At 59.6% G+C, this 228,500-nt stretch carries 206 protein-coding genes, 3 tRNA genes and 7 pseudogenes (2 of these 216 running past the window's edge); 104 read left to right on the top strand and 112 right to left on the bottom strand.

What is annotated here, in order from left to right; all coding sequences use genetic code 11:
- Positions 1–907, bottom strand: the 5' portion of a protein-coding gene (gene thiI, locus JFT81_RS25805; protein WP_126359225.1) for a tRNA uracil 4-sulfurtransferase ThiI. 548 nt of this gene lie to the left of the window's left edge; the window shows 907 of its 1,455 coding nt (coding positions 1–907); its start codon is at positions 905–907; the stop codon falls past the left edge of the window.
- A gap of 331 nt (positions 908–1,238) precedes the next feature.
- Here thiI and glnA point away from each other — a divergent pair, with 331 nt between their 5' ends.
- The 7 genes and pseudogenes from glnA to JFT81_RS25765 all read left to right on the top strand — a co-directional run.
- A complete protein-coding gene (gene glnA, locus JFT81_RS25800) occupies positions 1,239–2,645 on the top strand; it encodes a type I glutamate--ammonia ligase (RefSeq protein ID WP_201229979.1) in 1,407 nt (468 codons plus the stop codon).
- A gap of 127 nt (positions 2,646–2,772) precedes the next feature.
- Entirely contained in the window at positions 2,773–4,836 is a 2,064-nt protein-coding gene (locus JFT81_RS25795) for a hypothetical protein (RefSeq protein ID WP_201229975.1), read from the top strand.
- Positions 4,837–4,944: 108 nt separating this feature from the next.
- Positions 4,945–5,457 (top strand): DUF4124 domain-containing protein, encoded by a 513-nt coding sequence (locus JFT81_RS25790; protein WP_201229973.1) that lies wholly within the window; start codon positions 4,945–4,947, stop codon positions 5,455–5,457.
- Positions 5,454–6,077: a DUF4124 domain-containing protein gene (locus JFT81_RS25785; RefSeq protein ID WP_201229972.1), complete on the top strand. Its 624-nt coding sequence runs from the start codon at positions 5,454–5,456 to the stop codon at positions 6,075–6,077. The genes JFT81_RS25790 and JFT81_RS25785 overlap by 4 nt, the downstream gene beginning before the upstream one ends.
- A 231-nt stretch (positions 6,078–6,308) precedes the next feature.
- A complete protein-coding gene (gene glnL / locus JFT81_RS25780) occupies positions 6,309–7,394 on the top strand; it encodes a nitrogen regulation protein NR(II) (RefSeq protein WP_201229971.1) in 1,086 nt (361 codons plus the stop codon).
- The gene (gene ntrC, locus JFT81_RS25775; RefSeq protein WP_007909238.1) at positions 7,391–8,827 is read left to right on the top strand and encodes a nitrogen regulation protein NR(I); all 1,437 of its coding nucleotides are present in this window, start codon (positions 7,391–7,393) and stop codon (positions 8,825–8,827) included. The genes glnL and ntrC overlap by 4 nt, the downstream gene beginning before the upstream one ends.
- A gap of 156 nt (positions 8,828–8,983) precedes the next feature.
- Positions 8,984–10,002 (top strand): annotated as a pseudogene (locus JFT81_RS25765) (IS3 family transposase); the annotation flags it as partial.
- A 37-nt stretch (positions 10,003–10,039) separates the two neighbouring features.
- On the opposite strand, the gene JFT81_RS25760 reads toward JFT81_RS25765, so the two are convergent.
- Positions 10,040–11,265 (bottom strand): IS3 family transposase gene (locus JFT81_RS25760; protein ID WP_201226805.1). Its coding sequence is split into 2 segments (ribosomal slippage): positions 10,040–10,914 and positions 10,914–11,265, totalling 1,227 coding nucleotides; the frame shifts between segments, so codons are not numbered across the junction.
- Positions 11,266–11,331: 66 nt separating this feature from the next.
- On the opposite strand from JFT81_RS25760, the pseudogene JFT81_RS29600 reads away from it, so the two are divergent.
- Positions 11,332–11,499, top strand: a pseudogene (locus JFT81_RS29600) (IS3 family transposase); the annotation flags it as partial.
- Positions 11,500–12,572: 1,073 nt separating this feature from the next.
- Here JFT81_RS29600 and JFT81_RS25755 read toward each other — a convergent pair.
- Positions 12,573–13,013, bottom strand: a complete 441-nt coding sequence (locus JFT81_RS25755) for a hypothetical protein (RefSeq protein WP_201229970.1) — start codon at positions 13,011–13,013, stop codon at positions 12,573–12,575.
- Between JFT81_RS25755 and JFT81_RS25750 the strand changes: the two genes are divergently transcribed.
- Positions 13,012–13,467, top strand: coding sequence for a tRNA (cytidine(34)-2'-O)-methyltransferase (locus tag JFT81_RS25750; protein ID WP_201229968.1), 456 nt, complete (start codon positions 13,012–13,014; stop codon positions 13,465–13,467). The genes JFT81_RS25755 and JFT81_RS25750 overlap by 2 nt on opposite strands.
- Before the next feature lie 123 nt (positions 13,468–13,590).
- Here JFT81_RS25750 and secB read toward each other — a convergent pair whose 3' ends face one another.
- From secB to JFT81_RS25735, 3 genes are read right to left on the bottom strand one after another with little or no spacing between them, the layout of a single operon-like run.
- Positions 13,591–14,076, bottom strand: coding sequence for a protein-export chaperone SecB (gene secB / locus JFT81_RS25745; RefSeq protein ID WP_201149376.1), 486 nt, complete (start codon positions 14,074–14,076; stop codon positions 13,591–13,593).
- Positions 14,077–14,133: 57 nt separating this feature from the next.
- On the bottom strand, positions 14,134–14,388 hold the full coding sequence (gene grxC, locus JFT81_RS25740) for a glutaredoxin 3 (RefSeq protein WP_201149378.1): 255 nt from the start codon (positions 14,386–14,388) through the stop codon (positions 14,134–14,136).
- On the bottom strand, positions 14,389–14,802 hold the full coding sequence (locus JFT81_RS25735; RefSeq protein WP_102354619.1) for a rhodanese-like domain-containing protein: 414 nt from the start codon (positions 14,800–14,802) through the stop codon (positions 14,389–14,391).
- 153 nt (positions 14,803–14,955) lie between these two features.
- On the opposite strand from JFT81_RS25735, the gene gpmI reads away from it, so the two are divergent.
- From gpmI to JFT81_RS25715, 4 genes are all read left to right on the top strand, one after another.
- Positions 14,956–16,485 carry a 2,3-bisphosphoglycerate-independent phosphoglycerate mutase gene (gene gpmI / locus JFT81_RS25730; protein ID WP_201229966.1) on the top strand — a complete coding sequence of 510 codons (1,530 nt, stop codon included), beginning with the start codon at positions 14,956–14,958 and terminating at the stop codon, positions 16,483–16,485.
- Positions 16,486–16,736: 251 nt separating this feature from the next.
- On the top strand, positions 16,737–18,023 hold the full coding sequence (locus JFT81_RS25725) for a murein hydrolase activator EnvC (RefSeq protein WP_201229964.1): 1,287 nt from the start codon (positions 16,737–16,739) through the stop codon (positions 18,021–18,023).
- 34 nt (positions 18,024–18,057) lie between these two features.
- Positions 18,058–19,377, top strand: a complete 1,320-nt coding sequence (locus JFT81_RS25720; RefSeq protein ID WP_201229961.1) for a S41 family peptidase — start codon at positions 18,058–18,060, stop codon at positions 19,375–19,377.
- A 2-nt stretch (positions 19,378–19,379) separates the two neighbouring features.
- Positions 19,380–20,156: a divergent polysaccharide deacetylase family protein gene (locus tag JFT81_RS25715; RefSeq protein WP_201229960.1), complete on the top strand. Its 777-nt coding sequence runs from the start codon at positions 19,380–19,382 to the stop codon at positions 20,154–20,156.
- 188 nt (positions 20,157–20,344) lie between these two features.
- On the opposite strand, the gene JFT81_RS25710 is transcribed toward JFT81_RS25715, so the two are convergent.
- The 7 genes from JFT81_RS25710 to JFT81_RS25680 all read right to left on the bottom strand — a co-directional run bounded on the left by JFT81_RS25710 (position 20,345) and on the right by JFT81_RS25680 (position 26,222).
- Positions 20,345–21,100, bottom strand: coding sequence for an ABC transporter substrate-binding protein (locus JFT81_RS25710; RefSeq protein ID WP_201229958.1), 756 nt, complete (start codon positions 21,098–21,100; stop codon positions 20,345–20,347).
- Positions 21,101–21,173: 73 nt separating this feature from the next.
- Positions 21,174–21,944 (bottom strand): imidazole glycerol phosphate synthase subunit HisF, encoded by a 771-nt coding sequence (gene hisF, locus JFT81_RS25705; protein WP_201229956.1) that lies wholly within the window; start codon positions 21,942–21,944, stop codon positions 21,174–21,176.
- A 9-nt stretch (positions 21,945–21,953) separates the two neighbouring features.
- A complete protein-coding gene (gene hisA / locus JFT81_RS25700) occupies positions 21,954–22,691 on the bottom strand; it encodes a 1-(5-phosphoribosyl)-5-[(5-phosphoribosylamino)methylideneamino]imidazole-4-carboxamide isomerase (protein ID WP_014336098.1) in 738 nt (245 codons plus the stop codon).
- Positions 22,692–22,794: 103 nt separating this feature from the next.
- The gene (locus JFT81_RS25695; protein WP_095190078.1) at positions 22,795–23,055 is read right to left on the bottom strand and encodes a DUF2164 domain-containing protein; all 261 of its coding nucleotides are present in this window, start codon (positions 23,053–23,055) and stop codon (positions 22,795–22,797) included.
- On the bottom strand, positions 23,056–23,694 hold the full coding sequence (gene hisH / locus JFT81_RS25690) for an imidazole glycerol phosphate synthase subunit HisH (RefSeq protein WP_025110934.1): 639 nt from the start codon (positions 23,692–23,694) through the stop codon (positions 23,056–23,058).
- Positions 23,694–24,287 (bottom strand): imidazoleglycerol-phosphate dehydratase HisB, encoded by a 594-nt coding sequence (gene hisB / locus JFT81_RS25685; protein WP_042557195.1) that lies wholly within the window; start codon positions 24,285–24,287, stop codon positions 23,694–23,696. The genes hisH and hisB overlap by 1 nt, the downstream gene beginning before the upstream one ends.
- A 270-nt stretch (positions 24,288–24,557) precedes the next feature.
- Entirely contained in the window at positions 24,558–26,222 is a 1,665-nt protein-coding gene (locus JFT81_RS25680) for an OFA family MFS transporter (protein ID WP_201149385.1), read from the bottom strand.
- Positions 26,223–26,540: 318 nt separating this feature from the next.
- On the opposite strand from JFT81_RS25680, the gene JFT81_RS25675 reads away from it, so the two are divergent.
- The 6 genes from JFT81_RS25675 to JFT81_RS25650 all read left to right on the top strand — a co-directional run bounded on the left by JFT81_RS25675 (position 26,541) and on the right by JFT81_RS25650 (position 31,265).
- Positions 26,541–26,945 carry an acetyl-CoA sensor PanZ family protein gene (locus JFT81_RS25675; protein WP_201229954.1) on the top strand — a complete coding sequence of 135 codons (405 nt, stop codon included), beginning with the start codon at positions 26,541–26,543 and terminating at the stop codon, positions 26,943–26,945.
- Positions 26,946–27,023: 78 nt separating this feature from the next.
- On the top strand, positions 27,024–29,249 hold the full coding sequence (locus tag JFT81_RS25670) for an AsmA family protein (RefSeq protein ID WP_201229950.1): 2,226 nt from the start codon (positions 27,024–27,026) through the stop codon (positions 29,247–29,249).
- Positions 29,246–30,313: an A/G-specific adenine glycosylase gene (gene mutY / locus JFT81_RS25665; RefSeq protein WP_201229948.1), complete on the top strand. Its 1,068-nt coding sequence runs from the start codon at positions 29,246–29,248 to the stop codon at positions 30,311–30,313. The genes JFT81_RS25670 and mutY overlap by 4 nt, the downstream gene beginning before the upstream one ends.
- Positions 30,310–30,582: an oxidative damage protection protein gene (locus JFT81_RS25660; protein WP_008024947.1), complete on the top strand. Its 273-nt coding sequence runs from the start codon at positions 30,310–30,312 to the stop codon at positions 30,580–30,582. Before mutY ends, JFT81_RS25660 begins: the two co-directional genes overlap by 4 nt.
- 104 nt (positions 30,583–30,686) lie before the next feature.
- Positions 30,687–30,762, top strand: a tRNA-Phe gene (locus JFT81_RS25655).
- Positions 30,763–30,911: 149 nt separating this feature from the next.
- The gene (locus JFT81_RS25650) at positions 30,912–31,265 is read left to right on the top strand and encodes a hypothetical protein (protein ID WP_201229946.1); all 354 of its coding nucleotides are present in this window, start codon (positions 30,912–30,914) and stop codon (positions 31,263–31,265) included.
- Here the strand turns inward: JFT81_RS25650 and JFT81_RS25645 are convergent.
- Positions 31,262–31,552, bottom strand: coding sequence for a YceK/YidQ family lipoprotein (locus JFT81_RS25645; protein WP_201199785.1), 291 nt, complete (start codon positions 31,550–31,552; stop codon positions 31,262–31,264). The two genes, JFT81_RS25650 and JFT81_RS25645, sit on opposite strands and share 4 nt — an antisense overlap.
- A 277-nt stretch (positions 31,553–31,829) precedes the next feature.
- Here JFT81_RS25645 and JFT81_RS25640 point away from each other — a divergent pair, with 277 nt between their 5' ends.
- The 4 genes from JFT81_RS25640 (at position 31,830) to JFT81_RS25625 (ending at position 34,832) form a co-directional block, all read left to right on the top strand.
- Positions 31,830–32,888: a PDDEXK nuclease domain-containing protein gene (locus tag JFT81_RS25640; protein ID WP_201229944.1), complete on the top strand. Its 1,059-nt coding sequence runs from the start codon at positions 31,830–31,832 to the stop codon at positions 32,886–32,888.
- 68 nt (positions 32,889–32,956) lie between these two features.
- Positions 32,957–33,931: an alpha/beta fold hydrolase gene (locus JFT81_RS25635; protein WP_201229936.1), complete on the top strand. Its 975-nt coding sequence runs from the start codon at positions 32,957–32,959 to the stop codon at positions 33,929–33,931.
- Positions 33,932–33,959: 28 nt separating this feature from the next.
- A complete protein-coding gene (locus tag JFT81_RS25630; protein ID WP_053116577.1) occupies positions 33,960–34,373 on the top strand; it encodes a hypothetical protein in 414 nt (137 codons plus the stop codon).
- A 6-nt stretch (positions 34,374–34,379) separates the two neighbouring features.
- Positions 34,380–34,832 (top strand): hypothetical protein, encoded by a 453-nt coding sequence (locus tag JFT81_RS25625; RefSeq protein ID WP_201149397.1) that lies wholly within the window; start codon positions 34,380–34,382, stop codon positions 34,830–34,832.
- Between the two features lie 70 nt (positions 34,833–34,902).
- On the opposite strand, the gene gabP is transcribed toward JFT81_RS25625, so the two are convergent.
- Positions 34,903–36,294 (bottom strand): GABA permease, encoded by a 1,392-nt coding sequence (gene gabP / locus JFT81_RS25620; protein ID WP_201149399.1) that lies wholly within the window; start codon positions 36,292–36,294, stop codon positions 34,903–34,905.
- Positions 36,295–36,847: 553 nt separating this feature from the next.
- Here gabP and JFT81_RS25615 point away from each other — a divergent pair.
- From JFT81_RS25615 to JFT81_RS25590, 6 genes are all read left to right on the top strand, one after another.
- On the top strand, positions 36,848–37,621 hold the full coding sequence (locus JFT81_RS25615) for an ABC transporter ATP-binding protein (RefSeq protein WP_201149401.1): 774 nt from the start codon (positions 36,848–36,850) through the stop codon (positions 37,619–37,621).
- 13 nt (positions 37,622–37,634) lie between these two features.
- Entirely contained in the window at positions 37,635–38,384 is a 750-nt protein-coding gene (locus tag JFT81_RS25610) for an ABC transporter substrate-binding protein (protein WP_008080539.1), read from the top strand.
- 78 nt (positions 38,385–38,462) lie between these two features.
- Complete coding sequence (locus JFT81_RS25605; RefSeq protein ID WP_007909165.1) at positions 38,463–39,155, top strand: ABC transporter permease; 693 nt, start codon at positions 38,463–38,465, stop codon at positions 39,153–39,155.
- The gene (locus JFT81_RS25600) at positions 39,155–39,844 is read left to right on the top strand and encodes an ABC transporter permease (protein WP_007909164.1); all 690 of its coding nucleotides are present in this window, start codon (positions 39,155–39,157) and stop codon (positions 39,842–39,844) included. The genes JFT81_RS25605 and JFT81_RS25600 overlap by 1 nt, the downstream gene beginning before the upstream one ends.
- Positions 39,825–41,060 carry a methyltransferase gene (locus JFT81_RS25595; RefSeq protein ID WP_201229934.1) on the top strand — a complete coding sequence of 412 codons (1,236 nt, stop codon included), beginning with the start codon at positions 39,825–39,827 and terminating at the stop codon, positions 41,058–41,060. Before JFT81_RS25600 ends, JFT81_RS25595 begins: the two co-directional genes overlap by 20 nt.
- A 418-nt stretch (positions 41,061–41,478) precedes the next feature.
- Positions 41,479–41,554 (top strand) — tRNA-Thr (locus JFT81_RS25590).
- A 73-nt stretch (positions 41,555–41,627) separates the two neighbouring features.
- On the opposite strand, the gene JFT81_RS25585 is transcribed toward JFT81_RS25590, so the two are convergent.
- Both JFT81_RS25585 and JFT81_RS25580 read right to left on the bottom strand, forming a co-directional pair.
- A complete protein-coding gene (locus tag JFT81_RS25585) occupies positions 41,628–41,912 on the bottom strand; it encodes a helix-turn-helix domain-containing protein (protein WP_164979401.1) in 285 nt (94 codons plus the stop codon).
- The gene (locus JFT81_RS25580; RefSeq protein ID WP_007909143.1) at positions 41,902–42,219 is read right to left on the bottom strand and encodes a hypothetical protein; all 318 of its coding nucleotides are present in this window, start codon (positions 42,217–42,219) and stop codon (positions 41,902–41,904) included. The genes JFT81_RS25585 and JFT81_RS25580 overlap by 11 nt, the downstream gene beginning before the upstream one ends.
- A gap of 470 nt (positions 42,220–42,689) precedes the next feature.
- On the opposite strand from JFT81_RS25580, the gene JFT81_RS25575 reads away from it, so the two are divergent.
- On the top strand, positions 42,690–42,971 hold the full coding sequence (locus tag JFT81_RS25575) for a DUF3077 domain-containing protein (protein WP_201229932.1): 282 nt from the start codon (positions 42,690–42,692) through the stop codon (positions 42,969–42,971).
- A gap of 44 nt (positions 42,972–43,015) precedes the next feature.
- Here JFT81_RS25575 and JFT81_RS25570 read toward each other — a convergent pair whose 3' ends face one another.
- The 3 genes from JFT81_RS25570 to JFT81_RS25560 all read right to left on the bottom strand — a co-directional run bounded on the left by JFT81_RS25570 (position 43,016) and on the right by JFT81_RS25560 (position 44,919).
- The gene (locus JFT81_RS25570; protein WP_242485666.1) at positions 43,016–43,681 is read right to left on the bottom strand and encodes an RES family NAD+ phosphorylase; all 666 of its coding nucleotides are present in this window, start codon (positions 43,679–43,681) and stop codon (positions 43,016–43,018) included.
- A gap of 11 nt (positions 43,682–43,692) precedes the next feature.
- A complete protein-coding gene (locus JFT81_RS25565) occupies positions 43,693–44,100 on the bottom strand; it encodes an MbcA/ParS/Xre antitoxin family protein (protein WP_201229928.1) in 408 nt (135 codons plus the stop codon).
- Between the two features lie 255 nt (positions 44,101–44,355).
- Complete coding sequence (locus tag JFT81_RS25560; protein WP_201229926.1) at positions 44,356–44,919, bottom strand: PBECR2 nuclease fold domain-containing protein; 564 nt, start codon at positions 44,917–44,919, stop codon at positions 44,356–44,358.
- A gap of 445 nt (positions 44,920–45,364) precedes the next feature.
- On the opposite strand from JFT81_RS25560, the gene JFT81_RS25555 reads away from it, so the two are divergent.
- Positions 45,365–46,291 (top strand): LysR family transcriptional regulator, encoded by a 927-nt coding sequence (locus tag JFT81_RS25555; RefSeq protein ID WP_201229924.1) that lies wholly within the window; start codon positions 45,365–45,367, stop codon positions 46,289–46,291.
- Here the strand turns inward: JFT81_RS25555 and JFT81_RS25550 are convergent.
- From JFT81_RS25550 to JFT81_RS25525, 6 genes are all read right to left on the bottom strand, one after another.
- Positions 46,208–46,525: an AzlD domain-containing protein gene (locus tag JFT81_RS25550; protein WP_115076201.1), complete on the bottom strand. Its 318-nt coding sequence runs from the start codon at positions 46,523–46,525 to the stop codon at positions 46,208–46,210. The two genes, JFT81_RS25555 and JFT81_RS25550, sit on opposite strands and share 84 nt — an antisense overlap.
- Complete coding sequence (locus tag JFT81_RS25545; protein WP_201229922.1) at positions 46,504–47,220, bottom strand: AzlC family ABC transporter permease; 717 nt, start codon at positions 47,218–47,220, stop codon at positions 46,504–46,506. The genes JFT81_RS25550 and JFT81_RS25545 overlap by 22 nt, the downstream gene beginning before the upstream one ends.
- Positions 47,217–47,594, bottom strand: coding sequence for a GNAT family N-acetyltransferase (locus tag JFT81_RS25540; protein WP_201230646.1), 378 nt, complete (start codon positions 47,592–47,594; stop codon positions 47,217–47,219). Before JFT81_RS25540 ends, JFT81_RS25545 begins: the two co-directional genes overlap by 4 nt.
- A gap of 79 nt (positions 47,595–47,673) precedes the next feature.
- Entirely contained in the window at positions 47,674–48,420 is a 747-nt protein-coding gene (locus JFT81_RS25535) for a 2OG-Fe dioxygenase family protein (protein ID WP_201229920.1), read from the bottom strand.
- Positions 48,421–48,651: 231 nt separating this feature from the next.
- On the bottom strand, positions 48,652–49,956 hold the full coding sequence (locus JFT81_RS25530; protein ID WP_201147337.1) for an OprD family porin: 1,305 nt from the start codon (positions 49,954–49,956) through the stop codon (positions 48,652–48,654).
- A 296-nt stretch (positions 49,957–50,252) separates the two neighbouring features.
- Complete coding sequence (locus JFT81_RS25525; RefSeq protein WP_201230645.1) at positions 50,253–50,921, bottom strand: DsbA family protein; 669 nt, start codon at positions 50,919–50,921, stop codon at positions 50,253–50,255.
- Between the two features lie 255 nt (positions 50,922–51,176).
- Between JFT81_RS25525 and JFT81_RS25520 the strand changes: the two genes are divergently transcribed.
- Positions 51,177–53,270 (top strand): TonB-dependent siderophore receptor, encoded by a 2,094-nt coding sequence (locus tag JFT81_RS25520; RefSeq protein WP_201229918.1) that lies wholly within the window; start codon positions 51,177–51,179, stop codon positions 53,268–53,270.
- 185 nt (positions 53,271–53,455) lie between these two features.
- On the opposite strand, the gene JFT81_RS25515 is transcribed toward JFT81_RS25520, so the two are convergent.
- From JFT81_RS25515 to aguB, 3 genes are all read right to left on the bottom strand, one after another.
- Positions 53,456–53,668 (bottom strand): hypothetical protein, encoded by a 213-nt coding sequence (locus JFT81_RS25515; RefSeq protein ID WP_007961849.1) that lies wholly within the window; start codon positions 53,666–53,668, stop codon positions 53,456–53,458.
- Positions 53,669–53,913: 245 nt separating this feature from the next.
- A complete protein-coding gene (aguA, locus tag JFT81_RS25510) occupies positions 53,914–55,020 on the bottom strand; it encodes an agmatine deiminase (RefSeq protein ID WP_201229917.1) in 1,107 nt (368 codons plus the stop codon).
- A gap of 5 nt (positions 55,021–55,025) precedes the next feature.
- Complete coding sequence (gene aguB / locus JFT81_RS25505) at positions 55,026–55,904, bottom strand: N-carbamoylputrescine amidase (RefSeq protein WP_201229916.1); 879 nt, start codon at positions 55,902–55,904, stop codon at positions 55,026–55,028.
- A 484-nt stretch (positions 55,905–56,388) separates the two neighbouring features.
- Here aguB and JFT81_RS25500 point away from each other — a divergent pair, with 484 nt between their 5' ends.
- The gene (locus JFT81_RS25500; RefSeq protein ID WP_201202023.1) at positions 56,389–57,324 is read left to right on the top strand and encodes a transposase; all 936 of its coding nucleotides are present in this window, start codon (positions 56,389–56,391) and stop codon (positions 57,322–57,324) included.
- 52 nt (positions 57,325–57,376) lie between these two features.
- Here the strand turns inward: JFT81_RS25500 and JFT81_RS25495 are convergent, their stop codons facing one another.
- On the bottom strand, positions 57,377–60,289 hold the full coding sequence (locus JFT81_RS25495; protein ID WP_201229915.1) for an aminotransferase: 2,913 nt from the start codon (positions 60,287–60,289) through the stop codon (positions 57,377–57,379).
- A gap of 168 nt (positions 60,290–60,457) precedes the next feature.
- On the opposite strand from JFT81_RS25495, the gene rfbC reads away from it, so the two are divergent.
- The 4 genes from rfbC to JFT81_RS25475 are packed head-to-tail and all read left to right on the top strand — an operon-like array spanning position 60,458 to position 64,688.
- Positions 60,458–61,003, top strand: coding sequence for a dTDP-4-dehydrorhamnose 3,5-epimerase (rfbC, locus tag JFT81_RS25490; protein WP_127925462.1), 546 nt, complete (start codon positions 60,458–60,460; stop codon positions 61,001–61,003).
- 42 nt (positions 61,004–61,045) lie between these two features.
- Positions 61,046–62,854 (top strand): ATP-binding protein, encoded by a 1,809-nt coding sequence (locus JFT81_RS25485; protein WP_201229914.1) that lies wholly within the window; start codon positions 61,046–61,048, stop codon positions 62,852–62,854.
- On the top strand, positions 62,851–64,236 hold the full coding sequence (locus JFT81_RS25480) for a sigma-54 dependent transcriptional regulator (protein WP_201229913.1): 1,386 nt from the start codon (positions 62,851–62,853) through the stop codon (positions 64,234–64,236). Before JFT81_RS25485 ends, JFT81_RS25480 begins: the two co-directional genes overlap by 4 nt.
- Positions 64,233–64,688: a YiiD C-terminal domain-containing protein gene (locus tag JFT81_RS25475; RefSeq protein WP_201229911.1), complete on the top strand. Its 456-nt coding sequence runs from the start codon at positions 64,233–64,235 to the stop codon at positions 64,686–64,688. The genes JFT81_RS25480 and JFT81_RS25475 overlap by 4 nt, the downstream gene beginning before the upstream one ends.
- A 177-nt stretch (positions 64,689–64,865) precedes the next feature.
- On the opposite strand, the gene cysQ is transcribed toward JFT81_RS25475, so the two are convergent.
- Together cysQ and nudE are read right to left on the bottom strand one after the other, a co-directional pair.
- A complete protein-coding gene (gene cysQ, locus JFT81_RS25470; RefSeq protein WP_201229910.1) occupies positions 64,866–65,693 on the bottom strand; it encodes a 3'(2'),5'-bisphosphate nucleotidase CysQ in 828 nt (275 codons plus the stop codon).
- 11 nt (positions 65,694–65,704) lie between these two features.
- Positions 65,705–66,271, bottom strand: a complete 567-nt coding sequence (gene nudE, locus JFT81_RS25465; protein ID WP_201229909.1) for an ADP compounds hydrolase NudE — start codon at positions 66,269–66,271, stop codon at positions 65,705–65,707.
- Between the two features lie 88 nt (positions 66,272–66,359).
- Between nudE and yrfG the strand changes: the two genes are divergently transcribed.
- Positions 66,360–67,022: a GMP/IMP nucleotidase gene (gene yrfG / locus JFT81_RS25460; RefSeq protein WP_201229908.1), complete on the top strand. Its 663-nt coding sequence runs from the start codon at positions 66,360–66,362 to the stop codon at positions 67,020–67,022.
- A gap of 131 nt (positions 67,023–67,153) precedes the next feature.
- On the opposite strand, the gene lysM is transcribed toward yrfG, so the two are convergent.
- On the bottom strand, positions 67,154–67,594 hold the full coding sequence (lysM, locus tag JFT81_RS25455; protein WP_201229907.1) for a peptidoglycan-binding protein LysM: 441 nt from the start codon (positions 67,592–67,594) through the stop codon (positions 67,154–67,156).
- 138 nt (positions 67,595–67,732) lie between these two features.
- Between lysM and JFT81_RS25450 the strand changes: the two genes are divergently transcribed.
- The 4 genes from JFT81_RS25450 to JFT81_RS25435 all read left to right on the top strand — a co-directional run bounded on the left by JFT81_RS25450 (position 67,733) and on the right by JFT81_RS25435 (position 72,726).
- Entirely contained in the window at positions 67,733–68,620 is an 888-nt protein-coding gene (locus JFT81_RS25450) for a LysR family transcriptional regulator (RefSeq protein WP_201229905.1), read from the top strand.
- Positions 68,621–68,712: 92 nt separating this feature from the next.
- Positions 68,713–69,552 (top strand): formate dehydrogenase accessory sulfurtransferase FdhD, encoded by an 840-nt coding sequence (gene fdhD / locus JFT81_RS25445; RefSeq protein WP_201229903.1) that lies wholly within the window; start codon positions 68,713–68,715, stop codon positions 69,550–69,552.
- The gene (locus tag JFT81_RS25440; protein ID WP_201229901.1) at positions 69,549–71,897 is read left to right on the top strand and encodes an FdhF/YdeP family oxidoreductase; all 2,349 of its coding nucleotides are present in this window, start codon (positions 69,549–69,551) and stop codon (positions 71,895–71,897) included. The genes fdhD and JFT81_RS25440 overlap by 4 nt, the downstream gene beginning before the upstream one ends.
- Positions 71,898–72,243: 346 nt before the next feature.
- Positions 72,244–72,726 carry a glycine zipper domain-containing protein gene (locus tag JFT81_RS25435; RefSeq protein ID WP_201229893.1) on the top strand — a complete coding sequence of 161 codons (483 nt, stop codon included), beginning with the start codon at positions 72,244–72,246 and terminating at the stop codon, positions 72,724–72,726.
- Between the two features lie 90 nt (positions 72,727–72,816).
- Here JFT81_RS25435 and JFT81_RS25430 read toward each other — a convergent pair whose 3' ends face one another.
- The 4 genes from JFT81_RS25430 to JFT81_RS25415 form a co-directional block, all read right to left on the bottom strand.
- Positions 72,817–73,251, bottom strand: coding sequence for a thioesterase family protein (locus tag JFT81_RS25430; protein WP_201229891.1), 435 nt, complete (start codon positions 73,249–73,251; stop codon positions 72,817–72,819).
- Positions 73,252–73,395: 144 nt separating this feature from the next.
- Complete coding sequence (locus tag JFT81_RS25425) at positions 73,396–74,622, bottom strand: 3-hydroxyacyl-CoA dehydrogenase (protein ID WP_201229890.1); 1,227 nt, start codon at positions 74,620–74,622, stop codon at positions 73,396–73,398.
- A gap of 215 nt (positions 74,623–74,837) precedes the next feature.
- Positions 74,838–76,775, bottom strand: coding sequence for an ATP-dependent DNA helicase RecQ (locus JFT81_RS25420; protein WP_201229888.1), 1,938 nt, complete (start codon positions 76,773–76,775; stop codon positions 74,838–74,840).
- 180 nt (positions 76,776–76,955) lie between these two features.
- Positions 76,956–77,459, bottom strand: coding sequence for a polysaccharide deacetylase (locus JFT81_RS25415; protein ID WP_201199724.1), 504 nt, complete (start codon positions 77,457–77,459; stop codon positions 76,956–76,958).
- 302 nt (positions 77,460–77,761) lie between these two features.
- Here JFT81_RS25415 and JFT81_RS25410 point away from each other — a divergent pair, with 302 nt between their 5' ends.
- From JFT81_RS25410 to JFT81_RS25390, 5 genes are all read left to right on the top strand, one after another.
- Positions 77,762–78,022, top strand: coding sequence for a hypothetical protein (locus JFT81_RS25410; protein WP_201199722.1), 261 nt, complete (start codon positions 77,762–77,764; stop codon positions 78,020–78,022).
- Between the two features lie 106 nt (positions 78,023–78,128).
- The gene (locus tag JFT81_RS25405) at positions 78,129–79,271 is read left to right on the top strand and encodes a hypothetical protein (RefSeq protein WP_201229886.1); all 1,143 of its coding nucleotides are present in this window, start codon (positions 78,129–78,131) and stop codon (positions 79,269–79,271) included.
- A 346-nt stretch (positions 79,272–79,617) separates the two neighbouring features.
- On the top strand, positions 79,618–79,917 hold the full coding sequence (locus JFT81_RS25400; protein ID WP_201229884.1) for a hypothetical protein: 300 nt from the start codon (positions 79,618–79,620) through the stop codon (positions 79,915–79,917).
- Between the two features lie 122 nt (positions 79,918–80,039).
- Positions 80,040–80,483 (top strand): hypothetical protein, encoded by a 444-nt coding sequence (locus JFT81_RS25395; protein WP_201229882.1) that lies wholly within the window; start codon positions 80,040–80,042, stop codon positions 80,481–80,483.
- Complete coding sequence (locus tag JFT81_RS25390) at positions 80,483–80,755, top strand: type II toxin-antitoxin system RelE/ParE family toxin (protein ID WP_201229880.1); 273 nt, start codon at positions 80,483–80,485, stop codon at positions 80,753–80,755. The genes JFT81_RS25395 and JFT81_RS25390 overlap by 1 nt, the downstream gene beginning before the upstream one ends.
- Positions 80,756–80,917: 162 nt before the next feature.
- On the opposite strand, the gene JFT81_RS25385 is transcribed toward JFT81_RS25390, so the two are convergent.
- Positions 80,918–82,459: a phosphoenolpyruvate carboxykinase gene (locus tag JFT81_RS25385; RefSeq protein WP_008080486.1), complete on the bottom strand. Its 1,542-nt coding sequence runs from the start codon at positions 82,457–82,459 to the stop codon at positions 80,918–80,920.
- A 182-nt stretch (positions 82,460–82,641) separates the two neighbouring features.
- Positions 82,642–83,544: an Hsp33 family molecular chaperone HslO gene (hslO, locus tag JFT81_RS25380; protein ID WP_201149185.1), complete on the bottom strand. Its 903-nt coding sequence runs from the start codon at positions 83,542–83,544 to the stop codon at positions 82,642–82,644.
- A 105-nt stretch (positions 83,545–83,649) separates the two neighbouring features.
- Here hslO and JFT81_RS25375 point away from each other — a divergent pair, with 105 nt between their 5' ends.
- Positions 83,650–84,450, top strand: a complete 801-nt coding sequence (locus JFT81_RS25375) for a phosphatase PAP2 family protein (RefSeq protein WP_201229879.1) — start codon at positions 83,650–83,652, stop codon at positions 84,448–84,450.
- A 159-nt stretch (positions 84,451–84,609) separates the two neighbouring features.
- Here JFT81_RS25375 and JFT81_RS25370 read toward each other — a convergent pair whose 3' ends face one another.
- Positions 84,610–85,017 (bottom strand): RNA-binding S4 domain-containing protein, encoded by a 408-nt coding sequence (locus tag JFT81_RS25370; RefSeq protein ID WP_201229877.1) that lies wholly within the window; start codon positions 85,015–85,017, stop codon positions 84,610–84,612.
- A 236-nt stretch (positions 85,018–85,253) separates the two neighbouring features.
- Between JFT81_RS25370 and JFT81_RS25365 the strand changes: the two genes are divergently transcribed.
- Together JFT81_RS25365 and rimK are read left to right on the top strand one after the other, a co-directional pair.
- Positions 85,254–85,715, top strand: coding sequence for an ATP-dependent zinc protease (locus JFT81_RS25365; protein ID WP_171057267.1), 462 nt, complete (start codon positions 85,254–85,256; stop codon positions 85,713–85,715).
- Positions 85,712–86,617, top strand: coding sequence for a 30S ribosomal protein S6--L-glutamate ligase (gene rimK, locus JFT81_RS25360; RefSeq protein WP_007952690.1), 906 nt, complete (start codon positions 85,712–85,714; stop codon positions 86,615–86,617). The genes JFT81_RS25365 and rimK overlap by 4 nt, the downstream gene beginning before the upstream one ends.
- A 128-nt stretch (positions 86,618–86,745) precedes the next feature.
- On the opposite strand, the gene JFT81_RS25355 is transcribed toward rimK, so the two are convergent.
- Together JFT81_RS25355 and ompR are read right to left on the bottom strand one after the other, a co-directional pair.
- Complete coding sequence (locus JFT81_RS25355; RefSeq protein ID WP_103304137.1) at positions 86,746–88,059, bottom strand: ATP-binding protein; 1,314 nt, start codon at positions 88,057–88,059, stop codon at positions 86,746–86,748.
- 114 nt (positions 88,060–88,173) lie between these two features.
- Positions 88,174–88,914, bottom strand: coding sequence for a two-component system response regulator OmpR (gene ompR, locus JFT81_RS25350; protein WP_201149198.1), 741 nt, complete (start codon positions 88,912–88,914; stop codon positions 88,174–88,176).
- 360 nt (positions 88,915–89,274) lie between these two features.
- Here ompR and JFT81_RS25345 point away from each other — a divergent pair, with 360 nt between their 5' ends.
- The 7 genes from JFT81_RS25345 (at position 89,275) to tauD (ending at position 97,693) form a co-directional block, all read left to right on the top strand.
- On the top strand, positions 89,275–91,599 hold the full coding sequence (locus JFT81_RS25345) for a Tex family protein (protein WP_201229875.1): 2,325 nt from the start codon (positions 89,275–89,277) through the stop codon (positions 91,597–91,599).
- The gene (locus JFT81_RS25340) at positions 91,599–91,982 is read left to right on the top strand and encodes a PaaI family thioesterase (RefSeq protein WP_007917925.1); all 384 of its coding nucleotides are present in this window, start codon (positions 91,599–91,601) and stop codon (positions 91,980–91,982) included. The genes JFT81_RS25345 and JFT81_RS25340 overlap by 1 nt, the downstream gene beginning before the upstream one ends.
- A gap of 213 nt (positions 91,983–92,195) precedes the next feature.
- The gene (gene gshA, locus JFT81_RS25335; protein ID WP_201229873.1) at positions 92,196–93,779 is read left to right on the top strand and encodes a glutamate--cysteine ligase; all 1,584 of its coding nucleotides are present in this window, start codon (positions 92,196–92,198) and stop codon (positions 93,777–93,779) included.
- Positions 93,780–94,081: 302 nt separating this feature from the next.
- Positions 94,082–95,059, top strand: coding sequence for a taurine ABC transporter substrate-binding protein (tauA, locus tag JFT81_RS25330; protein WP_201229871.1), 978 nt, complete (start codon positions 94,082–94,084; stop codon positions 95,057–95,059).
- A gap of 16 nt (positions 95,060–95,075) precedes the next feature.
- The gene (gene tauB, locus JFT81_RS25325; RefSeq protein WP_201229869.1) at positions 95,076–95,870 is read left to right on the top strand and encodes a taurine ABC transporter ATP-binding subunit; all 795 of its coding nucleotides are present in this window, start codon (positions 95,076–95,078) and stop codon (positions 95,868–95,870) included.
- Positions 95,867–96,706, top strand: a complete 840-nt coding sequence (gene tauC / locus JFT81_RS25320) for a taurine ABC transporter permease TauC (RefSeq protein ID WP_201229867.1) — start codon at positions 95,867–95,869, stop codon at positions 96,704–96,706. Before tauB ends, tauC begins: the two co-directional genes overlap by 4 nt.
- A gap of 144 nt (positions 96,707–96,850) precedes the next feature.
- Positions 96,851–97,693 carry a taurine dioxygenase gene (gene tauD / locus JFT81_RS25315; RefSeq protein WP_201229865.1) on the top strand — a complete coding sequence of 281 codons (843 nt, stop codon included), beginning with the start codon at positions 96,851–96,853 and terminating at the stop codon, positions 97,691–97,693.
- Between the two features lie 212 nt (positions 97,694–97,905).
- Here tauD and mgrA read toward each other — a convergent pair whose 3' ends face one another.
- From mgrA to JFT81_RS25300, 3 genes are all read right to left on the bottom strand, one after another.
- Complete coding sequence (gene mgrA, locus JFT81_RS25310; protein WP_201229858.1) at positions 97,906–98,943, bottom strand: L-glyceraldehyde 3-phosphate reductase; 1,038 nt, start codon at positions 98,941–98,943, stop codon at positions 97,906–97,908.
- A gap of 110 nt (positions 98,944–99,053) precedes the next feature.
- A complete protein-coding gene (locus JFT81_RS25305) occupies positions 99,054–100,373 on the bottom strand; it encodes an LLM class flavin-dependent oxidoreductase (RefSeq protein ID WP_201229856.1) in 1,320 nt (439 codons plus the stop codon).
- A 2-nt stretch (positions 100,374–100,375) separates the two neighbouring features.
- Positions 100,376–102,601: a TonB-dependent receptor gene (locus tag JFT81_RS25300; protein ID WP_201229855.1), complete on the bottom strand. Its 2,226-nt coding sequence runs from the start codon at positions 102,599–102,601 to the stop codon at positions 100,376–100,378.
- 206 nt (positions 102,602–102,807) lie between these two features.
- Here JFT81_RS25300 and JFT81_RS25295 point away from each other — a divergent pair, with 206 nt between their 5' ends.
- Entirely contained in the window at positions 102,808–103,845 is a 1,038-nt protein-coding gene (locus JFT81_RS25295) for a LacI family DNA-binding transcriptional regulator (RefSeq protein WP_201229854.1), read from the top strand.
- Positions 103,846–103,850: 5 nt separating this feature from the next.
- Here the strand turns inward: JFT81_RS25295 and JFT81_RS25290 are convergent, their stop codons facing one another.
- Positions 103,851–104,252, bottom strand: coding sequence for a type II toxin-antitoxin system HicB family antitoxin (locus JFT81_RS25290; protein WP_201229853.1), 402 nt, complete (start codon positions 104,250–104,252; stop codon positions 103,851–103,853).
- Positions 104,253–104,311: 59 nt separating this feature from the next.
- Positions 104,312–104,494 carry a type II toxin-antitoxin system HicA family toxin gene (locus JFT81_RS25285; protein ID WP_201230644.1) on the bottom strand — a complete coding sequence of 61 codons (183 nt, stop codon included), beginning with the start codon at positions 104,492–104,494 and terminating at the stop codon, positions 104,312–104,314.
- 404 nt (positions 104,495–104,898) lie between these two features.
- Between JFT81_RS25285 and JFT81_RS25280 the strand changes: the two genes are divergently transcribed.
- Entirely contained in the window at positions 104,899–105,159 is a 261-nt protein-coding gene (locus JFT81_RS25280; protein WP_201229852.1) for a hypothetical protein, read from the top strand.
- 24 nt (positions 105,160–105,183) lie between these two features.
- On the opposite strand, the gene betT is transcribed toward JFT81_RS25280, so the two are convergent.
- Positions 105,184–107,145 carry a choline transporter BetT gene (betT, locus tag JFT81_RS25275; protein WP_201230640.1) on the bottom strand — a complete coding sequence of 654 codons (1,962 nt, stop codon included), beginning with the start codon at positions 107,143–107,145 and terminating at the stop codon, positions 105,184–105,186.
- 405 nt (positions 107,146–107,550) lie between these two features.
- Positions 107,551–108,477: a serine O-acetyltransferase EpsC gene (epsC, locus tag JFT81_RS25270; protein WP_201229851.1), complete on the bottom strand. Its 927-nt coding sequence runs from the start codon at positions 108,475–108,477 to the stop codon at positions 107,551–107,553.
- 190 nt (positions 108,478–108,667) lie between these two features.
- Here epsC and JFT81_RS25265 point away from each other — a divergent pair, with 190 nt between their 5' ends.
- The 12 genes from JFT81_RS25265 (at position 108,668) to JFT81_RS25210 (ending at position 121,229) form a co-directional block, all read left to right on the top strand.
- Positions 108,668–109,666: a D-cysteine desulfhydrase gene (locus tag JFT81_RS25265; protein WP_201229850.1), complete on the top strand. Its 999-nt coding sequence runs from the start codon at positions 108,668–108,670 to the stop codon at positions 109,664–109,666.
- A gap of 347 nt (positions 109,667–110,013) precedes the next feature.
- Entirely contained in the window at positions 110,014–110,814 is an 801-nt protein-coding gene (tcyJ, locus tag JFT81_RS25260; RefSeq protein ID WP_201229849.1) for a cystine ABC transporter substrate-binding protein, read from the top strand.
- Between the two features lie 50 nt (positions 110,815–110,864).
- Positions 110,865–111,530, top strand: coding sequence for a cystine ABC transporter permease (gene tcyL / locus JFT81_RS25255; RefSeq protein WP_201230639.1), 666 nt, complete (start codon positions 110,865–110,867; stop codon positions 111,528–111,530).
- A gap of 4 nt (positions 111,531–111,534) precedes the next feature.
- Positions 111,535–112,284, top strand: a complete 750-nt coding sequence (gene tcyN / locus JFT81_RS25250) for an L-cystine ABC transporter ATP-binding protein TcyN (protein ID WP_201229848.1) — start codon at positions 111,535–111,537, stop codon at positions 112,282–112,284.
- Between the two features lie 471 nt (positions 112,285–112,755).
- Complete coding sequence (locus JFT81_RS25245) at positions 112,756–113,520, top strand: hypothetical protein (protein ID WP_201229847.1); 765 nt, start codon at positions 112,756–112,758, stop codon at positions 113,518–113,520.
- 430 nt (positions 113,521–113,950) lie between these two features.
- Positions 113,951–115,192, top strand: coding sequence for an SfnB family sulfur acquisition oxidoreductase (locus tag JFT81_RS25240; protein WP_201229845.1), 1,242 nt, complete (start codon positions 113,951–113,953; stop codon positions 115,190–115,192).
- Between the two features lie 25 nt (positions 115,193–115,217).
- Positions 115,218–116,411, top strand: coding sequence for an SfnB family sulfur acquisition oxidoreductase (locus JFT81_RS25235; RefSeq protein WP_201229843.1), 1,194 nt, complete (start codon positions 115,218–115,220; stop codon positions 116,409–116,411).
- A complete protein-coding gene (locus JFT81_RS25230) occupies positions 116,411–117,769 on the top strand; it encodes an LLM class flavin-dependent oxidoreductase (protein ID WP_201229841.1) in 1,359 nt (452 codons plus the stop codon). The genes JFT81_RS25235 and JFT81_RS25230 overlap by 1 nt, the downstream gene beginning before the upstream one ends.
- Before the next feature lie 118 nt (positions 117,770–117,887).
- The gene (locus JFT81_RS25225; RefSeq protein ID WP_201229839.1) at positions 117,888–118,697 is read left to right on the top strand and encodes a MetQ/NlpA family ABC transporter substrate-binding protein; all 810 of its coding nucleotides are present in this window, start codon (positions 117,888–117,890) and stop codon (positions 118,695–118,697) included.
- A 2-nt stretch (positions 118,698–118,699) separates the two neighbouring features.
- Positions 118,700–119,821, top strand: coding sequence for an ATP-binding cassette domain-containing protein (locus tag JFT81_RS25220; RefSeq protein WP_201229836.1), 1,122 nt, complete (start codon positions 118,700–118,702; stop codon positions 119,819–119,821).
- Positions 119,811–120,455, top strand: coding sequence for a methionine ABC transporter permease (locus JFT81_RS25215; protein WP_201229828.1), 645 nt, complete (start codon positions 119,811–119,813; stop codon positions 120,453–120,455). Before JFT81_RS25220 ends, JFT81_RS25215 begins: the two co-directional genes overlap by 11 nt.
- Before the next feature lie 147 nt (positions 120,456–120,602).
- Positions 120,603–121,229, top strand: a complete 627-nt coding sequence (locus JFT81_RS25210) for a class I SAM-dependent methyltransferase (RefSeq protein WP_201229826.1) — start codon at positions 120,603–120,605, stop codon at positions 121,227–121,229.
- Between the two features lies 1 nt (position 121,230).
- Here the strand turns inward: JFT81_RS25210 and JFT81_RS25205 are convergent, their stop codons facing one another.
- The 4 genes from JFT81_RS25205 to JFT81_RS25190 form a co-directional block, all read right to left on the bottom strand.
- The gene (locus JFT81_RS25205; protein WP_201229824.1) at positions 121,231–123,483 is read right to left on the bottom strand and encodes a glycoside hydrolase; all 2,253 of its coding nucleotides are present in this window, start codon (positions 123,481–123,483) and stop codon (positions 121,231–121,233) included.
- Between the two features lie 90 nt (positions 123,484–123,573).
- Positions 123,574–126,639, bottom strand: a complete 3,066-nt coding sequence (locus JFT81_RS25200; RefSeq protein WP_201229822.1) for an efflux RND transporter permease subunit — start codon at positions 126,637–126,639, stop codon at positions 123,574–123,576.
- Positions 126,636–127,700 (bottom strand): efflux RND transporter periplasmic adaptor subunit, encoded by a 1,065-nt coding sequence (locus JFT81_RS25195; protein ID WP_201229820.1) that lies wholly within the window; start codon positions 127,698–127,700, stop codon positions 126,636–126,638. The genes JFT81_RS25200 and JFT81_RS25195 overlap by 4 nt, the downstream gene beginning before the upstream one ends.
- Positions 127,697–128,800, bottom strand: coding sequence for an efflux RND transporter periplasmic adaptor subunit (locus tag JFT81_RS25190; protein WP_201229818.1), 1,104 nt, complete (start codon positions 128,798–128,800; stop codon positions 127,697–127,699). Before JFT81_RS25190 ends, JFT81_RS25195 begins: the two co-directional genes overlap by 4 nt.
- Positions 128,801–128,935: 135 nt before the next feature.
- On the opposite strand from JFT81_RS25190, the gene JFT81_RS25185 reads away from it, so the two are divergent.
- Positions 128,936–130,096 (top strand): AAA family ATPase, encoded by a 1,161-nt coding sequence (locus JFT81_RS25185; protein WP_201229816.1) that lies wholly within the window; start codon positions 128,936–128,938, stop codon positions 130,094–130,096.
- Between the two features lie 194 nt (positions 130,097–130,290).
- Here JFT81_RS25185 and JFT81_RS25180 read toward each other — a convergent pair whose 3' ends face one another.
- From JFT81_RS25180 to JFT81_RS25125, 12 genes are all read right to left on the bottom strand, one after another.
- Positions 130,291–131,172 carry a transporter substrate-binding domain-containing protein gene (locus JFT81_RS25180; RefSeq protein WP_201229814.1) on the bottom strand — a complete coding sequence of 294 codons (882 nt, stop codon included), beginning with the start codon at positions 131,170–131,172 and terminating at the stop codon, positions 130,291–130,293.
- Positions 131,169–131,951, bottom strand: a complete 783-nt coding sequence (locus JFT81_RS25175; RefSeq protein ID WP_201229812.1) for an amino acid ABC transporter ATP-binding protein — start codon at positions 131,949–131,951, stop codon at positions 131,169–131,171. The genes JFT81_RS25180 and JFT81_RS25175 overlap by 4 nt, the downstream gene beginning before the upstream one ends.
- Complete coding sequence (locus JFT81_RS25170) at positions 131,948–132,607, bottom strand: amino acid ABC transporter permease (RefSeq protein WP_201229810.1); 660 nt, start codon at positions 132,605–132,607, stop codon at positions 131,948–131,950. Before JFT81_RS25170 ends, JFT81_RS25175 begins: the two co-directional genes overlap by 4 nt.
- A complete protein-coding gene (locus JFT81_RS25165) occupies positions 132,588–133,253 on the bottom strand; it encodes an amino acid ABC transporter permease (protein WP_201229809.1) in 666 nt (221 codons plus the stop codon). The genes JFT81_RS25170 and JFT81_RS25165 overlap by 20 nt, the downstream gene beginning before the upstream one ends.
- Before the next feature lie 681 nt (positions 133,254–133,934).
- On the bottom strand, positions 133,935–134,732 hold the full coding sequence (locus tag JFT81_RS25160; protein WP_201229807.1) for a MetQ/NlpA family ABC transporter substrate-binding protein: 798 nt from the start codon (positions 134,730–134,732) through the stop codon (positions 133,935–133,937).
- A gap of 167 nt (positions 134,733–134,899) precedes the next feature.
- Complete coding sequence (locus tag JFT81_RS25155) at positions 134,900–135,832, bottom strand: sigma 54-interacting transcriptional regulator (protein ID WP_201229805.1); 933 nt, start codon at positions 135,830–135,832, stop codon at positions 134,900–134,902.
- A 55-nt stretch (positions 135,833–135,887) separates the two neighbouring features.
- Positions 135,888–136,469, bottom strand: a complete 582-nt coding sequence (locus tag JFT81_RS25150; RefSeq protein WP_095047070.1) for an alpha/beta hydrolase — start codon at positions 136,467–136,469, stop codon at positions 135,888–135,890.
- Between the two features lie 364 nt (positions 136,470–136,833).
- Positions 136,834–137,235 (bottom strand): biopolymer transporter ExbD, encoded by a 402-nt coding sequence (locus tag JFT81_RS25145; RefSeq protein ID WP_003220570.1) that lies wholly within the window; start codon positions 137,233–137,235, stop codon positions 136,834–136,836.
- 1 nt (position 137,236) lies between these two features.
- A complete protein-coding gene (locus JFT81_RS25140) occupies positions 137,237–137,962 on the bottom strand; it encodes a MotA/TolQ/ExbB proton channel family protein (protein WP_103520459.1) in 726 nt (241 codons plus the stop codon).
- Positions 137,963–138,007: 45 nt separating this feature from the next.
- Complete coding sequence (locus JFT81_RS25135) at positions 138,008–138,823, bottom strand: energy transducer TonB (protein WP_201229803.1); 816 nt, start codon at positions 138,821–138,823, stop codon at positions 138,008–138,010.
- A gap of 282 nt (positions 138,824–139,105) precedes the next feature.
- Complete coding sequence (locus tag JFT81_RS25130; protein WP_201229801.1) at positions 139,106–140,449, bottom strand: aryl-sulfate sulfotransferase; 1,344 nt, start codon at positions 140,447–140,449, stop codon at positions 139,106–139,108.
- A 23-nt stretch (positions 140,450–140,472) separates the two neighbouring features.
- Positions 140,473–142,833, bottom strand: coding sequence for a TonB-dependent receptor (locus tag JFT81_RS25125; protein ID WP_201229799.1), 2,361 nt, complete (start codon positions 142,831–142,833; stop codon positions 140,473–140,475).
- Between the two features lie 165 nt (positions 142,834–142,998).
- Here JFT81_RS25125 and JFT81_RS25120 point away from each other — a divergent pair, with 165 nt between their 5' ends.
- Complete coding sequence (locus JFT81_RS25120) at positions 142,999–143,943, top strand: LysR family transcriptional regulator (RefSeq protein ID WP_201229797.1); 945 nt, start codon at positions 142,999–143,001, stop codon at positions 143,941–143,943.
- Positions 143,944–144,156: 213 nt separating this feature from the next.
- Positions 144,157–145,773, top strand: coding sequence for an alkaline phosphatase family protein (locus tag JFT81_RS25115; protein WP_201229795.1), 1,617 nt, complete (start codon positions 144,157–144,159; stop codon positions 145,771–145,773).
- Between the two features lie 106 nt (positions 145,774–145,879).
- Here the strand turns inward: JFT81_RS25115 and JFT81_RS25110 are convergent, their stop codons facing one another.
- A complete protein-coding gene (locus tag JFT81_RS25110) occupies positions 145,880–146,800 on the bottom strand; it encodes a TauD/TfdA family dioxygenase (protein ID WP_201229793.1) in 921 nt (306 codons plus the stop codon).
- A gap of 181 nt (positions 146,801–146,981) precedes the next feature.
- On the opposite strand from JFT81_RS25110, the gene JFT81_RS25105 reads away from it, so the two are divergent.
- Complete coding sequence (locus tag JFT81_RS25105; RefSeq protein WP_201229791.1) at positions 146,982–147,902, top strand: LysR family transcriptional regulator; 921 nt, start codon at positions 146,982–146,984, stop codon at positions 147,900–147,902.
- 96 nt (positions 147,903–147,998) lie between these two features.
- On the opposite strand, the gene JFT81_RS25100 is transcribed toward JFT81_RS25105, so the two are convergent.
- The gene (locus tag JFT81_RS25100) at positions 147,999–149,012 is read right to left on the bottom strand and encodes an ABC transporter substrate-binding protein (RefSeq protein ID WP_201229789.1); all 1,014 of its coding nucleotides are present in this window, start codon (positions 149,010–149,012) and stop codon (positions 147,999–148,001) included.
- A gap of 405 nt (positions 149,013–149,417) precedes the next feature.
- Here JFT81_RS25100 and JFT81_RS25095 point away from each other — a divergent pair, with 405 nt between their 5' ends.
- The 3 genes from JFT81_RS25095 to JFT81_RS25085 are packed head-to-tail and all read left to right on the top strand — an operon-like array spanning position 149,418 to position 153,453.
- The gene (locus JFT81_RS25095; protein ID WP_201229787.1) at positions 149,418–151,016 is read left to right on the top strand and encodes an ABC transporter permease subunit; all 1,599 of its coding nucleotides are present in this window, start codon (positions 149,418–149,420) and stop codon (positions 151,014–151,016) included.
- Complete coding sequence (locus tag JFT81_RS25090; RefSeq protein ID WP_008080052.1) at positions 151,013–151,828, top strand: ABC transporter ATP-binding protein; 816 nt, start codon at positions 151,013–151,015, stop codon at positions 151,826–151,828. The genes JFT81_RS25095 and JFT81_RS25090 overlap by 4 nt, the downstream gene beginning before the upstream one ends.
- Before the next feature lie 14 nt (positions 151,829–151,842).
- The gene (locus JFT81_RS25085) at positions 151,843–153,453 is read left to right on the top strand and encodes an arylsulfatase (RefSeq protein WP_201229785.1); all 1,611 of its coding nucleotides are present in this window, start codon (positions 151,843–151,845) and stop codon (positions 153,451–153,453) included.
- 198 nt (positions 153,454–153,651) lie between these two features.
- Here the strand turns inward: JFT81_RS25085 and JFT81_RS25080 are convergent, their stop codons facing one another.
- A complete protein-coding gene (locus tag JFT81_RS25080; protein WP_201229783.1) occupies positions 153,652–154,722 on the bottom strand; it encodes a fatty acid desaturase in 1,071 nt (356 codons plus the stop codon).
- Positions 154,723–154,822: 100 nt separating this feature from the next.
- Between JFT81_RS25080 and JFT81_RS25075 the strand changes: the two genes are divergently transcribed.
- Positions 154,823–155,827 (top strand): AraC family transcriptional regulator, encoded by a 1,005-nt coding sequence (locus tag JFT81_RS25075; protein ID WP_201229781.1) that lies wholly within the window; start codon positions 154,823–154,825, stop codon positions 155,825–155,827.
- A 3-nt stretch (positions 155,828–155,830) separates the two neighbouring features.
- On the opposite strand, the gene JFT81_RS25070 is transcribed toward JFT81_RS25075, so the two are convergent.
- The 4 genes from JFT81_RS25070 to JFT81_RS25055 form a co-directional block, all read right to left on the bottom strand.
- Complete coding sequence (locus JFT81_RS25070) at positions 155,831–157,054, bottom strand: type II toxin-antitoxin system HipA family toxin (RefSeq protein WP_201229779.1); 1,224 nt, start codon at positions 157,052–157,054, stop codon at positions 155,831–155,833.
- Positions 157,047–157,295, bottom strand: a complete 249-nt coding sequence (locus JFT81_RS25065) for a helix-turn-helix transcriptional regulator (protein WP_201229777.1) — start codon at positions 157,293–157,295, stop codon at positions 157,047–157,049. The genes JFT81_RS25070 and JFT81_RS25065 overlap by 8 nt, the downstream gene beginning before the upstream one ends.
- 112 nt (positions 157,296–157,407) lie before the next feature.
- On the bottom strand, positions 157,408–158,796 hold the full coding sequence (locus tag JFT81_RS25060; RefSeq protein ID WP_201229775.1) for a heavy metal sensor histidine kinase: 1,389 nt from the start codon (positions 158,794–158,796) through the stop codon (positions 157,408–157,410).
- Positions 158,786–159,466 carry a heavy metal response regulator transcription factor gene (locus JFT81_RS25055; RefSeq protein WP_201199597.1) on the bottom strand — a complete coding sequence of 227 codons (681 nt, stop codon included), beginning with the start codon at positions 159,464–159,466 and terminating at the stop codon, positions 158,786–158,788. Before JFT81_RS25055 ends, JFT81_RS25060 begins: the two co-directional genes overlap by 11 nt.
- Before the next feature lie 136 nt (positions 159,467–159,602).
- On the opposite strand from JFT81_RS25055, the gene JFT81_RS25050 reads away from it, so the two are divergent.
- From JFT81_RS25050 to JFT81_RS25020, 7 genes and pseudogenes are all read left to right on the top strand, one after another.
- Positions 159,603–160,088: a heme-binding protein gene (locus JFT81_RS25050; protein ID WP_201229773.1), complete on the top strand. Its 486-nt coding sequence runs from the start codon at positions 159,603–159,605 to the stop codon at positions 160,086–160,088.
- Positions 160,089–160,099: 11 nt separating this feature from the next.
- Entirely contained in the window at positions 160,100–160,510 is a 411-nt protein-coding gene (gene uraH / locus JFT81_RS25045) for a hydroxyisourate hydrolase (RefSeq protein ID WP_201229772.1), read from the top strand.
- A gap of 122 nt (positions 160,511–160,632) precedes the next feature.
- Positions 160,633–160,743: pseudogene (locus JFT81_RS25040) on the top strand (hydroxyisourate hydrolase); the annotation flags it as partial.
- Between the two features lie 122 nt (positions 160,744–160,865).
- A pseudogene (locus JFT81_RS25035) lies at positions 160,866–160,976 on the top strand (hydroxyisourate hydrolase); the annotation flags it as partial.
- A 122-nt stretch (positions 160,977–161,098) separates the two neighbouring features.
- Positions 161,099–161,209: pseudogene (locus JFT81_RS25030) on the top strand (hydroxyisourate hydrolase); the annotation flags it as partial.
- Positions 161,210–161,331: 122 nt separating this feature from the next.
- A pseudogene (locus JFT81_RS25025) lies at positions 161,332–161,442 on the top strand (hydroxyisourate hydrolase); the annotation flags it as partial.
- 122 nt (positions 161,443–161,564) lie between these two features.
- Positions 161,565–161,699, top strand: a pseudogene (locus JFT81_RS25020) (hydroxyisourate hydrolase); the annotation flags it as partial.
- A gap of 133 nt (positions 161,700–161,832) precedes the next feature.
- On the opposite strand, the gene JFT81_RS25015 reads toward JFT81_RS25020, so the two are convergent.
- Positions 161,833–162,510 carry a Crp/Fnr family transcriptional regulator gene (locus tag JFT81_RS25015; protein ID WP_201229769.1) on the bottom strand — a complete coding sequence of 226 codons (678 nt, stop codon included), beginning with the start codon at positions 162,508–162,510 and terminating at the stop codon, positions 161,833–161,835.
- 83 nt (positions 162,511–162,593) lie between these two features.
- On the opposite strand from JFT81_RS25015, the gene JFT81_RS25010 reads away from it, so the two are divergent.
- Positions 162,594–163,118 (top strand): Mpo1-like protein, encoded by a 525-nt coding sequence (locus JFT81_RS25010; protein ID WP_201229768.1) that lies wholly within the window; start codon positions 162,594–162,596, stop codon positions 163,116–163,118.
- Between the two features lie 44 nt (positions 163,119–163,162).
- Here JFT81_RS25010 and JFT81_RS25005 read toward each other — a convergent pair whose 3' ends face one another.
- The 9 genes from JFT81_RS25005 to dibA all read right to left on the bottom strand — a co-directional run bounded on the left by JFT81_RS25005 (position 163,163) and on the right by dibA (position 173,936).
- Positions 163,163–165,373 carry a GMC family oxidoreductase gene (locus JFT81_RS25005; protein ID WP_201229767.1) on the bottom strand — a complete coding sequence of 737 codons (2,211 nt, stop codon included), beginning with the start codon at positions 165,371–165,373 and terminating at the stop codon, positions 163,163–163,165.
- A complete protein-coding gene (locus JFT81_RS25000) occupies positions 165,370–165,882 on the bottom strand; it encodes a sorbitol dehydrogenase (protein WP_201229766.1) in 513 nt (170 codons plus the stop codon). Before JFT81_RS25000 ends, JFT81_RS25005 begins: the two co-directional genes overlap by 4 nt.
- The gene (locus tag JFT81_RS24995; protein ID WP_242485665.1) at positions 165,879–167,189 is read right to left on the bottom strand and encodes a cytochrome C; all 1,311 of its coding nucleotides are present in this window, start codon (positions 167,187–167,189) and stop codon (positions 165,879–165,881) included. Before JFT81_RS24995 ends, JFT81_RS25000 begins: the two co-directional genes overlap by 4 nt.
- A gap of 315 nt (positions 167,190–167,504) precedes the next feature.
- The gene (locus tag JFT81_RS24990; protein WP_115988479.1) at positions 167,505–168,494 is read right to left on the bottom strand and encodes a sulfate ABC transporter ATP-binding protein; all 990 of its coding nucleotides are present in this window, start codon (positions 168,492–168,494) and stop codon (positions 167,505–167,507) included.
- Between the two features lie 3 nt (positions 168,495–168,497).
- Positions 168,498–169,370, bottom strand: a complete 873-nt coding sequence (gene cysW / locus JFT81_RS24985) for a sulfate ABC transporter permease subunit CysW (RefSeq protein ID WP_108224225.1) — start codon at positions 169,368–169,370, stop codon at positions 168,498–168,500.
- A 12-nt stretch (positions 169,371–169,382) separates the two neighbouring features.
- On the bottom strand, positions 169,383–170,201 hold the full coding sequence (gene cysT / locus JFT81_RS24980) for a sulfate ABC transporter permease subunit CysT (protein WP_007917680.1): 819 nt from the start codon (positions 170,199–170,201) through the stop codon (positions 169,383–169,385).
- A gap of 204 nt (positions 170,202–170,405) precedes the next feature.
- Positions 170,406–171,419, bottom strand: a complete 1,014-nt coding sequence (locus JFT81_RS24975) for a sulfate ABC transporter substrate-binding protein (protein WP_201229765.1) — start codon at positions 171,417–171,419, stop codon at positions 170,406–170,408.
- Positions 171,420–171,552: 133 nt separating this feature from the next.
- Positions 171,553–171,735: a sulfur starvation response protein OscA gene (oscA, locus tag JFT81_RS24970; RefSeq protein WP_007917682.1), complete on the bottom strand. Its 183-nt coding sequence runs from the start codon at positions 171,733–171,735 to the stop codon at positions 171,553–171,555.
- Between the two features lie 281 nt (positions 171,736–172,016).
- Positions 172,017–173,936, bottom strand: coding sequence for a phosphodiesterase DibA (dibA, locus tag JFT81_RS24965; RefSeq protein ID WP_201229764.1), 1,920 nt, complete (start codon positions 173,934–173,936; stop codon positions 172,017–172,019).
- A gap of 146 nt (positions 173,937–174,082) precedes the next feature.
- Between dibA and desA the strand changes: the two genes are divergently transcribed.
- Both desA and JFT81_RS24955 read left to right on the top strand, forming a co-directional pair.
- On the top strand, positions 174,083–175,264 hold the full coding sequence (gene desA / locus JFT81_RS24960; RefSeq protein ID WP_201229763.1) for a delta-9 fatty acid desaturase DesA: 1,182 nt from the start codon (positions 174,083–174,085) through the stop codon (positions 175,262–175,264).
- A 252-nt stretch (positions 175,265–175,516) separates the two neighbouring features.
- Entirely contained in the window at positions 175,517–176,515 is a 999-nt protein-coding gene (locus JFT81_RS24955; RefSeq protein WP_201229762.1) for a sensor domain-containing diguanylate cyclase, read from the top strand.
- 67 nt (positions 176,516–176,582) lie between these two features.
- On the opposite strand, the gene JFT81_RS24950 is transcribed toward JFT81_RS24955, so the two are convergent.
- From JFT81_RS24950 to gabD, 3 genes are all read right to left on the bottom strand, one after another.
- The gene (locus tag JFT81_RS24950) at positions 176,583–177,794 is read right to left on the bottom strand and encodes a response regulator (protein ID WP_201229760.1); all 1,212 of its coding nucleotides are present in this window, start codon (positions 177,792–177,794) and stop codon (positions 176,583–176,585) included.
- A gap of 141 nt (positions 177,795–177,935) precedes the next feature.
- The gene (gene gabT, locus JFT81_RS24945) at positions 177,936–179,213 is read right to left on the bottom strand and encodes a 4-aminobutyrate--2-oxoglutarate transaminase (protein WP_008080000.1); all 1,278 of its coding nucleotides are present in this window, start codon (positions 179,211–179,213) and stop codon (positions 177,936–177,938) included.
- Between the two features lie 185 nt (positions 179,214–179,398).
- A complete protein-coding gene (gene gabD / locus JFT81_RS24940; RefSeq protein ID WP_095191630.1) occupies positions 179,399–180,841 on the bottom strand; it encodes an NADP-dependent succinate-semialdehyde dehydrogenase in 1,443 nt (480 codons plus the stop codon).
- Positions 180,842–181,282: 441 nt separating this feature from the next.
- Here gabD and JFT81_RS24935 point away from each other — a divergent pair.
- Positions 181,283–181,359: transfer RNA gene (locus JFT81_RS24935), tRNA-Arg, on the top strand.
- A gap of 77 nt (positions 181,360–181,436) precedes the next feature.
- Here JFT81_RS24935 and JFT81_RS24930 read toward each other — a convergent pair.
- The 7 genes from JFT81_RS24930 to JFT81_RS24900 form a co-directional block, all read right to left on the bottom strand.
- Entirely contained in the window at positions 181,437–181,697 is a 261-nt protein-coding gene (locus JFT81_RS24930) for a hypothetical protein (RefSeq protein WP_201229758.1), read from the bottom strand.
- Between the two features lie 20 nt (positions 181,698–181,717).
- On the bottom strand, positions 181,718–182,314 hold the full coding sequence (locus tag JFT81_RS24925; protein WP_201199546.1) for a hypothetical protein: 597 nt from the start codon (positions 182,312–182,314) through the stop codon (positions 181,718–181,720).
- Positions 182,311–182,892, bottom strand: coding sequence for an RNA polymerase sigma factor (locus JFT81_RS24920; RefSeq protein ID WP_201230638.1), 582 nt, complete (start codon positions 182,890–182,892; stop codon positions 182,311–182,313). The genes JFT81_RS24925 and JFT81_RS24920 overlap by 4 nt, the downstream gene beginning before the upstream one ends.
- Positions 182,893–182,921: 29 nt before the next feature.
- Positions 182,922–184,607 (bottom strand): VWA domain-containing protein, encoded by a 1,686-nt coding sequence (locus JFT81_RS24915; RefSeq protein ID WP_201229756.1) that lies wholly within the window; start codon positions 184,605–184,607, stop codon positions 182,922–182,924.
- A 98-nt stretch (positions 184,608–184,705) separates the two neighbouring features.
- Positions 184,706–186,031 (bottom strand): OprD family outer membrane porin, encoded by a 1,326-nt coding sequence (locus JFT81_RS24910; protein ID WP_242485664.1) that lies wholly within the window; start codon positions 186,029–186,031, stop codon positions 184,706–184,708.
- A gap of 108 nt (positions 186,032–186,139) precedes the next feature.
- Positions 186,140–187,534 (bottom strand): amidase, encoded by a 1,395-nt coding sequence (locus JFT81_RS24905; RefSeq protein ID WP_201229750.1) that lies wholly within the window; start codon positions 187,532–187,534, stop codon positions 186,140–186,142.
- A gap of 50 nt (positions 187,535–187,584) precedes the next feature.
- Positions 187,585–188,898: an MFS transporter gene (locus JFT81_RS24900; protein ID WP_201229749.1), complete on the bottom strand. Its 1,314-nt coding sequence runs from the start codon at positions 188,896–188,898 to the stop codon at positions 187,585–187,587.
- 238 nt (positions 188,899–189,136) lie between these two features.
- Between JFT81_RS24900 and JFT81_RS24895 the strand changes: the two genes are divergently transcribed.
- From JFT81_RS24895 to panB, 9 genes are all read left to right on the top strand, one after another.
- Positions 189,137–190,066: an asparagine synthetase A gene (locus JFT81_RS24895; RefSeq protein ID WP_201229747.1), complete on the top strand. Its 930-nt coding sequence runs from the start codon at positions 189,137–189,139 to the stop codon at positions 190,064–190,066.
- A 65-nt stretch (positions 190,067–190,131) separates the two neighbouring features.
- Positions 190,132–191,205, top strand: coding sequence for an LLM class flavin-dependent oxidoreductase (locus JFT81_RS24890; protein WP_201229745.1), 1,074 nt, complete (start codon positions 190,132–190,134; stop codon positions 191,203–191,205).
- Positions 191,198–192,442, top strand: a complete 1,245-nt coding sequence (locus JFT81_RS24885; RefSeq protein ID WP_201229743.1) for an MFS transporter — start codon at positions 191,198–191,200, stop codon at positions 192,440–192,442. Before JFT81_RS24890 ends, JFT81_RS24885 begins: the two co-directional genes overlap by 8 nt.
- The gene (locus tag JFT81_RS24880; protein WP_201199528.1) at positions 192,439–192,894 is read left to right on the top strand and encodes a cobalamin B12-binding domain-containing protein; all 456 of its coding nucleotides are present in this window, start codon (positions 192,439–192,441) and stop codon (positions 192,892–192,894) included. Before JFT81_RS24885 ends, JFT81_RS24880 begins: the two co-directional genes overlap by 4 nt.
- A 41-nt stretch (positions 192,895–192,935) precedes the next feature.
- A complete protein-coding gene (locus tag JFT81_RS24875) occupies positions 192,936–194,174 on the top strand; it encodes an ATP-grasp domain-containing protein (protein ID WP_201229742.1) in 1,239 nt (412 codons plus the stop codon).
- On the top strand, positions 194,171–195,667 hold the full coding sequence (locus tag JFT81_RS24870; RefSeq protein WP_201229741.1) for a hypothetical protein: 1,497 nt from the start codon (positions 194,171–194,173) through the stop codon (positions 195,665–195,667). Before JFT81_RS24875 ends, JFT81_RS24870 begins: the two co-directional genes overlap by 4 nt.
- A gap of 3 nt (positions 195,668–195,670) precedes the next feature.
- A complete protein-coding gene (locus tag JFT81_RS24865; protein WP_201229740.1) occupies positions 195,671–196,930 on the top strand; it encodes a methylaspartate mutase in 1,260 nt (419 codons plus the stop codon).
- Complete coding sequence (locus JFT81_RS24860) at positions 196,911–198,164, top strand: ATP-grasp domain-containing protein (RefSeq protein WP_201199523.1); 1,254 nt, start codon at positions 196,911–196,913, stop codon at positions 198,162–198,164. Before JFT81_RS24865 ends, JFT81_RS24860 begins: the two co-directional genes overlap by 20 nt.
- Before the next feature lie 43 nt (positions 198,165–198,207).
- A complete protein-coding gene (panB, locus tag JFT81_RS24855) occupies positions 198,208–199,026 on the top strand; it encodes a 3-methyl-2-oxobutanoate hydroxymethyltransferase (RefSeq protein WP_201229739.1) in 819 nt (272 codons plus the stop codon).
- An 11-nt stretch (positions 199,027–199,037) separates the two neighbouring features.
- On the opposite strand, the gene JFT81_RS24850 is transcribed toward panB, so the two are convergent.
- Together JFT81_RS24850 and JFT81_RS24845 are read right to left on the bottom strand one after the other, a co-directional pair.
- Complete coding sequence (locus JFT81_RS24850; protein ID WP_201199521.1) at positions 199,038–200,432, bottom strand: PLP-dependent aminotransferase family protein; 1,395 nt, start codon at positions 200,430–200,432, stop codon at positions 199,038–199,040.
- A gap of 456 nt (positions 200,433–200,888) precedes the next feature.
- Positions 200,889–201,452 carry a YbhB/YbcL family Raf kinase inhibitor-like protein gene (locus JFT81_RS24845; RefSeq protein WP_201229738.1) on the bottom strand — a complete coding sequence of 188 codons (564 nt, stop codon included), beginning with the start codon at positions 201,450–201,452 and terminating at the stop codon, positions 200,889–200,891.
- Between the two features lie 139 nt (positions 201,453–201,591).
- Between JFT81_RS24845 and JFT81_RS24840 the strand changes: the two genes are divergently transcribed.
- Positions 201,592–203,118, top strand: a complete 1,527-nt coding sequence (locus tag JFT81_RS24840; protein ID WP_201229736.1) for an FAD-dependent oxidoreductase — start codon at positions 201,592–201,594, stop codon at positions 203,116–203,118.
- 66 nt (positions 203,119–203,184) lie between these two features.
- Here JFT81_RS24840 and pgaD read toward each other — a convergent pair whose 3' ends face one another.
- From pgaD to JFT81_RS24785, 11 genes are all read right to left on the bottom strand, one after another.
- Positions 203,185–203,712, bottom strand: coding sequence for a poly-beta-1,6-N-acetyl-D-glucosamine biosynthesis protein PgaD (pgaD, locus tag JFT81_RS24835; RefSeq protein WP_201229734.1), 528 nt, complete (start codon positions 203,710–203,712; stop codon positions 203,185–203,187).
- Positions 203,709–205,064: a poly-beta-1,6-N-acetyl-D-glucosamine synthase gene (gene pgaC / locus JFT81_RS24830; RefSeq protein WP_201229732.1), complete on the bottom strand. Its 1,356-nt coding sequence runs from the start codon at positions 205,062–205,064 to the stop codon at positions 203,709–203,711. Before pgaC ends, pgaD begins: the two co-directional genes overlap by 4 nt.
- A 1-nt stretch (position 205,065) precedes the next feature.
- Entirely contained in the window at positions 205,066–207,063 is a 1,998-nt protein-coding gene (gene pgaB / locus JFT81_RS24825) for a poly-beta-1,6-N-acetyl-D-glucosamine N-deacetylase PgaB (RefSeq protein ID WP_201229730.1), read from the bottom strand.
- Between the two features lie 12 nt (positions 207,064–207,075).
- Positions 207,076–209,556, bottom strand: coding sequence for a poly-beta-1,6 N-acetyl-D-glucosamine export porin PgaA (pgaA, locus tag JFT81_RS24820; RefSeq protein ID WP_201229728.1), 2,481 nt, complete (start codon positions 209,554–209,556; stop codon positions 207,076–207,078).
- Positions 209,557–209,813: 257 nt separating this feature from the next.
- The gene (locus tag JFT81_RS24815; RefSeq protein WP_201229720.1) at positions 209,814–211,319 is read right to left on the bottom strand and encodes a YdgA family protein; all 1,506 of its coding nucleotides are present in this window, start codon (positions 211,317–211,319) and stop codon (positions 209,814–209,816) included.
- 292 nt (positions 211,320–211,611) lie between these two features.
- On the bottom strand, positions 211,612–212,247 hold the full coding sequence (locus JFT81_RS24810) for an NADH:ubiquinone oxidoreductase subunit N (protein ID WP_201229718.1): 636 nt from the start codon (positions 212,245–212,247) through the stop codon (positions 211,612–211,614).
- A 93-nt stretch (positions 212,248–212,340) separates the two neighbouring features.
- Positions 212,341–213,783, bottom strand: a complete 1,443-nt coding sequence (locus JFT81_RS24805; protein WP_201229716.1) for an efflux transporter outer membrane subunit — start codon at positions 213,781–213,783, stop codon at positions 212,341–212,343.
- Positions 213,780–214,682 carry an HlyD family secretion protein gene (locus JFT81_RS24800; RefSeq protein ID WP_201229714.1) on the bottom strand — a complete coding sequence of 301 codons (903 nt, stop codon included), beginning with the start codon at positions 214,680–214,682 and terminating at the stop codon, positions 213,780–213,782. The genes JFT81_RS24805 and JFT81_RS24800 overlap by 4 nt, the downstream gene beginning before the upstream one ends.
- Positions 214,679–214,888: a DUF1656 domain-containing protein gene (locus JFT81_RS24795; RefSeq protein ID WP_007917703.1), complete on the bottom strand. Its 210-nt coding sequence runs from the start codon at positions 214,886–214,888 to the stop codon at positions 214,679–214,681. Before JFT81_RS24795 ends, JFT81_RS24800 begins: the two co-directional genes overlap by 4 nt.
- Entirely contained in the window at positions 214,885–216,948 is a 2,064-nt protein-coding gene (locus JFT81_RS24790) for an FUSC family protein (protein WP_201229712.1), read from the bottom strand. The genes JFT81_RS24795 and JFT81_RS24790 overlap by 4 nt, the downstream gene beginning before the upstream one ends.
- Positions 216,945–217,373, bottom strand: a complete 429-nt coding sequence (locus JFT81_RS24785; protein WP_201229710.1) for a MarR family transcriptional regulator — start codon at positions 217,371–217,373, stop codon at positions 216,945–216,947. Before JFT81_RS24785 ends, JFT81_RS24790 begins: the two co-directional genes overlap by 4 nt.
- A gap of 198 nt (positions 217,374–217,571) precedes the next feature.
- On the opposite strand from JFT81_RS24785, the gene JFT81_RS24780 reads away from it, so the two are divergent.
- On the top strand, positions 217,572–217,850 hold the full coding sequence (locus JFT81_RS24780) for an antitoxin of toxin-antitoxin stability system (protein ID WP_201199492.1): 279 nt from the start codon (positions 217,572–217,574) through the stop codon (positions 217,848–217,850).
- The gene (locus JFT81_RS24775) at positions 217,847–218,128 is read left to right on the top strand and encodes a type II toxin-antitoxin system RelE/ParE family toxin (RefSeq protein ID WP_201199490.1); all 282 of its coding nucleotides are present in this window, start codon (positions 217,847–217,849) and stop codon (positions 218,126–218,128) included. Before JFT81_RS24780 ends, JFT81_RS24775 begins: the two co-directional genes overlap by 4 nt.
- Before the next feature lie 3 nt (positions 218,129–218,131).
- Here JFT81_RS24775 and JFT81_RS24770 read toward each other — a convergent pair whose 3' ends face one another.
- The gene (locus tag JFT81_RS24770) at positions 218,132–218,377 is read right to left on the bottom strand and encodes a DUF2789 domain-containing protein (protein ID WP_201229708.1); all 246 of its coding nucleotides are present in this window, start codon (positions 218,375–218,377) and stop codon (positions 218,132–218,134) included.
- Positions 218,378–218,531: 154 nt separating this feature from the next.
- Complete coding sequence (locus JFT81_RS24765; RefSeq protein WP_201199488.1) at positions 218,532–218,993, bottom strand: YbaK/EbsC family protein; 462 nt, start codon at positions 218,991–218,993, stop codon at positions 218,532–218,534.
- A 153-nt stretch (positions 218,994–219,146) separates the two neighbouring features.
- Between JFT81_RS24765 and JFT81_RS24760 the strand changes: the two genes are divergently transcribed.
- Together JFT81_RS24760 and JFT81_RS24755 are read left to right on the top strand one after the other, a co-directional pair.
- Complete coding sequence (locus tag JFT81_RS24760; protein ID WP_201229706.1) at positions 219,147–219,698, top strand: NfeD family protein; 552 nt, start codon at positions 219,147–219,149, stop codon at positions 219,696–219,698.
- Positions 219,699–219,700: 2 nt separating this feature from the next.
- A complete protein-coding gene (locus tag JFT81_RS24755) occupies positions 219,701–220,459 on the top strand; it encodes a slipin family protein (RefSeq protein WP_003220464.1) in 759 nt (252 codons plus the stop codon).
- Between the two features lie 71 nt (positions 220,460–220,530).
- Here the strand turns inward: JFT81_RS24755 and JFT81_RS24750 are convergent, their stop codons facing one another.
- The 5 genes in view from JFT81_RS24750 to JFT81_RS24730 are tightly spaced (at most 44 nt apart) and all read right to left on the bottom strand, a layout consistent with a single transcriptional unit that may run on beyond the window.
- Positions 220,531–221,475: a sulfotransferase family protein gene (locus JFT81_RS24750; protein ID WP_201229704.1), complete on the bottom strand. Its 945-nt coding sequence runs from the start codon at positions 221,473–221,475 to the stop codon at positions 220,531–220,533.
- On the bottom strand, positions 221,463–222,248 hold the full coding sequence (locus JFT81_RS24745) for an aspartyl/asparaginyl beta-hydroxylase domain-containing protein (protein WP_201230637.1): 786 nt from the start codon (positions 222,246–222,248) through the stop codon (positions 221,463–221,465). The genes JFT81_RS24750 and JFT81_RS24745 overlap by 13 nt, the downstream gene beginning before the upstream one ends.
- Positions 222,245–222,853: an adenylyl-sulfate kinase gene (gene cysC / locus JFT81_RS24740; protein ID WP_201229703.1), complete on the bottom strand. Its 609-nt coding sequence runs from the start codon at positions 222,851–222,853 to the stop codon at positions 222,245–222,247. Before cysC ends, JFT81_RS24745 begins: the two co-directional genes overlap by 4 nt.
- A complete protein-coding gene (locus JFT81_RS24735; RefSeq protein WP_201229702.1) occupies positions 222,837–224,354 on the bottom strand; it encodes a TolC family protein in 1,518 nt (505 codons plus the stop codon). The genes cysC and JFT81_RS24735 overlap by 17 nt, the downstream gene beginning before the upstream one ends.
- 44 nt (positions 224,355–224,398) lie before the next feature.
- A protein-coding gene (locus JFT81_RS24730) for an Ig-like domain-containing protein (protein WP_201229701.1) crosses the window boundary here: on the bottom strand, positions 224,399–228,500 show its 3' portion. The gene runs 2,288 nt beyond the window's last position; the window shows 4,102 of its 6,390 coding nt (coding positions 2,289–6,390); its start codon lies beyond the right edge, outside the window; its stop codon occupies positions 224,399–224,401.

The raw sequence follows: 228,500 nt of genomic DNA, 5'->3' as shown, positions 1-228,500 counted from the left end.
GGTTCGGCAGCGTCTGGCTCGACACCTGGGAGATCGCTTCGCCAGTGACCAGCGCCTCGATTTGCAAGCGGTCGGCGATGTTGGACGCAGCGCGCAACATCATACGCTTCAATACGACGCCCATATGACTGTTATCGACTTTGCCGAGAATTTCGCCCAACACTTCTTCGAACGGAACACTGACAAATAGCACGCGTTGCGAGCTGCCGTACTTCTTCCAGATGAAATGCGCGACTTCCATCACGCCCAATTCATGGGCACGACCGCCCAGATTGAAGAAGCAGAAGTGCGTCATCAGGCCGCGACGGATGATCTGGTAGGCCGCAACGGTCGAGTCAAAGCCGCCGGACATCAATACCAGCGTCTGCTCCAACGCACCCAGCGGATAGCCGCCGATGCCGTTGTGCTGGCTGTGGATGACAAACAACCGTTTGTCGCGAACTTCGATACGCACTTCGATTTGCGGAGCTTTGAGGTCGATTCCGGCAGCGCCACACTCACGACGCAGCTTGCTGCCGACGTATTTTTCGACGTCCATCGAACTGAACGCGTGCTTGCCGGCACGCTTGCAGCGCACCGAGAAAATCTTCCCGGCCAGCGCATCACCGTAGTGCTGCTTGCACTTTTCGGTGATGTCGTCGAAGTCGCCCAGCGGGTACTCGTCGATCTGCAGAAAGTGCGCGATGCCCGGCATGCAGGTCAGGCGCTCACCCATCTCTTTCAAGGCTTTGGGGTCGGTAACGCGGGTTTCCAGCTCGAGATTATCCCACACACCGTTCACCACCACGGCCGGGTCCAGGTCACGGAGCACGGTGCGGATGTTCTTGGCCAACTGGCGGATGAATTTCGTCCGGACAGGTCGGCTTTTGATGGTGATCTCGGGGAAGACTTTTACGATTAGTTTCATGAAAACAGCGCGCGAACGGCCAGCCGAAAAAGGGGGGCGCGGATTATAGCGGAAATTGCTCAAGGTTTAACCAGTTAATGTGCAGAAGGTTTTGCATGCACCAAAACGGGTCATTTTTAGAGAATAACGCTACATTAAGGGGCGAGATTTTCAGCATTCACGCACTTTGCACCTTAATAAGCGTGAAATTGGGGCAAAAAACCCATGCTGGGGCACTGGCATGCAATTTGCTCCCTTGTGAGGCAGGTTGCCTTGGCAGAGTATCTGCGCCGGCATCACCAAAATTCCAAGGGCTATCCACTACCAAGCCCGAAGCCACCCGGAGGACACTATGTCGAAGTCGGTTCAACTCATCAAAGATCATGACGTCAAGTGGATTGATCTGCGCTTCACGGACACCAAAGGCACTCAGCACCACGTGACCATGCCGGCTCGCGATGCGCTGGATGACGACTTCTTCGAAGTCGGCAAAATGTTCGACGGTTCCTCCATCGCTGGCTGGAAAGGCATCGAAGCCTCCGACATGATCCTGCTGCCGGACGACGACACTGCCGTTCTCGACCCGTTCACCGAAGACGCCACCCTGATCCTGGTGTGCGACATCATCGAACCTTCGAGCATGCAAGGCTACGACCGCGACCCACGTGCGATCGCCAAGCGCGCCGAAGAGCACCTGAAAGCCACCGGTATCGGTGACACTGTGTTCGCCGGTCCAGAGCCAGAATTCTTCATCTTCGACTCGGTTAAATTCAAGTCGGACATCTCCGGCTCGATGTTCAAGATCTACTCCGAGCAAGGTTCGTGGATGTCCGACCAGGACATCGAAGGCGGCAACAAAGGTCACCGTCCAGGCGTCAAAGGTGGCTACTTCCCGGTTCCGCCGTTCGACCACGACCACGAAATCCGTACCTCCATGTGCAACGCACTGGAAGAAATGGGCCTGACCGTCGAAGTTCACCACCACGAAGTGGCAACTGCCGGCCAGAACGAAATCGGCGTCAAGTTCAACACCCTGGTGAAGAAAGCCGACGAAACCCAAACCCTCAAGTACGTTGTACACAACGTTGCTGACGCCTACGGCCGCACCGCGACCTTCATGCCGAAGCCACTGTACGGCGACAACGGTTCGGGCATGCACGTACACATGTCGATCTGGAAAGACGGCAAGAACACCTTCGCAGGTGAAGGCTATGCCGGCCTGTCCGATACCGCTCTGTACTTCATCGGCGGCATCATCAAGCACGGTAAGGCCCTGAACGGCTTCACCAACCCGGCGACCAACTCCTACAAGCGTCTGGTGCCAGGCTTCGAAGCGCCGGTAATGCTGGCCTACTCGGCTCGCAACCGTTCCGCTTCGATCCGTATTCCTTACGTGTCGAGCCCGAAAGCCCGCCGTATCGAAGCACGCTTCCCGGATCCGGCTGCCAACCCGTACCTGGCCTTCGCAGCTCTGCTGATGGCCGGTCTGGACGGTATCCAGAACAAGATCCACCCAGGCGACGCTGCTGACAAAAACCTGTACGACCTGCCGCCTGAAGAGGCGAAAGAGATCCCACAAGTTTGCGGCAGCCTGAAAGAAGCCCTGGAAGAGCTGGACAAGGGCCGCGCGTTCCTGACCAAGGGCGGCGTGTTCTCCGACGACTTCATCGACGCTTACATCGCGCTGAAATCCGAAGAAGAAATCAAGGTTCGCACCTTCGTACACCCACTGGAATATGAGCTGTACTACAGCTGCTGATCCGGTAGCGCCGCACTCAGCGGCGTGACAAAAAAGAGGCCTCCTTCGGGAGGCCTTTTTTGTGCCCGCTCATCCATGGATAATCCGCCGCCTCAGCGCCACCCGGCGCCTTGACGAAGGGATTCGCATGAAGTGGTTATGGGCCATCGCCCTGACGGCCAGCCTCGCCTGCCAAACGGCCGCAGCGGCAGCGTTTTACGAAAACAAACCGTTGGCACATCCGCTGATCGAAGGTTTGCAGGAAAGCTCGGCGACACTGGCGTTTATCAAGGAGGCCAACGGCGTTAGAGGTTACTACTGCATCTGTGATACGCCCGAGGCGAGCCCGCAGTTACTGGATGACTTCGGCCAGGCGACCATCGAATCGGTATTCCTGACGCAACTGGACAGCGAAGACCCTCTCCGTCTTGTGCTCTTCAAGCAGCAAGCCAGGTACCGGATTTACGCTTATAAATACGACGCCAGTAGCCAGCTTTACACTCGCGTCACAGCCCTGCAAAAAGCCCTTGATCGAATTACCGAAGGCCAGAAGCGACTCGACGCCCTCACCATCAAGAAAGCACTGGCGCAGCTCACGCCGATCAACTATCGATTGCGCTACGGGCAATCGGGCATTACCGAATTCGACCAACTCGATCTCAGCGCAGGAACGCTGGTCGGTTATTTCGACGAACAGACCAAGCCACTCGACATCAGGACGCCCGGTCCTGATCAGTACTACTTCAAAAAAACCTATCAGGAAAAAAACGGACGCTTTCTCACCGTTACGTTCTGGCGCGGCATCAATACGGCCCTCAACGACGGCAATCGCATGCTCTACAACTATCAGGTCAGCCGCATGGCCTGGGAAACCACGCCCGCTACTTTCAGCGGTAGCGAGGAGGGTGATTCGGTCTCCTTCAATTTCGATGAAATCAGCGGACAAGGCTCATACGAAAAAGGCCTGCGCGTAGGTGTCTGGTCGTTCGCCAAGGAATACAGATACTCGGCCAGCGGCGACTATGTAGCGGGCAAACGACAAGGCGAATGGACCGAGACCCATTACTCGAAAAACTACACCGGCCAGTATGTCGATGACGCACGCGAGGGGCGCTGGACAATCCTCGACGATGGCGATCCCGATAACACCACGACCGGGTTCCAGACGTACCTGCACGGCGTACTCGACGGCCCAAGCGAAGAGATCACCGGCACCATTATCGAGCGCGGCAACTACCGCAACGACAAGCGCGAAGGCCCATGGGTGACCGCAATCGGCAGCGGCGCTTTCGAAAACGATCTGAAAAGCGGTCCATGGATCCTCAAGACCGACAAGGGCCACAGCCAAAGCGTTAACTTCGTGGCAGGCAAGAAAGAAGGTGAACTGCGAGAGGCCGACGCCAATGGTGTCTTGATCCTGATCGAGCATTACAAGGCCGATGTATTGTCCGGCACCCAGGAGTTCTACAACGCCGACGGCAAACTGCTGAACTTGCGTCATTACGAAAACGGCAAGAAAGAAGGCCGCGCACTGGATTACAGCAGCGACGGCAGCGCACTGATCAATGACATCACCTGGCACAACGATGAGCGCGAAGGCCCTTATCTGACCTTTTTGCGCGACGGCACTCCGGCCACAGTCGGGCGCTTCGAGCTGAGGCGCTTTGTCGGCTCGATGAAACAATACGATGACCAGGAAGTGCTCTATGAAGAGTCTAACTGGTGCCGTTTCGACAAGGATGGCCATCCGACTGTCGGCCGCTGCGGAACAACTCGACACTTCACCCATGGAAAATTGTCCTCGGAGTCGGACTATCTCTACGGTGATCAGCAAGCTTCCACTGACTACAATTATGAAACCGGTCGTAAGACCAACGAGACCATCATTGGCGATAACGACCAAGTCAGCGACATCAGCTACTACGACAACGGCCAGATCGAATGCCGAAAAAATCGGGTGGGATTCAGTTTGCTAAACATCAATCAGCAACAGGTCAAAACTTATTGGCACGCGGGCTACCTGAGCGGAGAGCAGCTGTGCTATCACCGCAACGGCGTGGTTAAAAGCCGTGCGTTTTACGACAATGGGCCCGTCGGTTGCACCACGCAGTACGACGAAACCGGACAGCAAACCTATCCAGGCCCCGAGGGATGCCCAAAACCCGTGGTGCCCGTCGGAAAGCAGAAACGAATGCTCAACTTCAGCAGTTAAATGCTGTTTAGAATCGGCCGGTTTGTGTGAGCGGATGTTAAGGCGGTTGGGCTTACCGCCGCCCCTGACCTATGCTGCAACCCATCGCTTTCGTTTCAGGTCGATTTCATGGGTCGCACCTTTTCATACATCCTGCTGGTGATCGCCCTGCCCGCCGCCGCGCAGATCTACAAGTACACCGACGCCAACGGCAACACGGTGTACAGCGATCACTCGCCGGACGGGGTCAAGGCGCAGCCGGTGGAGTTGCCGCCGCTCAATCGGGTCGAGCCGCAAGCGCCGAGCACGTTGCCGGCCTCCGATGCGGACAAGCGCCAACCTGCGCAGAGCGCTTATGAAGTACTGGAACTCGCCGGTCTGCCCACTGAAGAAGCCTTGCGCGCCAACAACGGCACCTTCACCGTCAATGTGCTGATCAAACCGCGTCTGCAGTCGCCGCATCAATTACGGCTGGTGCTCGACGATGAACCGTATGGCCAGCCGAGCAACGTGACAATCCTGCAGTTGGTGAATGTTGACCGGGGTGAGCATCGACTGGCCGTCCAGGTCATCGACGGGCAAACAATCGTTCAGCAAAGCCCGCCCGTGGCCTTCACTGTGCAGCGAGTACACAAGCCATGATTCGCGCGTGGCTGGTCGCCGCTTTGGCCATGATGACGTTGCAAGCCTCGGCAGAGGTCTTTACCTACGTCGATGCGCACGGCAATCGCGTCTACACCGACCAGCCACACGGCAATGCCAAGCGTGTGCCCATCGCCACCAGCAATCGTATGTCGGCAAACCCAACCGCCGCCGCGCCGCTCACCACGGCAAAAAAATCCCCGGAGCAACCGCTGTTCCACTACGACATGCTGCGCATTCTGGTGCCCGAGCCCGATGCAACGATTCGCAGCAGCGCCGGCGAAATCATCGTCAGCGTTACCAGCGAACCGGGCCTGCAAAAAGGTCATCGCTACCGCTTGTTGCTGGATGGCCAGGCCACCGGTGAACCCGGACTGACGCCTGTTTTCCCACTGACAAACATCGATCGTGGCAGCCACAACCTTTCCGTGGAAATCCTCGACGCCGAAGGGCGCACTGTCGAGCGCACCGCCAACCAGCCTTTCCACATGCTGCGCATCTCGCTCGCACAGAAGCGCCAGGTCAAACCCTGCGCTGCCGACGACTACGGCGTGCGCCCGGAATGCCCGCTTAAAGACAAACCGCCCGAACCGAAAAATCCCTTCTTGCGTTTCTTCTAACGCCGTTCAGCTTTGCGCACTATATTGGTGCAACAGGCTGCACCGTACTCACAATCCAACCCATTTTGGTTCGAAACTTCCCGTTCGAGCTGGCCAAGCGCCACGCAAACGAGCGTCAAACGCCTGTTTCAGGGGTTGAGCGCTTCTTTTCGGAGCCTTGGTTTGGTTTTTGCATTTTCCGTTCACCGACGCTTGCTTGTTGCGCACGCTCCGCCCCCAAAAGAGGCTCCGATGACCATTAGCGACGCAATCCACCGTTTGCTGCTCGACAACCTGACCACCGCCACCATCCTGCTCGACGCCGAATTACGCCTTGAGTACATGAACCCGGCGGCGGAGATGCTGCTCGCCATCAGCGGGCAGCGCAGCCATGGCCAGTTCATCAGCGAGCTGTTCACCGAATCCACCGAGGCACTGAACTCCCTGCGCCAAGCGGTAGAACAAGCCCACCCGTTCACCAAACGCGAAGCGATGCTCACCGCCCTCACAGGCCAGACCCTGACCGTGGATTACGCTGTGACGCCGATTCTCAGCAATGGCGCGACCATGCTTCTGCTGGAAGTCCACCCGCGCGACCGCTTGCTGCGGATCACCAAGGAAGAGGCGCAAATTTCCAAGCAGGAAACCAGCAAGATGCTGGTGCGCGGTCTCGCCCATGAGATCAAGAACCCGCTCGGAGGCATCCGTGGCGCGGCGCAGCTGCTGGCCCGCGAACTGCCGGAAGACAGCCTGCGCGACTACACCAACGTGATCATTGAAGAGGCCGACCGTCTGCGCAACCTGGTCGATCGCATGCTCGGTTCGAACAAACTGCCGTCGCTGGCGATGTGCAATGTCCACGAAGTGCTCGAACGCGTCTGCCATTTGGTCGAAGCGGAGAGCCAGGGCTGCATCACCTTGGTGCGCGATTACGACCCGAGTATTCCCGACGTACTGATCGACCGTGAGCAAATGATTCAGGCGGTGTTGAACATCGTGCGCAATGCGATGCAGGCGATCAGCAGCCAGAACGAGTTGCGCCTGGGCCGCATCAGCCTGCGCACCCGCGCCATGCGCCAGTTCACCATCGGCCATATCCGCCATCGTCTGGTGACCAAGATCGAGATCATCGACAACGGCCCGGGGATCCCCGCGGAACTTCAGGAAACCATTTTCTTTCCCATGGTCAGCGGCCGTCCGGACGGTACCGGGCTGGGCCTGGCCATTACCCAGAACATCATCAGCCAGCACCAGGGCCTGATCGAATGTGACAGCCATCCAGGCCACACCACGTTCTCGATCTTTCTGCCACTGGAACAAGGAGCCACATCGACATGAGCCGTAGTGAAACCGTCTGGATCGTCGATGACGACCGTTCTATCCGTTGGGTTCTGGAAAAGGCCTTGCAGCAGGAAGGCATGACCACGCAGAGCTTCGACAGCGCGGATGGCGTGATGAGTCGCCTGGCCCGTCAGCAGCCGGATGTGATCATTTCCGACATCCGCATGCCGGGTGCCAGTGGCCTGGATCTGTTGGCGCGGATTCGCGAGCAGCACCCACGGTTGCCGGTCATCATCATGACCGCTCATTCCGATCTGGACAGCGCTGTCGCCTCTTATCAGGGCGGTGCGTTTGAGTACCTGCCCAAGCCGTTCGACGTTGATGAAGCGGTGTCGCTGGTCAAGCGCGCCAATCAGCACGCGCAAGAACAGCAAGGCCTGGAAGTGGTGCCCGCGCTGACCCGCACCCCGGAAATCATCGGCGAAGCGCCGGCGATGCAGGAAGTGTTTCGCGCCATCGGCCGCTTGAGCCACTCCAACATCACCGTGTTGATCAATGGCGAATCCGGCACCGGTAAAGAACTGGTCGCCCACGCCCTGCACCGCCACAGCCCACGCGCGGCTTCGCCGTTCATCGCGCTGAACATGGCGGCGATCCCCAAGGACCTGATGGAATCCGAGCTGTTCGGCCATGAGAAAGGCGCGTTCACCGGTGCAGCAAACCTGCGTCGCGGGCGCTTTGAGCAGGCTGACGGCGGCACACTGTTCCTCGACGAAATCGGCGACATGCCGGCGGATACGCAGACCCGTTTGCTGCGCGTTCTGGCCGACGGCGAGTTCTATCGTGTTGGCGGGCATGTGCCGGTCAAGGTTGACGTGCGCATCATCGCAGCGACCCACCAGAACCTGGAAACCCTGGTGCATGCCGGCAAATTCCGTGAGGACTTGTTCCACCGCCTCAACGTGATCCGCATCCACATTCCGCGCCTGTCGGATCGTCGCGAAGATATCCCGACCCTGGCCAAGCACTTCCTCAGCCGCGCCGCGCAGGAACTGGCGGTCGAGCCGAAGCTGTTGAAAAGCGAGACCGAGGAATACCTGAAGAACCTGCCGTGGGGCGGCAACGTGCGCCAGCTGGAGAATACCTGCCGCTGGATCACGGTAATGGCGTCCGGGCGCGAAGTGCACATCAGCGACCTGCCGCCAGAACTGCTGAACCTGCCGCAGGACTCGGCACCGGTGACCAACTGGGAGCAAGCGCTGCGCCAGTGGGCGGATCAGGCGTTGGCGCGAGGCCAGTCGAGCTTGCTCGACAGCGCAGTGCCGGCGTTTGAGCGGATCATGATCGAGACGGCGCTCAAGCACACGGCTGGGCGTCGGCGTGATGCGGCGGTGTTGTTGGGTTGGGGGCGTAATACCCTGACGCGCAAGATCAAGGAACTGGGGATGAAGGTTGATGGTGGGGATGATGATGAGGGGGATGAGGGTTAACGGTTTGTTAGCTTGAGGGTTGTTGTGTGCTCAGGATCCATCCCCCTCACCCCAGCCCTCTCCCCCACAGGGAGAGGGGAAAGGGAGCCGATTGCAGTGGTCTAATTTCCCCGGACACCCCGATAGGTGGAAAATACATCTATCGAGGAGTTATTCATGACCAAAAAACGCAGGGCATTCGACGACAGCTTCAAGCTGCAAGTCGTGAAGATGATCAAGGATCAGGGGCTAACCGTTACGCAGGTTTGCCAAGATCTGAACATTGGTGAGACAGCCGTTCGACGCTGGGTTCAACAGTACGAGGCAGAGCAATTGGGGCAGGCCGGAATCGGCAAGCCATTGACGGCAGAGCAACAGCGCATCCGGCAATTGGAACAGGAAAATCGCCAGCTCAAGATGGATAACGACATCTTAAAAAAGGCTACGGCCTTCTTTGCCCGCGAGCTGAAGTAAGGTATCGACTGGTTCGTCAGCTGCAACAGAAGGCCTACTCAGTGACACATGTCTGTCGGTTACTGAGCATCAGTCGCTCGGGCTTCTATGAGTCGCAAAAGCGTGCTGATGCGCCCGTCCGGCAGAGTTGTCCTGTCGTTTTGCAACTCAAGGCGTCTTTTGCCGAGAGTGGTGGCTGCTACGGCAGCCGGCCCTTGCGCGACGCTTTGCGCGGCAAAGGCCTGTCTGTTGGGCTGTATAAAATCCGCCGTTTAATGCGTACCAATGGGCTACGTTCGGCTTGGAAGCGCAAGTTTGTGCACACGACCGATAGCAATCATGATCTGCCGATTGCCGAAAATGTACTGAGCCGAAAATTTGATCCGGCAGCGCCAAACAAGGCTTGGGTGGCAGACATCACCTACATCCGCACCCGCAGTGGCTGGCTGTATCTGGCCGTGGTGTTGGACTTGTTTTCACGCAAGATCGTGGGCTGGTCGATGGCTCCGAACATGCCGGCAGAGCTGGTGTGCACTGCGATGCAACTGGCCATCGCACAGCGCCAACCGCCGCCAGGCCTGATTGCCCACTCGGATCGTGGCAGCCAATACGCGAGTGCAACTTACAGAGAGTTACTGGCAAGAAACGACATGCAGCAGAGCATGAGCCGTAAAGGTAATTGCTGGGACAATGCGGTGATGGAACGCTTCTTCCTGAGCTTGAAAATGGAGCGGGTATGGCGATGGACTTGCCCCTTCAAAACCGGACACCAACTCCCCGTTAAATTGATGCCACTGCCAAGCGCCTGAACTCCCTCGGTGAACGGTAGTTCAAGGCGCTGTGCGGATGCTGCTCGTTGTAATGTTCGAAGGCAATTGCCAAGTTACGCAGCGCCGTTTCTCGATCCGGCTTGGGCATGTGCGCCACGTAATCACGCTTGATCGTCTTCACGAAGCTCTCTGCCATGCCATTACTCTGTGGGCTACGCACCGGTGTGGTCACCGGCTGCAAGCCGATCTGTCGAGCAAACAGGCGCGTCTGTTCGGCGGTGTAGGCCGAACCGTTATCGCTGAGCCACTGCACCGGCGTTGCAGGCAGCTGATCACCGAAGCGCTTCTCCACGCTTTCCAACATCAAGTCGCGGATGTCATCGCCGCTGTACCCGGTTGGGCTGGCTACCCAGCCGATGGCTTCGCGATCACAGCAGTCCAGGGCGAAGGTCACGCTCAGTTTAGCGCCGTCCTCGCAACGGAATTCAAAGCCGTCCGAGCACCAACGCGTATCGCTGGTTTGCACCGCAATACGGCCTTCGTGCCGACGCGGCACGCCGGGTTGTTTGATCCGGCGTTCAAGTAGCAGGTTGTGATCACGCATCACCCGGTAAACCCGCTTCACGTTGATCGCGGGTAGCAACTGGGTTTCACGGACGCGACGCAGCAATCCCCAGACTCGACGGTAGCCATAGCTGGGCAGTTCGCTGACCTGTTGCTGGATTTCGGCCACCAACTCAGCGTCGTTCACAGGCCTGCTTCGCCGTGTCTTGGGCGATACCGATTGCTTGATTCGAACCGTTAATTGCGAGCGCGCCACACCGAGACATTCGCTGACCAGTTTCACTGGTCGTCCCCCGGCAACAAGGGTGAGTGCGCAATCCATTTTCGCGACCGGGCGATCTCCACGGCTTCTTTGAGGATTTCCGCTTCCATCGTTTTTTTGCCCAGCATCCGTTGCAGCTCACGGATCTGCTTGAGCGCATCGCTCAGCTCGGAGGCCGGCACCACGGCTTCGCCCGCGCTGACCGCCGACAGGCTGCCGTCCTGATACAGCTTGCGCCACAGGAATAATTGGTTGGCATTGATGCCGTTGCGCCGAGCGACGACCGACACACCTTGCCCTGGCTCAAGGCTCTCGCGAACCATGGCCAGCTTTTGCTCTGGGCTCCAGCGGCGCCGCCGCTCCTGGCCCAAAAGCTCCCCATTCTTATCGTTGCTGTTAGTCATAAACATAACCGTTTGCCTATCCCTTATCGTAAGGGGGAAACGGTGTCCTGTCTTTCATGGGGCTCGTTCAGGCGACGTGACTACGCCAATCATACCGAAGCGATCCGCGACATCACCGAGTACATCGTTGGGTATTACAACAACGAACGGCTTCACTCAAAACTGGGATATCTGCCACCTACCGTCTATGAGCGGGCGATGGCGTCAAAACCACCTATCGAGGTGTCCGGAATTAGTTGACCACTGCAGATCTCGGGTGTCTTCGAAACCAGAGTTCGGCTCAATATTTCAGGTCGGCGTAGCTTGAACCAACAACTCGGTCAGTCCCCTCGCCCTTTGGGAGAGGGTTAGGGAGCCGATCTCGGGTGTCTTCGAAACCAGAGTTCGGCTCAATATTTCAGGTCGGCGGAGCTTGAACCAGCAACTCGGTCAGTCCCCTCGCCCTTTGGGAGAGGGTTAGGGAGCCGATCTCGGGTGTCTTCGAAACCAGAGTTCGGCTCAATATTTCAGGTCGGCGTAGCTTGAACCAGCGACTCGGTCAGTCCCCTCGCCCTTGGGAGAGGGTTAGGGAGCCGATCTCGGGTGTCTTCGAAACCAGAGTTCGGCTCAATATTTCAGGTCGGCGGAGCTTGAACCAGCAACTCGGTCAGTCCCCTCGCCCTTTGGGAGAGGGTTAGGGAGCCGATCTCGGGTGTCTTCGAAACCAGAGTTCGGCTCAATATTTCAGGTCGGCGTAGCTTGAACCAGCGATTCGGTCAGTCCCCTCGCCCTTTGGGAGAGGGTTAGGGAGCCGATCTCGGGTGTCTTCGAAACCAGAGTTCGGCTCAATATTTCAGGTCGGCGGAGCTTGAACCAGCAACTCGGTCAGTCCCCTCTCCCTTTGGGAGAGGGTTAGGGTGAGGGCCACTGTGCACCGCATCAATGCACGATGACCCGTGATTGAGCACAGTCGGATCACCACATTCACTTCCGAAATCACTGAAAAACAAACCTTCCAAATGCACGAAAGCCCCGAATTTCGGGGCTTTCGCGTTTTTGAGCGGCTTTTTTTTCATCAGACTAAAAACTGGCACGCCCCCTGCAATACCTCTTACAGGTGATTCGATTCACCACCCGTTTCGGGGACCTTGGTACAGGCAGGCCGGGGATTCCCCTCTTTACACCGGACGTCCATCGCAACGCGATACGCCCACCCTTTTGGGATCCTTGGTACAGGCAGGCCGGGGGTTCCCTCTTTACACCGGACCGACGCGTCACGCGAAGTCCACGCCGTTTTGGGAACCCTGATACAGGCAGGTCAGGGATTCCCGCTTTTATTGCTCGCGCAGATGAATCTCCAGCCGCCAGCGGTCATCGACCTCGCTGCCGGCCCAGTCGCCCTGCAGCGGCCGCGCCGCCAGCACCGTCAGCAACAACCCACCATCACTCGCTCGCGTACGCCAATTGACGTCCTTGCCGTTGAGCTTGAGCTGGCCTTTCTGCGCCTTGCCTTCGGCCTGGAACAGCAGCGCCACCGTGCCATCGATGACTTCGCCATGCAGCTTCGGCGCATTGTTGAACCACACCACCAATCCGCCGTCAGTCACCTCGACCTGTTGCAGCACGGTCGGGTCCGGCGTGGTCAGGCGGCCGATCATCAAACCGATCATCAAGCCGACAATCGCCAGCGAACCGATCACGCGCGGGAATAGTTTCGAACGGTTGTCCACAGGCGGCGTAGAATGCCGCTCATCTTTACCTTCGGAGCCGTGCATGTTTCACGTCATCCTTTTTCAACCAGAAATTCCGCCGAATACCGGCAACGTTATCAGGCTGTGCGCCAACAGCGGCTGCCACCTGCATTTGATCGAACCGCTGGGTTTCGAGATGGACGACAAGCGCTTGCGTCGTGCCGGCCTCGACTACCACGAATATGCCACGCTGCAACGCCACGCGGATCTCGCCAGTTGCCTGGAGAGCCTCGGCAACCCACGGTTGTTCGCGTTCACCACCAAGGGCTCGCGACCGTTTCATGATGCCGCGTTCGTTCCGGGCGATGCGTTCATCTTCGGCCCGGAAAGCCGTGGCCTGCCGCCAGAAGTACTCGACGCTCTTGCGGCCGAACAGCGCCTGCGGCTGCCGATGCGCGAAGGCTGCCGCAGCCTGAACCTGTCCAACACCGTCGCAGTCGCGGTGTATGAAGCCTGGCGCCAGAACGACTTCAAGTAACACCGCAAAACAAATGTGGGAGCGAGCCTGCTCGCGATTACGGAGTGTCAGTCAACTTTGAGGTGTCTGACAGACCGCTATCGCGAGCAGGCTCGCTCCCACACGGGATGTTGCTAAACCGTCTTATTGAACGGTTGGCGTCTCGCCGCTTTCCTGCATGCGCTGCAGTTCTTGCGCGTACAGGGCGTCGAAGTTCACCGGGGCCAGCATCAGCGCCGGGAACGAGCCACGGGTCACCAGGCTGTCCAGGGTCTCGCGAGCATACGGGAACAGGATGTTCGGGCAGAACGCACCCAGCGTGTGGCTCATCGAAGCCGCATCCAAGTTCTTGATCAGGAAGATACCGGCCTGTTGCACTTCAGCGATGAAGGCCACTTCGTCACCGTTTTTCACGGTCACGGACAGGGTCAGTACGACTTCGTAGAAATCGCCTTCGAGCTCTTTCTGGCGAGTGTTCAGATCCAGACCAACGGTCGGATCCCACTGCTGACGGAAGATCGCCGGGCTTTTCGGGGCTTCGAAGGACAGGTCGCGAACGTAGATGCGCTGCAAGGAGAATTGCGGTGCGGTGTCTTCTTCGCTGGCTGCAGTGTTCTGTTGGTCAGTCATCTCAGATCCTTTCTGATCTTGGGTCTTTTAGGGAGTGCTGTACGTGGGTGCAGCCGTTCAGGCCTTGAGCAGCGCGTCGAGCTTGCCGGCGCGCTCCAGGGCAAATAAATCGTCACAACCGCCGACGTGCTGGCTGCCGATCCAGATCTGCGGCACGGACGTGCGCCCCGCTTTCTGGGCCATGGCGGCACGCACCTGCGGCTTGCCATCGACCTTGATCTCTTCGAAGGCCACACCTTTGTTCGCGAGCAGTTGCTTGGCTCGCATGCAATAAGGGCAGTAATCGCTGGAGTAGACGATGACTTCGCTCATTTATTTCACCAGCGGCAGGTTGTCGCCTTTCCAGCTGGAGATCCCGCCGGACAGCTTGGCGGCGGTGAAGCCGGATTTCATCAGTTCGCGGGCGTGGGTGCCAGCGGTCTGGCCCAATGCGTCGACCAGAATGATGGTCTTGGCCTTGTGTTTTTCCAGCTCGCCGATACGCGCAGCCAGTTTGTCCTGGGGAATGTTCACGGCGCCAACGATGTGGCCGGCGGCGAAATCCTTCGCTGGGCGGATGTCCACCACCACGCCTGCTTCTTTGTTGACCAGCGCGGTCAGTTCGCCGGTGCTCAGGCTTTTACCGCCGCCCTGCATCGTGTGCGCCAGCAGCAGAGCCAGCAGTACGACGAAGATACCGACAAGAATGTAGTGGTTAGTGGCAAATTCAATCAGGTGAGCAACCATCGAAGGAGGTTCCAGGGCGTTAAAATGTCGGCCAGTATACACAGCCACTATGGTCGGCCAAACCCCGTCCGGCGGTGACGCGGTCGGAACTTAGCTTTAAACTCCAACTCCCTTTTCCATCGCCCTCTTCTTTATTAGCCACGAGTGGATTCCATGACTACCACGCCTAAACCTTTGGTTCTGATGATTCTCGACGGCTTCGGTCACAGTGACAGCCACGAGTCCAATGCCGTTTACGCGGCAAACAAGCCTGTACTGGATCGCCTTTGCGCCACCGTGCCGAACGGCTTGATCTCGGGCAGCGGCATGGACGTCGGCCTGCCGGACGGGCAGATGGGCAATTCCGAAGTCGGCCACATGAACCTCGGCGCCGGTCGCGTGGTGTATCAGGATTTCACCCGCGTGACCAAGTCGATCCGCGACGGTGAGTTCTTCGAGAACCCGACCATATGCGCCGCTGTGGATAAGGCCGTGGCCGCCGGCAAAGCCGTGCACTTCATGGGCCTGCTGTCCGATGGCGGCGTACACAGCCACCAGGATCACCTGATTGCCATGGCCGAACTGGCGTTCAAGCGCGGCGCCGAAAAAATCTACCTGCACGCCTTCCTCGACGGTCGCGATACGCCACCGAAAAGTGCTGCATCGTCGATCGAACTGCTCGACGCGACCTTCCAGGCGCTCGGCAAGGGCCGCATTGCCAGCATCATCGGTCGCTACTTCGCCATGGACCGTGACAATCGCTGGGATCGCGTCGCTCAGGCCTACAACCTGATCGTCGATGGCAACAGCGAATTCAACGCCGCCACTGCCCAGGAAGGTCTGGACGCTGCCTATGCTCGCGGCGAGAGCGACGAATTCGTCAAAGCCACCACCATTGGTGAGCCGGTCAAGGTTGAAGACGGCGACGCCGTGGTGTTCATGAATTTCCGCGCCGACCGTGCCCGCGAGCTGACCCGCGTGTTTGTCGAGGACGATTTCAGGGACTTCGAGCGCGCGCGCCAGCCAAAACTGGCCGGTTTTGTCATGCTGACTCAATACGCGGCGAGCATTCCTGCACCGTCGGCGTTCGCCCCGGGCAGCCTGGAAAACGTCCTTGGCGACTATCTGGCGAAAAACGGCAAAACCCAGCTGCGCATCGCTGAAACCGAGAAGTACGCGCACGTGACCTTCTTCTTCTCCGGCGGTCGCGAAGAGCCGTTCCCGGGCGAAGAGCGCATTCTGATCCCGTCGCCGAAAGTCGCCACCTATGACTTGCAGCCGGAAATGAGCGCCCCTGAGGTCACCGACCGTATCGTCGAGGCCATCGAAAACCAGCGCTACGACGTGATCGTGGTCAACTACGCCAACGGCGACATGGTCGGCCATAGCGGCGTGTTCGATGCGGCGGTGAAAGCCGTTGAATGCCTCGACACCTGTGTCGGTCGCATCGTCGAAGCGCTGGAAAAGGTCGGCGGCGAAGCGCTGATCACTGCCGACCACGGCAACGTCGAGAAAATGGCCGATGAAGAAACCCACCAGGCGCACACCGCGCACACCACCGAGCCAGTGCCGTTCATTTATGTCGGCAAGCGCGACCTCAAGGTGCGTGAAGGCGGTGTGCTGGCGGACGTGGCACCGACCATGCTGAAACTGCTGGGCCTGGAAAAACCGACGGAAATGACCGGCACCTCGATTCTGGTGTAATTCGCCCGATCAAACACCGTAAACCCTGTGGGAGCTGGCTTGCCAGCGATAGCAATCTGACAGCCAACAACTATGTTGAATGAGCAGACGCCATCGCTGGCAAGCCAGCTCCCACAGTGGTTTATGGAGTTTTCGAAATGGAATTCGCTGTATTGCTTGGTCCAGTTATCACACAGGCCCAATTGGGCGTTTTTTTTGCAGCCTCGGGCGGGCATACTAGGCCGTCCCTTACCCTGGTGCCGCCCGCCTCTATGCTCCGCGTCCTGATCGCCCTCGCTCTGACCTGCCTGCTCCAACCGGCCTTCGCTGACGAGCGCGCGCAAACCCAACAGCAGTTGGACGCCACGCGTCAGGACATTGCCGAGCTGAAAAAACTGCTGGGCAAGGTCCAGGAAGAAAAATCCGGCGTGCAGAAGGAGCTCAAGGGCACCGAGACCGAGCTGGGCAAGCTACAGAAACAGGTCGACGCCCTGCAGAAAGAACTGCAGAAAAGCGAATCCGAGCTGCAGCGACTCGATGCAGAGAAAAAAAAACTCCAGAGCGCGCGCACTGAACAGCAGCGATTGATCGCCATTCAGGCCCGTGCGGCCTATCAGAACGGTCGGCAGGAATACCTCAAACTGCTGCTCAACCAGCAGAATCCCGAGAAATTCGCCCGCACCCTCACCTATTACGATTATCTGAGCCAGGCCCGCCTGGAGCAGTTGAAGAACTTCAACGAAACCCTGCGCCAACTGGCGAATGTCGAAAAAGACATTGCCGCCCAGCAAGCGCAATTGCTGGTGCAGAAAAGCACGCTCGATAGCCAACGCGACGAACTGGAAAATGTCCGCAAGGAACGCCAGCAAGTCCTCGCCAAGCTCAACGATGACGTGAAAGCCCGCGACCAGAAACTGGCCGCGCGCGAGCAGGATCAGGCAGACCTGTCTAAAGTCCTTAAAACCATTGAAGAAACCCTGGCCCGTCAGGCCCGTGAGGCAGAAGAAGCGCGGCAGAAAGCGCTGATCGCCCAGCAGGAAGCGGAAAAAAAGCGTTTACGTGAGGCGCAGGCTGAAAACAGCGACGCCCCACGCAAACCAGCCAGATCAACACCCGGCGCGCTGGTTTCCAGCAGCGGCGAGACCTTCGGTGGCCCTTTTGCTGCAACGCGGGGAAAACTTCCTTGGCCGGTTGATGGTCGACTGCTGGCACGCTTCGGCGAAAGCCGTGGCGACGACGCCCGCACCAAGTGGGATGGCGTGATGATCAGCGCCTCCGCCGGCAGCCAGGTGCATGCCGTCCACGGTGGTCGCGTCGTCTTCGCCGACTGGTTGCGTGGTGCCGGGCTGCTGGTGATCCTTGATCACGGCAACGGTTTTCTGAGTCTTTACGGTCACAACCAGACGCTGCTCAAGTCGGCCGGTGACGTGGTAAAAGCCGGTGAGTCGATCTCCACTGTCGGTAACAGTGGCGGTCAGGACACACCAGCGCTGTATTTCGCAATTCGTCAGCAGGGTCACCCGAGTGATCCGGCGCAATGGTGCCACGCGCAAGGATAGGCGTTGAGTCACCAATTTTAGGAGTTCGTTCGACATGCTGCATTTGTCCCGTCTTACCTCGCTGGCCCTGACGATCGCCCTGGTGATCGGCGCGCCTCTGGCGTTTGCCGCTCAACCGGCCCCGGCCGTCGCTCCGGCAGGCACTGCCGCGACCTCCAAGGCCCCGCTGCCACTGGATGAGTTGCGCACCTTTGCCGAGGTCATGGACCGGATCAAAGCGGCCTACGTCGAACCGGTGGACGACAAGACCCTGCTGGAAAACGCGATCAAGGGCATGCTCAGCAACCTCGATCCGCACTCGGCTTACCTCGGCCCTGAAGATTTCACCGAGTTGCAGGAAAGCACCAGCGGCGAATTCGGCGGCTTGGGCATTGAAGTCGGCTCCGAAGACGGCTTTATCAAAGTCGTCTCGCCAATCGATGACACGCCAGCATCGAAGGCCGGCATTCAGGCTGGCGACTTCATCGTCAAGATCAACGGTCAGCCAACGCGTGGCCAGACCATGACCGAAGCTGTCGACAAGATGCGCGGCAAGATCGGCCAGAAAATCACCCTGACTTTGGTACGTGACGGCGGCACGCCATTCGACGTGACCCTCGCCCGCGCGGTGATTCAGGTGAAGAGCGTGAAAGCGCAGCTGCTTGAATCGGGCTACGGCTACATCCGCATCACCCAGTTCCAGGTCAAGACCGGCGAAGAGGTCTCCAAGGCCCTGGCGAAGATGCGCAAGGACAACGGCAAGAAGCTCAACGGCATCATTCTCGACCTGCGCAACAACCCGGGCGGCGTGTTGCAGGCAGCGGTGGAAGTGGTCGACCACTTCATCACCAAAGGCCTGATCGTTTACACCAAGGGCCGCATCGCCAACTCCGAACTGCGCTTCTCGGCCACCGGCAAAGACGAAAGCGAAGCGGTGCCGATGGTCGTGCTGATCAACGGTGGCAGCGCCTCGGCATCGGAAATCGTCGCCGGCGCCTTGCAGGATCAGAAACGCGCCGTGGTCATGGGCACCACCAGTTTCGGCAAGGGCTCGGTGCAAACCGTGCTGCCACTTAATAACGACCGCGCCCTGAAGATCACCACGGCGCTGTACTTCACGCCGAATGGCCGCTCGATTCAGGCTCAGGGCATCGTCCCGGACATCGAAGTGCGCAAGGCGAAGATCACCAACGAAGCCGACGGCGATTACTTCAAGGAAGCCGATCTGCAGGGTCACCTGGGCAACGGCAACGGCGGCGCCGACAAACCTACCGGTTCCGGCGCCAAGGCCAAAGCCATGCCGCAGGACGACGACTACCAACTGGCCCAGGCCCTGAGCCTGCTCAAAGGGCTGAGCATTACGTCCGGCCGTTGAGGATGTCTCTGCGTTTCGTCTTCGTTCTGTTGTGCTGTCTGGCGGGTGCTGCTCACGCAGAGCCCGCCAGCACAAAGCCACACAAAGCCTACCTGACACTGATCATCGACGACCTGGGGCAGAACCTGCCCCGGGATCGCCGCGTGCTCGCGCTGCCTGGCCCGGTGACCACGGCAATCATGCCCGACACCCCGCACGCCACCGAGTTTGCGCGCGAAGCCCATCGCGCGGGCAAGATCGTCATCCTGCACATGCCCATGGACCCGGCCACCGGGCCTTATGCGTGGCACCCCGAACTGCCCATCGAAGAACTCGAAAAACGCCTGAACGCCGCGTTCAAAATGGTCCCTTACACCGCTGGCATCAATAACCACATGGGCAGCCGCATGACCGCGCAACCGGTGGCGATGGCGTGGTTGATGGGTGAGTTGCAGCGACGGCACAAATTCTTCGTCGACAGCCGCACCAGCGCGCAGACCGTCGCCGCGCAACAGGCGCAGAAGATCGATCTGGCGAGTGTTTCGCGGGATGTGTTTCTCGATGACGAGCGTACTGAGGCGGCAATCTACACGCAGCTACAGACGGCAATCAGCCTGGCGCACAAGCAGGGTTCGGCGGTGATGATCGGCCATCCGTATCCGCAGACGCTGGCGGTGCTGGAGCGAGAATTGCCGAAGCTGAAGGCCCAAGGGATTGAGTGGATTGATATTCGGCAGATGATCAGTGTGCGCAGTAACAAAGCCACTGCGGCACATGGGAAGGATGGCGTTTATCGCTGACTTTAAAAGCCCCTCACCCCAACCCTCTCCCGGTGGGAGAGGGAGCTGACCGAGTTGTTTAGTAGAGATGCACCGACTTGCAATACCGAGTCGGATTCAGGTTTTGAACAGCGCACAAATCTGCTCCCTTTCCCCTCGCCCCCCATGGGGGAGAGGGTTGGGGTGAGGGGGTAGCGATCTAACAAGCGCTACAAATACCGCCCCATGATGTCATCCACCACACCATCCTTACGCATCTGATCCAGCGCCGCCTGAAGCTTCTTCACCGTCTCTTCCGGCACCTCTTTGTTCAGCGCCAGATACAGCTCGGCGCTGTTAAATCGCAACACCGTCTTCAGCCCTGTCACGCCATCCTGCCGCGCCAGATAGCGCCCGGCCGGATCGCCCGTGGCCCATAGATCAATCTGGCCACTGACGAGTTTCTTGGCGTTGTCCTGATCACGCAACACCACCACCGGCTTCAAGCCTTGCTTGGTCAGCGTCTCGGCAATCGCATCGCCCTTGTAGGCGCCGATCTTGTATTTGCGCGCATCGTTGAGAGTTTCGAGGGTGATCTTGCTGTCGGCCTTGGCCAACATGATCCAGTCGTCCGGGCCGATCGGCCCGACCCATTTGAAGAGTTTTTCGCGATCCGGCAGGCGCGCCATCACGAAGGCCCCGTAGCCGGGATTTTCCAGCGCAAGTTTGTAGACGCGCTCCCATGGGAAACGCAGGGTCAGGCTGTAGGTAATGCCGGCGCGCTGGAACATCTCACGGACGATATCGGTGGCGATGCCGTTGATGTTCTCGCCCTGGGCGAAGTTCTTGCCGTTCTTCGCCATGTTGTACGGCGGGAAGTTTTCGGTGAGGAGCACCAGATCGGTGTCAGGACTGTTTTCGGCCCGGGCGTTGTTGATGAGCAACAACGAGGCACTGGCGAGAACAAGAAGCAGGCGTTTGATCATGTCGGGCTACCGAAATCCATGGCGTGCCCAAGAGTGCCTTGGGTACGCCATGCTGTCCACTGGCCTGTACGGTTTAGCGCATCACGATGCCGCGTTTGGCCATGTAGGCCTTGGCTTCCTGCACGGTGTATTCGCCGAAGTGGAAAATACTCGCCGCCAATACCGCGCTGGCGTGGCCTTCGAGAATGCCGTCGGCCAGATGCTGCAGGTTGCCGACACCGCCGGACGCGATCACCGGAATGCCCAGCGCATCGCTGATGGCGCGGGTCACGCCGAGGTCGAAACCGCTTTTCATGCCGTCCTGATCCATGCTGGTCAGCAGGATTTCACCGGCGCCGAGGCCTTCCATTTTCTTCGCCCACTCGACAGCGTCGAGGCCGGTTGGCTTGCGCCCGCCGTGGGTAAAGATTTCCCAGCGCGGGGTTTCGCCAGGGCCGGAGACTTTCTTGGCATCGATGGCGACGACGATGCACTGCGAGCCGAAATGCTGCGCGGCTTCGCCAACGAATTCCGGATTGAACACCGCAGCGGTGTTGATCGACACCTTGTCCGCGCCGGCATTCAACAAATTGCGAATGTCCTGCACGGTACGCACGCCACCACCGACGGTCAGCGGAATAAACACCTGGCTGGCCATGCGCTCGACGGTATGCAGCGTGGTATCGCGGCCATCAACGCTAGCGGTGATGTCGAGAAAAGTAATCTCGTCGGCACCCTGCTCGTCATAGCGACGGGCGATTTCCACCGGGTCACCGGCGTCGCGGATGTTCTCGAACTTCACGCCTTTGACGACCCGACCGTTGTCCACGTCCAGGCAAGGGATGATGCGTTTGGCCAGCGCCATGGTCAGTCCTCAGCCTTTGTACGAATCGCAGAAAGCTTGCGCTTCGGCGACGTCGAGGGTGCCTTCGTAGATCGCTCGGCCGGTGATGGCGCCGATGATGCCCGGCGCTTTGGCGTCGAGCAGCGACTTGATGTCACCCAGATTGTGGATACCGCCGGAAGCGATCACCGGGATCTTGGTCGCAGCGGCCAGCGCAGCGGTAAACGGTACATTGCAGCCCTGCATCATGCCGTCTTTGGCGATGTCGGTATAAACGATCGAGGACACGCCGTCGGCTTCAAACTGCTTGGCCAGATCGATAACCTGCACGGTGCTGATTTCAGCCCAGCCATCGGTGGCGACAAAACCGTCTTTGGCATCCAGACCGACGATGATCTTGCCCGGGAACGCCCGGCACGCTTCAGCGACGAATGCCGGATCTTTCACGGCTTTGGTGCCGATGATCACGTAGCTCACACCAGCCTTGACGTAGTGCTCGATGGTTTCCAGCGAGCGGATGCCGCCACCGATCTGGATCGGCAGGTTCGGATAGCGTTTGGCAATCGCCGTAACCACTTCACCGTTAACCGGCTGACCTTCAAAAGCACCGTTCAGATCGACCAGATGCAGACGACGGCAACCGCCCTCCACCCACTTGGCAGCCATGCTCACCGGGTCATCGGAGAACACTGTGGAATCTTCCATGCGGCCCTGGCGCAGACGTACGCAGGCACCGTCTTTAAGATCGATAGCGGGAATAATCAGCATGCTTTTTCCTTCGTCAAAAGAGCGGCAAGCTGCAAGCCATAAGCTGCAAGCGCGCACGCGCGTCTATCTCTTGCAGCTTGCAGCTTGACGCTTGCCGCTGCTCCTAATTTTTTTCGAGCGCCCACAGGTCGCTTTCGATGCTTTCAAACCGCTCCTTGAGGTGGGTCTGCACATCGAAAATCGCCCTGTTGTAATAGTGCGGAGCAATTTCGCGGGTAAACAGCTCAAGAATCTCCGCCGCCTCGAACGACCCGAGGTCGAGTTCGAAACGATCTTCCATGAAGCGTTTGATCTTGTGATTGGCCTCGCTCTCCTGCTCGGGAGTGAGGGTCAGGATCGGCGGCTTGGACTTCTTGGCGGCCATTTACCAGCGACCATCCCACGCGGCGAAGTTCTGCAGCAATTGCAGGCCATGGGTATGGCTCTTCTCCGGGTGGAACTGCACGGCAAAGCGCGAGCCATCAGCCAGCGCCGCAGCGAAATCGACGCCGTAATGACCGCCACCCACCACTTGCCGCGCGTTGGCAGCCGCAATGTAGTAGCTGTGCACGAAGTAGAAGCGCGCCATGTCCGGGATGTCATGCCACAGCGGATGGCTGACTTTCTGCTTCACCTCGTTCCACCCCATGTGCGGGACTTTCAGGTGCTCGCCGTCTTCATGCAGATCTTTGCCGAAAAACTTCACCGCGCCCGGAAACAGGCCGATGCAGTCGACGCCGTCGTTCTCTTCGCTGGTGTCGAGCAAGGCTTGCATGCCAACACAGATGCCGAGGAACGGACGATCCTGACTGACTTCACGCACCAGCGAGTCGAAACCGAGGCGACGAATCTCTGCCATGCAATCGCGAATCGCGCCGACGCCCGGGAACACCACGCGGTCAGCTTCACGGATCACGTCGGCATCGCTGGTGATCAGCACTTTGCCGGCACCGACATGCTCGAGGGCCTTGGCCACCGAGTGCAGGTTGCCCATGCCGTAGTCGATAACTGCAACCGTCTGCATTACAGAACGCCTTTGGTCGATGGCATTTGCCCGGCCATGCGTTCATCCAGCTCCACAGCCATGCGCAGCGCGCGGCCGAAAGCCTTGAACACGGTTTCGATCTGGTGGTGAGTGTTGGTGCCGCGCAGGTTGTCGATGTGCATGCTGACAAGCGCATGGTTGACAAAGCCCTGGAAGAATTCCTGGAACAGGTCAACGTCGAAGCCGCCGACGGTGGCGCGGGTGTAAGGCACGTGCATCTGCAGGCCTGGACGACCGGAGAAGTCGATCACCACACGCGACAGCGCTTCATCAAGCGGCACGTAGGCGTGGCCGTAGCGACGGATGCCCTTTTTGTCGCCGATGGCTTTGGCAAACGCCTGGCCGAGGGTGATACCGACGTCTTCCACCGTATGGTGGTCGTCGATATGCAGATCGCCCTTGCATTCAATATCCAGGTCGATCAACCCGTGACGGGCGATCTGATCCAGCATGTGCTCAAGAAAAGGAACACCGATATCGAATCGGGCCTTTCCGGTGCCATCAAGGTTGATCGAGGCTTTGATCTGGGTTTCCAGAGTGTCGCGCTCGACAGAAGCCTTACGTTCGGCCATCACCAGCTCCGCAAAATCATTGGGCGAAAAAGGCAGCCATTATAGGCACGCGGGGCCGAAACAGAAACACGAGAGGTGATATCCCTGACAGGCAGAAGCCCCGGCTGTCGCGGGTAGACATGTGCATACAAGCCATTACAGGCAACGTAAAAACAAATGTGGGAGCGAGCCTGCTCGCGAATGCGGTGGGCCAGCCAACATTTATGTCGACTGACATTCCGTCTTCGCGAGCAGGCCCGCTCCCACAGGGGACTGCGTTTTACCCATTACTTAGTGAAACAGTACCGCCGTCTTCTGCAAGGTCACCCACACACCCCACGCCAACGGAATACCCACCACCAGCCACGCAGCAATCGCCAATGGCTTGCTGCCCGGCGCGGCTTTCCACTCCAGCACGGTGGTTGCATCAGCACCTTTGTCGTGGCCCAGCGCCTGTTCGGCAGCCAGTTCGGCGTCGGTCATGAAGTACTTGTCGGCCACCGGGCGTACCAGCATGTTGCACAGGAAGCCCAGCACCAGCAGACCGGCGAGGATGTACAGCGTGATGTCGTAAGCCGCGGCGCGTTCCACGCCGATGCTCAACTGATACTCACGCAGGTAGTTCACCAGCACCGGACCGAGCACACCGGCCGCAGCCCAGGCAGTCAGCAGACGACCGTGGATCGCGCCGACCATCTGCGTACCGAACAGGTCAGCCAGATACGCCGGAACAGTGGCGAAACCGCCGCCGTACATCGACAGAATGATGCAGAACGCCGCCACGAACAGCGCAACGTTGCCCAAATGGCCGAGGTTCGGGATCAGCGCGTACAGGGCAAAACCCAGGGCGAAGAACACAAAATAAGTGTTTTTGCGGCCCAGATAGTCCGAGAACGACGCCCAGAAGAAGCGGCCACCGATGTTGAACAGGCTCAGCAGACCGGTAAACCCGGCCGCAATCGCGGCAATCGAAGCCAGTTGGCCGGCGTCCAGTTGACCGAACGGCAGATCCACACCGATCAATTTACCGCCAAAGACTTCCTGCAACAGTGGCGACGCCATGCCCAGAATGCCGATACCCGCCGATACGTTCAGGCACAGCACCAGCCACACCAGACGGAATTGCGGGGTTTTCCACGCAACGTTCACGTGCACGTGACGGTGAGTGATCATCGAGTTCGAAGCTTTTTTCGCCGGAGCGGTCCAGCCTTCAGGCTTCCAGCCAGTTGGCGGTACGCGATACGACAGGGCGCCGCCGATCATGAACACGAAGTAGATCGCGGCCATGACCAGGAAGCTCTGCCACACGCCAACGCTGGTTGGCGAGGCGAAGTGGCCCATCAGCGCTGCGGCCAACGGTGCACCGACCATCGCGCCGCCACCGAAGCCCATGATCGCCATTCCGGTGGCCATGCCGCGTTTGTCCGGGAACCACTTGATCAGGGTCGACACCGGCGAGATATAGCCCAGGCCCAGACCGATACCGCCGATCACGCCGGAGCCGATCCACATCAGCCAGATTTGGTGGGTATAAATCCCCAACGCCGAAATCAGCAGACCACCGCACCAGCAAAGTGCCGATACAACGCCAGCCTTGCGTGGCCCGGCGTGTTCCAGCCAGCCACCCCAGATCGCTGCCGAGCAGCCGAGGAAGATGAAGAACAGGGTGTAGATCCAGCCGAGCATCGAGATCGGCCAGTCGCATTGCGAAGAGAAGACTTGTGCGATGAAGCTCATGTCCGGTGCGCAGGCCACTGGCGCGGTGATGCCCAGTGCCTTCGACAACGGCAACCAGAACACCGAAAAACCGTAGGCCATGCCGATGCACAAGTGAATGGCCAATGCGGCCGGTGGCACCAGCCAGCGGTTGAAACCGGGCTTGGCGATGATGCGCTCCTTGGACAGGAACGCAGGCTGGTCGGCTTTGAGACCGTCCGCCGTAATGCTCGTGCTCATTGTGTATCCCCCAATTATTAGTATGGTTCGCCAGCCACTGTTCACCCTCGGCCTTATGCACGCAGGCATGACCGTTTTTTAAGGTGAAGCTCCTTGAAGGCGCGACGTTAAGTCGCAGAAGGACGGACGAACCGGCGAAGGTTACCATTTGCAGGTGACAGAAAAACCAAACTGATATCACCTTTTTCATGTCATCTGATCTCCTCCCTGTTGGAACGGCGGGAGGCTGCGATCTTTTGATCCTGTTTTTTTAAAATCAAAATCAAAAGATCGCAGCCTGCGGCAACTCCTACGCAGGGCTTTTCCTACGGAGCCACCATGCCAGTCATCGTTGAGACGCTTGCAGACGCCAGTTATCAGGATCAGCAGGATTTGCAGAAAATCTATCGTGACGCGCCCGAATGGCTGTTCGCGCCGTTTTCCCGGGAGGCCGAGCTGATCGAAAGTGCATTGGCTGACGGCTGTTTTATTGCCGGACGTTTCAATGACCGGCTGCTCGGCGCTGCACGTCTGCAAAGGCACCACAACGTTTGGTACTTGTCCCATTTGTGCGTGCGAAAAGTTACCCGACGTCGTGGGGTTGCCGAGCGGCTGGTGAACCAAGCGCAGAAAATGGCGTCGCAAGCGGGTGCCGAACTGCGCCTGCTGGCGCCTGCCGGGCAGATTGAGGCACAGGCGCTGGCCGCCAGGCTGCAAGTGCTCCTGGAGACACCGGCAACATGACGCCACACCGAACCGGGCAGTTGCAGCGCTATACTCCCCGGCTAAATTACGAATTCGACTAACTACAAGGACTCGCCCATGAAAGCGTTCGGCAAAATCCTGGGTCTGGTACTTCTCGGGCTGTTGCTGATCATTGTGGCGGCAGGCTTTGCCCTGACCCACCTCTTCGATCCCAACGATTACAAAGACGAGATCCGCCAGATAGCCCGCGACAAGGCCCACATCGAGCTGACGCTCAATGGCGATATCGGTTGGAGCCTGTTCCCGTGGCTCGGCCTGGAATTGCACGAAGCCAGCGTCGCCACGCTGGTCAAACCTGCCGAACCGTTTGCCGATTTGCAGATGCTCGGCCTGTCCGTGCGCGTGCTGCCGCTGCTGCGCCGCGAAGTGCAGATGAGCGACGTGCGCGTCGAAGGCCTGAACCTGCGCCTGAACCGCGACAAGGACGGCCATGGCAACTGGGAAGACATCGGCAAGGTCCCCGCTCCGGCTGGCGCAACACCGCCGGCTGCGGCCGGCGAACCGGCCAGCGAAACCACCACCGCCGCCGTGGAAAAACCACCACAACCGATCCGACTCGACATCGACAGCCTGACCGTCAACAACGCTCGCGTTGAATACAACGACGAGAAGACCGGCAAGCAGTTCAGCGCCGAGAGCATTCAGTTGAGCACTGGCCCGGTGCACGATTCGACCAATATCCCGGTAAAAGCCACGGCATTCCTCGGCACCAATCAGCCGGTTCTGCGCGTGCGCACCGAACTCACGGGCGAGCTGCGCATCGAGCGCGCCCTGCAACGCTACAAGTTCGAAGACATGAAGCTGTCCGGCGAACTGGCTGGCGATCCGCTGCAAGGCAAGACCATGACGTTCTCCGCGCAGGGTCAGTTGTTGCTGGATAAAGCTGCGAACGTCGCCGAATGGACAGGCATCAAGATCTCCGCCAACCAATTGCGCGCCTTGGGTGAGCTGAAAGCCAATGACCTCGACAAGACCCCACAGATCACCGGCGGCGTCTCCATCGCCCAGTTCGATCTGGCTAAATTCGTCGACAGCATTGGCCAGAAACTCCCGGCCATGGCCGAAGGCAGCCTGAGCAAGGTCGAACTGGTCAGCCGTGTTGCCGCCACGCCAACCAGCGTTGCCTTCGACAACATCAACCTGAAACTCGACGACAGCAGCTTCAGCGGGCGCATCGCCGTCGAAGACTTCGCCAAGCAATCGCTGCGGGCGATCCTCAAGGCAGACACTTTCAACGTCGACCGCTACCTGCCGCCAAAATCGGCGCAGGCCAACAGCGCGGCGCAAGTGCGTCAGGCCGAAGTCGCCAGCACCGAAGCCGACGCCATGGCCGGCGCGGGCTCGACGCCTTTGCCGGACAAGCCGAGCAAAACCGCCTGGAGCACCGAGCGCCTGCTACCGGTTGAACGCCTGGCCAAACTCGACGTGGATGCCGATCTGACCTTCGGCCAACTGACCCTCGACAGGTTGCCGATCCAGAACGCCGCACTCAAGGCTACCGGCCAGGGCGGCCTGCTGACCCTGACCAACCTGAGCGGTGAACTGTACAACGGCGGTTTCGAAGCCAAGGGCACCCTCGATGTCCGCCCAAGTGCCCCGGTGCTGAACCTGCAGACCAAACTCAACCGCGTCCCGGCTGAGAAAATACTCGAAAGCCAGGGCAAGAACCCGCCGGTCAAAGGTCTGGTGACCCTGACCAGCAACATCACCGGCAGTGGCAACAGCCAGCAGGCGCTGATCGACACCCTCAACGGCAACGCCAGTTTCGTCATCAACAACGGCGTGCTGCTTAACGCCAACCTTGAGCAGCAGTTGTGCAAAGGCATCGCCACGCTCAACCGCAAGTCCCTCAGCGGCGAACCACGCGGCAAGGACACGCCGTTCCAGGAGCTCAAGGGCAACCTGACCTTCCGTAACGGCATTGCCAGCAACCCCGACCTGAAAGTGCGCATCCCCGGCATGACCGTCAACGGTGATGGCGACATCGACCTGCGCGTGCTGGGCATGGACTACCGCGTCGGCATCATCGTCGAAGGCGATACCAGCGCCATGCCGGATCCGGCGTGTCAGGTCGGCGACAAGTTCGTCGGCATCGAATGGCCACTGCGTTGCCGTGGCCCGCTGGAACTCGGCGCCAAGGCCTGCCGCGTCGACAATGAGCGTCTCGGTCAGGTCGCGACCAAAATTGCCGGCGACAAACTGAGCGAGAAGATCGACGAAAAACTGGGCGACAAAGTCAGCCCGGAACTGAAAAACGCATTGAAGGGGCTGTTCAAGCGATGAGAGCGGAGCAGTTTTCAACGGCGGTGCTGGAATGGTTCGACCGCCACGGCCGCCACGATCTGCCTTGGCAACAGGACATCAACCCGTATCGGGTATGGGTGTCGGAGATCATGTTGCAGCAGACCCAGGTCAGCACCGTGCTCAACTACTTCGATCGCTTCATGACGGCGCTTCCCACCGTCGAAGCGCTGGCCGACGCGCCGGAAGACGAAGTGCTGCACCTGTGGACAGGTCTGGGTTACTACACTCGCGCGCGCAATTTGCAGAAGACCGCGAAGATCGTCGTCAGCCAGTACGGCGGCGAGTTTCCGCGTGACGTCGAAAAGCTTACCGATCTGCCGGGCATCGGCCTGTCCACCGCTGGTGCCATCGCAAGCATCAGCATGGGTTTGCGCGCGCCGATTCTCGACGGCAACGTCAAACGCGTGCTGGCGCGCTTTACCGCGCAAGAGGGCTACCCCGGCGAGCCGAAGGTGGCCAAGCAGCTGTGGGCCAACGCAGAGCGCTTTACGCCGCACGATCGGGTCAACGCCTACACCCAGGCAATGATGGATCTCGGCGCCACACTCTGCACGCGCAGCAAGCCGAGCTGCCTGCTGTGCCCGCTGGAGCGTGGTTGCGAGGCGCACATGCTCGGCCTCGAAACCCGCTACCCTATCCCCAAGCCGCGCAAAGCCATCCCGCAGAAGCGCACGCTGATGCCGATGCTCGCCAACGGCGACGGCGCGATTCTGCTTTACCGTCGCCCGTCGAGCGGTTTGTGGGGCGGCCTGTGGAGCCTTCCGGAGCTCGACGACCTCGACGACCTGCAACATCTCGCCGATCAGCACTCGCTGACCATGGGCGAGCAGCAGGCGCTGCCCAACCTCGTCCACACGTTCAGCCATTTCCAGCTGTCCATCGAACCCTGGCTGGTTCAAGTGCAGGAGGCCACCCATCACGTGGCCGAGGCCGACTGGCTCTGGTATAACCTCGCCACCCCGCCGCGCCTGGGCCTTGCCGCCCCGGTCAAAACCTTGCTCGAACGCGCGGCCGCTGTCTTGAATGCAGGAGAGTCACCATGACCCGCACCATCATGTGCCGTAAGTACAAAGAAGAACTGCCCGCTCTGGAACGTGCCCCTTTCCCGGGCGCCAAAGGTCAGGATATTTTTGACCACGTCTCGGCAAAGGCCTGGGCTGACTGGCAGAAACACCAAACCCTGCTGATCAACGAAAAGCGTCTGAACATGATGAACGCCGAAGATCGCAAATATCTTCAGGGCGAAATGGACAAGTACTTCTCCGGCGAGGAATACGCCAAGGCCGAAGGCTACGTTCCGCCCGCAGAGTAAACCCCCGAAAATCGGGGGTCGGATCGTAAGCGACGGAATTAATTTAAGAAATTTTAAAAAAGTCGTTGACGTAAATCCGAAAAACCCTTTTAATGCGCCCCGTTGCCCAGATAGCTCAGTCGGTAGAGCAGGGGATTGAAAATCCCCGTGTCGGCGGTTCGATTCCGTCTCTGGGCACCAAATACCGAAAACCCTGAATCGCAAGATTCAGGGTTTTTTTATGCCTGCGATTCGATAAGCACTGAGTTCAGCTGCTTACGCGGCGCTTTTCCAACAGCCGCAATCCGCGCTACTTTGGCCGCCCCTTACGGAAGAGGGTCATCAAGCTGATGAACCAGAAACGAACCCGCGTGCCCCTGCCCCATCCGCCGCCGTATCGCCCGAGTCGCACAACTTACTGGCTGACGATTTTCGTTGCCCTGCTGATTGTTTTCGGCATCAGTGCATCAATCTGGATGCTGGTCGACAACTGGCTCACAGGCTCCATCACCACCAATAACCGCGGCCCACGCAGCACCTACACACTGGCTCTGCAACCGCGGCGATTCTGGGTTGAGTTTGTGTCGCAAAGCATCGGCACGGCGTTCATGCTGGCGTTTTCTGTGTTTGGCTTGTGGATCTATCGCAAGGTGCAAGAGCCTGTGCACACACCGAAAAGCAAACGCCGCACAAAGAAAACCTAAAGTGTATTGATGTAATCGACAGGCAGCAGAACCGTGTCCAGCGCGGCATCTACTGGCAGGGATACAACGGTGATGATCGGACAGACAATCATCATGTAACAGATGATGGCCGCCGGCATGCCATCGCTGCCGCCTCCGCGCACACCCAGAAGGTGCAGGTTGCCATCAACCCCTCGGTAATACTGAGCATCAGACAAACCGTCATTCAAACGCCCGATGAACGTTCCGCAGCCCACCAACTGCAACACGAGGCCTGCCACACAACCAATACGCAAAATCCCTTTCAAACCGGCGCTTCCTTACATCACAAAACAAGAGGCGCGGGATTGTACCGGCGCTTCAACCTGACAAACACCCATCGCTATCCTGCATCAGTCCAGTGGAACACCAGATTGGCGGGTGTAAGAAATGGACTACATCCCTTTAACCGTTGAAGCCGTTTTCCTCGGCAATGTCCTGCAACACCAAGCGCCTCTTCCTGCGGATTTCGTCGTCTCTCCCGACATACCGCAACGGCAACTCTTGGCATGCTTTTGCCTCTGTTCCCAATGACGCGGAAGACCGATGAGCCAGCTAAAACCTGCTGACATGCAAGACCCGAAAATCGATTCATTGCTGGGGGAGCTTGGCGAACTGATTCGGCAGGCACGGCAAAAAGTGCTGCGAGCGGTTGATACGATTCAAGTGCAGACCTGCTGGCAGATCGGCAGGCATATCGTCGAGTTTGAGCAGCAAGGTGCCCAACGTGCGGGCTATGGAAAGCAGTTGCTAGCGCTACTAGCAAAGGATCTGACAGAGAAGTTCGGGAAGGGCTTTGATGCTTCCAATTTGCGTTACATGCGCCTTTTTTATCAGGCATTTCCAATTCGTGACGCACTGCGTCACGAATTGAGCTGGACTCACTATCGTCGGCTGTTGGGAGTGAACAATGAAAAGGCGCGCCACTGGTACATGGACGAGTGCGCCAACCTGAACTGGTCAAGCCGCGCCCTCGATCGCCAGATCCTTACGCTGTACTACGAGCGGCTCCTCATGAGTCGAGACAAAGCCGACGTGATCGAAGAGGCCACCACCAACATCGAGGCAATGAAGTGCAATCCGCGAGAATTCATTCGAGACCCTGTGATGCTCGAGTTTCTCGGTCTGCCGTCAGCGGGCAAGGTTAGGGAAAGTGGCCTGGAACAAGCCCTCATCGACCACCTGCAGGGCTTTCTGCTCGAACTGGGCAAAGGCTTTTCCTTCGTTGCTCGCCAGCAACGCATCAGCACCGACGGCGTCGATCTGTACATCGATCTGGTGTTCTACAACTACCTGCTCAAATGCTTTGTGATCATCGACCTTAAACGCGGCAAGCTCAGCGCCCGCGACGTCGGGCAGATGGACATGTATGTGCGCATGTACGACGAGCTCATGCGCAGCGAGGGCGACAAGCCGACAGTCGGGATCATTCTGTCTGCCGAGAGCAACGATTCGGTGGCGCGCTACTCAATGCTCAAGGGCAACGAGCAACTGTTCGCCAGCAGTTACAAGACGATTCTGCCGAGTGAAGAAGAGCTGCGCGCAGAGCTCAATCGCGAACAGGCCTTGATCGAAGAACGCATGCTCACTCAATCCACTGAATAAAACCTGCGGATTGTTCCCGGGCGGCGCGCAGACTATCGTTGGCAGCTTACCCGCCAAGGTCGAGCGCCATGAGCTGTCAGGACACGTCCGCAATGCAGGACACGCAGTCAAAGTCGCTGAATTTGGATGTAACGCAAGGTGAGCCTTTCAAGGAAGCGGCTGCCGACGGGTTTGTGCTTGGCGGTTTTACCTGGTGCCACACATCACTCGACGCCCTACGCCCGGTGGTGATCATCAACGCCGCCACGTCCGTGCGCTGTCGCCATTACTCGCGCTTCGCGGCTTATCTGTTCGCCAACGGCTTCGATGTCATCACCTACGACTACCGCGGCATCGGCGAATCGCGACAGGCTTCGATCAAAGGCTTGAATGCCTCGTGGACGGATTGGGGCGCGCTGGATTTCGAAGCGATGCTCAAGCGCGCGCAACGGGAGTTTCCTGGCCAGCCGATTGATGTGGTCGGGCACAGCTTTGGCGGGTGTGCAGCGGGGCTGGCTGAGTCAGGGCGAGTTATCCGACGGTTGGTTACCGTCGGCGCACAGTTCGCCTACTGGCGAGATTACGCCCCCGCACAGCGCTGGCGCATGTTTGGCAAATGGCATCTGCTGATGCCGTTGATAACGCTGTTCTGCGGCTACTTCCCCGGCAAACGCCTCGGCTGGCTGGAGGACACACCGACGGGTGTTGTGCGCGACTGGAGCACACCTGCCGCGCGTTTCGAAGGACGACCAAGCGGCCGCGCATTGATGGAAAAGACCGGCGCCCTGCCCTTCGCCAACGTCAGCGCGCAAACCCTGGCGATCAGCATCAGCGACGATCCGTACGGCACGATCCCGGCCATCGAACGCCTGCTCGGCTACTTCAGCAACGCTGCAAAAACCCACCTGCGCATCGAACCGCAGGACATCGGCGAACAACAAGTCGGACATTTCGCCTTTTTTCGCAGCGCATACCAAGCCACACTATGGCCCATCGCTCTGACCTGGCTGCAAACCGGCGCACTGGCCCCCGACACACCCGGGCAGCAAGTGCCGCGCAGCTGAGCCCTCTCAACGCACGACGGAACACATCATGGCCTCCGCCAACAAGCAGCAAAAACGCGCCACCCGGGCCAAAGCCAAGGCCAAGCAGAACCGCACCAAACGCGCTGAAGCGCCGGTCGAGCTGGACCCGAACGATGACCGCATCGACTTCGAATCGGTGGATCTGACCGAGCTGTTCAAGAAAATGATCGACGCCGAGAAGATCAGCCAGCAAGCCCTGTGCACTGCGTTCCTCGAAGACCCGCTGCTGGAGCTGGTTTACGAGCAGGAAGGCGAAGAAGGCGCTATGGATTTCATCCTCGCCGCGCTGATCGAGTATCGCCAGTGGTCGCAGGAAACTGACGAGGCAGGCGCCTTGGCATGGATCGAATCACCGGCCTTCCAGGCCGACTATGTGGCGGCGTCCGACGCGATCGCCGCAAACACCCAACAGAAGAACTGAGTTCCCATGGCATCCCTGAACAAGCAACAGAAACGCGCCAAACGCGCCAAGGCCAAAGCCAAACAAATCCGTATGGTCGGCCGCAAGCCGCTGGAACAGGACGACGACCTCGACCACCTCGCCGAGCCGGTGCCGGAATACGTCCTGGCGATGTTCAGCAAAATGCGCGACGCCGAAGCCATCAGCCGCAACGAAATGCTCCTGACGCTGCTGCGCGAACTGGCGTTCGTCATCGTTGACCATCCAGAGCTGCTGGACATGGAAAACGCCGACAATGAAGGCATGGCCGCCACTCACCTGGCCGCCGACATGCTGATCGACTACCGCATGTGGGCCGAAGGCGTAACGATCGAAGAAGCCCAGGCCTGGCTGAGCGAGCCACAGTTCATCACCGATTTCGGGGTTGCGCTGGATGCTTATGGCAAGTCGGTGGAAGCGCAGGAAGACAAGAGCGAATAACCACCGCTCACAAACAAAAACGGCCGCTAGTCATCACTGACAGCGGCCGTTTTGCATTACGCGCTACGGATCAGTTCAACACCGGCGCGCCACGTTTTTCCAGCTTGCGACGGCGTGCTACCAGCAAACCGGCTGCCACCACCATCAGGCTCAGCAAACCAGTCGCGAGGATTTCCACGCGATGCGCTTCCTGGAACAACATGATGGTCAGGGCCGCAACGATGAAGATGATCACCGCGTAGGTCAGGCCCGGGAACAGCCACATGCTGAATTCGATTTTCTCGCCGCGCGCCACGCGTTGTTTGCGCATACGCAGTTGCGAGAAGGCGATTACCAGGTACACCAGCAGGGCGATGGCGCCGGAGCTGGCCAGGAGGAACTCGAACACGGCGGCTGGGGCTACGTAGTTGGCGAAAGTGCAGAGGAACGCTGCGCCAGTCGACAACATCACTGCCCAGTAAGGCGTGCCGCTTTTGTTGGTGCGGGTCGACATGGCCGGGGCATCGCCACGCTTGCCGAGGGAGAAGAGCATGCGCGACGAGGTGTAGAGCGCCGAGTTCAGGCAGCTGGTCACTGCGACCAGAACGACGATGTCGACGATCATTTTCGCGTTAGGAATGCCCATGCGTTCAAGCACGGTCTGGTAGGAACCGAGGTTGGCCAGCGTAGGGTCGTTCCAAGGCACCAGGGCCACAACGATGAAGATCGATACCAGATAGAACAGGCCAATCCGCCAGATCACCGAGTTGGTAGCCTTGGAGATCTGCTTGCCCGGGTTCTTCGATTCCGCGGCCGCGATGGTCACGATCTCGGTACCCATGAAGGAGAACATGGTCGTCAGGATTGCACCCAGTACCGCGCCCATACCGTTTGGCAGGAAGCCGCCGCTGTCGAACAGGTGCGACACACCGCTGACCTGGCTGTTCGGCAGGTAGCCGAAGATCGCTGCGAGACCGAGGCCGATGAAGCCGATGATCGCCAGCACTTTGATCAGGGCAAACCAGAATTCGAATTCACCGTAGTTCTTCACGCTGAACAGGTTGGTGACGGTCAGCAGCATGGTGATGATCAGCGCGAAAGCCCAGATGCCTACACCGGGGAACCACGCGTGCAGGATGGTCGCGGCGGCGTTGGCCTCCAGCGGAATCACCAATACCCAGAACCACCAGTACAACCAGCCGATGGTGAAACCGGCCCAATGCCCAATCGCACGGTCGGCGTAAGTCGAGAACGAACCGGTGTCCGGCGAGGCAACAGCCATTTCGCCGAGCATGCGCATCACCAACACCACCAGAGTACCGGCGGCAGCATAAGCCAGCAGTACGGCAGGCCCAGCGGCAGCGATGGCGTGGCCGGAGCCAACGAACAGACCGGCGCCGATCACACCGGCGATCGACAACATGGTCACATGACGCGGTTTGAGCCCCTGTTCGAGGCCATTGGAGCTTGGGGTACTGCTCATCGAAACTACCTTTGCGAGGAAAGCGATTGCGTCCGGCCCGTCTGGCATTTCTTTCTCGTAAAAAGAATCCAACGGGGCGTTCCTTATTCTGCACGCAATAAATGCGCCAAAATGTTTCAAAGTCTTCTGGAGCGCGGCTTTGCGCGCGACCGGACGGTCATCGCAAGTCTTTGAGATTAATGGCAATTCGCCAGAGCGTTACCCTGCGACTCACTTTCAAGACGAATCCGCGCACCAGAAACACACTGAAAAAGTGTGGGATGCACAATAAAAGGGCGATTCCTGTAAGTTCGGCCGGATAGCGCTTCCAACACCCCGCCAAAGCTGGCAACATCGCGCCTTTTTTTACGCGACACCCACGGGTTTGCACGATCAAACACCCGTTCGGTTGTTGATGGGGCGACAGTCTGCTGTGCCGATGCGACAACCTGCCACACGCCACCCGTTAACCGCTCGCAGCGCTGTTGGCTGCCATTGAAACGCTATGCTAGCTTGGCCGCCTCGCCAGGACGGCCATCCAACAGCTGGAGCGCAACATATATGAGGAACGCACATGGCTGAGGCCACGCCCGCGCTTGAAATCCGCAACTTGCACAAACGCTACGGGAAGCTTGAGGTGCTCAAAGGCATCTCGCTGACCGCCCGCGACGGCGATGTGATCTCGATCCTCGGTTCCTCCGGTTCCGGCAAGTCCACGTTCCTGCGTTGCATCAACCTGCTGGAAAACCCGCACCAGGGCCAGATTCTGGTGGCCGGTGAAGAACTCAAGCTCAAGCCCGCCAAGAATGGCGAACTGGTTGCCGCCGACGGCAAACAGATCAATCGCATGCGCTCCGAGATTGGTTTTGTGTTTCAAAACTTTAATCTGTGGCCGCACATGAGCATCCTCGACAACATCATCGAGGCGCCGCGTCGCGTACTAGGTCAGAGCAAAGCCGAGGCCATCGAAGTCGCCGAGGCGCTGCTGGCCAAGGTCGGCATCGCTGACAAGCGCCACGCGTACCCGGCGCAATTGTCCGGTGGTCAGCAACAGCGCGCGGCGATTGCCCGCACGCTGGCGATGCAACCGAAGGTGATTCTGTTCGACGAGCCCACCTCCGCGCTTGACCCGGAAATGGTTCAGGAAGTACTTAGTGTCATCCGCGCACTGGCCGAAGAAGGCCGCACCATGCTGCTCGTGACCCACGAAATGGGTTTCGCCCGTCAGGTCTCCAGCGAAGTGGTGTTCCTTCATCAGGGCCTTATAGAAGAGCAAGGATCGCCTCAGCAGGTGTTCGAGAACCCGCTTTCGGCGCGCTGCAAACAATTCATGTCCAGCAACCGCTAACGGAGCAACATGCATGCAGAATTTTAAAAAGGTCTTCCTGGCCGCCGCCGTCACCCTCGCGTTCAGCGCCGGTGCCATGGCCGAGACCCTGAAGATGGGCATCGAAGCGGCTTACCCGCCGTTCAACAACAAAGACGCCAGCGGCAACGTGGTCGGCTTCGACAAAGACATCGGCGACGCCCTCTGCGCGAAGATGAAAGTCGAGTGCACCGTGGTCACATCCGACTGGGACGGCATCATTCCGGCCCTGAACGCGAAGAAATTCGACTTCCTGATCTCCTCGCTGTCGATCACCGACGAGCGCAAAGGCGCGGTGGACTTCACCGACCCGTACTACTCGAACAAGCTGCAATTCATCGCACCGAAGAATGTCGACTTCAAAACCGACAAGGACTCGCTCAAGGGCAAGACCATCGGTACTCAGCGTGCGACCCTGGCCGGTACCTGGCTGGAAGACACCTACGCCGATGACATCAAAGTCAGCCTCTACGACACCCAGGAAAACGCCTACCTCGACCTGACTTCCGGTCGTGTCGACGCGATCCTCGCCGACAAGTACGCCAACTATGACTGGCTGAAAAGCGACGCGGGCAAGAACTACGAGTTCAAAGGCGACCCGGTTGTAGAAAGCGACAAGATCGGCATCGCTGTGCGTAAAGGCGACCCACTGCGTGAGAAGCTGAACGCCGCCCTGAAGGAAATCGTCGCTGACGGTACCTACAAGAAGATCAACGACAAGTACTTCCCGTTCAGCATCTACTGATCCTGACCTGTGGGACTGGCGCCGTGATTGAGCGGCGCCGGCTCCCGACTTTGCCTGCCGCAATTTGAACAGAACTCCATGATTATCGACCTCTACGGATTCGGCCCGGCCCTCGCTGCCGGCGCGCTGATGACCGTCCAACTGGCCCTCACGGCCCTGTGCCTGGGATTGGTGCTCGGTCTGCTCGGCGCCTTGGCCAAGACTTCCCCGTACAAGCCGCTGCAATGGCTTGGCGGCACTTATTCCACATTGGTGCGCGGCGTCCCGGAATTGCTCTGGGTGCTGTTGATCTACTTCGGTACGGTCAACCTGATGCGCGCCCTCGGTGAGTTCTTCGGCAACCCCGACCTGCAACTCAACGCCTTTGCTGCCGGTGTAATTGCACTGGGCCTGTGCTTCGGCGCCTACGCCACGGAAGTGTTCCGTGGTGCGATCCTCGCCATTCCCAAAGGCCACCGTGAGGCCGGTCAGGCCCTGGGCCTGTCGAAATGGCGGATCTTCACCCGGCTGATCATGCCGCAGATGTGGCGCATCGCCCTGCCCGGCCTGGGCAATCTGTTCATGATCTTGATGAAGGACACCGCACTGGTCTCGGTGATTGGCCTTGAAGAAATCATGCGTCACGCGCAAATCGGCGTGACCGTGTCGAAACAACCGTTCACCTTCTATATGGTCGCCGCGATCATGTACCTGGGCCTGACCGTGCTGGCGATGACCGGCATGCACTTCCTGGAAAAACGCGCCGCTCGCGGCTTTGCGAGGAGCGCTTAATGAACTGGGAAGTCATCATCAAGTGGCTGCCGAAACTGGCGCAGGGCGCGACCCTGACCCTCGAATTGGTCGCCATCGCCGTGATTGCCGGTCTGCTACTGGCAATTCCGCTGGGCATCGCCCGCTCGTCGAAGCTGTGGTACGTGCGCTCGCTGCCTTACGCCTACATATTCTTTTTCCGTGGCACGCCGTTGCTGGTTCAACTGTTCCTGGTTTATTACGGCCTGGCGCAGTTCGACGCGGTGCGTGAAAGCGCGTTGTGGCCGTACCTGCGCGATCCGTTCTGGTGCGCCACCGTAACCATGACCCTGCACACGGCGGCGTACATCGCCGAAATTCTGCGCGGTGCGATTCAGGCGATTCCACCGGGCGAAATTGAAGCGGCGCGAGCCTTGGGCATGTCCAAGCCGAAAGCGATGTTCTACATCATCCTGCCGCGTGCCGCGCGCATCGGCCTGCCGGCCTACAGCAACGAAGTGATCCTGATGCTCAAGGCCAGTGCGCTAGCCAGCACCGTGACCTTGCTGGAACTGACCGGCATGGCGCGCACGATCATTGCGCGCACCTATCTGCCGGTGGAAATCTTCTTCGCTGCGGGTGTTTTCTATCTGCTGATGGCTTACGTGCTGGTACGCGGCTTCAAGCTGCTGGAGCGCTGGCTGCGCGTCGATGCCTGCCAAGGGCGCTGACATTTCCCACGTGCTAACGGGCGAGGACTTACTCGCCCGCTTCACGGCGCTGGATGCTTTTTTGATTGAACATCAGGCGCTGTGGAAACCTCGACCCTTCACTCACCTTTCGCTTGATTGGGAAGCGTCCTACCCGGAACTGGCCTTGTGGCTACGCGGAAGGTCGCTGGAAGAGGCGGAAAACGCTCACAACCAACCCGCTGATCTTGTCGATGCGCCGGAGCCGTTTGCTTCATTGGCGGCGTTGTCGGCTGAGCTGAGCGCGGTGGGTGAGTTGCCGGGGCATGCGCTGGAAGCTGCGGGGCATCGGTTGAATGTCGATGTACCGGGGCGCAAGTGGCAGCAGATCGAGGCGTTTGCCAGTCGTTTGGCTTTTGCCTCGCAGCCGACGCATTGGCTGGATTGGTGTTCGGGCAAGGGGCATTTGGGGCGGCGCTTGTTGGGCGCGGGGCAGCAACTGACTTGCGTTGAATATGATCCCTTGTTGGTAGCGAGCGGTCAGGCGTTGAGTCAGCGTCATCATCTGCACGCACTGCATGTAGAACAGGACGTGCTGGCGGCGGATGCCTCAGCCGTTTTGAGCGCTGCTCACACGCCCGTCGCCCTGCATGCTTGTGGCGACTTGCACATGCGCTTGATGCAACTGGCCTGCGCCGCCGATTGCCAGCAAATGGCGATCGCACCCTGCTGCTACAACCGCATCAGTCGCAGCGAGTATCAGCCACTGTCCTGCGCCGCATCGGCATCGCTCCTACAGCTGTCGCTGGAAGATCTGGCACTGCCGATGAGTGAAACCGTCACCGCTGGTGCTCGCGTCCGACGACAGCGCGACACCTCGATGGCCCGCCGCCTGGCCTTCGACCTGCTGCAACGGCAAATGCGCGGCCTCGACGAATACCTGCCAACGCCCTCCCTGCCCAGCGCCTGGCTTGAAAAACCGTTCGCCGATTTTTGTCGCGATCTGGCTGCGCTCAAAGAGTTATCCACAATCGGTGAGCCAGATTGGCCCGCACTCGAAGCAGCCGGTTGGCAACGATTGGCCGAAGTTCGCAATCTGGAATTGCTCCGAGGATTGTTCCGACGACCATTGGAGCTTTGGCTGAACCTGGATCGGGCACTTTTCCTCGAAAAACAGGGTTACGCCGTCCGTCTCGGCACTTTTTGCGACACCTCGCTCACACCGCGTAATTTACTGCTGCTGGCCGAACGCACTTAAACTCTACAGCCTGTGGATAACTCTGTTGATGGTTTTCCCATGGATCCAATATCGGCGCCTGTTTCGCGACCCTAACAGCGCTGGTCATTTTTTGTTCATATAAATAAAAAACCTGTAAAACAGGGATTTGCGAACAAAATGAGAACACGTCCACAAAATCTGGCCTAAGTGCGCTTTTGGCCCAGCCAGTTGTGCATAAGCTGCCAATGAAAACGACATAACGGCTGGATTTTTTGTGTTTATGGGCAACAAAAGGCGTAAAGAAACCTGACTGTAGAGGGTTCGCCAAAGGTCGCTTTCGCCCCGTGAAATATGGAGCCATCCGCTGCTCTCGAGCCCAAACTAGCGCCCACTTAAAAATAGTCTGAATTCAGGGGTTTACAGGATCTTCCCAATCGCTATAATCGTCGCCCACAACGCCGGTATAGCTCAGTTGGTAGAGCAACTGACTTGTAATCAGTAGGTCCCGGGTTCGACTCCTGGTGCCGGCACCATACAAAACAAAGCCCCTGCAGAAATGCAGGGGCTTTGTTGTTTCTGAGTAAGCCAAAAAGCCACAAACGGGGATCAGGCAGGGTACAAATCCCGCAACGCCTCAGGATGCTGACTTGCGACCCGCAAGAGAGTCTGCGCTGCACCCGTCGGCTGCCGGCGACCCTGCTCCCAATCCTGCAAAGTGCGCAGACTCACACCGATAAGTTTGGCAAACGCACTTTGTGAAACGCCCACCTTGGCACGCGCTTCTGCTGCCGCAGAAAGCGGCACCTGCGTTACGCGCGCGGCCTTTCCGGCCTTCATCTGACGTACAGATTCCAGCAAGTCCTGCTGGAATTGCTCCAGTTCATCGACCATCGCTGATTTCCTCCTTCAGTTGCTTAAGGAAGGCTACGGGCAAGTTGTCGAGCTTTGCCTTGGTGTAGGCAATGAGCAACCAAATCGAGCCTTCAGAAAGCGTGTTGTAATAAATGACACGTGTACCGCCTCGCTTACCCATGCCGGTGCGAGTCCACCGCACCTTGCGCAAACCTCCACTGCCAGGCACGACATCACCAGCCAGAGGGTTTGCAGCAAGCCAATTTATGAATTCATGGCGTTCACCATCGACCCATATAGCGTCTGCATAGCGCTTGAACATTTCCGTTTCGATGATTGTATACATGAATCGCACTATACGGCTACGCCGTATAAACAAACCATAAACGCTTATTGCTACAGATCGACGAAATGCATGGCGCGAAGCCGTATGAAATCTGTTGTAACGAGAAGCCACTACTTGCCACCGTTGCTCATCTCCCTGTCCCAAAGCTACCGTCAAATCCGTCGCTGCCAATTCAGCGACCGGGCCTGAGAACCCGCGTAAGATGCAGGCGCACCAGCGCCCCAAACCACTATTGCCGGCGCTTTTTTTGTGTCCGCATTCACGTGTAATGGCGGCTGTGCGTGGGAGACCTCCAGGTCTGCCGGGTTCCTGTATCTCCGGTTTCTCAGCCTGCGCATGGCTGCCACCCTTTCGCCTGAGAACGAATTGGCAGCTCTCATTTGATACAGGGAGTTAACAAATGAAAGCCATTGATCCGTCAGCAAAAAAGGTCACTTCAGCCCATCCATCTCGAACAGAGGTGAAACGAAATGACCAACTCTCAAGATCTGAAAACCCTCGGCCTCACCCACTTTTCCTTCCACTCCAATCAAGCGATGTTCCGCACCAACCGTGGTGTACCGGTAATCGCCGCCCTTGCCCATGCCTCACACTTGCTTCACATTTCACGCCTGCTCACTGCGGACACTTCAGTCTCTCGCGACCCTGACCTTCATGCTTATGCCTCGCAGTATCTGCAGGAGTTAAGCAAGGCGTTGATCGATGATGTCGTGAAAGTGATGGATGCGCCGCCGGACAAGCCGTTGATGTAAATGAGCCACATGAAGCCCCCGTTGATGCGAGGGCTTTTGGCGTTTCAGACCTGACTGATCTCAAACACAAACGAAATCTTCTGCTGACTCGCACTCCACACATACCGCAAATGCTTGCCCTGTTTAGGAATCGATACCGCCGGCGGGCGGAACGCGGCGACACATTCATGGCCCGGCAGGCGAACGCTGTTGTAGAGCATTCCCCACGATTCGGTTTCGCGCAGTTGTCGGGCGAATAGCTGAGACGGCCCGTAAGCCTCAGGATCTGGATCATGCAGCTCTGGGTGATCGTGGCGAATGTCATGTAACGGTTTAACCACCCGATTGACGTAAGTCCGCATGGTCAACTCAAGATCCGCCTCATTGGTGGCGGCGAGAAAACGCTCCTGGTGATAACAGGTCTCGGCGATAGCGGCGGCTTGGCTGCTCGCGGCGTAATAAACGCCGAAGGTGCCGTCGCAGAAGCGACTGCGTTTGCCGATGTGGGTAAACGCAGCCATCACCGGGGTCGAGCCGGGGCCGGAGAGTCGATCTTCGGGTCGCACTCGGGCGAGTACGCCAGCCTGTTCGATGAGGCGATCATTGGTCAGTGCTTCAATCGCGTAGGCAATTTCCAGGTCTTCGGGATCGAGCACGTCTTCGAACAGCGCAATCGGCGGGAAGCTGCTGTTGACGATCCGGTAGGCTCGCGGCCATGCCACATCTACCAACTCTGGCACCTTCAACCGCGCACCCCATCGAGGTAACGGCGCACATCGGCGATGTCGATCACTCTCCCCGCCAGCATGTAATCCAACGCAGTTTGCCCGTTGAACGGCGCCGCTGTGTTCGGACTGCTGACCCACGTGTAGGCGCGTTCACGGCTGTTGCTGAAGATAATGCTCAGCGCCTTGTGAATACCCATCAGATAAGAGATGCGCTCAAGGGTATCGTTAGGCAGACGTACGTTCGGCAGGTGTTTGTATTTGTAGAACGTTGTGTTGCCGACGCCACCGAGCAAGGTGCGTTGCTGCTCGGCGCTGCAGCCCCAGCGCTCCATGAGGTTGAAGAAGAACTTCAGCGCAACGCGGCCGGCTTCGGGGGCTTCGAGTTGCTCGCGTGGAGTGAGGGCTGGAGGTGAAGTAGGCATCAGATCGCTACCAACTCGTTAAGTGATACATCAAGATTAGTACACATATGAACCAAGTAAATAAAATGCTTCATATGCGGATACCTACATCTATTTTTACGTTTGACTTGCCAATACACCTGACAGAGAATCGGCCCCAAGAGCGCGAAACCGACTGCCTTCAGGTGGCAATAGTCGGCGTTAGGAACCCCGTTGATGACCTGAATATCAGCGCCCGGGTGAGACCTCTTCTCCCCTGCTTGAGGGAGCACAATATCAAGCGCTTACTTCAGAAAAAGCAGCCTCTTCAGGCTGCTTTTTTTGTTTGGCGCTTTGGAGACGCTGATACACCAGCATCCCGTGGCGATGCTTATTCAAGGCTTTCTTGTCGCAGTTCATGAAATTCCAGAGAGCGTGCCCATGGTCAGCGTGGATCACCACAAGCATCTGATATTTCGTGTTGTACGCACCGATGAATGCCAGTCGTATCGAACCGTCATCGTAGGAAATCTGCCAGATTTCCAACGGATTCTGAATGGTATCCAAGGCAAACTCGGTGAATCGCTCTCGCGCATTGGGCCTTTTTTCCACGATATGTAATAGATATTCGCGTCTGACCGTGACTGCAACGTAAGGCGTTTGTATCACGGAGTAACTCTTGCCCTCCGACAACCCAAACCCCAACGCAACCTGCTCCCAAGCCAGCTCCAAACTTGTCGCACCAGGAATTTCTCGAGCATTCGAATTCAATAACCTCACTTCGATATCGCGTATGTCCGGTAAGCCAAGGGCTCTCCAATTGGTTTGATTGGGAGTAGCGCGTTTTCCTGGCAAATTCATTGATACCCACCCAGTCGCGCCTTGGCTAGGCGGAAATATCCTTAACGCCATTGGATTCGGCCTTAACAAAATCCTCGAAGTAACAAGTCCATATTTCGCTGGTTTATGGCGGAGAGGTAAATCAGCCACATCCTCGTTTGCAATCGGACGCTTCTGGTATCGGGAAGGATTGCTGCCGAACGAAGGTGGGAAAAATCTCCACAGCGCTTAGATCCCAAACGAAAAAAGTGCCCGGATCCTTCGATCCGGGCACTTTTTGACCCCCATCACCCCCTCCCCCCAAAAACCCCGATCCTGTGTCAGCCTCCAGCCATCGGCAGGGACATCAATTCGCTACTAAACCCGCGACAACTATGCTCAGGTACAGGAATATAGCCAGCATATGGCCGCCGTACCGGCAGTCTCGTAAACAACAATACCCAGCCCACTTTAGAGGGCATTACCCATGGATAGCAGAACCTTACGCAACCTCATGCGCATCGTGCAGACCGGCTCTTTGTCGGCCGCAGCCGAGCATTCGTGCCTGACTGTGCAGGCGCTGGCCGCGCAGTTGAACAAGGTCGAAGAGCAGTTCGGTTTCCGCTTGTTTCGTCGTTCCAACAAAGGGCTGACGCTGACGCCGCAAGGCAGCGAGCTGACGCCGTATATGGACAAAGTGCTGATTGCCACGCGACAGATGGAAGAAAAGGTCGAGGCGCTGAAGGTGCCAGGCCAGCGTACGTTGAAGGTTGCGTTGAACAACACGTTGTCGACAGATTTCAACCGGCGAATGATCGGGCGCCTGATCGAGGTGTTTCCCGATTATCAGATGGAATTCAGTTATGCCGAGTCGATGGAAAACCTCAGCAAGCTGAAGAACGAGGACTTTGACCTTGCGGTGCTGATCGGCCCGCAACGGCCGGGGTTGCCGAGCATTGTTTTGCCGGAGGTGCAGGTGCAGGTCGTCGGCGCGCATTGCGGTCAGGAGAACGATCCTCTCACGTTGCTGGGCAACAAGTTTCAGGTGCGTCCTGCGGAAGATTGTCCGTATTCCCACAGCTTTTTGCGTTTTCTCGACGCTGGGTTGGGCAATCACGAGAACGGCCAGCGCATGGTCTACTCGTGCAGCGAAACCCTGACGCTGTCGTTGATCACGCAAATGGACGCCGTCGGCATGGTTTCTCGCGAGGCCGCGCAAAAGAACGGCCTGACGATTTTCCCAGGTTTCGAGGATTTCCTCGAAGTGCGCCTGGCGGTGAACAATCCGGAGTTGTCGAACCAGGCTTTGAGCGATGTCGTCGATTTGCCGCTACATGAACGAGCCGAGCGCAATGTACGCAGCCGTCCCAACCGCCACACTGAGAAAGAGGTTTTTGCTGAAATACGCACATAACAACGTCGGAATCGCGGCATAGAATTCCGGGCGATCGAGCTGTATGTGCTGATCCTTGATCAACAAGGGAGTCAGGCTGATCGCAGCGACGATCGCCACCGGCAAGTATTCCAGCGCCCGCGCAACGAACGGCGGCCAGTGCTCGGTATTCACTTGCAGTGGCAAGGCGCGTGGCAGGAAGGTCACGGCCATCATTAGCACGACCACCAGAATCAGGAACGTTTGGTCAGGCATACACCCACTCCGCAACCCACAAACGTGGCGATAAACACATTGAACGGCGAGCTGCCGATCAGGCTCAGTGCGCCCATGCAAACCACCGCTGCCGCCGCAGCAATCAGCTTGTTACGGGTGTTGCACAGCGACACCAGTACATAAAGCATCATCGCCGTCAGGGCATAGTCGAGCTGATATTTGATCAGGTGCGCGGCGTACTGCGCGCACACTGCGCCGAGCAAACCTCCCAAGACCCACGAGGTGTGGCAGAACAGGTTGAAGCCGATCAAATAGCGCACGTTGACCGGTGCGCCAGTGCCGAGTTTCACGCTGTGGAAAGCGAAGGATTCGTCGGTCAGGCCGCCGGCGTAGCACCAGCGCTCCATGCGACTGAGCCCCAGCGCGCGCAGGGCTTTGGCCATGTACACCGACATCAGCATGTGCCGTGCGTTGATCAGAAACGTGGTCAGCACAATGGTGGTCAACGACGCGCCACTGGAGATCAGCGCCAGCGCGGCGAATTGTGAAGCGCCCGCATAAACAAACAAACACATCGCCACCGGCAGCCACATCGGCAACCCGGCGTTAACGGCCATCAGCCCGAACACGAACGACACCGTGAAATATCCAGCGACCACCGGGCTGGCTTCGGCAAACGTGCGCGATGGCTGATGGGCAGCCATCAGCGGCGCACTGCCGGACGTTTCATTCATAGATCCCTCTCAAATGTCCGTTCGCCATGAGGCTCGCAAAAACCCTGGGCGGTCCAAAAACGCTTGCCCGCGAGGTTAGCATCGTCGACGAACAGAAACATCCGCAACACACCGACGCGCTTCATGTCGGATGACGCGGCTTCAACCAACCGTTGACCGACGCCCTGGCTGCGATAGCGTGAGCTGACCGCCAGATGGTTGATCGTGCCGCGACTGCCGAGCACACCGCCAAGCACCGCACCGACGATTTCGCCGGCGATGTCGAAGGCGAGATAGGCCGTGGTGGTTTTCTGGATCAACACGCCGCGCAGGCATTTGGCGTCCTGCCACTCGCAGAAGGACACTTCGTCGAACTGGCGGAAGAAGCGCTCCATGCGCTGCGCATCCTTGGCCGTGGCGCGTCGCAGCACCACTGGCGTCGAACACTCGACGCCATCGATTGGGGTGATCTGATTAGCGAACAATGTCGAAAGCGGTCCCGGGCCGCGAGAAAGAAATCGCCAGAATCTGCCGGTAAGCCATGGCATGGGTGTGCGTGTTGCGCGCAGGAGTCACGTAATGGCGCATGTCGCGGTCGAGAAAGTAGGTGGTGTCGAGAATCTCTTTATAAGTCGTCGCCGCCAATGGGTGCTCGTGGATGTCGTACAGACGACTCTCCGCGCCCTCGACATTGTTGCGGCCCCAGAAATGCACGCCGCTGAACGGATAGCCGTCGCAGTGAATGCCTTCAGGGGTGATTTCCAGTTGCTTGCCGGGTTTGATCTCGATGCGGATCTGATGGATCTGGCACTGCCAGATTTCATCGTGGAGTTCTTCCGGCAGCACGCTTTTGTAAACTTCGAAATCGGTGTCAATCAGGCTGCGCATCACCGGTGAAGTAATCACTTCATCGGAGAAGTCCTGAAAGTGCCGTACCAGGCCACCAACATACGCATTGTTCTCTTTCGACTGCACGTAGGCGCGATGCTCAAGTTGCTTGAGTTCGCGGGTCTTCGGGTTGTACTCAAAGTCGCTGTAACGACGGTAACGCATGCCGGCTTCGGCCTGACCGTAGTAGCTGTCAGGCTCCATGTTTTCCCAACTTTTGGTCAGTCTGACGAAGTCGGCAAAATGACCGTAGAGATTGAAGTCACCACCCTGGACGTTGACATATTTGTCGCGCCGTAGCGATTCGCCCACTTCTCTGTTCAAAACGATCATTACCAAATTCTCCGCTGCGTTGAGCGGCCTAATCTATTAGGTGGAGAATTTGCGTCCATGAGAAAGAATTTCAGGCATTTAAAGCCCTGTTTGAAACGGCGTTTGAAGCGACTTAAAAACAACTTTTAGATGACAGAAACACGGGTTTATTCCGGTTTAAAGCAAAAAACCGTCGAAAAAAAACCCCGAACCAGTCGGGGCTTTTTCACGTTTCTTAGACCGGATCGGGCATCAGAAGATGTTGATCGGGTAATCCACGAATACACGCACTTCATTGCCGCCAACGTTGTACTCGCTGGATTTCTGCGACACGCGCAGGATCGAGCTGCGCAATTTCACGCTGAGGTCTTTGGCCGGACCACTTTGTACGACGTACTTGAACTGGTTGAAGATTTCGCGCTCGGTGCCACCGCTGCTGGTGGACGTGGTGATGTTGTCGCCACGCACGTAAGCGAAGTTGTAGCTCAGGCCCGGTACGCCGAATGCGCCGAAGTCCAGGCCGTAGCCCAGTTGCCAGCTGCGTTCGTCTTCAGCGTTGAAGTCCGACCAGTAGGAGTTGGCCAGGTAGATGGTATTGCCACCGTCGCCGACACGGTTTTGATCTTTCTGATAGCCGCCGTAGGCGTAGCCCAGGTTGCTGTCGCCGGTGGAACGCTGGTGCGCCACGGTGAACGAGTGCGGGCCAGTGGCGAAGGTGGCTGCCAGGCTCCAGATCTTGTTGTCGTCGCCGGTCACACCGTTTTCGCGGACATAGGAGTTGTCCAGCTTGGTGCGATAACCGTTGAAGTCCAGGGTCAGCGACTGATCCTTGTTGAACGGCAACACGTAGTTGGCGTTCACGTATTGCTTCTTCAATACGTCTTCGACGTCGGAAGCGTACAGCGCGCCCTTGAAGTGTTCAGTGAACTGGTAGCTACCGCCCAACACGTTGATCGACTTCAGACCACCGCTGTCGCGGCCTTCATCGCTCTTGCGCGATTCGGCGGTGAAACGGCCGGCGTTCAGTTCCAGGCCTTTGATCTCTTTGGAAGTGATCAGAGTACCGGTGTAGCTTTCCGGCAGCAGGCGGGAGTTGTCGTAGTTCAGCACCGGCAGTGCCGGCATCTGGTCACCGTAGGTCAGCACGGTGTTGGAGAAGCGGAATTTTACCGCTGCGCCAGCCTTGGCCAGATCGTTGGCGGCATCGCCGTGCTCGCCTGCAACGTTGCCGTTGTCTTGCTTGAAGAAGTCGATACCACCCGCGCCGCTGCGGCCTTTGCCGCCATCCAGACGCAGTGCGTACAGACCGAAAGCATCCACACCGACACCGATGGTGCCTTGGGTGAAGCCCGACGAGAACGTACCGATGGCCGCTTGGCCCCATTCGGCTTTGTCGTCGTTACCATCTTTGTAGTCACGATTGATGTAGGCATTGCGCAGCAGCACTTTGAGGCTGCTGTCTTCTTGAAAACCCTTGGATTCGGCCTGGTCGTTAGCCATGGCCTGTGTGGCGCTCAACATCCCCAGTGCGATCAGACTGATTCGCTTGTTCAACATTTTGTTTTCCTTATTACGGGTTGAAACGCGCTGTGTCGAACGGCTGAAACGGCGCTATTGCACTCTTTTTTCACCCCGAAACAAAAAGACCCGCCCACGACAAAGTCATGGCGGGCCTTCTTATTATTTTGAGTCATGGCGGTTAGCCACAGGCGTTGGGCCGAATCGTAGCCGCGCCCTGAACAATGTGTCAATTTCAAGAATCGTCTTTAAATAGGCGAAAATCGTCTAAGAAACATAAATTTAGCGCTGACTCCTTGCACGCAAATGCCCACTGTCAGTGAATACAGCGCCCGTCACACACATCCGTCAAGGCTACAAAGTGCTGATGATTTGCTTGTCTCATCGATGTTCATCGACTGTTTCAACCAATCGGCAAAGGCCTGCGGCTTGCCCAGCCAGGAACTGATGTCGAGCAGTTGGAACTGTCCGTTGTTTTCCAGAGCGAACGTTGGAAATCCCTGGCCGCCCAATTGAGCCAACAATTGGCGGCTGACTTTTATGTGCGCCTGGCTATCAACGGATTCAAACGCAATGTGGAAGTGTTCTTGTGCATAACCCATCTCCATCGCCAATTCCAACAGCACGGTTGAATCGGCAATTCGCCGGCCTTCGACATAGTGTGCAGTTTGCAACCGTCCCAGCATCTGCAGCCCGCCTCCGTTAATTGACTGCGCTGCCATGACGGCGGCAATCGGTGGCGTCGAATCGAAAACCGCGGAGTGATCACGCAGCAAACCTTCGAAGTACGCCTCGCCAAATGGCTGCCCGGTGTACTCGGCAATTCGGCGGTCGTGGGGCATGACGTAATCGCGCAATTGCGGCGAAACGCTCTGGCGATTGGCGCCGCTCATCATCCCGCCGCCGTGAGCAACGACCGGCAGCACCTGCTGCGCGGCGTGCACCAGCGGTTTGGCGCCATAGCACCAGCCGCACAACGGATCGTAAATGTAGTGAAGGATCATCAGAAAACTCCGGCAGAAAGTGGCAACAATCAATGCCGGCAGACTAGTGCTCGAAGCGTTGCGGAAAAACGCTGAAATGGCTTCCAGTCTGTTTCATGAATCGGGCGAATGCTCCGACGGGTCAAATTGTGTCAAGCCAGACACAAGTTGAAACAATGAGATCAGGGAACTTTTAGGGAATCATTAACGAAAGTAAATGCAAAGCATTACCATTCGCGCGTTCGTATTCTTCCACCCTTTCGGATGCGCTTTTCAATGCCTGCCCCGTTCCGTCTTACGCCCGTGACCCTTGGGCTTTCCGCTTTTCTGTCGAGTGGTTTTGCCTACTCTGCGACTGAACTTCCCGCCACTGCGATCAGCGCCGAAGCGCAAGCCGACGATCCGCGCGTGAAAGTCAGCAACACCGCAACCCGCACCTCGACTCCGGTGCGCTACGTGCCGCAAGCCATCGACTCGATCAAAACCTCGAACGTCGCCAGCTACGGCACCAACGACATCAGCGACGCCTTGAGCGGGATGCCCAACGTCAGCAGCAGCGCCGATACGCGCTTCGACAGCCTGCGCATCCGTGGCTTCGACGCCAGCAACGACTTCTATCTGGACGGCATCCGCGACGACAGCCAATACAAGCGCGACCTGCACAACATTGAACGCGTCGAAGTTCTCAAAGGCCCGGCCGCCGTGCTCTATGGCCGTGGCAGTCAGGGCGGGATCGTCAACCGTGTCAGCAAGATGCCGGAAGCCGGCCGCCGCTCGACCATCGAAGCGCAGGGCGGCAGCGAAGATCTGCGCAGCCTGTACGCCGACCTCAGCACTGACCCGAGCGAGAACATCAGCCTGCGCCTGAACATGGGCAACATGGATGAAAACAGCTTTCGCGATGGCGTCAGCGGTAATCGTCAACTGTTCGCGCCATCGATGAGCTGGCAACTGACACCCGACCTGAACTGGTTGGTGCAATACGAGTACAGCCGTTACAACCGCACCCCGGATCGCGGCATTCCCGGCGTCAACGGGCGTCCAGCCGATGTCGGCCGTGACACCACTTATGGCAACGATCACGACTTCATCGACGACAAGTCACAATCCCTGCGTTCGAAACTCACTTATGAAATCAACGACAACTGGCAGCTGCGCCAGACCCTTGGTGTGTTCAAGCTCGACAGTGATTTCGACAACACCTACCTCACCGGTTACACACCCGCCACCCGCCAGGTCACGCGCCAGCACTGGCAGCAGGACCTGACCACCCGCAACGTTTACAACAACCTCGAACTGGAAGGGGGTTTCGATACGTTCGGACTTGAGCATCGCCTGCTCACCGGTGTTGAAACCGGCAGCCAGCGCCGTGACCCGACGCTGTACAACGCCGCCACTGGCAGAACCCCGGGGGCACGCCCGGTGCCGTCGCTCGACCTGTACAACCCCAATCGCGACCTGCGCCACACCGGCAGCATGCAAGTCTCCAGCAGCAGCCACACCGTAGTCGAAAGCCGCGCAGTGTACGTCCAGGATCAACTGCGCCTGAACGATCAATGGCAACTGCTCGGCGGTCTGCGTTACGACACCTTCGACATCGAGTCGACCAACAAGCTGCGCAACATGTCCGAAGATCGTGACAGTCACAGCACCAGCCCACGCGTAGGCCTGGTCTGGACGCCGCTGCAGAATCACTCGTTCTACGCTTCGTGGTCGAAGACCTTCTCGCCGGTGGGCGGTGGCCTGATCGGCATCACCCCGGGCGCCGCCGGCAACACCAACGACCTCAGCCCCGAGCTGACCAAGCAGAAAGAAATCGGCGTGAAAAGTGATTGGCTCGATGATCGCCTGAGCACCACGCTGGCGATCTATGACCTGGAGCTCTACAACCGCCGCACCACCGATCCAAACGATCCGACCCTGACCGTGATGTCCGGCCTGCAACGCTCTCGCGGGATCGAGTTGACCGCGACTGGCAACATCGTCGGTAACTGGTACGTGCGCGGTGGCGTCGGTGTGCAGGATGCGACCATCGAGAAGGACAACAACGGCCTGGAAGGCAAACGCATCAACAACGTTGCCAAGCACAACGGCAGCCTGTTCCTGACCTGGAAACCGGAGATGGGCTGGTACGGTGAGACCGGCCTGACGCTGGTCGGCCAGCGTTATGCGGACAATGCAAATACCACCGTGTTGCCGGGGTATGGCCGCTGGGATGCGCTGGTGGGCTACCGCATGAAAGATTGGGATTTGCGTGCGGCGCTGAACAACATTACCGATCGTGATTACTACGCGTCGGCGACGAGCCAGTATCAGATTCAGCCAGGCGCGCCACGTAGCGTCGTGATGACCGGCACCTATAGTTTCTGATTTCACAGAAATCCTGTGGGAGCGAGCCTGCTCGCGAAAGCGTCGGGTCAGCCGGCATCGTCCTTACCTGACCAGCGCATTCGCGAGCAGGCTCGCTCCCACATTGAATGGGTCTGTACAAAATAACCGTGCATAAAAAAGCGCCGCCATCCCGGCAGCGCTTTCACCAATCCTTATTGTTTTTCTTATCCTTCCATCACAGCCCACAACGCTTCCAGTTCTGCCTCGCTGAACAGGCCAGCGGGGTAGCGCTCGATCATCATCCGGCGCGGATCAGGTTCCCTGATCTGACGCGTTCCATTGGACTTCAAAAAGTGCGCGACAATCTGGAGCGATTCGCCGTTTACGGCCATGGGATGCAAAGTCCGCTCGCTGACTACGTTCACTTCGGCGTTCATTCCAGCGCTCTCTCCCCGTTCGTGAGCGGCTACGTTATCCAAGGTTTGTGACAGAACTGTTGAAGTTCCTCCCCCTCCCTAGTGCCTCCAGTCGAATACAAGAGCTATGCCAATGTTTCGCATTTGTCGACAAGCGGATACAAAGAAGCCCGCAGTCCTGACGGGCTGCGGGCTTGTTTTCATACATAGCGAGCTAATCATTGCCCGGCCGATTTATTAATCAACTCAAGCTGTTACGACTCAACTCACTCTTTGTGCGGTGCTGGCTGTTGTTGGGTAAGGCAGTGAATATTGCCGCCACCCAGTAACAGTTCACGGCCGGGCACCATCACCACTTCGTGCTGCGGGAACAGGTTCTGCAGAATTTCCTTCGCCGGAGCATCCATCGGATCGTCAAAGCTCGGCGCGATGATGCCGCCGTTGACGATCAGGAAGTTCACGTAGGAACCGGCCAGACGCACAGACGGATTACGCTCCTGCGTGCCGTCCACCGGATCGACGCCAGCGCACTCTTCTTCGGTCGCGTACAGCGGCCCCGGAATCGGCATCTTGTGCACCGTGAATGGGCGTCCCTTGGCGTCGGTGCTGCTTTGCAGCACTTTCATCGCCGCCTGGCAGCGCGGGTAGTTCGGATCCTGTGGATCGTCAGTCCACGCCAGCAACACTTCCCCCGGACGCACGTAGCAGCAGAAGTTATCCACATGGCCGTCGGTTTCATCGTTGAACAAACCGTCCGGTAGCCAGATGATTTTATCCACAGACAAATTGGCGCTGAGCACCGCTTCGATTTCTTCGCGGCCCAAATGCGGGTTGCGATTACGGTTGAGCAGGCACTCTTCGGTGGTGATCAGGGTGCCTTCGCCGTCGACGTGAATCGAGCCGCCTTCAAGCACAAAACCTTCGGTGCGATAGCGCGGGCTGCGCTCGATTTCGAGAATCTTGCCTCCCACTTGCGAGTCACGATTCCACGGCGAGTACAGACCACCGTCGAAACCACCCCAAGCATTGAAGTCCCAGTTCACACCACGCACTTCGCCGCCGTTGTTGATGACAAACGTCGGGCCGCTGTCGCGAACCCAGGCATCATCGCTGGACATCTCGACCACGCGGATATTCGGCACGTCGAGGCGCGCGCGGGCGTTTTCGTACTGGCCGGCGGACACGGCAACGGTCACTGGCTCGAAACGCGCGATGGCTTTGGCCACTGCCGCGTGTGCGGCTTGCGCCGGTTTGCCGCCCAGACGCCAGTTATCCGGGCGCTCGGGCCAGATCATCCAGGTTTGAGTTTGTGCTGCCCACTCGGCCGGCATGTAGAAGCCGTCGGCGCGTGGGGTACTTTTCAATGTGGTCATCGGGATCAGGACTCCAGGGAACCGTCGAGGGTTTTCAACGCGCCGTACAGATTTGGCCGGCGGTCACGGAATGAACCCCACGCGCTGCGAATATGTTCCAGCTCGTCGAGGTTGAAAGTGTGCACAAGAATACCTTCTTCGGTTTTATTCAGCTCCTGCACTTTTTCGCCGAACTGGTTGGCGATGAACGAAGAGCCGTAGAACGTGATGTCGTAGCCGTCCTGCTCTTCATTGCCGATTCGGTTGCTGGCGATCAGCGGCATCAAGTTAGCGCCGGCATGGCCCTGTTGCACGCGCTGCCAGTGATCGCGCGACGAGATGGTCTTGTCGTGCGGCTCGCTGCCGATTGCAGTTGGATAGAAAAGGATTTCCGCACCTTGCAGCGCCATCGCCCGCGCGGCTTCCGGGAACCACTGATCCCAGCAGATGCCGACGCCGATTTTCGCGTAACGGGTGTTCCATACCTTGAAACCGGTGTCGCCCGGGTTGAAGTAGTACTTCTCGTGATAGCCCGGGCCGTCCGGGATATGGCTTTTACGATAAATCCCGAGGTTGCTGCCGTCGGCGTCGATGATCGCGATGCTGTTGAAGCGTGCACGCCCGGCCAGCTCGTAGAAGCTGATCGGCAGCACCACCTGCAGCTCTTTGGCGATTTTCTGGAAATGTTTGATCGCGACGTTTTCTTCCACCGTCGTGGCCAGTTGCAGATAGTCCGGATTGGGTTTCTGGCAGAAGTACGGCGCCTCGAACAGCTCCTGGATCAGGATGATCTGCGCGCCTTTGGCAGCAGCTTCGCGAACCAGCCTTTCAGCGATTTCGAGGTTGGCTTGCAGATCCCACGAACAGGCCATCTGAGTGGCGGCGACGGTAACGATACGGCTCATGAATCATCTCCGGGCAAGTGCTTTGACGGTCGACAATTCGACCGAAAAGAAAAACGCGCGCACCGGACAAGAGATCGCCATGCCGGAGCAATGGCGACTTTATAGCCGATAAATATCGGCTTTAAAAGCTTGTTAATCTCCTTCTGTCTAAATAAACCCAAAAAATACCGATATAAATCCAACTAAAAACCCAGAACAACGGTGGGAGCGAGCCTGCTCGCGAAGGCGGCGTGTCAGTCGACCTAATCAGTGACTGACATATTGCATTCGCGAGCAGGCTCGCTTGTATGTTTAGACTTGAAGGGGTGGGCGGGACTACAGACTCGATTCTGACTCTGACCAGTACAGACCGTGGGAGACTTCTCGTCCCGCCCTTTCTACCCAAAGCGCCGATAAGGAATTCATCGGTAAACCGACGATAGAGACAAGCCAGCGCAACGGTAGACCCCAACAAGCTCTTAAACCCTAGCTCCGAGGATTCGTCATGACAATCCTTACTTCGCAGACGGTTGTTGGTATCGATATCGCCAAGGCCGAAGTCGTTGTCTATCGTGCTGACCTGGAAACAATTGAGTCGGTCAAAAATGATCGAGCCGCCCTCAAACGTTGGCTCAAAACTTTGCCTGCGCAAAGCGCTATCGCTGTTGAAGCCACCAACATCTACCACTTGGAGACTGTTGATCTGGCTCATGCGATGGGGCATCAGGTCTATGTCGTAGATGCTTATCGAGTTAGCCATTATCGTCGCGGGGTCGGTCAACGGGCCAAAAATGATCCCTGCGATGCCCGCGTGCTCGCGCGTTATTTGACGAATGAGCAATGTAAATTGCGGCTTTGGAACCCGCCACCCAAGGCCTATACCGTACTGAAAAGCTTGCTGCACAGACGCGCGACGTTAATTCAGAACCATACGGGGCTTATGTTGAGCTGGGCCGATGAACCCTTGCTGAAAAAAGAGCGTGCCGCTCAGCAAAAAGCATTCGAACGATCCGATCAGGTCATTCAGAAACTGCTGCGCAAGGTCAGCAAAGAGGCGGGTATTGAAGACAATATTGACCGCTGCAAAGCGATTGAAGGCGTGGGAGAACTGACGGCGACTGGGTTGGCAACGACCTATATGCGCGGTGACTTTGCCAATAGCGATGCCTTTATCGCGTTTTTGGGTATGGATCTGACAGTGGACGATTCGGGTAAAAAGAATGGCCCGAGATTCCTGACCAAAAAAGGAGACCCGGAGATCCGTCGGTTGACGTACAACGCCGCGATGGCGGCGAGTCGCTCAACGAAGTGGAAACCATTTTACGAGTCTTACCTGGCCAGAGGCTTCTCGAAAACACAGGCGTTAGTGGCCCTTGCTCGCAAGCTCTGTCGAGTGGCATTCGCCCTGATGAAAAATCAGGGCGAATACCGATTAGCCTGAGATTTTAGGGTTGCTGGCCAACATAGAATCTCCCACAGGGGATTTGCAGGGTTTACAGGCCTTCGGTGAGCACCCAATCAAGCATTTCGACGAAGAAGTCGACACTTCGGCGCGAGGTCACCATCGGCGGTTTGATCTTGAGGATGTTCAAGTCATCGCCGGTCGGCTGCATGAAAATGCCCAGCTCGCGCAAGCGATCGCACAGCAATGCGGTCTCCTCGGTCGCTGGCTCCAATGTCTCGCGGTTGCGGATCAGCTCCAGGCCCAGATAAAACCCGGAACCATGCACCGCGCCAACCAACGGATGTTTATCGATCAACGCTTCGAGCCGTGCTTTGAAGTGACCGCCGACCACCTGAGCGTTCTCCCAGAGTTTTTCTTCCTTCATGACATCCAGCACCGCCATGCCGATCTGGCAACTGACCGGGCTGCCACCAGCGGATGAGAAGAAGTAACCCTCGGCCTCCAGCGCCTCGGCAATCTCCCGGCGGGTGATCACCGCACCCAAAGGCTGGCCATTGCCCATGCCCTTGGCCATGGTGATGATGTCCGGCACCACACCCTGCTCCTCAAAGCCCCAGAAGAAATGCCCCATGCGCCCGTAACCGACCTGCACTTCGTCGGCGATGCACACCCCACCCTGCGCACGCACCCGCGCATACACCTGCTTCAGATAGCCCGGCGGCAGCGAGATGCCACCGGCATTGCCGTACACCGGTTCGCAGATGAACCCGGCCAGTTGACGTTTCTGCTCGGCGATTTTTGCCAGATGATGCTCGACGCTGCGCACGTAGTCCGGCGCTGAATCGAGGCCACGGAATTCACCGCGATACATGTTCGGCGCCGGAACGGGATGCACCCAGTCCGGGCGGCTTTCGAGGGCTTTCGGGTTGTCGGCAATCGAGGTCGACACCGCATCGGCGCCAACCGTCCAGCCGTGATAGGCCTCAAGCACGCTGATCATGTCGCGCCCGCCGCTGTAGGCCCACGCCAGACGAATCGCCAGGTCATTGGCCTCGCTGCCGCTGTTGACCAGAAACACCCGATCCATGCCCTCCGGTGCCAGCTTCAGCAAACGTTCGGAAAACTCGGCGACTGCTGCATAGTTGAATCGCGAGTTGGTATTGAGCAACGACCACTGCCGCGCCGCGACCGCCGCCATGCGCGGGTGACCGTGACCGAGCACTGCGACGTTGTTGAGCATGTCGAGATAGGAGCGGCCCTGCATGTCGATCAGGTGATTGCGCCAGCCGCGTTCGATGCGCGGCGGGTCCACGTAGTAGTGTTTTTGCGTACGGGCGAAACTGGCGTCGCGCCGTTCCAGCAGGGTTTTCGCATCCAGCTCCGGCTCGGCATCGCACGCCAGCCCCAACAACATGGCCGGCGATGGGCACAACGCCTGCCAGGCAGGCGCACGCGATGGCGTGCAGAACAGCGGAGCCTGAAGCTGCGCGCCTCGGCTCAACTGCACGAGCAACGGGCCGCTGACCGCACCCAGCACCTGCCCTTTGACCAGTGCAGCGCCGCTGTGCACCGAGGGCGTCACACCCCACAGACGCACGCTGAGCTGCGATCCATCCAGTTGCAGCACACCGTCTGCCACCTGATGAAGCACGCCGGCAAACGGCGATTCCACAGCGCTGCCATTCGGTACGCGCAATTCGACATGCAACGGGAAGCTATCTGGCTCCTCGGCACTATCGGGCCGGGTGCGCGACAAACGGTATTGGCCATAACGGCTCGCTGCCAAGCCGTGGACCGCCGCAGCTTCGTTCAAAAGACGCTGGTCGATGCCCTCCTGCTCCCAGTTCCCCGCCTCAAAATGCGGGCTGAGGACACCGAGGTCGATCAGCGCGAATTCACGCCCGACCAGACTCGGCAGCAACGGCGCAAAACCGTCACTGTCGATCACCGGCAATGGCAGGCCGACGGCAGTGAGAATCGCCGCCTCCATCAACGCCAATGGCACCGACGTGGCCACGTGGAAAATCTCCCACTCATGGCTGAGATTATCGCGGCTGTAGGTATTCGCGGGATCGATGCTGACCTGCTGCTCGCCGCTGAGCACCAGTACCGCCGCCCGCGCAACGATCAATGGCCACAAGGCTTGCAGTTCTTCGCGTTGCAGCGGGTTGACCGCGTGATACGCCTGGACTGCCGGCAGGATGACAAACGGATCGCCACCGGCGTGATGCAGCAATGCGGCACAGGTCACCGACAGATCGGTGATGCGCCAAGTACGGATCAGGTCACCGAAATCGATCACCCCTTGTAACTGCCAGTGGCGCTGCGCGTCGCGCTGCCAGACGGCGTTGTCGTCGGTGATGTCCATGTGAATCGCCTGCACCGGCAGCTTGTCGAGCAGTGGCTGCAAACGTCGCTCGGCCTGTTCGGCGGCTTCGGCGATCAATGCTCGCTGCTGCTCATCCTTGATCACCGGCAGCAGATGACTGATCAGCGCACTGGCGTGGCGCGCGTCCCACTGCAATGTGCGCTCCAGGCCCGGATGATCGAAGCCGGCCAGGGCCAGATCCATTTCAGCGCAAAGACGCCCAAACCGCGCCACCACTTCCTGACCCAGATGATCCAGATGAGTCAGTGGCTGGCCTTCGATGTAATCGAGCAAGCGCACATGCACCGCCTCGCCGCCGACTTGAAGCGACAGCAGATCGGCACCGTTATTGGCCGCGATCACCCGCGGCACTTTCACCGTCGAATGCTCGGCCAGAAACTTCAGGCCCGCATGCTGGGCCTGTAACTCGACAAGGGCGTAATCACCACGACAGATTTTCAGCACGAACCGCCCGCGCGGGCTGTCGACGCGGTAGTTGAGATCCTGCTGGCTGCCAAGCGCCTGCAATGTGCCGCTAAGCCCGTAATGCTCTGCCAGCCATTGCTGGGCCTGCTCTGCAGAAACCTGCGGGCTGGGCAAACTGGCGCGATGAATCAACGTGGCGAGCGGCATGAAACGACCCCTGAAATTTTATTAGGCGCTTATATCGCCATTGCTTCAAAGGATGCGCAAGCCCTAACGGTTGCTACGGCGGATCCGCATATTTGTATTTGAACACTCGCGCCCTCTGGCACTTTGCGCAAGAATGTCAGCCATTCAAACCTGTCTATGGAAATCCTCATGAATGTAATCACCACCGATTTGCCCGGTGTTCTGATCATCGAACCGAAGGTGTTCGGTGACGAGCGCGGTTTCTTCTACGAGAGTTTCAACGCCAAGTCCTTCCAGGACGCCACCGGACTGGACACTCAATTCGTCCAGGACAACCATTCGCGCTCGCAAAAAGGCGTATTGCGTGGCCTGCATTACCAACTGCAAAACACCCAGGGCAAACTGGTACGTGTGACCGTCGGTGAAGTGCTCGATGTGGCCGTCGATATCCGCCGCAGCTCGCCGCATTTCGGCAAGTCTGTGGCCGTGCGTCTTTCTGCTGAAAACCACCGTCAGCTGTGGGTGCCAGAAGGTTTCGCCCATGGTTTCGTGGTGTTGAGCGAGTTCGCTGAGTTCCTCTACAAGACCACCAACTACTATGACCCATCGTCCGAGCGCAGCATTCGCTGGGATGACCCTGCTCTGGGGATCGACTGGCAACTGGACGAAGCGCCGAAGCTGTCCGCCAAGGATCAGGCTGCCGCGTTGCTCAAGGACGCTGACGTCTTCGCTTGAGCCTAGGCATAATGCGCCTGTCCCCACAGGCGCATCCGGCTCATGAAACCATCCCTTCCCCGCAGACCTCGCTGGCGCAGCCTCGCCCTTCTGGCCCTGTGTCTGGCGCCGCTGCTGTGGCCGCTGGAGCATCTGGCCGAGCGCTATTACCGCAGCGAACTGGCCGGGCAAAACCGCCAGACCCTCGACCTGTACGTCGCCAACCTGCTGGGCACTCTGCATCGCTATGAAGTGTTGCCGCAAATCCTCGGCGACCTGCCGGCCCTGCGCGCCGTGCTCGGGGCGCCGGACGATGGTGTCACACAGGGCAATGCCAACCGTCTGTTGAAAAACATCTCGGCACAGACCGGCGCCGAAGTGATGTACCTGATGGACACCAACGGACAGACCCTGGCGGCGTCGAACTGGGACAAACACGACAGTTTCGTCGGCCGTAATTTCTCCTTCCGTCCTTATTTCAGCGAAGCCATGGCCGGGCGTCTCGGACGCTTTTTCGGCCTTGGCACCACGTCGGCCAAACGCGGTTACTTCTTCGCCGCCGCCGTGCGCAACGGCGAAAAAATCATCGGCGTGCTGGTGATAAAAGTCGACCTCGACCATACCGAAAGTCTGTGGGGCAAAACCCCGGAACAATTGCTGGTAACCGACCACAACGGCGTGGTCATCCTCACGTCGCGCCCGGAATGGCGCTTCCGTTCGACACGCGTCTTGAGCGACGCCGAGCGCTCGGCGATCACCGCGATCCAGCCTTATCCGACTCGCGAACCGCGCCCGCTCAACCTCAGCCCCGATGCCTGGTTGACGCAGACCCACGACATCGCCGAAACCGGCTGGAGCGTCAGCATCCTCGCCCCGCGCACATTGATCGACCGGCCGGTGCGCACCGTGGTTGCCATCGGCGGTGCGACGCTGTTGGTGTTAATGCTGTTGCTCGGTCTGATGATGCAGCGCCGTCGCCACTATCTGGAGCGCATCGATTTTGAAGCCAAGGCGCGACGAGAGCTGGAAGGTCGAGTCGCCGAGCGCACCAGCGATCTCGAAGGTCTCAACCGTCGGTTGAAGCAGGAAGTGCTGGAACGCGAAACGGCGCAACAGGAGTTGGTCCGCGCTCAGGACGATCTGGTCCAGGCCGGCAAACTGTCAGCGTTGGGCACGATGTCGGCGAGCATCAGCCACGAACTTAATCAGCCGCTGGCGGCGATCCGCAGCTACGCGGAAAACGCCGAAGTGTTGCTTGACCATCAGCGCACCGACGACGCGCGTGGCAACCTCAAACTGATCAGCGAACTGACCGGGCGCATGGCCTCGATCATTGCCCATTTGCGCGCCTTCGCCCGCCGCGATCGCCACGCGCCGGAAAGCGTCGCCCTGCAACCGGCGTTGGACGATGCACTGGCCTTGCTGGCCAAACGTCGCCGCAGCATGGAGGTCGAGCTGATTCGCGACCTTCCCGCTGCCACGTTGTGGGTCGAGGCCGGCGAAACCCGCTTGCGCCAGGTGCTCGGCAACCTGCTGGCCAACGCCCTCGATGCCCTCACCGAAAAAGGCCCGCCGCGCAAATTGTGGTTGAGTGCCGAATCCACCGCCGAAGGCGTCAATCTGTACATTCGCGACAACGGTCCAGGGTTCTGCATGGAAGCCCTCGGCCGCGCCAGCGAGCCTTTCTACACCACCAAGACGCGCACGCAGGGCCTTGGTCTGGGATTGGCGATTTGTGAAACCCTGATGCGCGCCTTCGGCGGCGAACTGTCGTTCGCCAACCACAAGCAAGGTGGCGCCTTGATTACCCTGCGCCTGCGCGCCGGCGCGCCCGGAGTCAGCCTGCAACCGTCCGAGGATCGAAGTGCATGACCATCGACAATCGCATTCAGGTGGTGTTGATCGATGACGATCCGCACTTGCGTCAGGCTCTTGGGCAGACCCTGGATCTGGCCGGTCTGAAAATTCTGCCGCTGTCAGAAGCCAAAGGCTTGGCCGGGCAACTGGAGCGCGACTGGCCGGGCGTGGTGGTCAGCGACATCCGCATGCCGGGCATGGACGGTCTGGAGTTGCTCAGCGAATTGCACGCCCAGGATCCAGAGTTGCCGGTGCTGCTGATTACCGGGCACGGCGACGTGCCGCTGGCGGTGCAGGCGATGCGTGCCGGCGCCTATGACTTCCTCGAAAAACCCTTTGCCAGCGATGCGCTGCTCGACAGCGTGCGCCGCGCGCTGGCCCTGCGCCGCCTGGTGCTGGACAACCGTAGCCTGCGGCTGGCCCTGAGTGACCGCAATGAATTGAGCGCGCGGCTGGTCGGCCACTCAACGCCGATGCTGCGCCTGCGCGAGCAGATTGGCGCGCTGGCCGCGACCAAAGCCGACGTACTGATCCTCGGCGAAACCGGTGCCGGGAAAGAAGTCGTCGCCCGCGCACTGCATGATTTATCCAGCCGCCGTAATGGCCCGTTCGTGGCGATCAACGCCGGTGCGCTGGCCGAATCCGTGGTGGAAAGCGAACTGTTCGGGCACGAACCCGGCGCGTTCACGGGCGCGCAGAAACGCCGGATCGGCAAGTTCGAATTTGCCAATGGCGGGACGCTGTTCCTCGATGAAATCGAAAGCATGAGCATGGACGTGCAGGTGAAGTTGCTGCGCATGTTGCAGGAACGTGTGGTTGAGCGGCTGGGCGGGAATCAATTGATCCCGCTAGACATCCGCGTCATCGCCGCGACCAAGGAAGACTTGCGCCAGGCTGCCGATCAGGGCCGCTTCCGCGCCGACTTGTATTACCGCCTCAACGTCGCGCCGCTGCGTATTCCGCCACTGCGCGAACGTGGCGAAGATGCGCTGGTGCTGTTCCAGCATTACGCCGATGAGGCCAGTGCCCGCCACGGTCTGCCGCCGCACGAACTGCAACCGGCGCAACGCGCCTTGCTGCTGCGCCACACTTGGCCAGGGAATGTGCGCGAGCTGCAAAATGCCGCCGAACGGTTCGCCCTCGGCCTGGAACTGGCGCTGGATTACAGCGCTGCCGAAGGTGGTAGCGGCGCGACAGTTGAGGTCATCGACGGTGGCCTCAGCGAGCAAGTGGAACACTTCGAGAAATCGCTGATTGCCGCCGAACTGGCGCGCTCCCACAGTTCGGTGCGCAGCCTCGCCGAAGCGCTGGGAATTCCGCGCAAGACCCTGCACGACAAGCTGCGCAAGCACGGTCTGAACTTCGGCGACAGCAGCCATGGGGATGAGAACGAATGAGCACAGACAGTCGCTATCTGGAGTCGGTGCTCCATCACGACATTCCGCTGACCCGAGACATGGGCCTTCGGGTGCTCGATTGGCGCGAGCAGCAATTGAGCCTGTATTTGCCGCTCGATCCCAACGTCAACCACAAGAGCACGATGTTCGGCGGCAGTCTCTATTGCGGCGCGGTACTGGCCGGCTGGGGCTGGCTGCATCTGCGCTTGAAGGAAGAAGGGATCACCGACGGGCACATCGTGATTCAGGAAGGGCAGATCAGTTATCCACTGCCGGTGACGGGGAATGCCACGGCGATTTGTCCGGCGCCGGATGCACTGGTGTGGAAAAGGTTTTTGGCGATGTATCAGCGGTATGGGCGGGCGCGGTTGGTGTTGCAGACGCGAATCGTCAATGTCGGGAGTGATATCGATGCGGTGACGTTTAGTGGCCAGTATGTTTTGCACCGCTGACAATCAAAAGCCCCTCACCCTAGCCCTCTCCCGCAGGGAGAGGGGACTGACCGGGTTGTTCTCTCGATTTGCATCGACCTGAGATATCGAGTCGAACTCAGGTTTTGAAGCGCATGAAGATCGGCTCCCTCTTCTGGGGGAGAGGGCTGGGGTGAGGGGAAGTCTGGATCAGCTCACTTAACCCCGCGCCAACTCCAACAACTTCGCCCGCCAGGCAGCCTTCGCCGGCAGCGCCAGAAAGAACTCGTTCAACAATGATTCGCGCGCCGGGTAACTGAACGCCTCACCGCGCAAATCCAGTACCTCACCGCCCGCGCCTTCCAGCACACCCTGTGCCGCCGCCGTGTCCCACTGAGAGGTCGGCGCCAGGCGTGGATAGCAATCCGCCGCACCCTCTGCCAACAAGCAAAACTTCAACGAACTGCCGATATTGGCCAGTTGCAGCTCACCCAGGCTGGCGCTCAGCCCGGCCAGCAAACGCTCCTGTTCAGGGCTGGAATGCCGGCGGCTGGCGACGACCGTGAACGCCTCTCCCGGCCCGGGTACATCCCGCACCTGAATCGAAACCGGCGTGCCGTCCTTGTCGCAACGCCATGCGCCGAACCCCGCACCACCGACGTAATAACGGCCGTTGGTCGGCATCGATACCACACCAAACACCACTCGACCGTTTTCGATCAGCGCGATGTTGACGGTAAATTCTTCACTGCCGCTGATAAATTCCTTGGTGCCATCCAGCGGATCCACCAACCACCAGCGTTGCCAGCCAGCGCGCACGCTCTGCGGGATATTGGCGTCCTCTTCGGACAGCACCGGAATGCTCGGATCCAACGCAATCAACCCGGCCACGATCACGTGGTGCGCGGCCAGATCCGCAGCGGTCACTGGCGAGTCATCGGACTTGGCCGTGACTTCGACCCCGGAGCGCCAGAACGGCAAAATCGCCTCGCCGGCCTGCAATGCCAGCTCAACCACTGGCGCCATCAACGGGTGGGGAAAATTCATCGACATCTCACTCATAACTGAAAGAACCCGCGCTGAGTCAGCAGATCGCGAGCCAAATAAAGCGCCGCCAGTGCGCGGCCTTCGGAGAATTGCGGGTTCTGCGCCAGCATCGCCAAGTCGCGCAGGTTGACCTTGTCGACCCGCATCGGCTCGGGCTCGTCGCCCTCCAGATGCTCTTCGTACAGATCGGTGGCCAGTACCACCTGGATTTTCTGGCTCATGTAACCGGGCGACAGCGACAGCTCGGTCAGGTGTTCCAGTTGCCGCGCACCAAACCCGGCCTCTTCCTTGAGCTCACGCTCAGCCGCCGCCAGTACATCTTCGCCCGGTTCGATCAAACCTTTAGGCAAAGACAGTTCGTACTCGTCAGTCCCGCCGCAATACTCCTCGACCAGCACCGCGTGTTCAGCGTCGAGCATGGCCACGATCATCACCGCGCCATATCCAGCGCCCTTGCCGACCAGACGCTCGTAGGTGCGCTCCACACCGTTGGAAAAACGCAGCTTCAGTTCTTCAACGCAGAACAGACGACTGGTGGCGACGATCTCGCGGGCAAGTACGGTGGGTTTCTGGCGCATGCAAAGCTCCTTGGCGTGAACGCGCTACTATAACGCGGCTTTCCCGATTGTTTACGTCGGATATCTTTCTACCGTTCGAGACGTTGCCATGCCTTCTTTACCCTGGTCCGACATCGATACCGTTCTGCTGGACATGGACGGTACGTTGCTCGATCTGCACTTCGACAACCATTTCTGGCTTGAACACCTGCCCCAGCGCTACGCCGAGCTGCACGGGATAAGCCGGGCCATGGCCGAGATGGAATTGCAGCCGCTGTTCGAGCGTCATGCCGGTCAGTTGCAGTGGTATTGCCTGGACTTCTGGAGTGCCGAGCTGAAGCTGTCGGTGCGCGAGCTGAAACAGGAGACTGCACACCTGATCGCCTTGCGGGCCGATGCCGATACCTTTCTGGAAGCGATCAAGCGAGCTGGCAAGCGGGTGATCATGATTACCAATGCGCACCGCGATTCGCTGTCGCTGAAATTGGAACGGATTGAACTGGCACCGTATTTCGAGCGCCTGATCAGCTCGCATGATTACGGTTATCCCAAGGAAAACCCGCAGTTCTGGGATGCCTTGCAGGCAGATATCGGCTTTGACCCGGCGCGCAGCCTGTTCATCGACGACACCTTGCCGATCCTGCGCAGTGCGCGGGATTTTGGCGTGGCACATTTGCTCGCCGTGAAAGAGCCGGACAGCCGCAAGGGGCCGAAAGATACCGCCGAATTTGCGGCGGTCGAAGACTACCGCGACCTCATCTGCAACCTATGAACATCCATTGTGGTGAGGGGATTTATCCCCGTTGGGCCGCGTAGCGGCCCCCTATTTTGTCACTTGGAGAAGCAAGGGAACTGCTATGCAGTCCAACGGGGATAAATCCCCTCACCACAGGATCTTGCAGATTACTCAGGAATGCGCAGGGTCTGGCCTGGATAGATTTTGTTCACGTCCTTGAGCATCGGTTTGTTGGCGTCGAAGATTTTTTGATACTTGTTGGCGTCACCGTACACACGCAGAGAAATCGCGCTGAGGGTGTCGCCCGACTTGACCACAACAAATTGCGCGGCCATCACAACCGGCCCGCTAACGGTGATCTGATCATCCACACTGCCAACCCCGGCAATGTTGCCCAGCGCCAGGAGAATTTTTTCTTTCTCTTCCTGACTTGCGACTTCACCGGTGACGGTGACTTTGTCGCCATCTACCGTCGCCTGTACATTCGGATTGCCCAGACCGACCTTGTCGATATGCTCCTTCAACTGCTCACTGGCATTGGCGTTGCCCGGGGTCAGCAGATCGATCAGCTTCTCACCGGCTTCTTTCACAAAGCTCAAAAGACTCATAGCGCACACTCCTTGATTTGGGTTCCAGACGTCCAAGCCTAGACCACGATGGCCAAACCCGGTTCCAAGCCGACCAATGACCCCACCGTCGCCCAAACGGTAGAATCGCCCACCCAGCCAACACCCTCCGGAGCGAAGATGGACATCAAGCAGCTGAAATTCCTCATCGCCCTCGACGAAACCCGCCACTTCGGCCAGGCCGCCGCGCGTTGCCACATCACTCAGCCGACCCTGTCGATGCGCCTGCGCAGCCTGGAAGAAGAACTCGACCTGCCGCTGGTCAACCGAGGCCAGCGCTTTGAAGGTTTCACCGCGCCGGGCGAGCGCGTGCTGGCTTGGGCGCGCGCGGTGTTGGCCGCTTACGACGGTTTGTATGCGGAGGCAGGCGCGTGTCGCGGCAATCTGATCGGTACGCTGCGTCTGGGCGTGGTGCCGCTGTCGAGTTTCGATCCGTTGCCGCTGATGCAACGCCTGCACAGCGAGCACCCGAATCTGCGCTTCGAAATGTCGGCGTTGAGCTCCGAGCAAATCCTTGAACACCTGGCGAACAACCGCCTCGATGTTGGCGTGTCCTATCTCGACCGCCTGGACAACGAACGCTTCGAGGCCCTGGCTTTCAGCGAAACCCGCATGGGCCTGCTCTACGACCAGCGCTCCTTCAGCTTCGGCGAGGCGCCGTTGAGCTGGCAATCGCTGATCGAACTGCCGTTGGGCATGCTCACCAGCGGCATGCATTTTCGCCAGTCCATCGACCATAACTTCCACAGCCGTGGCCTTACCCCGCAACCGTTGCTGCAAACAGATGCCGTCCATCAATTGTTACAAGCCGTGCACGGTGGCTTTTGCTGCGCGATCATGCCGCTGGAAGGCGGTCTGGAAAAACTCACCGATCACCTGCGTCTGCAACCCATCGAAAACGCGCAAACCCTTGCACCACTGGGGCTGATCATGCGCCGCAGTGCTCCGCGTTCGGCGCTCGCCGAGGCCTGTTTCGCGCTGTATCAGAAATCGCCAGGGGCTTCTTGATCGACGCCATCTATCGATAGATCGACAGTAGCGATTAGACGCGACAACTTGCCGCGCCTAGTCTTAACGTTGATCAATCCGTTGGTGATGCCATGAACGCCAAGCGCCCAGCCTGCGCGGCGCCTGCACTCGAAACGCCCGCGCCCGCCGCCAGCCAGACCTACAGTTACAGCGATCTACCCCGTGAGGAATCGGCCAGCACCGCGCTGGCCGAGGAAGTTGCGCTGGCGATCGCCTACAACGGCATCAGTCAGGCGGTCATGCTGGTGACGCCAACCGACCTTGAAGACTTCATCGTCGGTTTCAGCCTCGGCAGCGGCATCATCGAGGACGCCACCGACATCTATGACCTGCAACTGAGCGGCGCAGGCTCGGCGCAATACGCGCAAGTGACCATCGCCAATCGCGCCTTCTGGAACCTCAAGACCCAGCGTCGGCAACTGGCCGGCACCAGCGGTTGCGGCCTGTGTGGCGTCGAAGCGGTGGAACAGGCGCTGCCCGATCTCAAAGTGCTGCCCGGCGCGCCATTGCCACCGATTGAATGGCTGGACGGTTTGCGCCAGCGCATCGGCGCATTCCAGCCACTCGGCCAGTATTGCGGCGCGGTGCACGCGGCGGTGTTCATGAACGCCAGCGGCGAATTGCTGCTGGGGCGCGAAGACATTGGCCGGCACAACGCCCTCGACAAACTGATCGGCGGGCTGATCCGACAACAGATTTCCACAGAGGGCGGACTGGCAATTGTCACCAGCCGTTGCAGCCTCGAATTGATCCAGAAAGTCTTGCGCGCCGGCATCCAGACCCTGGTCAGCCTGTCCGCACCGACGGGCCTCGCCGTGCAATGGGCGCGGCGACACAACCTCAATCTCATCCACCTGCCGCAGAAAAGTGCGCCGCGGGTGTATAGCCCCGCGATGGAGAATCAAGCGTGAGCCAACATCATCAAGCCGACCAGAAACCTGTCCCGCGCTACAAGCCTTATAAAGGCGCAGCCGGCGGCTGGGGCGCCCTGATCAGCGTGGCCCAGGCCTGGTTGACCAGCGACAACGCCCTGAAAAACCTGCGCATGATGCTCAAGACCAACCAGAACGGCGGCTTCGACTGCCCCGGTTGCGCGTGGGGTGATTCACCGGAAAGCGGCATGGTGAAATTCTGCGAGAACGGCGCGAAAGCGGTGAACTGGGAAGCGACCAAGCGCCGCGTGGACGCCAAGTTCTTCGCCAAGCACAGCGTGACCTCGTTGCTGGAGCAGAGTGACTACTGGCTGGAGTATCAGGGCCGTCTGACCGAGCCGATGGTCTACGACGCTGAAACCGATCGCTACAAACCGATCAGCTGGGATGACGCCTACACGCTGATCGCCCGGCATCTGCAAAGCCTGCCGAGCCCCGATCAGGCCGAGTTCTACACCTCGGGTCGCGCCAGCAATGAAGCGGCGTATCTGTATCAACTGTTCGTCCGCGCTTTCGGCACCAACAACTTCCCCGACTGTTCGAACATGTGCCACGAGGCCAGCGGCGTGGCCCTGGCGCAAAGCGTCGGTGTCGGTAAAGGCACCGTGACCTTCGATGACTTCGAACACGCCGACGCGATTTTCGTCTGGGGTCAGAACCCTGGCACCAACCACCCACGCATGCTTGAACCGTTGCGTGAGGCGGTGAAACGTGGCGCGCAAGTGGTGTGTATCAATCCGCTCAAGGAGCGCGGTCTGGAACGCTTCCAGCACCCGCAACACCCGATCGAGATGCTCACCAACGGCGACAAGCCGACCAATACCGCTTATTTCCGCCCGGCACTCGGCGGCGACATGGCGCTGCTGCGCGGCATGGCCAAGTTCCTGCTGCAATGGGAGCGCGATGCGCAGAAGGCTGGCGAACCCGCTGTGTTCGATCACGATTTCCTCAATGAGCACAGCGCCAACGTGCTGGAATACCTCGGTGTCGTCGACGACACACCGTGGGAGCAGATCGTCGAGCAATCCGGCCTGACACTGGTCGAGATCGAGCAAGCCGCACGAATGTACGCCAAGGGCAAAAACGTGATCATGTGCTGGGCGATGGGCATCACCCAGCATCGGCACTCGGTGCCGACCATCCAGGAAATCGCCAACCTGATGCTGCTGCGCGGCAACATCGGCAAACCAGGCGCGGGCCTGTGCCCGGTGCGCGGCCACAGTAACGTGCAGGGTGACCGCACGATGGGCATCAACGAGCGTCCGCCGGTGGCATTCCTCGATTCGCTGGAGCGTCGCTTCCAGTTCAAAGTTCCGCGCCACAACGGCCACAACGTGGTCGAGGCGATCCATGCGATGGCCGAAGGTCGCGCCAAAGTGTTTATCGGTCTGGGCGGCAACTTCGCCCAAGCCACGCCGGACAGCCCGCGCACGTTCGAAGCGTTGAGCAATTGCGACCTGACCGTACAGATCAGCACCAAACTCAACCGCAGCCACCTGGCTCACGGCAAAGACGCGTTGATCCTGCCGTGCCTCGGCCGCACCGACATCGACATCCAGACCGAAGGCCCGCAAGCCGTCACCGTGGAAGACTCGTTCAGCATGGTCCACGCCTCCAACGGCCAGTTGCAGCCGCTGTCGAACCAGATGCGTTCGGAACCGTCGATCATCGCCGGCATCGCTGCCGCGACCTTGGGCAGCAAACCGGTGGACTGGAACTGGCTGGTGGCCGACTACCGGCGCATTCGCGATTTGATCGCCGACACCATCCCGGGCTTCAAGGAGTTCAACGAGAAGGTCAAGAATCCGGGTGGTTTCTACCTCGGCAACAGCGCTGGCGCGCGCAAATGGAATACGCCGTCGGGCCGCGCCAATTTCCGCGCGAACCTGCTGCCCAAGGATCTGGTTCACGAACGCACCCGCGCCACTGGACAACTGCCGGACTTGATCTTGCAATCGATGCGTTCTCACGATCAGTACAACACCACGATTTATGGTCTCGACGATCGTTATCGCGGGGTGAAAGGCCAGCGTGATGTGCTGTTTGCCAACGAGGCCGACATCATTCGCCTGGGCTTCCGTCCGGGGCAGAAGGCTGACATCGTTTCGATCTGGGATGATGGTCGCGAGCGTCGAGTGAAAGGCTTTACGCTGCTGGCGTTTGATATCCCTGCCGGGCAGGCTGCTGCGTATTACCCGGAAGTGAACCCGCTGGTGCCACTGGAAAGCACCGGGGATGGCAGCCATACACCGACGTCGAAGTTCATTGCGATCCGGTTGGAAGCGGCGAGTGAGACCGGGTTGATCATGGCCAAATCTGCTTAACCGGGCGCTTCCACTGGCCCTTTCGCGAGCAGGCTCGCTCCCACATTGGATCGCGGTTCATTGGTATGAACGCGGTCAACTGTGGGAGCGAGCCTGCTCGCGAAAGCGGTAGGACATTCAATACATCTCTGCGCACTTGTACTTTTCAACCGCCCACAAAAAAGGCCGCTTTTTCACAAAAGCGGCCTGTCCGAAGTAGTTAAAGACCGGCAAAAATCAGTTAAGTTCCGCATATAAAACAGCCACTTGCAGAATTGTATACAAGTCGTGTTATTCGTCGGATTTAGATTGTCACGCTTGTTACACAGCCTCAGGATCGGCGCCGTCATCCCTTTGAGGCTCTTCTATGAAGTTCTCCCAGATTCTCTTGTTGTCCCTTGGCCTGGTCAGTGGTTTTGCTTCCGCAGGTGGCACCACCGAAGCAGGTGTGGGCGGCGCGTTGGGCGGGGTTCTTGGCTCGGTCGTCGGTCAGTCTTTAGGCGGCAATACAGGTTCCACCATCGGCGCAGCCCTGGGCGGCGCGGGTGGTAGCGCGGTTGGCGCCAACAAACACAGCCGTGGCGAAGCGGCCATTGGCGGTGCATTGGGCGCAGCCGGCGGTAACGTGGTCGGCCGCAGCATGGGCGGCACCACCGGCAGCCTGATCGGCTCCGCAGCCGGCGGCGGCGCTGGTGGCGCGCTGGGCAACTACATGGGCAACAAGAGCAACGACGATGATCGTCGCTATGATCGCGGCCGTGACGACCGTCGCTACTATCGCGATGACCACCGTGGTCGCGGCCATGCCTATGGCCATCGCAAGCATCACAACTACTATCGCCACCGCTGATAGCTGATTGGCGACAGGTAGATCGAAAGATCGCAGCCTGTGGCAGCACCTACACCTGTAGGAGTTGCCGCAGGCTGCGATTTTTTTGCTTTATTCCACCACCAAACGCTCCAGCGCCTGACGCAACTGTGCAGGAATCGGCACCGGCTGATTGCTCGCCCGATCAACAAACACGTGAACGAACCGCCCGGCCGCACAGGCTTCGCTTTCACCGACCTTGAACACCGCCAGTTCGTATTGCACTGAACTGTTGCCCAACTTGCCGACCCGCAGACCGATCTCGATCAGATCCGGGAATGCGATCGACGCAAAGTAATCACACGCCGAACTGACCACGAACCCCACCACCTCTCCGTCATGGATATCCAGACCGCCAACCTGGATCAGGTACGTGTTCACAGCCGTGTCGAAGAAGCTGTAGTAGGTAACGTTATTGACGTGGCCGTAGGCGTCGTTGTCGTGCCAGCGCGTAGTGATGGGCTGGAAGTGAGGGTAGTCGGTGCGTTGCGGCATGGGGCTGGACATCGATCTGCGATTCCTCAAGAAAGTTTGGCGAGTCTAATTTAAAACCGTGACGTGGCCTTCGTGAGCAGGCTCGCTCCGACATTTTAAAATGCGCTCTCCTGTGGAGCGAGCCTGCTCGCGAAGGTGTCAGCAGCGCCGCCAGACTTAACGATCTGCAAACCCCTTGCCCTGCACCGCCAGCTCGCCAATCAACCGCGCCGGCTTCCACTGATCGCCCTGCCGTGTCTCCAGCGCCAGCAAGCGCTGATGAATATCCGCCATCCCCTGCTGATCCGCCCAGGCCATCGGCCCACCCTTGTCGGCCGGAAAGCCGTAGCCGTTCAGATAGACCAGATCGATGTCATGCGCAGACTCGGCAATGCCTTCCTGCAGGATCTTCGCGCCTTCGTTGACCAGTGCCAGCAGGCAACGCTCGACAATCTCCTCCGGGCCGATCTCTCGGCGCTGAAAGCCCAACCCTGCGCTGACCTGCAGCACCAGCGCATCGACCTCGGGATCGTGCTCGGCCTGACGACTGCCCGGCTCGTAATGGTAATAACCATTGCCGGACTTCTGTCCAAACCGGCCCATTTCGCACAAGCGGTTATCCACCTGAACCTCGGGGGCATCCTGCCCCTGGCCGGCCAACTCACGCGCGCGCCACTCCAGATCAATGCCGACCACGTCGTACATGCGAAACGGGCCCATGGCAAAACCGAAACTCTGCAACGCAGCATCGATCTGCTGTGGATAAGCACCTTCAAGCAGCATCTTGCGCGCCTCGAGCACATACGGATGCAGCATGCGATTGCCGATAAAACCGTGGCAGTTACCCGACACCACGCTGACCTTGCCCATGCGCTTGCCCAGCGCCAAAGCAGCCTGTAACACCGCTGGCGAAGTCCGCGCACCACGAACGATTTCGAGTAGTTTCATGATGTGCGCCGGGCTGAAGAAATGCAGACCCAGCACTTGCTCAGGACGCTGGGTAGCCGCCGCGATCGCATCGATATCCAGCGCCGAGGTGTTGCTCGCCAACAACGCTTGAGGTTTCAGCAAACCATCCAGTTCACGGAAGATTTTCTGCTTGAGTTCCAGGTTTTCGTACACCGCTTCGATGACCAGATCGACGTTGCGGATCGCCGCGTAATCCGCTGCTGCGCTGACCCGAGCCAGGCGCGCATCGGCCTCGGCCTGATCGATCCGCCCCTGCCGCACGTTGTGTGCATAAGTATCGGCCACGGTGGCCAGCGCCTGTTCAAGCATCTGTGGATTGTTATCCACCCACTGCACTGCCACGCCGGCGTTGGCCAGGCACATGACGATGCCACGGCCCATGGTGCCCGCGCCAATCACGGCGGCGTGCTGGATATCGAAGGATGTCTGGCTCATGTTGTTCTCTTGTTGGCGATCCAAAGACTGGTCTCACCATAGTTCAGCCAACGACGCTTTTTGAAGTTTATTACGGTGATGATCGACATTCAGCAGATGGATAAAACCTTCTGCTTGCCGCGATTCCTGCAGGAGCAGAGCTTGCTCGCGAAAGCGATCTATCAGTCAACAGCTCTGTTGGCCTGTGGCGGCCTCTTCGCGAGCAAGCTCTGCTCCTATAAGGCATTGAGGTGTTCCTGAGCCCAGTGGCGGACTTCGGCGTAGGGGTATCCTTCGAGGGTTGCATAGCCAGCAATCGTCCGCGCCTTGAGCTTCGTGAAGAGCGGCACGCTGATCCCGCACAGAAACCGTGTAAGCCGCTCCGCTGTCGGAATACTGCCGGTGTGTTGCTCATGCCTGTGGATAAAATCTCCGCACAGCGCCGTGAAGTTTTTATCCACAAGCGCGGGCAATTCCGGCGGGGCAGGCAAATGGGCAACCTGCCCATGACACACCGAGCAATGCCCACACCGTTCAGGTGCATTGTGGTCACCAAAGTACTCGGCCAAGCGATAACCCAGGCAACGCTCGGTGGCGAATACTTCGAGCATCGCGTGAATCCGCGCGACTTCGGTCTGTTCATGTCGGGTGAAATAGTCGTGCAGCTCAGCGCTCAAAACGCCGCTGTCGAACTCACTCTGCAACAGGCTGTAGACCTCGGTCATCTGCTTGCTCTCAAGCTCGACCCAGCCCTTCTCCTGAAAATAATCCAGCGCCTTCACCACCCGGTTGCGTTCCGCCGAATACTGCTGGTACATCGCCTCGAAACTTACCGTGGCCCAAGTGCGTGCGCGACTTGATGTCTGAATGATTGCCGCGACGAAATCTCTGCGCTCACCCTCGAAACGCTCAAGCAAGGCTTCAGGCTCCAGCAGGTATTTGAAACGGTACTCGGCGTAATAGGCGTAACGCGGCGCGATCAATCCGCGCAGCTCAAGCTGCACCAGCAAGGTCTTCAGCGGCAACGCGCGAATGTTGCTCTGATCCGCCAACGGCCCGAGCAGAAACTCCCACTGCCCTTCAGGCACCGACGCCTTCAGTTCATCGAGCACATAGCGAATGCCGTCGCGCTCCGGTGTATCGCCGTAGACGAAGTTTTCCAGCACGTTGAGGCTGTCGCGGTTGGCCAGTACCAGACAATCCGACGGCTGCCCGTCACGTCCGGCACGGCCGATTTCCTGGCTATAGTTTTCGATCGATTTGGGCAAGTCGAAGTGCACGACATTGCGGATGTCGCTCTTGTCGATGCCCATGCCGAAAGCGATGGTCGCGACGATGCAATTGGACTGCCCGGCCATGAAGCGTTTCTGAATGCCTTCGCGCTGATCGTGAGGCAAACCGGCGTGATAGGCCTCGGCCTGAATCCCGTTGCGACCCAGGTGTTCGGCGATGTGCTCAGCGGTTTTCTGCAAGGTGACGTAGACAATGCTCGGCTGCCCTGGTCGCGCCGCCATCCACTCCACCAGGCGTCGGCGCTTGTCCTGACCGCGCACTGGCTCCACCAGCAGATTGAGGTTGGGCCGGTAGAAACCGGTGGTGACCACATCCTCCGGGGCGATGGCGAATTTGGTCTGCATGTCGGCGATCACTTTCGGCGTCGCCGTAGCCGTCAGCAGCAAGGCCTGCGGGATATTGAACTGGCGTTGGTAGTCCGGCAGCTTGAGGTAGTCGGGGCGGAAATTGTGGCCCCATTCCGAGATGCAGTGCGCCTCGTCCACCACCAGCAACGAGATCGGCACCTGCTGCAAAAAGTTGCGGAAGCGCTCGTTCTTCAAGCGCTCCACGGAAATCATCAGGATCTTCAATTCGCCCGAACGGGCGCGGGCCATTACATCATTGGCGTCGTCACGGCTCTGCGCCGAATCGATACTGCCCGCCGAAATGCCATGGCGTTGCAGGAACGCCAAATGGTCTTGCATCAGCGCCAACAGTGGCGAGACCACCAGCGTCAGATTGGGCAGCAACAACGCCGGTAATTGGTAGCAAAGGGACTTGCCGGAACCGGTGGGGAAAATCGCCGCCGCCGAGCGCCCGGCCAGCACCGCACTGATCGCGGCCTCTTGTCCGGGTCGAAACTGTGGATAACCAAAAACCTGTTCCAGGGTGTTGTGCATTCGCTGTCACTCCTTTGACCGCTGCCATGCCAACAGCCTAGCGGGCGATCGCAGCGAGTCGAGAAAAGGTCGGGGGCCAAATCGATTCGGAATGATACAGCGATTACTTGAACGCCACGGCCCCTGTGGGAGCGAGCCTGCTCGCGAAGAGGCCGGTCAGAACAACACAAAACCTGAGGTTCAGGGCCGCAACACCGCCACGCGCAGTTGCTGGTCTAACACTTGCTCGTGCACGTCCTGGCTCTTGCTCACCCACAACGCATGCGCTGGGCTGATGTCGCCAGTAAATGCCGCCGCCAACTGACGCAAGTCAGCCACGCTGCGCACTCGCGGGCAGAAGGGTTGTTCATCACAATCCTGACTGGCGTTGCGATAGGTGCTCAGCAAACGATCCCACAAGCCATCGCGTACTTGCCTGATCGATTTGAGCTGCACGTGCGGCACGCCGAGTCGTTGCTCAAGCCCCTTCTCGTCCAGCGCTTCGCTGGCCAAAAGGGCCTTGGCGAACATCAGCACCTCACCCCGCGAGGCAGTGTCCATGTCCGTCTGGCTGGACAGCGCGTCCGGCCAACCTGTGCGTTGCAGATTGTTGAACATCAATGCGTTGCCTGCGTCAGACGCCATCGTCAGACGGCAACCGCTGGCCCACAGCAATAAAATCGAGGCCATTCGTAGCCATTGCATACCCAATTCCCTTTAAGCGCGTGTCAGACGTTTGGAAACGTCCTACAGATTCTGGCGCGCACGATACAGCGGTTTACCGCGAATCGCCTGACAAACTCGTGGGAAATTTTTCGTCTAAGGGTTTTGCCTTTAAAAACTCTATAAATGGCGTAGGGCATCTCCTCAAACCCCGGAAAAACCCCTACAAACACTGTCCATTGCGGCCGTCTTGTTCCGCTGCCCAGCGGCCTCCTATAGTGGCCGGCGCGGCTTTGAATATTCAGTCTGCCGCCCGAGCGCCCTCGAACAGGACAAGCCTCACCATGATCAATCGTTATCACCCACTGAAGACCTGCTACAGCGAAAATCCCGTCATGGTGATCGACACCAACGCCAGCCACAGCGATCTGCTTGATGCTGCCGATCAACGCCTGCGCGCCGCCAGCGATCTGCTGGAAACACTTTACTGTTTGTGTTTCAAACAAGCCGACGTAAAAGACATTCCCAACATCGTCAATGCGCTTTATCTATTGGTACAGGACGGCTGCGACTTGCTGCAAGTTGCAAAACTGCAAGTTAAATAACACCCGACAAATACAACACTCACAAACCTGGATACAACCCCACGCTTTATTAATTATCAAACCGCGCACTAACGTGTCTGCTCTTATATCCAACAAGGGCAACGTCATGACAGTCGTCACCATATTTTTTTGCGGCACCGGCTCTAACAAGTTCGACATCAACCATGAAAACTTTTGGGATGGCGAACTGGTATCGACGCTGGCCTCTCATCATGCCGGACGCGAATTCGCCGAATGGATTGTGGTCGACGGACCAGGCAGCGGCAATCTGCAGGCCGATGATCTCTTCACCCAAACCAAGGATTACGGCCTCAGCGGCACGCTGTTTGGCAAGGGCTGGGAAGAAAACGTGCAACACGCCATGAACATCCTCAAAGGTCGATGTGACTGGCAGCGCCAACAACTGACCGAGGCCGAATACAACCGACTAAAAGCCGCCGGTATTCCTATCGAAGATGTAAAGGCAGAGGGTTCCTGGTTTTGGCGCAAATACAACTACGGCGACCGAAGCGTCACTCAACAGAAGTTGCAGGAACAGATTATCAAGACGTTCCGCAAAGACGGTGTCATCCCCACTCAAGTTAACCTGGTCGGCTGGAGCCGCGGCGGCATTAGTTGCCATATGCTGGCCAATGCGATGTTCAAGGACAACGCACTGAGGAATATCCCGGTTAATATTTTCGCTCTGGACCCAGTTCCCGGCATTGGCAACTTTCAGGACGAACGCATCAAACTCGCTGCCAACGTCAAAGAGTATGTCGGTTTCTATGCTCGCGACGAGCGCTCCAAAGGCTTCAGCTGTGTCATTCCACAGACCGCCACGGGCACCAAAACCTACATCTACCCAATGGCCGGCCGCCACGCCACCATGGTCGGCAACGCCACCGCCAGCGGCGGCGTTCCGAGCAGCGCCAACGACCGCAAAGCACTGATCGAGCCCGGCCGCATCGTCCGCCACCTCGCCGAAGTCTGCCTCAAGCGCTGGGGCGTGCCACTGAACAAAACCCTGAACCTGACCCAGGCCGACCTGCAAAACGTCAGCAATGCAATCGCCCGCGACGAGGCGAAATACCAGCTGATGCGCAACCTTTCCTACACCTACTTCACCGAGCTGGACAAAGGCGAACGCTATGTTTCGCTGGGCAGCAAAGGTGTAGCGTTCTCGACGGTAAAAGGCCCGATCTACAAACCGGCGACGGGGTTGGCGACGAGTTTGCTGGATATTTCGGCGTATGCGCATTTGCGTTGAAAAGTGTTGATCAAACGGTCGTAACGTCCGATGAAATCTTCGTCCCGTTCCTACAGCGACAGACGCTTTGTCGACTATCGGGATTTGAGGGTGCGAATCTATAGTCGTGCCTGTCGCTGCTAATCAGCGGCTCGGGCTTGGTCACCCGAATGGATCGTGCGTACACATGCGCTGTATGCTGCCGGCACTCAATTGCCTGCAGTTTATGGTGACTGTGTTTGGGACACCTTCGGGTGTGCCGGGTATGTGCACGATCCTCACCGGTTGACCAACCCGAACACAGTCGCCTCCTGTCGCTTGGTCACGATGTGGTGGCTTCTCCCGGAAGCAATTGAGGATCAATAAAATGAAAACATGGAATCAATTAACCACCGATCGCTACCGCCCACTCGAATCCAATCTCACCGAAACCAAGCCCCTGATCATCGATACAGCGGCTAACCCACAAGACATCCTCGAATGCGCCGTCCAACGCCTGCGCGCCTCCAGCGACCTGCTGCAAACCCTCTACTGCCTCTGCTTCAAACAAGCCGACATCGAAGACATCCCCCACATCACGCACGCCCTCTATCTACTGACGCAGGATGGATGTGATCTGCTGCAAGTCGCGCAGCAGCAAATGCTCAACTGGAAAGCTCCGGCGTAAAAATCTGCCACACCAAAAGAGCATGAATGCTCGACGCAAATGTCCAAAGCAGGAGTTGAAATTTGCAAACTACTATTGATTGCGTACGATGTGAGCCACTGTTCAATCAAGGGCTCACCTTCATGACCACTGAAACTATCGATCACAGCACCCTTGCTCGATTGATTGAAAACGGATCCGTCAGCAGCACGAATATCGTCGCCCAACCGGGCGGCTGGTCGATTCAAATTTCGCAGGGAAGAAAAGAATGCTCGCTGGCAGCGCAGCGTAGTGGTCAGGTACGTCTGTTCAAGCGGCTTGAAACGCTGGTGACCTATTTGCAAGGATTGGGTATCAGCCACTTCAATGTAGACGCCTCCAGTTACGACCCCCAGCAATTGAAAACCTACGCTCGGCCTGATCGTGCCGAAGCAATGAAACACGCCCACGAGGCGGCCGCTTATGAGGAATGGTTCAAGCGACAGGTGCAACTCAGCATTGATGACCCAAGGCCGAGCATCAGCGATGAAGACAGCCGCCGAATATTTGCTGCCAAACGCGATGCTCTCCGTAAACGAGCGCGCTGATGAGGTTGGTCTGGCGCCCTGAGGCGCATGACGACCGAGACCGAATAATGGATCGAATTAGTCGGGACAACCCTGTTGCAGCTGCCGATCTCGACGAGATATTCGAATCAAAAGGGGAAGTCGCCCGACAGCGCCCGACCTTGTACAGAAAAGGCAAAGTTGAGGGCACACGAGAAATCGTCGCAGCCTCCAATTACATCATCGTCTACATGATTAAAGATGATTGCGTGCAAGTTCTGCGAATAATGCATGCCCGGCAGCAATGGCCGTGATGACCGAGAATCGGAATTTCGCGATTCCTTAAGTGACATTATTTTCGCTAATTAGCCGCAATACTGTTGGAATAATGGCAGTTTAGCTGTACCACCCACTAAATCTTCACCCACAAAAAAGCCGCCCCAAAGGACGGCTTTTTCATTCACAACAAACCAATCTTACAACTTCGGCCCAGCAGCCTTGATCGCGTCGCTCACTTCGAACTTCTTGAAGTTCTCGATGAACAGACCGGCCAGTGCCTTGGCAGCCTCGTCGTACGCAGCCTTGTCAGCCCAGGTGTTGCGTGGGTTGAGCAGGTTGGTTTCAACGCCCGGTACGGCCAGAGGCACGTCGAGGTTGATGGTGTCGAGATGTTCGGTGGCAGCACCGATCAGCGCGCCGCTCTGGATCGCTGCGATCACCGCGCGGGTGGTCGGGATGTTGAAGCGTTTGCCGACGCCGTAGCCACCGCCGGTCCAGCCGGTGTTGACCAGGTAAACCTTCGAACCGAAACCGCGGATGCGCTTGATCAGCAGCTCTGCGTATTCGCCAGCCGGACGCGGGAAGAACGGTGCGCCGAAGCAGGTGGAGAAGGTCGACTTGATGCCGCTACCCGAACCCATTTCAGTCGAGCCCACCAGGGCGGTGTAGCCGGACAGGAAGTGGTAGGCCGCTTGTTCTTCGTTGAGGATCGACACTGGCGGCAGTACGCCGGTCAGGTCGCAGGTCAGGAAGATTACAGCGTTTGGCTCGCCGCCCAGGTTCTGCTCGGAACGCTTGGCAACGTGCTCCAGCGGGTAAGCGGCGCGGCTGTTCTGGGTCAGGCTGACATCGGCGTAGTCGGCGTGCTTGGCGTCGTCGATGACGACGTTTTCCAGCACAGCGCCGTGCTTGATGGCTTTCCAGATAACCGGCTCGTTCTTCTCGGACAAGTCGATGCACTTGGCGTAGCAACCGCCTTCGATGTTGAAGACAACGCCTTCGCCCCAGCCGTGTTCGTCGTCACCGATCAGGTAACGGCTTTCATCAGCCGACAGGGTGGTTTTACCGGTGCCCGACAGACCGAAGAACAGGGTCACGTCGCCTTCTTCGCCGATGTTGGCTGCGCAGTGCATTGGCAGCACGTCAGCGGCCGGCAGCAGGAAGTTCTGCACGGAGAACATGGCTTTCTTCATTTCACCGGCGTAACGCATGCCGGCGATCAGCACTTTCTTCTGGGCGAAGTTGAGGATCACGCAACCGTCGGAGTTGGTGCCGTCACGCTCAGGCACGCACTCGAAGTTGGCGACGTTGAGCACTTGCCATTCTTCACGGCCAGCCGGGTTGTACTGGGCCGGGTTGATGAACAGGCAACGACCGAACAGATTCTGCCAGGCAGTCTGAGTGGTCATTTTCACGGCCAGGTAGTGATCTTCAGCCGCGCCTACATGCACGTGGGAAACAAAGTGCTCTTGCGCGTTGTTGAATGCCTCGACGCGAGCCCACAGGGCATCGAACTTGTCGGCCGGGAACTTGCGGTTGATCGGGCCCCAGGCGATAGCGGCCTGGGTGGAAGGCTCTTCAACGATGAAACGGTCAACAGGCGAACGACCGGTGCGGTGACCGGTGCGAACAACCAGAGCGCCGGTATCGGCAAGCTCGCCCTCACCGCGATTCAAGGCTTCTTTTACCAGATCATCGACACTCAGATCGGTGTACACGGCGTTATTGGCTTGCGTCATGAGATTCCCCGTCGGCCAGTGGCCGAGTGTGCTCCAAACGTTTTGTAGTAGAAAGTCGTGCACTACTACCGCGACAAAAAGTGGGCCGGATTATGCCAGAAACGCCCAAAAAGAGTAGGGTCCTCCCGTCGTAACGGCGATATTCCGTCGTTACGCAGTGAATTTACCTGCGCTGAACCGTTTTAGTGCCGGGTATCTGACGGCGTGTCGACACCTGCGCCAGCGAACAATTGAGCAATATCGGCTGCGTCGAACAGATAACGCTCGTTGCAAAACTGGCAATCGATCTCGACGGTGCCACCCTGTTCGGCGACCAATGCTTGCGCGTCTTCCAGCCCCAGACTGACCAGCGCATTGCCCGAGCGATCCCGCGAGCAGCTGCAACGGAAGCGCAGGTTCTGCACATCGAACAGACGCACCTGCTCTTCGTGGTAGAGGCGATGCAGCACGGTTTCGTTGTCCAGGCTGAGCAATTCATCGGCGGTCAGGGTGGTGGCCAGCGCGGTGATGTGCTGCCAGCTGGCGGCGCGATCTTCTTCATCTTTCAGACGGTCAGCCGGCAGTTGTTGCAGCAGCAGGCCACGAGCACGACGGCCGTCGGCAAACAGCTTGAAGCGGGTGCCAACCTGTTGCGACATGACGAAGTAGTTGGTGAAGCAATCGGACAGGGTTTCGCCGTCGAGGTCGACGATGCCCTGATAGCGCTGGCCGACAGTCGGGTCGACAGTCAACGCCAGAACGCCGTTCGGCATCAGGTCGGCGAGGGTCGCGTCCGGCGCGATCTGCTCGGCGTGATAACGCGCCAGGCCACGGATATCGCGCTCGCTGGAGCACTCGATCATCAGCATCGGAATCGGTCCTTCGGAGCGCGCCTGCAGAATCAGCAAGCCGTCGAACTTGAGGGTGCCCACCAGCAACGAGGCGGCCGCCATCAGTTCGCCCAGCAATTGCGCCACCGGCTCCGGGTACGGGTGCTTGGCGAGGACTTCGGCGTAGCTGCGCTCAAGCGCCACCAGTTCGCCGCGGGTGTCGCTGTCATCGAAGATGAAGCGTTGGGTGAAATCGGTATCCGGTAGGTCGGTCATAGGTCTGGGTATCTGAATGTGGTGACAAAATGGTTACAAACCGTGAAAATTTGCGCTTCTCGGCACATTTTTTGGTGCTGACTGTTCAGCCATTGGAGGCATTTTATGAACAATCCGGGTTTGTTCCAATCAAGGTGGAACCTCGGCCGGCTGGTTCTGTGCAACGTAGTGCCATTAGCGCTACTGGCTTTCTGGTTATGGCCTACGGGCAACGCACTGTGTGTGATTTTCGACGAGTGGCTGTTTCGCTCGCTCAATGCACCACTGGCCAGCAACCCGATATGGCTCCACATCTGGGCAATTGCAAGTATGCGGCCGTTCGACATCGTCGTCGGGCTGATTCTGCTGACGCTGCTGATCAAGGGCGACTGGGTGTTCAAGGCGATCGACGTGCGCCGGGCTTTTTTCAGTTTTCTGTCGATCCTGCTGTTGATGGTGGTGATTCGCGCGCTGTTTTCCAAGTTCGCCGACTATATGGATTGGCAACACAGCAGTCCGTCGATGGTGCTGGAAGGCGCGGTGCACATCAGTGATTACTTCCCGAATCTGGAAAAGACCTGGGAAATTAAAGATCGCTCGAGCCAGAGTTTTCCGGGTGACCACGCTTCGGTATTGTTGATCTGGGCGCTGTTCATGGGCGTGTTCAGTCGTACGATTGGGCAGTTTCTGAGCGTTTGGGGACTGGCGGTGTTGTTCATGCTGCCGCGTTTGGTCGCGGGGGCGCATTGGGGCCAGGACGATTACATCGGTGGTGTGCTGCTGGCGGTGTGGGCGTTGGGCTGGGGTTATTACACACCGTTTGCCTATCACGCCGCGAACTTCTGGCTGAAGGTGACCGCGCCGATTTTCGCGTTGCTGGGCAAATTGCCGGTGGTTTCGCGGATGAGTGTGGTGCGTAGCGCCTGATTCCGCGTCGTCCATGGCGAGTGCTGCGCACTCGATCGCGGGCAAGCCACGCTCCCACAATGATTTTCAGCGAACACAAATCATGTGAACGCCTGAGAAACCTGTGGGAGCGGGCTTGCCCGCGATGGCATCAGCACAAGCAACACAAAAATACAGTCTTTACTCGTCGTGGCTGCTGCCACGAAACTTGAACAAATCCCGCCGCTGCTTTTTGCTCGGCTTGCCGTCGGTGCTCATGCCCAGTGCACCCGCCTTGCGCATCGCCGCAGCCGCTTCACGCTTGGCAATACTCACTTCGGTCTCCGCATACAAGGTCTGCGCCTCAGGTGCGCCTCGACGGACAACCGATAACGCCTCGACCTTCACGGTGCGCACTTCGAACCCCATACGAATCTCGAACTCATCGCCAATGCGTGGCTCTTTGCCAGGCTTGCAGCGCTCGCCCCGACAATGCACCTTGCCACTCTCGATGGCGGCTTTGGCCAAGGCGCGGGTTTTGTAAAAACGCGCTGCCCATAGCCACTTGTCGAGGCGGACCTTGTCGTCCTCGTCGCTTTTTTGTGCCATGGCATTTCCTCATTCTGAAATATTGATGAACTGTACTACCGTTTCAGTCATGTCATGAATGACCCCGTCCCGGATTACAATGCGCGCGTTCCGACGCCTGCTTGCGAGGCCGGAAATCCGGGCTGTAGAAATCTGTCGCCTTTTAACCCTTATTCTGCGTGAATACCGCGAATCCGGCCCCGTGCGGGCTGAAGCGGTTGTCACGGTTGAGCATTTTTTTGAAGACATTTGACCATTTGACCGTTGTCGGTCTGCGCGAGTGGGTGGCGCTCCCGGATTTGGGAGTCGCGGGCCTGCGGGCGAAGATCGACACCGGCGCCAGCACCTCCAGCCTGCATGCCACCGACATCGAGCCGTTCGAACGTGACGGTGAGAAGTGGGTGCGTTTCACAGCGCACCTGGGCACGGTGGTGCAGTTGCGTCATCGGCGCTGCGAAGCACCGCTGGTCACGCGCAAAACCATCAAAAGCTCGAACGGCCATGCCCAGGTGCGCTACGTGATCAGCACCACCCTGGCCCTCGGTGATCGGGTGTGGCCGGTCGAGTTCACTCTCGCCTGCCGCAAATCCATGCGTTATCGCCTGCTGCTCGGTTCCAAAGCCCTGATCGATGGCCAGTTGGTGGTCAACCCGGGCATTAAATATGTACAAGACAAGCCGGTGTTCCCGGTATCTACCTCCTCCACAGGTGTTGCATGAAGATCGCTGTGCTGTCGCGGAACCCGCGTCTGTATTCCACCCGCCGTCTGGTCGAAGCCGGAACCGAGCGCGGGCATGAAATGGTAGTGATCGACACGTTGCGCGCCTATATGAACATCGCCAGCCACAAGCCGCAGATCCACTATCGCGGCAAGCCACTGGAAGGCTTCGATGCGGTGATTCCGCGCATCGGTGCGTCGGTGACGTTTTATGGTTGCGCGGTGTTGCGCCAGTTCGAAATGATGGGGGTTTTCCCGCTCAACGAGTCGGTAGCCATTGCCCGCTCGCGGGACAAACTGCGTTCATTGCAATTGCTGTCGCGGCGCGGCATCGGTTTGCCGGTGACCGGATTCGCCCACTCGCCGGATGATATTCCCGACCTGATCGACATGGTCAACGGCGCGCCGCTGGTGATCAAGGTACTGGAAGGCACCCAGGGTATCGGCGTGGTGCTGTGCGAAACCGCGACGGCGGCGGAGTCGGTGATCGAGGCATTCATGGGCCTGAAGCAGAACATCATGGTTCAGGAATACATCAAGGAAGCTGGCGGCGCCGACATTCGTTGCTTCGTGGTCGGCGACAAAGTGATCGCGGCGATGAAGCGTCAGGCCAAACCGGGTGAGTTCCGCTCCAATCTGCATCGAGGCGGCAGTGCCAGCCTGATCAAGATTACGCCGGAAGAACGCATGACTGCGTTGCGTGCGGCAAAGGTCATGGGGTTGTCGGTGGCGGGTGTGGATATCCTGCGTTCCAATCATGGGCCGCTGGTGATGGAAGTGAACTCGTCGCCGGGACTGGAAGGGATCGAAACCACCACCGGCAAGAATGTGGCGGGGATCATCATCGAGCATCTTGAGAAGAATGGCGGGCCGAACATGACTCGCACCAAAGGCAAAGGCTAATCCGTTAGAGATCTGGCGACTGATAGGCCGCCTTCGCGAGCAGGCTCGCTCCCACAGGGTAATGCATTCAAATGTGGGAGCGAGCCTGCTCGCGAAGAGGCCATCAGCCGCGCTGCAAAAACCGATCTCTAAACGGCATCCCGTGGCAGCATCAACCCCAGCGGCAAGCGCACCCGCGCCTCCAGTCCACCACCGGAGCGGTTACGCAACTCAACATTGCCGCCATGCATCGAAGCAATCCGCTTCACAATCGCCAGCCCCAACCCTGTGCCCTTGCCGCCCCGCGCCCGATCCCCTCGGGTAAACGGGTTAAAGATCGCCTCAAGTTCAGAGGGATCAATCCCCGCGCCACGGTCCATAACGCTCAGCACCACATACGGTGCACTGACGTCGCCGGACACATAGGCGGCGACTTCCACACTGCTGCCAGCGTGGTTCAAGGCGTTGCCAATCAGGTTGTTCAACAGACGCTTCATCGACACCCGACGCAGCGGAAACGGTTGGATCGGTTCCAGACGCAGACGGACTTTCTCTTCATTCTGGTTGTACGGTGCTGCCACCTCACGCACCAGATCACTCAGATCGACCTCTTCCACCGACTCATCACGACCATCGCGAATGAACGCGAGGAACTGGTCGAGAATCGCGTCCATGTCTTCGATGTCACGCACCATGTCGTCGGTCAGGTCGTTGCGGTCACCCATCAATTCCAGCGACAGGCGCAAGCGAGTCAACGGAGTACGCAAGTCATGGGAAACCCCGGCCAGCATCAGCTCGCGCTCGCGCCCAGCTTGTTCGACATCTTCTGCCATCTGGTTGAAGGCGCGATAAACCTCGGTCATTTCGCTTGGCGTGTCGCTGATCGGCAAGCGCACGCTGCGGCCCTGACCGAGTTGCCGGGCGGCATAGACCAGACGTTTCAAGGGTTGGTTGAGCTGACTGACGAAAATCCACGCCGACGCCGTCGACAGCAAACCAATCGCCAGGAACCAGCCGAGCACGTTCCAGATCTTCTGGCCGCGCAACGGATGTGGATACAGCGGAACCTTCAACCAGCCATCACCCAGGCTCGGCGCACGCACCCACAGCGCCGGTGGCGAGTGCATGCGTAATCGCACTTCGGTGTCGGCACCGAGCTCCGCCTGCATTTGCCGTTGGTAGATTTCGCTGTACGGCCAATGCTGTTCACCTTCCGGCACACCGGCGCCCACTACCCGGATCAGAGTCGCGGCATCAGCGATCTTCGCGCGGTTTTCTTCGTCGGCGGCCCAATAGGCACGCAGCGTCAGGGCGACGCCGTGGCTGTATTGGCGGTCCACCAGCACGTCCTCGTTCATCAACAGATAAACCAGGGTCAGCGCCTTGGAAAACAGCACGACGATGAGCACCAGCCAGAGGGTGCGGGAGAAAAAACTTTGGGGGAACCAGACGGGGGTTTTCATCAATAACCGCTACACACTTGCAGGAGCGAGCAATGCTCGCATATTGCGGATTGCGAGTCTGCGGGCATGGCCATTCGACCAGCACCCAGCAGACCCGCTCCTACAAATCGCCGATCACTTGGTGGCGGCGCCATCCGGTACGAACACGTAGCCCACGCCCCAGACAGTCTGGATGTAGCGCGGCTTGGACGGATCAGGCTCGATCATCCGGCGCAGACGCGAGATCTGTACGTCGATGGAACGCTCGAGGGCATCCCACTCGCGGCCACGGGCCAGGTTCATCAGCTTGTCGCGGGTCAATGGCTGACGCGCGTTCATCACTAAGGCCTTGAGTACCGCAAACTCACCGGTGGTGAGCATGTGCACTTCGTCGCCGCGCTTCAGTTCGCGAGTGGCCAGCGACAACACGTAATCACCGAAGGTGACGTTCTCGTCTTCGCTGCCCGGTGCACCCGGCACGGGTGCGGCCTGACGACGCAGCACCGCTTTGACCCGGGCCATCAGCTCGTCCGGGTTGAACGGCTTGGCCAGATAATCGTCGGCGCCCAGTTCAAGGCCCTTGATGCGGCTCATCTCATCGCCCTTGGCGGTGAGCATGATGATCGGAATCTGGTTATTTGCAGCCCGCAAACGGCGGCAGGCGGTCAAACCGTCCTCGCCAGGCAGCATCAGGTCGAGAACGACCAGATTGAAAACTTCACGCGACAACAGACGATCCATCTGCTCGGTGTTCGGGACAGTACGGGCGCGATAGCCCTTGCTGACGAAGAACCGTTCCAGCAGGCTGCTGAGGCCCGGATCGTCATCAACAATAAGAATTTTTTCGCCTTCAGCATTGTTTGCAGTGCTGCTCATTAGATGCTCCTTTTAGCTCGGCGCGCATTATGGCGTAGCTGCCGTTATACGCACCGTGTGCATTGTTAGCAGATTTTTCCTTCACTGCCATAAAACCGGGGTTTATGCCTACAGACTGCAACGCCCCCGAATGACAGAACGCTGGTTATAATGCGCGGCGTTTTGTGCCAGGCAACGTCTGAATCGTTACCGCAGGTGGCAGCCATTTATTTTCATGGCAACCGCAGTAATTGTTCGATTTCACGGGTCAATGGGCTGCCTCTTGACCCAGGCAGCGGCCATCTTCATGCCGCTCAACCAGACTCCGGGCCTTTATTTCCGTGCCTGCGAGCCTGCTTTCACAATATGTCAGGTGGTTTTATGGACAGCATCAACAGCCGCATCGCCGAGGAACTCGGCGTACGCCCACAACAGGTCGAAGCGGCCGTCGCGCTACTCGATGAAGGGTCTACCGTTCCCTTCATCGCCCGTTACCGGAAAGAAGTCACTGGCAGCCTCGATGACACGCAGTTGCGTCATCTGGAAGAGCGTCTGCGCTACCTGCGAGAACTCGACGAACGGCGTATCAGCATCCTCGCCAGCATCGAAGAGCAGGGCAAACTCACCCCTGCCCTTGAGCGCGATATCAAGCTCGCCGATACCAAAACCCGTCTCGAAGACTTGTACCTGCCGTACAAGCAAAAGCGCCGCACCAAGGGCCAGATTGCCCTGGAAGCCGGCCTCGGCGACCTCGCGGACGGTCTGTTCAACGACCCGAACCTGGCCCCGGAAACCGAAGCCGCTCGCTTCGTCGACGCCGAAAAAGGCGTGGCCGATGTCAAGGCAGCCCTCGAAGGCGCCAAATACATCCTCATGGAACGCTTCGCTGAAGACGCCAGCCTGCTGGAAAAACTGCGTAGCTACCTGAAACAGGAAGCCACCCTCAGTGCCCGCGTGATCGCTGGCAAGGAAGAGGAAGGCGCCAAGTTCCGCGATTACTTCGAACACGACGAACCGCTGAAAAGCATGCCGTCGCACCGCGCGCTGGCGATTTTCCGTGGCCGCAACGAAGGCATCCTCAGCTCTGCGCTGAAAGTCGGCGACGAACTGCCAGGCACCATGCACCCGTGCGAGGGCATGATCGGCCAGCAATTCAATATCCAGAACCAGAACCGCCCAGCCGACAAATGGCTCGGCGAAGTGGTGCGCTGGACCTGGAAGGTCAAGCTCTACACGCACCTGGAAACCGACCTGCTCGGTGAACTGCGTGACGGTGCCGAAACCGAAGCGATCAACGTTTTCGCGCACAACCTGCACGACCTGCTGCTGGCCGCGCCGGCCGGCCCCCGCGCGACCCTGGGCCTCGACCCGGGCCTGCGAACCGGCTGCAAAGTGGCCGTGGTCGATTCGACTGGCAAGATGCTCGATCACGCCACGGTCTACCCGCACGTGCCGCACAACAAGTGGGATCAGACCATCGCCATTCTGGCCGCCCTGTGCGCCAAGCACTCGGTTGACCTGATCGCCATCGGCAACGGCACCGCCAGCCGCGAGACCGACAAACTGGCGATCGAGCTGATCAAAAAATATCCAGCGATGAAGATGACCAAGGTCATGGTCTCCGAGGCCGGTGCTTCGGTGTACTCGGCATCGGAACTGGCGGCCAAGGAATTCCCGGATCTGGACGTGTCGATCCGTGGCGCCGTGTCCATCGCTCGTCGTTTGCAGGATCCACTGGCTGAACTGGTGAAGATCGACCCGAAATCCATCGGTGTCGGCCAGTACCAGCACGACGTTTCGCAGCTGAAACTGGCGCGTGGCCTGGATGCTGTGGTCGAGGACTGCGTGAACGCCGTCGGCGTTGATGTGAACACCGCTTCGGTGGCGCTGCTGGCACGCATCTCCGGCCTCAACGCGACACTGGCGCAAAACATCGTGGCGCACCGCGACGAACACGGTGCCTTCAAAACCCGTGCAGCACTGAAGAAAGTCGCGCGTCTGGGCGAGAAAACCTTCGAACAGGCCGCCGGTTTCTTGCGTGTGATGAACGGCGACAACCCGCTGGATTCCTCGGCGGTTCACCCGGAGGCCTATCCGCTGGTGCAGCGCATTGCCGCTGAAACCGACCGCGACATCCGCTCACTGATCGGTGATGCAAGTTTCCTCAAGCGTCTGGATCCGAAGAAGTTCACCGACGAGACCTTCGGTCTGCCGACCGTGACCGACATTATCCAGGAGCTGGAAAAACCGGGCCGCGACCCGCGTCCGGAGTTCAAGACTGCCGAGTTCCAGGAAGGCGTCGAAGACCTCAAAGACCTGCAACTGGGGATGATCCTCGAAGGCGTTGTGACCAACGTGACTGCGTTCGGCGCATTCGTCGACATCGGCGTGCATCAGGACGGTCTGGTGCACATCTCGGCGCTGTCGGAGAAGTTCATCAAGGATCCGCGTGAAGCGGTGAAGGCTGGTGATGTGGTGAAAGTGAAGGTCATGGAAGTCGACATTCCGCGCAAACGCGTTGGCCTGTCGATGCGCATGGGCGACACCCCGGGCGAGAAAATCGACGGCGCCCGTGGCTCGCGTCCGGGCTCGGCGCAACGCCAGCCTTCGAACACCACGCCACGCAAGGAAACCGCCACCGCCGCGCCGGTGAACAATGCGATGGCTTCGCTATTCGCCAACGCCAAGCAGTTGAAGAAACGCTGATGGAGATTCCGGCCGGGCTCGTCGAGAGCGCGTTTTTCAAGCTGTTGGGCTGCCGCCTGCACAGCCTGGAAACCGGGGTGGCGCAAGTCGCCCTGGTGCTGGAACCCGAACTGCGCAATCGCGGCGGCAAATTGCACGGTGGCGCGCTGTTCAGTCTGGTCGACATTGCCATGGGGCTGGCCTGTTCCAGCACCCACGGTTTCGATCAGCAGAGCGCGACCATCGAGTGCAAGATCAACTATATCCGCGCCGTTTCCGACGGCGAGGTGCTGTGCACGGCGCGGGTAATCCACCCGGGCCGGCGCACGCTGGTGGTCGAAGCCGACGTGATGCAGGGCGACAAACTGGTCGCAAAAGCGCAAGGCACGTTCGCTGTCCTGTAGCTACTGGTCATCAATTTGAGTTAATTTCGGCGCTGCGTCTGCGGCGTCGAACTTTTCCGTGCGCGCAATAGCCAGATTCAAGGAGTGAAGTTGGCAATCGACACGGGCCGTTATGGCTCAAAAACCAGGCGATAACGCCAGTTTCAACTTCACCCTTGTAGACCGTCCTGCCCACCCCCATATTGGGGCGACTGACGCGTGAAGGAATCCAAATTGAGCGAACTTCTCAACCGCCGCCTGGCTCTGCTCGGCGAGCGCGCTAACCTCTCTCTGCTCGAGCAGTGCCTGCACGGTATCGAACGTGAATGCCTGCGCGTGACCAGCGAAGGTCGCCTGGCGCAAACGCCGCACCCCGAAGCCTTGGGTTCCGCGCTGACCAACGAACAAATCACCACCGACTACTCCGAGTCGCTGCTGGAATTCATCACGCCCGCCCTGCCGGATCCTGCGGATACGCTGGCGAGCCTGGACAAGATTCACCGCTTTGCCTACAGCAAACTCGGCAACGAGTACCTGTGGAGTCCATCGATGCCGTGCCCGTTGCCGGCCGAGGAAGATATCCCGATCGCCTATTACGGCACCTCCAACATCGGTCAGCTCAAGTACGTCTACCGCAAGGGCCTGGCCCTGCGTTATGGCAAGACCATGCAGTGCATTGCCGGAATTCACTACAATTTTTCCCTGCCGGAAAAGCTCTGGCCGTTGCTTAAGGAAGCCGAAGGTTTTGTCGGCACTGACCGCGATTACCAGTCGGTCTCCTACATCGCGCTGATCCGTAATTTCCGTCGCTACAGCTGGCTGCTGATGTACCTCTTTGGTGCTTCGCCGGCGCTGGACGCGGGTTTCCTGCGCGGTCGTTCGCATCAGTTGGAACAACTCGATCCGGACACGCTGTACCTGCCTTACGCGACCAGCCTGCGCATGAGCGACCTCGGTTACCAGAGCAACGCCCAGGCTGGCCTGACACCGTGCTACAACGATCTGGCGAGTTACACCGACAGCCTGCGCAAAGCCGTGGCCACGCCCTACGCGCCGTACGTCGAAGTCGGCACGCACAAGGATGGCGAGTGGGTGCAGCTCAACACCAACATCCTGCAGATCGAAAACGAGTACTACTCAAACATCCGCCCGAAACGCGTGACCTATACCGGCGAGCGGCCGATTCAGGCGTTGGTGGCCCGTGGCATTCAGTACGTCGAAGTGCGCTGCCTGGACATCAACCCGTTCCTGCCGATGGGCATCGACCTGACCGAGTCGCGCTTCCTCGACGCATTCCTGCTGTTTTGCGCACTCAACGACAGCCCGCTGCTGACCAACACGTCGTGCGGCAATGCCACATCGAACTTCCTCAGCGTGGTTAAAGAAGGTCGTCGTCCGGGTCTGCAACTGCAGCGTGATGGTCAGCCGGTCGAGATGAAGGCTTGGGCGGCCGAGTTGCTGGAGCAAATCGCTCCGCTGGCCGCGCTGCTCGATCAGAGCCATGGCGGCGATGCGCACAGCAAGGCGCTGGATGCACAATTGGCCAAGGTCCGCGACCCGTCGCTGACGCCTTCGGCGCAGGTGTTGGCGGCGATGGCCGAGCACAAGGAAAGCTTCGCGCAGTTCTCGCTGCGTCAGAGCCAGGCGCATGCCGAGTTTTTCCGTAGCGAGCCACTGGCGGCAGATGAGCAGGCGAAATTCGAGGAGTTGGCGCGTACTTCTCTGGCGGCTCAGGCTGAGCTGGAGCAGAACGAAGTGGGCGATTTCGACGTGTTTGTCGGGTCGTATCAGGCGAGCATTCTGGCGATCAGTAACTGATCTGTCAGAACACAAATTGTGTGCTGACAGGTTCCTGTGGCGAGGGGATTTATCCCCGTTGGGCTGCGCAGCAGCCCCAAAAGCCAGATACGCGATTTATCCAATACACCGCACAGGAAGGTCTTACGGCTGCTGCGCAGCCGAACGGGGATAAATCCCCTCGCCACAAAAGCGCCAGTTGCCCCTAAGGCTTAGATTTTTCCGCTCATAAGCTCATTCGAAAAAGTTATTTATTTACTGATTCTTAGATCATTTAGTCTCCTTTCACGCCGACGCTCGGTCGCCTGATATGGAGCTTTTCAATGAAACTGAATTTCCCGCTTCGCCTGCTCGCCGTAGCCTCCCTGGCTGCCGCGAGTTTTCTGGCTCAGGCCGCCGACCTCACCGTCGCCTATCAAACCACCGTTGACCCAGCGAAAGTCGCCCAGGCCGACGGCGCTTACGAAAAAGCCACCAAAGCCGATATCGCCTGGCGCAAGTTCGACAACGGCGCCGACATCATCGCCGCCATCGCCTCCGGCGACGTGCAGATCGGCTACCTCGGTTCGAGCCCGCTGACCGCTGCGATCACCCGCAAAGTCCCGGTCGAAACTTTCCTCATCGCCACCCAGATCGGCGCCGCCGAAGCACTCGTCGCCCGCGACGGCTCTGGCATCAAGACGCCGCAAGATCTGATCGGCAAGAAAATCGCCGTGCCGTTCGTGTCCACCGGTCACTACAGCCTGCTCGCGGCGCTGAAGCACTGGAACATCGATCCGTCGAAAGTCACCGTGCTCAACCTCGCGCCGCCAGCGATCATCGCCGCGTGGAAACGCGGTGATATCGACGCCACTTACGTTTGGGATCCGGCACTCGGCGTGGCCAAGGAAAACGGCAAAGTGCTGATCACCTCCGGTGAGCTGGCCAAGTTTGGCGCGCCGACCTTCGATGCGTGGATCGTGCGCAAAGACTTCGCCGAGAAGCACCCGGAAATCGTCACCGCGTTCGCCAAGGTCACCCTCGATGCCTACGCCGATTACCGCAAAGACCCGAAAGCCTGGCTCGCCGATCAATCCAACGTCGACAAACTGGTGAAACTCTCCGGCGCCAAGGCCAGCGACATTCCACTGCTGCTGCAAGGCAACGTCTACCCACTGGCGGCGGATCAGGTCAGCGACCTCGGCGCACCGACCACCAAAGCCATCACCGACACCGCCGCGTTCCTCAAGGAGCAAGGCAAAGTCGAAGCCGTTCTGCCGGACTACGCACCGTACGTCAGCGCCAAATACATCACCAATTGATCGGGAGTTAACCGCGATGGCTTTGCTACAGCTGGAGCGCATCAGCGCACAGTACCCGGGCAGCCCGGAACCGGTGCTGGCGGATATTTCTCTGACTCTGGGGCCTCAGCAATTGCTGGTCGCCCTCGGCCCGTCCGGCAGTGGCAAGACTTCGCTGTTGAACCTGATTGCCGGTTTCGTCGAACCGAGCGCCGGGCGCATCACCCTCGACGGCGTGCCGGTCAAAGGCCCAAGCGCCGAGCGTGGCGTAGTGTTCCAGGACGATGCCCTGCTGCCCTGGCAGGACGTGCTGGCCAACGTTGCGTTCGGTCTGGAACTGGCCGGCGTCGCCAAGGGCAAACGCGAAAAGATCGCCCGCGACATGCTCGCGCTGGTTGACCTTTCCGGCTTCGAAAGCCGCCGTATCTGGCAACTCTCCGGTGGCCAGAAACAACGCGTCGGCCTCGCCCGCGCCCTCGCCGCCGACCCGCGCGTATTGCTGATGGACGAGCCCTTCGGCGCACTCGATGCGTTCACCCGCGAACAGATGCAGGAGCTGTTGCTGCAAGTCTGGCAACGCACCGCCAAGCCGGTTTTCCTGATTACCCACGACATTGAAGAAGCGGTGTTTCTCGCCACTGACCTGATTTTGCTCGCGCCGAATCCGGGACAAATCGTTGAGCGCCTGCATCTGGATTTCGGTCAGCGCTACGCCGCTGGCGAATCCGCACGGGCGATCAAATCCGACCCGCGCTTTATCGAAACCCGCGAACACGTGCTGAGCAAAGTGTTCTCACAACGCAGTGCCGTTCAGCGGCAGGAGCGCGCATGAGCAGCTACGACGTTTCCTCGGCGGCAGTAAAACCCGTCACCGCTTCGGTGGCCATTCCCGTGCGCCGCAGCCTCAGCACGCGCTGGATCAGCCTGCTGACGCTATTCGCTTTGCTGGCAATCTGGTGGGCTGTCACGGCCAGCGGTTTGATCGAACCGTTGTTCCTGCCGCCACCATCGGCGGTGCTGCAAAAAGGCTGGCTGCTGGCAACCACGGGCTACATGGATTCGACGTTGTGGCAGCACTTGGGCGCGAGCCTGAGCCGCATCGGCCTGGGTCTTGGCTTCGCGATTCTGACCGCCGTGCCGGTGGGTATTGCCATCGGCGCCAACCGCATCGCTCGCGGCATCCTTGATCCGCTGATCGAGTTCTACCGGCCGATTCCGCCACTGGCCTATCTGCCGTTGATCGTGATCTGGTGCGGCATCGGCGAGTTGTCGAAAGTGCTACTGATCTACCTGGCGATTTTCGCCCCGATTGCCATCGCTACCGCTACCGGTGTGCGCACGGTTGATCCAGCGAAATTGCGCGCGGCGCAGTCGTTGGGCGCGACCCGCATACAGCTCATTCGTCATGTGATTTTGCCGAGCGCCCTGCCGGACATCTTGACTGGCGTGCGCATTGGCCTGGGTGTCGGCTGGTCGACGCTGGTCGCCGCCGAACTGATCGCTGCCACCAGCGGCCTGGGCTTCATGGTGCAATCGGCCGCGCAGTTCCTGGTCACCGACGTGGTGGTGCTGGGGATTCTGGTCATCGCCCTGATTGCCTTCGCCATGGAAATGGGCCTGCGCGCCCTGCAACGCAAACTGGTGCCATGGCACGGCCAGGCGCACTGACACATTTCCTGTGAACACACCTGTGGGAGCGAGCCTGCTCGCGAAAGCGTCGGATCAGTCACTGCACTGTTGCCTGACACTCAGCATTCGCGAGCAGGCTCGCTCCCACAAAAGCTCGACACCCCGAATTCCAAGAGAAAGACCATGAGCAGCCTCAACATCATCCCGTTAAGCTCAGCCCTTGGCGCCCAGATCAGCGGCGTCGACATCAGCCAACCATTGAGCCTGGAACACCGCGACGCCATCGAACAGGCGCTGCTCAAGTATCAGGTGCTGTTCTTCCGCAATCAGCCAATCGAGCCGTCACAACAAGCACGTTTCGCCGCGTATTTCGGCGACCTGCACATCCATCCGATCTACCCGAACTTGCCGGAGCAGCCAGAAGTGCTGATCCTCGACACCGCCGTCACCGACGTCCGTGACAACGCGATCTGGCACACCGACGTCACCTTCCTGCCGACGCCTGCGATGGGCGCGGTGCTCAGCGCCAAGTTGCTGCCGGAGTTTGGTGGCGACACCTTGTGGGCCAGCGGGATTGCGGCGTATGAAGCATTGTCGGCGCCGATGAAAAGCTTGCTCGAAGGGCTGACGGCGACTCACGATTTCACTCGCTCGTTTCCGCTGGAACGCTACGGCAATACGCCTGAAGCGCTGGCGCAGTGGGAAGAAGCACGGCGCAAGAACCCACCGCTGTCGCACCCGGTGATTCGTACACATCCGGTCAGTGGACGGCGCTCGTTGTTCGTCAACGAAGGCTTCACGTCGAAGATCAATGAGCTGTCGGAAACCGAGAGCGAGGCGATTCTGAAGTTTTTGTTTGCTCACGCGACGCGGCCGGAATTCACCATTCGCTGGCGCTGGCAGAAAGACGACATTGCGTTCTGGGATAACCGCGTGACGCAGCATTACGCGGTGGATGATTACCGCCCGGCGCGGCGGGTGATGCAGCGGGCGACGGTGTTGGGGGATGTGCCGTTTTTTCGTTGAGCCGTTTTTACAGCCAAAAGCCCCTCACCCTAACCCTCTCCCGGAGGGAGAGGGGACTGACCGAGGTGTTTGTACAAGCTACATCGACCTGAAATATCGGGTTGAACTCAAGCTTTGAAAGGCATGAAGATCGGCTCCCTTTCCCCTCGCCCCCCTTGGGGGAGAGGGCTGGGGTGAGGGGGTTGGATCTTGCTGACCCAACCCAATCGTCATCACTCCGCCGTCGAAGGCTTCTCCCAAAGATTGATCCCGCCCTCTTGGGCAAACCGGTCAATCTCCGCCAGTTCCTCCGCACTGAAGCTCAGATTCTTCAACGCCCCGACGTTCTCGATAATCTGCTCCGGCCGGCTCGCACCGATCAGTGCCGAGGTCACCCGTGGATCACGCAGGGTCCACGCCAGTGCCAGTTGCGCCAGGCTCTGGCCACGGCGTTTGGCGATCTCGTTCAAAGCACGCACGTGAGCGATGTTGGACTCGGACAAATGCGAAGCCTGCAACGAACCTCCGCCCGGACGGTTGACCCGCGCATCCGCCGGCACGCCGTTGAGGTATTTGTCGGTGAGCAAGCCTTGCGCCAGCGGGGTGAACGCGATGACGCCCGTGCCGAGCTCTTCGGTGGTATCGAGCAGATCCTTTTCCACCCAACGATTGAGCAGGTTGTACGCCGGTTGATGGATCAACAGCGGCACTTTCCACTCTTTCAGCAGCGCAGCGATTTCGCGGGTTTTCACCCCGGAATACGACGAGATACCGATGTACAACGCCTTGCCTTGCTGCACGGCGGTGGCGAGGGCGCTGGCGGTTTCTTCCAGCGGGGTATCCGGGTCGAAGCGGTGCGAATAGAAGATATCCACGTAGTCGAGACCGAGGCGTTGCAGGCTCTGGTCGAGGCTGGCCAGCACGTATTTACGCGAACCGCCGCCCTGGCCGTATGGGCCTGGCCACATGTCCCAACCGGCCTTGCTGGAGATGATCAGTTCGTCGCGGTATTGCTTGAAATCTTCACGCAGCAGGCGACCGAAGTTGATCTCGGCGCTGCCGTACGGCGGGCCGTAGTTGTTGGCCAGGTCGAAGTGGTTGATGCCCAGGTCAAACGCGGTGCGCAGCAAGGCGCGCTGGGTATCGATCGGCGTGCTGTCGCCGAAGTTGTGCCACAGGCCCAGCGACAGCGCTGGCAGTACCAGACCGCTGCGGCCAACGCGGCGGTAAGGGATGGAGTCGTAGCGGTTTTCGGCAGCGGTGTAAGTCATCGAATCCTCTCTTGTCTGTCTTGAAATGGGTGTCGACTGCTTCGCGAGCAGGCTCGCTCCCACCTTTGGAATGCATTTCCCTGTGGGAGCGAGCCTGCTCGCGAAGGGTGCTATACAAATCTGTTGCCGGGGCGAGCCAGGCCAAGGTTCTGGCGCAACGTCCGACCCTCATACTCGGTTCTGAACAACCCGCGCCGTTGCAGTTCCGGGACTACGCCATTGGCGAAATCCTCGAGCCCGCCCGGCAGGTGCGGCACCAGCACATTGAAACCATCTGCTGCGCCCTGTTCGAACCATTCCTGCAAGCGATCAGCGATCTGCTCGGGCGTACCGACCAGGCTGTAATGCCCTCGCCCGCCGGCAATCCTGCGGCCCAGTTCGGCCAGCGTCAGGTTCTCGCGGCCAGCCAGTTCGGTGAGCAATTTCTGCCGACTCTGCTGGCCGCTTTCGGTCAGCGGCAACTCCGGCAACGGCCCGTCCAACGGGTACTTCGACAAGTCGAAGTTGCCCAGCATACGCCCAAGCAAGGCGACGCCAACCTCGGGTTCGACTAATTGCTGAAACGTTTCACATTTTTCCTGTGCTTCGGCTTCAGTGCGACCGACCACCACAAAAACCCCGGGCATGATTTTCAGCGACTCGGCACTGCGGCCGTACTTGGGCAGGCGTCCTTTGAGGTCGGCGTAGAACGCCTGAGCGTTGGCCAATGAGGTCTGCGCGGTGAACACTACTTCAGCCGTCTGCGCTGCCAATTCACGCCCGGTCTCGGAAGAGCCGGCCTGGACGATCACCGGTTGCCCTTGCGGTGAGCGCGCAACGTTCAGCGGGCCTTTGACCTGAAAGTGCTCGCCGACGTGATCCAGCACATGCAGTTTCGAAGGGTCGTAATACGCGCCACTGACCTTGTCGCGAACAAACGCATCGTCCTCCCAACTGTCCCAAAGCCCGGTCACCACCTGATGAAACTCGCGGGCGCGGCTGTAGCGCTCAGCGTGGCCGATATGTTCATCACGACCGAAATTCAGCGCCTCGGCAGCGTTGTCCGAGGTCACCAGATTCCATCCCGCACGCCCACCCGACAGGTGATCGAGCGAAGCGAATTTACGCGCTACGTGGTACGGCTCGTTGTAACTGGTGGTCGCCGTGGCAATCAGGCCGATGTGTTCGGTCACGGCACTGAGCGCCGAAAGCAACGTCAGCGGTTCGAAGTGATCGGAGCGCGCCATGCGGCTGGCGATGTCCTGGGTCGGCGCGGCGACGCTGTCAGCGACGAACAACGTATCGAATTTCGCCGCCTCGGCAATCTGCGCCAGCCGCTTGTAATGGGCGAAATCCAGACCGGCATTGGCAGGCACGTCAGGATGACGCCACGCCGCCACATGGTGCCCGGTGGCCATAAGAAACGCGCCGAGTTTCAACTGTCTGCTCATCTTCAGAAATCCTTGCGCAGTTGCACGCCGAAGTAGCGCTCGTCATCCCGTGGCACGGCGCGATAGATGTAATTGCCACCGCTGGCGAGTACCGGCGAGTAAGACTTGTCGGTGAGGTTCTTGCCGAGCAGCGCCACGCGCCAACCGTTGCTGTAATCGGCCAAAGCCACGCTGGCATTCCAGATGCCGTAGGCGCCTTGCTTGGTGTCGACGTTCTGACTGATGTCGTACTGCACTTCGCTCTGCCAGCTGTAGTCGGTGCCAAGTTCGATATCCAGACCGTTGTCCAACGGGATGGTGTAGTCGGCACGCACGTAGCTTTTCCAGTCCGGGCTGAAGGGCAGTGGCTTGCCGTTGACGTTGCACGACGCCGCCGCCCCCGCCGGGCAGGCGAATTCGTCGATGCGGGCGCGGGTGTAGGCCAGTGCGCCGGAGAACTTCAGTTGCTGGGTGGCCTGCAAGGCGTAATCGAGCTCGACGCCTTCGGTGCTGACGCTGCCGGCGTTGATCAGACGCGTCACCACCTGGCCGGCGACGGTGTCGAAAAAATTCGCCTGATAGTTGTCGTAGTCGCTGTGGAAAACCGCGAGGTTGGTGGTCAGGCGATTGTTCCAGCTCGTCGCTTTGATGCCTGCCTCCCAAGTGTTCGAGGTTTCTGGTTTCAGCGCTTCGGTATCGCGCGGCTGCATGTTGAAGAACACGTTGTAGGCGGGGCCTTTGTAGCCGCGCGAATAGGTCAGGTAGGTGGTGACCGCGTCACTCAGGTCGTACTGCAACCCGAGACGGCCGGACCAGCCGTCTTCGTCCACCGAACCGGAACTGCTGGTCGCTGGTTGAATGCCGCTGACCGTGGTCGCTGAAGTGGAGACACGGCGGTGATCGTATTCCAGATCGTCATGGGTGTAGCGCAACCCGGCGATGCCGCGAAAGTCCGAAGTGAAGTTCAGCGTGCTCTCACCGAACACCGCATAACTGTCGCTGGTGGTGCTGTAGTCGGCAACGCCGCGGTCGGTGCGCGTGGTGGTGGTCAGTGTGCGCTGATAGGTCTCTTCGTCCTTGCCGTGCATATAGAAGAGGCCACCGACGTATTCGAGGAACTCGCCTTTCGGCGAGGCCAGGCGCAACTCTTGCGAATACTGATCGAACGCCAGATCGCCCTTGTCCGCCGTGCCGGGGAACGCCGCCGTCACCGTGCCGAGACGGTCGCCGTCCTGATATTGGGTGTTGTCCCAGCCACGCCACGCGGTGATCGACGTCAGCGTGTAATCGCCCAATTGCCAGTCGAGCTGGCCGGACAAACCTTTGTTGATGTCCTCGACGTGAGAGCGGGTGTCGGTGTTGATGTCGCGGTTGTGGCTGGTCGCGCCTACCGGGCTCAGCGCGTTGGCAAACGCTGGCGTCAGTGACTTGCTGACAACGCCGTTGGGGCCGTCATCGTGGGACTGCATGTAGTCAGCGATCAGGGTGAACGTCACGTCGTCGTTCGGGGTGAATTCGAGCTTGCCGCGCGCGCCGCGATGGTTGTAACCGTTGACCTCCTGACCGTTGTGTTTGTTGTCGACATTACCGTCGTAGGTGCCGAACAGGGTGCTGATCGAGCCCTTCAGCGTGTCCGGAATCAGGCTGCCGCCAATGCCGAAACGGGTACGGCTTTCGTTGCCGCTGTAGTACGACTGATCGATGTAGCCGTGGGTATCGGCGGTCGGTGCCTTGCTGGTGATATTGAGCACACCGGCCGATGCGTTCTTGCCGAACAGCGTGCCTTGCGGGCCGCGCAGAACTTCGACGCGCTCCAGATCGAGCAAGTCCAGCGTGGCCTGCCCGGGACGGGCGTAAACCACACCGTCGATCACTGTGGCCACCGTCGGCTCGACGCCGGGCGAGGTCGAAATGGTGCCGACGCCACGCACGAACAACGAAGTGTCCTTGTTCGATGCACCTGTGCGGAAATTCAACGATGGCACCTGCTGGACGATGCTCGCCACGCCATTGCGGTTATCGCGTTCAAGCTGCTCGCCGTCGATCACCGAGACCGCCACCGGCACTTTTTGCAGCGACTCTTCGCGGCGAGTAGCGGTGACCGTCACGGACTTGAGTGTCGGCTCCTGATCAGCGCTATCAGCGGCAGAAACGTCGGCCAGCGGCAGCGCCGCCAATCCGGTGAATAGCCAGCCCGCAGCGCGAATCGATTGCGCCAGTTTTTGTGTCGCCCCAGGAATATTGTGCATGTGATGCCCGCTCGAATTTGGCCCTGAACCGCTGCCGTTCTACGACGACAGCGCCTGAATCGGTGTCTTGGGCATTCGCTCGAGCGAGTAGCAGACAACGCGCTTTGTTAGCGCTAACATCGCCAGTATCGGCAAGCCGCACATAGACCGTCCAATACTGAAAAATTACTTTTATATACGATTTGGTTTTTAAAAAGGATAAAGCCTTGAGCGAAGAAAAACCCCGCAAACGCCGTGGTGCCGGACGCGTGACCCTGAATGCCGTGGCGCGCCAGGCCGGGGTTTCGGCGATTACCGTGTCGCGCTATTTCAATCAGCCCGAGCAGGTTTCGCCTGAGCGTCGCGAGCGGATTGCCGCGGTGGTCGCCGAGTTGGGATACGTGCCGAATCTGGTGGCTGGCGGTTTGGCTTCGGCACGGGGAAAAATCGTCGGCATGGTCATCCCGAACATCTCCGGGCCAATCTTCGCCAACACGATTCAAGGCTTCAGCGACACCCTCAGCCGCCATGGCTATCAGCTATTGCTGGCGTCGAGTTACTTCAGCACCGAACAGGAAGAAAACGCGGTGCGCGCGTTTCTCGGTTGGTCTCCGGCCGCGCTGGTATTGACCAGCCACTTTCACAGTGCAGGCACGGAAAAGATGATCGCCGAGGCGGATGTTCCGGTCATTGAAACCTGGGATTACCAGCCGGATCGCGAGCCGATGCAGATTGGTTTTTCGCATTTTGAAGTGGGTGTCAGCGCCGCTCGATATCTGCACGACAAGGGCTATCGGCGTATCGCTTTCGTGCAGAACAGCGCACCCGGAGATTTCAGTGCACTGGAGCGTCGCGACGGTTATGCCGCGACTGTCCGAGCATTTGGAATGCAATCCTGGGTGTTCGCCCCGGATGCTGACCGCGCCCCTTTCGAAGCAGGTAAACAAGCCATGGAGGCGTTGATGAACGCCTCACCACGCCCAGACGCAATCATCTTCGCCAACGACAACCTCGCCGCCGGCGGCCTGCTCGCTGGACAACGCGCGGGCATCAAAATCCCCGAAGACTGCGCCGTCCTCGGCTTCGGCGATTACCCGTTCGCCGAGATGCTGTTGCCGAGCCTGAGCACGATCAAGCCACCGGCACTGGAGATCGGCGTGCTGGCCGCGACACGGGTGCTGGAAAGCCTTGGCGTGTTGCCGACCGAGGAGGTGCAACGACTTAATCTGCTGCAGTGCCAAGTCATCGAGCGCGAGAGCACCTGACGTCGCTATACCGACAATTCGCGCAAGGCGGCCGCCGCGAGAAAACCGGAGCGGGATCGATAGCGCTGGTCACGTCGGACTGTCTGATCGATACGCTCAAGCAACTGTTCAGGCAACGTGGCGTTAAAACGCACTGACTTGCCGAAATAAGGGGTGATATCAAAATCGACCACACCCCAGATTCCTCCGGCGTAATCCGGGTTATCAAGATGCGCATCAATGTCCCGTACTTGAGGCAACGGCGCGCCGTCGGCGACCAACCCCTCATAGTGAAGCGCCAACGCTTCCTGAGTGTTTTCAAAAGCATCTGCGACGGTAGCACCTGCGGAGAAGCAGCCCGGGACATCCGGGACAATCACTCCGTAGTCTGAGTCGGCATCCTTGTGCAGAACGACCGGGAATTTCATATGAGTGAGTCCTTCCTCTGACAGGCCCAAAAAACGGCCTTCGTTTCCAATAACGGGCCTCATTTCAAGCCCGCCTGTTTCAAAATACTGTTGATCGTGTCCTTAGGCAGATCGGAGTCAGGATGCTTGATCGTCACTCGTCCCTGCTTGAACGGATGCTTGTATTGGTGATGGCTGCCTTTCACCGCCACCAGAAACCAGCCATCGTCCTCGATCATCCTGATCATTTCCCGACTGCGTATGTCCTTCGCCTTGTTCGACCGCTAGAGCCATTTACTCTAGAAGTCGCAAGGGCCTTTGATACACACAATACACACTCAGATAAATACTAGCTCACTGAACCAGCACTCGGTTATGGGTTAGATCAACGACAGGCGGGGGCCAGCAAGCGAAACATCCCGCCAGCCACACTCTCTTTAAGAGTGGCAAAATGTGTCCAATCGAGAAACATGACGTGCAGTGGCGGGGGCGGGGGCGGGATTGGCTATGCTCTAAATGACACCGAGTTGGCCCTATCGCGAGCAGGCTCGCTCCCACAGGGATTTCCTGTGTATATAAAATTTATGTCCAGCCGAGATCCACTGTAGGAGCGAGCCTGCTCGCGAAAGCGACCCTTCAGGCAATCCTTCACCAGGCAGAACCCACCATGCACACCGCCATCATCATCTTCTTCGGCCTGGTTCTGCTCGCCCTGATGCTCTACATCGGCGAGCGCATCGGCTTCAGCCGCCAGACCATGGCCTACGGCTTCGCCGCCCTGTGGCTGGCGTTGACGGTGATTAATGGCGCTGTAGGCGTGGTGCACGCGGGCCAGTCGCTGGGTTCGGAAATAGCGATTGGCAGTGCGGTGTTCGGTGTGCCGATGGCAGCGATGGTGTTGTTCATGGTGCTGAGCGCCGAGTCCTGAAAAGGCCCGGCGCCCAGCTTGCGATCAACGCACCAGATGCAGGAACTGCATGTGCCGTTCGTACTGGTCGAGGATGTCGTTGATGATCTGCTCTTTGGTGTAGCCGACCAGATCGTAGTCCTGACTGCCCTCGCTCAGGTGCACTTCGGCGCGGTAATAGCGGCGGTTGTTGAGTTGCTTGGAACCCATGCCGCCACGCGCGAACGACGGCGTGAAGTAGCCGCGCATCTGCACTTGGTAGATGAACGGATGCTGCTCGCCGTGGCCGATTTCCAGGCTGACGTTGTCGTGCGTCGGATCCGGCTGGGTGACCACGTTCAGGCCCTTCTCGACAAACACCGCCGTCACTTCTTCAATCGCCGGACGCACCGTGGTGTCCATGAAGCGGTACACCTCGTCACGCGACGGGAAGTGCACGGCCTGGCTCAACCGTTGTCGCCAGCCGCCCGTGCCGCGCCGCGAACCGGAGACCGGCGCCAGCGAATGCAACTGCGCGATCTGCTTCTGCGACTCCAGATAGAACGCCTTGTGCAGCCCCCACATCATCAGCAACAGAATCAGCGAGAACGGTAACGAGGTCAGCACCACCGCCGACTTCAACGCGTCGATGCTCCCGGAGAACAACAGCGCACTGGTGATCAGCGCGGTCATCGCACCCCAGAATACCCGCAGCCATTTCGGCCCGTCTTCGTCCGGGTTGCCACCCTTGGCTGACAAGGTCGAGAGCACCACGGTGCCAGAGTCGGCAGAAGTGACGAAGAACACGAAGCTGATAAATACCGTCACGGCGATGACGGTTTTGCTCCACGGGTAGGTTTCCAGCAACAGGTAAATGCTCATCGACGGGTTGTCGATGGCCGACATGCCCAGGGCGCTCATGCCGTGGTTGAGCACTTGATCCAATGCGCTGTTGCCGAAGATCGACATCCACGCGAGGGTGAAACCGAGCGGGATCAACAGCACGCCGAAAACGAATTCACGGATGGTGCGGCCACGGGAAATCCGTGCGATGAACAGCCCCACAAACGGCGACCAGGCGATCCACCAGGCCCAGTAGAACACTGTCCAGCCGCCGAGCCAGTCGCTCGGTTTGTCGTAGGCGTAGAGGTCGAAGCTCTTCATCGGCAAGGCACCGAGGTAATCGCCGATGTTCTGGATCAGGGTATTGAGCAGGTGCTGGGTAGGCCCGGCGAACAACACGAACAGCAACAGCGCGCAGGCCAGCAGCATGTTGATGTCGGACATCACCCGCACGCCCTTATCGACACCGGAGACGGCGACGATGATCGCCGCGCCCATCATCAGCGTGATCAGGCCAACCTGAATCCACTGGGTGTGCGCGATGCCGAACAGGTAGTCGAGACCGGAGTTGAGGTGCAACACGCCAAAGCCCATGTCGGCACCGAGACCGAACACCGTGGCGATGATGCCGAAGCCGTCCACCGCATAACCGATGGGACCGTTGATGCGTTTGCCAATCAGCGGATACAGCGCCGAACGCAGCGCCAGCGGCAGGTTGTGGCGGTAAGCGAAATAGGCCAGCGCCATGCCGACGAAGGCGAACACGCCCCAGCCATGCAGGCCCCAATGCAGAAACAGAATCTGCATCGCCTGACGCGCCGCGTCCGCTGTGCCCGCTTCGCCTTGCGGCGGCTGGAGCATGTGGGTCAGCGGTTCGGACACGCAGAAGAAGAACAGCGTGATGCTGATCCCGGCGGCGAACAGCATGCCGGCCCAGGACAGGTAACTGAATTCGGGCTCGTCGTGGTCGGCACCGAGTTTTATCTTGCCGTAGCCGGATAAGGCGGTGACCACCACGAAGACCAGATACAGCGTCATCGCGAGCATGTAGTACCAGCCGACCGTATTGGCCGCCCAGTTTTGCGCTTCCAGCAGCCAGGCGCCGGCCTGTTCAGGCATGGCGATGACAACGAGACCAAACAGCAGAATGACCGTCGCGGCGAAATAGAACACCGGCGGATTCATGCGCACCAGACCGCTGGCGGGGGTAGACGATGCACTCATGAAACGTGCACCTCAAGGGGTTGAAACGTGGCTGAAATGATCGGACTCAGCAAAGGCAAGCCTCCTGTTGTGAGCGGGCAGCGAACCACCGGTTTAACTTGAATGAACGTTCAAGTTAAACATGGATAGGGCGCCAAGGACTAATCGCAGGGCTGGGCGGTAGTTATCCAACGCTAGCTCAAGGAGGGGTATGACGTGGGTTTGGGACCATTCGTTCACTGCAGAATTGGCTGATTGCCATTATCTCGATGCGGCCTTCCATTCGCGAGCAGGCTCGCTCCCACAGGGAACGTGCGTCGAGCACAAACCATTGTGGGAGCGAGCCTGCTCGCGAAGAGGCCAGATGCCGCAACGCAATGTCAGAGATTACTTCTGCGTGCCGTCATCATGCTGCAGATTGGCCTGGGTCAGGTTGCACCCGGCCGGCACACTGCGCGTCAGCCACACGTTGCCGCCGATGGTCGAACCCTTGCCAATGGTGATCCGCCCAAGAATCGTCGCCCCGGCATAAATCACCACGTCATCCTCGACAATCGGATGGCGTGGATGGCCCTTCTGCAACTGGCCGTCCTCATCCGCCGGGAAGCGCTTGGCGCCCAACGTCACCGCCTGATAAATCCGCACCCGCTCGCCAATGATCGCGGTCTCGCCAATCACCACGCCCGTGCCGTGATCGATGAAGAAACTGCGGCCGATCTGCGCGCCCGGATGGATATCGATGCCGGTCGCCGAATGCGCAATTTCAGCGCTGATCCGTGCCAGCAACGGCAGCCCGGCGCGATACAAATGGTGCGCCAGACGATGGTGAATCACCGCCAGAATCCCCGGATAGCACAACAACACTTCATCGACACTGCGCGCCGCCGGGTCGCCGTGATAAGCGGCCAGCACATCGGTGTCGAGCAGTGTGCGCAGGCCCGGCAACGCCAGGGCAAAATCCTGAACGATCTGAATCGCACGGGACTCGACTTCGCTGTCGGCCTGCGCGCTGTGGCGGGCGACGTAACGCAGTTCCAGTCGCGTTTGCGCGAGCAATGCGTTCAACGCCACATCAAGGGTATGGCCGACGTAGAAGTCTTCACTTTCTTCGCGCAGATCCACCGGGCCCAGGCGCATCGGGAACAACGCGCCGCACAGCGCTTCAAGAATCTCCGCCATCGCCGCCCGCGACGGCAACTCGCGACCACCCTGCTCGCCGGACGCCCGGCCGTTCTGTGCCCGCCACTGATCCCGCGCGCTGCGCAGTTGGCTGACGATGGTCTGCAATTGCCAATGGCTGGAACGTTCGCTCACGGTAAAGACTCCTCACGGGCGGCCGGAGTGTCTGGCCGCGTCAACGGCGACCACTTTACGGCATGCCTGCGAGGGCGAATTAAGAACCGATAGTGCTGGGCTCAGTCCATTTGGCTATAAGCGATTCACGGTTGCCCCTGCAAAAGCGCGTGCCTATAGTCCTTTCATCTTCCTCCGCCAGTACGGACTCATGATCAAACAACAGCTGGACCGCTTTAACCGCCTCGACCTGCTCGGCCACCCTACCCCTCTGGAAAAACTCGAGCGCCTGTCCACCTGGCTCGGTCGCGACGTGTACATCAAACGCGATGACCTGACGCCACTGGCCATGGGCGGCAACAAGCTGCGCAAACTCGAATACCTCGCCGCTGACGCCCTGGCGCAAGGCGCCGATACGCTGATCACTGCCGGTGCACTGCAATCGAACCACGTACGCCAGACCGCCGCGCTCGCCGCCAAACTCGGTCTCGGCTGCGTGGCGCTGCTGGAAAATCCGCTGGGCACTGACAACAGTGATTACACCGGCAACGGCAACCGCCTGCTGCTGGATCTGTTCGACACCAAGGTCGAACTGGTCGACAACCTCGATAACGCCGATGAGCAACTGGCGGCCCTCGCCGTGCGTCTGCGCAGCAACGGCAAGAAACCGTACCTGGTGCCGATCGGTGGCTCCAATGCACTCGGGGCGCTGGGATACGTGCGCGCGGGCCTGGAACTGGCCGAGCAGATCAAGGACACCGGACTCGATTTCGCCGCCGTGGTGCTGGCCTCGGGCAGTGCCGGGACGCACAGCGGTCTGGCATTGGCGTTGAGCGAAGTGCTGCCGCAATTGCCGGTGATTGGCGTGACGGTTTCGCGCAGTGAAGAAGATCAGCGGCCGAAGGTGCAGGGCCTGGCCGAACGCACGGCGGAACTGCTCGGTGTGCAGCTGCCGGCCAGTTTCAAAGTCGAACTATGGGATGAATACTTTGGCCCGCGTTATGGCGAACCGAATGCCGGAACACTGGCGGCAGTGAAGCTATTGGCGAGTCAGGAAGCGCTGTTGCTCGATCCGGTATACACCGGCAAGGCGATGGCGGGTTTGCTCGACGGCATCGGCCGTCAGCGCTTCAATGAAGGCCCGATCATCTTCCTGCACACCGGCGGCGCGCCGGCGTTGTTTGCCTACAAGGATTCACTCACCAGTTGATCCTCCCGACTGCAGAGATCCCGTGGCGAGGGGATTTATCCCCGTTGGGTCGCGAAGCGGCCCCTCTTTATTCCAGCGATTGCACAGTTGAATGGTCTTGCGACCGCTGCGCAGCCGAACGGGGATAAATCCCCTCGCCACAATGGAACATCGACATATTCCAAAAAAGACTAAAAGATCATAAATTTAGTATTTTCAAGTCTAAAGAAGACATCTTATAGTCTCGCCGCAGGCGAATTTCGCGCAAGACGCATAAGCTGCTTTAGGGCACGATAACGCAGTCGCACGAATCATCCATTCGTCCACTTTCCTTCAGCGTCTTCCATAAGAAAACACAGGGGCTCGTCATGAATTTTTCCGCACTACGTCGCAATCTGCTGGTCGGTTCGCTGGGCCTGGCGCTGAGCGCTGGTCTGATTGGCCAGGCAGTGGCCGGTGAGCAGCTGCAACAGATCAAGGACAAAGGCGTTATCAACGTCGGCCTGGAAGGCACTTACCCACCGTTCAGCTTCGTCGATGCCGACGGCAAACTGTCCGGCTTCGAAGTCGAGCTCTCCGAAGCGCTGGCGCAAAAACTCGGTGTCAAAGCCAAGATTCAGCCGACCAAGTGGGACGGCATTCTCGCTGCGCTGGAATCCAAGCGTCTGGACGTTGTAGTCAACCAAGTGACCATCTCCGACGAGCGCAAGAAGAAGTATGACTTCTCCGAACCGTACACGGTCTCCGGGATTCAGGCGTTGGTGCTGAAGAGCAAAGAAGCCGCGCTGAACATCAAGACCGCCAATGACCTGTCCGGCAAGAAAGTCGGTGTCGGCCTGGGCACCAACTACGAACAATGGGTTCGCGCCAACGTGCCGGGCGCTGACGTGCGCACCTACGATGATGATCCGACCAAGTTCGCCGATCTCAACAACGGCCGCACCGACGCCATCCTGATCGACCGTCTGGCCGCGCTTGAGTACGCCAAGAAAGCGCCGAAAACCGTCGCTGCCGGTGAAGCCTTCTCGCGTCAGGAATCCGGTATCGCCGTGCGCAAAGGCGAGCCTGAACTGCTGGCAGCCCTGAACAAGGCGCTCGACGAACTGCGTGCCGACGGTACTCTTGAGAAGCTGTCCACGAAGTACTTCAACGCAGACGTCACTAAATAATGGAAGTTGGATTTCAATTCGAAGCGCACTTTCCACAGCTCAGCCAGCAAATCGCCGAAACCACGCAGCTGTTACTGGACTCCGCGCCCTTCCTGCTCAAGGGCGCGTATTTCACGGTGGTCCTCAGCCTCGGCGGGATGTTCTTCGGCTTGCTGCTGGGCTTCGGCCTGGCGTTGATGCGCCTGTCGCGCTTCAAATCAGTGAGCTGGCTGGCGCGTGTCTACGTGTCGTTCTTTCGCGGGACACCGTTACTGGTGCAGTTGTTCGTGATCTATTACGGCTTCCCGCAACTGGGAATCGAGCTTGATCCGCTGCCAGCTGCGCTGATCGGCTTCTCGCTGAACATGGCCGCTTACGCCTGTGAAATCCTCCGCGCCGCGATCGGTTCGATCGAACGTGGTCAGTGGGAAGCCGCTGCGAGCATCGGCATGACCCGCGCGCAAACCCTGCGCCGGGCCATCCTGCCGCAGGCGATGCGCACGGCCTTGCCGCCGCTGGGCAACAGCTTCATTTCACTGGTCAAGGACACGGCACTGGCCGCCACCATTCAGGTGCCGGAACTGTTCCGCCAGGCACAGCTGATTACCGCCCGGACTTTCGAAGTCTTCACCATGTATCTTGCCGCCGCGCTGATCTACTGGATTCTGGCCACGGTGCTTTCGCACTTCCAGAACAAGTTGGAAGAGCGGGTCAATCGGCACGACCAGGAGTCCTGACGCGATGATTGTCGTGGAAAAACTGACCAAGCAATTCAAGAATCAAGTCGTGCTCAACGGCATCGATCTTGAGGTCAAGGAAGGCGAAGTGGTCGCGATCATCGGCCCCAGCGGTTCGGGGAAAACGACGTTCCTGCGTTGCCTGAATTTCCTTGAGCAACCCACCAGCGGCCGGATCAAGGTCGGCGATATCGAAATTGATACCAGCCGCCCGCTGAACCAGCAGCAGAGTCTGGTGCGCAATTTGCGCCAGCATGTGGGCTTTGTGTTCCAGAACTTCAACCTGTTCCCCCATCGCACGGCGTTGGAAAACGTCATCGAAGGCCCGATCGTGGTCAAGAAGATGCCGCGTGAAAAAGCCACTGCCCTAGGCATGAAGCTGTTGGCCAAGGTCGGACTCGCCGGTAAAGAAGACGCCTATCCGCGTAGGCTCTCCGGTGGTCAGCAACAGCGTGTGGCGATTGCCCGGGCGCTGGCGATGGAGCCGGAAGTGATTCTGTTCGACGAGCCGACTTCGGCCCTCGACCCGGAACTGGTTGGCGAAGTGCTGGCGACCATCCGTGGCCTCGCCGAAGAAAAACGCACCATGGTCATCGTTACCCACGAAATGGGTTTCGCCCGTGATGTGGCCAACCGTGTGGTGTTTTTCGACAAGGGCGTGATCGTCGAGCAAGGTGAGGCCAAGGCGCTGTTTGCCAACCCGAAAGAAGAGCGCACACAACAGTTTCTCAGCAAGTTTCTGAATCACGCCTGAGAACTTTCAAATATACCGCCCGCCAACTTCCACGGATGGAAGTTGCGCTCCATCCGCATTAACTCCCTATCCACAAACACAACTTAAGCCTGTAAAGTGCGGTACATATATATGTTCTGCAACAGATTCAACTTGTCTGGATTAAGCCCCACATTAGCAGTCAAGGTGCAAATGACTGAGCAGTGAACGCAACAAAAAACCCCGCAAACTGTAGCCCGATTCGCCAGCACATCTAGGCAGACTGCCTCGTCAACGTAGGAAACTTCTGATTAAACCGTAATTCACGGATTAACTAAGCCCTTCTATTGACTCCTCTGCGCGCTTCTTCTTATCTAGTCGCCAAGCGGCGCCACTTCATTAACTCAACAACACTTTGATAACCCCAAAGCGCCTTGTTGTATTGCCTGTTAATTCACGCCATTTGTTTTTTCAGAAACGGACTTCGTTGCAACGCTTCAAGGAGAGAAACCGATGACTCGCACTTCGCATACCCTCGAACTCGCAGCGCCGACTTTGGCGCCAGCGCAAAAAACCGGCATCAACCTGGCAGCGGCAGCGCATCTGCTGGTCGACGTGCAGCCCTATTTCGGCATGGACTCGGGGGATCTGATCGAGTTGTTCTGGAACAACTGCTACGTCGCCTCCCATGTCCTGACGGCCGAAGAGGTCGACATCGCGGTCAGCCTGCGGGTGCCGGAAAGCTTCATCATCAGCGGTTCGGCACGTATTCACTACCGGGTGATGCAGGTCGGTCATGGCCCGGCGCTGTCGGCGGCGACGCGCGTGCAGGTCAAACTCGACTGCCCCGGCGGGCAACCTTCAGCGCTGTGCGAGGATGAAAATCAGCAACTGGCGCCGGTGACGATTCCCGACACCATTCGCCGCCAGGGCGTGAATCCGAACCAGATCAAACGCGGCGTGCCGCTGACCATCGAACCCTATTCGAACATGGCCGAAGACGACGCCATCACCCTGCGCTGGGGTGACGTGCGCATGGACCTGGCGCCGATCACGGCAGCCGATGTCGGGTTGGCGATTCAGGTCTGGGTGCCCCCCGCGGTGATTGTCGAAGCCGGCGAAGATCTGCGTCTGGACGTGACCTATTGCGTGATTGACCGAGTCGGCAATAACTCACGCTGGGCGCCGCCCAGAACGCTGAGGATTGGTTGTGCGAACCCTTATCTGAAAGTGCCACTGAGGCCCGAACTCAAAGCCGCCGAACCCCGCAAGCCTTAACACCGATCTTTAATGGTGAGGAGTTCTGTGGCGAGGGGATTTATCCCCGTTGGGGCGCAAAGCGCCCCCTTCCTGATTAAAAGCGGGGCCTGCTGCGCAGTCCAGCGGGGATAAATCCCCTCGCCACAAAAATCACCTCACCCACAAAAATCATCTCACTACAAAAATCACCTTGCCACTGGGGTCGCGTCGGCGCAGGTAAAAATTGTTAACCAACCCGACCATCACCCCTTCTATGCATATTCCTAAAAGTTAGTTTATTTAATATTTATACACGCTTAGGGTATATGAACCGGACCACCGGACATTCTTTCGTTCGCCGCACTTATGCGGCGTTTTTCATGAGATGTGAGGTAGGCAGTATGGTCCGGAACACAATCACCCCAGTGCAGATCGCCAGGGCATTGCGTGCAGCCAAGGAGCGGCACTGATGTCCAGTCTGGCAGATGCAAACGTCCAGTCTGATCTGGACATCGCCCCGTTGTTGTTGCCCGCGCAGGTTTTGCGCAACGACGCACAAGCCATCAAGGCCGCCCATGAGCTGGCGCAAGTCGCCCGTGTGCAGGCCGCCAAGCGCGACCGCCAGCGCAAGTTGCCGTGGTCGGAAATAGAACAGTTCACTCGCAGCGGTTTAGGCAGCATTGCCATCCCGCGCGAATACGGTGGCCCGCAGGTTTCATTCGTCACGTTGGCCGAGGTGTTTGCGATCATTTCCGCGGCTGACCCGGCGCTGGGGCAAATTCCTCAGAACCAGTTCGGCATCATCAACCTGGTGCTCGGCAGCGCCACCGAAGAACAGAAAAAACAGCTGTTCCAGAGCGTTCTCGAAGGCTGGCGCATCGGCAATGCCGGGCCTGAACGCGGCACCAAAAACACCCTGGAGCTGAAAACGCGGATCACCGCCGATGGCGACGATTACGTGATCAACGGCCAGAAATTCTATTCCACCGGTGCTCTGTTTGCGCATTGGGTGGCCGTGAAGGCGCTCAACGACGATGGCAAGCAAGTGCTGGCCTTTGTCCGTCGTGGTACACCAGGTTTGCGCATCGTTGATGACTGGTCGGGCTTCGGTCAGCGCACCACCGCCAGCGGCACGATCCTGCTGAACAACGTGCGCGTCGAGGCGAGCCTGGTCGTCGACAACTGGAAGATCAACGAAACGCCGAATACCCAGGGCGCGGTGTCGCAACTGATTCAAGCAGCCATCGACGCCGGCATCGCCCGAGGCGCCATCGATGACGCCATCGAGTTCGTCAAAACCCGCGCACGCCCCTGGATCGACGCCAAGGTTGATCGCGCCAGCGATGACCTCTACGTGATCGCCGACATCGGCAAACTGAAAATCGAACTGCACGCCGCCGAAGCGTTGCTGCGCAAGGCCGGGCAAGTGCTTGATCAGGTCCACGCTGCGCCGCTCACCGCCGAGTCTGCCGCCCGCGCCTCGATTGCCGTGGCCGAAGCCAAAGTGCTGACCACCGAAATCTCGCTGCTGGCCAGCGAAAAGCTTTTCGAACTGGCCGGCAGCCGCGCGACCCTCGCCGAATTCAATCTCGACCGCCACTGGCGCAACGCCCGCGTGCACACGTTGCACGACCCGGTGCGCTGGAAATATCACGCGGTCGGCGCCTATCGCCTTAACGGCACTTTGCCTGCGCGCCATTCCTGGATCTGAGACGACCAGACATCTGGAGAAACCTATGACTTTTTCCCATCACGTCGCGGTCATCACCAGCGATGAGCAAGCCCTGATTGTCGCCAGCGACCTGGCCGAAGATTTCAAACGCGACAGCGCCCTGCGCGACCGTGAACGCCGCCTGCCACTGCCGGAACTCGACGTGTTTTCCCGCTCGGGCCTGTGGGGCATCAGCGTGCCGAAGGAATACGGTGGCGCTGGCGTCTCTAACGTGACCCTGGCCAAAGTCATCGCCCTGATCGCTCAGGCCGACGGCTCGCTCGGGCAGATTCCGCAGAACCATTTTTACGCACTGGAAGTGCTGCGCGTGAACGGCAGCCACGCACAAAAGCAACGGCTGTACGCCGAAGTGCTCGCCGGCCAACGCTTTGGTAATGCCTTGGCGGAATTGGGCACCAAAACCGCCCATGACCGCGTCACCAGCCTCAAGCGCGAGGGTGACGGTTATCGCATCAACGGTCGCAAGTTCTACGCGACCGGTGCGATTTACGCCCAGCGCATTCCGACCTCTGTAGTGGATGAAAACGGTGTGCAGCAACTGGCTTTCGTCCCGCGCACCAGCAAAGGCCTGACCGTGATCGACGACTGGAGCGGCTTCGGCCAACGCACCACCGGCAGCGGATCAGTCGTGTTCGAAGACGTGTACGTAGCGGCTGAAGACGTGCTGCCGTTTCAAAGCGCCTTCGAGCGCCCGACCACTGTCGGCCCGTTGGCACAGATCCTTCACGCGGCCATCGACACCGGCATCGCCCGCGCCGCTTACGAAGATGCCTTGCATTTCGTCCGTAGCAAAACCCGTCCATGGATCGATTCCGGCAATGACAAAGCCACCGAGGATCCGCTGACGCTGAAAAGCTTCGGGCACCTGAGCATTCGCTTGCATGCCACCGAAGCCTTGCTTGAACGCGCCGGCGAATTCCTCGACAAGGCTCAGGCCGAGACCAACGCCGAAACCGTTGCGGCGGCCTCGATCGCCGTCGCCGAAGCACGTGCGATCAGCACCGAAATTTCCCTGGCCGCCGGCAGCACGCTGTTCGAGCTTGCCGGCAGCCAGGCCACGCTGATCGAACACGGCCTCGACCGTCATTGGCGCAACGCCCGCGTGCACACGCTGCACGACCCGGTGCGCTGGAAGTATCACGCCGTGGGCAATTACTACCTCAACGACGAAAATCCTCCGTTGCGAGGGACCATCTGATGAGCGCTGTAAAAAAGAAGATCCTGCTCAATGCGTTCAACATGAACTGCATCGGCCACATCAACCACGGCCTGTGGACGCATCCGCGCGATACCTCCACCCGTTACAACACCATTGAATACTGGACCGAACTGGCGCAGTTGCTGGAACGCGGACTGTTCGACGGCTTGTTCATTGCCGACATCGTCGGGGTGTATGACGTCTACCAGAACTCGGTCGACGTCACGCTGAAAGAGTCGATTCAGTTGCCGGTCAACGATCCGCTGTTGCTGGTTTCAGCCATGGCCGCCGTCACCAAAAACCTCGGTTTCGGCCTCACCGCCAACCTGACTTATGAGCCGCCGTATCTGTTCGCCCGGCGCATGTCGACGCTCGATCATCTGAGCCGTGGTCGCGTGGGCTGGAACATTGTCACCGGCTACCTCGACAGCGCCGCCAAAGCCATGGGCCTCAGCGAACAGGTCGAGCACGACCGTCGCTACGACCAGGCCGATGAGTACCTGGAGGTGCTCTACAAACTCTGGGAAGGCAGTTGGGAAAACGGCGCGGTGCTCAATGACCGTGAACAGCGCCTCTATGCCCAACCGGAAAAAGTGCACAAGGTCGAGCACAAGGGCGAGTTCTATCAGGTCGAGGGTTATCACCTTTGCGAGCCGTCACCGCAGCGCACGCCGGTGTTGTTTCAAGCGGGCAGTTCCGAGCGTGGTTTGCTGTTCGCCGGGCGTCATGCCGAGTGTGTGTTCATCAGCGGCCAGAACAAACCGTCGACCAAGGTTCAGGTCGACAAGGTGCGCGCCAGCGCCGTTGAAGCCGGGCGCAATCCTGAGGACATCAAAGTGTTCATGGGCCTCAACGTCATCGTCGGCGCCACTGAAGAAGCGGCGTGGGCCAAACACGCCGAATACCTCAGCTACGCCAGTGCCGAGGCCGGCGTGGCGCATTTCTCGGCGTCCACCGGCATCGACTTTTCCCAGTACGAGATCGACGAACCGATCCAGTACGTGAAGAGCAACGCCATCCAGTCCGCCACCAGGAACCTGCAAAACAATGACTGGACCCGGCGCAAGTTGCTCGACCAGCACGCCCTCGGTGGCCGCTACATCACCGTGGTCGGTTCGCCGGAGCAAGTGGCGGATGAGCTGGAATCGTGGATCGCTGAAACCGGCCTCGACGGCTTCAACCTGACCCGCATCGTCACCCCGGAAAGCTATGTCGATTTTATTGAACTGGTGATTCCCGAGTTGCAGCGACGCGGGTCGTACAAGACGGCGTATGACAGCGGCAGCTTGCGCGAGAAGCTGTTTCACGGCGCGGCGCAGTTGCCCGAGCAACACACCGGATCTTCGTACCGGCATTAAAAGCTTCGCGAGCAGGCTCGCTCCCACAGTTGGAATGCATTTCCCCTGTGGGAGCGAGCCTGCTCGCGAAGAGGCCCGAACAGACACCACAAATTTATGCACTGACTAGAAAACCCTCATGACCAAAAAACGCCTGTCCCACCCAGTCAAAGCACTGGCCCTGGCCCTCGGCCTGTTCAGCTCGGCCATCTTCGCCGCTGACGCCCCACTGAAAATCGGCACCACCGCCGCGTTCGCCATCCCGCTGGAAGCCGCCGTCGAAGAGGCCTCCAAACAAGGCCTGAAAGTCGAACTGGTGGAGTTCACCGACTGGATCGCGCCGAACGTCAGCCTCGCTGCCGGCGACATCGACGTGAACTACTTCCAGCACATCCCCTTCCTCGAAAACGCCAAAGCCGCCTCGGGTTTTGACCTGGTGCCGTTCGCCCCGGGGATCATCAACAACGTCGGCCTCTATTCGAAAAAATACAAAAGCTTCGACGAGTTGCCGGAAGGCGCCAGCGTCGCCATCGCCAACGACCCGATCAACAGCGGCCGTGGTCTGCAACTGCTGGCCAAGGCTGGTTTGATTACGCTGAAACCGGGCGTTGGTTACAAGGCCAGCGAAGAAGACATCGTCGCAAACCCGAAGAAAATCAAAATCCTGCAAGTCGAAGCAGTGCAACTGGTGCGCGCCTACGACGACGCCGATCTGGTCCAGGGTTACCCGGCCTACATTCGGCTGGCGAAGACTTTCGATGCCGGTTCGGCGCTGCTGTTCGACGGCCTCGACCACAAGGAATACGTGATCCAGTTCGTCATCCAGCCGAAGAGCAAAACCGACCCGCGCCTGATCAAATTCGTCGATATCTATCAGCACTCGCCGGCCGTTCGCGCCGCACTGGATAAGGCCCACGGCAAGCTGTATCAGGCCGGCTGGGAAAGCTGAGCATGACGGCCGCGATCCAACGGCGACTGGAGACTCCAGAGCCACACAATGCTGAAAAGACCGAACTTCACCCTGAGTTGAATCGCGCCCACGTACGCTTCATCGGTTTGGGCAAAACCTACAACGGCCGGCAAGGCCCGGTCGCGGCGCTGCAAGGCATCGATCTGGCAATCCAGCGTGGCGAGGTGTTCGGCATCATCGGCCGCAGCGGCGCCGGCAAGTCGTCGTTGATCCGTACGATCAATCGTCTGGAACAGCCGACTTCAGGGCGCGTGCTGATCGATCAGGTGGACATCGGCGAGTTCGATGAGAATCGCCTGGTTGCCCTGCGCCGGCGCATCGGCATGATCTTTCAGCACTTCAATCTGATGTCAGCGAAAACGGTTTGGCAGAACGTCGAGCTGCCGCTGAAGGTAGCCGGCGTACCGAAAGAACAACGCGAGAAAAAGGTTCGCGAACTGCTCGAACTGGTGGGCCTGCAAGCCAAGCACAAAGCCTATCCGGCGCAGTTGTCCGGCGGGCAGAAACAGCGTGTCGGCATCGCCCGCGCGCTGGTGCATGACCCGGATATCTTGCTCTGCGACGAGGCGACCTCGGCGCTCGACCCGGAAACCACACAGTCGATCCTCGGCCTGCTGCGCGAGATCAACAAACGCCTGGGCCTGACCATCGTGCTGATCACTCATGAGATGGCGGTGATTCGCGACATCTGCGATCGCGTCGTGGTGCTGGAGCATGGTCGCGTTGTTGAACAAGGCCCGGTCTGGGAAGTGTTCGGCAATCCGCAACACGAGGTCAGCCAGACCTTGCTCGCGCCGTTGCAACACGCATTGCCGGAAGAATTGCAGAGCCGCTTGCAGACGCAGTCGCCCTCCGCCGAAGCCGCCGTGATCCTGCGTTTGCAGTTCACCGGCGCTGCCGCCGACGAGCCGGATCTGGCCGCACTGTTTGCAGCACTCGGCGGTCGGGTGAAGTTGCTGCAGGGCGGCGTCGAACGAATTCAGGGGCATGCGCTCGGGCAACTGTTGCTGTCGGTCAGCGGCTCAGCGTTCAGCGCCGAGCAATTGCGCGAGCGTGCCAGGCCATGGGCGCAACGAGTGGAGGTGCTGGGTTATGTGGTTTGATCGCTTGCTGCAAGGTTTCATCGACACCTTTCTGATGGTCGGCGTGTCGTCGTTGATCGCGTTGCTGGTGGGGATTCCCATGGCGGTGATTCTGGTCACCAGCGACAAGGGCGGGATCTACCAAGCGCCGGTTTTGAACCGGGCCTTGGGCGCTTTCGTCAACCTGTTCCGCTCGATCCCGTTTCTGATTCTGATGGTCGCGCTGATTCCCTTCACCCGGTTGATTGTCGGCACGACTTACGGTGTCTGGGCAGCAGTGGTGCCGCTGACGATTGCGGCTACGCCGTTCTTCGCGCGGATTGCTGAAGTGAGCCTGCGAGAAGTTGATCATGGCTTGATCGAAGCTGCGCAGGCGATGGGTTGCCGGCGCTGGCACATCGTCTGGCATGTGTTGCTGCCGGAAGCGCTGCCAGGCATTGTCGGCGGGTTCACCATTACGCTGGTCACGATGATCAACTCATCGGCCATGGCCGGGGCGATTGGCGCCGGTGGTCTGGGCGACATTGCCTACCGCTACGGTTACCAGCGCTTTGACAGCCAGATCATGCTGACGGTGATTGTGTTGCTGGTGGCGCTGGTGGCGCTGATTCAATTGGGTGGGGACCGGTTGGCGCGGGGGTTGGACAAGCGTTGAGCAAAGCGGGATTTATGCAGCGCTTTCGCAATCGCTCTAGCTAGCAGGCTAGCTCTCACCGTTGGAATGCGTTCCCCTGTGACAGCTAGCCCTCCCCGCTTGATGGCGTATATTCGGCAAACCCCAATTGCCCAAGCAGCCCCGACCATGAAACATACCTCCGACGACCTCGCACAGATCACCGCCACCACGCTGGGCAATTACAACGCGGTGGCCGAAGACTTTCGTGAAGGTACTCGCGATCACGATGTCAGCCAGAACATCGATGCGTTGTTGCGGCACCTTAAGGGAGAGGCGCCGTTCACGATTCTCGATTTCGGCTGTGGCCCGGGGCGCGATTTGCAGACATTCACGCGCATGGGTCATATCGCGGTCGGCCTCGACGGCTCACAAGAGTTTGCGCGAATGGCCCGCGAGGACAGTGGCTGCGAAGTCTTGCAGCAGGATTTTCTAAAGCTTGATCTGCCGGCAGAACGCTTCGACGGAATTTTTGCCAACGCGGTGCTGTTTCATGTGCCGCTGCAGGAATTGCCGCGGGTGCTGCAACAGTTGCACGGCACGTTGAAACCTGGCGGCGTTCTGTTCAGCTCCAATCCTCGCGGGGATAACCGCGAGGGCTGGAACGGGCGGCGTTATGGCGCGTATCACGACCTCGAAGCCTGGCGCGGATTGTTGACGACGGCCGGGTTTGTCGAGCTGGAGCACTACTTCCGCCCGGCAGGGCTGCCGCGTGAGCAACAGCCGTGGTTGGCCAGCGTCTGGCGCAAGCACTGAGTCAAGGCGAGGTCTGCACGCGATAGTGACTGACCGCTCCTTCAGGTGTCACCACCGTGATGCTTGCGCCGGGCAAAGTCTGCCCGCGCACCTCGCGCGCAGCCTGATCAAAATTGGCCAGCAGCCGAGTGCCGTCCTCAAAAGAAGTCTGCTGCACTCGGCGGTCCGCGCTCAGCCATTGGAAATCAACCAGCGCCTGAGTCGCCAGACGTTCATGCAAGGGACGGAAAAACGCATCCTGCCGGGCAATCAACGGCAACCGCTGCGCAAGCGTCGCCGCACTCAGGTGATACAGCGGCGGCACGTTGTAAAGCAATTGCATGAGTTCGTTGTCCACCCGCACGTTGCTCAGCTTCAGGCTGTCGTACAACCAATGATGCGAGGTGATCACCGACCCGTGGAACACCGCCTGGTACAGCGGCAAACGGCTGGTCGGGTCAAAGTGGATGCGCCGATAGGGCTCTTTCATCGGCACGGACTTGAAGAACACTGCCGGTTGCTCCGGTGGATACCATTTGCCCGTGAAGTATTTCGATTCGGGGTTCTTGCTCATGTCGACATCGCCCCAACCGATGACTGGCGTCTGCATGCCATGTGTAAACAGCACCCCTTGCGCGGTGGTCGCATTACCATCCTCGGAACCGCTTGGCAGTTGCAACACCTGGTTGATCCAGCGTGACGCCAGGACTTTGCTCTCGGCGTTTTGCGCCTGAGTCATGGGGGCAGCGGGGCGGTAGCTGTCGAACAGCATGCCGGTAGCGTAAGCGTCGAGAAACCAACTGTTGAACCCGGCCGCCGCTTGAATGGCTTTGACCCGTTGTTCGAGCAACGGTCGTACGCAACGCGGATCGGTGTAATAGCCCGATTGCTGAAAGCCGCTTTTCCTCGTACCGTTTTCCAGCACGATGGCGCACTCGGCATTCGCCTTGTCACCCAGATGTGCCGTGGTCCAATCCGGATTCTCGTCGCGGCTCAGCGACGTTTCGTAGGAGTCATACGGCGCGACCAGATACCCCGCCGCCACGCCCGCACGCACCACCTCCGGGTGCCAGAGCCCGCCCTCCCAGCCTTCGCCGAGCCCCAGCCACAGTCGTGACAACCCGGCCCTTTGCAATTGCGCCAGCGTCTCCAGCGACAGGGTGCTGCCCCACTGCTGCGGGTCGGCAGTCAAGGCGTCCGCGAAGGTATCGTTGACTTGCGCCCGCAACTGTCCATAACCGTCTGCCAGTGCCTGCATGTCGGGCACGGCTCGGGCCTGCCAGGTTTTGCGCGCCTGAGTGTTCAACGCACGGTTGAAACTGCGCAACAACACGGTTTTCTGATAGCCATTCAACGCCGTTCTGGTGGCGAGAATCGGTACCGTTTCAGGGTCCATCGCAGCGCGCAATTCACTCACCAGCGCTCCAGGGTCGCGTAGCCCGTCGAGCAGCGCTGGCCAGTCGCGCACATCTTTTTGCCCCAGCAAGTCGTTGCCCCACAGGTAGACATGGCTCGCACCCAGCAATTTGCTCGCCTGCGGGGTCTGCTCAAGCTTGCTGCTCAAGGTTTCATAGCGCCCGTTATCGATAAGCCATTGTCGATAGCGTTTTGCGCCCGCCAACGGGTCCGTCGATCCCAGAAACAGGGTGAACGTCAGCGGCGTCGAAGGCTGCAGGGATGTGAATTGATGCCGCGCAGACAACGCCAAAACATCGCTTGGCGCGCTGAACAGCAGTTGATTGTTGTAGGGATTGGTCAGCAACCAGTTCAGGTTGAACCCTTCGTGCTGGACGCCCCACAGCGGCAGGCTGAGGTCCTGGGTGGTGTTGAACGCGCCCTGACTCGTCAGAAACTTTCGCCACACGGCGTCGCCACGGGGCACGTAATGCCCCTCGGCCAACGGCCAGATCAGTCCTTTGCCCATGGCTTCGGCGGGTTGGCGCAGGAACTCCAGCTCCGCAGGCTCACGCGCCGTGATCGAGAAGGACAGGTCGCGCTGATCCAGAGCAACACTGAGGGACCAGGCGCCTTCGTCCCATTGCCAGTCGATGCGATTGCCGCGTTGCACCTGCTCGCTGACTTTGTGTGCGGCAACGCCCGCCGAGGCCTGAACGGTCGGACTGTCGGCCGGGGTGACACGCACAGCCAGAGTCGCGAGATCGATCTGCACCCGCCACAGCGAGTTCTCCAGCACGGTATCGGCCAACGCCGAAGGCGACAGGCACAGCGCGACGATCAACAGCACCGGGCGCATCCAGCAAGTAGCGATCGACATCAGACGTCCCTCTTCCAAATGGAGGAGGGACGTTAACGCATTACCCGTGAGCTGTAAGTCGGATCATTCCCAAAGGTGTAACAAGCAAAATCAATGGGACGCTGGCGATGAGTCCTTCTTCGGCTCGCGAATCTTGTACCAGGCCACATACAACGCCGGCAAAAACAGCAGCGTCAGCAATGTCGCGACAACGATCCCGCCGATCATCGCGTAAGCCATCGGCCCCCAGAACACCTCCCGGGCAATCGGGATCATGCCCATGCTCGCCGCCGCTGCGGTCAGCAGGATCGGCCGACGCCGGTGCTCGGTCGCTTCCACCACCGCATCCCACGGTTCATAGCCCTTCTTCTCGTATTCATCGATCTGCGTCACCAGAATCACCGAGTTACGGATGATGATGCCGATCAGCGCCAGGATCCCGAGAATCGCCACGAAACCCATGGGCGTACCGGTCGGCACCAGCGCCAGCACCACGCCGATCAGCCCCAGCGGCGCAACACTCGCCACCAGGAACATCTTCTGCACGCTGTGCAGCTGGATCATCAGGAAGGTCGCCATCAAAAACAGCATCAACGGCAGCACTTTGGCAATCGGCCCCTGGGCCTTGCCGCTTTCCTCGACCGTACCGCCAGTGGCGACTTTGTAGCCGACCGGCAGTTTTTCGGCGAAGGCGTCAATGGACGGTTTCAGCAGTTTCACCAGATCGGTGGGCTGAATCTCGTCGCGCACCGAGGCCTTGATGGTGATGGTCGGCAAGCGGTCGCGGCGCCACACCAACGGCTGCTCCAACTCATACCGCACCGTGGCGAACGCCAGCAGTGGAATCGAGGTGCCGCTCGGCGTGACGATCTGCAGGTTTTGCAGGGTTTCCGGGGTGCCGCGTTCGGAATCGACTGCGCGGCCGACGACGTTGATCAGGTAAATATCATCATCGACCTGAGTCAGAGGCGAGCCGCTGACGATGCTGTTCATCAGATTCGCCACGTCTTCTGACGACAGCCCGAGTTGGCGCGCCTTGTCTTGTGCAATATCGATACGCAGGACTTTACCCGGCTCGTTCCAGTCGTAAATGATCTCGCCGATGTGCGAGTTCTTGTCCAGTTCGGTGGCCAGGTCGATCGCGTGCTTGCGCACCTGATCGATGTCTTTGCCGCTGATCCGGTACTGGATCGGCCGCCCGACCGGCGGGCCCATTTCCAGCGCCTGCACGTAGCTGCCAATGCCGACGAAGTCTTTGCGCAAGCGCTCACGCAGGCGTTGACTCAAAGCCTCGCGCGATTCGAAATTTTTGCTGACGATCACCAGTTGCGCGTAGTACGGGTTCTGCAATTGCTGGTCGAGCGGCAGGTAGAAACGGATCGCGCCCTGACCGATGTAGGTGCTCCAGCGCACGATGTCCGGATCACCCTTGAGGGTTTCTTCCAGCTTATCCACGGCTTTGCGGGTTTCGTTGATCGAGGCGTTTTGCGGCAGATTCAGGTCGACCAGAATTTCCGGCCGATCGGATGACGGAAAGAACTGGTTCTGCACAAAGCGCATGCAGAACACCGCCAGCACGAAGCACAGAATCGTGATGCCGATCGCCCACCAACGGTTGCGCATCGACCACAACAAACCATGGTTGAAGGCCCGCCCAATGCGCCCAGGCTCGGCTTTGTGCGGTTTCACATTGGTGCTGAGGATGTGCACGCCGATCACCGGCGCGAACAGCACGGCGACGATCCACGACACCAGCATCGCCACCGCGATCACCGCAAACAAGGTGAAGGTGTACTCACCCGCAGAGCTGGCGTTGAGACCGATCGGCACGAAACCGGCCACGGTCACCAGCGTCCCGGTAAGCATCGGGAACGCCGTCGAGGTGTAGGCGAACGTCGCTGCCTGTTCCTTGGTCTCGCCCATTTCCAGACGCGTGACCATCATTTCCACGGTGATCATCGCATCGTCCACCAGCAGGCCGAGGGCGATGATCAAGGCACCGAGGGAAATCCGCTGCATGGTGATGCCGCTGTATTCCATGAACACAAACACCATCGCCAGCACCAGCGGAATCGAGCACGCTACCACCAGTCCGGCGCGCACGCCGAGGCTGATAAAGCTCACCACCAGCACGATGATCACCGCTTCGAACAACGCGCTGGTGAAGCCGCCGACGGCCTCCTCCACCACCACCGCCTGATCGGACACCGTGTGCACGCCGACGCCCACGGGCAGGTCGGCGGTCAATTGGTCGATGCGTGCGTGCAGTGCCTTGCCGAACTCCTGCACGTTGCCGCCCTTCTGCATGGCAATCGCCAGGCCGATAGCCGGTTTGCCGTCGAAGCGGAACTCGGGGGTGGCCGGATCGACGTAACCACGGCTGATGTCAGCGATGTCGGCCAGACGATAGAAACGATCATTGAGCTTGAGATTGACCTCGGCCAGGTCCTTCTCGGAGGCAAACTGGCCCGAGGTGCGCACGGAGATCCGCTCGGGGCCGGCCTCGATGACACCTGCCGGGGTCACGGCGTTTTGCGATTGCAGGCTCTGCACCACCTGACGCTGATCGATCCCCAGCGCTGCGAGTTTGCGCGTGGAGAAGTTCAGGTAAATCACTTCGTCCTGCTGACCGACCATCTCGATCTTGCCCAGCCCTGGCACATTACGGATCTCGGCGCGCGCCTGCTCGACGTAATCGCGCAGTTGGCGCATGGTCAGACCGTCGGCGGTAAACGCGTAAACCGAGCCGTAAACATCACCAAATTCATCGTTGAATCCCGGCCCCTGAATACCTTGGGGAAACTGCCCGCGAATGTCGTCGATCTTCTTGCGCACCTGGTACCAGATTTCCGGAATGTCCTTGGCACTGGTGGTGTCGCGCAGGTACACGTACACCGTCGATTCGCCGGGGCGCGTATAGCTTTTCACGTAGTCGAGGGAGTCCAGCTCTTCGAGTTTTTTCTCGATGCGGTCGGTGACTTGCTTAAGGGTTTCTTCTTGCGTCGCGCCCGGCCATTTGGTCTGGATAACCATGGTCTTGATGGTGAACGAAGGGTCTTCTTCACGCCCCAGATTGAAGTATGAGAACACCCCCATGAGCAATCCGACGAACATCAGATACCAGACGAAAGACTGATGCTTGAGGGCCCATTCGGAGAGGTTGAAAGAGCCTTTCATTGACTGTCCTCGTCAAGTTTCACGGATTGTCCGGGTTTTAGACTGTTGACGCCGGCGCTGACCACTCGCTCGCCGTTCTTCACGCCGCCGGCAAGCACCACGCTGCTGTTGGTACGGCTGATGACCGTGACGTCGCGAGGGCTGACGGTCTTGTTTTGCGTGTCGATCACCCAGATACGCGATTTGCCGTCGACCTCTTGCAGCGCCGTTGCGGGCAATTCGATACGCGGTTTGATCGCCGAACTGAGGGTCACACTGATCGCCGTGCCGAGGCGGAAACCGTCGGGGGTGTCTGCCAGCGTCAGGCGTGCCCGTCGCGTGCGAGTAGCGCTTTGCGCCTGCGGTTCGATTTCGCGAATGGTCGCAGTGGTCTTGATGCTCGGATCAAGTTGCGCCGCGACCAGGAACACCACATCGCTGGGGATCTGGTCGACCAGCGTGTCCGGCAGGTCGATCACCGCTTCCTTGATGTCCGGTTGCGCCAGCGTTACCACTTGCTGGCCGGCAGTCACTACCTGCCCGGCCTCGGCGTTCCAGGCAGTGACCACGGCGCGGTGGTCGGAGCGCAATTCGGTGTAGCCGAGTTGATCCTTGCTTTGATTGACCGCCGCACGCGCCTGATCGAGCGAGGCTTGCGTGGTTTTCAGATCAGTCGTGGCAATGTCCAGCTGCGCCTGCGCTCCGACACCGCGATCAAACAGCGCTTGCTGGCGGCGCGCATTGGCTTGCGCGTTGATCAGTTGCGCCTGGACTTTCGCCAGATCGCCCTGGGCCGAACGCAACTGGTTCTGCTGATCAGACGGGTCGAGGGTGGCGAGCAACGTGCCCTTCTCCACTTCAGCTCCGACATCGACGTTACGGCTGGCGATGCGGCCGCCGACGCGGAAACCGGTGTTGCTCTCGTAGCGTGCCTGAATACTGCCGGCAAAGCGCCCGAGATTTTCTTCGCTCAAAGCCTCGACCTTGACCGACAGCACCGGACGTACCGGCTCAGGCGGTGGTTCCTTCTTGGAGCACGCGACCAACAACACAGCAAGGGGTAACAGCCACAGAGACTTCATGGCTGTGCTCCCGGTTGCAGATCCTTGTAGGTGTTTTCGGCGATCTCGACTTTCATCCCCGGGTGCAGCAATTGCCCACCGGCGACGATGACTTTCTCGCCACCCTTGAGGCCTTCGCTGATGATGACTTTGCCGGTCAGGTAACGCCCAACCGTGACCGTGTGCAACTGCGCTTCACCTTTATCGTCAACCATCCACACCGCCGGGTCGCTGATGTTTTTGGTCAACGCCGACCACGGCAACTCAACCGCCGATTTGCCCGAGCCTTTGGCCGTGGCACTGACTACCGATCCGAGTTGCATGCCCGGCGGCAATTTATCGAGGGTCACTTTGACTTGTACGGTGCCGGACTGCGCTGACACCGCCGGGGTGATTTCGCGCACAGTACCAGTGGTTTTGATCTCGGGATTGTCGAGCAGGCTAACGGTGATCCTGTTATCCGAAGGACGTTCGGCCAGCAACGACTCATAGACGTTGAATACCGCATCGCGGTCGCCGTCTCGGGCCAGTTTGTAAATAGGCGCCGTGGCCTGTACCACCTGGCCGACCTCGGCCTGACGCTCGGTGATGATCCCGGGAGCGTCGGCAATCAACGAGGTGTAGCTGAGTTGATCCTTGGCATTGGCCAGTTGCGCCTGGGCCGCACTCAATGCGCTTTGGCTACTGCGCAACGCCGCTTGTGCGGAATCGTATTCGCTCTGGCTGGTATACCCCTTGGGCAACAGTTTTTGCTGGCGCACGAACGCCGCAGCAGTCTGCTTGACCCGCGCCTGTTCGGCGACCACTTGGGCCTGAGCCGAGTCGACGTTAGTCTGCAAATCCTTGGGATCGAGTTTGGCCAGCACTTGTTTGGCGGTCACGCGGTCACCGACATCGACCATGCGCTGGATGATCTTGCCGCCGACGCGGAACGACAATTCAGTCTCCACACGCGCCTGCACATCGCCGGTGAGGGTCACGGCAGCCGCGTATTCCGCGGGCTTGACCTCTTGCACGAAGACGCGCGGCAGGTATTCCTGCGGGGCTTTTTTCTCCCCGCACGCGGCGAGCAAAGTGAACAGGCTCAGCATGACCGCTGTTTTCAATCCGGGACTCGCCATGCAGACTCCTTCCTGTGTACGAACGTGCAAGTGACGATACGACTGTGAGCTTAGAACAGGGTTCAACGTTCGCTCGTATGATGCTGAATTTACCCCGGCAGCTCCTGCAGTGGTCGCCTCAAGAGAAGGAATTTCATGCTCAAGACCCTCGCGGTGGCCAATTACCGCTCGATCAATAAATTGGTGATTCCGCTGGGCCGTCTGAACCTGATCACCGGGCCCAACGGCAGCGGCAAGTCCAATCTCTACCGGGCATTGCGCCTGTTGGCGGAGACGGCGCAGGGTGGCGTGGTCAATGCGCTGGCCCGTGAGGGCGGGCTGGATTCGACGTTCTGGGCGGGGCCGGAAACCATCAGCCGGCGCATGCGCAACGGTGAAGTGGCAATCGAGCCGACGGTGCGCCAGGGCGTGAAGCGTCTGCGGCTGGGGTTTGCCGGGGAGGATTTCAGTTATTCGATCGCCTTGGGTTTGCCCGAGCCAAGCCGATCGTTTTTTTCCCTCGACCCGGAAATCAAAAAGGAATGCATCTGGGCCGGACCGTTCTATCGCCCGGCCAGCCTGTTGGTGGATCGAAACGGGCCGATGATCCGCGCTCGCGAAGGTCGTAGCTGGGATGTACTGGCTCAACACACGCCAAATTTCGACAGCCTGTTCGACCAGGTTGGCAGCCTGCGCAGCTCCCCCGAAGTGTTTCAGATGCGCGAATTCATCCGCCGCTGGCGCTTCTATGACCACTTTCGCAGCGACGCCGAGGCACCAGCGCGGCAACCGCAACTGGGCACGCGTACGCCGGTGTTGCATCACGATGGCCGCGATCTGGCGGCGGCGTTGCAGACGATCATCGAGATCGGCGATCCCGAAGCATTGCAGACCGCGATCAGTGATGCGTTCCCCGGCGCTCGGCTGCGTATCGAGCCTCAGTCTGGCGGACGTTTTGCCATCGAGTTTTATCAGGAAGGCTTGTTGCGTCCGTTATCGGCGGCAGAACTGTCTGACGGGACGTTGCGCTATCTGTTGCTGATCGCAGCACTGCTGACGCCACGACCACCGTCCCTGATGGTGCTGAACGAGCCGGAAACCAGCCTGCACCCGGATTTGCTGCCGGCGCTGGCGCGCTTGATTATTCGCGCATCGGAGCAGTGTCAGGTGTGGGTGGTGTCGCATGCGCGGCGGCTGATTTCGGCGTTACAGGAAGACTCCGAATGCAATTGCATCGTCCTGGAAAAAACGCTTGGGCAAACCGGGATTGTCGGGCAGCGAGTGCTGGATGAGCCGGCGTGGCATTGGCCGGATTGAGCGCTCCAGCCAAAAGCCCCTCACCCTAACCCTCTCCCGGGGGGAGAGGGGACTGAACGCGTTTTTCTGTCGAGTTACGCCGACATGAAAGTCTTGAGTTGGACTCAGGTCATGAAAAGCCCAAGGATCGGCTCCCTCTCCCTCGGGAGAGGGCTGGGGTGAGGGGCAAGCCTCACCACCGACCTAACAGACAATCACCCCTGCCACTTGCCACCCTCAACAATCACGCTTTCAGGCTGGGTGTCATCGCTCAGTTCCTTACGCACATATTGGTCGTAGAGCTTGAGCAGATACTTCTCTTCACCCAGCTTGGCCAACTCGGTATTTACCCAGTCACGCAGCTCGACGTTGCCCTTCTTCACTGCCGGCGCAATCGGCGCTTCGGCCCCAAGCTTTTCATCCAGCACGCGATAGCCCGGGTTCTGCTTGGCCCAGCTGAACAGCACCAGATTGTCCTGTGCATAAGCATCGCCACGGCCGTTGGCCAAGGCTTGCAGCGACTCGGAGTTTTTCTCGAACTTGAGCAATTTCCAGTCCGGGTGATTCTTGGTCAGCCAGATATCGGCAGTGGTGCCGGTGGTAACGATGGTGGTGCGGGTCGCTAGATCATCGAGGCTTTTCACCGCGCTGTTCTGCGGCACCAGTGCCTGTACCGCGACTTTCAGATTCGGGTTGGTGAACTCAACCGCTTCCTTGCGCTCCGGGGTCACGGTCATGTTGGCGAGGATCAGATCGACCTTGTCGCTTTGCAGAAACGGAATGCGGCTCGCCGGTTCCACCGCAACGAATTCGACTTTGTTCTCGTCGCCGAGCAGATCCTTGGCGAAACGCCGGCCGATGTCAGTATCGAAACCCACGTAGCGCCCGGCCTCGTCAACAAAACCAAATGGCGGCTTATCGGTGAAGACACCGACGATCAGTTTGTCGCGGGCCTTGATCTTGTCCAGGTAACCGGCTGGCGCAGTGCTTTCGCTGGCGACTTTCGGCTTGGCCGGTTCTTCGGATTTGTTGCAACCGGCCAGCAGTGCGAGGCCAAGCAGCGGCAGTAAAAACAGATTTGATTTGGCAGTTTTCATAGCAGTTCCAGTTCCTTTTTTGGATTCGTTTCGGGCAGTGTTGCAACGAAGGAGAACTTCTCCAGAAACTGCTGCGCGCGTGCGGTTTGCGGGTTCGTAAAGAAAATCTCGGGCGGGTTCTGTTCAAGGATGCGCCCGGCGTCCATGAACACAATGCGATCGGCCACCGCGCGGGCGAAGGCCATTTCGTGGGTGACGATCAGCAGGGTCATGCCCTCGCGGGCCAGGCCCTGAATAACCTGCAAAACTTCCTTGACCATTTCCGGGTCGAGGGCGGCGGTCACTTCGTCGAAGAGCATCACGCGCGGGTTCATGCACAACGAACGGACGATGGCGATGCGTTGCTGTTGGCCACCGGAGAGCTGCCGAGGGAAGGCATCACGCTTGTCCGCCAGACCGACGCGTTCGAGCAACGCTTCGGCTTGTTGCTGGGCCTCACGACGCTGGCGCTTCTGCACCTTGAGCGGGCCAAGCAGCAAATTGTCGAGCACACTCATGTGCGGAAACAGGTGATAACTCTGGAACACCATGCCGATCTGCTGGCGGATGTCGCGCCAGTCGGTGGCCTTGTTCAAGAGTTCGCGCCCGGCAAATTTCAAGCTGCCGCTGTGGGCTTCTTCGAGGCCGTTGAGGCAACGCAGCAACGTGCTTTTGCCGCAACCGCTGGGGCCGAGGATGACGATCACTTCGCCGGACTTCACCGTCAGGTCGACGCCATTGAGCACCTGCTGCTCGCCGTAGAATTTGTTGAAGCCGTGAAACTCGATCAATGCGCTCATGCTTGCGTCCAGCGCCGCTCCAGCACGCGCGAGGCGGCCGACAGCGGGTAGCAGATGAAAAAGAAAAACAGAAACAGCGCACCGTAGATCAACACCGATTCGTAGGTGCGCTCGATGATCTGCTGGCCGACCTTGATCACATCGACCACGCCGATCAGCACCGCCAGCGAGCTGGTCTTGATGATCCGCGTGTAGACGTTGATGGTCGGCGGGGTCATGCGCTTCAGCGCTTGCGGCAGCAGCACGTAGCCGTAGAGTTGCACGGCGTTCAGACCAATCGACAGACCCGCCTCACGCTGGCCGCGCGGCAACGAATGCAGCGCACCGCGCGCCACTTCACCGATCTCGCTGGCACCCCACAACGACAACACCAGCACCGCGCACCAGAAACTCGGAATGCTCAGGCCGAAGAAAATCGGCAGGCCGAAAAACAGCAGGTACAGCCAGACCAGCACTGGAATTGCCCTGAACAGCTCCAGGTACACCCGTAAAATCGCGTTCAGCCATGTCACGTTGAGCGTGCGCAATACACCGTAGAGCACGCCACCGACGGTGCTGATGGCAATGCTCAGGAACGAGATCGACAAGGTCTGCCCGGCACCTTTGGCCAATTGCGGCAACGACACCCAGAGTAATTCAAGACCCGAACTGGCCATGCTGGAGCCTCCTTTCCAGACGACTGAGCAGCAGCGACAGCGGCAAGAACAACAGCACGCAGATCAGCGTCAGTACGGCGAGCATTTCGTAGGTTTTGTAGTAGAGCGCGATGTAGCTTTTGGTCGTGTAGAGGATTTCCGGCACTGCGACCGCCGAGACCACAGTGGTTTCCTTGAGCAGGAAAATGAAATTGGCAAACAGCGATGGCAGGCTGAGGATCCCCGCTTGCGGGAGGATCACGTAGCGCAGCAACTGGCCGTGAGACAGGCCGATGGAGCGCCCCGACTCCAGTTGCGCCTGCGGCACCGCATCGACGCCGGCACGCAGCACTTCGGTGAGGTAAGCGCCGCCGAGGAAGGTCATGGTGATGATTGCGGCAGTGAAGCCGGAGACCTGAATCCCCGCTGCCGGTAAGGCGAAATAGACGAAGAACAGCTGGATCAGCAGCGGCGTATTACGCGCCAGCTCCACGTACAAGCCGACCATTTTTTGCAGGTAAGGCGTGCGGAACACCAGAATCGTCGCATTGAGCAATGCCACCAGCAGCGAAGTGCCAATGGCGATGAATCCAACCTGCAGCGTCACGCCCACGGCTTTGAGAAACGCCGGCAGAGTGCTGAGAATAAAAGCGTAATCGAAGGTCATGCAGCGTCCTGACGTCGCTCGGTAAACGACGGTGGTGCAGTCCATGGACAGCGGATGGCTGTCCGGCAAGCAGCGACTTTATAGGTATAAAAACAAGAATTTAAATACCGTTAAAGCATATTGATATCACCCAAAAAAACTATCCTGCGGGTTTGCCGGGAAGGAAGAAGAAGGCTATTTTCCCTTACGCTGTAGGAAGGATCTTTTTTTCATCCAGACCCTCCAAGGACGAACAGCTTTTGGCCAGACTCCCCCGGCCGAACCATGACAAGGAAGAACAAAATGGACATGAAAGTGCCGCAGCGACTGGATCCGCAGGACATCGTGAAATTGCTCGTGGCGTTGCGCCGGGCGTTGAAGGCTCAAGTGGCCTGAGAATCAAGAGCACCCTCACCCCAGCCCTCCCGAAACGTCGGACCGCCCGTAGGGAGAGGGGGCTGACCGAGGTGTCTCGCGTTATGCGCCGACCTGAGAGATCGAGTCGATTATGGATTCGGTACAGCCATATCAGTTCGGCGTACCTCTACAGCATCCCCCAATCAGTCCCCTCTCCCTACGGGCGGTCCGACGTTTCGGGAGGGCTAGGGTGAGGGGCTTTTCTATCGCACACACAAAAACGCCGATGACCATCACTGGCCATCGGCGTTTTCATACCTTGAAGGGGTGTGAAGCGGGGTAAGATCAGAACGCCGGCAGTACCGCGCCGTTGTATTTCTTCTCGATGAACGCTTTGACTTCCGGGCTGGTCAGGGCTTTGGCCAGTTTCTGGATAGCGTCGCTGTTCTTGTTGTCCTCACGGGCAACGAGGAAGTTCACGTAAGGCGAATCAGCACCTTCGATCACCAGCGCATCCTTGGTCGGATTCAGTTTGGCTTCCAGCGCGTAGTTGGTGTTGATCATGTCCAGATCAACTTCCTTGAGAACGCGCGGCAGCAGCGCCGATTCGAGTTCCTTGAACTTGAAGTTGTGCGGGTTCTTGGCGATGTCTTTCGGGGTCGCCAGAGCGTTTTTCGGATCTTTCAGTTCGATCAGGCCAGCCTTCTGCAGCAGGATCAGGGCACGGCCGCTGTTGCTGCCTTCGTTCGGGATGGCGATGGTCGCGCCGTCCGGCAGTTCAGCCAGGGTTTTGTATTTGCTCGAATAGCCGCCGAACGGTTCAATGTGCACGCCTTGCACGGTCACCAGATACTTGGCTTTGTCGTCCTTGTACTTACCGGCGTTGAAGCTGTTCAGGTACGGTTCGGTCTGGAAGTAGTTGGCGTCCAGGCGCTTCTCGCCCACCTGTACGTTCGGCTGAACGTAGTCGGTGAAGACTTTGATTTCCAGATCCACGCCTTCTTTGGCGAGGGTCGGTTTGATCAGCTCAAGGATTTCAGCGTGCGGAACCGGGGTCGCGGCAACCACCAGTTTCTCGCCAGCGTTGGCCAGGGAAGCAGTCAGAGCAGCCGCCAATGCGGTAAACAACAGAACCTTTTTCATGCAGTGTCCTTATCGAAAATCACGGTCGTCATCGACGACGGCATTAATACGTGTGCCAGTGAAGTGATATCGCTGGCGTGGGTCGGACAATACCGGGATTTTTTATTCCAGGACAATAACGTTTATTCACGTTGATATTCCATTTTGTTCATACAGGACAAAATGGCTCAAAGCGCCTGACTCAGGTTAATCAGCAGCTCTTTCAACGCTTTACGCTCATCGACGCTACCGCCGATGTTGGTTTGCCTGACCAGCCTTTCGATCTGAACCTGCGGCCCAGACGCATCGGGAAGGTTTAGATGCTCCGGCAAAATCTCGTCTCCGGTGCTCACCAGTAAGGCAAAGTGAATGACGTTTTCCAGCTCGCGGGTGTTGCCCGGCCAGCTGTGCTGCTCAAGTACGTGCTGCGCCGCCTCGCTGATGAGCGGCACCGGCAGATCAAGACGCTGGCTATAGATGCCGAGGAAATACTCGGCCAGCGACAGGATATCGCCGGTGCGCGCGCGCAACGCCGGCAACTCGAGATGCCCTTCGCTGAGATAGTGATAAAGCCGCTCATGGAATTTCCCGGCGTCCACCGCTTGTGCCAGATCGATGCTGGTGGCCGCGACCAGGCGCACATCCACCGGGCTCGGCTGATGCGCCCCCACGCGAGTGACTTCATGATTTTCCAGAGCGGCGAGCAATTTGATCTGAATCGGCAACGGCAAATCGCCGATTTCATCCAGGTACAGGGTGCCGCCGTTAGCCGAACCGAACCACCCCGCGCGACTGCTGGCCGAGCCGCTGAACGTGCCGGCGGCGTAGCCAAACAGTTCGGCATCGGCGTAAGTCGGGCTGATCGCGCCGCAATTGACCGAGACGAATAAACCGCTGCGATCACTGGCGCGATGGATATGGCGGGCGAGCAATTCTTTACCGGTGCCGGTCTCGCCACGGATCAATACCGAGATCGAGCGCGGGGCCAATTGCTCCAGTTCTTCACGCAACTGCCGTGAACGCGGGTCGACAAACACCAGCGCCTTGGCGCGAATGCTCAGAGGGCTTTTTTCCGCGTCGGGGAAGGTCAGCAAGGGCTGACCGAAAGTTTCAAAACTCATGGCAGACTCCCGCCCAAAACCGCCGGGAGACGGGGGCGATCAAAGAAAAAACAAATCAGGCGCGGCGGCGGGCGTGGTGTTCCATACGGTTTTGCAGGCGATAGAGATAGGCAAAACCCTGCTCCCAACGCTGATGCCCGGACTTCACGTTGATGTGTCCGGCACCGGCGAGAATCCCCGCCTCGGCGCCCCAGTTACGCGCCAGCTCCAAGGCTCGCGGCGCACTGACGGCGGCGTCGTTGTCGGAGCTGACCACCTGGCTCGGAAACGGTAATAAATCAGTCGGAATCGGCGCGAAATTGCGCAGTGCCGGCGCGCACGCCGGACGCTCGACATCTGCGGGTGCGACCAGCAAGGCGCCGCGTACCTGACGCAGGTACTGCAAGGGCGCAGTGGCCGCCCAATGGGCAACGGTGATGCAGCCCAGGCTGTGCGCGATGAGGATGACCGGCGTGCTGTCGGCGGCAATTGCCTCGGCCAGCGCGGCGACCCAATCCTCACGGCGCGGCGTCAGCCAATCGGCCTGCTCGACCCGCGCGCTGTTCGGCAGGCTGTTCTGCCAGTGGCTTTGCCAATGATCTTCTGGCGATCCTTGCCAGCCCGGCACAATCAGGTAGCGAATTGATTCGTTGCGCATGGGGGAGCTCTCCTGCATGTCTGTTCCTGAACAAGTATAGGGAGAGGATTTATATTCGTTAAGGAATAAGAAGCTATTTATTAATATCTGAAATGAATATGAGATTTGTGCATGGCTTGAAATCTTTTCCCCCTCACCCCAGCCCTCTCCCCCATGGGGGCGAGGGGAAAGGGAGCCGATCTCCTGGCCTTTCAAATCTTGAGTTCGACTGGATTTGTCATGTCGGCGTATAGCCGCTAAACCACGCGGTCAGTTCCCTCGCCCTCCGGGAGAGGGCTAGGGTGAGGGGCTTTTCTCCCCTGCCAGAAATAAAAAAAGGGCCGCACCCTGCCAAGGAGACGGCCCCGGAAAAACGTAAATTCTGTTAACGCGCGGTGATCACCGACAACTTGGTAATCCCCGCCCGCTCAATCGAGGCCATGGCGCGCGCCACTTCGCCGTAATTCACCCCATCATCCGCCTGCAATTGCACGCGCACTTCCGGGTCCTTGGCCTTGGCCGATTTCAGGTTGAATTCCAGCAAGTCCGGCTGAATTTCGTCCTTGTTGATAAACAGTTTGCCGGCGCCATCAATGCTCACCACCAGCGGATCCTTCTGCTCGACCGGCGCCACCGCCTCAGTCTTCGGCAGGTTGATCGGGATCGCATTGGTCAGCAGGGGTGCGGTGACGATAAACACCACCAGCAACACCAGCATCACGTCCACCAGCGGTGTCACGTTGATCTCGCTGAGTACCTCATCGCTGTCTTGCGTGGAGAAGGCCATATCAGGACGCCTCCTTCACTTTTGTCGCGTTGCCCGGCGCGGCGACTTTGTTTGCCGTCGGATGAATCAGCACGCGGAATGCACTCTTCTGCGCCAGGCTGTAGAAGTCGTGGGCGAAGTCATCCAGATCGGCGGCCGTCAGTTTCAGACGACGCAAAAAGTAGTTGTAAACCAGCACCGCCGGTACCGCGACGGCGATACCCACACCCGTTGCAACCAGTGCCGCACCAATCGGGCCGGCGACCGTTTCCAGGCTCGCCGAACCTGCCGCGCTGATGCCCTTCAACGCTTCCATGATTCCCCACACCGTGCCGAACAAACCAATGAACGGCGACGTACTACCGATACTTGCAACCACCGCCAATCCTGTCTCCAGCGAACGACGCTCGCGGACGATCTGCTGACGCAACGCGCGCTCCAGTCGATCCTGATGGTTGATCGCCTGGCTCAAATCATTGGCCTGCGGCGCCTCGCCGACTTGAATCGCCGCGTAACCGGCCTGTGCCACCCGGGCCGCAGCGCCGGGCTGGGTTTCACTCAACTCAGCGGCAGAATCCAGACTCGACGCCGCCCAGAAGCGTTTATGAAAACGGCGATCCTGCGCCTTCAGACGACCGAACTGCACAGCCTTGAGCAGAGCCAGGCCCCATGTGGCGACGGAGAAAACCACCAGCAGCCAGATCACCGCGCTTTCGATGGATTCCAGTGGAGATGCCAGTAACGTCATGATGTATTCCCTCGTGTAAACATTTCGCGCGAATTTGGTTTCGGTTTAATGAATCTTGAAATCGATGGGCACGCTGACCCAGCCGTCCTGGGCGACATCACCCTGCTTGGCCGGCACGAAGCTCCAACGCTTGACGGCACTGAGCGCCGCGTCGTCGAGCTGTTGCCGGCCACTGCTTTTCTGAATCTGAATCTCACCCGGTTTGCCGCTGGCCAGTACATGCACCCGCAACAACACCGTGCCTTCCCAACCGCGACGCTGAGCCAGTGACGGATATTCCGGCGCCGGGTTTTTCAGGTACGCGGCATTGGCCGAGGCCGGAGTGACCGGTGCAGGCGCTGGCGGTGCAGGTGGCGCAGGCGCGGCGGCCGGAGCTGTTGGTTGTGATGGTGCGGGTGGTTGCTCGACAGCTTTCGGCGCCGGTTTCGGAACCGGTTTAGCCACAGGCTTCGGCTTGGGTTTCGGAATCGGTTTCGGTGGCGGCGGCTTCACGGCCAGTTCGTCTTCTACCGGCGGCGGAGGCTCGACCACAGGTGCGGGCGGTGGCGGCTCGACAACCGGCGGCGCGGGTGGCGCCGGACGTGAAAACTCGATGGTCATCGGTGGAATTTCCGGCGGCACGATCGGCAGCGTCGGCGTCGGCTGCTGGTTGATCCAGTAGATCACCGCGCCATGCGCCAACAACGCCAGCACCCCCAGCAGAATCGCTTCACGCCGGCTCAGAATGCCCTTGGGTGCACGTTGCAGGCGCAACTGCCCCAACGGCACACGATGGGGCCGGCCGAGATCGACCAATTCGCCACTCGGCGTCTGACGCCACAGCAATTCCTCTGCGCTGGCGGCGGTCTGGACATTGCCCATTGATTCACTCCCTGCGGTCTTTTTTGCGTTCTCTTTACCAAGCAGTCGTTCGCCGTTTGTTGAAGCCCCCACCGCGATCGATGGGTGAATCATTGGGCTAGACGCTTATCTCCGAAAGTAATCTTTAACGTTATACATAGGCTTTTATGGAATATACGTGCTGATCAATTTCAGCAAAGCCACGGCCCACAAGGGCTGTAGCTCGCTGGTGAAATCAGCATGCTTTTCAGGCATTGAAAGTATTCGCGCAACGCATCGAAAAAGACCCGATGCGCGCTTCAACTATCGACTGGCGTTGGTCTGCTGCAGGCCCACCACCGGTGCAATCACAGCGGTTTCGGAGCGCGGCGTACCCTGCGGCACCCAGTCATAACTTACAGGTAACGCGCGATACACCCAGTTGCTGATGGCATCGCTGCCCGGGGCTTTGCCCAGGTAGGGGCTGACGTACTCCCAGACGTTTTCACCGCTGGCCGTGACCTGGAAAAACCGTCCGTTCATGCCTTCGTCGATTAGCGTGTTGCCGTTCGGCAAACGCCGCGCGCTGCTGATGAACGAGCTGTAAAACGCCCACCCCGGCTGTTTCGAATTGGCCGCGCTGTACTGCCAGACGATCTGGTTTTTCACCGGATCGATTTCCAGTACTCGCGAGCCGGAAATCAGCCCCAGCGTGACGTTCGGATACCCTGCCGAGCCCTGGTTATCGAACACCAGCACATTGCCGGCGCCAGGCAGTCCGGCGGGGATGATGTGCGCGTCGTGCTGGCCGACAAACTGATCCACTGGACGCGGCAATGTCCGGGGCGCTTTTGGATTGATCAGTGGCAGATTCGGCCCCAGTCGCCAGACCACTTTGCCGCTGTTTTTATCGATGATTGCGATGAAGTTGGCGTTGCGTGAATCAAACAACAGGTTGTCCGGGTTGAAGCGTTTATCACCGGCATCGAACCATTTGTTCGGCCCGACCACACTGAGGTTGTTGATGTGCAGGTAATCCGCATCCTCACTCGCCCGCACCAGCTTCAGTTGCTCTGGCGTGAAGCCGAATTCGTTGAGGTGCTCCGACGCCAGCCATTGCCATTTCACCGCACCGTCGGGGCTGACCTCATAAATCGCATCGTCGATGACCTCGGGCACTTTGAAGCCTTTGACCGTGTGCACCTTGTTCGCCAGGACCACGGTGTTGCCATTGCTCAAGCGGCGCTGATCATGATGCTGTTGCGCCGCACCACCGGGCGCCTTGTCGCCCCATTGCCAGACGACCTTGCCGTTCCAGTCGAGCTCGCCGACGCTTTGATTGCCCAGGCCATTACCGGCCGAACCAAGCTTGCCCGGATCCTTTTCGCTCAATTGCAGCAACACATGACCGCGCTCACCACCGACCAGTTTCGGGTCGATGATCGCTGATGGAAAACCTGCCTGCGGCCAGGTTTTCACCTCGTTGCCGTTCATGTCGATCAGGTGCGTCTGCTTGTCGGCACCACTGAAAATCACGTACTGATTGAACGCCTTGTTCGGGTCATAACGAGTGACACCGGTCGGATAAACGCTGGGCGCGGCGAAGGCGCCGGTGCTCAATACCGCGCCGGACAGCAACACCGGTAAAGCTGTTTTGATGCGCAACATGATGCAGCTCCTTGAATGTCGAATCAGAAGTCGTAGCGGCCGGTGACGCCGAGGGTTCGCGGGGTGCCGAGCAGGCCTTCATAGCCGCCGTTGCCGCCCGTCCACAGGGTCGTGTAGTAGGTTTTGTCGAAGGCGTTTTTCAGCCACAGCGAGATGTCCCATTGGCCCTGGTTGAAGTCGCCGCGCAGGCCGGTAGAGAGGTTGACCACCGCGTAGCTCGGGATCTGGCCGTAATCCGAATCCTCGACCGTGCCCACGGCTTTTGAGCGGAACGCGTAGCTGGCGGTAACGTACGGTTCGAAGCCGTTATCCAGATTCCATTTGTATTCGCCGTTGGCATTGCCGATCCATTTCGAGGCACCGACCACTTGATGACCACTGAGGTCGCAAGAAGCGGGCGCGCCCGGTGCCTGGCTGACTTCTGGCGGGCAAGGCGCATCTTTGTAAGAGAGATAACTGACGTCGTTGTAAGAGCCGTTGAAGTTCAACGTGAGGCCGCGCAGCGGGATCACAGTGCTTTCGAACTCAACACCGCGCGAACGCACGGAACCGGCGTTGGTCAGGTATTGCACGCGGTTGACGTCGTCGTAGGCGTTAGTCTGATACGCGTTGACCTGAGTCCAGAACACGTTGGCATTGAGCTGCAAACGGTGGTCCCACAGGGTGCTTTTGAAACCGAGTTCGGCGTTATTGGCGCGCTCGGTACCGATCAGCAGCGAGTCGGCGCCCGCAGTAGGTGCAGAGCCGACCGCAAGGTTGACCCCGCCGGATTTTTCGCCGTGGGACAGCGTCGCATAGCCAAGCACATCGTCGGTGATTCGATAGCTGAGGTTGAGCAAGCCGGAAGGACTGGAACTGTATTGGTTCAAATCACCGGAATCGTAGGCGCCGGTACGCCCGCGTCGTGCGGTCGCTGCGGCGCCGGTGACAGCCGCGCCACCGACCGGCGCATCACGCGTCACCCAGGCGCTTTTCTCTTCATAGGTGCCGCGCACGCCCGCGGTGAAATCCAGCCGCTCAGTGAGGTGCCAGGTGCCTTGGGCGAATAGCGCAAAACTGTCGGTCTTGATATGGCCGTTACCGACGCTGTCGACATTGGCCAGCGCACCGCGCGGCGTGCCGTTCCAGATGTCGGCCTGGGGGCCGTAATAGGCGAAGGATTTGTTGTCCAGGTCGTTGCCGAAGTAGTACGCGCCCACCACGTAATCGAAGAATTCGCCCTTGGGCGAGGCCAGGCGAAATTCCTGCGAATACTGTTTATCTTCCACCGAAACCCCGGCGTTGTAGCTCGCCGGCACGTTGAGACCATCATCGTTTTTCGGGGTGAAATTCCAGAACCGATACGAGCTGATCGAGGTCAGCGTGAAGTCACTCGGCAATGTCCAATTGGCCTCAACCGACGTACCGCCCTGATGCACGGTGACATGCTGGTCGTTGTCCAGGTTGACCTTGCGGTGCGAACCGTTGACCAGCGTCGCGCCGGCAGCGGCCGCGCGGGCCGAGTAGAGATTGACGCCATTGATGGTCGGCCCGGTGTTGTACAACACGCGGGTGCCGGCACTGGAATCCTCTTCGTTGTAGTCGCCGATCCAGCGCAGGTTGAAGTCTTCGTTGGGTTTGAACAGCAACTGCGCGCGGAAACCATCGCGCGAACCGCCGTTGAGGTCGTGGCCGTTGTATTCGTTTTTGATGTCGCCGTCGCTGCGCGTGCGATAAGCCGAAAAACGTCCGGCCAACTCATCGTTCAACGGCCCGGAAATCGTGCCCTTGGTTTGAAAGTAGCCGTCCTCGCCGACCGATGTTTCGATGCTGCGTTCAGGTGTGAATGTCGGCGCGCGGGTACTGATGTTGATCACCCCGGCGGTGGTGTTTTTGCCGAACAGCGTGCCCTGCGGCCCGCGCAGGACTTCCAGCTGTTCGATGTCCATCAGGTCGAACACCGCCATCCCCGGACGGCCCAGATACACGTTGTCGATGTACAAACCGACGCTGCCTTCCAGGCCGTCACTGGCCGGGTTGTTGCCCAAACCACGGATCGACACGCTGGACTGCCGTGCGTGCATGTAAGCGACGTTGACGCTGGGCACCAGTTGCTGCAAATCCTGAATGCGATAGACGCGTTGCGTCTCCAGATTCTGGCCGCTGACCACACTCATCGGCGTCGGCACGTCTTGCGCACTTTCCTCACGTCGGCGGGTGGTGACCGTCACGGTTTCCAGCTGCGAGCTGTTGGCCGCAGGCTTGCCGGCCGGAACCGGCGCCGGGGTTTCCGAATCGGCGGCGTAGCTGTGAGTCCAGCTGGCGCTCCCTGCCAGCAACAGGGCCAGGGGCAGGCGTTTGAGCCGTCGTGGCGTTAGGGGTGACGCAAGGTTCAACGGACTCATGGCGCGGCTCCTGGTCAAAAAACACACAGACATCGTCAGCGCTGCATATTCTTTTAAGTTATTTATTTATGGATTTACAAATATTTACTGCATAAGAGATTGCCTTTATAAGGAGTCGACCTAATGCATATCCAATGCATTTCCCGGATATTTTTTATGTGAAAAATGCATATCGACTTGCGTCAACTTCGTCACTTCATCGCCTTGGCTGAACAACGCAGCTTCGTCGCTGGCGCGCAGGCGGTAAACCTGTCGCAGTCGGCGTTCAGCCGCAGCATTCAAGCGCTTGAACACAGCGTCGGCTGTCAGTTGGTCGACCGTGGGCGCAAGGAATTACCGCCGACCAAACAAGGCCAGGTGCTGCTCGAACATGCGCGGCGATTGGTCAGCGGTGCGCAGCAGATGGCCAACGAAATCAGCCAGTTCAACGGGCTGGAGGCGGGGGAATTACGCTTCGGTTGTGGGCCGGCGCCAGCGGCAGGATTGATCCCGCGCGCGATCGGCAGCTTTATCGGTCGCTACCCGAAGGCGCGGGTGCAGTTTCAGGTCGAAGACTGGCAGAGTCTGAGCAAGCGACTGCTCAGCGAGGAGTTCGAATTCTTTGTCGCCGACACCCGGCATTTCGAGGCAGATCCGGATTACCACACGCATCGATTGCGTCCGCGCAAATGGCATTTCTGCTGCCGCGCCGGGCATCCGTTGGCGGCTTTTGATCGAGTCACCGCCGAGCAATTGATGAGCTATCCGCTGGCGGTGAGCATTCGCCCGCCGAACCTGCGCAAGGTCATCGTCGACCTTAGCGGGCGACCGGATTTCACGCCGAATGTGGAATGCGAAAACAGTTCGAGTTTGCTCAGCGTGGTGCTGCGCTCGGATGCGATCGGGATCGTCGGGGCGTATTCGGATGCGTTGCACCAGGCCAAGGGTGAGTTGGTGTGTTTGCGCATTGAAGGATTGGCGGATGATCTTGAGGAGTTGTACACGCGCTATGGGATTGTCAGTCGCGCGGGGTATCGGTTGTCACCGTTGGCGGAGGCGATGATTGAGCAGATCAAAGCGATTGATGCGGTGGATGAGGAAGTCTGTTCGCTGGAGAATCTGGCTGTCTGATCTACCGCTATCGCTGGCAAGCCAGCTCCCACAGGATGTGCGTCTGGCAAAAATAATGTGTTCAACCGGGACTTGTGGGAGCTGGCTTGCCAGCGATGGCGTCAGCCCAGGCACCGATGCATTCCCTGCATAAAACCCAGTCTCCAAATGCACTTGCCGAACACCCCCAGCGAAAGCGAAAACCCTCACCTGTCTCTCTGACCGGTGAACCCCATGTCCCATCCTGAAAAACCCGTGCGCAATGTGCTGTACATCATGTGCGATCAACTGCGCCGCGATTACCTGTCCTGCTACGGCCACCCGCATCTGCACACGCCGAATATCGATCGCCTGGCCGCCGCCGGCGTGCGTTTCAGCCGCGCCTATACCCAAGGCACGATCTGCGGCCCGTCGCGGATGTCGGCCTACACCGGGCGCTATGTCAGCAGCCATCAGGTGGCGTGGAACGCCGTGCCGTTGCCGCTGGAAGAGCTGACCATTGGCGATTACCTGCGCCCTCACGGTATTCGTACCGCACTGGTCGGCAAGACCCACGCGACAGCGAATGTCGATGCCTTGCAGCGGCTGGCGATCAACCCCGATAGCGAACAAGCCGAAATCCTCAACGAAGTCGGTTTCGAACCGTACTTTCGTCATGACGGCATCTTTCCCGATGACCCATTATTCGACGAAAAACGCGAATCCGCGCCTTACACCCATTACCTGCGCGAGCACGGTTTCGACGGCAAAAACCCCTGGCACGACTGGGCCAACGCCGCCGAAGGCGAGAACGGAGAAATCCTCAGTGGCTGGCAAATGCGTCATGCGAATTTGCCAGCACGAATTCCCGAGCAACACTCAGAGACTGTCTACACTACAAATCGAGCCATCGACTTCATCACCGAGCAAGGCGAGAAATCCTGGTGTTTACACCTTTCCTATATCAAACCGCACTGGCCCTACATCGTACCGGCGCCATACCACGCCTTGTACAGTACGAAATCGATTCTCGAAGCGGTCCGTGCGACGCCCTCCGAAGCCAGCAAACACCCCGTATACACTGCCTTTCGCCAGCATGAGGAAAGCCTCAACTTCTCCCGTGATTCAGTACGATTGACTGTAATCCCCACCTACATGGGTCTGATCAAGCAAGTGGATGATCAGCTCGGGCGTTTGTTTGATTTTCTGCAGAGCAATGGCCGTTGGGATGACACGCTGATCGTGTTCACCAGCGATCACGGCGACTTTCTGGGTGATCACTGGCTCGGCGAGAAGGAGTTTTTGCTGGAGCAGGCGGTGGGCGTGCCGCTGATCGTCCGCGATCCTCGGGCGGCGGCGGACATTACGCGCGGCACCGAAGAGGATCGACTGGCGGAAACCATCGATGCGTTGCCGACATTCCTTGAAGCATTGGGGCTGCCAGACGCGGCACATCGGCTTGAGGGGCGCTCCCTGATTCCACTTTTGCACGGAGAAAATCCGGACTGGCGCCGCTATGCAATCAGCGAATACGACTACGCCTTCCAGGCGCCGGCACGTGAGCGTCTGGGTCAGCCGATCGACCGTTGCCGAATGACCATGGTGCGCAGCGAACGCTGGAAATATTTGGCGTACGACGGCTTTCGGCCGCAGTTGTTTGATCTGCTGAATGATCCGCAGGAGCTGCGTGATCTGGGTGATGACCCGGAATTCGCAGCGGTGCGCGAGGAGCATGCGGGGTATTTGTTCGAGTGGGTTCGCGGGTTGAAACGGCGCACCACGATCAGTCATCAGGAGATAGATTTGCGGGGGCAGCGCTTTCGTTACGGTGAGCCGGAAACCGAGAAAGTGGTTCAGATCGGCGTGTGGTGAAAGTCCTTCGCGAGCAGGCTCGCTCCCACAGGTTTTGTGCCGTTCACGTCCATTGTGTTCAGCACAAATCCACTGTGGGAGCGAGCCTGCTCGCGAAGAGGCCCGATCAGACGCCGACGATATCTGCGCCCTTGATGGTTTGGCTACGCTGTCCGGTCGCGCCAACCGGCACCTCCCCCTTCAACGTCACCCGACGCACCACGCGATCCTGCGTACCGTAATCATCAATCGCGTAATGCTGCGTCGAACGGTTATCCCAGATCGCCACATCACCTGCCTGCCAGCGCCAGCGCACGGTGTTTTCCTGGCGGATCACATGGCTCTGCAACAGCCCGAACAGATGCGCCGAATCCGCCTGCGAATAACCCTTGATGCGTTTGACGAAATGCCCGAGCAGCAAGCTCTTCTCGCCGCTGATCGGGTGCACGCGCACTACCGGGTGCTCGGTTTCGTAAACGGTCGAAGTGAAGACCTTGCGATAGCGCTCAAGCTTCTCTGCGGAGACGTCCGGCTTGGCGCTGGCGTAGTCGTACTCGTTGCTGTGCACGGCGACCAGTTTGTCAGCCAGCTCACGCAACTCGGCCGGCAAGCCGTTATAAGCCGTCGCGGTATTGGCCCACAGGGTATCGCCGCCGTACGCCGGGGCCACCACCGAACGCAGGATCGAGGCTTTAGGGTAAGCGTCGACGAAGGTCACGTCGGTGTGCCAGGAATTGGCACGCTGACCTTCAGCGCCGTCCAGTTCGAGCAAATAACGCGTGCCTTCGCGTGATGGCACGGTCGGGTGCGCCACTGGCTCACCGAGCAAATGCGCGAAAGCCTCCTGACGCTGATCGTCGAGCTGGGTCTGCTCGCGGAAGAATACGACCTTGTACTGAACCAGCGCCTGCTGGATGGCTTCGACAGTGGCAGCGTCCAGTTCACCGGACAGGTGCACACCACGAATTTCGGCGCCGATACGACCGGCCACCGGATGAATATCCAGCGCGTGGACAGCGGGTTTTACAGCGAGTGCGGCATTGCTCATGGGTAGACCCTCATCGACTGCTTGCGGTTGGACGGCAGCGAAACAACGCTCTATCTATATTCCATTTACATCTAATAGATATTCACATGCTTCGTTGACGGAATAAGAGCTTGCATTTAAAACCTCTAGCAACCCTCGTCGCAAATGCCTTCGAGCTATTTTTAGGATGCCGGAAAAGCATATGGATCTTCGCCAGTTGCGTTACTTCATCGCCCTTAACGAACACCGCAGTTTTGTCCGTGCGGCGGACGCGATGGGCATCACTCAACCGGCGTTCAGCCGCAGCATTCAAGGGCTGGAGCAGGAGTTCGGCTGCGTGCTGGTGGATCGTGGCAACAAGGATTTGCGCCCGACGCCGGAGGGCCAGGTGGTGCTGCAACACGCCCTCAGCCTGGTGCAGGGCGCGGCGTTGCTCAGTGCCGAAGTGACGCAGATGACCAAGCTCGATGCCGGCGAAGTGCACTTCGGCTGCGGCCCGGCGCCGGCGGTGAAATTGGTCCCGGATGCGGTGGCGCAATTCATCAACGCGCATCCGAAAGTGCGTACCTGTTTTCAGGTGGATAACTGGGAAAAACTCAGCCGCGCACTGAGCCGTGAGGAGATCGAATTCTTCATCGCCGACATCCGCCATTTCGAAGCCGATCCGAATTTCCAGACTCAGGCGCTGACGCCCAAACGCGGGGTGTTTTTCTGCCGGCCGGGGCATCCGTTGCTGGCCAAGGAGAGCCTGTCGACCAACGACATGTTCGACTACCCGTTGGCGACCACGCTGATCCCGCCGGGCATTCGCAAATTGCTGGCAAACCTCAGCGGGCGCATTGATTTTTCCCCAACCATCGAGACCGAGCATTTTCCGGCGCTGGTTAAAGTGGTGCTGCAATCGAATGCGATTGGCGTGGGTACGGAAGAGGCGTTTGTCGAGGACATCGCCAAGGGTTCGCTGGTGTTGTTGCACTGGCGCAATCTGCCGCAGAACCTGGAGAGCATGAACGCGCGTTGCGGGATTGTCAGTCGCACCGGGTATCGGCTGTCGCCGGCGGCGCGGGCGATGATTGAGACGCTGGTGGCGGTGGATAAACAGGAAGTCAGCGTCGCCGTTTGAAGACGCCTTCGCGAGCAGGCTCGCTCCCACAGGGAAATGCATTCCAACTGTGGGAGCGAGCCTGCTCGCGAAAACGCCAGATCAGCCGCCAGAGATTCAGAGCTTGGCCGCTGCCAACTCAGGAGCCACCCAATCGTTGACCTTGAACGGCTTGCGAATCAGCTTCTGCTGCGCCGCCAGATCTACCTTGTCTTGCAAGCTGCCCAGGAACACCGGATCCAGCGTCGACGGGAACACTTCGCTCAACTTCTGATCTTTCAGATCTTCGGTGAGGATCACCGGTGGATAACTCGCCAGCCCGGACACCAGTTGCACGTAAGCGTCCTTGTTGCTGTCCTGCGTCAGCCACTCAACGGCTTGCTGCTGCGCCTTGAGCAATTTCGCCACTGCCTCCGGGTGCGCATCGACAAATTTGCCAGTGCCCACCAGCACCGACTGCACACTGCCCGCACCACCGAGATCCCTCGTGTTAAGCGGCAACTCAGCCAGGCCCTTGGTCTGCAAAGCGGCCAAACCGGAACTGCCCCACGACGCATCGATCTGCTTGGCTGCCAGCGCGGCGGTCGCCCCGGTGAAGTCGAGGTTGATGACCTTCAGATCCTTCTCGCTCAGACCCTGACTGGCCAGCGCTGCATCGAACGACAGTTGCGTCGCGGTGCCGCGGAAGATCGCCACACGTTTGCCTTTGAGATCCTGCAAGGTCTTGATTCCGGAACCCGGCACCACGCCCAGATACTGCTTCACCCCGCGCGCACTGGCGCTTAACAGCCGCGTATCGAGACCGTTGGATTTACCGATGATTGCCGCCAGATCGCCCAGGTACGCCAGATCGACCTGACCATTGGCGAATGCCTCGTTGATCACCGGGCCCGCCCCTTTGAAGAAATTCCACTGGATCTTGATGCCTTGATCAGCGAAGGCTTTTTCGAAGATCTGCTGATCGCGCAGCACGTCGACCACGCCGCCGCCACTGTGTTGAGTGCCGGCGCTCAGGTCGGGCACGGCGATCCTGATTTCCTTGAGTTCGTCGGCGTGAGCGGTGAACGCCAGCAAGCCCGCCAGCGCAGGAGCGGCAAACAGACTGAAAACGCGTTTGAAGGGAAGGTTCATGGGTGGGGCTCCTTGATCACGACAGGCGTTGAAGAGCCGAAAGTAGGCTGAACGAGCACCTTCGCTTAAATACTATAAACGCACATTTTTATATCTTTTAACGCTAAGCAAGCAGCCACGGGGCTCGCAGCGGCGTATGCATTAACAGCATGGAAAATATTCTCCGAATGCATTGGATGCGCATGGGCTGGAGGCCTTAAATGGTCTTGCTTATCTCTTAATAGAATTTAATTAAACTTTATTAGATCAATTTTGCATATACCGCAAACCCTGTAGGAGCCGAGCTTGCTCGCGAAGGCGCAATGACAGTCGCCAACCATGCTGACTGACACGGCCTCTTCGCGAGCAAGCTCGGCTCCTACAAGGGCAGTGGTTTGCCATGCAACCCGACAACGGAGGTCACCCATGGCCCGTCAATCCCTGCTCAGCCTGCCGCTGCCGGCGCCGCCGCTGAAAAGTCGGCGCACCTGGCCCAGCATCAATCAACGCGTGCTGCCCTGGCTGCTGCCGCTGAGCCTGTTTGCCCTGTGGTGGCTGGCCGCGCGCAATGCCTGGATGAGCGAACAGATCCTGCCCGCGCCATCACTGGTGTGGAACAGCGCCGTCGAGTTGGCGCATGGCGAGCTGTGGAGCCACTTGTGGATCAGCCTGCAACGGTTGTTCTGGGGGCTGCTTGCAGGGATTTCGGCAGGGGCGATTCTGGGGGCAGCGCTGGGTTTCAGTCCGCGTCTTGAACGCTTGATCTTCCCGACCTTCGCCGGACTGTCGCAGGTGCCGACGCTGGCGTGGATTCCATTGTTCATGGTGTTTTTCGGCATCGGTGAAGTGCTGAAACTGGTGGTGCTGATCAAAGCCATCGTGGTGCCCGTGACGCTGCACACACTGGTCGGCGTTCGCGACGCACAACCGAAACTGCGCGAAGCCGCCGCCGTATTGCGCCTGCCGCCTCACCTGCTGATTCGACGATTGGTCTTGCCCGCCGCTCTCCCCGCGTTCATGGCCGGCGTGCGTCTGGCGCTGGCGGCTGGCTGGACTTCGTTGCTCGCGGTCGAGCTGCTCGCCTCCAGTGAAGGCATCGGTTACCTGATGGTCTGGGCACGCCAGTTGTTCATGCTCGACATTGTCTTCGTGTGCATCGTGGTCATCGGCTTGATCGGCGTGGCGATGGATCGCGGCATCGGTTTGCTGGACAAGAAACTGGTGCACTGGCCGCACCCGGCCACTGCCGAAATTCGTCGCGGCCCGCGCTATCAAGGCTGGCAGCGTTTGCAACCGTGGCTGCTGCCGCTGAGCTTGCTGGCGCTGTGGCAATTGGCGAACGAACAGCAGTGGGTCGACGCGAATATTCTGGTCAGTCCGCTGGCCGTTTTAACTACTGCATGGGACGGTCTGCTCGACGGCAGCCTGATCAGCGGCATGGCCCTCAGCCTGGGCCGCACCCTCGGTGGTTTGCTGTTGGGTGGCGGGCTCGGTTTCGCCCTCGGTTTGCTGCTGGGCCTGTCGCACATCAGCGAACGCCTGCTCGGCCCAACCCTTGCGGCAATCCGCCAGATCGCAATCTTCGCCTGGGTGCCGTTGCTCACCGCCTGGTTCGGCCTCGGTGAACTGGCCAAGTGGGTATTCGTCGCTCTCGCCGCGTTCTTTCCGCTGTTCATCGCCACCCAACGCAGCGTCGCCAACCTCTCGCCACAACTCAACGAAGCCGCACAAGTGCTGCGCCTGAGCCTCGGCCAACGGTTGCGCCGGCTAGTGCTGCCGGGCGCGGCGCCAGGGATTTTCGCCGGGCTGCGCTTGAGTCTGATCTACGCCTGGCTCGGCACCATTGGCGCCGAATATTTCATGCCGTCCAACGGCGGCATCGGCAGCCAGATGATCGGCGCGCAACAACTGCTGCGCATGGATTTGATCATGGCCTGCATGCTTTTCGTCGGCCTCACCGGCGCCCTGCTCAACCTCATTGGCCAACGCCTGGAAATTCGCGCGACCCGCTGGAGACACGCATGAACGCACCCATTGTCAGCTTCAACCACGTAGGCAAATCCTTCGACGTCGACGGTTTCGAACTGGAGGCGATTCGCGAATTCAACCTGGACATTGCCGAAGGTGAATTCGTCGCCATTGTCGGTTCCAGCGGCTGCGGCAAATCGACGTTGCTGCGCTTGCTGGTCGGTCTCGACACGCAGTTTCGCGGGCAGATTACCGTGGACGGCAAAGCCGTCAGCGGCATTGGCGGCGAGCGCGGCATCGTCTTTCAGGAACACCGTTTATTTCCGTGGCTGACCGTCGCCGACAACATCGGCCTCGGTCTGGTCAATGAGCCGTTGAGCGCCGCGCAGAAGCAACAGCGGATCAACGATTTCATCGATCTGGTCGGCTTGCGTGACTTCACTCGCGCTTATCCGCACCAGCTCTCCGGCGGCATGGCGCAGCGTGTGGCGATTGCTCGCGGACTGGTTGCCAGCCCAAGAATTCTGCTGCTCGACGAACCCTTTGGTGCGCTCGACGCGCTTACCCGTCAGCAGATGCAGGACGAGCTGCTGGCGATCCGCGCCCGCGCGAAAATCACCACCATCCTGGTCACCCACGACGTCGAAGAAGCGATTTTTCTCGCCGACCGTGTGGTGGTGATGGAGCCGCGTCCGGGGCGAATCAAGCAAGTGGTCGACATCGCCCTGCCGCACCCACGCCAGCGCAGCAGTTTCGACTTCCATCAGTTGCGTGAAGAGCTATTGCACGAACTGACCAGCGACGACCATTACCAACCGAGCGTGCCGGTACAGATCCGCGATCTGCCGCTGACGTTCATTGCCTGCTGAACAGGAGTTTTGCGATGCCGCAACGTCCCAATTTTCTGGTGATTCTGGCCGACGATCTCGGCTTCTCCGACCTCGGTGCGTTTGGCGGCGAAATCGCCACGCCGCACCTTGATGCGCTGGCCAATAACGGCTTGCGCCTGACGGACTTTCACACCGCACCGACCTGCTCGCCGACGCGCTCAATGCTGCTGACCGGCACCGACCACCACATCGCCGGCATCGGCACCATGGCCGAAACCCTGACACCGGAGCTGATCGGCAAACCGGGTTACGAGGGTTACCTCAACGATCGCGTCGTCGCGCTGCCCGAGTTGCTGCGTGAAGCCGGTTACCAGACGCTGATGAGCGGCAAGTGGCACTTGGGCCTGACCGCAGAGCTGGCGCCGCACGCGCGGGGTTTCGAGCGTTCGTTCTCGCTGTTGCCCGGCGCAGCCAACCACTATGGTTTTGAGCCCACCTACGATGAGCAGACCCCGGGCCTGCTGAAATCCACGCCGGCGCTGTACATCGAAGACGACACTTTCATCGACGAATTGCCCAAGGATTTCTATTCCTCCGACGCCTTCGGCGACAAGTTGCTGCAGTACCTCAAGGAGCGTGACCAGACCCGGCCATTCTTCGCCTACCTGCCGTTCTCCGCGCCGCACTGGCCATTGCAGGCGCCGGCTGACCTCGTCGAGAAGTACCGTGGCCGCTATGACGCAGGCCCGGAAGTGCTGCGCCTGGAACGCCTGGAAAAGCTCAAAGCCCTGGGCCTGATCGAGCCGGACGTCGAGCCGCATCCGCTGATTCAACTGACCCAGCAGTGGGACGCGTTGAGCGAGGAACAAAAACAGATTTCCGCGCGGGCGATGGAGGTCTACGCGGCGATGGTCGAGCGCATGGACTGGAACATCGGCCGGGTCGTCGAGTACCTGCGCCAGCAGGGGCAACTCGACAATACGTTCATCCTGTTCATGTCCGACAACGGTGCCGAGGGCGCGCTGCTTGAAGCGTTCCCCAAGTTTGGCCCGGAGTTGGTGGCGTACCTCAGTCAGCATTACGACAACAGCCTCGACAACATCGGCCGGGCCAACTCCTATGTCTGGTACGGGCCGAACTGGGCGCAGGTGGCGACTGCACCATCGCGCCTGTTCAAGGCGTTTACCACCGAAGGCGGGATTCGCGTGCCGGCGCTGCTGCACTATCCGCAGTTGGCGATCAAAGGGCAGATCAGCCATGGCTTCGGCACGGTGATGGACATCACCCCGACCATTCTCGACCTGGCCGGCGTACGCCATCCGGGCAAGCAGTGGCACGGCAAACCGGTGGCGCCGTTGCGGGGTAAATCGTGGTTGGGCTTCTTGTCCGGCGAGACGGCGCAAGTGCATGACGAGCATACCGTGACGGGGTGGGAGTTGTTCGGGCGGCGGGCGATTCGTCAGGGCTCGTGGAAAGCGGTGTGGATCCCTGGGCCGGTAGGGCCGGCGACGTGGCAGCTTTATGATTTGAGCAGTGATCCGGGGGAGATTCATGATCTGGCGTTGAGTCAGCCGGACAAGCTCAGCACGCTGATCGGGCATTGGCAGCAGTATGTCGAGGAGACCGGGGTGATCTTGAGTGCTTCGCCGTTTCAGCCGGATTGAGGCAGGATCTAGAGCCCCTCACCCTAACCCTCTCCCAGAGGGAGAGGGGACTGACCGAGGTGTCTTTCGTCAACCATCGACCTGAAAAATCGGGTCGATTATGGATTCGACAAAGCCCTTTCACTTCAGCGTAACTCTTCAATATCCCCGAGTCGGTCCCCTCTCCCTCTGGGAGAGGGCTAGGGTGAGGGCGGCTTGTCAGGCCTCCACCGCCTCACCAGACACCGCAACTTCATCCCGACGAACAAACCGGTTCGCCCGTCCAAACGTGCCGAAATCGTTAAACCGCACCCCCATCTCACGCATCACCTTATGCGCCACCGGTACGGTCAGCTGACGAATGTAAAACGGTTCCTTCACCACAAAATGATGGATCCCGTGGCTGCTGCCAAAGTTGAAGCAGAAGGCCTGCAACGGCCATAACCACCATGGATTCAGCACCTGGCACTGCTGCAGCACATTGCCCGATTCGATGTCGCCGTAGTAATGCATGTTCGAGCTGATGAAATGCAGGCAGAAGGTGCGCAACACGTTCGGGCCGATGATCACCACAGCAGCGATGTCGATCACTTGCATCATCGCCAATGTGGTCGCTGACCACTCGATCGGCGAGCCCAGCAGATGCGCAATGCCATTCGCTGCATGGAAACCGAGAAACACGTACCACGCGCCCCAATGCACCAGCGCCAGCGGCGCATAGACCTTCAACGTGCGCTTGATGATGCTGAACTTGTGCGCCCAGGTTTTGGCCCGGAGCATGCGGATGAACGCCGACATCACGTTGTCGCCGACCATCAGCAAACGTGCAAAACCCCAGGGTTCACCGTTGGTGATCGCGCGTTCTTCCATGTCGGTTTCCGTGCCGGAGACCTTGTGGTGATTGAGATGCAGATGGCGACGAATCCACGGGTTGATCGTGCTCGGCCGCGCCAGCCACACCAGGCCCATCATCAGGTTGTGCGGCACGCGCTGCTTGCGAAAATACATGCTGTGAATCAGGTCGTGTTCCAGCTCGTGGGTCAGCGAGGCGAAAAATGCGTTGAGCAACAAACACACCCACCAGGCCATGTACCCGCTGATGTACAGCGCCGCTGAGCCAATCATGCCGATCAGGGCAACCGCCAGAATCCCCGCGCCCAACGCATCCTGATGCTTGAGAATCGGGTAGCGCTCGCGCAATTCGACGCCTTTGGCCAGCACCACTTCGCGAATATGCGCTGATCGCTGGGCCGCATTGTGTCGCTGGGGACTTGCAGAAGTACCGTCCATGCTTCCATCCTCGGGTTTATGATGTTCGCATCGTGCCCTGCAAGAGTTCGAATCGCGGTAGCCGAGAACGCCAACCTGTTGACCGGAAGCGCCAATCAGCATGAAGGAACCGACCTCCCTCGCCAGCTGGACCCGTGCCTTGCGCAAACAACTCGATGCGCTGGGGCTGGACAGCATTGCTTTGTGCCAACAGGCCGGGCTCGACCCGAACTTGATGGATGATCCCAACGCGCGCTATCCACTGTCCGGAACCACGCGTCTGTGGGAGATCGCCGTGCAGGTCAGTGGCGATCCGGCAATCGGGTTGCGCGTGTCGCGCTTCGTCAGCCCGACCACGTTCCATGCGCTCGGTTATGCACTGGTTGCCAGCGGCAGCCTGCGTGAAGTGTTCGAACGCATCGTGCGCTATCACCCGGTGGTCAGTGACGCGCTGGAACTGGAACTGAGCCGCAGCGACGACCGTTATCAATTCCGTCTGAAAATTCCGTCAGGCAATCCTGCACCGGCCTTCGAGGCCATCGACGCCTTCGCCGCCATCTACGTGCGCACCTGCCGTAATCGCCTCGGCCGCGATTACGCGCCACTGGCGGTTTACCTGCGCCGCCCGGAACCGACCGATGCGCACCAATGGCACAAGGTCTTTCGCGCCCCGGTGCATTTCGGTTGTGCCGAGGATCGTCTGGAGTTCGCCCTCGCCGACTTCGACAGCCACCTCGACGACGCCAACCCGGAACTCGCCGAACACAACGAAGCCGTGCTCAAACGTACCATGGCCCAGCTGCAACCGCTGACCTGGGAGCGCAAGGTGCGCGACGCCATTGAAGAACAATTGCCGGAAGGCGAGCCGAGTGCAGAACGGATTGCCCAGGCGTTGCACCTGAGTTTGCGCAGCTTGCAAAGGCATCTGGCGGATGAGGGTTGTCGCTTCGACACATTGCTCAATGAGAGCCGCGAGAATCTGGCACTGTTGCACCTGCGCGATCCGCAGTGTTCGTTGAGTGAGGTCAGTTATTTGCTGGGGTTTGCCGATACCAGCAGTTTCAGCCGCGCGTTCAAGCGCTGGACGGGGATGACGCCGGGGCAGTTTCGCGATGGCTTGCGCTGAACGTCAGCCTTTAATCAGGCTGCGCTCCATACCGGATGACCATTGTTCGATCATTGCAGTACCCACATCGGCGAATGCAGGATGAGTCAGGCTGTACGCTGTCATTTCATCCATTGCCACCCGCATGCCGTCAGCAACTTGCTGCAGTAATTCATTGCAACGAGCCTCAGTCAGATTGCAGGCCGTACGACCAAACCGCATCAGCATTTTGTGCTTGGGCCAGGTCTTTGAACCACCCAAGAGCAAAGCCATGCTGTCGTTCTTCAGGTAGACCGACGTGGTGATGATGTCGTATGCGGGCGCGAGTCTGATTGTCGATTCCTCCCCACAATCTTCGTACAACACACCGAAGTTTTTTAGATGCGCGTCGCCGTTTTTCAGGCTTGCGGACAAGGCCACGATCTTGAAAAAAGCTTCCAGCGCCTGATTGAGCAATGCAGGTGAAACAAATGCTTTGATCTGCCGGGCCGCACCTTCGTAAGAGCCGTCGTATTTGGCTTTCGAGGGCCAGCCGTTGAGCACGCAAAAGTCCTCAAAACCGAGGTAACCCTCAACGCTCAGGTCAAAGCGTTCGATAACCAGAAACTTGCCCTGCTCGCTGAGCTCGAACTTCGGCACTTCAAGTCCGCAGTGTTGCGCGGCACGCATGCAAAAGTATTCGTTGGTTGCCAACTGCGGATATTCATCGGCACGAAAAGCTTTGACCAAGTGGGTGGATCCTCGATGAGTCAGGCGATCAATGGCGGCCGCACTGTCACGCACCAGCACTTTGGGCTGCACACCTGATACTCCGGAATACTGACCATAGGTTTGCAGCAGATCCTCGAACAGGTCTTGCGCACCATCGTGCACCAGCAGATCGGCCAGCGATGTTTCAGGCGGGCGATCCGTTGTCGATGCACTGGCAATGGATAATCGACCGAGCTGATAGGGGCCGACAATGGCCAACAGTGCAAAGTCATCGAATCCGCGCACCGCTTTACTGAAGCGCCGAACCAGCTCATCACGTAGCGCACCTTCCGGCAGATTCATCTCGAAAACCGGATGGATGCCATGCTCCCAACCGTAACTTTCCAGCCGGGACGGCATGGTCAACGACACGGCGTTTTCGGCACTGGCCTCTCCACGGTAACTGAACACGCTATCGACTCGCGCTTGCCCGCGTCCCAGCGTTCCTACCGTTAGGCCGCCGACACTGACGTTCAGTCGATCCGTCGTCTCAGTCATGGAAATTCACCTGTTGCAGCGTATCGAGTGTCGGGCGACCAGACTGACGAGGAACGGCCACCAGCTCGTAGCCGAACCCGTTCAAGATCGCTTCCACTTTGCGCAGGCCGATTTCTGAGACCGTATTATTTTCAATTCCCGAGATCGTCGCGCGACTCATACCGTATTGCTGAGCCAACGCCTGTTGGGACATTTTCTTCGCTTTACGCAGGGCTCTAATCAATTCGCCAAGCTGTTCCATTGTCAGTTCCTGCATTGTTTACGATGCAAATTAATATTTTTACTTCAATCCGCATCGTATTTGATGCATTTCATGAACAAGGTTAGCTCAGTTTCGAGTGCTCACGAAGTAATCACTGGCTCACCACAAAACCCAGTTCAAAAACGGTGCCATCAGCAGCACTGCTCACCCGCACCTGCCCCCCATGCAACTGCATGATCGATTGCACAATGGCCAGCCCCAGCCCACCCGAATCCCCTGGCTCCGCGCGCGAAGGATCGACGCGATAGAAACGATCGAACAATCGGCCCAAATGCTCCGGCGCAATCGCCGGGCCGTGGTTATGTACCTGCACCCAGTGCCAACCCGGCTCATCATGCCGGCGCAGGCTGATCGAGGTGCCGGGAGCCGCGTGGCGCACGGCGTTGGCCAGCAAGTTGCCAAGTGCGCGTTGCAGCAGTTGCTGATCGGCGCGGAGTTCGCCGTGCAGATGGTTTTCCAGGCGCAGGTCGCGGTCGTCGGCCAAGGCTTCGAAGTAATCACACAGCTCGCTGCCGACATTTTGCAGATTCAGCGTTTGCAAGTTGAGCGCTCGCTCCGCCTGTTCGGCGCGGGCCAGAAACATCAGGTTTTCCGCCATGCGTTTGAGGCGCTCGAACTCTTCCATGTTCGAGGCCAGCACTTCCTGATATTCCGCCGTGCTGCGCGGGTGATTCAGCGCCTGGCCGTTGCTGGCGAGCAAGGTGTGCAGCGGCGTGCGGATCTCATGGGCGAGGTCGGCGGAGAACTGCGAGAGGCGCTGCACGCTGTCGTCCAGACGCGCGAGCATGCCATTGAGCGCCTGCACAGGTTCAAGCAGTTCGGCGGGCGTGCCCGTCGCCGGCAAACGTTGATCGAGGCTGCGCAGGTCGATGCGGCGTACCGCTTCGCTCAATTGCCGTAACGGTTGCAGGCCTCGGCGCAGCAACAGCAAGCCCAAGGCAAACGCGAGCAGCGCACCGAGACCGACCGAGAGATACAGCCGCAAGCGATAGCTGCCGAGCATCTGCTCGCGCTCGCTCAGCACTTTGCCGGCGATCACCGTCAGCGGTTCGCCACTCGGCCCTTGCGCGTCACCGGACAACAGCGCCAGCTCGGCACCGTCCGGGGCTTGCCAGGTCAGCACGTCACGCCGTTGCGGGGTTTGCTCACGCGCGATTGCGTTGAGCTTGGGCAGTTCGCGTTGACGCGGGTTGATGGCGATCACGCTCGAGCCGTCGGCACGTCGCACCAGCAACAAGCTGTCGAGATTGCCGAGCATGTTCTGATACAGCCGTGGCCGCGCCTGCAAGGCGTCGAGGCTGTCGCTGTCGGCGAGCAAGGCGCGCACCTGCTCCAGTCGGCCAAGCAACGCGAGGTCGTCGCGGTAGGCGAGTTCAGAGGCGAGCGAGCGGTAGAGGAACACGCCGATCGCACTCAAGACCAACGCGCAGACCAATGCGAACGCCAGCGCCAGGCGCCAGGCGATCGACCTAGAGCGCATCGTCCGGCGCTTCCAGTTGATAACCGACGCCGCGCACGGTGTGGATCAGTTTCGGCATGTACGGGTCATCGACTTTCGCCCGCAGACGACGCACCGCGACTTCGACCATGTTGGTGTCGCTGTCGAAATTCAGGTTCCACACCTGCGAAGCGATCAGCGTGCGCGACAACACCTCGCCCTGGCGGCTGGCGAGCAGTTGCAGCAGGGCGAATTCCTTGTTGGTCAGGGCAATGCGCTGGCCGCCGCGACTGACACGGCGGCGCAGCACGTCGATGTCCAGATCGGCGATGCTGTACGACTCGGCTTCGCGCATCGGCCCGCGTCGCAGCAATGTGCGCACGCGCGCGAGCAACTCGGCGAACGCGAAGGGTTTGAGCAAGTAATCGTCGGCACCCAGTTCGAGGCCACGCACGCGGTCTTCAATGGCGTCCTTGGCGGTCAGGAACAGCACCGGCGTGGCGCCACGCTGGCGGATCAGTTGCAGCAATTGCCAGCCATTGAGGCCGGGGAGCATCACGTCGAGGATGATCAGGTCGTATTCCTGCTGCTCGATGAAGTAACGTCCATCGAGGCCATTGAGCGCCACGTCCACGGCAAATCCCGACTCACCCAGGCCCTTGGCGAGGAAATTCGCGGTTTTGGCTTCATCTTCTACGACCAGCAAACGCATGGCACACCTCGATTGATCAAGCACACAGGCTAGGCGCCTTCGGCGGCGTTGCCCATTACAAACTTGTAATCAGACTGACGAAGTTCTGACGAAGACCGGCGGCTAAGGTGGCGACCTTCGCTTCTGGAGCCTGTCCATGACCGTCAAATACCTTGCAGCCAGCCTCGCCATCGGCCTCAGCGCCAGCGCTTTCGCTGCCCCCGAACTGCCGCGCCACGCTGACCTCGACCTGAAAACCGCGCAACTGCTGGCCAACACGGCACTGAGCAATTGCACCGGCACGGTGTCGGTTCTCGACCGTGGCGGCAACCTGTTGGTGACCCTGCGTGGCGACGGCGTCGGCCCGCACAACACCGCCGCCAGCCAGCGCAAGGCGTACACCGCGCTGTCGACAAAAACCGCCACTCGGTTGTTCGCCGAACGCGCTCGCAGCAACCCGGAAACCGCCAACCTCAACACCCTCGACGAATTGCTGCTGCTCGGCGGCGGCATTCCGCTGTTCGCCGCCACAGAGTTGGTGGGCGCCATGGGCGTGGCCGGTTCCGGCGGCGGTGAGCAAGACGAAACCTGCGCGATCAAGGCTGCCGAGAAAACCGGCCTGGCCACCACCCGTTCCCAATAAGGAGATTCACCATGAGTTCTTTGCGCATGACCTTTGCCGCGCTCGGCCTGAGCGCTTTCTCTAGTCTGGTTCTCGCCGCCGGCAACCCGTTGAGCGTGCACGTGCTCAATCTGGAAAACGGCCTGCCTTCGCCGGGCATCGACGTGACCCTGGAGAAACACGTCGGCCAGAACTGGCAGCCATTGGCCCAGGGCACGACCAATGAACAAGGGCGGATTGCCGAACTGTTCCCGGCCAAACAGCCTTTTGAAGCGGGTGAATACCGCGTGGTGTTCAAGACCGGCGAGTACTTCAAAAAGGTCAAGCACGACACGTTCTTCCCGGAAATCCCGGTGATTTTCGAAGTGAAGCAGACCGACCAGCACTACCACATCCCGCTGCTGCTCAGCCCATACGGCTTCTCGACCTATCGCGGTTCGTAAGCCCCCACACAAATCCCCTGTAGGAGGGAGCCTTTGTGGCGAGGGGATTTATCCCCGTTGGGTCGCGGAGCGGCCCTGAAAACCGGGACTGCTGCGCACTCCAACGGGGATAAATCCCCTCGCCACAAGTATGGGGTTCACCGGGGATTTTCGAAGTGAGGCAGACCGACCAGCACTACCACATCCCGCTGCTGCTCAGCCCATACGGCTTCTCGACCTATCGTGGTTCGTAAGCCTCCACACAAATCCCCTGTAGGAGTGAGCCTTTGTGGCGAGGGGATTTATCCCCGTTGGGTCGCGGAGCGGCCCTGAAACCTGGGACTGCTGCGCACTCCAACGGGGATAAATCCCCTCACCACAAGTATGTGGTTCACCGGTGATTTTCGAAGTGAAGCAGACCGACCAGCACTACCACATCCCGCTGCTGCTCAGCCCTTACGGCTTCTCGACCTATCGCGGTTCGTAAGCCCCCGCACAAACCCCCTGTAGGAGTGAGCCTTTGTGGCGAGGGGATTTATCCCCGTTGGGTCGCGGAGCGGCCCTGAAAACCGGGACTGCTGCGCACTCCAACGGGGATAAATCCCCTCGCCACAAGTATGGGGTTCACCGGGGATTTTCGAAGTGAGGCAGACCGACCAGCACTACCACATCCCGCTGCTGCTCAGCCCATACGGCTTCTCGACCTATCGTGGTTCGTAAGCCTCCACACAAATCCCCTGTAGGAGTGAGCCTTTGTGGCGAGGGGATTTATCCCCGTTGGGTCGCGGAGCGGCCCTGAAACCTGGGACTGCTGCGCACTCCAACGGGGATAAATCCCCTCACCACAAGTATGTGGTTCACCGGTGATTTTCGAAGTGAAGCAGACCGACCAGCACTACCACATCCCGCTGCTGCTCAGCCCTTATGGCTTCTCGACCTATCGGGGTTCCTAAGCCCCCACACAAATCCCCTGTAGGAGTGAGCCTTTGTGGCGAGGGGATTTATCCCCGTTGGGTCGCGGAGCGGCCCTGAAAACCGGGACTGCTGCGCAGTCCAACGGGGATAAATCCCCTCGCCACAAGTATGGGGTTCACCGGGGATTTTCGAAGTGAAGCAGATCGACCAGCACTACCACATCCCGCTGCTGCTCAGCCCATACGGCTTCTCGACGCGGTTCGTAAGTTCCCACACAAATCCCCTGTACGAGTGAGCCTTTGTGGCGAGGGGATTTATCCCCGTTGGGTCGCGGAGCGGCCCTGAAAACCGGGACTGCTGCGCAGTCCAACGGGGATAAATCCCCTCGCCACAAGTATGGGTCCACACCGTGGTTGGGTATGGTGCCGCTAGATCGTGGCCAGGACGCGCAATCGTGTGGCGTCGAGGATCTCGATCTCGCCATACCCGAGACCGATAATCCCTTGCCCCTGCAAGTCCTTGAGAATCTGATTGGTGGTCTGCCGCGACAACGACAGCATCGACGCCAGCTGTTCCTGTGGCAGTTGCAGCACCCGGCGCGGTGGATCGAGTTCGCCGTAGCCTTCGGCAATCATCAGCAGGCGATGCGCCAGGCGCGCCGGGGCCGGCAACAAACTCAACTGTTCAAGATTGATGAAGGCCAGGCGCAGCTTTTGGCTCATCAGCAATGCCAGATGCCGCCAGTACAGCGGATGCGCGTCGAGCAATTTCAGCAGCGGCGCTTGCGGGATATTCAGTAGCAGGCACGGCCCCACCGCATAGGCATCATGGGTGCGCGGCTGGCCATCGAACAGGCAGATTTCGCCGAACCAGTGCGGTGCCTCGACCAGGCTCAGTAGCGCCTCCTTACCCTGCTCGCTCACCGCGCCAATGCGAACGGCACCATCAAGCACAGCGTACAGACCGCATGGCGGATCGCCTCGCTGAAACAAGCGCTGCCCCGCCGTCAGCCGCCGCTCCCGGGCCGCCGCCAGCAGACTATCCTGAAAAGATGCCGGCAGATGACTGAACCATTGCCCGGTCATCAACCGTGAACGCATATCCATGAACACTCCTCGATTGTCGCCTGCCTGACAGAGCGAACGCTGAACCCGGGGCATGATGCGATCACCCTACAGGAGGAACAACAATGAAAAGCCTCGTCGACCACCTCAGTCAATACGCCGCCTACCATCGCGACCCGCGCAACATCGCCAGCCACTTTATCGGCATTCCGCTGATTGTGGTGGCGGTCGCGGTTCTGTTGTCGCGGCCGGAATGGTCGTTGGGCGGATTGTGGATATCCCCTGCCGTGGTACTGGCGCTGGCCTCGGCGTGGTTTTATCTGCGCCTGGAAGTGAAGCTTGGGGGGCTGATGACCGTGCTGATGGGCTTGTCGGTCTGGGCCGGGCAGGTCCTGGCGCAGCAAAGCACCCTGGTCTGGCTGAGCAGCGGCCTGGCGATGTTTGTGATCGGTTGGGTGATCCAGTTTGTCGGGCATCACTACGAGGGGCGCAAACCGGCGTTTATCGATGATCTCAGCGGCTTGATCGTCGGGCCGCTGTTTGTCGTGGCGGAAGTGGCGTTCATGCTCGGTCTGCGCCAGGAATTGAAGCACGAGATTGAACTGCGCTCCGGCCCGGTAACCCTGCGCGAACACAAAACCGCGCATTGAAAAACCGCGCAAGGTGCGCGACTGCACACCTTGCGCGGCATGCTTCACAGCGCGCCGAACGTCACCTGCACCGTCAGCGCGCCCTGATTGTCGGCGAGTCCGACACCATATCGGCCCTCCAGATCGTCGTTGATGCACAGCTGCAATTCGCCTTGCTGCCCCGCCGGAATCTGCGCCAGATCACCGATCAGAAACGGCGCCCCGGTACTGCCGATCCGCCCGATCAACGCACCCTCGTTGGCGCCCGGCAAGGTGTAGCCGGGTTTGGCGATCAGGCCCGTGCTGCCGTTGCCGTCAACCATGCCGCCCGCCGGGCTGGCGAACCAGTGCCCACTGAGATAACGCACCAGGCGCGGACTCGGCCCGTTGATCTGCACGCCCGTGCCCTGCCAGGGCTGATTGGCTTGAACCTGCACCGTGGCGGTTTTCAGGTCGTTGGCCAAGGTGTCGCCGGCCTGAATCGACAACGCTGCGATGGTCAGGCTCGGGTTTGAAGTGCCGGTGCTGGGGAACACGCCGTCGCCGACCAGGAACAGGTTTTTGTGATCCCAACTGCGCTGATCCTTGTTGACCACCGATTTCAACGGGTCATCGCCCATGCGGTAAGTGCCCATCAGGTGGCCGGCACCCTGGAAGCTGTAATCCACGCCTTTGTAATTGAATTTCCCCGGCGGTAGCGGCTTGGTCAACTCGGTGGCGCCGAGCAGCTCGGTGATGATGTGCGTGGCGAGGATCTTCGCCTGCCGGAAGCCTTCCTTGGTGTAGTCGGACAAGTCGTAGTGAATCTCCGGTCGCGGAATGCCCAAGCGATCCTTGTACTGCGTTGACGGCACGATGTAGCAATTGGCGTTATCCGGATCGTCCTCGACCTGTTCCACCAGAAAACCGATGCGGAACTGGCGAGTCAGCAAGTCGTTGAGTTTCTGCACCAGTGCCGTGCCGTACAACACTTGCTGCGGGCCCTTGGCGGGTGGCAGTGGATTGGTGGCGCTATCATTGGCGCCATCGATCAGGTCGGCGACGGTGACGTAGGGATCGCCCACCGGCCAGTTGAAACCTTCGTTGCCGATTTCGATTCGCCACGCCGCGCGCTGACTGCGAAAGGCACCGTCGCGCAGGCTTTCAATGCCTGCCGTTGAAACCGGTCCGCGATAAGGGAACACCGCTTTGCCTTCCGGCATCAGGCCCCAGGCCAGATAGATCGGATGGTCCGCCAGGCTGCGTCCAACCTGACCGCTGCTGTTGGCCACGCCTTTGGGCCACGCGGGGCTGGTTGAATTGAGCAGCAGTTTCGGCGTTTCAATGGCATGGGCGGCGATCACATAACGCTGGCCGACTGCGACGCCGGTGCCGGTCGGCGGGCCGTCGCCGAGTTGATACTGGATGAACTCGATGCCGCTGATGGACTTGTCCGCCGCCACCGTGACTTTGCTTGCCACGGTTTTGTAGAGCACCCGCACATTGCCGGTGTTCAGCGCGTTGTTCATGGTCACCGTGGCGTCGTACTTGGCCTGAATCGGACAGATAGGTGTGCAGTTGGTGTTGCCGGCGCACACGCGACGACCCGCGTAGGGTTGCGAATTGCGCCCGGCCGGTGTCGGGCTGACCACCAGTGGCAGGCCGTCGAACGATTTACCCTGAACCGCCGCAACAAAACTGCCATCGACCAGTGACAGCGGAATGCTGGTCATCGGGAATTGATAGCCATCCGGGAATGTCATGCCCAGATACGCCTGATCCGCCACATTGGCGGCCACGCCAATTTCCGCTTCGGCGCGGCAATACGCGCTTTGCAGATCGTTGTAACTGATCGGCCAATCGACACCTACGCCGTACAGCGACTTCAGACGGAAGTCGTTGGGCACCATGCGCAGACAAGTCGCCACCCAGTGCCAGGTGGTGCCGCCGCCGACCCGCTCATAGGTGCTGGTAAAGGCCAACGGGCCCTTTTGCACCAGGTAGCTGATTTCAGGTTTGTCCCAGCCAAGGATCAGGTCGGCGATGGTCGCGCGCGGCGCATTCTGCTCGGCCGGATTGCGCGGCGTGTCCAGCGTGCTGACCGGCGGATACGGCGATTCCGGGGTCTTCAAGGTCGCGGTGTAAAAGCGTTCAAGGTACTGATTACGGTTGGCCGGAATCTCCGGCCCGGACTCCAGCACCAACACTTTCACCCCGGCCAGCCCCAACTGATAGGCGATGATGCTGCCCGCCAGGCCGGCACCGACGATCACCACCTCTGCTTGTTCGGTACTCATGACGACGCTCCTTGTGGTCCGCTCGCGGGCACCCCGGTGAAGTCTTCAAGGCTGGGCGGCACTTCGTTCCAGTAACCGAAGAAAAATTCGCTGTAGCCCATGGGGTGCGCCTGGGCGATTTTCCATGCCCAGCTCTGGGTGTAAGCCTGATCGGAGACCACCATCTGATCCCCCGCCTTGTTGCTGCCGACGGTGTACGGCTGATACCAGACGCCCAGCAGCCAGAGCTTCATGATCGAACGGGCGGCTCGCGCCGTTTGCGTGGTGGCCGGTTGCGTGCCGTTCATCAACACCGCTTGGGCGATCTGATCCGGCGGCACTTTATCTGCCAGCAGGGTCGCGTATTGGGTCAGTAATGCCTGCAATACCGGGGGAGTGATGCGCGGCCCGATGAACGTCAGGAACTGCGTCGGCAGGTCGATCGGGTCGACAGAGGGCGCGATGAACGTTAGCGGGATGCCGGTCAGGGCCGAAGACAGACCCGCAAAATTATCCAGATCGATGCTCATGGCTGACTCCTTGTCGCGCCAGTCGATTGCGCGCGTTCGAGCAGGTAGGTGAAGTCCGCGAAACTGGTGCGCGGCGACTCGGTGACATGGGTGGCGGCGTTGCCGTGGCAGGCGATGCAACTGGAAGACGCTTGCGGCACGGTGCCCTGGATGTAGGTTTCCAGCGTGGTGTTGGCGAGGAACGCAGGCGCCGGTCGACCCAGAGGCTCGGTTTTCGAGATCTGGCACGGTGGCTGCGGCGTCAGTGTCGGCCATTGCGTGCTGATCAATTGATAGTTGGCCCACACGCTGTTCGGGTTCACCGTGCGCAACAGCGTCTGATAGGTGCTGTTGAGGGTTTTGGTCGCCGGGGTCAACGACGCTTCGCGCACGATCTGCGATGGCGTTGCCTTGACTGCCGGGTTCCACGGACGCGGCGGTGGCTGGTTGATTTCAGCCTGACTGTTGGCGTTGTAGAACAGATACGGGCCTTTGCGCTCGGCCACAGGCGTGGACTGCTCCGGCACGTTGTCGACGTGTTCGAAGGTCGACCAGACCCACTGCGGCGCACTGCTGGTCTTGTGCACGATGTGCAAGCCCACCAACCCGACCGGTTCGGCCTTGCACGACTCCGGCACTACCGGGCCTTTGCTCGGGTCGCTGTTGCCCGGCGTGTAGACCAGCGCATCGACGGTGTGGAATTTCTCTCGTCGGTCATTGCCGTCGAGGACTTTCCACGACGCCTTGACCATCAGCGATCCGACCTGGCGGGTGTCGTTGTTGCCGCAACTGAACGCCACCGTATTCTTCGGATCGGCCGCAAAGTACGCCTGCTGGCCCTGAATGCTGTACAGACCCTTGTTGACGATGTCGTCGAACATCGGCTGGTTGACGACGATTTCGTTGCGCGTATAAACGCCGCTCTGATCGACCAGCGGCCCGCTCTGGAACGGCTGGATAAACTCGTCGAGCACGTCCGGCACTTTGCCCATCTGTTGCAGCAAGCGCCCGGAACCCAAGCCTTCGCAGGCTTTCGGAATCGTCGCCGGCGCGTTCCAGGGATTCGGCGTCTGGCCGTTGGCGAGGAAAATCTGATAGCTCTCTTTCCAGTTCTCCCAGACCGTTGCACCGTCCTGTTGGCCGATCGGCGTGCCCGTATTCGGGGCGCCGTTTTCCAGCGCCGGCCAGTTCAAGGCGATAAACGTCTGCCACGACATATCGTCGAAATTCTGTTGCAGGCTGGTCAGGGAAAACGGCGGGGTCGCCGTGACATCGAAAGGTATTTGCGTTGACAGCGTGGGGTCGGCGTTGGCCAGTGGGCTGAGCATTGCGCCAAACAGCGCGCAACCGAGCCACGGCGCGGGCCGGTGGACTTCCGTTCTCATCGTTATCTCCTTGGCATCAGGGTCCAGGAGATACGCCGGTCCGTCATGGACTCTTCACTGCGCCTCCTGGCACAGCCTGGAGATTAGGCAAGGAACGCGTCACGGTTGGTGGAGCAGTTAGATCAAATCGAGTTAAGCCCAATAGCCACACGACACGCCTCCCTGTAGGAGCTGTCGAGTGAAACGAGGCTGCGATCTTTTGATCTTTAAAATCAAAAGATCGCAGCGTGCCGCAGCTCCTACGGGAGCTTTTTAGTTTTAGAGGCTGGCGACTTTCTGCCAGACCTTCGGTTTGAAGAACAGGGTTTCACCCTTGGCCAGACCGATCAGGCTGTCGTGGTCTTTCACCACTTCGGCTTCGATCAGATCGGTCTGCCCCTCGACCTTCAACGTCACCCGCGTGGTCGCGCCCAACGGGCGGATATCACGCACTTCAGCGGCGTGGTGATCTTCCAGTTCATGCCTGGACAACGACACTTCGTGCGGACGGAAAAGCACGTGGTTGTCGTCACTCAGCAACAGTCGGTTGGAATCGCCGAGGAAGTGATAAACAAAATCGCTGGCCGGGTTTTCATAAACGTCGCCCGGCGAGCCGATCTGTTCGATCACGCCCTTGTTCATCACCACGATACGGTCGGCGACTTCCATCGCTTCTTCCTGGTCGTGGGTCACGAACACCGACGTCAGGTTGATGTCTTCGTGCAGACGAGCGAGCCAACGGCGCAGTTCTTTGCGCACCTTGGCGTCGAGGGCGCCGAACGGTTCATCCAGCAGCAACACTTTTGGCTCGACCGCCAAGGCACGGGCCAGAGCGATGCGCTGACGCTGACCACCGGAAAGCTGTTCCGGGTAACGATCCGACAGCCAGTCCAGTTGCACCATGTTCAGCAGCTCATGCACCTTGGTCGCGATCTGGCTTTCGCTCGGGCGCTGGTTTTTCGGTTTCATGCGCAAGCCGAACGCGACGTTGTCGAACACCGTCATGTGCCGAAACAAGGCGTAGTGCTGGAACACGAAACCGACGTTGCGATCACGCACGTCGTGGCCGGAGACGTCTTCGCCGTGAAAGACGATGTTGCCCTGATCCGGAGTTTCCAGACCGGCAATAATGCGCAGCAAGGTGGTTTTGCCGCAGCCCGACGGGCCGAGCAACGCCACCAGCTCACCGCTGTGAATGTCCAGGCTGATGTTGTCCAGCGCCTTGAAGGCATTGAAATTCTTGCTGACGTTACGCACTTCGATCGACATGAATTATTCCTCCGCGGCGCTGGCGCGCAGGCGGTTGATACGGTTTTCGCTCCACTGCTTGAGCAGCAGGATGAAGAGCGCCAGGATCAGCAACAGGCTCGCCACGGCGAACGCGGCCACGTGGTTGTATTCGTTGTAGAGGATCTCGACGTGCAGCGGCAAGGTGTTGGTCACCCCGCGAATGTGCCCGGAAACCACCGACACCGCACCGAACTCACCCATGGCCCGCGCGGTACACAACACCACGCCATAGATCAGGCCCCACTTGATGTTGGGCACAGTGACGTGCCAGAACATCTGCCAGCCATTGGCGCCGAGCAAGCGTGCGGCCTCCTCTTCCTGCGTGCCTTGTTCCTGCATCAGCGGGATCAGCTCACGGGCCACGAACGGCACGGTGACAAAAATCGTCGCCAGCACGATGCCCGGCAGGGCGAAGACGATCTGGATGTCGTGATCCTGTAACCACGGCCCGAACAGGCCCTGCGCGCCAAACATCAGCACGTAGACCAGACCGGCGATCACCGGCGACACCGAAAACGGCAGGTCGATCAGCGTCACCAGCATGCTCTTGCCACGGAACGAGTATTTGCTCACGCACCATGCGGCGCTGACGCCGAACACAAGGTTGAGCGGCACCGAAATCAGCACGGCGAACACGGTGAGTTTCAGTGCTGATAAAGCATCCGGCTCAAAAATCGCGGTGAAGAATGCGCCGAGGCCATTCTTCAAACCTTGTGATACGACTATGAACAACGGCAGCAACAGAAACAGGAAAAACACCAGCCAGCCAAGACCGATCAGAACTCTGCGCGAGGTGGCGCTGCCACGGCGTGCGGCGTTGGCCGAAGAGGCGGCCGCAATAGACGATTGGGACATGTTCGCGCCTCCTTATGGGGTTTCGATGCGCCGCTGCAGCAAGTTGATCAGCAGCAACAGGACGAAGGAAACCACCAGCATCAGCACGCCGATGGCCGTTGCGCCGGTGTAGTCGTATTGGTCGAGTTTGACCATGATCAGCAGCGGCAGAATTTCGGTTTTCATCGGCATGTTGCCGGCGATGAAAATCACCGAACCGTACTCGCCAACGCCACGGGCAAAGGCCAGGGCAAAACCGGTCAGCCAAGCGGGCAACAAGGCCGGTACCAGAATGTGGCGGAACACCTGCCATGGCTTCGCACCCAGGCACGCGGCGGCTTCTTCGACTTCGCGGGGAATGTCGGCCAGCACCGGTTGCACCGTGCGCACCACGAAAGGCAGGGTCACGAAGGTCAATGCGAGGGTGATACCCAGCGGGGTGTAGGCGATTTTGAAACCGAGGTCGGCGGCGAATTGCCCGACCAGACCAGCCGGCGCGTACAGCGCAGTCAGCGCAATACCGGCGACGGCCGTCGGCAAAGCGAACGGCAGATCGATCATCGCGTCGATGACCTTGCGCCCGGGGAAGGTGTAGCGCACCAGCACCCACGCCAGCAACGTACCGATGATGCCGTTGATGATCGCGGCGCACAGCGCAGTGCCGAAGCTCAGCTTCAATGCCGCCAGCACCCGCGGTGCGGAGATGATCGTCCAGAACTGATCCCAGGTGAGTTGGGCGGCGTGGACGAACATCGCCGCCAGCGGGATAAGCACAATCAGGCTGAGGTACACCAAGGTGTAGCCCAGCGTCAGCCCGAAGCCGGGTATGACGGGGGAGATACGACGCGACATAAAAGTCCTTGGTTAAAAACGCATCAATGTGGGAGCGAACCCTGTGGCGAGGGGATTTATCCCCGTTGGGCAGCGAAGCTGCCCCAAAACCATCACATGCGGTGTATATGGTTTTCCGCATTTGCCGATTTTGGGGCTACTGCGTAGCCCAACGCGGATAAATCCCCTCGCCACAAAAGCCCGCTCCCACAGTTTGTAGTCAGATTACTGCGCCTGATAAATCTGGTCGAACACGCCACCGTCGTTGAAGAATTTCGGCTGCGCGGTTTTCCAGCCGCCGAAGTCTTTGTCGATGGTCACCAGGTCCAGTTTCGGGAATTGCTGGGCGTACTTCGCCGCCACGTCCTTGTCACGCGGACGGTAGAAGTTCTTCGCGGCAATTTCCTGACCGGCCGGGCTGTACAGGTGTTTCAGATAGGCTTCGGCGATCTGCTCGTTGCCCTTCTTCTCGGCATTCTTGTCGACCACGGCCACTGGCGGCTCGGCGAGGATCGACAGCGAAGGTACAACGATGTCGAACTTGTCGGCGCCGCCATCTTCTTTCAGGGCCAGGAACGCTTCGTTTTCCCAGGCCAGCAACACGTCACCCTGACCGTTGTTGACGAAGGTGATGGTCGAGCCACGAGCACCGGTGTCCAGCACGGGCACATGCTTGAACAGGGTCTGTACGTATTCTTTGGCTTTGCCTTCGTCACCGCCGTTGGCTTTCAGGCCGTAGGCCCACGCGGCGAGGAAGTTCCAGCGCGCACCGCCGGAGGTTTTCGGGTTCGGGGTGATCACCGAGACGTCGTTCTTGACCAGATCGCCCCAGTCCTTGATGCCTTTCGGGTTGCCCTTGCGCACCAGGAACACAATGGTCGAGGTGTACGGCGTGCTCGCTTCCGGCAGACGCTTCTGCCAGTCGGCGGGCAGGGTCTTGCCGAGTTTGGCGATTTCGTCGATGTCGCCAGCCAGGGCCAGGGTCACGACGTCGGCGCGCAGACCGTCGATGACCGCACGGCCCTGCTTGCCCGAACCACCGTGGGATTGCTGGATTTTCACGGTGTCGCCGGCATGATCCTTCTGCCAGAACTTGATGAATTCGGCGTTGTAGTCCTGATACAGCTCGCGCGTCGGGTCATACGACACATTGAGCAGTTCGTAATCCTTGGCAACCGCGGAACCGGCAAACACAGCGCTGGCCAGCGCGGCCAAAGCGTAACGGCGAATCGACGACATGGTGAAAGCTCCTGGAATTCTGGTGGTGGCTTTTTCTTATGTATTTCGGAAATCGTGTTGCCGGTTCAAAGATCGCAGCCTTCGGCAGCTCCTACATAAATCCCCCGTAGGAGCTGCCGCAGGCTGCGATCTTTTAGCCCGGTTGTTTGCCGGGTTGCTGCAAGCGGAATTTCTCTTTGCGTTCGATCTGCACGACTTGTGCGTTATGCACAGTGATCTCCACCGCGCCGAAACGCAGATCGCGCAAAGCGCTCTGGATTTCACGCAAGATGGTGCTTTCGTCCTGACCGTCAACGCTGCGAAGGGATGCGCTCATGGTGCTGCTCCTTTGAATGGGATATGCCTGGCAGTGGGCGGCACTGCGTTCGGCGTGGGAGCAATATAAGAGAGGCATGGATATTCTTAAAAAGACTATTTAAGAATGTTTATATAACCAGAAAACATTATGTGGTGGAGCAAGGGTTTGCGCGGACCCGGAAGCCGACAGATCACCCTGTGGTGAGGGGATTTATCGGCGATGGCCTGCGTAGCAGTGCCGATTTTTTGAGGCCGCTGCGCGCGCCATCGGGGATAAATCCCCGCGCCACAGGATCGGACTCAGCCGATAACCGGTGCGCGCGCCCAGTCAATCTCCAACGCTGGCACCGGTCGCCCAAACCAGTAGCCCTGCCCCAGATCACACGCCTGTTCCAGCAAAAACACCGCCTGCTCAGCCTGTTCGATCCCTTCGGCATGCACCTGCATGCCCATGCTCTGCGCCAGCGCGATAATCACCCGGACAATCGCCGCGTCATCCTCATCCCCCGGCAAGCCAGCGACAAATCCCTGGTCAATCTTCAACTTCTGCACCGGCAGCCGCTTGAGCCGCAGCAGCGACGAATAGCCTGTGCCGAAATCGTCGATTGCCAGACGAATGCCCAGCTCACGCAGGCGATGCATCTGCTCCAGCGCCACTTCCGGGTCATCCATCACCGCGCTTTCAGTGACTTCCAATTCCAGATACGCCGGATCCAGCCCAGTGTCGCGCAGCACTTGCGCCACCTGTTGATACAGCTCACGCCGCGCGAACAGTCGCGACGAAACATTCACCGCCACAAATGACAACACCACCCCGGCCTGCTGCCATCGGCACATTTGCAGGCAGGCTTGTTGCATCACCCAGGCATCGATTTCGGCGATCAACCCGGTGCGCTCGGCAATCGGGATGAACTCCGCCGGCGACACCAGACCACGCTGCGGATGCTGCCAGCGCACCAAGGCTTCAACGCCGATCAGACGACTGGTTTTCAGGTCATGCACCGGTTGGTAATAGACCCGCAGTTCCTGCTGTTCCAGCGCGCGGCGCAGTTCGAAGGCGATTTCGACCCGCTGCTGGGCGTGCGCGGTAAGTTCTTCGGTGTACAAGGCGTAACCGTTGCGCCCGCTGCTTTTGGCCTTGAACAGCGCGGCATCGGCATTGCGCAACAGCTGCTCCGCGCTCAGCGCATCGCTGGGGAACAGACTGATGCCGATGCTGGCGTTGATGAACAATTCGTGGCCGTCGATGCCGAACGGCTCCTTGAGTGCATCGATAATGCGCTGAGCCAATGCCGCTGCTTGTCCGGGTTGTGGACAACTTTCAGAGAGCACCGCGAATTCATCGCCGCCGAGCCGCGCCAAGGTAATACCGGGGCCGAACAATGCCTGTAAGCGCGCCGCCACCGCTTTGAGCAGTCGATCACCAACGTTATGCCCGAGGCTGTCGTTGATCATCTTGAAGTGATCCAGATCGAGCATCAGCAACGCACAACCACGCTTATGAGTCTGCGCCGAAGCCAGCGCCTGTTCGGCACGGTCACTGAACAGCAGGCGATTGGGCAGATCGGTCAGCGGATCGTGATGGGCGAGGTGTTTGAGTTCGGACTCGGAGTCCTTGATCGCGCTGATGTCGGAGAACACCGCCACGTAGTGACTGATCCGGCCCTGATCATCGCGAATGACCCGGATGGTTTGCCACTGTGGATAAATCTCGCCGCTTTTGCGCCGGTTCCAGATCTCGCCGCTCCATTCGCCTTGCGCTTCCAGCGTGGCAAACATCGCCTGATAAAAACCCGGCGGATGGTGCCCGGACTTGAACAGGCTCGGTTGCTGGCCGAGTACCTCTTCGCGCTGGTAACCGGTGATCTCGATGAACGCGCGATTGACGTGCACGATCAGCCCCTGATGATTGGTGACCAGCACGCCCTCTCGCGTGCAATCGAACACCGCCGCAGCCTGACGCAAGCGCTCGCGGTCGGCGTGACGCTCGCGCAACCGCGCACCGATCCCGAGAAACTCGCACAAGCGTGCCCGCGCCAGAAAGATCAGCCCGGCGCTGATCGCCGCGAAGACGTAACCGTTGATCAGTTGCCATCGGGCAAGATCGACGGAGTCATCGAAGAAATTGTTTAATAAATGATCAGAACCTTGCAGCCACAGAGCGGCAAGCACGAGATAGAGCAGCGCTGCACGCAAGGCATCGCGATAAGTGGCAGACATTCGGCTGTCCATGTCCCTACAAAAAGGTTGGAATTATAGGTCAAGAAACATTCAGCGACTCTTATCTGAAAGGGCGACTGGTTTTATCTGTGTGCTTAGTGATAATGCAACGGCTGTTTTTATCTTTATCGAGGGCCCTATAGCCTATGTGGTACGAAGGTTTTCTTGGCTTGTCGGCCTGGTCACTGGTCGCAGTCACCCTGCTGATGACTCACGTGACAATTGTCGGCGTCACGGTCTATCTGCACCGTTACTCGGCCCATCGCTCGCTTGAGCTGAATGCTGGCCTGAAGCACTTTTTCCGATTCTGGCTGTGGCTGACCACGGCGCAGAACACCCGCGAGTGGACTGCCATCCACCGTAAACACCACGCCAAATGCGAAACCGAAGATGACCCGCACAGCCCGGTCATCAAAGGTCTTTCCACAGTACTGCGTACCGGCGCCGAGCTGTACCGTGCCGAAGCCCAGAACCCGGAAACCCTGCGCATCTACGGCAAGAACTGCCCGGAAGACTGGATCGAACGCAACGTCTACAGTCGCTATCCGCTGTTGGGCGTCGCGATCATGGGCGTCATCGACCTGCTGCTGTTCGGCACCATCGGCATCACCATCTGGGCGATCCAGATGATGTGGATCCCGGTGTGGGCCGCCGGCGTGATCAACGGGCTGGGCCATGCCGTTGGCTACCGCAATTTCGAATGCCGCGACGCGGCGACCAATCTGGTGCCATGGGGCATCCTGATCGGCGGTGAAGAACTGCACAACAACCATCACACCTACCCAAACTCGGCCAAGCTGTCGGTGAAGAAGTGGGAGTTCGACCTCGGTTGGGCATGGATCAAAGTCTTCAGTTTTCTGCGTCTGGCCAAGGTGCAGCGTGTCGCGCCGATTGCCCACCGTGTGGAAGGCAAAGGCAGCCTGGACATGGACACCGCAATGGCGATCCTTAACAACCGCTTCCAGATCATGGCCCAGTACCGCAAGTTGGTGATCGGCCCACTGGTCAAGCAAGAGCTGGCCAAGGTCGATCATTCGGTGCGCCACCAGTTCCATCGGGCCAAACGCCTGCTGTCGCGGGAAACCAGTCTGCTGGAAGATCGTCATCACCTGCGCATCCAGAACATGCTCGAGCACAGCCAGGCGCTGAAGGTAATTTACGAAAAACGCCTCGCCCTGCAGCAGATCTGGGTCAAGACCAGCGCAAATGGCCACGACATGCTCGCGGCCATCAAAGAGTGGATTCACGAGGCCGAGGCCAGTGGCATCCAGTCCCTGCGCGATTTTGCTGACCAGTTGAAAACCTACTCGCTGCGCCCCGCCGCATAACAGGTAGGAGCTGCCGCAGGCTGCGATCTTTTGATCTTGTCTTTTTAAAAACAAATCACAAGATCGCAGCCTGCGGCTCCTGCAGGATTACCACCAGTCCCCTAGCGGCAGTGGCAATTTACCGCCTGGCGGAACCCCACACCCAGTGGGAACTAAGCTAAAAATCCCCTATCTCAAAGACACTTCGCCACCCCGGCGGGCTGTACTGTGGCTGTTGTCGAACTCCCGGCACGCCCTTTGAGACGAGTGCCGATGGTCAATAACAATCAAAAAGACTCATCCCTTGCGCAGTGGCCCGAGGCCGCGCAAACCCTCATGGCATTGATGCACGCCCAAGGCGAAGTCGCGCGGCTGAGCGAACGCGAACAGCTGTTCAGCTCGCTGCTGGTCAGCGTCAACGCCGTGCTTTGGGCCTTCAATTGGGAAACCCGCCAGGTGCTTTACGTCAGCCCTGCGTATGAACGAATTTTCGGCCGCTCTGCCGGGCTTCTACTCGCTGACCACAATCAGTGGCGCGACAGCATCTATCCCGATGACCTTGAATACGCCGAGCGCAGCCTCGCCGACGTCCTGCACAAAGGCGCGGTGGAAGATCGCGAATATCGGATCATCGCCGCTGATGGCTCGGTGCGCTGGCTCAGCGACAAATGCTTCATCAATCGTCAGGACGAACCGGGGCAACCGGTGATCATTGTCGGCATCGCCGAGGACATCACCGACAAGAAGCAGATGGAAACCGAACTGCATCGCCTGGCGACCACCGACGTACTGACCCAAAGCAGCAACCGTCGACACTTTTTCGAATGCGCCAATCGCGCGTTTGAAGAGGCGCGCCTGCAAGGCTTGCCACTGGCGTTTCTGTTGCTGGATATCGATGACTTCAAACTGATCAACGACAGCTACGGCCATCCCGAGGGTGACAACGTGCTGCAAAAAATCGCCGAGTGCGGGCGCGGTTCGTTACGCCGGGGCGATCTGTTCGGGCGGATTGGCGGGGAAGAGTTTGCCGCCGTGTTTCCAGGATGTGCGCCGGACATGGCCATGCAGGTGGCCGAGCGGCTGCAACAGGAGATTCAGCGTTTGAGTTTCAGCCATGACGCCCAGACGTTCGGCATCACCGTCAGCCAGGGTCTGACCAGCCTCACCGAGGCAGATGAAAACCTCGACAGCCTGTTCGCCCGTGCGGACGCGGCGATGTACGAGGCCAAGCGCCAGGGCAAGAACCGCATTATCTGCGCACGAATCATTTGATTTGTAGGCATTTGTGGTGGGGGGATTTATCCCCCCACCACAAAGGCTCCGGGTTGTGTAAGTCAGGTTATTTGCGCATTCGTATCAACTCCGGCAAGCCGATCTTGAGCAGCCGTGCCGTGCGGCTCTTGGCCAGTTCCTCTATGCCTTCGCGCTCGGTCAGATGGGCCATCTGCGCCGCCATGTTCATCACCAGCGCCTCACGCGAATACACCCCGCCACCGAGCTGGTAGACCGCGGCAATCAACTCACGCAACTCCAGCGGCAAACGCCAGCGGGCTCGCAGCGCCGAACCATAGGCCGCGCCAAATTCTGCCAGTGCTTCGCCGACCTCCTCCAACTCATCCAGCTCTCCACCGGCCTGCTGCCATTCCTGTAAACAACGCAGCAATGCCAGATCACCGAGGCGATGCAGTATGCCCGCGCAATAGCAGCGCTCCTGATCGAGATCGAGCAAGCGCGCCAAGGTGCGCGCATATTCAGCGGTGTGCAGCGACAGTCCCCAGTAACGCTCGGCATAGTCAGCCAGACACGGGTCGCTGAGCCTGGCACTGCGCTTGAGCGCCAGCCCCAGAATCAGGTTCATGCTCTGCCCGGTGCCCAAGCGCTGCAGTGCCTGCGCCAGGGTCTGCACCGGCGCGCCATGGTGTTGCGCGGCGCTATTGGCGGCGGCAATCAACACGGCCGTGATCTGCGGATCGGTGCGAATCTCTTCTTCCAGCAGCTTCAGGTCCAGCCCATTGGGATTCAGGCTGCGTTTGACTGCCACCTGCACATCAGTCATCAACGGCGCACCATCGGCCTGCTCACGGCGCCGCTCAAGAAACACCGACAAGGTCATGCCCGATGCCAGGGCCGGTACTTCGCAAAATACCTCCTCGCCAGCATTGAGCAGCAAACCCTGCAAGCGGTCGGTCAGGCTTTCCATGTTCAGCGGTTTGGCAAGGTAGGCGGTCGGCGCCAGCGGCAGGGCTTCGCGCACGCTGGCGCTGTCAGTGCGACTGCTCATCAAAATGAACGGCAGCGGCGGATTGCGTTTGCGCTGACGCACGCTGCGCAGCACGTTGAGACCGTCGGTGCCGGGCAATTCCCAGTCAACGATCGCCAGGTCATAGGGCACGTCACGCAGCAGGTCCAAGGCCTGCTGGCCATCGGCACACAAATCGACACGAGCATCGCAACGCACGTTCAGCAACACTTGTTTGAGCAAGTCACGAGACCATGGATCAGCCTCGGCAATCAGCACTCGGGGTACGGCGGGTAATTCAACGGCAGTCATGCGCGCTCTCCCTTGCAATGCCTGAACCTTAGCCAATGCTGGCCATTCGATACAGCGCTAAAGCGCCCGATGTGTTTCAAGGGGCGTAAAAAAACCCGCCGAGGCGGGTTTTTTGTCGATCCGATCACACAGCGCCGGGCATTACAGCTCGGAGAAGCACTCTTCGATGATCGCCAGGCCTTTGTCCAGTTGCTCGTCCGGCGAAGTCAGCGGTACGAGTACGCGCAGCACGTTGCCGTAAGTGCCGCACGACAGCAGGATCAGGCCCTTGTCGCGCGCCTTGGCCACAACCGACGCTACTGCAGCAGCGTTTGGTTTGTGGCTGTCGCCGTTTTCGAACAACTCGACCGCGATCATCGCGCCCAAGGCACGGACTTCGCCGATGACCGGGTACTTGGCCTGGATGGCTTTCAGGCCGGTTACCAGACGCTCGCCGACTGCCTTGCAGCGATCCAGCAGGTTTTCTTCTTCAAACACTTCCATCACGGCCAGGGCCGCGGCGCAAGCGATCGGGCTACCGGCGTAGGTGCCGCCGAGGCCGCCTGGAGCGATGGCGTCCATGTATTCGGCCTTGCCGCAAACACCGGCCAGCGGGAAGCCGCCAGCGATGGATTTGGCGAAGGTGGTCAGGTCGGCAGCAACGCCCATCTGTTCCATGGCGAAGAACGTACCGGTACGGCCAGCGCCGGTCTGTACTTCGTCAGCGATCAGCAGGATGCCGTGCTGGTCGCACAGTGCGCGCAGACGCTTCATGAATTCCTTCGGCGCGACGTAGAAACCACCTTCACCCTGTACCGGCTCGATGATGATCGCGGCGATGTCTTTCGGCTCGGCGTCGTTCTTGAAGATGCGTTCGATGGAAGCGATCGAGTCGTCGATGCTCACGCCGTGCAGTTCGTTCGGGTACAGCGCGCGGAAGATGCCGCCTGGCATCAGGCCCATGCCGGCCGAGTAAGGCACGACTTTACCGGTCAGGCCCAGGGTCATCATGGTGCGACCGTGGTAAGCGCCGGTGAAGGCGATCACGCCAGCGCGGCCAGTGGCGGCACGGGCGATTTTCACGGCGTTTTCTACGGCTTCGGAACCGGTGGTGACCAGCAGGGTTTTCTTGGCGAAATCACCCGGGATCTTGGCGTTGATCTTTTCGCACACTTCTACGTACGGCTCGTAGGCCAGAACCTGGAAGCAAGTGTGGGTCAGCTTGTTCAGCTGTTCGGTCACGGCGGCGATGATTTTCGGGTGCACGTGGCCGGTATTCAGCACCGCGATACCGCCAGCGAAGTCGATGAACTCACGACCTTCAACGTCAGTCACGGTAGCGTTCTTCGCGGACTCGGCGAAGATCGGGTGAATCTGGCCGACGCCACGTGGTACAGCAGCGGTACGGCGGGCCATCAGTTCAGCGTTAGTCTTGCTCATTACAGTCCTCATTCGCCGCTCATCGGGCGGCGTGGTTCAAGGATTAAGCGGGAGGAAGCGACGGTGGCAGCATGCGATGATCGACTGCCACGGCGTTCCCGGCCGCAGAGAAAATTCCGGTTTGAAACGACGCAAAGGGACAGCGCTCTCGTGCCCTTTGCGTTTGCAGCGATCTCTTTCTCGGCTTAGATGCCCAGGCAGAGGTATTTGATTTCCAGGTAATCTTCGATGCCGTACTTGGAGCCTTCACGGCCCAGGCCCGAGGCCTTGATGCCGCCGAACGGCGCGACTTCGTTGGAGATCAGCCCGGTGTTGACGCCAACCATGCCGTATTCCAGCGCTTCCGCCACACGGAACACACGGCCCAGGTCGCGAGCGTAGAAGTACGAAGCGAGACCGAACTCGGTGTCGTTGGACATCGCGATCACTTCGGCTTCGTCTTTGAAGCGGAACAGCGGCGCCAGTGGGCCGAAGGTTTCTTCCTTGGCCACGGCTGCGTTTTTCGGCACGTTGGTCAGAATGGTCGGCTCGAAGAAGTTGCCTTCCATCGCCTTGCCACCGGCCAGCACGGTAGCGCCTTTGGCTACAGCGTCAGCAATGTGTTCCTGCACCTTGGCCACGGCTTTTTCGTCGATCAGCGGGCCCGTGGTGGTGCCGTCTTCCAGACCGTTACCGATCTTCAGCTTGGCGACTGCCACTTTCAGCTTCTCGGCGAACGCGTCGTAGACCGAATCCTGAATGTACAGGCGGTTGGCGCAGACGCAGGTCTGGCCGTTGTTGCGGTACTTGGAAATGATCGCGCCTTCGACGGCCTTATCCAGGTCCGCGTCGTCGAACACGATGAACGGCGCATTGCCGCCCAGTTCCAGCGAGACTTTCTTGATGTCCTTGGCACATTCCGCCATCAGTTGACGACCGATTTCGGTCGAACCGGTGAAGGACAGTTTGCGCACGATCGGGTTGCTGGTCAGCTCGCTGCCGATGTCGCCAGCACTGCCGGAGACCACGCTGAATACGCCCGCAGGAATGCCGGCACGCTGAGCCAGTTCGGCCAGGGCGAAAGCGGAAAACGGAGTTTGCGAAGCAGGCTTGAGCACCATGGTGCAACCGGCCGCCAGCGCTGGACCGGCTTTACGGGTGATCATCGCCGCCGGGAAGTTCCACGGAGTGATCGCTGCGGTCACGCCGATTGGCTGCTTGATCACGATCAGGCGTTTGTCTGGCTGGTGGCCCGGGATCACGTCACCGTAGATGCGCTTGGCTTCTTCGGCGAACCACTCGATGAACGAAGCGGCGTAAACGATTTCGCCCTTGGCTTCGGCCAGCGGCTTGCCCTGTTCGAGGGTCATCAGGCGAGCGAGGTCGTCCTGGTTCTCGATCATCAGTTCGAACCAACGACGCAGCTTGCCTGCACGCTCCTTGGCGGTCAGTGCACGCCAGGCCGGCAGCGCCTTGTCAGCGGCTTCGATGGCACGGCGGGTTTCGGCGGCGCCCATTTTTGGCACGGTACCGAGGATTTCGCCGGTGGCCGGGTTATTGACCTTGATCGTCTGACCGTTGTCCGCATCAACCCAAGCGCCATCAATGAAGGCTTGCTGGCGGAACAACTGGGTGTCTTTAAGCTGCATGTCGGCTTTCCTTAACAGCACCGCGGCCTGCGCGGAGCAAATTATGATTGTAGAAAGGCGCCTCGCAAGGCTGCCGTCAGGGAAATCAGTGACCGGGTGTGGCGCATCAACCGTGGACATTTCGAACCACCAGCGCTGCAACACCCAGCAAAGAGCGTTTGAAATCTCAAACGGATCGTAGGATCAAAGGGGGTAAAGGACAATAGGTCGTTCGAAAAAAAGAACAAAAACGCCGCGTTTGTGGAAATTTTCAGATCAACGCGCCAAAAGCCTTCGCCGCAACAAAACCTTAGATCAACCACACCGAAGCGCCAAGCGAGGGTTTTGCAGGACGTTACAGCTTTATGGAATGCAGCGATTTCAACCGACACGCGCACTCACAATCCACGCCAAAACCCAGCATGGACGCCCCGAGCCGACCTAGGTATGATGTCGCCCGCTGCACCAGTAGCTCAGCTGGATAGAGTACTGCCCTCCGAAGGCAGGGGTCGTGGGTTCGAATCCCGCCTGGTGCACCATTGATTTAAACGAGAAAGCCCCGGACTGTGATGGTCCGGGGCTTTTTTGTGGCCAATGAAAAGACAATCGAACGACGCTACTCCGTCGTCCAGTCAAACTCATCGTAATCGTCGTCATGCTCTTCTTCCTCCCCAGCCTCCTCCTCAAAAACCTCGTCTTCATCAACGACATCTTCTTCCGGCTGGTTCAGCAGAAACTCCTTACGCGCCTCGGTAATCGCCCGGCGTATTTCCGGGTTGTCGAGCAGTTGGGCAATGCGGTCAATTTTCGATGCCACGTTGTCCTCCAGCGTATTGGCAATGGCCCGATATTGCGCGTTTTTGCGGGGCAATGCCAAATGGCTGAGGGTTCAGGAGGTCATTTTTCCTGCAACTGTTCGAGTCGGGTGTCGAGATCGGCGTTCGGGTAGCGTTTGTGCAGGTTGTTGAACAGGCTGTCGGCCGCTTGCGACTGGCCGGATTCGCGCAGGCGCAGGACTTCGCGCAGTTGCGCGTCGAGGCCGTTGGCTGGCGCTGCGGCACGTTTGCTGAACTTGGTTTCGTCAGCGCTGAGCGCTTCGCTTTGCATCGGTTTGGCCATTTCCATCATCGGCGCCGGAGCCGGCATGGCACTGGCCGGGGCGGACAAGCGGTGCAGTTGTGCACCGCCCTCCTCGGCCATCGGCACGGCGAGACTTGGGGCCGGGGCGTAGTCGTACTGGCGCTGCGGTTCGGGCACGCGTTGCACCAGCGACAGCATCAAGGCGACGCCGACCAGACTGGCGAATGCCACTTGCCAGCGTGGTTTACGGCAGGCCTGAAGCCAGCGTTGCCCCAGCGTCGGTGACACGGCCGGGGTTTCGCGGCGCGCGGCATTCAAAATGAATGCATCGAGGTGCGCGGGCGGCTCGCCGTCATGCTGTTCGCGGACATGGTTGATCAGCGGATCTTCGGGTGTCTTGCGGGCGTCAGTCATGTCAGTACCTCCTCGGCCAGCAGCCGACGCAGTTTTTGCTGGGCGTAGCGCAGGCGGCTTTTGACGGTTTCCAGCGGTGTTTCGGTGAGGCTGGCGATTTGTGCCAGGTCAAGATCGCCGTGGGCGCGCAGCAGGAACACTTCGCGTTGTTCGGCGGGCAAGGCTTGCAGGGCGTTTTCCAGGCGCTGGCTGTCGCGGCTGAGGCTCAGCAATTGTGCAGGATCGCTGGCTTCGTCGCTGAGCGCATGCGCCTGCTCGTCGTAACTGTCGTGCAGCGGTTGTTGGGCGCCGTGCTTGCGCCAATGATCGATCAGACGATTGCGGGCAATCTGGAACAGCCACGTACGAAAAGTCGCCCGGCCTTGTGGCTGACTGGCGCTGCGAATCAGGCTCAGCCAAGTCTCCTGAAAGACCTCGTCGGCCAGCTCGGGTTTGCCGCTCAAGCCAAGCAAAAATCGATACAGGCCCTGACGATGGCGGGCGTACAAAATCTCGAACGCCGCGCCGTCGCCCTCGCGATAGCGCGCCAACAGCGCTTCATCGCTGTTGGCGGTTGAGCTGTGCGCAGAGGCGAACAGCTGACTGATAAAACCCTTCAGCCGACTCACTATTCAATCCGTCGCTCAGTGGCCATCGCGTTCGATGCGGTAGCAGTGCGCAGGCTTTGCGCCAGTTCGACCAGTTGCACGAACTCGTTACGCAAGCCGAACCGGTCGTCGCCCCTCGCGCCGCGGGCCAGCGCTTCGGTGTCTCTCAGGCTGAAATCACCGGTGTAGCGACCGTCCTTGAGCTGCTGAGAAAACGCCGCAACTGCTGCGGCAAAACGCAGGTCTCCGCTGGCGGGTGCGACCTGATTGGCGATCGGGCGCTCGATCAGCAGACTTTTCCCACCGTCAGGTTGTTGATAACGCACACGCAGCATCGCCAATTCTCCGTTCTTTTCGGACTCAGCCGCACTCGATTTACCGTAGCGCAGCGGCTCCAGCCAACCCTTCTCGCCCGCCGGGACAATTTCGTAGAGCGCAGTCACGGTGTGGCCTGCGCCGATTTCGCCGGCATCGACTTTGTCATTGCTGAAGTCCTCACGTTTCAACGCACGGTTTTCGTAGCCGAGCAGGCGATACTCGCTGACCTGCGCCGGGTTGAACTCCACCTGCAATTTGACGTTTTTCGCCACCACGGCAAGGGTCGAGCTGAGCTGATCGACCAACACTTTGCGCGCCTCGCGCAGGTTGTCGATGTAGGCGTAGTTGCCATCGCCAGCGTCGGCCAGTTGTTCCATCAAGTGTTCATTGTAGTTATCCACACCGAAACCCAGGGTGGTCAGGGAAATCCCGGTTTTGCGTTTATCCACAGCCATTTGCTTGAGGCTGTCGAAGTCGCTGACGCCGACGTTGAAGTCGCCATCGGTGGCCAGCAGGATGCGGTTGATGCCTGTGGGCATGAACGCCTGCTGGGCCATTTGGTAGGCCAGCTCAATGCCTGAGGCACCCGCGGTCGAACCGCCCGCCGTCAACTGATCGATAGCTGTACGAATTTTCGCTTTTTCCCGTCCGGAAGTGGGCTCCAGCACCACTCTCGATTCGCCGGCATACACCACCAGCGACACACGATCCTGCTCGCGCAATTGATCGACCAGCAGTTTCAACGTGCTTTTGACCATCGGCAGGCCTTCGCGACGATCCATCGAGCCGGACACATCGACCAAAAACACCAGATTGGCCGGGGCCAATTCCGCCACCGCGCGGTCGGAGGCCTTGATGCCGATGCGCAGCAGCCGCGTGTGCGGATTCCACGGTGACGCGGCCAATTCGGTGGTCACGCCAAAGGGCGAGCCGTCGCTGGGCAAGGCGTAATCGTAGGGGAAGTAATTGACCATTTCCTCCAGTCGCACGGCGCCTTCCGGCGGTAGCCGTCCCTGATTGAGCAAGCGACGGACGTTAGCGTAAGCACCGCTGTCGACGTCGGCGCTGAAGGTTGAAACCGGCGTCTCGGCGACACTGTGGATCGGGTTGTCGGCAAGTTTTTGATACTGCTCGCGCGGCTCGTCGCGATAGCCCTGCGGATAACTGTCGGCACTGGGCATTGCCACGAAACTGGCCATCGGCGCCGGATGCGCCATGCGCTTGGCCATCGCCCCTCCCGCCATTAGCGCTTCGTGTTGAGCCAGCACCTCAGGTTGCGCCGGTGGCGGCACCGCGGCGGATTCCGGAGGGGTGGGCACACCACAGCCACCGAAGGCCAGCAAAACACCGACCGCAACAGGGCGCAAGAAAGGCAGAGGAAGGGACATGGGGCTGACCTCGGGATGAAATTGAGCATTCATCCACTGAGACGGCCAGCCCTTCCGATTCGGGTTAACCCCGTTGAAAAAAATTTACCGGGGATAAATCAAAACAGATTGAACGGCACGTTCGCCACCAGGCGGAACTCGTCGTAGCTGCCGTCGATCTGTCCGCCACTTTCCCGGTGGTTGTAGACAATGCTGCGCAACACGGTGTTTTTCAGCCTGCCGGACTGCACGACATAGGCAACCATCAAGCCGTTTTCGTTGTGCTTGGCACCGTCGAGCCCACGCACGTTGTAGCCGGTGTTGTGGCCGTTGCGATCACCGCTGTAATGCGTGCCGTCGATGCCCCAACCCTTGGCGTGCCAGAGGCTGGCGGTCAGGCCCGGGACACCATAAGTGGCCAGATCAAGGTCGTAGCGCAACTGCCAGGACCTTTCGTTCGGGCCGTTGTAGTCCGAGTACAGTGAGTTGGCCATGTAGTTGCCGGTGGACTCCCACACATAGTCAAAGTATTCGTCGCCGAACACCTGCTGCCACGCCGCGGTCAGGCCATGGGCGCCGTGGGCGGCCGTCATTGCCAGACTGTAGGCGTCGTTGTCGATGTAGCCCAAACGCTGTTCGCCCTGATCGCGGGTACGGTAGTAGTTGAAACTGGTTTTCAGGGCCAGATCCGCGCGATTGCCGACCACGTGGGTCGCGCCCAGATAATATTGTTGCCACATGTCTTCGAAACGCGAGCCGTAGGCGCTGAGTGTCAGCCCGGCCGGCGCGGTGGCGGTGCCTCCCAGGTAACTGATGCGCGAACCGCTGTAGGCGCGATTGCCGAAGGTTGTAGTGAGGCGCTCGCTGCCACTGCCGGTACGCGGGATGGCGCGCTCGAAACTGCCCGCTTGCAGCGCCAGCCAGTCGAGCTCGTTGCTGTTGATCGCAACGCCCTGAAAAGTCGACGGCAAGGCACGGTTGTCTTTGTAACGCAGGATCGGGTTTTCCGTGAGCATCCGGCCGGCCTTGAGTTCGCTGCTCGATACGCGCAGCTTCAAGTCACCCACCCCCAGACGACTCCAGGTCGGCAGGGCGTCGCCATTGCTGTCGACCAGCACACGGTCACCACCGTTGGCGACCGCGCCATGGCCACGCTCAAGCGTGACAGCGCTGAACAACGCCGCATCGACACCCACGCCGATCAAGCCCTCGGTGTAGCCGGAGCTGTAGTTGAGCATGGCGGTCTGCACCCACGTGACGCGCTCGCGGGTTGGCTCTGCGACGCCATCCTTTTTGATCACCAGGTGCGTGCTGCGCTGGGTGTGCTGATTGGAATAGTAGTGACGCAAATTAAGGTTCAGGTGGCTGCCATCCAGCAGCCCGGTGGCTTGATCCTGCGGCGCCACCGGTTCGGCGGCCCAGCCGGGCTGGACGACAGCCAGCATCGCGATCATTGCGCGAGGTGCATGTGATTTCATCGGAACGTGCCTGTAAAAATAAGGCGCACCGCGCAGGCGCCGGGCGCATGAGCGGTACACCACAACCATCGGGTATCAGCGAGGCGGCGCGGACGGCCAGTGTTTGATCGGACCGCGCCAGTTTTCGTAAGCCTTGGCGCACTTCAACAACCACTGATCGGCGAACCGTGGGGCAATCATTTGCAGGCCGATCGGCATGCCCTGCGTGGTAAACCCGCAGTTGATCGACAGGGCCGGTTGCTCGCCCATGTTCCACGGCACGGTGAACACTATGTGTTCGAAAGGCTGGCGCGGGTCGTTGCCCGGCGAAGGCCACTCGGCCGGGAAGCTGCTGACCTGATTGGTCGGCGACAACACCAGGTCCAGATCGTTGAACACCGTGGCGCAGCGCCGACGAATTTCGAACGTCTGGTTGAAACCTTCGACGGCTTGTACCGCGTTCATCTGCGCTGCCGTCGCGGCCCACTCTTCGATGTAGGGCAGAACCTTGCCGCGTTGCTCCGGGCTCAGGGCTTGCAACTGCGACAACTGGCGGGCACGCCAGAAGTCATCGAGACCATCGAGCAAGCGCCGATCCATCACCGGCCCGATCAATTCCACTTGTGCACCATTGGCTTCGAATAACCGTGCAGCCTGACGCACGGCGTCACACACTTCGCTGTCGGGCTGGAAGCCGCAACCGGGATCGAGCATCAAGCCAATTTTCAAACCATGCATCGACGGCAGTTGCAGGTCCCAATCCAGCAGCTGCGCCGCAAGGCTGGTAGCGTCGCGAGCATCCGGTTGCGCCAGATATCCCATCATCAATGCGCAGTCATCGACCGTGCGCGTCATCGGCCCGGCACAGCGACCGGTGTAATAGGGATCAATGGGAATCCGCCCCAGGGTTGGCTTGAACCCCACCAGGCCACACCAGCCCGCCGGCAGCCGCACCGATCCACCGATGTCGGTACCGACATGCAGCGGGCCATAACCGGCTGCCGCCGCAGCGGCTGCGCCGGAACTCGAACCTCCCGGATTACAGGAAACGTCCCAAGGGTTGCGGGTGATGCCATGGAAACTCGACAGTCCCGACGACAGCATGCCGAAGTCCGGCACCGTGGTTTTGCCGAGGATGATCGCTCCGCTTTCACGCATGCGCGCAGCCGGCGGTGCGTCTTCGGTCGCGGCCACCAAGGTGCTGGCGCGAGACCCCTGAGGAATGCAATCGCCTTGGGTGGCGATCAGTTCCTTGAGCGTCACGGGCACACCGTCGAGCCAGCCGCGCGGCGCGCCTTTGCTCCAACGTTCGCTCGACGCACGCGCCTGCTCGCGGACACGCTGCGGATTGAACGCGTAAAGGGCACCGATGCTCGGCTCCCAACGTTCGATGTGGGCCAGCAGGTGATCGTAATACTCCAGCGGGGACAACTCGCGACTGGCGAACAAGGCCAGCAATTGCGTCGCCGGTAAATCATGTAAATCCATCATCCAATAGCCATCCGTGCCAGACCCAGGGAGCCCATCCTGCAACGACTGCCTCAACGCTCCGGCACCAGCGACGGTGCCTTATGAACGGGCTCGCGCCCGCCAAAATACGTGGCGCAACCGACACCCACCGCGCCCATCACCACGCAGTACACCACGCACACCCAAGGGCTCCATGGCATCAGTGCGATCAGCAACAACGGTGTGGTGCTCGCCCACAGCGCGTAGGCAATGTTGTAGGTAAAGGAAATGCCCGACACACGGATATGCGCCGGAAACAGGCTGACCATCACCGACGGCACGGCGCCAACCACGCCGCAGCTCAAACCCGCCAGCGCATACGCCAGCCCCAGCCAACTGCCACCGCTGATCAGGCAGCCATAAAGCACGGCAATACCGACCGGCAGCAATACGCTGTAAAGCTTGACCGTGCGCCAGGCGCCGATGCGGTCGACGATCAACCCGGCGATCACGCAGCCAATATTGAGAAAGACGATGCCCAGACTGCTCAGACCAAACGTGTGGCTGGGGGTCATGCCAAAGCTCTTTTGCATGACGGTCGGGGTGATCACCACCAGCACCACCACCGCCGACGTCAGCACGCAGGTCAAAATGAAGGCCGGCCACAAGCGGTGCCGGTGCTCGCGCAACACGGTGCGCAACGGCAACTCGGCATCCGCCTCACGGCGTGCCTGCAACGCCACGAACACGGGCGTCTCGCTCAGCCAGCGACGCAGCCAGACGCCGATCACGCCGAACAACCCACCGAGCAAAAACGGCAAGCGCCAGGCGTAATCGAGAATTTCCGCGGGAGTAAACAGTTGCGCCAGCAGTGTCGCGGTCAGCGCGCCGAGCAAATAACCGAAGGTCAGTCCGGCCTGGAGAAACCCCAAGGCGTAGCCACGATGCCCCTCCGGCGCGTGCTCAGCGACGAACACCCAGGCGCTCGGCACTTCACCACCCACCGCCGCGCCTTGCAGCACCCGCAGGACCAGCAATAACAAGGGAGCGAAATAACCGATGTGTTCGTAGGTCGGCATGATGCCGATCAGCAGGCAAGGCAACGCCATCATCAGAATGCTCAGACTGAACACCCGTTTGCGTCCCAACTGATCGGCAAAGTGCGCCATCAGGATCCCGCCCAGCGGTCGCGCCAGGTAGCCAGTGACGAAAATCCCGAAGCTTTGCAGCAGTCTCAGCCATTCCGGCATCTCTGGCGGAAAGAACAGTTGGCTGAGGGTCAGCGCAAAAAACACGAAGATGATGAAATCATAGATTTCCAGGGCACCGCCAAGGGCGGCAAGGCCCAGGGTCTTGTAGTCAGACCTGGAAAACTGATGGGGTCGCGAGCCGTTAAGGGCAGTCATGGGCCAACTCTGAATAGACGAATGAGAGAGCGACGCCGGCCAGCGAAGTTCGCCATGAACCTGCCCACTCGTGCGCCACCTGATCAATTTCAGCAGCGCGATATCGTCCATGCAAAAGCGTCGTCGGACAACCAAACCCGAGCTCTGTGCTGCTTTTTAGTGGAAATCTGTACATTGAGTTTTCGTTCGATTAAACAATAATCAGGGCCTCCCTAACTCCCTGAATATTTGGCCAATCATGGAAGAAATTACACGTAACTTCGTCGATTTTGCTAATCCAGACATAGAATCCATTGCCATCATCCGGGGACGCGTCCTTCAAGCCTTGCAGCAATATCTGCTCGAGCGCGACTTCAAACAGTTGATGCCGATCCTGATGTCGCCGATCACCGATCCGTTGAACCACGCGGTGTATCCGGCCGAAATCCAGTACGAAGAACGCCGTCTGAAACTGACGGCCAGCATGATCTTCCACAAGCAGTTGGCACTGACCGCCAAGGGCCACGAAAAGATCTTTATCGTTGCGCCGAACATTCGTCTGGAAAAGGCCGAGATCAAGGATTCCGAGAACCACCTGCTGGAGTTCTCGCAGTTCGATTTCGAGATCCGCGATGGCGACATGCACCAGGTCATGGCCCTGATCGAAGGCCTGATCAAGCATGTGTTCAGCGAAGTCAGCCAACACTGCGCCGCCGAGCTCGCACAGCTTGGCCGCCAACTGCCGCACTTCGCCACGGCGTTCCCGATCTACAGCTCCGACGAACTGCGCGCCGAGCATGGCGATGACTTCGAGAAAATCATGTCGGCGAAAGCGCATACGCCGTTCTTCGTCACCAACTACCGCCGCGAGTTTTACGATCGCGAAACCCCGGGCAAACGCGGTGCCTACAACAACTATGACCTGATCTATCCCGATGGCTACGGCGAAGCCCTTTCGGGTGCCGAGCGCGAGTTCGAATACGAGCAGATCTTCTACCGCATGAACGAACTGTCGATGGACCTTGAGCCGTTCGCCAACTACCTGGAAGTCGCTCGCCGTGGCTTGTTGCACCCAAGCGCCGGTGGTGGCCTGGGCATCGAGCGCCTGCTCAAATTCATTTGCGGCAAGCGGCGCATCCGCGACGTGGCGCTGTTCGACCGCACCGTCGGTACCAGCTTCCTGTTCTGATCCGGACTGATTCACCACGCCTGCTCCCGCTCCGGCGGCGGCAGGCTGTGCCATGGAGAAACACAATGTCTGCACCACTGCGCATTCACTGGTGCTCACCGCTAGACAGCGGTCAGCAAAAGGCCTCGGAAAAGTACAACACCGGCGCCCTCGACTTTGCCGGTATCGTCGACTTTGCCCAGGAAGCCGATGAGCTGGGCATCGACTCGCTGTTGATGGGCATCAGCTATCACATGCCCGATCCGTTGCCGATGATTGGCGCGCTGGTCCGCGAGACCGAGCGGGTCAAATTCATTCTGGCCTACCGTCCCGGCCTGGTGCCGCCGACCTTGTTCACGCAGATCGTCAACACCGTTTCGTGGATGTCCGACAAGCGCATTTCACTCAATCTTGTGGCCGGTATTTCGCCGGATGAGCAAGCCTATTACGGCGACTTCGTTGCCCACGACGGACGCTATGAGCGCACCGGCGAATTCCTCGACATCCTGCATCGATTCTGGAACGGCGAATCACCGCTGACCTATCACGGCGCCCACTACCGCATCGAAAAAGCTCAGTTGGGCCTGCCGTTCAAGGACGCCGAGCGCCCGCGTATTTACCTCAGCGGCGCCTCCGACATTGCTCAACAGATCGCCATCAAGCACAGCGATTGCTGGCTGCGTTACGGCGATACGCCTGAAGGCATTGCCGAGGCCAGCCGCACTGTTCTGGAGTCGGGTTGCTCGGTGGGTATCCGCATGCACGTGCTCGCTCGCGAAACCCGCGAAGAAGCGCTGGCGGCCGTCGAAAGCATGATGGAAAACCCTGACGAGCAGCACCGTGAATGGGTCCGTGAATTTGTCGGCCGTTGCGATTCGGAAGCGGTGAAAACCTCGTTCCGCCTGGCGGAGAAAGCGCAGCACGACTGGCTGTCGCCGATGCTCTGGTCGGGCGCGGTGGCGTATCGCGGCGGCCCTGCGTTATGTGTGGTCGGGAGCTACCAGGAAGTCGCCGAATACTTGTTCGAGTACAAGAAAGTCGGCGTCAGCGAGTTCATTTTCTCCGGCTGGCCAACCCGCGACGAAATGCGCCGTTTCTGCAAGTACGTGCTGCCCTATTTGCGCGAACTGGAAATGGTCTGGGATCGCGATCATGCCTGAGGCCAGCGTCGATGCTCGCAGCAGTGCAATTCGCTGGTTCGGTGCCGGGCTGTTGTGCGCGTTGCTGGCAGAACAGACCGTGCTGTTTGCCGTGCCACTGATGATTTACCAACTGACCGGCAACGTGCGCTATTCCGGCGTCGCGTTTGCCCTTGAATGGCTGCCGGCACTGATCGCCTATCCGTTCGCCGGCCTGCTCGCCGACCGCTTCGGCGGTCGCCTGCTGTTTCGCGCAGCCAACACCGCGCGCGGCTTGAGTCTGGGCATCACCCTGTGGATCTGCTGGTATCAGCCGCAGTGGATGATCTGGGCATTGATCGGCAACGGTATCGTGCTCTCGGTGTTGATGGCGCCGGTGCGCATGGCGGTTGAAAAAAGCGTGCCGCTGATCGCCGGTACCGAGCGTCTCGCGCACTGTCAGTCGCTGGTGCAGAACATGGAGCTGCTGGCCATGGCGCTCGGCCCGGCACTCGCCGCCGGCCTGGCGATGTACACCGACAAACGCTGGTTGCTGGGTCTGGCAGCCGTGGCGCTGGTTGCCGCGGCGCTGTTCTGGAGAGGCCTGCCAACAGCACGAACACCTGCCAGCGGTCCGAGCAGCGTGTTCAAGGATCTGGCCCTCGGCTGGCGCCTGCTGCTCGGCAACCCGCCGGTGCTGACCCTGGCCGGCCTCAACTTCACCATCAACCTGGCATTCGCTGCGGTGCTGAGCGCCAACGCGTTTGTCATCAGTGGGGTATTCAGCGCCGCCGACGGTGTGTTCGGTCTGATGAACGCCGGGGCCGGCGCCTTGGGCCTGCTGAACTTCATTCTGGTGCCGCGGCTGTTGGCGCGCATGTCGATTTATCGACTGGGTGCGCTGGGCTTCGCCTTGCTGTGCCTGGGCTTGATCTGCATGGGCGTGGCCAACGGCGTGTTGCTGTATGCGCTGAGCTTTCTGCTGGCCATGGCCGGTTGTGCGTTGTTCAACGTGTTCAACCGTACGCAGCGGATCAAAGCGATCGAGAGAGCCCACCTGGGCAAAGTCATGGGGCCGTTTTATCTGGTCAACCTGCTGTCCTATCCGCTGGGCGGCCTGTTGACCGCCAGCGTCGGCCACGTTTACGGCGCACAAGTGCTGATTCTGGTGCTGGCACTGGTGCTGACCGTCCCCGGCACTCTGCTGTTCATCTTGACCACCCGGCGTTTCCAGCTGGCCTTGGGTGGTCCGTCGCTCGCCATGGAGGCATCCCAATGAAAGCCCTGCCGCACTGCCTGCTCGCCACGGTCGAGTCCGACTCGCACATGTGGAACCTGGTGTATTTGCAACTGTGGCTCGCCGAGCATGGTTTGAACGTGAAAAACCTTGGCAGCTGCACGCCGATCGACGCCGTGCTCACGGCACTCGAGCAGCGTCGCACGCACCTGCTGGTGGTCAGCAGCGTCAACGGCCACGGCTACTCGCAAGGCCTGGAGCTGATTCGCCAGGTGCGCCGGAAGCACCCGCATTTGCCCTGCGTGATCGGCGGCAAGCTGACCACTTCCGAAGAGGAAACCCTGGTGGTTCGCCAACCGTTGATCGAGGCCGGCTACAACCAGGTATTCGTCGGCCCCGACGCGATCGACTCCTTCAGTGGCTACCTCGGCACGTTGCACGCACCCGCCGACGCTGAACCCGCACCCGCCATTAGCGTGCCGTCCTGGGGTTGATCCCCACCACGGCTGACTTCGCTCAATCAAGGATCACCACGATGCATATCGTTATCGTCAACCGCTGGCCGCGCTTTCGTGATGAGCGCCGCTGGGACAACGAACTGACTCGCTACGAAGACTTCTTCGATCATCAACAGCACCGCATCAGCTACGTGGTCGATGGCCTCGGCGCCCAAGGCGTGCTCGCCCCGGCGCAGCAGATTGCTCATCAAGTGCAGGTCGCCGACGTCAATCAATATGAACAACTGCTGGGTGCGGTACAGGAAGTCATCGACCGCGTTGGCCCGGTCGATCAGTTGATCGCGCTGTCCGAGTTCACCCTGGAAATCGCCGCTCGCGTGCGCCAGACCCTGAACATTCCCGGCGATGGGCCGAACGAAGTGGCGGTGTACCGCGACAAGGCCCGCATGAAGGAAATCCTTCAGGCCCAGGGCTTGCCGGTGCCGGCATTTGCGCGCTGCCACTCGGTTGAGCAGGCATTGCACTTTGCCCGCGAGATCGGTTTCCCGGTGATCGTCAAACCGGTGGACGGTGCCGCGAGCATGGGCGTGGAGAAGGTCGAAAACGAATCTGCGCTGCACGACCTGCTCAACACCATCGACCTCTCGCGTTACGAGATCGAAGCCTTCATGCACGGCCAGACCTATCACATCGATGGCTTCGCCGACGTCGATGGCAGCGTGCCGTTTCAAGTGGTATCGCGCTACATCAACAGTTGCCTGGATTTTACCAAGGCGCAGCCGTTGGGCTCGGTGATTGTCCAGGCGTCGCCGCTGCGCACGCGGATCGAGGCGTTCAGCCAACAGATCATGCGCGCACTGAATTTGCGCTGCACCGCGTTCCATCTGGAGATCTTCGTTGAGGCGGACGAGTCACTGGTATTTCTCGAAGTCGGTGCGCGGGTCGGTGGCAGTGAAGTTCCGCACCTGATCAACAAGGTCTTCGGGGTCAATCTTTACGAGCACTGGCTGCGTCGCCTCGCCGGCGATCAGGTGCCGCTGCCGGCCAACGACGACGATCCAAGTGGCGGCTGGCTGGTCATTCCCAAACCCGCCCAGTTGCCGTGCCGCGTCGTGCACGCGCAAACGCTGCGCGGAACAGTGCCCAACCTGTGGCGCGAGTTGCTGCCCGAACCCGGACAAATCCTCGAAGCCGGGGGCAGCTATGACGCGTTGCACAGCGGACGTTTCATTTTTGTTGGCGGCAGCGAGAGCGCCACTGAAAGCAATATTCATCACGCCACCCAAACGTTCCAATTTCAGGCGGTACCGCTATGAACGCCACCTCCTCCCAAGCCTGGAACGACGAACCGTTGCTGGGTGAGCTGAATCACTATCTGCGCGCCGACGAACGTCGCGCCGTCGCGACCATCGGCGACCGCTTGATCGATGCCGCCGGCGGTCTCGATGGGCTGCCTGATTACAAACTGATGGTTGCTTACGGCGGTGGCAAGGACAGCTCGTATACCGTGGCGATGCTGCGCGCTACGCAGTTGCATCTGTCGGTGCTGCACGGCCGCACCTTCCAGTTGCGCATCGCCAACATGCGCCACGCCGGTGTCCCGGATGCGGTGATGGCAAACATCGATCGGGTCTACCGCGCCCTGCACCTGTTCGACGACCCTCGGGTGGAAATGCTGGTGGTCGATCACCAGCAGATCCGCGCGTTTGAGCGTCATCTGCCGTTCCCTGACGACGTGCAGGCGATGAACCGTTTCGACGTGTTAATGAATGGCCATCGCACCGCCGGCGACGGGCGGCCGACTTTCTGCAACAGCTGCAACCTGGCCGTGGCTGATTTCTACGGGCGGGCGGCGTGGTGGCAGGGCGGCGTCAATGCGGTGGTTACCGGCGACTCGCGCAAGGAACAGAAACACTATTTCACCTGGATCATGCGCCTGGCGCAGCGTCTGGGCCTGAATGTCGACGAGTGCCGCCGCCAGGGTTTTCGCGGACTTCTGCAAGCGCTGGATGGCGTGGCCCAGAGCTATTTCGTCGAGCTGTTCGGCGAAGGTTTCGATCAACAGCGCGAGGAGCGTCGCGTCGCCTGCGGTGATGAACATGCCGATCCGGCGTTCGTCAGCATTTACGATCTGGTCAGCTACAAGGTCGAGGATCACTGGGAACTGATTACTGAGTTTCTCGATTTCCGCTTCGAAGAACTGGCGTTCAGTTTCACCGAGTCGGACTGTGCCAACCCGATGTTGATGGCGCACTTTCGTGGCCTCAAAGCCGAGTACGTGCAGGGCCGCAGTTACAACCAGGGCATAGCCGAATACCTCGAACTGGCGCAGGCGCTGATGCGCAAAAAGGAAATGCCCCAGCGCCTGATCGATCTGGCCATGGCCGCGTATGCCGACGAACAGGGCATGCAAGCACGCCGCACTCTCGCCGCGCGCTTCGCCGAGCAGGCGTTTGGCCTTGATGAAGCGCAACTGGTCTGCATGCAGTTTGCCCCGTTCGTTGACCGTGGCCGCGAGCTCTCCAGCTTTCTCGGGCTCTGCCACGCGCAGCATCTGGTCAACCTCGACGACCTGCACCGGATCCTCGCCGGCGAGCACAACGAGCCGACCCTCAGCCAATGGCTGAGTCAGGTCAGTGGCTTGCCGTTGCCGGCATTGCGCAGCCTGTACGCGCATCAACGGATCGATTTTGACAGCGACGCGACGCTGATCGCCCGGGTTCGTGCCGGCGATCCGCACAAAGGCCGGATCAGCCGCTACGACCCGGCCACCGGCGAAACCGTGGTCGAACTGGTTTCGGGACGCTGAGGCATGACAGCGTTCAGCGGCGGCCATTTTGAACAATTCATCGAGCGTGCCCGCGCCCGCGACGAACTGGTGGTGCAACCGCGCATGGGCTTCGGCGCGCTCAACCAGATGCGCGCCGGGCTGGCCAGTGTCGCCGCCCTGCCCTGCGCGGCCATCGGCACGATCACCCTCGACAGCTACACGCGAGTCGGCGATTACCAGAGTGCTTTGCAGTGCCTCAACAGTTCGGCGCCGATGAACGGTTTCCCGATCATCAGCCACCCGATCGAGGCGGTGCGCAGCATGCTCGCCGGGCTTTACGGCGCCGAATTTCCGATCCAGATCCGGCACGGCACCGCCAAACCGCAAAACGTGTTCCAACGCCTGGCCGCATTGGGGCTTGATGCTACCGAAGGCGGGCCGGTGTCGTATTGCATGCCGTACAGTCGCTTGCCGCTGGCCGAGGCGGTCAGCGCCTGGGCCGAAAGCTGTCAGCTCCTTGCGGGTGCGACCGAGCATGCACACATCGAAAGTTTTGGTGGCTGCCTGTTGGGGCAGCTGTGTCCGCCCTCGCTGCTGATCGCCATGACATTGCTCGAAGCGTTGTTTTTCCGCCAGCACGGGGTTCGCGGAGTCTCGCTCAGCTACGCCCAAGGCACTTCGATGGAGCAGGATTTCGGCGCGTTACGGGCACTGCGCGAGTTGGCCGCCGAGTATCTGCACGGCGCTCACTGGCATGTCGTGGTGTATTCCTACATGGGCGTATTCCCGACGACAAACCATGGTGCGCGGCGCTTGATTTGCGACAGCGCGCGCCTGACCCGCGCCGCCGGTTGCGAGCGGCTGATCGTCAAGACCGTCGCCGAATCGCGGCAGATTCCTTCCGTCGACGACAACCTCGATGCCCTGCGTATGGCCGCCGACGTGGCGGCCGGTGACCTACCGACGATCGATGCGAGCAGCGCCGACTACTACGAGGAAACCCTCTTCGAAGCCCGACGACTGGTGGAAAGCGTGCTCAATCTGCATGCCGATATCGGCCTGGCATTGATCCAGGCCTTCGCCCGCGGCTTGCTCGACATTCCTTACTGCCTGCACCCGGACAACCCCGGCCGCGCCACCACCCGTATCGATGACAACGGCGCGCTGCGCTGGGGCAACACCGGTGGCCTGGCGTTGCCGCGCGCCAGCGGCTGGTCGCTGAACGGCCCCGGCGTCAGCTCCTCCGAACTGTTTCAGATGTTGCATTACACGGTGAATCGTTATGACCAACCCTTGCATTGATTCCAGCCTCGCACCGTTGATTCTGGTCGACGCGTACTCCACCGGCTCGCTGCTGGCCCGTTCACTGGCCGGGCAGCGCCGCCTGCTACATGTGCGTTCCCGCGCGCAGATGCCCGGCGCGTTCGCCGCGAGCTGCCCTCAGGAGCTGTTTGCCGAGGACTACAGCGTCGCCGACGAAGGCCTTGAAGCGTTGGTCGCCAGACTCGCCGCACAACAACCGGCGGCGGTGCTGACCGGCAGCGAATTCGGTGTCGAACTGGCCGATCTGCTTGCCGCCCGCCTCGGCCTGCCGGGCAATGATCCCGCCACCTCCGCCGCCCGTCGCGACAAATCACTGATGGCTGAACGCGTGGGCGAGGCCGGGCTGCCGGTAGCTGCGCAGTTGCGCACCAGTTCACTACCCCGTGCGCTGGCGTGGTTCAAGGCTCGGGGCGGCGCCAGTGTCGTCGCCAAGCCACTCGACAGTGCCGGTTCCGACAACGTGTTCATTTGCCATGACGCGCAACAGTTGCAGGCCGCCATCGAGTCGATCCTCGGCGCCACCAACCTGATGATGCTCAACAACCAGTCCGTGCTGTTGCAGGAATACCTGAGCGGCGACGAATACGTGATCAACAGCGTCAGCCATGGCGGCGAACACTGGATCACCGACGTCTGGAAATGCACCAAGACGTTCGCCGCCGACGGCCGCAAAATCTACGACCGCGAAGACCTGCTGCCGGCCGAGGCCCGCGAGCTGCCGGCGATACTCGACTATGTCGAAGGCGTGCTCGATGCATTGGGCATCGTGCACGGCCCGGCGCATACCGAACTGATCCTGACCGCCAACGGCCCGCGCCTGCTGGAAACCGGCGCGCGCCTCTCCGGCCTGGCCTGCCCGCCAGCCCTGCAAGCCGCGACCGGCAATGATCAGGTGGCCCTGACCTGCCTCAGCTACGTGCAACCGCAACAACTGGCGCAATGGCCAAAACGCTATCGACTGTTGCAGCACGCCCGTGGTTTGAACCTGATCGCCCACCGCCCAGGCGTGTTCGCGCAAAGCACGGCGCGCCAGCGCCTGGAAGCCTTGCCGAGTTTTCATAACGTCAGATTCCGCTTCGGTGAAGGGGCAAGGATTGCCCCCACCGTCGACCTCAACAGTTCCCCGGGGGCGGTGTTTCTGCTGCACCCGCAACTCGAACGCATCGACGCCGACTACGACGCCTGGCGTGGATGGGAAAGGGATTGGTTGTAACCACAGACAGCCCCGACCACGGGGCGCAACAAGGAAGAGAGCCATGAGCCTGCATACCCGAACCAAACGACTGAGTGTTCCTCAACTGGTCGCGATGAAGGGACAACAGAAAATTGTCTCCCTGACCGCGTATACAAGCCATATCGCCAAGTTGATGGACCCCATTGTTGACTTCATCCTGGTGGGTGACTCCACTGCCATGGTCGGTTATGGCCGTACCTCGACCCTCGACATGAGTCTGGAGGAAATCATCGCGCACACCCGCGCGGTCGTCAGCAGCACGCGACTGGCCTGTGTGATTGCCGACATGCCGTTCGGCAGTTACCAGGAGTCGCCGCAGCAGGCCTACCGCAACTGTGCGCAAGTCATGGCGCGCACCGGCTGCGACGCACTCAAGCTGGAAGGTGGCGCGGTGCTCGCCGAGACCGTGGAGTTCCTGGTCAAACGCGGCATTCCGGTGATGGCGCATATTGGCCTGATGCCGCAATACGTGAACGCCATGGGTGGCTTCAAGGCTCAAGGCATGAACGAGACCGCCGCGCTGGCGATTGAAGCCGATGCACGCGCGCACCTGGAAGCGGGCGCTTTCAGCTTGCTGCTTGAAGGCGTTGCCGAAAGCCTGGCACGACGGGTGACCGACTTTTCGCCGATGCCGACCATCGGCATTGGTGCTTCACCGGCGTGCGACGGCCAGGTGCTGGTGACCGAGGATATGCTCGGGCTCGGCGGCGACCACGTGCCACGCTTCGTCAAGCAATACGCCGACGTCGGCGCGCTGATCAGCCAGGCTTGCGAAGCGTTCGCCAAAGAAGTCCGCGATGGCACCTTCCCCGAGCCCAAGCACTGCTATGGCGTCAATTGAACGCCGGGGCCTCAGCTCTCATCCTGGATCGCCTGAGTCAGCATCTTCAACGCGTGGATAATATCCTTGCTCCAGTCGATGGTGTAGCTCAGGCGCAGGTGATGCTGCCAGGCCCCTTGCTGGCTGAATATTTCGCCGGGAGCGATGACGATGCGTTTGGCCAACAGGCGCTCGAACACTCGGCGCATGTTCACCGGCCGCGTGGCTTCCACCCAGAACGCAGCGCCGCCCAGCGGCGCGACAATACGCAACTGGCCTTCGGTGTGTTCGTGCAGCATGTCTTGCATGCGTTGCATGCGACCGATCAACAGACTGCGCAACATCTGCGTGTGCTGATCGATCCGCCGCGTGGTGAACAACCGGGCAATCGCCTTTTGCCGAATTGGCGACAAACGAAAGGCCCGCTCGAGAAACAGACGATGCAGTTCAGGCCCCTGAAACCGACTCAATACATAGCCGTACGGGGCTTCCGAGCCGATGATCTTGTCGAACGTCGAAAACACCACCAGCCGCTCCGGGTCGGCAAAGTCCCGGTAACGCGTGGCGTCCGGCTCGAAACAGAAATCGCCGTAGCTGTCATTTTCAAACAGCCAGACGCGCCGTTCGGCCAACCAGCGGCAGATCAGCTTCTTGTCCTCGGCCGGCATCAGGCTGCCGTGGGGAATACTCACAGTCGACGACAACACGGCGAGGCTGATGGGCTCGCGCTGCAACAACAGCTGGAGCTGCGGCAAGTCGAAGCGACCATCGTCACCCAGCGGCACTTCGATCACACGGATCTTCGCTGCGTGCAGTTGGCGCAAAATCGCCCACGAACACGGCGACTCCACCAGTGCCACGGTGCCGGTCAACTGTAAGGCTTCGAGGGATAACTCGAGCACGCTGCGCAGGTCGGAACCGATATACACGTGCTCGGCACGCCAGTAGCAACGCGTCGAACGGGTGTAGCGATCAGCCAGAACGCTGCGCAACTCGATTTCGCCAAACGGTTGATAGAGCGGCGCATGAGAGCGCGGGTACTGGCGCGTCAGCTCGCGCTCGGTCATCAGCAACGGGTTCTCCAGCGACAGCAACATGGCTGGCGCATCGCTGCTGAGCGCGAGCATGCCGGGTTGCCGGGCACTGGCGAAAACACTGTCGAGCAGGTTCGGCGATCCCTCGCTGACCAATGCCGAATGCATCGCTTTGGTGTAGTAACCAAGCTTGGGCCGGGCGTAGATGCGCCCCTGGTCTTCCAGGAGTGAATAGGCGTACTTGGTCGTCGACACCGACACGTTCAAACGCTGCGCCAATTGCCGCAGTGACGGCAGTTTCTGCTCTCCCTCGGGGCTGGCGGCTTCGATCAGTTCGACGAGATAGCTGTAAACGGCCTGATAGGCGAATGTCGAATCTTTACTTGGGTTCATGCTCAATCGCTTTAAATCCTGGTGCGTTAGGTACTGCGCCTGCTCCTTGAGGTCAAGACCACGGAGCAAACACTTGCACTCGGCCATCCATGCCAACGCTCGGACATCGTACAGACAGATGCCAGTCGGTCAAAAAGCGTAATCAGCAGTGGGCGTTTTCGATAGTCACACAATGTGCCCGGTGATGATCGGCACGGCGTTCTGCCTGGAAAAGCGTTGATCGCCAGGCACAGGGTTGCTTCAGCAGTCCCGGTGACCCATTCCAGCGTTCAGGGTTGACCCGTTTGGACAGGGTAGCGCACACCAACATCCGTGCGATGCGAGGGAGAAGCCGTTATCACGAACCGGCGGATGGGCTTCAGCGTAATGGAAAGCGCTTCGATAGTGCTCGTTTCACCGGCCGATGCCAATCGTTAACGCGTGTCCCGGACGGAACACGCGGGTTGGAAAGTGCAATCAGCGGTGATAACGCCGCACCACGCTGCTGTTGCGCAGCACGTGACCTTTGATTTTCTCCATCAGCTCAGCGCGGGTCAGGCCGGCCGGCAGTGCGTCAGGGGCCAGATCAAGCGCGTAGATCTGGATGATGTAGTGATGCGCGCTGTCGCCCACCGGCGGGCACGGCCCCATGTAATGCGTGTTGCCCTTGCTGTTGGTGCCACCGACACCTTCGAGCGCGGATTTCGCGCCGACACCGGCCGCAATCTGCCGCGTTGTGGCTTTGATGCCGTAGTGAATCCAGTGATCGACACCCAGGCCTTTCTGGCCATCCGGGTCGTGCATGACGATCGCATAGCTCAGGGTACCGGCGGGACCGGCGTTCCAGCTCAGGGCCGGCGACTGGTTCTTGCCGCCGCAACCGGCCGCATCGCTGGCCGCTGCTGCCGTGAACAGGCGGTTATCCGAGACACCGGGGATGTCGAGGGTGAAACGCTCCTGGGCCGCCTGCGCCGGAAACTGCACGCAAAGGGCGACGGCGACGGCCGCCAGCCAAGGGTTGAGAGAGGTCAATCGGGTCATTCCGGGAGCACCTTGTGCAGTTGGGCCGTCGTCGGCCTGCAAACTATAGCTGTACCGTTCATGCCGTGGCAGTAGCAAATGGCTGAACCTCGCACTGTTGTGCAAACTCGTAAGAGAAATACCTGCGAGGAAGCCGAACATGCCCCTGCACCTTGTCGCCCGTAGCGCCGATGTTCCTGAAGACCGTGGCCTGCAAGTCGAAATCGGCGACTGCAAGATAGTGTTGCTGCGCGCAAACAGCGAGCTACGCGCTTTTCAGGGCGAATGCCCACATGCCGGCGCGCCCCTGGCTGACGGTGCGTTGTGTCATGGACGCCTGATCTGCCCGTGGCACAAGGCTGCGTTTCGCGCTGAAGACGGCGCCTTGTGCGAACCGCCGGCCCTCGACAGCCTCAAGCGTTATCCACTGGAACTGCGTGGCGAAGAGGTTTGGGTCGATGACCAACCACTGTCGGACGCGCATACGCCGCCTGCCGACGATTCACGGACCTTCGTGATTGTCGGCGCAGGAGCAGCGGGCACGGCGTGCGCGGCAGCTCTGCGGGAGAAGGGTTTTGGCGGTCGCATCAAGATGATCGACCGAGAGCCTGACGCCGGGTATGACCGCACCGTGCTGAGCAAATTTGTCCTCGCCGGAGAAATGCCGGTGCAGGAAACCCCGCCGCTGCGCGATGAAAGTTTTTATAAAGAGCAGCGTATCGAGCGCGTTCAAGGCGAAATCAGCTCACTCGACGCCGCCAACCGAACCCTTCATTTCACTAACGGTGAAACCCTGCTTTATGACGCGGCGGTGCTCGCCACAGGGGCCGAGCCCAATCCGCTGGAGTTGCCCGGTGCCGACTTGCCTCAGGTATTTGTCCTGCGCTCAAAAGCCCAGGCCGAGCAGATCATGAGCGCGGCGACACCGGAGCAACGCGCGGTGATCATCGGCGACAGCTTCATCGCCCTGGAATGCGCCTCGGCGCTGCGCCAGCACGGCCTCGACGTCACCGTGCTCGCACGCCACGCCGTGCCTTTCGTCGCCCAGTTCGGCGAGGCCGTGGGCAAAGCCCTGCGTGCACTGCACGAACAAAACGGCGTGAAATTCATCAGCGAGCATGCGGCCACCGAGATCATTGGCGACGGCAAGGTCGAGGCAGTGCTGCTGGACAACGGCTTACGGATTTCTGCAGATCTGGTGCTGGCGGGGGTCGGCGTGCACCCGGCCACAGAGGCGTTTGCTTCACTGCCACGGGAGAAAGACCAATCGCTGCGCGTCGATGACGGCATGCGCGTCAGCGACAGCCTGTGGGCGATTGGCGACATTGCCACCTTCACGCTCAACGGCCAGCCTCAGCGCATCGAGCACTGGCGCCTGGCCCAGCAACATGCGCGAATCGCCGCCGCGAACATGCTCGGAGGCGAAGAGCACTACTTCGACGTAGCGTTTTTCTGGACCTGGCATTTTGGCAAGAACTACGACTATCTCGGTCACGCCGAACATTGGGATGAGGTCGAGTTTCTCGGCGATCCCGAGCACCCGCCGTTTATTGGGCTGTTCGGCAGAAATGGTGTGCTGGTCGCGGCAGTCGCCTGCGAAAAAGAACGCGCCATGGCCATGCTGGCTGAACGCATGAAACAACCATTGCCGATGGAAGAAGCCTGGTCACTGATGATCCACTTGTAGGAGCTGCCGCAGGCTGCGATCTTTTGATTGATCGCTCCCACGTGGAGCTTGGGAGCGATCAACCGGTCAACGAGGCAGAGGGTCGCGGTTGTCATCGTCTTCGGCGTGCAGAAAGATCACTCGCGGGTTCTCCAGCGGCGCGAGCGGTGGTGGCAACTCTTGTTGTTCCACCGGCCAGAAGTGCGTCACTACACGACTGATATCGCCTTCCTGATCGTTGTGAATCGTCATGATTCCGGGCGTACGCAGTTTCTGAAAACGATCATCGCAAAGCTTGAAGCTCTTGCTCAGCCCTTCATCGTCGATCACTGGCGACGGTAACCGGCGCTGGGCGAAACTGCGACTTTTGCGCTGTTGATAACGCGCCCAACTGATCAGTATCACTGCGTTGACCAACGCCACCCACAGATAAATCTGCAAGGTCCCCAGCGCTTCGAATGCCGAGTTATCGATGCGCGGCCCGCCCGCGTGCGTTTCGATCAGTGGCCATAACCCACGTATTAGCAAAAACAGCAGGCCAACCCACGCCAACACGGTAAGGATCACGTCGATCACCACCAGAAATGGCCGCTGACGGGTCCGGATGATTTTCATTTGATGACCTCCTCTTCGTCGTCGCCGACCGGTTTGATGCCCCGGTCTGGACTGACCCAACGCGCACGCTTCTGATGTTGGCCAAACAGCACTTTGGGGAAACTGACCAACGTGGTCAGCAGGCTGATGAGCCAGAACACCAACGGATACCAGACCACCCAGAACATGGTCTTGCCCAGACCCGGTTCATAGCGACGGTCGATGACGATGCTGACCGCGAACTGCACCAGACAGACGAAGGCCAGCAGTAAACCGGTGAACGCCGGCGGCATCAAATGATCCACCGCGATGGCTTCGGGCATGACCACGAACTTGCCGACGCCCCAGAAAATCACCGACAGCAGGAAGGTGAAGGCCCAACCGGTCGACAGGCAATATTCGAACAGCAACGGCCACAGATAACGGTGCCGGTACTGCCAAATCCCTCGAATGTTTTTGAACAACACCTCGGCGCCGCCCTGAGCCCAACGCAGACGCTGCTTCCACAGGCCGCCAAGGGTTTCCGGCATGAGAATCCAGCACAAGGCGCGCGGCTCGTAGAAGATGCTCCAGTGATCGAGTTGCAGCTTCCAGCTGATGTCGATGTCTTCGGTGATCATGTCCGGGCTCCAGTAGCCCACCCGGTTCAGCGCTGAGCGGCGGAACGCGACGATCACCCCGGAGACGGTGAAGATCCGCCCGAACACCCGTTGCGTACGTTTGATCAGGCCGATGATCGAGGAGAACTCGCCGACCTGCACTCGCCCGACCAAAGTCGAGCGTGTACGAATCCGCGGGTTACCGGTCACGGCGCCGAGGCGGTTGTTGTCGAGCATCGGCGCTACCAGATACGCCGCCGTGTTCGGCGCCAACAGCGCATCGCCGTCGATGCACACCAGGTATTCGCTACGTGCAGCGATGGCGCCCATGCGCAGCGCCACAGCCTTGCCCTGGTTTTCCGCCAAGTGCAGCACGCGCAGGCGTGGATCTTCCTTGGCCAGCCTGTCGAGCACCTCGGCAGTGTTGTCCTTGGAGCCGTCGTTGATCGCGATGACTTCGATGTTCGGGTAATGCTGGGCCAGCGCCGCGTGGATGGTGTCGGCGGCGTTATCACCTTCGTTGTAGCAAGGGATCAGGATCGAGATCAGCGGTTCGCCTTCCAGTGGTGGCGGCAGCGTGTCGTCCTGCCACGGCCAGTGGCGCTCCCAGTGCAGCCAGAAATACAGGCCGCCGGCAATCCACAGCCCGGACATGAACAACGGGTAGAAGAACACGAAGTCCATCAGGAACTGCCCAGTCACCAGGAAGATCAGCCCCAGCGGTACGCCGAGGACAATCGCCAGAACAAGCAGGGCTAACAGTCTATCCAGCATGTCATGGGTTCCATTTGTTGGAGAGCGCAGGCCTTACAGTTTTCAGGTCCGGCAGGTTGTCGAGGAAGTTGTCCGGGTAATAGCCGAAACTGGTCGCGCCCTGACGTTTGAGGCGACCCATCCAGTTCGCGAGATGCGCGCCATCGATATTGGCCTGATCCTTTTTCGTCCAGTCACGGGCCTGTAATTCGAACACTGTGCGGTTCAGTGCCCCGGGGCGCTTGCTCACGGTTTGCACCAGCGACTCCAGCCACGGGCCGGACTCTGCCTGGGTCTGTTTCTCCATCAGCGGCATGGCCATCGGCGCTGTCCAGTCGTAAGTCGCGAGGAAGTCGTCGAGGTTCTGCGCGTACCATTCTTCGCTGTGCGGATTGAGCATCGGCTCGGCGAAGATGTTGCGCGCGGTCAGCACCTGCGGGCCACGAATCGCACGGACTTTGGCGGTCAACTCGTTGGTGAAGTCGATGAGGTATTTGCTCTTGAAGCGCGTCCAGCGCTGCATCGCGGCCGGGTCATCGCGAAGCGCAGCAATAGAACCGGGCAAGCCTTGGGCGGCGTAGGCCTTCAATGCTTCAGGGCTGGCGTCTTCAAAGTCCGAAAGCACCGCGTCGTCGTGATAGAGGATGCCGTCGACCGACGTCAGTCGCGCCACGTCTTCGTAGATTTCACCGATGATCCGCCGCACCTCAGGATCGAATGGCGACAGGCGTTTGTACTGGTCAGGATCGACCAAGGTGGTTCCGGTTTTCGGGTCCCAGCGGGTCACGCGCGGCAATTTCGAATCGAGACCGAAACTCAGCACCGGCATCCACGCAAAGACCTTCACGTGGGCACGGGTGCGCAACTGCCAGGCAACACGGTCGAAGATATCGGCGCGCACCGGCAAGTGGCGGTTGGGGAAGTACAGCGAATGCACCAGGCCGTCGCCCTGTGGATCGGCAAAGGCTTGCAGGAACACCGTGTTGGCGCCCATGTCAGCCATGCGCTGCACCAGTTTGCCAAGGTTGATGTCCTGTTGTGCCGGATCCGGGTCGTAGACATTGTCCAGATCGACATGCACCACACGCATGACGAAATCCGACTGCGCCGCGACCACGCTGTTGGCGAAATGCTCGCCGTCAGGATCGGAGGCGACGAGGAAGCGCGGACTGCTCATCAGGTTATCGAGGGCATCAAGACCGTCGTCGAGGGTCAGGGCCATTTCGTAGCCCTCCTCACCGACCACGGTCAGCGACGTGCCATCCGCCGTGCCGTAAGGCCAAACCCAGACGCGCGGTTTGTAGCCAGTGACCTTGCGGATTTTCTCCGAGATGTTGTTCACGTCGGTGCGAATCCGCGCCTGGAAGTCAGCCTCGGATTCATAACGCTTGGTGACGGGATCGTAGCGCCGGGTCGCGGCGGCAGGCTGCATGTTGCCTTGCGGGTTGGCCAGAATCCCTTTGTGGTTGGCATCGGTGTGCGCTGCGATTTCCACCAGACCCGATTGCGAGATTTCACGCACCTGATCCCATGTCAGGAAGTCGGAACGTGCACGCGGGGCGCCAGCGAAATCCACCGGTTGATTGAGCGGCGTGTCGATCCAGCTACCGACCGGCGCCAGCAGCGCGTGCCAGTTGTAGGCACGCAAAACAGGGAGCACGCGGGTGTAGAAGCTCGAATAACCGTCGTCGAAACTCAGCAGAATCGCCTTCGCCGGCAGCTCCGGGCCGCCCTTGCGCGCCGCCATGATCTGGTCGACCGTGACCGGTTTGTAGCCGTTTTCCCGCAGCCAGGCGAGCTGCTCGATCATGCGCTCGGTGCGTACCGCCACCACGGCCTGATCGGGGTCGCGGTCTTCGATATCGTGATAGGCGATGCCGAGCACGTGATTTTTCGGCCACGGTTTTTCACTGGCCGCCAGCGGACGCTCGGACGGCGGCGCAAAGGCCGGGGCTTGCTGGGCGCAGGCGCTGACCAGCAGCACTCCCAGCAGAAAGATGAAACGCGAAATCAAAGGCATCTTCAAACTCTTCTAGAAGCGGAAAGTGAGGTCGACGAGCAGACGCAGATCGGTTTCCCGATCACCGTCGTAAGGCCGGTTGATCACACTGAACAAACCGCCCACCTCGAACACGTCGTTCCAGGCATAACGTTGGCCGTAACCGAGCAAAGCCATACCGCCGGTGCCATGATCACGCTGGCTATACGTACCCGCGCCTGCCTGGAACTGTTGGCTCCAGGAGGTCTCGTAGCGGTGGTAGAGCACGTGATTGACGTTGACTGTCGGCATCACACTGAAGTCCGACTTCGGATTGAAGTACGGCACGTCTTCAGAGTTGGAGTTGTGGCTGGTGCCGACTTCCAGCCCGGCATCGACCTGCACGTTCGGCGCGCTGTAGACGCCTTCGCGGCCGGTGAGCAAGGCTTCGACGCGGTTGTTGCCGTCGCTGAAGTGCGACGGGCTCACCGACAGTTTCCACTCGCGGCTTTCGTTGGCGCGCCAGCGGATGAAACCGCTGCCACCATTGGCCTTGATGTCGCTGTTGAGCGCGCGCAATGGGGTCTCGGCCGACAGATATTCGAGGCTGCCGCCGTATTGCCAGTTGTCGTTGATATCGCGGGCGATCGCCAGGCGCGCGCCCTGCTTGTCGCCGTAACCGTAGGAGTGGTTGGAGACTTCGGCTTCAAGGGTCATGTCGCGGGTACGACGTTCCAGACCGACGCGCTGGAAGCGGTGATTTCCCGTGCCTTCGGCGAAGTCACCAGTGGCATAACCCGCGCCGGCGAACACGCGCCAGTCTTCATCGATCGGCGGACTGTACAGCGTCGTTTGAATACCGAAATCACGGCTGCCGCTGACGGCCCCGGCATTACCGCCGCTGCCGCCATTGGCCTTGCCACCATAGGCTTCAACGCGCAGTTCGGACATGTCATGCACTTCACGTTCACGGGCCAGACGCTGTACCTGACGGTTGTCCGGATAACGCGCAACCACGTCGTCGGTCAGCGCATCCATCTGCCGCCATTCCTGCAACTCCATGGCGGTGTGCGCCTGGCCGATCTCCAGGCCCATGTCGCGCGGCACCATGCTCTCGGTTTCCTTGAGTTGCATTTCTGCGCGGCGCGGCCAGTTGCGGGCCAGATACAGATCGGCCTGAGCCAGACGCAAGCCGACGTTACCCGGCGCCTGATCGACCAGGGTCTGCAAACGCTCCTCACCATGCGGCAAGTCGGAACCGTATGTGCCGGCCTGCGCTGCAAGTTGTTGGGCGTCCATCCATTCGTCGTTGGGGTTGCCGATGGGCAAGCCCTTGAGTTCGATGCGCGGGCGTTGTGACTTGGCCAGGTCTTCGGCGACTTTGCGTGCCTCTTCGGCGCGGTCGCTTTCCAGCAATGAGTAATACAGCGCGGTGCTGTCTTCGAGACGATCACCCGCGTCGGCATCGGGTGCCGACAGGACCTGGCGATACAGGTCAGTGGAAATTTCCGGCTGACGCTGATCGAGATAAGACGCCGCCACCCAACGCAGGGCATAGGTCGGAATCTTCACGCCTTCGGCTTGCAGCTTCTGATACTCGGTGATGACGTCGGCGGTGCGCGCCCGGGCCTTGAGCGCGCCCATGCGGTCAATGCGCCAGCGGATCACGTCGTCGTGCGCAGTGGCGTCCGGTGTCCAGGTAGCGAGCAGTTTGTCGTAGTCGGCCAGCGCCCGGTCGGCGATGACGTAGCGTTCTTTTTCGCTGCGTGTGGCGAATTCGGCGAGACGCACGCGCTCGGCGGCCAGATCGCCTTCGAGTCGGCGCAAAGTCACTGGATCGATCAGGCCAGGCCGTTGATTGGCCAGGCGCAGCGCCGGTTCCGGCAGACGCGCCTTTTGCAGGGCGACCACGTATTCGCGGGCGACTTCCGGTTTGCTGCCGGCGCGCTTGAAGGCCTGATCGTATTCGAACAGCGCGTCGTAGGGTTTGTTGTCACGCGTCAGCGCGTAGCCCAGCGCGAGGCGGCGAGCAGGGTCATCGGGTTTGCCCGCCACCAGCGCCTTGGCGCGGGTCACTGCTTCGTCGGGTTTGCCGGCGTCGGCTTGAGTCAGGGCCAGGCCAAGCTGCAGATCGGCGTTGTCCGGCTCCAGTGCCAAGGCCTTGTTGTAGACCTGAGTCGCCTGATCCCAACGCTTGAGGTTGCGATAGGCGCGTGCGGTGGCGGTCAGCGCCTGCACCGGCAGCACACGGTCGCGGCCCTCGGTTTCATAAACCTTGACCACTTCGGCGTCGAGCCCGGCCCAACTGGCGATTTGCAGGTGATCGCTGATCTGCCCGGTGGTCGACTGGCCCGGCGGTACCTGACGCAGCACCGTCAGCGCAGGGGTGTACTGCCCGGCACGCGCATCGCGAACCATCTGATCATAGGGCGTGTCGGCAAAGGCCAGCGCCGGCCAGAGCAACTGGCTGCACAGCGCAACACGGAACAACGGGCGTAAACCACGATGCAATACAGGAACATCAATACGCGGCATTCGTCAGCATCCTTACATGGCCAGCCGGGTCGCAATGCCCTCCTTGCCCATTCGGAACGGTGACCGACATAGACAGCATTCGGCCAAGCTTAGTCAGGCAGTCTTGCATGCAAGCGTAGACCAATATCCGCAACGCAATATTTGTTCAGAATCGTCACGGTGGCTCCGCCGCGACAGCGAAAACCCGAACGCCAGACAGCAAAACGCCCGGCGTCTGTTCAACACAGAGGCCGGGCGTTGCTATTAAGAGCGCAGGATTACTGCACTTGCGTGACGCCCGCGAACTTGCTCATCAGGAAACCGACGAACTGCTCAACGGTCATCTTCTGGCCGTTGAATTCCACCTGATTGGCGGCGTAATGCAGCTTGGTCACGACGTTGCTGCCGTCCACGACCGCCAATTGCGAACCGACTGCCATGCCGGCGAACATGTCGGCAGCTTCTTTGGACTGATCAACGATGGCTTTGGCATCGGTCTGGCCGTCCAGTTGCGCCTGCACGCTGAGCAGATCAACCAGCATTGGCTTGGACACCTGAATATTCAGGTCGAGCAACGCGATCAGTTGTTTGCCCAACTGATCCGGCGGCAAATCCATCGATTGCGGTTTGGTCAGGTCGATCACCAGATTGGCCTTGCTCTCGCCGTTGGCGGTATTGAACGAGAGGTTTTCCAGCGCAATCTGCGGGCCGGCGGCCAGCAGTTTCTGCAGATCGGCTTTGACCTGGGCGTTTTCCGCTTCGGTCAGGTTCAGCTCCGGCGCTGGCAGACCTTGAGCGGTCGCTTCGGCGGCGGCTTTCTCGTACGGCTGCAGTTTAGTCTGGTAGATCTGCATCAGCGACATGGTCGACGGGATGTCGAGGTTCTTCAGGCTCATGGCCATGCTCGCCGAACCGATTTTCTTGTCGTTGAGCGTCACTTCGCCAATTTTGTAGTCAGCGCGACCGGAAGCATTGCTGCCGCTTTCTTCGGTGAGGTTCTTCATTTCGAAGTTCTTCACGCCGAGCACCGATTGCTTGGGACCGAAGGTGGTTTTGCTGCTGGTCAGCTCCAGGGTGTTTTCGCCGGTGTAGTAGCCGTAGCTGCTCTTGGCGAGGTTGCTGGCCAGGGTCAGACCGTTGAGCTCGACCTGCACCGGCGCCTGATCTTCAGCCACGGTGACCAGTTTCAGACTGTCCATGTAACCGTTGGCTTTAACCTTCTGCGCTTGCGCGCTGGCGGAGATGTCCATGTTCAGACCGGAGAACTTCAGGCTCGATTGTTCATCCAGTGCGGTCTCAAACGGCTGCAATTCGAGGGTGCTGGTGGTGGATTCGTCGTAACCGATGTTGGTCACGCCTTTAAGCGGTGCGGCACCTTTGGTCGCGGCGAACCACTTCTCGGTGGCGGCATTCTTTTCCAGCTCGTAATTGCTGGTGGCCATGACCGGCAGCCATTTCAGCGAGACCAGACGCGAGAACGGCAGTGGGCCGTGCTCGATGTGGTCGACGAACAGCAGCTCGACCGGCTTGTCACCAAACATCTCGCCTTCACCCTTGAGGCGATAGTGCGCGGTGCTGGTGAAGGTGTGGCGTTCCAGCGAAACCAGTTCCAGCGACGCGGTGCCGTTGGAGCCAGCCATGGCCGTTTGCAGCTCTTTGTTGGCATTGACGACGGCGTTGTTCAGTACGCCTTCGATCTTGGTCCCGGTGTACCAGGCCCCGCCTGCGCTGATGGCGCCGATGGCAACAACAATTCCGAGAAGCACGCCTGCTGATTTATTCATGAATGACCTGATCGATTTCCGTGGCTGTGAGTGTGGTCGTCTTCCCTGAACCCGTGACCGGGTCGCGGCTAGACTCCGCTGAATTCAGCGGTGGAGATTAGCACCGGGCGCGCAAGACGGCCCAATGTTTAAAGGTTAAAGAGTGTCTATGGGGAGAGTGGACAGCGGTCAGGCAGTGAGAGTTTCGGTGTTTTTCAGTCCGCCTTCGCGAGCAGGCTCGCTCCCACAAGGACAACGCTGCACCTGTGGGAGCGAGCCTGCTCGCGAAGGGGCCTGATGACTCAGTCAAAAATCAGGAATACTGAACCTCGATCTCATCCAGTTGATGATCAAAGCTTTTCAGCCGCGCGGTCCACGTGTAGACCAAAACTTCAAAGTCCCGATCAATCACCGCCCCACCCGGCCCGTCCGCGCGTGGATCGCAGAAATCCAGTTGATAACGTTCGCGGGCCATGGCCGTGGCGACGTCGGACAATTCACGGGCGTTGTTCAGCCAATGCCAGCCCTCGTCAGCGATCTGCTTGTCGAGTTCCAGGCACTGCTTCTTCAGCGCTTCGAGGCTTTTTTCCAGCGGCGTGCCGGTGAGTTCGCCCATGACTTCGGCGAACGTGCGACCGGGCTGCCAGTAGCTGCCCCAGAAATACCGGTCGAACACGGTTTCGACCTTGCGCAGAGCCACTTTGGTGTCCCAAATCAGCACCAGCGTTTTGCCCTGCTCAAGCTGCCGTTTTTTGACCCGCTGAACCTGGACCGACGCCGATGCCACCACGACGATCGCCATGACCGCGATCAACGCTGTCGCGCTGTCGAGGAAAACCATGGCCTTGTCGATCTGGTGGGCCAGCATGATGCCGTAGAAATAGGTGGCCGATAGCAGTAGCAGCGCTGCGAGGGCGCACCAGAAGCCGAGAGCGTAAGGGTTTTTCATTATTGGTTTCCCCTAGACCAGCGCTAGCAATATGCGCTGGAAGGGTGCTTTGCACGGGGCGCCCTTCCAACACTTCAAAGCATAGCTACGGCCTCAGGGTTTGCTCGGGCTTGAGGCTTGCGTTCGTCCGCTTTCCCAACCGCCGCCCAACGCGAGGAACAAATCGATCTGACTCATGGCCACCTGGGTGTTGGCCGCGGCCAGTTGCGCGGTGACATCGGTGTAGGTGCGGGTCGCTTGCAGATCCGCCAGGAACGACTCGCGGCCGGCCTGGAAGAAGCGATGCGTCTGGTCGGCGGCCAGTTTCGCCGACTGCTCGGCATCGGCCAGCGCATCGCGGCGTTGCAGCAGTGCGCTGTACTGGGCGAGGCCGGTCTGGGTTTCGCGAATGGCGTTGAGCACCACGCCGTCGAAATGCGCCAGTGCGCCCTGGGTCGTCGCCTCGGCTTCACGGATGCGCGCGCGGGCGCCGTTGGTCGGCACTTTCCAGCTCAGCGACGGACCGAAGCCCCAACGGTTGGTCGATGGATCACCGAGGTCGTCGATGATGCCGACGGTGCCGATGGTCGCGCCGATGCTGATGTCCGGGTACAGCTCGCCGGTGGCGACGCCAATCCCGGCAGTCGCGGCGGCCAGACGTCGTTCGGCCTGACGAATGTCCGGGCGTCGCTTGAGCAATGCGGTGCCATCACCGACCGGCACCCGTTGCGCGATTTTCGGCAGTTCGGCGCAGGTCGCGGTGCCGGCCGGCAACTGATCGACCGGCTTCGCCAGCAACATCGACAGGCGGAACAGCCCGGCCTGACGCGCCGCTTCATAACGCGGCATGTCGGCGCGCAGGGATTTGAATTGGGTTTGCGAGCGGGTGACTTGAGTTTCGTCGCCACGGCCGGCATCGCGCAGACGCTGGATCAACGTCGTGCCTTGCGATTGCAGGTCGAGGGAATGCTGGGCGATTTCGCGTTCTTCGTTGGCCGCACAGACTTGCGTGTAGGCACGAACCACGTCCGCGACCAAGGTGATGCGCGCGGTGTCTGCCGCTGCTTGAGTGGCGTCGGCGTTGGCCTTGGCGCCTTCGATGCCGCGCTGCAACGTACCCCACAGGTCAAATTGGTACGAAGCGCTGATGCCGATATCGCCAACATTGGCCACCGGCACCTTCTCCGGCAACAGGTATGCCTGTCCGGCTTCCTGCAAGCGCTGAGCGCCCATCTTCACCCCGGCGCTCCAGCCTCCGGCAGCTTCGGCCTCATCGACCTGAGCACGGGCGCGCTGCAAGTTCGCGGCCGCCACGCGCAGATCAGTGTTCGAGGCCATGGCCTGCTGCACCAGTTGATCCAGACGCGGATCTTTATACAGCCGCCACCAGTCCGCCGGCACCGGCGCCGAGACCACTGGCTTGCCGTCGACCGCCAGCTCGCCCTGAAAATCCTTGCGCTGAACCGCCGCTTCCTCAGGCAGGTGATAGTCCGGCCCAACCATCTGGCAGGCCGAAAGCATCACGCCCAACCCGGCGATCATCAGGGCCCTGCTCATTGCTCAGGCTCCTGCTTGCGATTGTCGACTGGCTGATCGTCGATGATCGACACCGTGGCCGTACGCCCGGCGATCATGCGGAAGTCTTCCGGCACGTCGTCAAAGGCAATCCGCACCGGAATCCGCTGCGCCAGCCGCACCCAACTGAAGGCCGGGTTGACGTTGGGCAGCAGGTTGCTGCCGCTGGTGCGGTCACGGTCTTCGATACCGGCAACGATGCTTTCGACATGCCCACGCAACTTCGCGCGGTCGCCGATCACACGGATATCCACCGACTGGCCGACATGAATGCCGTCGAGTTTGGTCTCTTCGAAATAGCCGTCGATGTGGAACGAGTTGCTGTCGACCACCGACAACACCGGACGCCCGGCGGTGACGAATTCCTGCGGGCGTGGCGCGCGGTCGTTGACGTAGCCGTCCACCGGGCTACGGATCACCGAGCGGTCGAGGTTGAGCTGCGCGCTGTCCACGGTGACCATGGCTTCGGCCAGCGCCGACTGCGCGCGGGCGACTTTCGATTGGCTTTCTTCAAGCTGCTCGGCCGGCACCAGGTTGCCGAGACCCCGGTTACGCTTGGCTTCACGCTGGGCCTGAGCCAACGTTTCTTCGCGATCGGCGACCGCCGCTTTGGCCTGTCGCAGCGCCAGTTTGAAGCGGTCCTGATCGATGCTGAACAGCACCTGGCCGCGCTTGATCAACTGGTTGTCTTTCACTTCAACCTGCTGAATCAGTCCGGACACATCCGGGGCAATCTGGATGATGTCGGCACGGATATGGCCGTCACGGGTCCACGGAGCGAACATGTAATACATCACCATGCGCCAGACGAGGACAACGGCAAAAGTCACGATCAGCAGGGTCAGTACCACGCGACCGATAGTCAAAAACGGTTTTTTCATGTCATCAGGTATCGACTGAGTGAGTCCACGCCGTACAGCAGCACGGCGTAGAGGGCCACGTTGAACAATGCCCGGTGCCAGACCAGACGGTAAAAGTGCACGCGCGTAAGCACGGCATGCACCAACAAAAACAGCACATAAGTGATGCCCATCAACACCAGCAGGGTCGGCAGGAAAATGCCGCTGATGTCCAGATCACCGATCATAGGGGCGCTCCATCGGGCAGCGGTTCTTCGGGCTCGGCGCTGGAAACGAATTCGACGCCGGGCAGCAACGCCAGACGCAAACCGCTCAAGGCGTGCAACAGGTGGAAACGGGTTTCCTCATCGCCGTGGCCATTGAGCGCGCGGCGGGTACGATCCAGTGTCATCAACAAAGGGGCCGGCGCCGGCAAGCGTTCGCCAGCCTTGAGGCAAGCGCGGAAATACTCACCGACTTCACTGACCACTTGCTGCAACAAAGCGTTCGGCGCGCCCTTCACCCGCGGGGTGTAGGCGAGCAAGTCGAGCAGGTTCAGACCGACGCGCACTTCGCGCATGGCAATGCCGGTGTCCTGGCCAGTCAGCGCCAGGCGCGGCAAATGCTGCATCAGTCGATCGAGCAACTGCACGCCCAACTGACGGTGCTCGGCGAGGTTGGCCGGCTCGGTCATTTGCACGATGTCTTTCCAGCTGAACCGGGTCAGGCGCTTGGCCGCCAGTTCGGCGCCGAACGGGCGCGCCACCAGCGTCCAGATAAACGCGAACAACAGACCAATCGGCCCCGCCAGGTTGGAGTTCACGAAGGCGAAAAAGTCCGCATCGTAAGCGCCCTGAATGCTGATGAACGACGAGGTGTTGACCAGCGTCAGCAGCATGCCGAGGTAAAAACGCGGCTGCACCGTGAGTGTGCCGACGCAGATGAACGGGATGGAGAACGCCAGCACCAGCATCGGGAAATCGTGCAGGTTGGGCAGAATCAAAAACAGATAAAGACTGGCGAACAGCACTGACATGCCGGTCCAGAAAAAGAACCGGTAGATCTGCGGTGCCGGGTCGTCCATCGAGGCGAAGAAACTGCACGCCACCGCCGCCAGAATCACCGCGCTGCCGCCGTCCGGCCAGCCGAGCAAAATCCACAGCACCGAGGCGACGATGATCGCCAGAATCGTCGAGGCCACCGAATACATCATCAGGCCACGGTCGAGAAACGGCTTCAGACGACCGAGGCGCCAATGGCGGTAAACCGCGCGCCAGTTGTCCTGCCGTTCACAAACAATCGCGTCCTGCAGGCTGCGGCAGTCCTGCCACAGATCGATGAATTCACCGAGGCGATAAATCGAGTTGGAAAACAGCAGCTGGCGGCGATCTTCCAACGCTGCGGCGCTGGGTTGCAGGGCCTCAAGCTGATTTTTCAGCGCTTGCCAACGGTCGAGGTCAGCGTCCTGATAGCCGAGCCATTCACGGGTCGCGACCAGCAGCGGTTGGAATTTTTCCACCAGCTCTGGCGTGCGCCGTTCAAGGGCGTACAGCGAATCTTCCAGCGCATCGATCACTGGCAGCAGATGGATCATCCGCCCGCGCAGTTCCTTGGTATTGCGCACGGTTTGCGGGCGCGAGCCTTCGTGGGGCAACTGGCCGATCATCAGTTCGAGGCTGTTGAAGTTGGCGACCATGGCCATGCGCAGCGCAGTGACTTCTTCGGGCTGCACGTCGCGGCTTAGGAATTTCAGGCTGTAGGTCGTCGCGTCGGCGAACCATTTGCTCACCGCGTCGTTGAACACCGGCGCCAAGCGACGCGGCCAGAACATCGCGCCGACCACGGCGGCAACGGTGATGCCGAGAAAAATCTCTTCGGTACGCGCTTCCGCCACGTCCCACACCGCCAGCGGGTTATCCACCACTGGCAGAGCAATCAGCGGCAAGGTGTAACCGGCGAGCATCAGCGCATAACTGTTGGCGGTGCGCAGATGCAGGGACAGAAACAACAATATCCCCGTCCACAACGCGATCACCACCACTAGCACATACGGGCTCTGGACGAACATCGGCACGAAAAAAACCGCTGCCGCAGCACCGAGAAAGGTGCCGATGGCACGGTACAAGGCTTTGGAGCTGGTCGGCCCGAGGAACGGGCTGGAGACGATGTACACCGTGGCCATCGCCCAATACGGACGCGGCATTTGCATGAGCAAGGCGATGTACAGCGCAATCATCGACGCTGCAAAAGTCCGCACCCCGTAAAACCAGTCACGGGCCGGCGGAATGCCGGAGAAAAAACCGTTCAAGAATTGACCACCACTGGCGGATTGGCCGCCTCAAAAGCTCTGAGTACCCGAAGCGTAGCTTCCAGATCGCTTTGATCGATGCCTTCAAGCACCTCGTGACGCAAGCGCACCAGTTCGATCTCGACGGCCTGCACCAGTTCACGACCGCTGTCGGTCAGGCTCAAGCACTTGGCCCGGCGATCGTGCGCATCTTCGGTACGGCAGACGTAACCCGAATGACACAACTGATCGAGCAGACGCACCAGCGACGGACTCTCCATCCCGGCTGCTTGCGCCACCTGCACCTGCCGCACGCCCTCGCCCAACCGCCCGATCATCAACAACGGCACGGCGCAGGCTTCGGAGATTCCATAGTTGACCAGCGTGGTCTGGCAGATCTTCCGCCAATGCCTGGCGGCCACCACCATGGCACTGCTGATATTCATCTGGAGAGCGTCGAGGGAATCTGGCACGGGGAAATGCACACTGTTAGTTTGCTAACTATCAATATCGCATTGGAGGGGAAAATCAGTCAAGTTTTGAAACAAATCTACCCGTTGGTCGTAAGCAGCGACTCAGAGTTCCTAAATGGGTACTAACGATGTATATACCTCGTTAGTACCGGAGCATTTCAAGGAATCAAAATGACAAAACAAGCTGTTTTTACAATGAAACTTGAGCCTGAACTGCGCGAGCAATTCATGGCTGAGGCAGAAGCCTCACATCGTCCCGCTTCGCAGATCATGCGAGAAATGATGCGTCAGTTTGTTCGGACTCAACAGGAAGCCCGAGAGTACGAAATCTTTTTACAACGCAAAGTCGACCTTGCACGAGAATCAATGTCTGCCGGTGACGGTATGTCTAACGAAGAAGTTGAAGCACAATTCGCCGTCAGGCGCAGGCAGGTAGAAAATCAAGGATGAGGATTATCTGGACGAAAAGGGCAGTACAGGACCGTGAAAATATTTGGGACTACCTCCACGCAGCAAACCCAAAAGCAGCCCTCGAGATGGATCGCCGCTTCACTGAAGCGGTTTCCCGAATATCCCAAAACCCCAAAATTGGCCCCGTCGGAATAATTGCGGGCACTCGCGAACTAATACCCCACCCAAGTTATCGTCTTGTCTACCAACCGAATCACGATGTGATCTGGATACTGACACTGGTTCACACGGCGCGGACCTGGCCTTTTCCCACTTAGTAGCTAGCCCGCCCGCCCCTTCCGCAACAACACATTCAACTGATCCACCACCTCCGCCCAATCGGCATCATCGAGAATCTCGTCACGCAAAAAATCCGCCTGACTCTTCGACCAGAAAAACGCGTCCGCCAAATGCAGCTCGGGTTTCAGCGGCGAATGGGTGGCGATGAATTGGTCGATGCTGGTCGGGTCATTGTCCAGGCCGAGTTGTTTGAAGAGGGATGGGAGGCTGTGGGTTGGTTGTTCCATTGCTGAGCTCCTTCAATATGGGGTGTTTGGAAGATTATTCGCGAGCAGGCTCGCTCCCACAGGAGACCTTGGGTGCTCACGTTTTTGTGTTCACATGAAAATCCATGTGGGAGCGAGCCTGCTCGCGATGGCGTCAGCACTGGCGCTGAAAAACCTAATGACTCAACTCCCGCACCTCGGCATGCGGCACCATTTTCAGAAACTCGGGCATGCTCATGTGCAGCAGATTGTGATGATTGCCGGCCTCCAGATAGATGTCTTGCTGACGGGTCAGCAGCGGGTCGATGACCATGTCCAGCCCGTAGGAATCTCCCAGCGGCGGCACCGCGCCGCGCTCGCAGTCGTCGAAGATGTGCGCCAGGTTGCTTTCGCGGGTGATCTGCCACTCGCCGCTGCTACGCACCTTGCTCAAGTCCAGGTGACGGCTGGCCGGCAGAACGGCCATCAGGAAATGCCCGTGGTGATCGTCGAGGATCACCGATTTCGCCACCCGCTCGGCCGGAACCCCGGAAACGCGGGCGGTTTCCAGACTGCTGGACGAGTGCGGATGGGCGAGGATGTCGTACTCGCAATGCGCCCGAGTCAGGCTGCCTTGCACTTTTTTGGCCATACGCATGATGCACCTCGGTATTGCGCTGAACGTTTGTTCCTGTGTCTTTGAGTCTAGTTCGACGGGCCACCGACGAAGGGAAATCCGCTCACCGGACACATCCGCACATTGATCAAAATTCATCCAGCGCAACCCTCAACTAGACTGAAAGAACCAGTCATGACTCTCGCGGAGGGTCACGTGAACAGCCGATGTTGTGCGTTTGCCTTGTTACTCCTGATCAGCGGATCGGTACTCGCTGCCGACACGCCGTTGCCAGCCATGAGCCCGATAGGGCTGTGGCTGATTACGTTGGGCATCGTTTTCCTGATCGCCGAAGCCGCCCTGCCCAATTACGGCGTGATCGGTCTGGGCGGGATCATCATGTTCGTCATCGGCGCGCTGATTCTGAGCAACGCCGAATTGCCGGTGCCAATGATGATCGGCCTCGGCCTGATCAGCGCCTTGTTGTTGATGGCTTTAGTCATTCGTGCCCTGAAAACCCGCCCGCGCCACGCCGTCAGTGGCGATGCCGGCCTGCTCGGCAGCGTGACGGCGATCACCAACGTGCAACCGGGCGATGCGCGCAATGGCTGGGTACAACTGCAAGGCGAGCGCTGGCAAGTGCTCAGCGCCACACCGCTGCAAACCGGGCAATCGGTGCGCGTGGTGGCTCGCAAGGGATTGTTGCTGCAAGTGGCCGCGGCTGACGCGGCGCCGCTCGGAGAGTGATCATGGGTCTGCAAATAGGTTTTGTTGCGCTGCTGTTATTGGTGATTGCCCTGGCCGGGTCGACGTTCCGCATCCTGCGCGAATACGAACGCGGCGTGGTGTTCCAGCTCGGGCGGTTCTGGCAGGTCAAAGGGCCCGGATTGATCCTGCTGATTCCGGTGGTGCAGCAAATGGTTCGGGTCGACCTGCGCACCGTCGTCCTCGACGTACCGCCGCAAGACGTGATCACCCGCGACAACGTCTCGGTCAAGGTCAACGCGGTGCTTTATTTCCGCGTGCTCGATCCGCAGAAGGCGATTATTCAGGTCGAGGATTTTCTTTCCGCCACCAGCCAACTGGCGCAGACGACGTTACGCGCGGTGCTTGGCAAGCATGAACTGGATGAGCTGTTGGCAGAGCGTGAACAGTTGAACATCGACATCCAGCAAGTGCTCGATGCACAGACTGACGCCTGGGGCATCAAGGTTGCCAACGTCGAAATCAAGCACGTCGACCTCAACGAATCGATGGTGCGGGCCATCGCCAAACAGGCTGAAGCCGAACGCGAACGACGGGCCAAGGTGATCCACGCCGAGGGCGAATTGCAGGCGTCGGAAAAACTCATGCAGGCGGCTGAAATGCTCGGGCGGCAGCCTGGCGCCATGCAGTTGCGCTACATGCAGACGTTGAGTTCGATTGCCGGGGACAAGAGTTCGACGATTGTCTTCCCACTGCCGATCGAATTACTTAAAGGGATGGCGGATCTGTCCGGAAAATCCTGAAAAGCAAAAGATCGCAGCCTTCGGCAAATCCTACAGGGACACGTGCAGGCGCTGCCGAAGGCTGCGATCTTTCATGAGTTGCGCAGCAACTCCAGATCCACAAAACAACGCTGAGCAAAATGACGCACTCGCTCTTTCATCAACGCCGAAGCCTCACGACGCTTGTCTTCACCATCGGCAACGAAGGATTGCGACGGCTGCTTCGCGTGTAAATCCACCGCCGCAAACACCTGCTGACGCTGTACATCATCCAGGCGAAAAAACCGCCCCAACTGCCCCGCCATTGCATCTGGCAACTCGCTGTAATTCACCGGCAGCCCGCCCGAATCGCGGCAATGCGCCAATCCGGCCTCAAGCAACCGGCCCAAGCGTCGGGCGATGAAATCCTCGCGACCTGCGAACGGCAAACCGTCCTCCAGCACGCAGTCACCAAGCATGCCCGGCACCATGTGCATGCCCGGGCGGCGCAAATGGGAGACGGCGATTTCCAATGGATCGCGATACACAAACAGCCACGGCGTATCCGCAAAACATTCCTGCAACCGCGGCCATTCGCCGATGTTCCAGGCGTCGAGCTTGATCACCAGTCGCTGCTCGACACCGCGCCGTCGCTGCCCGTAGGCCGAGAGCAATCCACAGATCGCCGCCTGTTTTTGCGGGGCAGGCAAATCGCTGCGCAACAACGCATCCAGCGGTGGCGGTTCGGATATCACGATGTGATCGTCGAGTTGCGCGAGCATCTGACTGATCAGCGTCGAACCACAGCGCGAGGCGTGCAGAATGAAAGCGCTTGGCGCCAAACCCGGACTCTGCGCGTGCCAATCGCTGAGTGCCGACAGCGGTGTCTGCCGACGGAAAGCCTGATTGAACGGCAGGCGCAGTGCATCGTCGACCGCGTCGCGGAAAAACGGCTGGTGCAACGGCCTGTCACCAAACCAGCACCAGTCCACCTGCCACTGCCCGGCAACCGGCCAGACACGAATCGGCAACCAGCCATCGAAATTCAGCCGTGCCATTGTTCATTCCATTGCCGGCGACCGTTGCGCATCGCCGCGCGAAGTTCTTCGCGCGAGAACGGCAAGCCTTGTGCGGCAGCCAACTTCAGGGTTTGGGTGATGAACTGTTCAGGATCGTGCAGCTCCCGCAAGACACGCGACAGCGAAGCATCCTTGGCGACCAGCCGTTGAAAACACTGCAATGTCGACTCGGCCAACTGCGGTTCAGGGGTACTCGCCAAGCCCTCGGCAATCCACTGTTCCAGCCACGCATCGGGCCGGCAGTCGAGGACCAGATGAACCCGCGCCGATGTATCGCGGTTGTCCACGCGATGCGCTCGCGCCAGATCGAGAAACCAGCATTCCCCCGCCCTCATCGGGATGCGCTGGCCATCGAGCCAGAAATCCACCTCGGGCGGGCTGAGCAACGGGATGTGCAGGCGCAGATCGGCGTCCGGGCCATCGAGATCGTAGTCCCGATGTTCGTGAATCCGTCCACCCGGCCCCAGACGTAACAAGCGTGCACTGACGATTTTCAACGGCAGATCGCGCAGCCCTTGTTGCCAGCGATCATCCAGCAACCACGGTGCGCGACACAGCGGCGAGCCGCGTCCGGGGGATAACTCGGTCAGTGCATCGGCCGCCGAAATCAGCGCCACGCCGCTCCAGTCTCCCGAAAAGTAATCGGTATTGAAGTGACTGCGCCAAGCGTCATCGGCAATCGCCGCCAGTGCCCGCAACAACAGCGGCAAATCCACCGTCACCGGCAGACGCGAAAACGCCGGTCGGCTCATGCGTGTGGCAACACCGAACATTCGCCGAGCCAGGTCAGCAGGCGATCAAGGCAGGCTTCGACCGATTGCGCGCCGGTGTCAACCACCAAAGATGCGTGCAACGGTGGCTCGTACGGCGCCGACACCCCGGTAAACCCAGGCAGTTCACCGCGTCGCGCCCGGGCGTAATGCCCCTTCGGGTCGCGCTGCTCGCACACCGCCAATGCTGCGCTGCACCAGACTTCGCGATAGTCCTCACCCAAACGGCGGGCGAACACGTCGCGCAACTCTGGCAGCGGCGCGATCATCGCCAGAATCACGATCTGTCCGTTTTCCACCAGCAACGCCGCCAACTCGCTGGCGCGGCGAATGTTTTCCAGCCGATCCGCATCGGTGAATCCCAGATCGCGATTTAGGCCGACACGCAAACCATCCCCGTCGAGCACCACGCTTTGCACACCTCGTTCAAACAACTCGGCGTGCAGCGCTTGCGCCAGCGTCGATTTGCCCGCCGCCGGTAGCCCCGTCAGCAGAATCGCCGCACCGCGATGGCCGTTACGGGCCTCGCGTTGCGTGCGGCTGACGCTGGCGCTCGGTGCCAGCAGATCATTATTGCGCCGGAGCATGGGCCACCACTGGCACCGAAATATCCCCCGCTGCCCACGCCGATTCGCGGTTGGCCAGTGCCGTGGCAATCGACTGCACTTCAGTTGACTGCACTTGATCCGGCAGAGGATCGAGGCCGGCGCTGGCGAAGATCTGGCCGTAGGCGTTGCGCAAATCGGCGTACGACAGATCGCGGCGCAGATCAGCTTGCAGGTTGTTCAATTCACCCTGAATCAACTCCAGTTCACCAATACCGGCAGCCTGATGACGGTTGCGCAATTGGCCGACGATTTGCCCGTCGATGTCTGACAGTTGCTGGTTGGTCTTGAACTGGCGCAGGGCTTCTTGATAGTTGGCGTTGGCCACATAGAGCTGTGCCAGCACCGCAATCGACATCGCCTGCCGCCGTGCGGTGGCGACTTCCTCACCGGCCTTGGCGACGTTGATCGCCGCCGGAGCGGAAATCACGCTGAACAGATTCCAGGTGATTTTGACGCCGTAGTCGGCCCAGCCCTGTTCGACCAGGAACGAGTTGCTGTCGTAATGCCCACCGGCAGAAAACTCCAGGCCCGGCAACAGACGCAACATGGCTTTGCGGGTTTCGGCGGCGCTGATGCGCGTCTGGTAATCCTGCTCGCGCAGTTCCGGGCGACTGGTCAGGGCTTCTTGCTCAAGCTTGGCCAGATCGACCTTGAGCTCGGGAATCTGATAACCGTCATCGGTGGCCAGGGTCAGGTTGGTGCCCAACGGCAGGTTGATCAGTGTCGCCAGTTCGGTTTTCGCCAACGACAAGGCGCGGCGCTGCTCTTCGAGTTGGCGCGTGGCTTCGATCAGCGAACGTTGATAACCGAGCGCTTGCACCGGATCGCCAATGCGTTGATCACTCAGGGTCTGGCTGTTGTCACGGGCGGTCTGCACCCGCGCCATCAGGCTGTCGATCTGCTTGAGCAGACGCTCGGCCGCCATCGCCCGCCAATAAGCCGAGCGCACGTCCTGGACGATGGTGTTGATCACCTTGCGCCGACGTTCCTGCACGATCAGGCGCTGGTCGCCCTGCTGCTTGGCGCTGATGTAGCTGACGCCGAAGTCGAGGACGTTCCAGACCATGGTCAGGTCGGCGACGTCGCGGTCACGATCCTGCGAGGTCGACGGTTCCAGAGACTGGGTGCCAGTGCGCACGCTCTGGCTGCTGGAAGCGTTGACGTTGTTGCGTCCGACGTAACCGGCGTCCAGCGCCATGCGCGGCAACATGTCGAAACTGGCGAGGTCGAGCTGCCGTTTGGCCAGCGCTTCCTCCATGATCTTCAGGCGGCCTTCGAGGTTGTATTTCACCGCACGGGCCATGGCCTGGTGCAGGGTCAACGGGCCGCGCAGCGGTTCCTGATCCTTGTACATACTTTGCAGATCGGTTTTCGCTCGTTGCTCGCTGACACTGCGTTCAATCGGCTCACTGGTCACTGCACACCCGCTGATCGCCAGCGCCAGCAGGCTGGCGCCGAACAACTTCTGACTTTTCTTCATCCCTGGATTGCCCCTAGGTCCCGCACAGTGTTGAGTAATTGTTTTCAGGCCGATATTTCGCTGATACCGACCTGTTGCAGAGCTGCCGCCAGGCTATCGACCCGGTGCTGCTCGGTGTCTTTGAGTTCTTGCAGTTGCTGCCCCAGCGTAGGTGCGCCAAACACGCCGCGCAGGCCCTGGGAAACATCGCCGGCCTTCAGCGACTGGCTGCCGAAGGCGTTCAAGGAATCACGCTCGGTGGCGCTGTTCTGGTTGAACAGGCTCGCCAGCGTGCTGCTGGCGAATACGCCGCCATCACCACCGCCAAAGCCGAGGAAACCGTGGCCGGAACCATCGCCGCCGCTGTCACTGCTGCTGAACACTTGTGCGATGTAGCTGCGGCTGAGGGCCCCGTGATTGATGAAAATATCGCCAATCGGACGAATGCCGTTGCCGATCACTCGTTGCTCGAACAACGGCGCGAAAGTCAGCGGTGAGCCGAGATCGCCGGTTGGCGCAGTAAAGATGATCGGTTGCAACGGCACGTTCTGCGGCGGTGGCGGCACCACCGGGTCGCTGCTGCGAATCAGTGGATCCGGGATCACGACGCTGGTCGGCGTGGTCGGCACGATGGGTGGAATGACCACCGGCACGGTGTTGATCGCGTAGTTGTTGGAGCTGCTGACACCGCTGCCGCTGTTCCCGGACGCATCGCTGACCCCGCCACTGTTGACGCTGATCGCGTTGCTGGCGCTGTTGACGTTGGCGTTCGGCGTCAGGGTTGCGGTCCAGGTCTTGCCGCCATCGCTGCTGCTCAGGTTGGACAAGGTGCCATTCGCCACCGCGATGTCTGACAGATCGAAACCACTGACCGCCTCGTTGAAGGTGATGGTCACCTGCGAGGTCTGGCCGATGCCGATGTTCGGGTTGGCAATCACAACCGTGGCGCTAGGCCGCTCACTGTCGAGGGCGTAATTGTTCGACACCGCGACGGTACTGCCAACGTTGCCGGCCAAATCGGTGACGTTGCTGGTGTCCAGCGCAATGAAGTTGCTCGGGTCGGTGACATTGGCCGTCGGCGTGAAGGTCGCGGTCCAGGTCTTGCCGCCATCGCTGCTGCTCAGGTTGCTCAAATCGCCATTGGTCACGCTCAGGTCGGACAGATCGAAATTGCTCACGGCCTCGCTGAAGGTGAAGGTCACCGTGGTGGTCTGGCCGATACCCAGGTGTGGATTGGCGACGACAATGTCCACCGTCGGCCGGGTCGCGTCGAGCACGTAATTGTTGGAAATCGCGATGCTGGCGCCGAGGTTGCCGGCCAGATCCTGAACCCCCGCCGTGTCGACAATGATCAGGTTGGTGGTGTCGTTGACGTTGGCGGTCGGCGTCAGTGTGGCCGTCCAGGTGATGCCGCCATCGCTGCTGGTGAGGTTTGAAAGCGAGCCGTTGGCGACGCTGATGTCCGACAGATCAAAACCGCTCACGCCTTCGCTGAAGGTAATGGTCACCGTGGTGGTTTCACCGATGCCCAGGCGATTGTCGGCGACCACAATGGTCGCGGTCGGCAACGCGGTGTCGATGGCAAAATTGTTCGAATCGGTGGTGCCGACACCACTGTTGCCGGAAGCATTGGTCACGCCGCTGTTGTCGAGGCTGATCAGGTTGCTGGTGTCGGTGATGTTCGCGGTCGGTGTGAACGTCGCGGTCCAGGTAATGCCGCCGTCACTGGAGGACACGTTGCTCAACGTGCCGTTGGCGATAGTCAGGTCAGCATTGGTGAAAGCGCTGACGGCCTCGCTGAAGGTGATCGTCACCGTCGAGGTTTCCCCGGCCTTGAGCGCGGTATCCGCCACGACGATGGTCGCGGTCGGCACTTCAGTCTGCACCGCGTAGTTCGCCGAATTGGTGGTACCGGTGCCGGTATTGCCGGCCAGATCGCTGATGCCGCTGTTGTTCAGGACGATCAGGTTGGTGGCGTCGCTGACGCCAATGGTCGGGGTGAATGTCGCCGTCCAGGTGATGCCGCCGTCGCTCGATGTCACGTTGCTCAGGGTGCCGTTGGCGACGCTCAGATCGGAGTTGTCGAAACCGCTGACCGCTTCGCTGAAGGTGATCGTGACGAGCGCGGTTTCGCCGGGACGTAGATCGGTATCACTCATGACAATCGTGGCGGTCGGGCGCTGGCTGTCGACCGCGTAGTTGTTGGAATCGGTGGTGCCGCTGCCGGCATTGCCAGCCACGTCAGCGATGCCGGTGTTGTCCAGAGTAATCAGGTTGCTGGTGTCGGTGATGCCGGCCGCCGGGGTGAACGTCGCGGTGTAAGTGATGTTGTCCGAGGTGGTCAGCCCGGAGACCGTGCCATTGGCCACGGTCAGGTCGGCCGAGGTCAGACCGAACACGGCTTCACTGAAGGTGAAAGTCACCGTCGTGGTCTGGCCAACACCCAGCGCCGTGTCGGCAATCACAATGGTCACGGTCGGACGCTGGGTGTCGATGGCGTAGTTGTTCGAATTGGTGGTGCCGCTGCCCGCATTGCCGGATGCGTTCTGCACTCCGCTGTTGTCGAGGGTGATGAGGTTGCTCGCGTCGGTAATGTTGTTCGTCGGGGTAAAGGTCGCCGTCCAGGTAATACCGCCGTCGCTGCTGCTGACAGCGGTCAATGTGCCGTTGGCGATGGTCAGATCGGCATTGGTGAAACCGGTGACTGCCTCGCTGAACGTAATGGTTACCGTGGTGGATTCGCCGATGTTCAGAGCGTTGTCGGCAACGACGATGGTGGCCGTTGGCGCCACGGTGTTAATGGTGAAGTTACCGGAGTTGGTCGTGCCCGTGCCGGCGTTGCCTGCCAGGTCGGCGATCCCGGTATTGGCCAGGGTAATGATGTTGGTTGCGTCATTGATCCCGACTGTCGGCGTGTAAGTCGCCGTCCAGGTGATGCCGCCATCACTGCTGCTGACGGCGGTCAATGTGCCGTTGGGAATCGTCAGGTCAGCGTTGTTGAAGCCGCTCACCGCTTCGCTGAAGGTAATGGTCACCAGCGAGGTTTCGCCAGCGCTCAAGGTTGGGTCGGCCACCACGATGGTCGCGGTCGGACGTTGGGTGTCGATGCTGTAGTTGTTCGAATTGGTGGTTCCGGTGCCGACGTTCCCGGCCAGGTCGGCGACGCCAGTGTTATCCAGCGTCACCAGATTGGTGGCGTCGGTGATGTTCGCGCTCGGTGTGAACGTTGCCGTCCAGGTGACGCCGCCATCCGCGCTGCTGACCGCCGTCAGGGTGCCGTTGGCGATGGTCAGGTCGGCGTTGGTGAAACCGCTCACCGCTTCGGAGAAGGTGATGGTCACCAGTGAGGTATCGCCGATTTTCAACGTGTTTTGCGCGAACACCACGGTGGCGGTCGGCCGCACGGTGTCGACCGCGTAATTGTTCGAGTCGGTGGTGCCGGTGCCGGCGTTACCGCTCAGATCGCTGATGCCGGTGTTGTTGAGGGTGATCAGGTTGGTCGCGTCGGTGATGCTCGCGGTCGGCGTGAACGTCGCCGTCCAGGTAATGCCGCCGTCGCTGCTGCTGACCGCCGTCAACGTGCCGTTGGCAATCGTCAGGTCGGCGTTGGTGAACCCGGTCACCGCTTCGCTGAAGGTGATGGTGACCAGCGAGGTTTCGCCGATTTTCAGCGCGTTGTCGGCGACCACGATGGTCGCCGTCGGCCGTGCGGTGTCGATCGCATAGTTGTTGGAGTTGGTGCTGCCAGTGCCGGCGTTGCCGGCCAGGTCATTGACCCCGGTATTGTCCAGAGTGATCAGGTTGGTGGTGTCGGTGACGCTCGTGGTTGGCGTCAGCGTGGCGGTCCAGGTGATGCCGCCGTCGCTGCTGCTCAGTCCGCTCAAGGTGCCGTTGGCCACGGTCAGGTCGGCGGTGGTGAAGCCGCTCACCGCTTCGCTGAAGGTGATGGTCACCACAGAGGTTTCGCCTGCCGCCAGATTGGTGTCGGCAACGACAATGGTCGCGGTCGGCCGCACGGTGTCGACCACATAATTGGCCGAATCGGTGGTGCCGCTGCCAGCGTTGCCGGCCAGATCCGCCACCCCGGTGTTGTCCAGGGTAATCAGGTTGGTGGCATCGGTAATGCTCGCGTTCGGGGTGAACGTCGCGGTCCAGGTGATGCCGCCG

This window comes from Pseudomonas sp. TH43 (assembly GCF_016650635.1).
In the GTDB taxonomy this organism is placed as follows: domain Bacteria; phylum Pseudomonadota; class Gammaproteobacteria; order Pseudomonadales; family Pseudomonadaceae; genus Aquipseudomonas.
The sequence above is the reverse complement of the archived record's forward strand: the minus strand, read 5'-3'. Positions and strand labels throughout refer to the sequence as shown.

What these genes read in the sequence shown, in the direction of transcription:
- glnA (WP_201229979.1), top strand. Translation starts at nt 1,239, where the DNA reads ATGTCGAAGTCGGTTCAACTCATCAAAGATCATGACGTCAAGTGGATT.
- JFT81_RS25795 (WP_201229975.1), top strand. Translation starts at nt 2,773, where the DNA reads ATGAAGTGGTTATGGGCCATCGCCCTGACGGCCAGCCTCGCCTGCCAA.
- JFT81_RS25790 (WP_201229973.1), top strand. Translation starts at nt 4,945, where the DNA reads ATGGGTCGCACCTTTTCATACATCCTGCTGGTGATCGCCCTGCCCGCC.
- JFT81_RS25785 (WP_201229972.1), top strand. Translation starts at nt 5,454, where the DNA reads ATGATTCGCGCGTGGCTGGTCGCCGCTTTGGCCATGATGACGTTGCAA.
- glnL (WP_201229971.1), top strand. Translation starts at nt 6,309, where the DNA reads ATGACCATTAGCGACGCAATCCACCGTTTGCTGCTCGACAACCTGACC.
- ntrC (WP_007909238.1), top strand. Translation starts at nt 7,391, where the DNA reads ATGAGCCGTAGTGAAACCGTCTGGATCGTCGATGACGACCGTTCTATC.
- JFT81_RS25750 (WP_201229968.1), top strand. Translation starts at nt 13,012, where the DNA reads ATGTTTCACGTCATCCTTTTTCAACCAGAAATTCCGCCGAATACCGGC.
- JFT81_RS25755 (WP_201229970.1), bottom strand. Translation starts at nt 13,013, where the DNA reads ATGCACGGCTCCGAAGGTAAAGATGAGCGGCATTCTACGCCGCCTGTG.
- secB (WP_201149376.1), bottom strand. Translation starts at nt 14,076, where the DNA reads ATGACTGACCAACAGAACACTGCAGCCAGCGAAGAAGACACCGCACCG.
- grxC (WP_201149378.1), bottom strand. Translation starts at nt 14,388, where the DNA reads ATGAGCGAAGTCATCGTCTACTCCAGCGATTACTGCCCTTATTGCATG.
- JFT81_RS25735 (WP_102354619.1), bottom strand. Translation starts at nt 14,802, where the DNA reads ATGGTTGCTCACCTGATTGAATTTGCCACTAACCACTACATTCTTGTC.
- gpmI (WP_201229966.1), top strand. Translation starts at nt 14,956, where the DNA reads ATGACTACCACGCCTAAACCTTTGGTTCTGATGATTCTCGACGGCTTC.
- JFT81_RS25725 (WP_201229964.1), top strand. Translation starts at nt 16,737, where the DNA reads ATGCTCCGCGTCCTGATCGCCCTCGCTCTGACCTGCCTGCTCCAACCG.
- JFT81_RS25720 (WP_201229961.1), top strand. Translation starts at nt 18,058, where the DNA reads ATGCTGCATTTGTCCCGTCTTACCTCGCTGGCCCTGACGATCGCCCTG.
- JFT81_RS25715 (WP_201229960.1), top strand. Translation starts at nt 19,380, where the DNA reads ATGTCTCTGCGTTTCGTCTTCGTTCTGTTGTGCTGTCTGGCGGGTGCT.
- JFT81_RS25710 (WP_201229958.1), bottom strand. Translation starts at nt 21,100, where the DNA reads ATGATCAAACGCCTGCTTCTTGTTCTCGCCAGTGCCTCGTTGTTGCTC.
- hisF (WP_201229956.1), bottom strand. Translation starts at nt 21,944, where the DNA reads ATGGCGCTGGCCAAACGCATCATCCCTTGCCTGGACGTGGACAACGGT.
- hisA (WP_014336098.1), bottom strand. Translation starts at nt 22,691, where the DNA reads ATGCTGATTATTCCCGCTATCGATCTTAAAGACGGTGCCTGCGTACGT.
- JFT81_RS25695 (WP_095190078.1), bottom strand. Translation starts at nt 23,055, where the DNA reads ATGGCCGCCAAGAAGTCCAAGCCGCCGATCCTGACCCTCACTCCCGAG.
- hisH (WP_025110934.1), bottom strand. Translation starts at nt 23,694, where the DNA reads ATGCAGACGGTTGCAGTTATCGACTACGGCATGGGCAACCTGCACTCG.
- hisB (WP_042557195.1), bottom strand. Translation starts at nt 24,287, where the DNA reads ATGGCCGAACGTAAGGCTTCTGTCGAGCGCGACACTCTGGAAACCCAG.
- JFT81_RS25680 (WP_201149385.1), bottom strand. Translation starts at nt 26,222, where the DNA reads ATGAGCACGAGCATTACGGCGGACGGTCTCAAAGCCGACCAGCCTGCG.
- JFT81_RS25675 (WP_201229954.1), top strand. Translation starts at nt 26,541, where the DNA reads ATGCCAGTCATCGTTGAGACGCTTGCAGACGCCAGTTATCAGGATCAG.
- JFT81_RS25670 (WP_201229950.1), top strand. Translation starts at nt 27,024, where the DNA reads ATGAAAGCGTTCGGCAAAATCCTGGGTCTGGTACTTCTCGGGCTGTTG.
- mutY (WP_201229948.1), top strand. Translation starts at nt 29,246, where the DNA reads ATGAGAGCGGAGCAGTTTTCAACGGCGGTGCTGGAATGGTTCGACCGC.
- JFT81_RS25660 (WP_008024947.1), top strand. Translation starts at nt 30,310, where the DNA reads ATGACCCGCACCATCATGTGCCGTAAGTACAAAGAAGAACTGCCCGCT.
- JFT81_RS25650 (WP_201229946.1), top strand. Translation starts at nt 30,912, where the DNA reads ATGAACCAGAAACGAACCCGCGTGCCCCTGCCCCATCCGCCGCCGTAT.
- JFT81_RS25640 (WP_201229944.1), top strand. Translation starts at nt 31,830, where the DNA reads ATGAGCCAGCTAAAACCTGCTGACATGCAAGACCCGAAAATCGATTCA.
- JFT81_RS25635 (WP_201229936.1), top strand. Translation starts at nt 32,957, where the DNA reads ATGAGCTGTCAGGACACGTCCGCAATGCAGGACACGCAGTCAAAGTCG.
- JFT81_RS25630 (WP_053116577.1), top strand. Translation starts at nt 33,960, where the DNA reads ATGGCCTCCGCCAACAAGCAGCAAAAACGCGCCACCCGGGCCAAAGCC.
- JFT81_RS25625 (WP_201149397.1), top strand. Translation starts at nt 34,380, where the DNA reads ATGGCATCCCTGAACAAGCAACAGAAACGCGCCAAACGCGCCAAGGCC.
- gabP (WP_201149399.1), bottom strand. Translation starts at nt 36,294, where the DNA reads ATGAGCAGTACCCCAAGCTCCAATGGCCTCGAACAGGGGCTCAAACCG.
- JFT81_RS25615 (WP_201149401.1), top strand. Translation starts at nt 36,848, where the DNA reads ATGGCTGAGGCCACGCCCGCGCTTGAAATCCGCAACTTGCACAAACGC.
- JFT81_RS25610 (WP_008080539.1), top strand. Translation starts at nt 37,635, where the DNA reads ATGCAGAATTTTAAAAAGGTCTTCCTGGCCGCCGCCGTCACCCTCGCG.
- JFT81_RS25605 (WP_007909165.1), top strand. Translation starts at nt 38,463, where the DNA reads ATGATTATCGACCTCTACGGATTCGGCCCGGCCCTCGCTGCCGGCGCG.
- JFT81_RS25600 (WP_007909164.1), top strand. Translation starts at nt 39,155, where the DNA reads ATGAACTGGGAAGTCATCATCAAGTGGCTGCCGAAACTGGCGCAGGGC.
- JFT81_RS25595 (WP_201229934.1), top strand. Translation starts at nt 39,825, where the DNA reads ATGCCTGCCAAGGGCGCTGACATTTCCCACGTGCTAACGGGCGAGGAC.
- JFT81_RS25585 (WP_164979401.1), bottom strand. Translation starts at nt 41,912, where the DNA reads ATGGTCGATGAACTGGAGCAATTCCAGCAGGACTTGCTGGAATCTGTA.
- JFT81_RS25580 (WP_007909143.1), bottom strand. Translation starts at nt 42,219, where the DNA reads ATGTATACAATCATCGAAACGGAAATGTTCAAGCGCTATGCAGACGCT.
- JFT81_RS25575 (WP_201229932.1), top strand. Translation starts at nt 42,690, where the DNA reads ATGACCAACTCTCAAGATCTGAAAACCCTCGGCCTCACCCACTTTTCC.
- JFT81_RS25565 (WP_201229928.1), bottom strand. Translation starts at nt 44,100, where the DNA reads ATGCCTACTTCACCTCCAGCCCTCACTCCACGCGAGCAACTCGAAGCC.
- JFT81_RS25560 (WP_201229926.1), bottom strand. Translation starts at nt 44,919, where the DNA reads ATGAATTTGCCAGGAAAACGCGCTACTCCCAATCAAACCAATTGGAGA.
- JFT81_RS25555 (WP_201229924.1), top strand. Translation starts at nt 45,365, where the DNA reads ATGGATAGCAGAACCTTACGCAACCTCATGCGCATCGTGCAGACCGGC.
- JFT81_RS25550 (WP_115076201.1), bottom strand. Translation starts at nt 46,525, where the DNA reads ATGCCTGACCAAACGTTCCTGATTCTGGTGGTCGTGCTAATGATGGCC.
- JFT81_RS25545 (WP_201229922.1), bottom strand. Translation starts at nt 47,220, where the DNA reads ATGAATGAAACGTCCGGCAGTGCGCCGCTGATGGCTGCCCATCAGCCA.
- JFT81_RS25540 (WP_201230646.1), bottom strand. Translation starts at nt 47,594, where the DNA reads ATGGAGCGCTTCTTCCGCCAGTTCGACGAAGTGTCCTTCTGCGAGTGG.
- JFT81_RS25535 (WP_201229920.1), bottom strand. Translation starts at nt 48,420, where the DNA reads ATGATCGTTTTGAACAGAGAAGTGGGCGAATCGCTACGGCGCGACAAA.
- JFT81_RS25530 (WP_201147337.1), bottom strand. Translation starts at nt 49,956, where the DNA reads ATGTTGAACAAGCGAATCAGTCTGATCGCACTGGGGATGTTGAGCGCC.
- JFT81_RS25525 (WP_201230645.1), bottom strand. Translation starts at nt 50,921, where the DNA reads ATGATCCTTCACTACATTTACGATCCGTTGTGCGGCTGGTGCTATGGC.
- JFT81_RS25520 (WP_201229918.1), top strand. Translation starts at nt 51,177, where the DNA reads ATGCCTGCCCCGTTCCGTCTTACGCCCGTGACCCTTGGGCTTTCCGCT.
- JFT81_RS25515 (WP_007961849.1), bottom strand. Translation starts at nt 53,668, where the DNA reads ATGAACGCCGAAGTGAACGTAGTCAGCGAGCGGACTTTGCATCCCATG.
- aguA (WP_201229917.1), bottom strand. Translation starts at nt 55,020, where the DNA reads ATGACCACATTGAAAAGTACCCCACGCGCCGACGGCTTCTACATGCCG.
- aguB (WP_201229916.1), bottom strand. Translation starts at nt 55,904, where the DNA reads ATGAGCCGTATCGTTACCGTCGCCGCCACTCAGATGGCCTGTTCGTGG.
- JFT81_RS25500 (WP_201202023.1), top strand. Translation starts at nt 56,389, where the DNA reads ATGACAATCCTTACTTCGCAGACGGTTGTTGGTATCGATATCGCCAAG.
- JFT81_RS25495 (WP_201229915.1), bottom strand. Translation starts at nt 60,289, where the DNA reads ATGCCGCTCGCCACGTTGATTCATCGCGCCAGTTTGCCCAGCCCGCAG.
- rfbC (WP_127925462.1), top strand. Translation starts at nt 60,458, where the DNA reads ATGAATGTAATCACCACCGATTTGCCCGGTGTTCTGATCATCGAACCG.
- JFT81_RS25485 (WP_201229914.1), top strand. Translation starts at nt 61,046, where the DNA reads ATGAAACCATCCCTTCCCCGCAGACCTCGCTGGCGCAGCCTCGCCCTT.
- JFT81_RS25480 (WP_201229913.1), top strand. Translation starts at nt 62,851, where the DNA reads ATGACCATCGACAATCGCATTCAGGTGGTGTTGATCGATGACGATCCG.
- JFT81_RS25475 (WP_201229911.1), top strand. Translation starts at nt 64,233, where the DNA reads ATGAGCACAGACAGTCGCTATCTGGAGTCGGTGCTCCATCACGACATT.
- cysQ (WP_201229910.1), bottom strand. Translation starts at nt 65,693, where the DNA reads ATGAATTTTCCCCACCCGTTGATGGCGCCAGTGGTTGAGCTGGCATTG.
- nudE (WP_201229909.1), bottom strand. Translation starts at nt 66,271, where the DNA reads ATGCGCCAGAAACCCACCGTACTTGCCCGCGAGATCGTCGCCACCAGT.
- yrfG (WP_201229908.1), top strand. Translation starts at nt 66,360, where the DNA reads ATGCCTTCTTTACCCTGGTCCGACATCGATACCGTTCTGCTGGACATG.
- lysM (WP_201229907.1), bottom strand. Translation starts at nt 67,594, where the DNA reads ATGAGTCTTTTGAGCTTTGTGAAAGAAGCCGGTGAGAAGCTGATCGAT.
- JFT81_RS25450 (WP_201229905.1), top strand. Translation starts at nt 67,733, where the DNA reads ATGGACATCAAGCAGCTGAAATTCCTCATCGCCCTCGACGAAACCCGC.
- fdhD (WP_201229903.1), top strand. Translation starts at nt 68,713, where the DNA reads ATGAACGCCAAGCGCCCAGCCTGCGCGGCGCCTGCACTCGAAACGCCC.
- JFT81_RS25435 (WP_201229893.1), top strand. Translation starts at nt 72,244, where the DNA reads ATGAAGTTCTCCCAGATTCTCTTGTTGTCCCTTGGCCTGGTCAGTGGT.
- JFT81_RS25430 (WP_201229891.1), bottom strand. Translation starts at nt 73,251, where the DNA reads ATGTCCAGCCCCATGCCGCAACGCACCGACTACCCTCACTTCCAGCCC.
- JFT81_RS25425 (WP_201229890.1), bottom strand. Translation starts at nt 74,622, where the DNA reads ATGAGCCAGACATCCTTCGATATCCAGCACGCCGCCGTGATTGGCGCG.
- JFT81_RS25420 (WP_201229888.1), bottom strand. Translation starts at nt 76,775, where the DNA reads ATGCACAACACCCTGGAACAGGTTTTTGGTTATCCACAGTTTCGACCC.
- JFT81_RS25415 (WP_201199724.1), bottom strand. Translation starts at nt 77,459, where the DNA reads ATGCAATGGCTACGAATGGCCTCGATTTTATTGCTGTGGGCCAGCGGT.
- JFT81_RS25410 (WP_201199722.1), top strand. Translation starts at nt 77,762, where the DNA reads ATGATCAATCGTTATCACCCACTGAAGACCTGCTACAGCGAAAATCCC.
- JFT81_RS25405 (WP_201229886.1), top strand. Translation starts at nt 78,129, where the DNA reads ATGACAGTCGTCACCATATTTTTTTGCGGCACCGGCTCTAACAAGTTC.
- JFT81_RS25400 (WP_201229884.1), top strand. Translation starts at nt 79,618, where the DNA reads ATGAAAACATGGAATCAATTAACCACCGATCGCTACCGCCCACTCGAA.
- JFT81_RS25395 (WP_201229882.1), top strand. Translation starts at nt 80,040, where the DNA reads ATGACCACTGAAACTATCGATCACAGCACCCTTGCTCGATTGATTGAA.
- JFT81_RS25390 (WP_201229880.1), top strand. Translation starts at nt 80,483, where the DNA reads ATGAGGTTGGTCTGGCGCCCTGAGGCGCATGACGACCGAGACCGAATA.
- JFT81_RS25385 (WP_008080486.1), bottom strand. Translation starts at nt 82,459, where the DNA reads ATGACGCAAGCCAATAACGCCGTGTACACCGATCTGAGTGTCGATGAT.
- hslO (WP_201149185.1), bottom strand. Translation starts at nt 83,544, where the DNA reads ATGACCGACCTACCGGATACCGATTTCACCCAACGCTTCATCTTCGAT.
- JFT81_RS25375 (WP_201229879.1), top strand. Translation starts at nt 83,650, where the DNA reads ATGAACAATCCGGGTTTGTTCCAATCAAGGTGGAACCTCGGCCGGCTG.
- JFT81_RS25370 (WP_201229877.1), bottom strand. Translation starts at nt 85,017, where the DNA reads ATGGCACAAAAAAGCGACGAGGACGACAAGGTCCGCCTCGACAAGTGG.
- rimK (WP_007952690.1), top strand. Translation starts at nt 85,712, where the DNA reads ATGAAGATCGCTGTGCTGTCGCGGAACCCGCGTCTGTATTCCACCCGC.
- JFT81_RS25355 (WP_103304137.1), bottom strand. Translation starts at nt 88,059, where the DNA reads ATGAAAACCCCCGTCTGGTTCCCCCAAAGTTTTTTCTCCCGCACCCTC.
- ompR (WP_201149198.1), bottom strand. Translation starts at nt 88,914, where the DNA reads ATGAGCAGCACTGCAAACAATGCTGAAGGCGAAAAAATTCTTATTGTT.
- JFT81_RS25345 (WP_201229875.1), top strand. Translation starts at nt 89,275, where the DNA reads ATGGACAGCATCAACAGCCGCATCGCCGAGGAACTCGGCGTACGCCCA.
- JFT81_RS25340 (WP_007917925.1), top strand. Translation starts at nt 91,599, where the DNA reads ATGGAGATTCCGGCCGGGCTCGTCGAGAGCGCGTTTTTCAAGCTGTTG.
- tauA (WP_201229871.1), top strand. Translation starts at nt 94,082, where the DNA reads ATGAAACTGAATTTCCCGCTTCGCCTGCTCGCCGTAGCCTCCCTGGCT.
- tauB (WP_201229869.1), top strand. Translation starts at nt 95,076, where the DNA reads ATGGCTTTGCTACAGCTGGAGCGCATCAGCGCACAGTACCCGGGCAGC.
- tauC (WP_201229867.1), top strand. Translation starts at nt 95,867, where the DNA reads ATGAGCAGCTACGACGTTTCCTCGGCGGCAGTAAAACCCGTCACCGCT.
- tauD (WP_201229865.1), top strand. Translation starts at nt 96,851, where the DNA reads ATGAGCAGCCTCAACATCATCCCGTTAAGCTCAGCCCTTGGCGCCCAG.
- mgrA (WP_201229858.1), bottom strand. Translation starts at nt 98,943, where the DNA reads ATGACTTACACCGCTGCCGAAAACCGCTACGACTCCATCCCTTACCGC.
- JFT81_RS25305 (WP_201229856.1), bottom strand. Translation starts at nt 100,373, where the DNA reads ATGAGCAGACAGTTGAAACTCGGCGCGTTTCTTATGGCCACCGGGCAC.
- JFT81_RS25300 (WP_201229855.1), bottom strand. Translation starts at nt 102,601, where the DNA reads ATGCACAATATTCCTGGGGCGACACAAAAACTGGCGCAATCGATTCGC.
- JFT81_RS25290 (WP_201229853.1), bottom strand. Translation starts at nt 104,252, where the DNA reads ATGAAATTCCCGGTCGTTCTGCACAAGGATGCCGACTCAGACTACGGA.
- JFT81_RS25280 (WP_201229852.1), top strand. Translation starts at nt 104,899, where the DNA reads ATGCACACCGCCATCATCATCTTCTTCGGCCTGGTTCTGCTCGCCCTG.
- betT (WP_201230640.1), bottom strand. Translation starts at nt 107,145, where the DNA reads ATGAATCCGCCGGTGTTCTATTTCGCCGCGACGGTCATTCTGCTGTTT.
- JFT81_RS25265 (WP_201229850.1), top strand. Translation starts at nt 108,668, where the DNA reads ATGATCAAACAACAGCTGGACCGCTTTAACCGCCTCGACCTGCTCGGC.
- tcyJ (WP_201229849.1), top strand. Translation starts at nt 110,014, where the DNA reads ATGAATTTTTCCGCACTACGTCGCAATCTGCTGGTCGGTTCGCTGGGC.
- tcyN (WP_201229848.1), top strand. Translation starts at nt 111,535, where the DNA reads ATGATTGTCGTGGAAAAACTGACCAAGCAATTCAAGAATCAAGTCGTG.
- JFT81_RS25245 (WP_201229847.1), top strand. Translation starts at nt 112,756, where the DNA reads ATGACTCGCACTTCGCATACCCTCGAACTCGCAGCGCCGACTTTGGCG.
- JFT81_RS25240 (WP_201229845.1), top strand. Translation starts at nt 113,951, where the DNA reads ATGTCCAGTCTGGCAGATGCAAACGTCCAGTCTGATCTGGACATCGCC.
- JFT81_RS25235 (WP_201229843.1), top strand. Translation starts at nt 115,218, where the DNA reads ATGACTTTTTCCCATCACGTCGCGGTCATCACCAGCGATGAGCAAGCC.
- JFT81_RS25230 (WP_201229841.1), top strand. Translation starts at nt 116,411, where the DNA reads ATGAGCGCTGTAAAAAAGAAGATCCTGCTCAATGCGTTCAACATGAAC.
- JFT81_RS25225 (WP_201229839.1), top strand. Translation starts at nt 117,888, where the DNA reads ATGACCAAAAAACGCCTGTCCCACCCAGTCAAAGCACTGGCCCTGGCC.
- JFT81_RS25220 (WP_201229836.1), top strand. Translation starts at nt 118,700, where the DNA reads ATGACGGCCGCGATCCAACGGCGACTGGAGACTCCAGAGCCACACAAT.
- JFT81_RS25215 (WP_201229828.1), top strand. Translation starts at nt 119,811, where the DNA reads ATGTGGTTTGATCGCTTGCTGCAAGGTTTCATCGACACCTTTCTGATG.
- JFT81_RS25210 (WP_201229826.1), top strand. Translation starts at nt 120,603, where the DNA reads ATGAAACATACCTCCGACGACCTCGCACAGATCACCGCCACCACGCTG.
- JFT81_RS25205 (WP_201229824.1), bottom strand. Translation starts at nt 123,483, where the DNA reads ATGTCGATCGCTACTTGCTGGATGCGCCCGGTGCTGTTGATCGTCGCG.
- JFT81_RS25200 (WP_201229822.1), bottom strand. Translation starts at nt 126,639, where the DNA reads ATGAAAGGCTCTTTCAACCTCTCCGAATGGGCCCTCAAGCATCAGTCT.
- JFT81_RS25195 (WP_201229820.1), bottom strand. Translation starts at nt 127,700, where the DNA reads ATGAAGTCTCTGTGGCTGTTACCCCTTGCTGTGTTGTTGGTCGCGTGC.
- JFT81_RS25190 (WP_201229818.1), bottom strand. Translation starts at nt 128,800, where the DNA reads ATGGCGAGTCCCGGATTGAAAACAGCGGTCATGCTGAGCCTGTTCACT.
- JFT81_RS25185 (WP_201229816.1), top strand. Translation starts at nt 128,936, where the DNA reads ATGCTCAAGACCCTCGCGGTGGCCAATTACCGCTCGATCAATAAATTG.
- JFT81_RS25180 (WP_201229814.1), bottom strand. Translation starts at nt 131,172, where the DNA reads ATGAAAACTGCCAAATCAAATCTGTTTTTACTGCCGCTGCTTGGCCTC.
- JFT81_RS25175 (WP_201229812.1), bottom strand. Translation starts at nt 131,951, where the DNA reads ATGAGCGCATTGATCGAGTTTCACGGCTTCAACAAATTCTACGGCGAG.
- JFT81_RS25170 (WP_201229810.1), bottom strand. Translation starts at nt 132,607, where the DNA reads ATGGCCAGTTCGGGTCTTGAATTACTCTGGGTGTCGTTGCCGCAATTG.
- JFT81_RS25165 (WP_201229809.1), bottom strand. Translation starts at nt 133,253, where the DNA reads ATGACCTTCGATTACGCTTTTATTCTCAGCACTCTGCCGGCGTTTCTC.
- JFT81_RS25160 (WP_201229807.1), bottom strand. Translation starts at nt 134,732, where the DNA reads ATGAAAAAGGTTCTGTTGTTTACCGCATTGGCGGCTGCTCTGACTGCT.
- JFT81_RS25155 (WP_201229805.1), bottom strand. Translation starts at nt 135,832, where the DNA reads ATGAGTTTTGAAACTTTCGGTCAGCCCTTGCTGACCTTCCCCGACGCG.
- JFT81_RS25150 (WP_095047070.1), bottom strand. Translation starts at nt 136,469, where the DNA reads ATGCGCAACGAATCAATTCGCTACCTGATTGTGCCGGGCTGGCAAGGA.
- JFT81_RS25145 (WP_003220570.1), bottom strand. Translation starts at nt 137,235, where the DNA reads ATGGCCTTCTCCACGCAAGACAGCGATGAGGTACTCAGCGAGATCAAC.
- JFT81_RS25140 (WP_103520459.1), bottom strand. Translation starts at nt 137,962, where the DNA reads ATGACGTTACTGGCATCTCCACTGGAATCCATCGAAAGCGCGGTGATC.
- JFT81_RS25135 (WP_201229803.1), bottom strand. Translation starts at nt 138,823, where the DNA reads ATGGGCAATGTCCAGACCGCCGCCAGCGCAGAGGAATTGCTGTGGCGT.
- JFT81_RS25130 (WP_201229801.1), bottom strand. Translation starts at nt 140,449, where the DNA reads ATGTTGCGCATCAAAACAGCTTTACCGGTGTTGCTGTCCGGCGCGGTA.
- JFT81_RS25125 (WP_201229799.1), bottom strand. Translation starts at nt 142,833, where the DNA reads ATGAGTCCGTTGAACCTTGCGTCACCCCTAACGCCACGACGGCTCAAA.
- JFT81_RS25120 (WP_201229797.1), top strand. Translation starts at nt 142,999, where the DNA reads ATGCATATCGACTTGCGTCAACTTCGTCACTTCATCGCCTTGGCTGAA.
- JFT81_RS25115 (WP_201229795.1), top strand. Translation starts at nt 144,157, where the DNA reads ATGTCCCATCCTGAAAAACCCGTGCGCAATGTGCTGTACATCATGTGC.
- JFT81_RS25110 (WP_201229793.1), bottom strand. Translation starts at nt 146,800, where the DNA reads ATGAGCAATGCCGCACTCGCTGTAAAACCCGCTGTCCACGCGCTGGAT.
- JFT81_RS25105 (WP_201229791.1), top strand. Translation starts at nt 146,982, where the DNA reads ATGGATCTTCGCCAGTTGCGTTACTTCATCGCCCTTAACGAACACCGC.
- JFT81_RS25100 (WP_201229789.1), bottom strand. Translation starts at nt 149,012, where the DNA reads ATGAACCTTCCCTTCAAACGCGTTTTCAGTCTGTTTGCCGCTCCTGCG.
- JFT81_RS25095 (WP_201229787.1), top strand. Translation starts at nt 149,418, where the DNA reads ATGGCCCGTCAATCCCTGCTCAGCCTGCCGCTGCCGGCGCCGCCGCTG.
- JFT81_RS25090 (WP_008080052.1), top strand. Translation starts at nt 151,013, where the DNA reads ATGAACGCACCCATTGTCAGCTTCAACCACGTAGGCAAATCCTTCGAC.
- JFT81_RS25085 (WP_201229785.1), top strand. Translation starts at nt 151,843, where the DNA reads ATGCCGCAACGTCCCAATTTTCTGGTGATTCTGGCCGACGATCTCGGC.
- JFT81_RS25080 (WP_201229783.1), bottom strand. Translation starts at nt 154,722, where the DNA reads ATGGACGGTACTTCTGCAAGTCCCCAGCGACACAATGCGGCCCAGCGA.
- JFT81_RS25075 (WP_201229781.1), top strand. Translation starts at nt 154,823, where the DNA reads ATGAAGGAACCGACCTCCCTCGCCAGCTGGACCCGTGCCTTGCGCAAA.
- JFT81_RS25070 (WP_201229779.1), bottom strand. Translation starts at nt 157,054, where the DNA reads ATGACTGAGACGACGGATCGACTGAACGTCAGTGTCGGCGGCCTAACG.
- JFT81_RS25065 (WP_201229777.1), bottom strand. Translation starts at nt 157,295, where the DNA reads ATGGAACAGCTTGGCGAATTGATTAGAGCCCTGCGTAAAGCGAAGAAA.
- JFT81_RS25060 (WP_201229775.1), bottom strand. Translation starts at nt 158,796, where the DNA reads ATGCGCTCTAGGTCGATCGCCTGGCGCCTGGCGCTGGCGTTCGCATTG.
- JFT81_RS25055 (WP_201199597.1), bottom strand. Translation starts at nt 159,466, where the DNA reads ATGCGTTTGCTGGTCGTAGAAGATGAAGCCAAAACCGCGAATTTCCTC.
- JFT81_RS25050 (WP_201229773.1), top strand. Translation starts at nt 159,603, where the DNA reads ATGACCGTCAAATACCTTGCAGCCAGCCTCGCCATCGGCCTCAGCGCC.
- uraH (WP_201229772.1), top strand. Translation starts at nt 160,100, where the DNA reads ATGAGTTCTTTGCGCATGACCTTTGCCGCGCTCGGCCTGAGCGCTTTC.
- JFT81_RS25015 (WP_201229769.1), bottom strand. Translation starts at nt 162,510, where the DNA reads ATGGATATGCGTTCACGGTTGATGACCGGGCAATGGTTCAGTCATCTG.
- JFT81_RS25010 (WP_201229768.1), top strand. Translation starts at nt 162,594, where the DNA reads ATGAAAAGCCTCGTCGACCACCTCAGTCAATACGCCGCCTACCATCGC.
- JFT81_RS25005 (WP_201229767.1), bottom strand. Translation starts at nt 165,373, where the DNA reads ATGAGTACCGAACAAGCAGAGGTGGTGATCGTCGGTGCCGGCCTGGCG.
- JFT81_RS25000 (WP_201229766.1), bottom strand. Translation starts at nt 165,882, where the DNA reads ATGAGCATCGATCTGGATAATTTTGCGGGTCTGTCTTCGGCCCTGACC.
- JFT81_RS24995 (WP_242485665.1), bottom strand. Translation starts at nt 167,189, where the DNA reads ATGCTCAGCCCACTGGCCAACGCCGACCCCACGCTGTCAACGCAAATA.
- JFT81_RS24990 (WP_115988479.1), bottom strand. Translation starts at nt 168,494, where the DNA reads ATGTCGATCGAAGTGCGTAACGTCAGCAAGAATTTCAATGCCTTCAAG.
- cysW (WP_108224225.1), bottom strand. Translation starts at nt 169,370, where the DNA reads ATGTCCCAATCGTCTATTGCGGCCGCCTCTTCGGCCAACGCCGCACGC.
- cysT (WP_007917680.1), bottom strand. Translation starts at nt 170,201, where the DNA reads ATGTCGCGTCGTATCTCCCCCGTCATACCCGGCTTCGGGCTGACGCTG.
- JFT81_RS24975 (WP_201229765.1), bottom strand. Translation starts at nt 171,419, where the DNA reads ATGTCGTCGATTCGCCGTTACGCTTTGGCCGCGCTGGCCAGCGCTGTG.
- oscA (WP_007917682.1), bottom strand. Translation starts at nt 171,735, where the DNA reads ATGAGCGCATCCCTTCGCAGCGTTGACGGTCAGGACGAAAGCACCATC.
- dibA (WP_201229764.1), bottom strand. Translation starts at nt 173,936, where the DNA reads ATGTCTGCCACTTATCGCGATGCCTTGCGTGCAGCGCTGCTCTATCTC.
- desA (WP_201229763.1), top strand. Translation starts at nt 174,083, where the DNA reads ATGTGGTACGAAGGTTTTCTTGGCTTGTCGGCCTGGTCACTGGTCGCA.
- JFT81_RS24955 (WP_201229762.1), top strand. Translation starts at nt 175,517, where the DNA reads ATGGTCAATAACAATCAAAAAGACTCATCCCTTGCGCAGTGGCCCGAG.
- JFT81_RS24950 (WP_201229760.1), bottom strand. Translation starts at nt 177,794, where the DNA reads ATGACTGCCGTTGAATTACCCGCCGTACCCCGAGTGCTGATTGCCGAG.
- gabT (WP_008080000.1), bottom strand. Translation starts at nt 179,213, where the DNA reads ATGAGCAAGACTAACGCTGAACTGATGGCCCGCCGTACCGCTGCTGTA.
- gabD (WP_095191630.1), bottom strand. Translation starts at nt 180,841, where the DNA reads ATGCAGCTTAAAGACACCCAGTTGTTCCGCCAGCAAGCCTTCATTGAT.
- JFT81_RS24925 (WP_201199546.1), bottom strand. Translation starts at nt 182,314, where the DNA reads ATGACTGACGCCCGCAAGACACCCGAAGATCCGCTGATCAACCATGTC.
- JFT81_RS24915 (WP_201229756.1), bottom strand. Translation starts at nt 184,607, where the DNA reads ATGTCCCTTCCTCTGCCTTTCTTGCGCCCTGTTGCGGTCGGTGTTTTG.
- JFT81_RS24910 (WP_242485664.1), bottom strand. Translation starts at nt 186,031, where the DNA reads ATGCTGGCTGTCGTCCAGCCCGGCTGGGCCGCCGAACCGGTGGCGCCG.
- JFT81_RS24905 (WP_201229750.1), bottom strand. Translation starts at nt 187,534, where the DNA reads ATGATGGATTTACATGATTTACCGGCGACGCAATTGCTGGCCTTGTTC.
- JFT81_RS24900 (WP_201229749.1), bottom strand. Translation starts at nt 188,898, where the DNA reads ATGACTGCCCTTAACGGCTCGCGACCCCATCAGTTTTCCAGGTCTGAC.
- JFT81_RS24895 (WP_201229747.1), top strand. Translation starts at nt 189,137, where the DNA reads ATGGAAGAAATTACACGTAACTTCGTCGATTTTGCTAATCCAGACATA.
- JFT81_RS24890 (WP_201229745.1), top strand. Translation starts at nt 190,132, where the DNA reads ATGTCTGCACCACTGCGCATTCACTGGTGCTCACCGCTAGACAGCGGT.
- JFT81_RS24885 (WP_201229743.1), top strand. Translation starts at nt 191,198, where the DNA reads ATGCCTGAGGCCAGCGTCGATGCTCGCAGCAGTGCAATTCGCTGGTTC.
- JFT81_RS24880 (WP_201199528.1), top strand. Translation starts at nt 192,439, where the DNA reads ATGAAAGCCCTGCCGCACTGCCTGCTCGCCACGGTCGAGTCCGACTCG.
- JFT81_RS24875 (WP_201229742.1), top strand. Translation starts at nt 192,936, where the DNA reads ATGCATATCGTTATCGTCAACCGCTGGCCGCGCTTTCGTGATGAGCGC.
- JFT81_RS24870 (WP_201229741.1), top strand. Translation starts at nt 194,171, where the DNA reads ATGAACGCCACCTCCTCCCAAGCCTGGAACGACGAACCGTTGCTGGGT.
- JFT81_RS24865 (WP_201229740.1), top strand. Translation starts at nt 195,671, where the DNA reads ATGACAGCGTTCAGCGGCGGCCATTTTGAACAATTCATCGAGCGTGCC.
- JFT81_RS24860 (WP_201199523.1), top strand. Translation starts at nt 196,911, where the DNA reads ATGACCAACCCTTGCATTGATTCCAGCCTCGCACCGTTGATTCTGGTC.
- panB (WP_201229739.1), top strand. Translation starts at nt 198,208, where the DNA reads ATGAGCCTGCATACCCGAACCAAACGACTGAGTGTTCCTCAACTGGTC.
- JFT81_RS24850 (WP_201199521.1), bottom strand. Translation starts at nt 200,432, where the DNA reads ATGAACCCAAGTAAAGATTCGACATTCGCCTATCAGGCCGTTTACAGC.
- JFT81_RS24845 (WP_201229738.1), bottom strand. Translation starts at nt 201,452, where the DNA reads ATGACCCGATTGACCTCTCTCAACCCTTGGCTGGCGGCCGTCGCCGTC.
- JFT81_RS24840 (WP_201229736.1), top strand. Translation starts at nt 201,592, where the DNA reads ATGCCCCTGCACCTTGTCGCCCGTAGCGCCGATGTTCCTGAAGACCGT.
- pgaD (WP_201229734.1), bottom strand. Translation starts at nt 203,712, where the DNA reads ATGAAAATCATCCGGACCCGTCAGCGGCCATTTCTGGTGGTGATCGAC.
- pgaC (WP_201229732.1), bottom strand. Translation starts at nt 205,064, where the DNA reads ATGCTGGATAGACTGTTAGCCCTGCTTGTTCTGGCGATTGTCCTCGGC.
- pgaB (WP_201229730.1), bottom strand. Translation starts at nt 207,063, where the DNA reads ATGCCTTTGATTTCGCGTTTCATCTTTCTGCTGGGAGTGCTGCTGGTC.
- pgaA (WP_201229728.1), bottom strand. Translation starts at nt 209,556, where the DNA reads ATGCCGCGTATTGATGTTCCTGTATTGCATCGTGGTTTACGCCCGTTG.
- JFT81_RS24815 (WP_201229720.1), bottom strand. Translation starts at nt 211,319, where the DNA reads ATGAATAAATCAGCAGGCGTGCTTCTCGGAATTGTTGTTGCCATCGGC.
- JFT81_RS24810 (WP_201229718.1), bottom strand. Translation starts at nt 212,247, where the DNA reads ATGAAAAACCCTTACGCTCTCGGCTTCTGGTGCGCCCTCGCAGCGCTG.
- JFT81_RS24805 (WP_201229716.1), bottom strand. Translation starts at nt 213,783, where the DNA reads ATGAGCAGGGCCCTGATGATCGCCGGGTTGGGCGTGATGCTTTCGGCC.
- JFT81_RS24800 (WP_201229714.1), bottom strand. Translation starts at nt 214,682, where the DNA reads ATGAAAAAACCGTTTTTGACTATCGGTCGCGTGGTACTGACCCTGCTG.
- JFT81_RS24795 (WP_007917703.1), bottom strand. Translation starts at nt 214,888, where the DNA reads ATGATCGGTGATCTGGACATCAGCGGCATTTTCCTGCCGACCCTGCTG.
- JFT81_RS24785 (WP_201229710.1), bottom strand. Translation starts at nt 217,373, where the DNA reads ATGAATATCAGCAGTGCCATGGTGGTGGCCGCCAGGCATTGGCGGAAG.
- JFT81_RS24780 (WP_201199492.1), top strand. Translation starts at nt 217,572, where the DNA reads ATGACAAAACAAGCTGTTTTTACAATGAAACTTGAGCCTGAACTGCGC.
- JFT81_RS24775 (WP_201199490.1), top strand. Translation starts at nt 217,847, where the DNA reads ATGAGGATTATCTGGACGAAAAGGGCAGTACAGGACCGTGAAAATATT.
- JFT81_RS24770 (WP_201229708.1), bottom strand. Translation starts at nt 218,377, where the DNA reads ATGGAACAACCAACCCACAGCCTCCCATCCCTCTTCAAACAACTCGGC.
- JFT81_RS24765 (WP_201199488.1), bottom strand. Translation starts at nt 218,993, where the DNA reads ATGCGTATGGCCAAAAAAGTGCAAGGCAGCCTGACTCGGGCGCATTGC.
- JFT81_RS24760 (WP_201229706.1), top strand. Translation starts at nt 219,147, where the DNA reads ATGACTCTCGCGGAGGGTCACGTGAACAGCCGATGTTGTGCGTTTGCC.
- JFT81_RS24755 (WP_003220464.1), top strand. Translation starts at nt 219,701, where the DNA reads ATGGGTCTGCAAATAGGTTTTGTTGCGCTGCTGTTATTGGTGATTGCC.
- JFT81_RS24750 (WP_201229704.1), bottom strand. Translation starts at nt 221,475, where the DNA reads ATGGCACGGCTGAATTTCGATGGCTGGTTGCCGATTCGTGTCTGGCCG.
- JFT81_RS24745 (WP_201230637.1), bottom strand. Translation starts at nt 222,248, where the DNA reads ATGAGCCGACCGGCGTTTTCGCGTCTGCCGGTGACGGTGGATTTGCCG.
- cysC (WP_201229703.1), bottom strand. Translation starts at nt 222,853, where the DNA reads ATGCTCCGGCGCAATAATGATCTGCTGGCACCGAGCGCCAGCGTCAGC.
- JFT81_RS24735 (WP_201229702.1), bottom strand. Translation starts at nt 224,354, where the DNA reads ATGAAGAAAAGTCAGAAGTTGTTCGGCGCCAGCCTGCTGGCGCTGGCG.